The following is a 230,686-nucleotide window of genomic DNA, read 5'->3' as shown; positions in this document are numbered from 1 at the left end:
TCCGGCTCGAACTCGACGACGGTCGAGGCGCTGTAGCAGAGCGACTCCTGGCGCCGCGCCACGAGCGCTTGCCGGAACCAGCTACCGATCGTCTCCCGCCCGAACAGGCGCAGGTAGCCGGGGCGCTGGCTCAAGCTGAAGAGCTCCTCCGGGTACGGTGAGCGCAGCCACTGGAACGCGAGCGGCAGCTCCTTGCCGTCGAAGCGCTCGCGCGCCGGGGGGCGCTCGAACCCGTGCGGCGCGAGCTCCGGCGCGAGCACGTCCACCTCCGGCAGCCCGCTGCCATCGAAGGTGCGCAGCCAGCCGTCGTCGCACCAGCGCATGCGAGCGATCGCCGTCTCGCGGCCCAGGGTGCAGCGGCCTCGGTTGTGCAGCGGCCGCCCGCACAGGTACACCATGTAGACGTCTCCGCCCGGCGTCTCGACGAGGTCGGCGTGGCCCGCGCGCTGCAGCTGGAGATCGGGCCGCAGGCGCGAGGAGAGAATGTACTTCTCGGGGTGCAGCTCGTAGGGGCCGGTGATCTGCTTCGAGCGCGCCATCGTGACGGCATGGTTCCAGGCCGTGCCGCCCTCGGCCGTGATCAAGTAGTAATAGCCGTCGCGCTTGTAGAGGTGGGGCGCCTCGGTGAGCCCGAGGCTCGTGCCCTGGAAGACGTTGCGGCGCTTGCCGATCAGCTTGCCTTCGCGCTCGGAGTACTCCTGCAGCACGATGCCGGCGAAGGGGTTGGCGAGCGGGCGGTGGTCCCACAGCATGTTGACCAGGTACTTTCGACCATCGTCATCGTGAAACAGCGAGGGATCGAAGCCGCTGCTGTTCAGATAGACCGGGTCTGACCAGGGGCCGTCGATGCGCGGGCTCGTCACGACATAATTGTGCGTGTCGCGCAGCGACGCGCTGCCGTCCCGCAGGGAGCGCCCGTAGCGCTTCACGTCCGTGTACACGAGGTAGAAGCGGCCGCCGTGGTAGCTCAGGCACGGCGCCCAGACGCCGCACGAGTCCGCGTCGCCCAGCATGTCGAGCTGGCTCGCGCGCGTCAGCGGGCGGGTCACGAGCCGCCAGTTCACCAGGTCCCGCGAGTGGTGGATCTGCACGCCGGGGAACCACTCGAACGTGGACGTCGCCACGTAGTAGTCCTCGCCGACACGGACGATGGAAGGGTCGGGGTTGAACCCCGGCAGGATGGGATTATGAATGATCCGGTTCTGGCTCATGGGGCGAGAGTCTTAGCACTGCTGCGGGGAGTCGCCCCTCATCGGCAGAAAAACCGCTATGGCGCCAGGGCCGCCAAGGGCAGAGAGGAATGCCAACTCCGCCCTCACAGGTCGAACAACGTCCCCTGTCGGCTCGGCCGCCGGAACGTCGACTCGCCCTCTCCCTCGCGCACCTCGCCGCTTCCGCGCGACACGTTGAGGCCGAGCCGCTGGCAGTGGACCTCGAAGAGCCGCTGGATCGCCGCCCAGCGCGGGCCTGCGCCCTGGAAGCGCGCCCCGAAGGCGGCCTCGTTCATCTTGCCGCCGCGCATCTCCTGGATGCCGCGGCGGACCTTGCCGGCGCGGTCCGGGAAGGCCTCCTCGAGGCGCTCGTCGAAGACGGGGAGCACCTCGCGCGGCAGGCGCAGCGGCATCATGAAGGCGGTCTGCGCGCCGGCGTCCCGGGCGCGCTCGAGGAGCTCGGGGACGTCGCTGTCGTTCAGGCCGGGGATCATGGGCGACAGGGAGATGCCCGTCGGCACGCCCGCGTCCGAGAGGGCGCGCATCGCCTCGAAGCGGAGCGACGAGCGGCTCGCATAGGGCTCCATCTTGCGGGCGACCGCGTCGTCGGCGAAGGGGATGCTGAGGTGGACGCGGGCGCGGGCGCGCCGCGCGAGCTCGCCGAGCAGGGCCACGTCGCGCCGCACGAGCGCGCCCTTCGTGATGAGCCCGACGGGGTTCCGGAAGGCGAGGCAGACCTCGAGGCAGCGGCGGGTGAGCTCGTAGCTCGCCTCGAGGGGCTGGTAGCAATCGACGTTGCCGGAGAACACGATCGTGTCGCCCTGCCAGCCCTTGTGGGAGAGCTCCTTCTCGAGCAGCTCGGGCGCGTTCGCCTTGACGACGATCTTGCGGTCGAAGTCCGTCCCGGCGCCCCACCCGAGGTACTGGTGCGAGGGGCGCGCATAGCAGTAGGCGCAGGCGTGGATGCAGCCCCGGTACGGGTTGACGCTGAACCGGAAGGGCAGGTCGGGGCTGTCGTTCGAGGTGATGATGGAGCGGGCCTGCTCCTCGAAGACCTGCAGCGTCGCCGGGGGCGCCTCTTCGAGGTACTCGACCTGCGTCGACGACCACGGGTTCGGAGGGTTGTTCACGGGGCGCGGCATGGTGCGGGCGGCGCCGGGCGAGGGGCCGGTCGCCGCGAGCGGAGTGTAGCGCTTCCTCGGCGGGGTGGGAGCATTTGTTCAGGTGAGCCCGGTGAGCGCCGGCGTGGCGGGCTGAGCGGAGGCGGAGGGCGCGGCGGGGGAGGGGGGAGCGGATTGACAGGGCAGGGGGGCCCTGCTCGCATGGGCGCCTCCACGAGCGTTGAGAGGGACAAGATGGCCAATCCGACACAGCCCGGGTTCGATCTCCGCAGCACCTACCTGCACCTCGCGGACGGGGGCGACGCGTTGCCCATCGAGGTGAGGCCGACGTTCTGGCAAGAGCTGATGTCCGGCGACTCCAGCGCCGAGGACGTCCGGCGGGTCGCGGACGCGGGCGGCTGGCTGGTGACGACGTTTCACCTCGCCGAGGACATGCAGCAATGGGAGATGCACCCGGCCGGGGACGAGATCCTGTACCTCCTGTCGGGTGCGAGCGACATCGTGCTGCAAGAGCAGGGCAGCGAGCGGGTCGTCGCGCTGCGCGCGGGCACGGCGTGCAAGGTCCCGCAGGGCGCGTGGCACCGATTCATCGTCCGGGAGCCGGGGGATCTCCTGGCGATCACGTACGGCAAGGGGACGCAGCACCGGCCGCTGTAGCGGGGCCGCGGCGAGGTTGCCGTCGGGCGTTCAGGTGGAGGCGCCTGGTTGCGTCATACGGGTCATACGGGAAGAGATTGAACCACAGAGGCACAGAGGGCACAGAGGGAGAGAGAGAAGAATCATGCGTCGTTGACGACGCGCTTGATGCCGAGGCGCAGCGCAGGGACATTGAACGTGACGAGCAGGCCATGCCGGAGCTTCATTGCCTTCAGGTAGGAGAGAAGCTGCGCCACATGGATGGGAGCGAGGTGCTCTACCGCCTTGAGCTCGACGATCAGGCGAGCGTCCACGAGCACGTCCACTCGCCCCTCTCCAACGAATCGTCCCTTGTAGTTCACTCCAACCACAACCTGCCGTCTGAACGGAATTCGTCGGAGTGACAGCTCCACGCCGAGCGCTTCCTCGTAAACCGACTCGAGGAACCCGGGGCCGAGCACGCGATGTTCCTCGATCGCGGCCCCGATCACCTGACGAGTAAGCCCTGTCAGCTCGGCATCCAGCTCATTCTCATCTTCCTCTGTGCCCTCTGTGCCTCTGTGGTTCATCTCTCTCTTATCGATGGCGGCAGAAGCTCAGTTGTGTCGCTTGGCGACAGTGAAGCCCAGCCCGCGACACGCGGCCGTGATCGACAGGATGAGCCCGACGCCTCCGTTCCAGCGTCCCAAGGTCGAGACGCGCCAGCGCTCACCGAAGCGTCCGCGCCGCCCTCAGCCCCGCCCCGCGTACCGGCGGTGGTCGACCATCAGGCAGCGGCTCTGCACGACCAGGATGCCGGCCTCGACCAGCCGCTCGGCCACCGGGTCGTTCTGGATGCCGCTCTGCAGCCACACGGCGCGCGGCCGGGCGGCGAGCAGGTCGTCGAGGTGCCCGGTGACGTCCTGGCTGCGTCGGAAGACATCGACGATGTCGATGGGGCCCGGGACGTCCGCCACGCGGCGGTAGACCTGCTGGCCGAGGATGGTCTTCACGTCGGGGTAGTAGACAGGGACCGGGATCACCTCCACGCCCGCGCTCTTCAGGTAGCTCGGGACGTAGAAGGCGGGCTGATCCGCCTGCGCCTCGGTCTTGATGCCGAGCACGGCGACGCGCCGCGCCGAGCGGACCAGCTCCGCCACCCGGGCCTCGTCGTGGCTGATGTCGCGAATGTCGTTCATGCGGCGAGTGTACGCCCGCCGAGCCGGCGCGGCACCCCGCACGGCCGGGGGCGGGGGGGGGGCCCTGAACCGTCGGGCCGGCGCCCTGCTCCGTCCTCAGTACTTGTACACGTCGGCGAAGATCGAGCGGCGCATGAGGCTGTTCGTCGTCGTCTCGCGCACCCACGCGGCGATCCCGGTCCCGTTCGGGCCAAAGGCCACCGCCGGCTCCGCGTGCTCGGCAGCGTTGTCGTCCTCCAGCGCGTGGGCCTCCGTCCATCCCAGCGCGGGCGACAGCTCGCTGGCGAAGATCGACGGGAGGGCGGCCGATTTCTGCGCCCACACGGCGAGCCCGCGCCCCGCCCCATCCACGGCGACCTCGGGACCTCCCACGCTATTCTCGTCGGTCGAGAGCTTGTCGGCCGGCCGGAAATTCGCCCCCGAGAAGCGCCGCGCCCAGATCGCGCAGGCGGGACCGCACTGCCGGAACACCACGACCCCTTCACCCTCCTCATTCATCGCGACGGAGTAGTCGCTCGCGCTTTCGCCCGCGGTGTCCACGCCGGTTGCGCCGGTCCACGCGCCCCCTGAATAGGAATTGGCGATGACGTGCGACTCCGATCCGGTCGAGCCGCGCTGGAGGAATACAACCATCGCGTTCCCGTTGCCGTCCATCACGACGCGTGGGCTCAAGTGGTCGAGCGTGTCGTCCGTCTCCAGCGGCTTCGAGTCTCCCATGATGCCGTTGTGGGTCGTCAGATCGTAGGTGACCACGTTGCCCAGCACGTTGAGACGCTCGCCATCCGACTGGTGCCACGCTGCCACCGCGCGCAGCGTCGTGCCCACGGTCGAGACGCCGACAGCCGTGCCGCTGGCGCTGGTGGTGCTCCCCGACACCTTCACCGGTGTTCGCCAGCCCTGCCCGTTCTCGTAGATGGCCATGTATCCCTCATGCGACGAGTTGTCGTTCGTGCGCACGTCGATCCCCACGACGGCATGGCCAGCGGGGGTCATCGCGACCGTCATCGATTGTTGCACGAGCCCCGCCGTGCCCTCGGCGACCGTCTCGACCGGGCTCCACCCGGCGGGCCATCCGAGCGATGCGGTGAACCGCCTGGCGAACACGGCGCCGCCCACCAGGTGCGAGTACCAGACGACCATCCCGTTGCCCTCTGCGTCGACGGCAACCGTGGCGTTCACGCCGCCCGAGGTCGCGTCGTTGAGCTGCAGCAGCGGGTCCCAGCTGTCGCTCTCCTTGACATAGCGGCGTGCCCAGACGGTGCTCTGATCATAGAACACGAGCAGCGCGTCGCCGCTGGCCGATACCGCGACTTGCGGGAAGAAATTCGAGACCTCATTGGCGAGGTCGTCATGACCGACGCGCTCGAACGTGTCCCAGGAGGGTGAGGTGGCTTCGCCTCCGGCACCGGCGTCGCCTGCCCCGTTCCCGCCAGTCGCGCCGCCACCTCCGCTGCCCGCAGGACCGCTACCTGTGCCGCTGCCCGCAGGGCCGCCACCGTGGCCCGCGGCGCCGTCCACCCCACCGGAGCTCGACGACGACTCGAAATCTCGCACCTTCGTTCCGCAGGCCGCGACGAGGACGAGCCCCAGAATCAAAGCCAGCTTGCGCCTGGCGCCCGATCCTCCGTCGTGTCCGAAATGTTCGCGCATCATGCGAGAGGATGAGATTGGAACACCTGGGAGATGTCAATCCCCAGCAGGTGTACCTGTCCCGGCTCGACGAAGCACATTCATGCGCTCCGCCATGTCTTGACTTGTGCTCCGGGGCGATCCGCGACGGAGCCAGACGATGCGCACCACGCGAACCACCCGCAGCTGCCCTGCGACGCGGGTCGCTCGCTGTCGCGATTGCGCCTGAACACGCCTGTTCCTGTGCATGACAGGCGGTGATTGCGATCTCGCACACCGAGCGTGCGTCGTGCCCGAACGCTCCCTCCCGCGAGGCGTCGCGTCGTTGCACGACGCGCAGGGCAGGCTCCGGGGTGCGCAGGGCGAGCTCCAGGGGGCGATGGCGCCCTGCCCGCCATGGCGCGCAGGCGCTCATCGGCGCGAGCTCCCCGGTCTCCGCTTGTGGCAGACTCGTTGCGTGAACCTCGAACGGCTGCCCGCGCTCTGGGCCGACCTCGTCCGCTCCCCCGCCTCGCTGCCCGTGGCGCTGGGGATGTCGCTCGCCGTCCTCGCGCTCGGGCTCCTCGCCTACCGCCTGCTCTTCGCGTTGCTCGCGCGCATCGCGGACGCCACGCAGACGTCGCTCGACGACCTCCTGATCCGCCGCATGCGGCTCCCGGCGCGCCTGCTCGTCGCGCTGCTCTCGATGCACACGTTCATCACCCTGCGCGGGGGCGACCTGCCCACGCTCCACAAGGGCGTGCTCCTCATGGAGCTCGCGCTCGCGTCGTACCTGGGCATCGAGGTCGCCGAGACCCTGGTCATCGACTTCTGGCTCGCCGAGCGCCAGAAGGTGCAGATCCCGGCGCTGGTCCGGCACCTCTTGCTCGCGATCCTCTACCTGGTCGCCGGCCTCTCGATCGTCGGCGCGGTCACCGGGGTCGACCTCGTGCCGCTGCTCGCGACGTCGACCGTCATCACGGTGGTCCTCGGCCTCGCGCTCCAGGACACCCTGGGCAACCTCTTCGCCGGGCTCGCCCTGCACTCGGAGCGGTCGTTCGGCGTGGGCGACTGGATCCTCGTCGACGGCGTCGAGGGGCAGGTGGTCTACGTCGGGTGGCGCTCGACGCGCCTCAGGACGTTCTCCGGCGACGTGGTCATCCTGCCGAACTCGGTCATCGCCAAGGCGCGCGTGCAGAACTTCTGCGCGCCGGACCGCAGGTGCGCGCGCAACATCGAGATGCTCGTCGCGCTCGGCGCCGCCCCCGAGGCCGTCGAGCGCGCCGCCCGGAGCGCCTGCGCGCAGGTGCCGGACGTCCTCGAGGAGCCCGCGCCGAGGCTCTGGCTCGCGGCGGTCACGCCGCTCTTCCAGCGCTACGTCATCAAGTTCTGGATCGGCGACTTCGAGCGCCACGATCTGATCGAGTCCGAGGTCATGAAGGCGTTCTTCCGCGCCTGCCGCGAGGAGGGCATCGCGCTCAGCCCCGGCTCCGCGCAGCCGGGCCTCGCCGTCGAGCTGCACCCCGGCGCCCCCCCGACCATGGCCCCGCTGGTGCTGCCGGCGGTCGTCGCGCCGCCTGCCGCGCCGTCGCCGGCCGCCGCCATGGCGCCGGTGCTCGTCGCCGTGCCAGCCGCCGCGCCGCCGCCGGCGCCCGCCGCGCCCCCGGCGGCGGCCCAGGCGCCGGCGCCGCCGCTCCCCCCGCGCTGAGCCTCATCCCCGGCGTGCGACATGCGTTGCCACCGGTCGAGCCCGCGTGTTCAGGCGCGGCCTGACACGGCCTGACACGGCCTGACAAGGCCTGATTTGGCTTGGTCCGGTCGCCTCGCTGCGGTACCCCGGGCGGCATGCCTGATCTCCAGTCCGTCTCTCCCAGCAAGGTCGCGGTCGTGGGCGCTGGCAGCGTCGGCGCGACGATCGCTTATGCGTGTCTGCTCCGCGGCGTGGCGAAGCAGGTGGCGCTGTTCGACGTGAACCGGTCCAAGGTCGACGCCGAGGTGCTCGACCTGAACCACGGCCTGCAGTTCGTCCCGGTGGCGACGCTCGAGGGCAGCGATGACGTCGAGGTCTGCCGCGGGGCGCACGTGGTCGTCATCACCGCCGGCGCGAAGCAGAAGCCCGGGCAGAGCCGGATGGACCTCGCCACGGCGAACGTCGCGATATGCCGCGAGCTCCTGCCGAGGCTGCTGGCCGTGGCGCCGGACGCGCTCTATCTGCTGGTGACCAACCCGGTCGACGTGATCACGTATGTCACGATGAAGCTGACGGGCCTCCCGCCTGCCCGCGTGATCGGCAGCGGCACGGTGCTCGACAGCAGCCGGTTCCGCTTCCTGATCGCCAGGCAGCTCAACGTGGCCGTGCAGAACGTCCACGCCTACATCGCCGGCGAGCATGGCGACAGCGAGGTGCCGCTGTGGAGCAGCGCGAGCGTCGCGAACATCCCGCTGGACGAGTGGTCCGTGCCCGGCCATGGCAAGCTCAGCGCGGGCGACCGGACGGCGATCTTCCACGGCGTGAAGAACGCCGCTGCCCAGGTGATCTCCGGCAAGGGCGCGACGAACTACGCCATCGGCCTGGCGACCGCCAAGATCCTGGAGGCGCTGCTGAGGGATGAGAACCGCGTGCTCCCCGTCAGCAGCCTGCTCAGCGGCTACCGCGGCATCGACGATGTGTGCCTGAGCGTGCCGTGCATCGTGAACCGGTCTGGCCTCGAGTCGCAGCTCCCGATCCCGATGAGCGCCGAGGAGGAGGCCGGCGTCCGCGCCAGCGCCGACACGATCCGCAAGGCGATCAGGTCGCTCGGGTTCTGACGGGGGCCGGCGCGGTCGAGGCCGATCCGGCGCTCACCGGATCGTGCAATAGGTCGGGAAGCTCGACGGGATGCCCGACGCGTAGGGCCGCGGCGCGACCTTGTACGGGTGGTCCTTCAAGAACTGCCAGCTCGACGCGGCGATGCCGGACGGGATGCGGTGTCCGCCGCCGCTGTCGCAGTCGATGGCGAAGCCGCCTTTCGCCTTGATGTCGTTCTCGAACGCCGCGCTGGCGCGCGCGAAGTCGATCCCGACGACATCGGAGCCCTCGGCGCCGTGGACCCCCATGACGGCGGGCGGGTTGGTGGCGTCCTGGAGCGCCGGGGTGCCGAAGCCTGTCGTGCCGCCCGAGTACGTCACGACGCTCGCGACGTAGCCGGATCGCGCGTACGCCATGTACGCCGCCTGGAGCCCGCCCGCGCTGAACCCGAGCGAGTGAATGCGGCGCGTGTCGATGTTGCGCTGCTGGATGGCGCACGCGAGCGCCTCATCGGCCGTGTTGAGGTCCCCCACGTACCACACGTTGTTGCCCGTGGTCCGCGTGCCGTCCTCGCCGCCGTGACCGTCGTACGCGTTGGGCGCGAACACGACACCTCCGCGGCTCGTGATCTCGTCGATGGCGGCCTGTCCGAGGCCGGTCACCGCCTCTCGCGGCCTGGAGCCCGTGGCGTGCCAGTAGACGACCACCGGCGCCGGCGTGGCGGACCGCGCGCCGGCCCACACCTGCACCTCGCGACCGCGGAACGTCATCGTCCCGGTGGCGATCGTCGGACACGCCTCCCGTGCCGCCGGCAGGGCGCTCGGCGCGCTCGCGCCGTCCGAGCCGCCGCTGCCGCCGGTGCCGCCGGCGCCGCCGCTGCCGCCGGTGCCGCCGGCGCCGCCGGTGCCGCTGCCGCCGGCGCCACCGGCGCCGCCGCTGCCGGTCGTGCCCGTCGATCCAGACGACGGCGTCGCGTCACCGGTCACGGACGAGACCGTCGGACGCGTGGTGCCCGTCGCGCAGAAGTTGAACGTGACCGAGGCGCCGGGCGCGATGCGCGCGTTGCTCGCGGTCGGCGTCGCCGTGAGGAGGGTGCCGCTGGTCGAGAACACGGCGCCCGAGGACCTTGTCACCGTCGCGTTCTTCACGTCGGTGACGACGCTCCAGGACGTGGTGGCGTTCGCGCTGCCGTTCGTCACGGTGACGGCGGCGCAGTAGCGGCCTCCCCAGAGCGGCTGGTATTTCAGCTCGGCCGAGAGGCCGCTCTCGGCGGCCATCGGCGACTCGTCGCCCAGCTCCGCGTCGCCGGCCTCTCCGGCGACGCACGCGCCCAGCGCCGCGAGCAGCCCGGCCAGGGCGACGCGCGCCAGGGCGTGTGTGCCTGCGCGTCCTGCCTCGACCGGACGCGGGCTCGACGCGCCCGCGGCTCGCTCGTCCCTTGCTCGACGCTGCTCGTCGCTCTCGCTCCGGGACTGCGGACGTCGCCTCGACGAGGGCTTCTGCCTGGGTGCAAGGTTCATGAGGATCTCCTTCGTCCTTGTGATGCCGAGAGCACGACGCTGCGCCAGGCGCTGAACGACCCACGCGCGATGCGCGACGCGAGCACACCCGGGGGCAGCCGCGAGCTCCCCAAGAGATAAGCTGGCTCAAGGCCGCGATGAAGACATCATAACAGATGCTGAGTTCTTCGTGAGCAGATGAGTGTCTCTCATGTCCGAATTGCCTGCAGCCTTGTCTGAAGTTTTCACGACGCGTGCAAGCGGTTCGCACGGTGTGAGACGCGGACTCCGATGGCAGCATCGTTGTGTGTGGTGCTCTGTTGTGTAAATTTTCAGGTGCGCGAACCGGCGCTGTGTTCTCGCTTTCAGTCGCCTTCCCGTGCTCGCGCGCGGGTTTGTGTCGGAGAGCGCGGCCGCACGAGCGCTCTTGTCGTCGCTCCCCTGATCTGTTGTCTCACCGTGCGAGCTTCTGTGGTTGTCGTGGCGGCGATGGGTTGGTTGGTCTCACCGCTTCCGAACGGCCAGGACACCGAACAGGTCGAAACCCCGAGAAAACGAACCACAGAGGCACAGAGGGCACAGAGGGCACAGAGGGCACAGAGGGCACAGAGGGCACAGAGGGCACAGAGGGCACAGAGGGCACAGAGTTTTCTTTTTGTTGTTCCTCTGTGCCCTCTGTGCCTCTGTGGTTCAAATCTCTTCATTTCTGGGTGCTTCGAGCTGATCGGCGCTCTACGATCGCCCCGGATGGCCAGGAACGACCGCTGTGTGGATGGCGTTCGGCGCCGAGCGCGTCGGTGCGCCGCGCTCCTCGCGCTGCTCGTCACCGGTGGTGCGCGTGCCGCCGGGGCCCAGGAGGAGGGCGCGTCGCGCGGCGCGTGCATTCGGCTCGCGGTCATCGACTCCACGCCGGCGGTGGCCGAGTGGTCCTGGTGGCTATCGGGCGGCGGCGGCGCGACGCTGGCCGGCGCGTCCGGGGGCGGTCTGGGCGTGCTTGGCGTGGGGAGCGAGATGACCACGGGCCTCGCGTCGTTCGGCTCCGAGGCGATGTACGGAGGACCGATGGAGCTCCGCTGGGGCCCCGGGTTCGGCGTGCTCACCGATCTCGACGGTGCGCGTGGCGAGGGCGGGTTGCTCCTCAGCGTGGGCCAGGTGCGGCACGCGCGGTGGGGGACCTATGCTCTCCGTCTGGGCGGTGGTCTTGGCGACGACAGGCTCGGGCGCACGCCGCACCTGGCGCTGACGCTCACGGGCGGCGTGCGTCACGTGGAGGGCCGGATCTCGGAGCGCGGCGCGTGCGACCCTCCCGCCGCCCCCGCGCCCTCGGCGCTCGCGTCCGGTCTACGCCTCTTCTCGACCGCGCGCGCTGGTCTCGGCGACGATCGCGCGTGGCAGCTCACGTTCGGCGTCGAGCTCGAGCCTTCCTTCCTGCTGCCGCCGCACTCGCTGTCGAAGTGGATCGGTGTGCATCGATAGCCGCTCTGGACCTGACGACCCCCGATCGTCTCGTGGGAAGATCGCAACAATTCACCCGAGGAGAGGCAGCTCGTCACCCCGCCTGAAAAGCGGTCGGGGGTCTCTCTCGAGCTGGTGCCGGGGCACGGGAGACGAGAGAGGGAAGACGAGAGGCGGAGACGGACGATGTTACCCGCTCGCCGGCCCCGTCCCCTGGTCGGAGTCCCCCCACGCCACCATGACAGCGCTCGTGTTGTGGAACCCCTCCACGCTCCCCCCGAACTTCGCGATCTGCCCGTAACACGCCATCCCGAACATCGGATGCGACGCCGCGTTCGGCGACAGGAACGCCCTCACCTCGTCGCGGTACCGCTCGCCGAGCAGCCGCAGCCGCGACGCGCAGTCGAACACCAGCGACCCGGACACCGCCGGCAGCGGCCCCAGCACCTTGGTCGACAGCCCCTTCGCCGCCTGCACCAGCGCGTCGGGCGCCGCGTTCACCACCCGCACGACCTGCCCCCGCGCCAGCCCGCCCGTCAGCACCACCGCGCCATCCCCGCGGATCGCGATCGGCGACCTGATCTTCAGCGCCTCCCCGAACGGCGTCTTCGCCCCCAGCGCGTGCTTCGCCATCGTCTGGAGCAGCCCCTCGCCGCTCGTCCTGAGACCGAGCCGCGACAGCTCCTCCTCGTACACCCGCGCCGCCGGCTGCCCGTCCAGCGTCCTGAGCACGTTCCGCTCGATGTCGGTGATCGTGAAATCCCGCCCACCCTCCGCGGCCCGGAACCCGTGCACCACGTCGATGTTCACCCGGTGCCGGTGCGTCAGCCGCACCAGGATCGCCGCGTCCGTCAGCGCCTTCCGGCCCAGGAACACCCGCGCCCCCTCGAAGGTCCACCCGTCGCCCGCCGTCCCGCCGAAGACGCGCGTGTGCGGCGGCACACCCTGGCGGAGCGCCGCCACGAGCTCGTCGCCGTCGCACGCGAACGCGTCCGCCAGCACCAGGATCGAGCTCGGCGCGCCGCTGCGCGGGCCGTTGCTCGAGATCGCCTCGTCCATGTCGCTCAGCGCCGCCCGGACGCTCTTGCCGTGATCCGCCCGCAGCTCGCGCGCCGCCGCGCACGCCACCTCGACGCTCGTGCCGCCGAGGAACGCGCACGAGATGCCGCTCCTGCCGAAGCCGCGCTCCGTGAACGACCCCCCGCCGGTCGTGGCCCCGACCACAGGAACGCCCGTCGCGTCCTCGACCGCGGCGAGGTACTCCTCGTGCTTCGTCCCGCTCGGCAGTGCCACGATCGCGAGCTTCGCCGGCTCCTTCCACTCCGCGACCGTGCGCTCCACCTTGCGGCCCAGCAGCCACGCGTTCCCATCAAAGGGTCCGAGGGTCATCATCTTCATGTGCCGAAGCTCCTGCGTGCCCGGCGCCGGTGCGCGGGCTTCGAGTCCTGGCCATCGCTGACGATACGCGTCGCGGCACGGTGATAACACGCACAAGGGACGCGCCTCCACTGCTGATGGAGGCTCCTGTCCCGTGCGTCCGCTCGCTGTGTGTGGGGAACGCGCGGCGGGCCGGCGGCCGAGCTCGTGCGCTGTGATCACGGCGCGCACCTCCGCAGCGGCGACCGCGCCCTCACGCGCGCAGCAGCATCGGCTCCCGCTGCCGCACGAACCCCTCCACGAGCTCCCGCTGCTCGCCCGAGAGCCGCACGAAGCGCGCGCCGAACCCGGGCGGGCCCTCCTCCTGCGCCTCGCGCGTCCACTCGACCACCGCCACCGCCTCGAGCTCGCCGCCCTCCGCGAACGGGATCCTGATCGCCACCGTCGTCCCCCGCGCCGGCGGCTGCCGGGAGGTCGGCACGAAGATGCCGCCGTGATCCACCACGTCGGCCGCGGGCGCGGTCCGGTAGAAGTTCGCCGGCGACCCCGCCCCGAGCCGCGCCTCGTAGCGCGGCGGAGGCGGCTGGCTCGCCGGGCGCGCCCCCGCGCGGACCTTCTCGTCGAGCGACCGCAGCGCCTGCCCGAGCTCCGAGACCTGCGCCTCGATCGCCCGGATGCCGAACGCGCTCTGCGTCGTCGCCTTCGCGAGCGGCGCCACGATCCGCTCCACCAGCGACAGGTGGTGCCCCACGAACTCCGACACCGATCGATCGGTCTCGACCTTCACGTCGACCCGCGGCTGCGCCACCCCCTTCAGCGCCGTCGACAGCCGCTCGATCTCCGGCGCGAGCCACTGCTTCATCTCGCGCGCCCGCGCGTCGCCCGCCTGCGCCACCGCGGCCGCCTTCCCGATCGCCCCGCGGATGCCCTCGAGCTGCTCGCCCAGCATCGACAGCGTGCCGGTCACGCGCACGACCGGATCGTCCTCCTTGCCGCCCATGCGCTTGATGCGCACGAACCCGCTCTTGATCGCCTCCCACCGCGCCTTCTGCTCGGGCGTCATCCGGCCGCGCAGCTCGGCGAGCTTCAGCAGGTTCTGCTCGGCGCCGGTCGTCAGCGTCTGCGACTCGCTCACGTAGTGATCGTCGATGAGCCGGTCGACCTCCGCCGGCGTGTGCGCCGCCACGACCTTCTCGGCGAGCTTGTTCATGTTCCGGTAGCTGCCCTGCAGCTTGAACGGCGGCTCGGTCCGGAAGGCGTCGTCCTGCGACGCGCTCCGGATGTACTCCAGGTTCACCGAGAGCAGCACCCTCTGCACCTGGAAGAGCCGCTCGAACACCGCGACGATCTCCGACACCTCCGCCGCCGAGTAGGCGTGCTCGAGCTCCGTCGTCGCCACGGCCTCGCCCTGCGCCATCCGGATGAGCCGGTGCGTGTCGCCCGGCGCCCGCCCCGAGAGCGGCGCGAGCGTCGGGTTCGACGTGAGCGCGTTCTCCAGGTAGCTCAGCGCGAACAGCGCCTCCTTGCCGTCGAGGATGTCGCCGAGGTTGTACGTGTCGGCCCGGTTCGACAGCATGTCGGGGATCTGGAACCGCGCGCCCGACTCCGTGTACGGGTTGCCCGCCATCACCACGCAGAACTTCTTGCCGCGCAGGTCGTACGTCCTCGTCCGGCCCCGCCACACGCCCTCGATCCGGCGCTGCCCGTCGCAGAGCGAGATGAACTTCTGCAAGAGCTCCGTGTTCGTGTGCTGGATGTCGTCGAGGTAGAGCATCACGTTGTTGCCCATCTCGAACGCCAGGTTGATCTTCTCGACCTCCTGGCGCGCCGTCGCGTTCGGGGCCTCGGCGGGGTCGAGCGACGTGACCTGGTGGCCGAGCGACGGCCCGTTCACCTTCATGAACACGAGCCCGAGCTTGCTCGCGACGTACTCCATCAGCGTCGTCTTGCCGTAGCCGGGCGGCGAGATGAGCAGCAGCATGCCCATCAGGTCGGTGCGCTTCACGTCGCCCGCCGCGCCGAGCTGCTTCGCCAGGTTCGCGCCGACGAGCGGCAGGTACACCTCGTCGATCAGCCGGTTGCGCACGAACGACGTGAGCACCCGCGGCGCGAACTCCTCCAGGCGCAGCCGCTTCCGCTCCCGCTCCGCGATCTCGCTGCGCACCTTGCGGTAGGCGCGGTAGCGCGGCGCCCTGTCGTGCAGGAAGTCCTCGATCCTGCTCAGGAATTCGTCGAGCCGAAGCGCGAGCGCGCGCTCCCTGATCCGCGGGTGCTGGCCGAGCAGGCCCTCCACGCGCGCCTCGGTCACGGCCCCGCTGGGCTCCCGCTCCAGGTGCCGCTCCGTCACGATCACCACCGCCGCCTCGAGGGCGAGGTGGCTCAGGGGGCCGTGCGCCGCGTCTCTGGCGACGAACCCCCTCAGCCAGGCGAGCGCGAGCTGGAGCCGCTCGGCCGGGTGCTTCTCGAGCTGCCGGAGGTCGTCCTCGAACGCCGCGCGGCCCCCAGCGACATCGAGGTGGGCCAGCAGCGCGTCGCGCAGCGACAGCGCCGCGTCGCTCGTCACGAACCGCACGCGCTCGGCCGCGAGCTCCTCGACGAGGTAGCGCGCCGCGACGCGCACCTCCGCCGCGGCCGGCTCGAGCCGGTGCGCCGCCGCCGTTGCGCGCACGCCCTCCGCCAGCTCGGCCGCGAGCGCCGCCCGCGCCTCGCTCTCGCCGAGCTGCGCCGCGAGCCGGCCCAGGCTCCGCGCCCGCCGGTGCGCGAGATCGCGGGCGCGCGCGTCGAGCCCCGCCCAGTGCAGGCAGCCGAGCGCCCGCGGCGCGCTGCCGAAGCGGAGCAGCCCCGCCGTGGCCCGCAGCGCGAGCAGCTTCTCCAGGATGAGCGCCGCGTCCGCGTCGTGGACGCCGCGCTCGTAGCCCTCGTCGTGCCGCCCCTCCGCGTACGCGCGCACCGCGGCGAGCAGCCCGCCCGGGCCGATCGCCGCCTCGCGCAGCCTGTCGACCGTCAGGCCGTGCCGCCCCGCCTCGGCGTCCGCGAGCATCGAGCCCGCCAGGAACTCGCCCCGGTACACGTCCGCGGTCTCGCTCGCGAGCTCCTGGCCCCAGAGGTCGCGCGCGCTCTCGAGCGCCGGGTCCTCGATCGGCTCGAAGAAGTCGGTCCCGGTGAGGTGCAGCGCCAGCCCCTCGCCGCGCGGGACGAGCGTGAGCTCCAGCGGCTGCGTGCTCACGTTGAACCGGTGGCGGCCGAGCTTGATGACGTCGCCGCCGCCCTCGAACAGGTCCTCGCGGTCGCGCAGCGCCCGCAGCGCGTCCTGCCGCGCCGACTTGAGCCGCGCCTCGACCTCGTCGCCCTTCACGCTGTCGCCGAGCGCGTGGAGCTCGGCGGCGAGGTCGCGGACCTTCGCGACCATCGCGTCGGACGCGAAGTACGTGTTCAGCTCGTCCGCGCTCGCGAACGAGCGCGCCCGCCGCCCGACCCCCTGGACGATGCGGTCCGCCGCGGCCACGAGGTTCGAGACGCGCCGCTGCCGCTCGTCGAGCAGCGCCTGCCGCCGCGCGGCGATCGCGTCGTTGACCTCCTCGCGCTTCGCCGCGAGCTCGCCGAGGAACTCGTCGAACTCGCCGAACTTGCCCTCGAGCTCCTCGAGCTGGACGAGCAGCTTCGACAGCTCCCTGTCGCAGCGCTCGGGCGAGTCGCAGACCGCGAGCGCGCTCGAGACGCTCTGGCCGAACACCTTGAACTGCGCGCCGAACTCGGCGCGCCCCTCGGCGCCCCGGAGGTCCTTGCCGCGGGCCGCGAGCGTCGCGCGCGCCCGGTTGAGCTGCGCGTACACCTCGCTGATCCCCTCGAGGATCCGCGTCCGCGCCGTGGGGTCGTCGACCTTGAGGCTCGCCACGATGTCGGCGAGCACCGAGAGGCCCTCGTTCACCGCGTCGAGATCCGCGGCGAACGGCGCGAGCCCGGGCGACTTCGCGACCGCCTCGATCTTCGCGATGAGCCCCGCGAGCCGGTCGGCCAGCGGCTTGAACGCCTGCTCGCCGAGGAGGAACGTCACGCACGCCTGGCTCACCTCGTCGGCCCGCGCGACGACCTCGGCCTCGAGCGCGTCGACGCGGCCGAGGTCCATGTACTTGAGCTCGCGCAGCGTGATGAGGTGGCCGCGCTGCCGCCGGAGGGCGGTGAGCGCCGTCAGGAAGGCGTCGACGCTCGCCGCGTCCTCGGGCCGCACCCCGCCGAGGAGCTGCTTCTGCGCGGCCTCGGTCTCGGCGAGCGCGCTCGCGGCGCGCGCCTTGATGGCCTCGACCTTCTCGAACTCGTCGACGATGCTCTCGGAGACGGCCCGGAGCTCGGTCACCGTCGACAGGAGGTCGCCCGCCTCGGCGTGGCCGAGCCAGTAGAAGGCGTCGGTCATCCGCCCGGCGGTCCGGATGAGATCCTCGAACGTCTGGCGGGTCGGCGACCCGTCCATCGCCGCGCGCCGCAGGCTGAGCGCGTCGGAGATCCCGCGCACGAGGTCGGCGTTGCCCACCTTGGCGAGGTACGAGCCGTCGGTCGGCGCCGACGCCGCGAACTCCGCGGTCATGAACGGCGTCTGCCAGATCTGCATCGGGTGGACGCGCGTCGCCTCGTCGCTCGACGCCCGGAAGATCACCATCTTGCCGTCGTCGAAGAGGCTGTACCCGTGGCACTGGATCGGGGTCGCGATCTCCTTGCGGATCAGGTTGTAGGGGAAGAGCACGTAGCGCCCGTCCACGACCTGGTGGAACACGTAGAGCACGTCTTCCCCGTTGGGCGAGCGGATGACGCGCTCGAAGACGAGGCTCTCGGTGCTCCCCTCGAAGCGCTTCGTCTCGCCGGTGACGAGGTAGTAGCCGTTCGGGAAGACGATGCCCTGGTCCTCGGGGAGGCTCAGGCAGGCGAGGCCGATCGCGTCGATGCGCACGACCTTGCGGGTGCGGCCGTTGTAGACGAGGTAGCGGTACGACGGCTCGCGGAACGGCTTGATCTTGAGCAGGATGAGCGGCCCGAGCCGGGCGTACTGGATGTCGGCGTCGTCGAGCGCCTGGCCCGCGTCGTCGACGGGCTCGCGGTAGATGCCGAGCCCCGTGGTCGTGTTGTTCTCGACCTTGACCGTGAGATCGCCGCCGACCGTCTCGACGAAGATCTCGCCGAGGATCGAGACGTGCGGGTGCTTGCCCTGCACGTGGTCGTCGCGCGTGGACTGCGTCCAGGCGAAGTCGTGGGCGCGCGGCCGGACGTTGTCCTCCTCGCCGCGCGAATCGAGGTACCGGATGCGCCCTGTCGCGTCGATGCTCCAGCGGAACACCTTCACGTCGCGCTCGGTCGCGCCGACCTGGAAGATGGCGAGCAGCCGCGTGTCGCTGCGCCGGAGCTGGAGCAGCCGGGGCTCCTTCACGTAGCGGTGCAGGTCCTTGAATTCCTTGGCGAATCCAGGATCGCTGAGGAACGCGTCGCCCTCGTCGAGCGCGACGGGCGTGAGGTCGAAGGCGCCGTCCTCCTTCGCGAAGCGGTGGAGGCTGAAGACGTCGCCGACGTTCACCTCCTTCAGCCCCATGAACACGAGGTAGCCGACGAGCAGCTTGCCCCGGATGCTCACGATGTCGCGGGGGACGCAGTTGTTCTCGGTCCTGACGCGCGCGTTCTCGAGGAGCGCGAGGTCGGCGCCGCCGAACACCTGCTTTCGCCGCGCGTTGAGCGCCTCGGCGCGGCGGCCGAGCTCCTCGGCGCGCTCGACGAGCCGCCGCCGGATGACCTCGTAATTGCCCCCATCCAGCGTATCCGCCGGCTTCGGCGGGGCGGCCTCCGCCGCGCGGGCCGCCCCGTCCAAGGCCCCTGTCGACACCATGCCTGCTCCGTTCGATCGCCTTGTTCCTCGCCTCGACCCGCCCCGCGTCGCGCGAGCCCGGCTCCCCCGCGGCCAGACTACAGCCCTTCTGCCGCGCCCGGGGGACGAGTTGGCGCGCTCGCGCGCCCCCGAGGGCCGAGCCGCGATGTCAAGACCGAGCCGGCGGCGAGCCGCCCGCGCCCGCGCCGCGCCCGCGCCGCGCACCGCGCGGGCGGATTCCGTGGCGGCGCGGCGCGCGGCGCGTCGCAAACCCGCTGTGGCGAGAAATCCGCTTGCAATATTGCAGTGTTTGCGTTGCGATCGGGCCGGGACGAGGGCGGCCTGCACGCGCGAGAGCGCGGTGCGACACGCGCCCACGCCGTCCCCGGAGGCGCACGTCCATGGGCGGAGGCGCTCCGCGGCATTCCTTAAAACAAAGTGACGCTCTTCTGAAGCGGGTTGGGATGGTGGCATCGATGCGCTTGGCAAAGGGACTTTCTTCTGTGCTGCTCGTCCTCGTCGCCGGGCCGCTCGTCGCCTGCGGAGGAGGCGGCGGCGACACGGGCGCGGGCGGCGGCGCGACGGGCACCGGCGGCGCGGGCGGCGCGGGCGGCGCGGGCGAGGGCGGTGCGACCGGCACCGGCGCCGACGACAGCTCCGGCGCCTTCGGCGGGTTCATCACGGTCGGGCCCGCATCGGGGAGCGGCGGGGGCGATCCGTGCGACGGGCCGGACGCGCCGCCGGAGTGCGACGCGGTCGAGCCTGCGTGCGGCGACGGCGAGAAGAACCGGGAGGAAGAGCAGTGCGACGACGGGAACAGCCTTCCCGGCGACTGCTGCTCCGGCGCCTGCAAGATCGAGCCGTACTGCGCCTGCGAGCCGGGGGAGGGGTGTCACACGACGATCGCGTGCGGCAACGGCGAGATCGAGCCCGGCGAGACGTGCGAGGACGGGAACACCGCGGCGGGCGACGGCTGTGATGATCGCTGCCAGCGGGAGCCGGGCGACTGGGTCTGCCCGCGCGCGGGGGAGCCTTGCTACCGGCTCCACACGTGCGGCGACGCGCGCGTCTCCACCGGCGAGGCCTGCGACGACGGGAACACGACGCCCGGCGACGGGTGCTCCGAGGTCTGCGCGCTCGAGGACCCGGGCAACATCGTCTGTCCGCTGCCGGGGATGCCGTGCAGGCCGGTCGAGCGCTGCGGCGACGGCCGGCTGCGGCCGAGCGAGCGGTGCGACGACGGGAACACGGAGCCGGGCGACGGCTGCTCGCCGACCTGCCTCGTCGAGGCGGGCTGGGTGTGCGCGGACGGCCAGCACTGCACGTTTACGGTCGTGTGCGGCGACGGCCAGATCGGCGTGGGCGAGGGGTGCGACGACCGCAACACGGTCTCGGGCGACGGGTGCTCCGCGACGTGCGAGGTCGAGGCGGGGTTCGACTGCGCGCGCGCGGGGAGCCGCTGCACGGCGGTCTGCGGCGACGGGCGGGTCGTCGCCCGGGAGCAGTGCGACGACGGCAACACGAGGAACGGCGACGGGTGCGACGCGGCCTGCAAGTGGGAGCCGGGCGTCGTGTGCGAGCCCGCGGCCGGCGGCTACATCTGCCGCGACACGGTCTGCAACGACGGCAGGCGGGAGGGCTCCGAGCCGTGCGACGACGGCAACGCCAACCTGGGCGACGGCTGCACGCCGTTCTGCCAGGTCGAGCCGGACTGCGGCGACACCGGCTGCACCTCGGCGTGCGGCGACGGGCTGCGCCTCGGCGGCGAGGCCTGCGACGACGGCAACACGGCGGACGGGGACGGCTGCTCGTCGGCGTGCGTCATCGAGCCGGGGTACAGCTGCTCGAACGACGTGACGCTGGGCGACGAGCTGCGCGTGCCGATCGTGTACCGCGACTTCAAGGAGGACGCGCCGAACTTCGAGCCCAACACCGACCCGCCGAACGCCCTCGTGCGCGGGCTCGTGCGGGCGACGCTCGGCGCCGACGGCAAGCCGCAGTTCGCGGGGTCGCCGCCGGCGGCCGCCTTCCTCACGAACGCGACGGATTTCAACCGCTGGTACAACGACTCGTCGCTCTCGAAGACGGTCGTCGACCAGCTCGTGCTCCTGCGCGCCGGGGTGTCGAACGTGTACGTGTTCGAGGATCCCCTGTTCTTCCCGCTCGACGGCCGCGGCTGGCAGGACCCGTCGGTCCCGGCGGCGCAGCGCGAGGCGAGCCGCCTGGCGCGCGATCCGTTCAACGACTGGGCGGAAGCGGGCAACCACAACTTCTACTTCACGAGCGAGGTCCGCTACTGGTTCGAGTACCACGGCGGAGAGCGGCTCGATTTCTACGGCGACGACGACGTCTGGGTGTTCATCAACAACCGGCTCCGCATCGATCTCGGCGGCATCCACACGCCGATGGGGACGGGCGAGGTCGCCGGCGTGGAGGACGATCGCGGGACGGTGCTCATGGACGAGCTCGGCCTCACCGAGGGGCGCGTCTACGAGGTCGCCGTGTTCCAGGCGGAGCGCCACACCGCGGCGTCGAGCTACAAGCTGACGCTGGGCGGCTTCAACGCGGCCCCGTCCGTCTGCGCGCCGGTGTGCGGCGACGGCATCGTCACGCCCGACGAGCAGTGCGACGACGGCGCGGCGAACGGCCCGGGGTACGGCAAATGCTCGACGAGCTGCACGCTGGGGCTCTACTGCGGCGACGGCGTCCGGAGCTCCCCGTACGAGATCTGCGACGACGGCACCAACCTGGGCGGCTACGGCTCGTCGGCGTGCGCGCCGGGCTGCGTGGCGGCGCCGCTCTGCGGCGACGAGAACATCGACAGCCAGTTCGGCGAGGAGTGCGACGACGGCGTGAACGACGGCCGCTACGGCGGGTGCACGGAGGAGTGCCTGATCGGGCCGCGGTGCGGGGACGCGCGCATCGACGCCCCCCAGGAGACGTGCGACGACGGCGTGAACGACGGCCGCTACGGCGGGTGCACGCCGGAGTGCGCCAAGGCGTCGGACTGCGGCGACGGGGTCGTCCAGGAGGAGTGGGGCGAGGAGTGCGACGACCGGGTGAACGACGGCAGCATGGGCTGCCTCGGCTGCCGGATCGGCGCGGTCTGCGGCGACGGGAGCGTGCAGCGGGACCTCGGCGAGGAGTGCGACGACGGGGTGAACGACGGCGGCTACGGCGAGTGCGCTCCCGGTTGCGTGATCGGTCCGCGCTGCGGCGACGGCGTGACCCAGACGCCGCCCGAGCAGTGCGACGACCGGGTGAACGACGGCGGCTACGGCGAGTGCGCGCCCGGCTGCGTGTTCGGCCCGCACTGCGGCGACGGCGTGCGGCAGTCGCCGTACGAGGAGTGCGACGACGGCAACACGGCGAGCGGCGACAACTGCAGCGCCACGTGCCGCACCGAGGTCAAGTGATCCGGGTGGGCCCGTGACGGCGTGAAGCGCGCGGCGGCCTTATCGGGCCGCCGCGCCGCCGCGCCGCCGTCGGCGGGCCTCGGTCGCGCGGCCTTCTCTCGTGCCGCGGGGCAGAAATCCTGCCAGGGACCTGCCTCGCGAGAAGAGAGATCCAACGCAAAGGCGCAAAGGCGCAAAGACGCAAAAAGGCCAATAATTTCATGTATTTTGCGCCTTGGCGCCGTTGCGCCTTTGCGTTGAAATCTCTCTCCGGATCCCTGGCCAGACTCCTGGAGGGCGGAGCCAGTCCCCGCCCTCGATTCCCAGCTTCGGTTCATCGATCCCGAGCGCGAGCCCGGATCCCCCGCGCCGCCCCGAGCGCGTGACCGCCAGGAGCGCGTGGCGGCCGGAGCCCGCGCGCGCTTCCGCGCGGCGCGCGTCGGGCCGCCGACCTGTCAGAACGAGTCGCCCGACGCGCCCGCCGTCCCGGCGTTGCCGCTCGAGAGGCCGCCCGCGCCGCCTGCGCCTGCCGCGAGGACGTTGCCCGCGAGCGACACCGAGCTGCTGACGCGGTAGACGCCGTACGAGATGCCGCCGGCGCCGCCGCCGCCGTGCCCGCCGCGGCCGCCGTTCCCGCCCGTGCCGCCGTTGCCGCCGGCGCCGACCTCGCCGGTGCACACCGTGCCGCCGGCGCCGCCCGTGCCGCCGTTGCCGCCGTTGCCGCCGTTGCCACCGCGGCCGCCGGCGCCGCCGTTGCTGCTGGAGATCTGGTTGGCGACGAGCTGGAACCCCGTCGAGCTCACGAGGAACAGCCCGAACGAGCCGCCCCCCGCGCTGCCCCCGACGCCGCCGCTGCCGCCGCAGCCGCCCGCGCCGCCGCCGCCGCCGCCGTTGCCGGCGCCGTTGATGATGGTGATGCCGCCCTGCCCGCCGCCGCCGCCGCCGCCGCCGGCCCCGTTGCCGTGGACGCCCGTGCCGCCCACGTTCCCGGTCCTGCCTTGCCAGAAGCCGCCGGTGATCACCCCCCCGGCGGCGCCGGTGCCGTTCAGCCCGACCGCCCCGACGGCGCCGTTCTGACCGTTCGTGCCCGGCGCCCCCCGGCCTTCGTCCCCTGCTGCGCCTCCGCTGCCGCCGGGCGTCCCGCCGGTGCCGTTGCTGCCCGCGAGGCCGGCGTGTGTCCCCTGGGCGCCGCCGTTGCCGCCGCTCCCACCGGTGCGCCCGCAGCTCGACGTCCCGCCCGCGCCCCCGGTGCGCGTGCCGATGCCGTCGCAGCTCCCCGCCCCGCCGTTCGCGCCGCTGCTGCCCGCCGTCCCTGTCGCGCCGTTCGCGCCCGCCGCGCCCGGCCCCCCGCCGCCGGCCTCGAGCCGGCTGTTCCTCAGCGTCACCGCCGTGCAGTTCACGCACCGCATCGCGTAGTTCGACGCGCCGGCCAGCGTCGCCGTCGACGTCCGGATCGTCAGCCGGTCGAGCGTCGTCGGCGCGTTGATGTTCTGGCCCTCGACCGCCGCGAGGTAGCCGCCCTCCGTGCTCCCCGAGCGGATCTCCACGATCGACGCGGCCGAGCGCGCCCAGCCGGCCGTCGCGTCGTAGCCGCCGTAGAGCGACACCCCGCTCGAGAGGGTGACCCGGCCGATGTACGTCCCCTGCGAGACGTAGACCTGCGTCTTCCCGGTCAGCACCGCCTCGTTGATGCCCCCCATGACCGACACCTTCGGCGCCTGCCGCGTCCCCGGGTTGGCGTCGCTCCCCGTCGGCGCCACGAAGACCGCGAGGCGCGCGTCGCCGTCGATCCCGTCGCAGTTCGCGTCGACGAAGCCGTCGTCGGGCCGGTCCTCGTCGCTGACGAACGCGCACGCGTACTCGCAGCCGTTCGCGAGCGACCCGTCGAGGTCGTAAAAGCCCGGCAGGCAGCCGCCGAACGTGCAGGCCCCCACGCTGCACCCGACCGCCGCGTTCGGGATCGCCGCGGCGCAGTCCGCGCCGCACGCGCCGCAGTTCGCCGGGTCCGACGCGATGCTGATCTCGCACCCGTCGGCCTCGACGCCGTTGCAGCTCGCGAAGCCCGCGTTGCAGGCGACGAGCTCGCACGACCCGAGCTCGCACGCCTCGGACGCGTTCGCGAGGTTGCACGCCATGCCGCAGCCGCCGCAGTGCGCGAGGCTCGTGCCGGTGTTCGCCTCGCACCCGTTCGCCGCGACGCCGTCGCAGTTGGCGAAGCCGGGCTCGCAGGCGCCGAGCACGCAGGTGCCGGCGAGGCACGACTCGGCCGCGTGCGGGAGCGCGCACGCCAGGTTGCAGCCGCCGCAGTGCGCGAGATCGCTGGCCGTGTTCACCTCGCAGCCGTCGAGCGCGCTCGCGTTGCAGTTCGCGAACCCCGGCTCGCACGCGCCGATCACGCACGTCCCCGCGAGGCACGACTCGGCGGCGTTCGCGAGGGCGCACACCGCGCCGCAGCCGCCGCAGTTCGCGGCGCTGCTGTTCGTGTTGACCTCGCAGCCGTTCGCCGCCTCGCCGTCGCAGTTCGCGAACCCCGCGGCGCAGGCGCCGAGCGTGCAGGCGCCGTCGACGCACGACTCGGACGCGTTCGCGAGGTTGCACGCCATGCCGCAGCCGCCGCAGTGCGCGAGGCTCGTGCCGGTGTTCACCTCGCAGCCGTTCGCCGCGCTCCCGTCGCAGTTGGCGAAGCCCTCGGCGCAGGCGCCGAGCACGCAGGTGCCGGCGAGGCACGACTCGGCCGCGTTCGGGAGCGCGCAGGCGATGTTGCAGCCGCCGCAGTTCGTGAGGCTCGTGTCGGTGCTCACCTCGCAGCCGTTCGCCGCGCTCCCGTCGCAGTTGGCGAAGCCGGCGTCGCAGGCGCCCATCACGCAGACGCCCGCGAGGCACGCCTCGGCGGCGCCCGGATAGCTGCACGGGGTGCCGCAGGCGCCGCAGTGGTCGAGGCTGGCGCCGAGGTTCGCCTCGCAGCCGTTCGTCTGGTCGCCGTCGCAGTCGGCGTAGCCCGCGTCGCACGCCCCGAACTCGCACTCTCCCGCCGCGCACGTCCCGCTCGCGTGCGCGAAGTCGCAGGCGATGTTGCAGCCGCCGCAGTGGGCCGCGCTCGTGAGGAGGTCGGCCTCGCAGCCGTTCAGCGCGTCGAGATCGCAGTCGGCGTGATCGGGCGCGCAGCCGATGATGTTGCAGTTGCCCCCGTTGCAGAACGCCTCCGTGTGCGCCTTGAGGCAGCTCGCCCCGCACGCCCCGCACGAATCGACGTCGGTCAGCAGGTTGGTCTCGCAGCCGTTCGTCGCGTTCCCGTCGCAATCGGCGTGGGAGTTGGTGCACGACGACACGGTGCAGATCCCGTCGATGCAGCCGGTGGTCCCGTTCGGCGAGACGCAGAGCTGGCTGCACGCGCCGCAGTGGGCCGCGCTGCTGAGGAGGTCGGTCTCGCAGCCGTTGTCCGGCTCGTCGTCGCAGGCCGCGGTCCCCACGGGACAGCCGTTCGAGCGGCCGATGACCGGCACCACGACGTCGGGCGCGTGCGCGTCGCCGATGTCGGCCTCGACGATCACCCGGTCGGCGGGCAGCGGCCCCGCGATGCCCTTCGAGGTGAACGTCACCTCGAAATAGAGCGCGCCGCCCGGCTCGCTCTCCGCCGGCAGCTCCTCCGCGGCGCGCGTCCACGCGCCCGGGCTCCCCGGGTCGGGCTCGTAGCGCACCGGCTCGATCGTGAAGTCGGCGCTGGCGATGGTGGTCTCGGTGAACGTGACCGTCTCCGCGGTCTGGTTCTCGACGCGGAACAGGCGCGTTTGCTGCCGGCCCGCGGGCACCGCCTCGAAATCGAGGACCTCGGGGCTCGCGCACGCGTCCGTCGGCCCTCTGTCGTTGAGCACGCAGAGCTCGAGCTTCCCGCTCGGGGCCGCGCCCGCGTCGCCGCCGGTGCCGCCCGCGCCGCCCGCGCCGCCGCTCCCGCCCTGGCCGCCGGTGCCCGCCGCGCTGCTGGACCCGGTGGGCCCCGTCGTCACCTCCGAGCCTCCCGCGCAGCCGGCCGCGGCGAGCGAGGCGAGCACTGCGATCATCGGGACCAGCGGCGCCATCCGGGCGGCCAGCGAGGCGAATTCGAGCCGAGGAAGCAGAAAATTCCTGTCGCGCGCCATAAGAAGAGTGGACCCGATGGCCCTCACGGTGTCCACATGTCTCGAGCGCGCCGGACGCAGGGAAGCGCCCTGCGCGGCGCGTTCCTGTGTCCGAGATGCACCGCGTCCGAGATCGCGCCCTGCGGCGCGCTGCGCGGCGTCACCGGCCGGTCGCGGCGCGCTCCCTCGCTGACGAGAGTGTGCTTCTCTGCCGGCGCAGCGCGTCTGTCCTGGAACTATCCGGCCTGTCCCGCGGTCATCTTCGACCTCCGGGACGCTGCATCATACGGTGGTCTGTCTCACACCGGTTGAGGGGGGGGCCGGCAGGGCCGGCGACCCGCTCGTGATGAGGCCTTCATGACCCCGCTGGCGCGTCGGCGCGGCGGGCGCGGTTGAAAAGGAGTTCCATGCGACATTCGATATCGGGCGTGTTCACGGTGCTCGGGCTGGTTCCGGCGCTGCTCCTCGGTTGCTCTGGCGAGGATGCGCCTGGCCCCACGGCGGCGTCGCCGACGTTCCATCGCGACGTCGAGCCGCTGTTGCAGAAGCACTGCATGAGCTGCCATTCCCCTGGCAACATCGCCCCGTTCAGCCTGACGACGTACGACGCGGCGCGCTCGGTGGCCAACCTGGCCGCGCGCTCGACGCGGGAGCGCACCATGCCGCCGTGGGGCGCGCAGGAGACCGACGAGTGCGAGCCGCCTCATGGCTGGAGGGACGACCTCCGGCTCACCGAGGCCGAGATCGCGACGTTCGAGGCGTGGGCCGCCGCGGGCAGCCCCGAGGGCGATCCTGCGGACGCGCCGGCGCCGTTCGTCCCCGAGGCCGGCGGCCTCGCCGGCGTCGAGATGGAGATCGCGCCGAAGGAGCCGTTCGTCGCGAGCGGCGACGCCGACCAGTTCCGGTGCTTCGTGATGGATCCGGGGCTATCGGAGACGCGTTACCTCAACGGCGTGCATGTCCTTCCTGGCAACAGCAAGGTCGTGCACCACGCGCTCGTGTTCCTCGACAAGGAGGGCGCGTCCGCGGAGCTCGCGGACGAGCAGGGTGGATACGACTGCTTCGGCGGCCCGGGTTTCTCGGGCGAGCTCGTCGCCGCGTGGGCGCCGGGGGGTGTGCCGCTGGAGTTCGAGCCGAACATCGGCGCGGAGATCCCCGTGGGCTCGCGGCTGGTGATGCAGGTGCATTACCACCCGGCCGGGACGACCGCCGAGCCGGACACGACGCGCGTGCAGATGCGCTTCACCCAGGGCGTGCCGGAGTACTTCATGGGCGTCGCGCTGATCGGCAACTTCGAGTCTGCCATGGAGGGCGGGGGCGGGCTCCTGCCCGGCCCGAACGACGGGGACGGCGTCGAGTTCCTGATCCCGGCCGGCGTGCCCGATCATGTCGAGACGATGCAGTTCAGGATGCCGGCGTCGCTGTCCGAGTCGGAGGTCTACCTCTACGGTGCTGGCACGCACATGCATTATGTCGGCAAGGATATGAAGATCACCCTCGCGCCCGAGGCGCCCGCGGCCGGCGAGCCCGCGGAGCAGTGCCTCGTGCAGACGCCGAGGTGGGATTTCTCGTGGCAGCGCGGCTTCTATTACGACGCGCCCATCGCGGACCTCCCGCGCATCCGCGGGGGCGATCTGCTCACGATGCGCTGCACCTACGACAACACGATGAGCAACCCGTTCCTCGCCAGGGCGCTCAAGGAGCAGCAGATCCCGGCCCCTGTGGACGTGCGCCTCGGCGAGAGCACGCTCGACGAGATGTGCATCGCCGCCCTGATCTACGTGACCAAGAACCCGCAGTGATCGTGGCTTGATGAAGAGAGAAGCTCGTGGGGCGGGCGGTGACTCCCGACCATCCGATTGAGCTCCCGCCGAACGGGAGCGGTGCTCTCCCGCACAGGAGACGGGCTCAGATCGGCGTTTTCGGCGCGCAGGCGCGCTTCTACTCCAGCGCGCCGAGCACCGAAAACGTCGAGATGGGCCCGTATCCGAAGCGGGTGAGCGCCGCTCAGGCGCGCGGGCTTCGCTGCTGGACGAGCTCGTCGAGGCCGAGCTCCCGCGCCTTCTGGGCGAGCGCCTCGATCTTCTTCTTCCCGTCGTCGTCGGTGCCCGGCAGGAGCGACGTGAGCATCCCGGACAGCGTGCCGTCCTTGGGCCGCGCGAGGGGCGCGGGGTGGGAGATGATCTGCTTCAGGTCCTCGGGGAGGCTCGCGTTGCCGTTCAGGTAGTCGCCGACCAGGGCGCGCACCGTGGCGCTCTGGTCGACCATCCCGTCGACCGACTGGCCCAGGGTGACCGCCTTGACGAAGCGGTCGAAGAACGCCCCGTCGCCGCCGACGATGTTGATCTTCGCCTGGTCGAACGCGCCCCGCAGCACCTCGGCCTGCGCCCGCGCGATCTCGGCGCGGATGCGCAGCGCCTCGAGCTCCACCGCGCGCTCCTTCTCGAGCCGCAGGCGGAACTCCTCGTGCTCGCGCCCGACCCCGTCGAGCGCCTTCATCGCCGCCGCCTTCTCGGCCGTGCCGGCGGCCTCGGCCAGCAGCCGCTGCTTGATCGCCGTCGCCTCGGCGAGGCCCGTCTTCTCCAGCGCCAGCGCCTCGGCCTCGCGCGTCCTCGCGGCCGCGAGCCCCTTCTGCTCGATGCCGGCGGCCTCGGCGAGGAGCCGCTCCTTCGCGGCCAGCGCCTCGGCGCGCCCCTGCTTCTCGATCACCTGCGCGTCGGCCTCCTTCACGAGCGCCCGCGCGAGGCCCTGCTTCTCCTCGCCGGCCGCCGCGGCCGACATCTTCTCGAGCGTCACGCGCGCCTCGGCGAACCCCTGCTTCTCGATCGCCTGCGCGTCGGCCTCCTTCACCCGGATGCGCGCCAGCCCCTCGGCCGCGGCCTCGGCCTGCACGCCCTCGGCCATCCGGATCTTCGCGCGCGCGGCCTTGTCGCTCGCCTCGAGCTCGGCGTCGGCCGTGATGAGCTTCTCGCGCGCCCGGAACTTCGCCGCCTCCTCGCTCGCCTCGGCGCCCTTGATGTGCTTGACGAGCTGCTCCTGCGCCTCGGCCTCGGCGTTGATGCGCACGACGTCCTTGAGGCGCGTCGCCTCGGCCACCGCGCGCACGTCCTTGATGCGCTCCTCCTCCTCGGCCACCGTCTTCTCGACCGCGATCCGCGCCCGGACCACGTCGGCGATGTCCTTCCGCTGGAGCTCCAGCTCCTTCTCGCGCGCGATCTGTTGAAGCGCCACGTCGCGCTCGCGGCTCACGATCTCGAGCTGCCGCGCCTTCTCGACCCGCTCGGTCTCGACCGCGACCTCCCGCTCCTTGTTCTTCTGGGCGACCGAGACGCCGCGCTCCTTCGCCTCGCGCGCGATGAACGCCTCCTCGTCGTTCTTCTCCTGGAGCAGCACCGTCTTCTTGCGCTCCTCGCTCGTGATGCGGGCGGCCTCGTTCTGCTCGCGCGCCTGCGCCACCGCGATCTCCTTCGCCTTCTTCGCCTCGGCCTCGGCCCGGCGCTGCTCGAAGCGGAAGACGGCCTCGTCGGAGTTCAGGTTCTGGCTGCCGATCTCCATCCGCTCCTTCTGGCGGAGCTCGTTCGTCAGCACGTTCTGCGCGACCGTCAGCTCGGTGATCTTCCGGATGCCCTCGGCATCCATGATGTTGTCCTTGTCGAGCAGCTCGATCGGCGTCTGCTCCAGGTAGTCGATCGCCGCGTCGGCGAGCACGAACCCGCTCAGGTCCTTGCCGATGACGTCGATGATGTCGTCCTTGAACTTCTGCCGCTCCTTGTAGAGGTCCTCGAAGTTCAGCCGCTTGCCGACCGTCTTCAGCGCCTCGGAGAACTTCGCGGCGAAGAGCTGCTCGAGCGTCTCCGGGTTCGACGCGCGGACGCAGCCGATCGTCCGGGCGACCGTGCGCACGTCGTCCTGCGTCTTGTTCACCTGCACGAAGAACGTGACCTTGATGTCCGCGCGGATGTTGTCCTTGCAGATCAGGCCCTCCTTGCCGCGCCGGTCGATCTCGATCGTCTTGACCGAGATATCCATGTACTCGGCGCGGTGGATGATCGGGATCACCAGCGTCCCCGTGAAGGTGACGATGGGGTCCTCGCCCCGCGTGTTGATGATCAGCGCCTTGCCCTGATCCACCTGCCGGTAGAACTTGGCGTACATGACCAGCATCCCGAGGGCGACGAAGGCGAGGACACCGACGAGAGCGATGATGAGGGGGACGGTCAGAGTGGGCACGCGGAGCTCCTTCGCGTTTTCGGCGGGGGGCAGGGCGACGGCCCTCGCTGCCGCGTTCGCGTCAGCGAGGGCTCGATCGCCCGGCCTGAGCCAGATCGGGGGCCGCATGATGCCCCCTCAGGGAGGAGCGTACACGAAACCGCCAGCGCGACGGCGGCGTTCGAGCGGACCGCGCCGGCGGCTTCAGCGACCGCGCTGACGCACGTTTTCGGCGCCCGACGCGGCGATCTCGTCGTCCTCGGCGCCTTCCGGGGGGCCTTCCGCGGAGGACGCAACCCGCCCGGCGAGCGGTGGGGGCGGGCCCAGCAGGGCGTCGAGCGGCTCGACGGCGAAGACCTCGCCGTTCGGGTCCCAGCTCACCAGCAGCGCGCGGTCGCCGCGCCGGAGGGCGCCGGGCGTGTCGCTCCGCACGTCGAGGATGTGGCTCGCGCCGCCCTCCTCGATCACCGCCTGGCCGAAGCGCTCGTCGACGCGGCCGGTGGAGATCACGCACACGCGGCCCACGAGGTCCTTCTTCGCCTGGGCGTGCCGGGTCACGAACAGGGGGGCGATCGGCCGCACCGCCAGCGAGGTCAGCAGGACGGCGACGGTGAGCGACCCCGCGAGCACCGCGAGGCCGAGCGCCCAGCGCGGCAGCCCCGCGCCGGTCCAGGCCGGCTCGGCGAGCATCGTCGACAGGACGCTGGAGAACCAGCCGAACGCCGCGACGAGCGTGAGGGTCACGGTCGCGGGCACGCGGTGGAGCTGGAGCGCGACGAGCAGCGATCCGACGCCGTGCGCGGCGTCGCCGCCGTCGGCCAGGCCCTCCGCGGCGCCCTTGGCAGCGCCCTCGAGCGCGCCCTTGGCGGCGCCCTCGAGCGCGCCCTTGGCGGCGCCGCCGAGCGCGCCGAGGTCGGGCGCGGCGTCCGCGTGCGCGCCGCCGAGCAGGTCGAGGTCGAGCGCGCCCACGAGGACGAACAGCCAGTAGATGAGCGCGAGCGCGAGCACGACCGTGAAGAGCACGGCGGGGAACATCAGCGATGCGGCGAGCACCTCGGCCATGGGCAGACCCGGGCAGGAGGCAGGCGCAGCGGGCGAAGCGCGACGCGGCGCCCGCGACCGGCGTTCCGGATTGGATCACAGCGAGGGGAGGAGCGGGGTCAAATTCCACCGCCGCGGTGCGCCGCCGAAAAGGGTTGACATGCCGGGACAGGCGCCGCTGCGGATCCGGTCAGGGGATCATACGGAACCGCTGGCTGTCGGCGCCGGTGCAGGGCATCTGGACGACATCGGCGAGGGGCGCGGTGCTCCCGTTCGCGATGCTCAGGCACTGGCCGCTGTGCTGGGCCTTGACGTAGAAATAGCTGCCTCCCGCGTCGACGAGCTGGAATCGCTGGTTGGGGGCGCCTGTGCACGTCCACTGGACGACGTTGGTCCCAGGGTCCGGGCTGGAGTAGTGCACGTCCAGGCAGAGGCCGCTGTGCCTCGGCTTGATGAAGTAGTGGCCGTCGCCCTCGGGGGTCTTCACGAACTCGAAGCTCTGGTTGGCGCCGCCCGTCGGCGTCCACTGGATCACCGGGGTCTCGAGCGCGGTGCTCGAGTAATAGACGTCCATCGCGAGGCCGCTGTGCCTGGCGATCAGCGGCGCATAGAACTCATGGATGCTCACGTGGCTGAAGTCCACGGTGGTATTCGTCCAGATCGTGTTCTTCTTGGAGGACGAGAACACGTCCGACCAGAAGACGTGCCACTCGACGTAGGTGTCGCGCAGCGTCTGGCTGGACTGCAGGCGAACCGGCACGGCGCCCGTGTAGCGCGAGTCCGCCCGATAGATGGCCTGGAACTGCGGCGTCAGCGTCGACTTGGCCAGGAACGGCAAGTCGCGCAGGTAGCCGGTCCACGAGTTCACGAGGTCCTGCGGTGCGTTGTACGGATTCCCCTCCGCGGCGCTCATCCGCCAGGTCCAGTCCGTGCGCGTCCCGACGCTGCTGTCTATCGCGCTGAAGTCGCTCAGCGTGACGCTGCTCGTCGCCGCCGTGCTGCACGAGAAGCTCGTCGTGGGGCCGTCGGTGCCGACCCCGCCGCCGAAGGAGCAGCCGTTGGAGACAGCGTACGAGTTCACCCCGTTGGGCGAGTTGGGCGTGTGCATATGGGAGATCAACGGCGCCGACGCGTCCGGCTGGATCTGCACGTTGACCGATTCCTGGAACCAACCCCGCTGACCGCCGTCGTTGGCCGGAAGACCGCCGGGGTTCGTGCCCGAGCCGACGCCGGAGATGATCAGGAACTTGCCGGGCGGGTTTGCCGATGCCACGAGCTCGACCTCGAAGCCGATATCCATCGTCGCCGTCTGGACCCAGCTGCAAGCGGGGCACCATCCAGGGCTCCAGGTCGTGCGCAGATTGACGAGGTAGCTCCGGTACGTGCCCTGCGGGTAGCTCGACATGGTGAGCGCCATCGGCTTCACAGACGTCGCCTTCTCCGCCACGATCTCGCGGAGGCGCCGGGCCACGTCGTTCGCCATCTGCTCCGGGCGCGCTGCGGGCGGCGATGCCCCCGTGGGCGCCTGGCTCGACGCCTGCGCTTCATCGCTGGCAGGAGCGCCGAGATCGAGGCGACCGCTCCGCGCGTGGGCCTCGTCGGACGGCTGGACGGCCACCGCCGCGTGCTCGCTGGGCCCGGAAGCCACCTGCATGTCGCCGGCATTGCCGAGGATCTCGATACGGAACCTGGTCCCGTCCATCGACGGCTCGACGATCGCGGCGTCGGCGGGCACGCCGTACCCGATGGCGGCGGCCATGCGCGACGGGTCGTGGGCGTTTTCCATGACGAGGGGAATGCCGGCCTCGGTGGCGGCGCGGAGGAGGGGCAGGACGGCCTCGATCCGGTCGGGGCCCAGCGCCTCCATGTCGGCCACGATCGCGCTGGCGTCGTCGAGCAGCTTCGCCACGTCTGAATCCGCCGTGGGGAGCCGATCGAGGACGCTATCGGCGTCGAGAACCCGGAACTCGCCGGCCAGGCGATCGAGCATCGGCGCGCTGTCCGCCGATATCGGCGTCAGCGCGACGAGCGAATCGCGCGCGCCGAGCGGTTGGCGCGACAGGACGGCCTCTCGCGACGGGATTGCCTCTCGCGACGGGATTGCCTCTCGCGACGGGATGCCGTCCGGCGGGGCCAGATCTCCAGTGGAGTCCACCTCGGCGGGCGCGCCCGCGCCTTCCGCTGCACAGCCGGCCTGGAGGGTGTTCAGCGACAGAAGCGCCAGGGAGAACGACAGACCAATGTGTTTGCGCATGGATTCCTATCTTTCGATGGTTGGGTTCGTGGTTCGCAGCGGCTCCGGCGACGCGGCGCTCCTGCACGGCAGAGGCGCCCCCGACCGCGCGGCTCCTGCGACGCGGTAGAAGAAAACGACCCTCGTCCCTGCTCCTCGACAGGTCTTCGAGGGATGGGAGCTGCCGGGGCAGGGCGCGGTCGCCGCCCGGTCGTGCATGGAGTGTCCGCGCCAGGAGCGAACGTTACAGCGCTCGCGGCGATTGTCGGCGGACGCCCGGGACGAGCCCCCGACCGGAGGGTCGAGCGAGGGTGGCAGTCCGGCGCGACGTCGCTGCTCCGCGGTGCCCGATGGACTTGCCGCCGCCGGGGCACTACCCTCAGCGATCATGCCTCCCACCGAGGAGAGCGATGCATCGCTCGTCGACGGGCTGCGCGCTGGACAGCAGGGGGCGCTGGCCGAGCTCCTCCGGCGCTACCACCGCGCGAGCATCCGCGTCGCGCTCACCTACGTGGGCAGCGACGCGCTCGCCGAGGAGGTCGCCCAGGAAGCCTGGCTCGGCATCGTGCAGGGCGTCGAGCGCTTCGAGGGGCGGTCGTCGTTCAAGGCGTGGCTGTTCTGCATCGTCGCCAACATCGCGAGGCGGCGCGGCCGGCGCGAGGCGCGCACGGTCCCGTTCTCGGCGCTGGGCGACGGTGACGGCGACGACGAGCGCGGGCCGACCGTGGATCCGTCCCGGTTCCAGGAGGGCGGCCGGTGGGACGGCCACTGGGCGGTGCCCCCCGCGGGCATGAGCGACGTCCCCGACGACCGGCTGTTCGGGCTCGAGGTGCGCGCCTTCATCGAGCGAGCGATCCGCGAGCTCCCCGCGCTCCAGCAGCGCGTCATCGTGCTCCGCGACGTCGAGGGGACGAGCGCGGAGGAGGCGTGCAGCATCCTCGAGATCACCGAGGCGAACCAGCGCGTGCTCCTCCACCGCGCGCGGGCGAAGGTGCGCAGCGCGGTGGAGAGCCTGCTCAACGAGGCCAAGGAATGACGATCGACCCGCTCGACATCGCCTGCCGCGACCTCGTCGAGGTCGTGAGCGACTACCTCGAAGGCGCGCTGGGGCCCGCGGAGCTCGTCGCCCTCGAGGCGCACCTCGTGATCTGCTCGGGTTGCGCCGAGTACCTCGCGCTCCTCCGCCGCGTCCAGCGCGCCACCCGCGGGATCGCGACGACGGACCTCGACCCCGCCGTGCTCGATCGGCTGACCCAGGCGCTGCTGCCGCGGCGGGGAGCGCCGTGATGGAGCGGACCGTGCGCGCGCTCAAGTTTCTCGGCGAAGGGGGCGTGGGGCCGTTCTCCGGCTTCCGCTGGCCGCTGCCCGAGGGCGGCGCCCCGGGCGCGTGGGTCGAGGCGAGCGAGGCGACGCGCGCGTGCTCGCGCGGCGTCCACGCGTGCCTGCCGGCCGATCTGCCCTACTGGCTCGCGCCGGAGCTCTACGTGATGGAGCTCGGCGGGGCGGTCACGCGCGCCGAGCTCAAGCTGGTCGCGCCGCGGGGCCGGCTGCTCGGCCGCGTCGAGGGGTGGACCGGGGAGCGGGCGCGCGAGCTCGCCGTCGCCGCCGTCCTCCACGCGCGCGACACGGCCGTGGCGATCCTGTGCGCGGAGGCGGAGGCGCCGATCGCCGATCGGATCGCCGCCTGCGCCGACGTCACCGCGCTGGAGGTGGCGCTCGCTGGCGCGTCACCGTCGAGCGACCGGGGGAAGCTCGCGCTGGAGTACCTCGACGACGCGGCGTGCTCGCTCGCGTCCCCCGTCGTCAGCGCGTACTGCGCCGCGCGGGTCGGGCTCGATCGACGAGGCTACCTCGCGGAGAGGGCGTGGCAGGCGGAGTGGCTCGCCAGGGCGCTGGGGCTCTGGGAGGCGCTCGCGGGCTGACGAGGGGGGCAGAAGTCCGGCCACCTCGGGCCGGCGCCGGACTTCTGGGGGGCGGAGCTACGAGGCGTTCCGGCGCGACTCGTTGTTCTTCGTCTCCGTGGACGACGTGGCGCCCGCGGAGGTGATGGCGCCGGACGCGCCCGCGATGGAGCCGGACGACGCGGTGGAGCGCTCGCTCGACGACAGCCCGGCGCTCGACTTCGCCTCGCCCTGCTGCTGCTGCTCGCGGTAGAGCCGGATCTCGTTCCGCACGTCGGTCACGCCCGACACCCGCTCCGCGAGCGTCTCGAGCTGGTGCTTGAAGCGGCGATCGCGGACGGTGCCGGAGAGGATGACCTCGCCGTTCTGCACCTTCACCTCGACGTCGCTCGCGTCGAGGTCCGGGTGGTCGGAGATCTGATCGCAGATGTCCTCGCGAATCCGGTCGTCCGAGCGCTTGTAGCCCTTGGGCGGGCGACCGCGCGAACCGCTGAGGCCTCCGCCCTGTCCGCCGACCGTGTCGAGGAAACTCCGTCCGCCGCCGTGGCCCTGTCCGCCCCAGCCCTGTCCACCCGGCTGGTGCTGCTGGAAGCCCTGATCGCCCCGGAAGCGCGACTCCTGGCCTTCGAATCCTCGCTGCTGGCCGGACCGCTCGGTCCAGCCGCGCTCGTCGTCGGCCCACTGCCGGAGGCCGCCCCGGGCCCCCTGGTGCTGGCCGCCGCCGAAGCCTCCCTGGCCACCGAAGCCGCCCTGGCCGCCACCAGGTCCACCCTGGCCACCGAATCCACCCTGGCCGCCGAAGCTGCTCTGGCCGCCGCCGTAGCCGCCCTGGCTGCCGCCGAATCCACCCTGACCGCCGAAGCTGCTCTGGCCGCCGCCGTGGCCACCCTGGCCGCCGAATCCACCCGGATGACCGCCGTAGCCTCCCTGACCGCCGTAGCCTCCCTGGTGGCCGCCGAATCCACCCTGGGCGCCGTAAGCGCTCCGGCCGCCGAGCTCATGCTCGCTGCCGAAGTAGCCCGGGCCACCCTGGCCGCCGTGCTGGCCCCCGAAGCCGCCCTGGCCGCCGCCGAAGCTGCCCTGGCTGCCCCCGAAGCCACCCTGGCCGCCACCGTGGCCGCCCAGACTTCCTCCGAATCCACCCTGGCCCCCGAAGCCGCCCTGGCCGCCGCCGTAACCGCCCTGGCCGCCGCCGAATCCGCCCTGGCCGCCGCCGTGACCGCCTTGGCCGCCGCCGAAGCCGCCTTGGCCGCGGTAGCCGCCCTGGCCGCCGCCGAAGTGACCTTGGCCGCCGTGACCGCCCTGGCCGCCGCCGAAGCCGCCCTGGCCGCCACCGAAGCCGCCCTGGCGGCCGCCGTAGCCGCCCCTGGCGCCAAGATCGTCGCGACCTCCTCGCTGGAAGTCATCGCGGTAGCCGCCCGAAGCGTGGGATGCGTGGTGCTGGCCTCCGAAGTCCTCGCGCTGTCCCCAGCCGCGCTCCTGCCGGCCCTCCCAGCCACGCTCGCCGCCGTGGCCGCGTCCGCCCTGGTCGCGATCGTAGCCGCCTCCGCCGAACTCACCCTCGTAACCGCGCTCCTGGCCGCGTCCGCCGAACTCCCGTTGATCCGCGCCACCACGGAAGTCGTCGTGGCCGCCTCGGGCGTGACGCTGGTCGTCGCGCTGGAGTACTTGCTCGTAATTGCCACGGTGGCCGTAACTAGCATCGCCGGCGGCGCCGCGCTCGCTACGATATCCTTGATCACCTCGCTGCCCCTGGTGTCGCCCGAACCTCTCGTCGTCGCGTCCCCGACCGTCACTTTGCTCCTCGTCGATCCAACCCTGACGATTCGGCATGACTCCTCCGCCTTTCTCTGCAACACGAGCGACAGATCGGCGAAACCGTGTCGCTTCCGGTGATGATCCAGTGGGCGCTCATGGCACGCGGGACAGCAGTGATCGGGCCGCCTGTTGTTCGCGCCTGTCCGGCGCCGCGCCCCTGAAAAAACCGGGGCCCCGATGCCCCAGCGCGGCCGGATGTCGCAAGGGGTATTCCAGATCCGCCGGGGCGACGTTTCGGTCCGTTTTCGGGAAGATGACGGGACTCGACCCCGCGCGCGGAGGTGCAAAGTGCCCCATGTGCGAGCGACAGAGCGTCCCATCGAGACGTTGTGCCACAGGGCGAGGACGTCGATTCAGGTTGTTCCTGAGCTCTCTCCAGGGATCGATTGACGCTCTCCTGCAGCGGTCGAGCGTGCGCTGATCGAGGGATCTTCAGCGCGAGAGGGAGAATCCCGCGGGTCGATCTGACCTGGGCGCTTCTCGTCCTGTCGAGCCCGGTCGCGCGTCTGCCTTGCTCGGGTCTGCTCGCGCGCTTCCTTTGCGCGCTCTGGTTGCTCGTTCGTTGCTCGTTCCGTGCCGCGCGCCGTCAGCGCGGCGCGCGCAGCGCCTCGAGGATCCCGTCGAGCCTCTCGAGGATCGCCCGGTTCTGCTCCTGCAGCTCCTGGGACGCCGGCGCGCCGCCGGGCGCGCTCAGCGCGGAGCCCACGAGCGTCGGGCCGAAGGTCATCACGAAGGAGGCGATCGTCTTGCCCGCGGGGGTGCGCGCGAACAGGTCGGTGTAGCCGCCGGACAGGCACGTCGAGATGAACAGGAGCGCGTCCACGAAGCGCGTGCACCGCGGGTTCTCGGCGTGCTCGGCCTGGTAGAACAGGTACGAGCACCCGAGGACCATCACCGCCATCGAATCGAGCGGATCGCGCGTCATCGCGCTCCGGAAGCGCTGCTTCACCTGGTCGAAGGAGAGCTCGCCCGCCCCTCCGGCGGCGAGGCCCACCGCGAGCAGGGCGACCGCGCCGCGCAGCCGCTCGTCGCGGCCGAGGGCAGGGGCCGCGGCGTCTCCCAGGACCTTCCTCGCGGCGAGCGGTGACGGATCTCCCACGGCGTGCCCTCCCGGCCGCGCCGCGGACCGCGGCGCAGCCTCCATGTCTCGCACGGGAGCGGACGGAAGGGAACGGCCGCGCGCCTCACCGAAACCGAAAATTCATGCGCGCGCCGCGCACCCGCGGCTACCCTCGCGCCTTCGCCGGAGCCCCCATGCCGGCCAGGACAAGCGTGATGACATGGCTCGTGAGCAGCGTGACCCGATGATGCGTGCGCCGCGTGACGAGGCGGCGCGCGGGAGCGTGACCCGGTGGCTCGCGCGCGCGCCCGCGCCGGTGTTCATGGCCTTCGCCGTGACCGCCGCGTTCGCGACGTACTTCTGCATGTACGCGTTCCGCAAGCCGTTCGCGGTCGGCACCTTCCAGGGCGCGGTCGCGCTGCCGCTGCTCCCCGCGCTCGACCTGAAGAGCCTCTACATCATCGCCCAGGTGCTCGGGTACTGCGCCTCGAAGTTCCTCGGCATCAAGGTCGTCTCCGAGATGCCGCCCGAGCGGCGCGCCCTCGCCATCCTCGTGTGCATCGGGGTGAGCGAGGCGGCGCTCGTCCTGTTCGGGCTCACGCCGGCCCCCTACGCCGCGGTCTTCCTCGTGCTCAACGGGCTGCCGCTCGGGATGGTCTGGGGGCTCGTCTTCGGCTTCCTCGAGGGGCGCCGCGTGAGCGACCTGCTCGGCGCCGGCCTCTGCGCGAGCTTCATCGTGGCGAGCGGCTTCGTGAAGACGGTCGGCAAGCTGACGCTCGGCTGGGGGGTCCCCGAGGCCTGGATGCCCGCGGTCACCGGGGCGCTCTTCTTCCCGCCGCTGCTGCTCTCGGTGTGGATGCTCGCGCAGATCCCGCCGCCGTCGGCGACCGACGAGGCGCTCCGGACCCGGCGCGCGCCGATGGACCGCGCCGCGCGGCGCGCGTTCGTCCTGGCGAACGCGGGCGGGCTCGCGACGCTGGTCCTCGGCTACATCGTCCTCACCGCCTACCGCGATTTCCGGGACAACTTCGCCCGCGAGATCTGGGACGCCCTCGACTACGCCGATCAGCCGGCGATCCTGACGACCGCCGAGATCCCCGTGGCCATCGGCGCGCTCCTCTCGGTCGCGGTGATGATGGGGATCCGGAGCAACAGGACGGCGCTCCTCGCGATCCACGGCATCATGGTCGCCGGGGCGGCGCTCGCCGGGGTGAGCACGGTGCTCTACCAGGCGGGCGTCATCGGCCCCGTCGCGTGGATGATCAGCGTCGGGCTCGGGCTCTACGTGGGGTATGTCCCGTTCAACTGCGTGCTCTTCGACCGGCTCATCGCGGCGGTCGGCTCGGTGGCGACGGCGGGCTTCCTGATCACCGCGGCCGACGCGTTCGGCTACCTCGGCAGCGTGGCGCTGCTGCTCTACAAGAGCTTCGGCCAGGCCAGGCGCTCGTGGCTCGAGTTCTTCCTCGGCTTCAGCTACGCGACCTCCTTCCTCTGCGCGGCGCTCTTCGCCGCGTCGGCGGCCTACTTCTGGCTGCGCACGCGCCCCCCGCTCCCCGCCGCGCGCGCGGCGTTCGACGCCTGAGCCGCGGTCACCCCATCGTCGAGCGCAGCACGTCGTGGTCGGGATGGCGCCGTCCCGGCGATCCGATTCCTGCTCCGCGCGTCCGCGCGTCCTTGACCTCCGTTATCCTCGACGGTGCTTTACAACCCAGGAGGTCCAGGTTGATCCGAACAGCACTTGTCAGGCTCGGGTTTGCGGCATTTCTCGTGGGAGCGCCGCTGCTTCCAGCATGTACCCTCGGTCCGGACGGCGCGGAGCAGGCGGAGGCCACCGGCCGCGCGAGCCTGTCCCTCGTGACGCAGGCCAACGGGCGCGTATACCGGTTGAGCAACGCGGTCTTCTCGGTGGAGGGGCCGATCGTCACCTATCTCAGCAGCTCGGACGATCCGGGCGAGACGGCGCTCACGGCGGCGTTGCCCGTGGGCGATTACACGAGCTTCCTGGAGACGGGCTGGGTCCTGGAGCGCGACGACGGCGGCACGTTCGTGCCCGTGCAGGCGACGCTCATCTCCGGCAATCCCGCGCTGTTCACCATCCACGAGGGGGCCACCACGGCGCTTGTGTACCGGTTCCAGACGGACGGCACGGTCGTCACCATCGGGGATGGTCAGCTCGACATCTCCATCGAGGTGACCGAGGTCGGCGGTAGTTGCACGCCGCTCGTCTCGGGCTGCGGTGACGGCGCGTGGTGTGTCCCCGGAGAGCTGGCGGGGGGAACGCCTGCCTGCCTCGAGAACGGCGACATCCCCGTCGGCGGCGCCTGTGACGACCCTGCAGCCCAGTGGTGCGTGGCCAACGCGCTGTGCGGCGACGTCGAAGGGACGGGCGCCGCCGTCTGCATCGAGCTCTGCCCGACGGACAGCATCGGATCTCCCTGCGAAAGCGGCGGGTTCTGCTCCGATATCGGCTACCTCGAGTTCGGGATCTGCTTCTGATCGGGGCCCGCCCCGCCAGGGGCCAGCGCGGCACGGCGGGCTGATCGGCCGATCACCGGGCGCCGTTCAAAGCACGTAACGGACCCAGCACTCCTTCAGCCCCCGCACCAGCAGGGAGAGGTTCCACTCCGGCGCCCTGCCGTCTGCCCGCTCGAAGCGCCCCGGGAGGGACGCCAGCACCTCGATCCCGACCTTCGCCTCGGCGCGCGCGAGCGCCGCGCCGATGCAGAAGTGGACGCCGTGGCCGAACGACAGTCCGACCTGCCGCTCGCGGTCGATATCGAACCGATCCGGGTCCGGGAAGACCTGCTCGTCGCGGTTGGCCGAGCCGATGAGCGCCGCCACGAACGCGCCCGCCGGCACCGTGACGCCCCGGATCTCGACATCGGTCTTCGCCTGCCGCAAAGCGATCTGCCCCGGCGGCTCGAACCGCAGCACCTCCTCGAGGAAGGCCGGGATCAGCGCCGGGTCCGCGCGGATGCGCGCGTACACCTCGGGGTGATCCATGAGGAGCACCAGCGCGGCGTTGAGCAGGTGGGTCGTCGTCTCGAACCCGGCGGCCAGCAGCACGAAGAGGAAGCTCACGAGCTCGGGCTCGGTGAGCGCGACGCCGTCGACCCGGGCCGCCAGGAGGTCGCTCACGAGATCGTCCCGCGGCGCGGCGCGGCGCGCCGCGATGACCTCCAGGAGGTACTGCTCGAGCTCGACGATGGTGGCGCGGATGCCCGGCCTCATCTCCGGCGTGGCCGCGGCGGTGGCGACGAAGTCCGCGGTCCAGCGCTGAAAATTGGCGCGCAGCGCCGGGTCGAGGCCGAGGAGATCGGCGATGGCCGCCGCCGGGATGGGCATCGCGAGCTCGGCGTAGAAGTCGAGCTCGCGCCCGGGGGTCAGCCGCTCGACGAACTCCCGGGTCACCGCGCGCAGCACGGGCTCGATCCGCGGGATCACGCGCGTGCTGAACGCGCGGCTCACGAGGGCCCGGGTCTTCGTGTGCTCCGGCGGATCCATGAGCAGCAGCGAGTCGGCCATCGGATTGCGATCGAGCCAGGGCGGGAGCACCGCCACCCGGCCGCCCTGCGCGGAGAACAGGTCGGTGTTCTTGAGGGCGAACGCGACGTCGTCGTAACGGCTGAGCGCCCACAGGCCCCCTGGATCGACCTGGCACACCGGATGGGAGCGGCGCAGCTCCGCATAATAAGGATACGGGTTCGCGCGCAGCTCCGGAGAGAGCAGATCCAGGCGATGGCTCATGTGTCCTTCCTGATGTCGGGTAGCTGGGTGAAGCCCCCATGGTCCGCGAACGCGCGGACGACGTCAATGGACGTGGGCCTCCGGGGCGACGGCCGCCGCTGCCGCCCGCGGGCGACCGCGGGCGCCGACGCGCTCGGGCCGGGGGTGACGATTCCGTGATCCCGGCGCTCGGCGCCGAACATAGCGCAGGGAGACCACGATGAGCGCGAGCGGAGCCGGCCGCCCTGCTCGCGCGAGGTGGACATCTCACCACGTCGCGCTCCCTCGAGCGCGCATCAAGGAGGAATCGCCATGCGCAACATTCTTGTCTTCGTGTTCGTGCTCGTCGCTGGATGCGGCGGTGATGGTCAGGTCGCCGGCAAGGTCGCCTGCGACTTCAGCTCCTCCGCCGCGAGCGGTGTGAAGGTCCATAGCTGCAGCGAGGTCGAGGCCGACGACATCGACGAGCAGGAAAGCCAATGCAAGGATTCCGGAGACGTCGACGCCACGCTCGTCGATAGCTGCTCCACGGAGGACGTGCTGGGCACCTGCGTCGTCGCCCGCGGCGAGGAGACGATGACGATCACCTATTACAATGCGGAAGGGTTCACGGAGGAGGCCGCGAAGCCGATCTGCGAGGGACTGAACGGCACCTGGACCGCGAGCTGACCAGAGGCGCGTCGCCGCGGTCGCGGCACGGATCCACGCAGGCTGCCTTGCCCGGGTCCCTCGAACCGCGCCGCGCGCGCCGGAGCGCCCCTGCGCTATGCTCCGCCGGACCGTGCCGCCGCCGAACGAGCGCTCCGACCGCAAGCGCGTCCTCGCCTTGCTCAAACGCCACGGGTGGAACGCGACCTCGTTCCAGACCCTGGAGTCCGACTTCCGGTACTGGTTCCACGGCGACGACGCCTGCGTGGCCTACGTCGACACAGGCAGCGCGTGGGTCGCCGCCGGCGCGCCGCTCGCGGCGGCCGAGCGGCTGGCCGAGGTCGCGCAGGCGTTCGTGGAGGCGGCCGCGGCGGCGGGGCGGCGAGCGTGCCTCTTCGGCGCGGAGGCGCGGTTCTCCGAGCAGGTCCCGTGGAGCGCGATGCTCATCGGGGAGCAGCCGGTGTGGGATCCGGCGCGCTGGGGCGCTGTCCTCCGGTCGAGCCGGAAGCTGCGGGAGCAGCTCCGGCGCGCGCGCGCGAAGGGCGTCGTCGCGCGCCCGGTGAGCCCCGGCGAGCTCGAGGCCGCCGAGAGCCCGCTGCGGCGCGAAGTCGAGCGTCTCATGGCGCGCTGGGCCTCCTCGCGACCGATGGCGCCCATGGGCTTTCTCGTGCAGCTCGAGCCGTTCTCGTTCGCCGGCGAGCGGCGCTACGTCGTGGCGGAGGCCGGAGGCGCGGTGGTCGGCTTCCTCGCGGCGGTGCCGGTGTACGCGCGGCGCGGCCTCTTCCTGGAGGACCTGCTGCGCGACCCGTTCGCGCCGAACGGCACCACGGAGCTGCTCGTGGATCAGGCGATGCGCACCGCCGCGGCGGAGGGGTGCCTCTATGTCACGCTGGGCCTCGCGCCGCTCGCCGGGCCTGTGCGGCGCGGGTTGCGCGCGGCGCAGCGGCTCGGCGCTCGCCTCTACGACTTCCAGGGCCTCTACGCCTTCAAGGCGAAGCTGCGGCCGGACGGCTGGGCCCCGATCTACCTGGTGTACCCGCCGGGCGGCCACGGGCTCGTCGCCATCCATGACGCGCTCGCGGCGTTCGCGCGCGGGGGTCTCCTGCGCTTCGGGCTCGCGACGCTGCTGCGCGGGCCGGCCGTGGTCTTCGAGGTGCTCGGCTGGTTGCTCATCCCGTGGACCGCGCTGCTCGCGCTCGCGCCCGCGGCGCGATGGTTCCCGTCGCCCGCGGTGAAATGGGCGTGGGTGGCGTTCGACGTGGGCCTCGCGCCGGCCATGCTGCGGCTGAGCCGGCGGCACGGGCAGGCGCTCTCTCTGATGCTCGCGGCGCTGGTGACCTGCGACGCGGCGCTGACGCTGGCGCAAGCGTTGCTGTTCAACCTGCCGCGGGCGCGGGGGCCGTTCGAGCTCGCCGTCGTGGGGGTGGCTGTCGCGGCGCCCGCTGTCGCGGCGGTGCTGCTGTGGAGCGCGCGGATGCACAGGCCGGAGCGGCTCGTCGGCGCCTGAGGCGCGGCCGCGCTCCGTTGTCCAATCTCCCCTTTCTTCCCTCTGTGCCCTCTGTGCCTCTGTGGTTTTTTCTTTCTCTCTCTCATGTACCCGGGACCGGCCCTGGCGACATCGGCCCTAGTTCCCGCTGCAGCGCTCGAGCCCCTCGGCCTCCGGCTCGGGCGTCATCGGCCCCTCGCCCCCGTACCTGGCCCGCAGCGCGCCCGTGAGCGCCCGCCCGCGGGCGATCTCGCCGAGGACCTCGGCGCCCTCCGTCGGCGTGCGCTCGTAGGAGCCGCCGTAATCGACCGTGTAGAGCCCGAACCTCGGCGCGAACCCCTCGGCCCACTCGAAGTTGTCGTAGAGGCTCCAGTGGTAGTAGCCCCGCACGTCGACGCCCTCGGCGCGCGCGCGCTCGATCTGCTCGAGGGCGCGCACGACGCCCTCGGCCCGCCGCTCGCCCACGCGGGTGGCGATCCCGGACTCGGTGACCACGAGCGGGAGGTCCGGGTAGCGCGCGCCGAGGTCCGTCAGCGCGCCGTGGAGGCCTGGCGCGTGGTGCTCGTAGCGCATCGCCGGCACGCAGAACGTCGGGTCGATCGGGGGCACGCACGCGCCGAGGTCGAGCCCGTTCACGCACGGCGTGAGGTTCAGCACCGGCACGAGGCCGCCGTCGCCCGTCACGCCGGCGCGGAAGTAGTACTGGACCCCGAGCCAGTCGAGCGCGCCCTGGAGGCCGGGGAGCTCGAGATCCGGCTCGCCGTCGAGATCGCTGTCCAGCCTGCCGCTCCGGACCGCGTCGACCACCAGGTGGTTGTAGACGTAGGCCATGCGGTCGCGCGCCCCGATGTCCTCGGGGTCGTCGCTCACCTGGTGGTTGCGCGCCGGGACCCACTCGGCGACCGAGAGCGGCAGCCGTCGCCGGGTTGCGGTCCTCGATCTGGGTCGCGGCGCTGGCGGCGCCGAGGCGGAAGCCGCCCTTGCCCGACGCCGCCGAGAGCGACCCCGGCGCGCCGTAGCCGATGTCGGGCAGCGGCGGCGGCGCCGGCGTCACGGCCTCCTCGGAGGAGCAGGCGGCGAGCGCGAGCGCGGCGAGCGCGAGCACCGTGAGCGCGGGAGAGGCGCGGAGGGCGGGAGAGGGCGCGAGGGCGGCGATCGCGCCGGCGCGGCGCGCCGACCGACCTCGCCTCTCGCGGGAGCGCACGGGGGAGGGGCTCAGTTGACCGGCGGGACCTCGGTCTTGCAGCCGACCTTCAGCTCGACCTGGCCGCCCTCGCGGAACTGGGTGCAGGTCGCGGGGCACATCACGATCTTCGTCGGCGCGCCGCCGGTCGCGGGGTCGACGTCGTAGTACCAGCCGCCGGCGGCCGCGTCGCAGCTCGCCTCGTCGGCCACGTAGAAGATCGTCGACGGGTCGTTGCCGTCCGGCCGCGTGTGCTGGACGTTGAGCGTCCCGTAGTCGAGCGTCTGCCCGGCGGACGGCGCCGGGACCTGGTACTCGCACGCGAGGCTCTGGCCGCGGATCTCGGTGAGCGCGTCGAGGAACGCCTGCGTCACGTCGGTGCTCGTGTCGATGAAGAAGGCCGACGTCGTCCCGCCGCCCTCGGCGATGCGGTCCATCGTGTCCTGCGCGCCGTCGTCGTTGCCGTCGAAGACGCCGATCACGAAGGTCGAGATGCTCGGCGTGCCGCTCAGCGCCTCGGCCGCGAGCTGCGCGATGCCGTCGGCGCTCTGGGGATCGCACTCGGTGGGCATCCCGTCGGTGGCGAGCACCGTGACCACCCGGTGCGTCGGGTTCGCCTCGGCGTGGGCGCGGGCCTGCTGGAGCGCGCCGGCGAGGGCGCCCGCGGTCGGCGTCGCGCCGAGCGGATCCTTCTGCGCGATCGAGGTGACGAGCGCCGCGGCGCTGGCGTCGTCGAGCGGCGTGATCGGGACGGCGGGCGCCGCGTACACATCGGCGTTGCACGAGTCCGGGTGCGCGCACTCGCTCTCGGTGAGCTGCCGGCACGAGCCCCCGCCGTTGCGGCAGGTCCCGCCCGCGGGCGCGCACAGGTCGCCGCTGACGGAGCACTCGCCGAGGGCGATGCAGGTGTCGCGGGGCCCGCAATCGTCGTCCGTTTCGCAGACCGTGATGGGCACCGCGTTGCGGCAGATCCGCAGCTGACACGGCCCGTTGGCGCCGCACTGGGAGCTCTCCGTGCAGGTCTCGGGCACGCCGGGGTCGCGCAGCGGGAAGTACTGGAGCCCGACGCCGAGCCCCGCCGACTGCGGGTCGGTGAAGAACGCCTCGAGCGCCTGGGTCACGGCGTCCCACTTGGTGACGTTCCTCGAGATGTTCTCGTCCATCGACCCCGACGCGTCGAGCATGATGTAGAGATCGAGCGGCACGAGCTCCGCCGTGCTCGTCTCACCGGCGCACGACATGTCGCCCCCCGCGCCCTCGCCCGAGCCGCTGCTCGGCCCCCCCTGGGTTCCTCCGGGCTCGTCACCCGGGCCGTAGCCCGAGCTGGAGCTCATCCCCGAGCCCGTCCCCGTGCCGGTGCCAGCGCCCCCGCCCCCGCCCGAGCCCGACGCATCTCCGCCGGTCCCGCCGCCGAAGACCGAGCCATTGGACCCACCGCACGCCGCGAGGATCACGCTGATCCCTGTCGCGGCGAGCGCCACCCTCGTTGACCGGTTCTCCATGAAAGTATCGAAACACCCCGGAAGACCTTTGTCGAGTGTGCGTTGAATCGAGCCTCACCCAGGAGATGGTCTGATGTGGTGTCGGGTGAGACTGTTTATGAGAGGTGCGGGGGACATCCGGATTCAGGGGTGTCCTGGAGAGCAGGCCGCATGCGGGCGCACGGGCGCTCCGTGCCGCCGCGCGCCCCGGAACGCGGGGTGGTTCGAGGCGCCGCGGGCCCTGGAGGACGTGGGGTATCGGGGTGTCATGTGCTTTGACGCACAGGGCGCCTCGGAGCGCAGGGTGCTTTGCGGCGCGGGCGGCGACGGAGCGCAGGGGCTCCGGAGATCAGGATGGCTTCTTGGGGCCGACGAGGCTGCGGAGGACGGCGCGGGCGACCTCGGCGCCCGTCGCGTCTCGCATGCTCACGGGGATCTGGTACTCCCGGCGCTCGCTGCTGTCCGGGACAGGGCACTCGCAGACGGCGCGGATCGTGCCGCGGGACTTCTTCAGGTACTCGATCGAGAGGCCCGCGACGATGAACCGGGCGTCGTCGGGCAGCGCGTAAGCCAGCGCGGTGTTGCCGGTGAGCTCGGCGAGGTTGACCAGGGCGACGGCGTGCACCGAGCGGAGGTGGTTGCGCAGCCCGGGCCGGTCGCGCATCGTCACCTCCGCGCGGCCGCGCTCGAGGACCTCGATCTGGGCGCCGATCGTCCCCGTGTAGGGCGCCATCCTGCCGAGGAGCGTGCTGAACAGACGCTTGCCCCCGGGCATGTGGCGCAGCCTGTCCCAGAGGTCGCGGAGGACGTTGCGGCGCGAGGTCGCCGTGAGCGAGGCGAGGGAGAAATCGGAGAGGTTCATGCGCAGGATCCGCGGTGCGGCGGCGGCAGCGTGCCTCAAGTCGCCCGCGCGCGCACCTGGAATGCGGCGGCCGTCCGCCTCGTCCGCTCCGGCCCACGGCCAGGGCGACGATCTCGTCCGCTCCGGCCCACGGCCAGGGCGACGATCTCGTCCGCTCCGCCGGTCAGCTCTTGCGTTCCAGGGACCTTCCTTGGGCCCCGAAAAGGGGTCTGAAAGAGCAATTCGCACCGCGAATTGCTCATCCGTCGCGCATTGAATCGTTGGATGGGTCGTCCGGGGCGCCAGCGCCGCGTCTTCGCGACGTTTCCGCGGTGTTTGCGGCCCACGGAGGCCGGCGAGCGGCCGCCCGGGGCCAGCGCGCGCTGCGAGGCGCCTGCCGCGGGAGATAAACCCCCGTCTGGCCCCGGAATTTGGCATATGTATGACACGACCTCGCCGCCCGGGCCAAGGTGGTCCACCCGAGAAAGAGCGGGCTTTCGAGCTGCTCTTTCGTGAGAAGACGTTCGCGCTTGTATGGCGCTGGTTGACGCGCCTCGGAGTCCCGCTGCGCGACCGCGGAGATCTCGCGCAGGACGTCCTGCTCTCCGCGTACCTGAGCTTCGATAACTACAAGCCTGAGATCTCCCGGCCCGAGCGGTGGCTGAACCGCATCGCGGTCCACACGGCCGCACACTACCGCGAACGGGCCCAGCACCGCTACGAAGAGCTCGTGTCCGAGGACGAGTTCCCGGTCCTCGTCGACCAGTCCAAGACCCCGGACGAGCTGATGATCTCGGACCAGGAGCGGCTCATGGTGCTCGAGCTCCTGCACCACCTCGACGTCGACGCGCACTCGATCCTTGTCGCGCACGACCTCGACGGCGTCCCGATGGCCGACATCGCGCAGCAGCGCGGCATCCCGCTCTCCACGGCGTACAAGTGGCGCGCGCGCGCGCTCGCGCTGTTCCACGACATCGTCGCGAAGCGCCGGCGCGAGGACCGCAAGAAGGAGGGCCCGCGCTTCGTGGTGCCCGTGGATCTGGCGGCGCTCGTCGCGTCGGCGCGGGTCGCGCCGCGCGTGCCCGACGACGTGCGGCTCTCGATCCTCCGCGGCGTGCAGGAGGCGGCGCGGGCGCTGGAGGACGGCGCCGCCGGCAAGGCGGCCAGCGGCGCCGGCAAGGCGCTGAGCGACGTCACGGCGTGGCTCAAGGGGCTCTGGAAGCTCGTGTCGACCGCGGGCGTGGGGCCGGTCATCGCCGCGCCCGTCGCCGCGACGGCGGTCGCGGGGGCGCTCTGGCTCGCGCTCCGCGCCCCGGCCGAGCCGCCCGCGCCGGCGGTGATGCACGTCGGGCCCGCCATCGCCGCGGTGGTGCCCCCGCCCGCCGTGGAGCCGGAGCTGCTGGCCGTCGAGCCGGAGCCGCCGGTCGCCGAGCCGGAGCCGCCCTCGGTCGACGCGGAGCCGGTCGAGCCGCCGCCGAGGAGCACCGCGGCGGCCCGCCGCCCGCGCCCCCCGGAGCCGGCCGAGCCCGCGCCGGAGCCCGTGGCGCCGGCGAGGGCGGTCACGACGCCCGGCGGCGACCGGGACATCGAGCTGTTCGAGGCGTGCAGCGAGGCGCTGCAGCGGCGCGAGCCGCTCCGGGCGATCGCGGCGCTCGAGCGCTACGAGCGCGAGATGCCGAAGAGCGCCTTCGGGTCGGAGCGGACGGTGCTCTGGATCCGGGCGCTGCGGCTCGCGGGGCGCCTCGGCGAGGCGCGCGCCCTGTTCGAGCAGGCCAGGCTCGATCCGGCGATCAACCAGCGGCTCCTCGACGAGCTCGAGGACAGCCTGATGGTGCCGTGAGCGGCGCGGGGCTCGCGGGACGCGCGGGGCTCGCGGGGCTCGCGGGACGCGCGGGGCTCGCGGGGCTCGCGGGACGCGCGGGGCTCAGTCGCCCGCGTAGGTGCCGAAGCTCGCGCTGCGGCTCGAGGAGACCTGCGGCGCGGCCTGGCCCACCTGCACGACGGCGGAGAGGAACGCGGCCGGCTTGAGCCCCTCGTCGGGGCCCGCCTCGTTGGTGATGTACTCCAGCCCGAGGCCCGCCAGGAAGCCGAACGACGTGGTGTTGCCGCCGGATCCGAGGATGGGGACCGTCGGCGCGATGCCCACGTAGCCAAGCAGGCCGACGCGCCCCTCGCCGAGCGTCTGCACGAAGCCGCCGAGCTGCGCCGCGACAGGGAAGGCCCGGCGCTCCACCGGGTCGTAGCGGTCGATCGCGAGCGCCACGCCGACGGCGCTGAGCACGCTGCGCGTGACGAGGGGCTTCTCCACCCACGGCGCGCGCGTGATCTGCAGCGTCGCGAGCATCGCCGGGACGGTCAGGTAGGCGCGGAAGCAGCTCCCGGCGCCCTCGAGCGTCTCGAAGTTGTCCTCGCCGCAGAGCGGGACCGAGTGGATCGCCACCGAGCCCACGAGGCGCCGGGCGCGCTCCGGATCGCCGGGCTCGTTCGAGCGCAGCGAGCTCGCGACGCGGCCCGCGTCGGACAGGAGCACCACCTTGCCCTGGGGGCTCAGCGGGTCGCTGTAGACGGCGAGCCGGAGCCGCGCGTCGCCGTCGAAGTCCTCCGCGAGCGGCGGGAGCGGGAACTCCGCGCTGCTGGGCGTGACGATCCACGTGCCGTCCTGCAGGAGCTCGATCGGCGCGCCGCCCCGCATCTGGTCGGTGCGCGTCAGCGAGACGTGGAGCGCGAGCGGCGCGACGAGGCGGTGCTTGGTCTGGCCCGTCAGCCGGATGCGGCAGTTGCCCAGCCGGAGCGGCGCCGGCGAGATGACGACCGCGCCGTGCGCGAGCGGCTGCGGCCCGGGGCGCGACGGGTCCACGTCGGGCGCCCGGCGCGGAGGGAGGCCGGCCGGCGCCGGCGGGGCGCCCTGCGGCGGCGGGGATGCCTGCGCCGGCGCTGCGGGGCGCTGGCCGGCGCCGGCGGGCGCCGCGCCGGCGTTCGCGGGCCCCGCGGCGGGGCCCGGGCCCCCGGGGCCGCCTCGGGGGTGCCCGGCGGCGCGCGGCGGCGCAGGGCCCCCTGGCGGGGCCGCGGGCGACCCCGGGGGCCCGGGAGGCGGGGCGCCTGCCGGCGGCGGGAAGCCGCCGGGCGCCGCGCGGGGCGCGATCGGCGTGGGGCCGCAGTCGACCTTCAGGTCGTCGGCGAGCGGATCGGGGAAGAGGAGCCGCGCGGGGTTCGACTCGACGAGGTTCTCGAGCGGCGGGATCGTGACCCGGTAGGTCGCGTTGACCACGGTGCCGGCCGCGGGCGCGTGGAGGTTGAAGGCGGTGACGCGCAGCCAGCCGCCGCCCGGGAAGACGCGCAGCACCTTGCCGTCGGGGCGCCCGCAGCTGCCCGAGGCGACCTCGAGGACCGGCACGGTGAACGTGCGCTGGAACGGCTGCACCCGGGCGTTGCCGCAGCTGTCGACGATGGCGAGGTAGTGGAAGTCGGCCATCTCGGACTGCTTCGGCCACTGCATGCCCAGCGTGAGCTCGCCCGCGTCGGGCGGCGGCGGCTCGGGCCGGCCGTCGCGGCAGACGTCCACGCGCTCGGGCGACGGCGCGGCCGCGGGAGACAGCGCGCCCGGCCCGCCCGCGGGCGACCGCGCGACGTCCGCCACGGGGCGGTACGCGCAGACGTGCCGGTACGACCGGCGGCCGAGGAGCACGGGATCGAAGTCGAGCAGGCGCTGGCCGTCCTCGGTGATCCGCCCCCAGACCGTGAGCGGGAGGGGCAGCGTCGGGGTCTGGAGCTTGATCGAGCGGAGGATCTGGTCGCCGATCGCGCTCTGCCCGGGATCGCCGGTCTGCGCCGCGCAGCCGCCGCCGCTGCACAGCCACCGGCCGCCGCGGCGCGCGGCCTCGATCGGGACCGGATCGGTGTCGCGCACGCTCATCCAGACGCGGCGCGCGTCCGGGAAGATCTCCGGCCCGCCGCCCGCCGCCGCCGCGGCGCCGGCCGTGCCCGCCGGGGCGCGCACGACCTGCAGGCTGCCGCCGAAGTCGGCGGGGACGGCCATCGGCGCCGCGCTCCGCGGGGCGGCCTGCGCCGCCGCGGACGCGTCCTCGTCGGCTCCCCCCGCGTCCGTCGCGGGCTCGTCCTGCCCCGGCGCGGCTGCCGGCATCGCGAGCGCGGCCATGAGCGCGGCGCCCGCCAGGAATATCGCGGATCGGCGCGCGCTCACGGCGAGCCTCCCTCGCCGGGGTTCGGCTCGGGCTCCGGCTCCGGCTCGGGCTCCGGCTCCGGTTCCTCTTCTTCCACTTCCGCCCCCGGTTCCGGCGCGACCACGGTGATGGGCTCCGAGGTGCACTCCGGGCTCGCGAGCAGGCGGGGCGTCACCCGGAGCTCCGTCGTTCCCGGCGCGACGGCGACGCCCTGGATGATCGTCGCCTCGCTGTCCTCGCCGCGCAGGGTCACGGACGCCTCGCCGAGCGCGATCACCTGATCGTCGCCGACGGCGAGGTCGACGGGGACGGCGATGCGCACGCGCTCGGCGTTGTAGGCGCTCACCTCGAACAGATCGCCCGGCGTCCCCGCGGTCACGACGCTCCGGAGGGCGCGCACGCGGAGCAGGCGCGGCTCGGGGTCGACGGTGAACGACGGGCTCGGCTCGATGACCTTCTGCCCCGAGCTCACCGCGAGCCTCACCTCGCCGCCGAGATCGCTGAAGCACACGGTGAACGGCGGGCTCTCCCCGGTCGGGCCGAGCAGCGCGCGCAGGCGCGTGGCCCGCTCGCGGCAGTCGGGGTCGAGCGACAGGGCGGCCTCGCTGTGCAGCGACTCGATGATCACGGGGGCGTGCTCCACCACGCCCGGCGCGTTCTGGGGGGGCGACGCGCGGACGCGCGCCTCGCGCGCCCGGATCGCGCCAGGCCGCCAGGTGGCGCCGAGGTCGCCCGGGAGCGGGCCGATCGTGCATGTGAGGGGCAGGTACGTCGCGAGCACCCGGTCGCTCTCGCCGAGGCCGCCCGCGATGAGCGCGAAGTTCGTGGCGTCCTCGGGCAGGCCGGCGGGGAGCACGGTGATCGGCAGCTCCTCGGTGCGGTCGGCCCAGGCCACGACGAGCCGCGCCTCGCCGGACCAGTCGCCCTCGGAAGCGGCGGTGAGCCGGGCGTAGCCCTGCGTGCCTGCCGTGCAGCGGAACGCGCCGTCCTTCACCCCGCACGAGGCCCCGTCGCCCTGCGCGTCGTCCGCCGGGTGCAGCGCGAGCGCCTCGCTCGGGACGACGCGGACCTCGACGTAGCCGCCGTAGGCCGGCTCGTTCGCCTCGGTGAGCTTGAGCGAGACCTCGGTGCGCCACGGGCTCTGGCGGGGGAGCACCGGCTTGCCCGCCGCGTCCAGCGTGTCGGCCGCGAACAGCGGCCCCGCGACGTCGGCGCGGAGGTCGACCTGGCCGCTGCCGGCGAGCGGGTAGCCGCGCTCGATGCAGGCGCCGGCGAGGAGGAGCGCGCCGCCGGCCGCCGCCGCGAGGAGCGGGGCGCCCGGCTGGCGCCGGCGAGGGGGGCTGTGCTGGGCGAGGGGGGCGCGCGGGGCGCGGGGCGCGGGGGCGGCGCGGGGCCAGCGCGCGGCGGGGGGCATGGCCCGTCGAGGCGCGCTCACTTCTGGTAGATCTCGGTGTACTCGGTGCCGAGCGGGTGGCGGTGCCACGCGTAGGCGGTCTGCGGGAACCCGCTCTCGTCCGTGTAGTCGCACGGGCCGAGCTCCCACTCGGTGTGCCAGGCGCTCGCGCCGGTCGTCGGGTCGACGGACATGGAGTGGGCGGTCACGTCGATCTCCGGCTCGACGCCGTCGTGCACGACGCGCGCGGCCTCGACGACGTAGCGCTCGAGGACCGCGACGGGGACGCGCGCCACGCGCCCGCCGGGCATCGGGATGAGGAACACGTCGCTCTCGTCAACGGTGCTGGTCATGGAGTCTTTCCTGGCGAGCAGCGGGGGGGGGCGGCCGCTGGGCCGCGGAGCGCCGCGCCGGTCCCGCGGCCGCGCGCCGCGCCGGGGCGCGGGCTCTCGCTGGTGCTCGGCGCTGTCCCTCCACGCTGTCTCGAGCATACCTGCATCCCGCGGCGCGCGGGAGCGCATCGCGCGGTGCGCGGGAGCGGCGCGGGAGCGCTGGGCGGCGCAGGTCGAGCAGCCCGCGTCGAGCTGGTCGGCGAGCTCGCGAGGTCCCGTCGAAGAGCCCCCACCAGACAGCCCGAAGCCGTCCCCGCGCCCTCGTTCGGGGCGGGCGGGACGCCGTGAACCCATCCTGGCGAGGTGGCGCGTCCACGCCGAGACGCTGGCGCCCGTCACTCGGTGGCCGCGCCTCCAAGAAAAAGATGGGTCGTACCCATCTCCTGGTGGACGTGCCTCCAAGAAAAGATGGGTGGCACCCATCTCCTGGTGGACGTGCCTCCAAGAAAAGATGGGTGGCACCCATCTCCTGGTGGACGTGCCTCCAAGAAAAGATGGGTCGTACCCATCTCCGCGGTGGAGAGGCTGTACGAGCGGAGCCCCGGGGTCACCTCGGACCGGGAGGCGCGGTGATACTCAAGGATTCAGGAGCCGTTCGTGGCGAGGAGCTCCCTGGCGTCGCTGACGACCGCGGCTCGGCGGAGCCAGCGGTCCAGCTCGGCGAGGTCGGCGTTCGCGAGGACGCGCTCCCGCACCTCCGCGGGGATCTCCAGCCCGCGGGCCTCGAGCACGACGAGCACGGCCTGCGCCTTGGCCTTGATCTCCCCCTTCGCCACGTAGCTGCGCGCGAATTCGCTTTGAAATTCGTATCCGGCCTTCATCATCGCCTCCAATGTCCGCCTCGCCGCTGCGTTCAGCGAGGATAGCACCACGTCCGCGTACAGGTCGCGGCGCTCCTGATCGAGCCCGGCCGCCGCCGCCAGGAACGCCACGCCGATCGCCTCCCCGGCCTCCTCCTGCCCGTGCGCCATCGCCGACAGCACGACCACCTCGGGCGCCGCCTTCGCCTGCTCGGTGTCCGTGACGACCGGGACACCCTCGGGCCCGAGCACCAGCGGGGTCAGGGCCCAGCTGTAGATTCCGGGCAGCTTCCCGGACTGGTCACGCCGTGTGAGGGGACCGCGTTCACTCCACTGCCTGCGGGGCGAGCGCCGCGCTGTACACGGAGAGTCTTCGCTTGCGCCACTGATCTGTCACGAGCGTGCACCACGCTGTCTCCCAGGAACATGCGGATCGATCCACCAGCCGCGCTGGGACGACACACCGTGACCCTGTACCTCGGGCCCGCGGAGGACCAGGGCCCCGAGGCCAGCGAGTCGTTTGGCGAAGCCATCTGGTTCGACCGCCGGGATCCACGATCCATTCGCCGCGCCCAGGAGATCATCCAGGACCGGCTGCGACTCTCGGTCGCACCGACGCTGTGCGACGAGCCTTCGCCTGGCCTCGGGGCAGCGCTGGGCCGGATCCTCGCGGCCCTTGGCAACGTGCTCGGGCGCTGGCATCGGCGCAACGCCGGTGAAAAACACCTTGAGCTCGAACCTCGAAGGACGGGATCAAGCCGCAAGGCATCTTTGTCCTGTTAGGGCGTGCCGGCAAACGCGTGCGACCACAGGCGGACAGCCGCGAGCTCGACCATGGACAGGTACTGTTCGCCTCGTTTCCCGTATCGGGTCGCGACGCGGCGGAACTGCTTCGACCTGTTCATCAAGCGCTCCAGATGACCGCGCAGCCGGATCCCCTCACCATCACCGGCACGCTCACGATCGAGCCATACGTCGGTACGCCTTCGGCGATCGCGTGGGATCTATCCGTAGGCGCTGGCCGCACCGATCTATCCGTTTGCGGCGACTTCGACGACTTCCCGTGCCGGTGAGCCTCACTCACCTTTGACGAAGCGGCCAGGACATCCAAGGGCGATCTGCTGCGGAGCCCCCCGTCGGCGCTCCGCCGCCGATGCACGGACCGCGGCAGCTCGCCCGCTCCAGGCGCAGCGCTGGCGGCGTGTGGCCTCCGGCGGGCACACGTCCCCGTCCCCCCCTTCCTCGCGCTCGCGTCACGCCGCCTCGCACCCCGCTGGGTCGCGCGCTCGGGCCACGGCCGGCCCCTCGGTCGGCAGCCCCAGGTGGACCAAGATAGCGGTCACCACCTCGGGATCGTGAAGGTCCGCGACGACCCGACGCGCGCGAGCGCCTCGATACCTTCCGCGTGAGCGCGCCGTTGAACGATCTCAGAGCGGGCGGGCACTCACCGAAGTAGCACCGACGCCAGGCCGCCGGCCCGTCCGTAGACCTGGGTCGCCGGTGCTCTCACGCGCCAAGTCTCCCGCTGTTCTCGGGAGCTCGCGGCGCGCGTTCTTCTTCCACCCAATTCGACGGCGTTTTTCGGGATCTCGGTCTTCGACCGCCCTTCCGAAAAGCTCCAGAACAGCGCTCGATACCCTCGAACGCCGATTCAGGTCGCACTTTTTCCCGAGGAGCTCGCATGAATCGTAGTCGTTATTTGTTCTCGGTGCTGTCCTTCCTGTCCGCTCTCGTGGTCGTCGCGTGCAGCGACGCCGAGAAGGGCAGCAGCGGCTCATCCGGCTCCGGTCCGGAAAACGGCAACGCGGACGCGCTGCCGTGCGACGTCGACAAGATCCTCTCCACGAAGTGCCAGACCTGTCACGGGGCGTCCCCGCAGTTCGGCGCGCCGTTCCCGCTGGTCGACCGGAGCGATCTGGTCGCGCCCGCGGTGAGCGATCCCAACAAGAAGGTCTACGAGCTCGTCGCCGCGCGCGCCCGCGACACCGCGCGCCCCATGCCTCCGCCCCCAACCGAGCGCCTGACCGCCGCGGAGCTCGCGATCTTCGATCAATGGATCGCCGCCGGCATGCCGGCCGGTAAAGACACGTGCGTCGACCCGGGCGGCGGCGGAACCATCGACCCTCCGACCCTGAGCTGCACACCGGATGTCCTGCTCGCGCCGTCCGCGCCTTACGTCATGCCGAAGGGCGTCCAGGACCAGTATATGTGTTATGGGGTCGATGTAGAGATCGGCCAGAAACGACACCTCGTCGGGATCGCACCCCAGATCGACAACAGCACCATTGTACACCATATCCTGCTCTTCAAGGCGGATGAGGCGTCTCCCTCGACGCCCACGCCCTGTGAGGGGGGCGACATCCAGGGGGCTCTTTTGTCCGTCTGGGCGCCCGGCGGTAAGGCCACGGAGCTGCCGCTAGAGGCGGGCTTCCCGCTGGAAGGCACGGCACACTTCGTAGTCCAGGTGCACTACAGCAACATCAAGGGCCTCGACGGGCAGCAAGACAGCACCGGCTTCAACGTCTGCACGACGACGGAGCTCCGCCCCAACGACGCCGGCATCTTCGCGTTCGGCACAGAAGACATCGACATCCCGCCTCACGGCTCGCTCGACGTGAGCTGCGATTACCAGTTCCCGCGGGATATGGGGGCCATTTCGGTGATCAGCGTCATGCCGCACATGCACAATCTCGGCAAGCACCTGTCGAGCAACACGGTGCCCACGGACGGCAGCGAGCCGAGCAACCTGGGGCTCGCCGATCCGTGGAACTTCGACAACCAGATCTGGTACGACAACGATACCATCCTTCGAGGCGGCGACACCGTGAGGACGCGTTGCGCGTGGGACAACCCGGGCAACATGGCCGTGGAATTCGGGGAGCGGACGGTGGATGAGATGTGTTATAATTTCGTGATGTACTATCCGTCTCAAGAGCTAGAGTTGACTGCTCCGACGGACGACGCGTCCTGTGTGACGACAAAATAGACCAGCTCGTGCAAGACGCGCGGCCTGTGCCCAAGCGGAGGGGCGCGCCGTTCGGTGAGAGCGCTCGTGAGCCTGGCGAACAGGAGCACCGCGCGCGCCGCCGGGCGCCTTCGAGGGTCTCTTCGATCCGCGCGCCACCCCGAACGGCCGCGTCGATCGCTTCGCTTTCAGCGATCGGATAGGACAAGCAAACGCGTTCCGCAAAGTCAAGATTCTCGGATCCGTTCCTGACTCGTGTCAAGCGACAGTAACTTTTTACTGACGCTCTACACCATGCGCCAGCGTCGCCTGCTCCCTGAATTAAGATCGGCGAGCGGGCGCGATAAGCACGCACGGGAGAGGTACGCGATGAAAGTCCAACGCGACGCCGCTTCATGTGCTCGACTCGCGCGCTTCCCGCCGGGCAGCGCTGCACCGCAGACCAGCATGCCGAGCGCTCGGACGTGGGCTTGAGACCGCGGGCGTCCCGCGCTCCGCCGCCTCCCACGCGTTCCGCGTGTACCGCGGCGCTGCCGAGCTCCACACCTCGCTCGACGAGCTCGGCGTCCTGCCGTGATCGGTGGCCGTCAGGCGGCGAGCGCTTCGTGGACCGCGCGGGCGAGGGTGTTCAGCCCTCGATCCACCTCTCTGCCAAGGTGGACGCGGAGCGCGCGCCGGCCGCGCGACGTGAGGGTCGCGAAATCGCCGAGCGCCTGCGCCTGCTCGACGACGCCGAAGGTGAACGTGTAGCCGGGGATGGGCAGATCCTCGGGCTCGTCGGCGGTGATCTGCAGATACTCGCCGGTGCCCGGCCCTCCCTTGTACATCTGCCCGGTCGAGTGCAGGTAGCGCGGCCCGAACTCCACGCACGTCGCCACGTGCCGGTGATCGCGCACGGCGCGCCGCATCTCCTCGAGCAGGCGCTCGTGCGCCTCGCTCCGATCGACCCACGCCAGCAGGGCCGCATAGTCCCCGGGCGACAGGCGCGCGAAGTGGGCGCGCAGATAGCCGCGCAGCGTCCGATCGCCGGCGGCGCCGCGCTCCAGCGCCTCGCGGTTCGCCGGGTCCGCGTGGAGCGCGAGCCCCGCGTCGGCGAAGAACGGCGCGTCGTCGGGCAGCTCGCCGGCCTGGTCGTAGGCTTCCATCCGCTGCCGCGCTGCGGTCTTGCTCGCCTCGACGTCGGGCTGATCGAAGGGATTGACGCCCAGGATCGAGGCGGCGACGGCGGTGGCGAGCTCCCAGCGATAGACCTCCTGGCCGAGATCGTACGCGTCGGTGAGCGCGATACGCACGGTGGGCTGCCCGGCCGCCTCGAGCTCCGCCACGGCGGCGTCCTGCCCGCGATCGAAGCCGCGGTCGAGGCGCAGGTAGACGAAGATCCGATCGCTCCCGTAGACCTCTGCGCGCCCGAGCGGCTCGCGATCCACGGGCAAGAGGCCGGTCGCACGCTTGCCCGTGGACTCGGCGAGGAGCTGCTCGAGCCAGGCGCCCAACGCCGCCATCGGCGGCGACGCGACGATCGTCACCTTGTCGCGCCCCGCCTTCGCGGCCGCGCCGAGCGCCGTGCCGAGCACCACGCCCGGGCAGTCGCCGGGCGGCGTGCTCTTGGTCGAGGCCCCGGCCATCACGGCGGCGCGCTCGAGCAGCAGCTCGACATCGACCCCCATCACCGCGGCGGGCACCGTCCCGGTGCTCGTGAGCGCCGCATAGCGCCCGCCGATGCCGGGCACCGTATGGAACGTGTGCGCGTAGCCGTGCAGGCGCGCGCGCCGCGCGAGCGGAGAGCCCGCGTCCGTGACCGCGACGAAGCGCGAGGCCGCCGGGAGGGATCCCAGGCGGTCTTTCATGAGCTCGTGGAAGAACGCCTCCAGGAGGTCGGTCTCCAGCGTCGTGCCGGACTTGCTGGAGACGATGAAGAGCGTCTTTTCGGGCACGAGCCGATCGACCACCGCGGCGATCTCGGCGGGATCCGTGGAGTCGAGCACGGTCAGGGCGGCGTGCCCGGTGGCCACCGGGAAGCTCCGCGACAGCACGTCCGGCCACAAGCTCGCTCCGCCCATACCGAGCAGGACGGCGCGGGTGAGGCCGCGATCGCGCACCTCGTCTTGCAGCGCGCGCAGACGCGGCAGGTTCGCCTTTTCATGGAAGGGCGCTTCGAGCCAGCCGAGCCAGCTCGGCTCGTCGCTCCCCGTCCAGAGCGCCGCGTCGCGCTCGTGGATCCGCCGGAGGCCATCCGCCGCCTGCCACTCGGCGAGGGCCTTCGACGTGGCGAGCTCGAGCTCGCGGGGGAGGTGGAGCCGCACCGGCCGGGGGATAGCCGCGGCCGTGCGAGCAGCGTGTGATCGGGGTTTCATGCTGGGGCCACGCGGCAGCAACCTCAATGCCCGCTGTCGCCTCCGGCGAACCTGGCCTCCTCCTTGCTGCGCGGCGCGCCCGACCCCCTCCCGGAGGCGTTCGAGCGCGACGCTCGCCTGCTCGGTCGGCCCGTGGTGCCCGTGATGCATGAGTGGTTCGCGCACACGGCCCCGGGCCCGTGACCACTGTCGCGGCGCGCGCATGACGGTGACGGGCGCGCGTGATCGCGCCCCACCGGGCTCATGCAGGGCCTTGGTGCGCTGGGAGCATCATCCTGGTGGCACCGGCGTTGCGTCGATGGCTCGCCTCGCGATCCCACGAGGACCGCTGTCCCGAACGCCGGATGCGGCGACCGGGCACGGAGGAAGGATGGAAGGCGGAGGGCCGTCTTCGCCCGACATCCCACGTTGCGCTGGGAGCCGCGGGTCGAGGGCGCCGCTCGGGCGCTCGACGGGAAAGGGGAATGGAGTCATGGCAGCCAATCGTGCGGTTGTGTATCAGGGGCCTCGGAAGGTCGAGGTTCAAAGCAGGGACTATCCCAAGATGGCCGATCCGCGCGGCCGGAAGCTGGAGCACGCGGTCATCCTCAAGGTCCTGGCGACCAACATCTGCGGCAGCGACCTGCACATCTACCGGGGCCGGTTCCCGTTCCCGAAGGGGGACCAGCTCGGCCACGAGATCACCGGCGAGGTGATCGAGCTGGGGAGCGACGTGGAGTACATCAAGAAGGGCGATCTCGTCTCGGTGCCCTTCAACGTCGCGTGCGGACGCTGCCGCAACTGCCGGGAGCGGCACACCGACGTGTGCATGAACACGAACCCTGCGGTCGCGTGCGGGGCGTACGGCTTCAACCTCGGCGGCTGGCAGGGCGGGCAGGCCGAGTACCACATGGTGCCCTACGCCGACTTCCAGCTCCTGAAGTTCCCCGACAAGGACCGGGCGATGGCGAAGATGAAGGAGCTTGCCTTCCTCTCGGACATCCTCCCGACCGGATACCACGGGTGCATGGAGGCGGGGGTGAAGACGGGATCCACGGTGTACATCGGCGGAGCGGGCCCGGTCGGCCGCGCCGCCGCCGCCTCCGCGCGCCTCCTGGGCGCGTCCTGCATCATCGTCGGCGACCCGAACCCCGCCCGGCGGGCGCTCGTGAAGAGGGCAGGGTACGAGGTCGTGGACACGACCTCGCAGACGCCGCTGCCCGACCAGATCCAGGCGATCCTCGGCGAGCGAGAGGTCGACTGCGGCGTGGACTGCGTGGGCTTCGAGGCGCACGGCTACGGCAAGATGGCCGGCGAGGAGGAGCCCGAGGCGGTGATCAACGCGCTCTTCGGGGTCGTCCGCGCCGGCGGCGCGATGGGCGTCCCCGGCATCTACGCGGAGGGCGATCCCTACGCCAAGGACGAGGAGCACAAGAGGGGGAAGCTGAGCCTCGATCTCGGCAAGGCGTGGATCAAGTCGCCCTCGATGACCGCGGGCCAGGCGCCCGTCATGCGGTACAACCGGGACCTGATGATGGCCATTCTGTGGGGCCGGATGGAGTACCTGAGCGAGGTCATCAACCCCGAGGTCATCAAGCTCGACCAGGCGGTCGAGGCCTATCAGGTGTTCGACCGGGGCGAGCCGAAGAAGTACATCATCGACCCCCACGGCAGCCTGGGGAAGGCGGCGTAGAACGGACGCCCGAGGGCCGCGCCGCGACGGCGCCTCCGCGGCGGCGCGATCGTCACGGGCGCGCCGGGACGGCGGACCCTGCGCTGAGGCCGAGCAGCAGCAGCGACGTGCCGCTGAAGAGCAGGGCTGCTCCTGCGCTTCGGCGATCTGCGGGCCTCGCAGCAGCCCGGTCCGCGCGCGCGCCGGCACCGCCTGCCGCAGCTCGCGCGGGCTACGGCCTGGACGCCCCAGAAGCGGATCAAACCCGCGCGGACGAGCGCCTCGAACGCCGCGATCGTCTCCGAGAGGGGCGTGGGACCGCGCCAGTGCAGGAGATAGAGGTCGAGCCGGTCCGTGCCGAGGCGCCGCAGGCTGCCCTCGCAGGCGAGGACCGTGGCCCTCCTCGATGCGTTGGACGGGAGCACCTTGCTGACCAGGAAGACCTCGTCGCGGCGCCCGATGATGGCCTCGCCGACGAGCTGCTCGGCGGCGCCGTCCCCGTACATCTCGGCGGTGTCGATCAGCGTCATGCCGAGATCGAGGCCGAGCCGCAGCGCCGCGACCTCCTCGGCGTGACGCCGCGCGTCCTCGCCCATGTGCCAGGTGCCCTGCCCCAGCGCCGGGATCTCCTTGCCGGACGGGAGCGCGATCGTGCGGACGGCATCGACTGCCATGGCGGACCTCCTTCAGCCGAGCGCGTCCAGCGCTCAGCCTCTACCCTCTAGATGGAAGATGGGGGGAAGGACCAGCCCCTGCGGCGCGCCGCGGAGGAGGGCGCGCGCTCCGCGCGCGACGGTCTCATCCACCATCTTCAGGATGCGACCGAGCTCCGGGCTCGCGGGCCCGGCAGCCTCGGTGATGGTTCTCATGCGAGCCATGGAAGTGCCCTCCGGCCGCTCGTGGCGCTCTCGTCATGGACTGGCAAGGGGTGTCCCGACCCGCGCGCCGAGCCTGCTCGTCGCGCGGCGGCGCCTCGCGGGAGAGGGCCCCGTCGGGGCTTTCGATTCACCTTCACGAGACTACGATCTCGCGCGGCGAGGGGACCATGTTGCTCCGAGATCGTTTCGACGCCGGGTGAGCTCGAGCGCCTCGCGCGCGCGGCGGATGTGGCGAAGCTCGTGGTGCCGATCGCCGCAGCCTACCCGCTCGCCGGGGCGGCCAAGGCGCACGAGCGTCTGGCGCAGGGACACGTGCTCGGCAAGATCGCGCTCCACGTCCATCGCGCCTGACGCGCAGCCTGCCGGCGCGCCCTCGACGCCCCGCCCAGTGACATCGGGGGGATTCGACACCACAGCCACGCTCGGGAGGGAGCCATGCTCTGTAGCGAGCTGATGAACAACAACCCCGTTTCCGTGCTGCCGAACACCACCGTGCAGAAGGCGGCGCTGCTGATGCGCGCAGAGAGCATCGGGTTTCTCCCGGTCTGCGACGCCTCGGGCAAAGTGCTCGGCACGGTGACGGATCGGGACATCGCGATCCGCAACGTGGCCGACGGCAATCCCCCGTCGGCTTCGATCGACGACGTGATGACCCGCGAGGTGGTCGCCTGCCGGCCGGAGGACGACGTCCAGGTGGCGGAGGTGCGGATGAGCCTGGCGCGCAAGGCGCGCATCGTGTGCACGGACGAAGAGGGGCACCTCCGCGGGGTGATCAGCCTCTCCGACATCGCCCAGAACGACGTCGCCGAGAGGGCCGCCGAGACGCTGCGGGCCGTGACGTCTCGAGAGGCGCCGCCGGCGGGCGGGCTCGCGCTCGACGCGAAGTCCGCGCGCATCCTCGAGCGGCTCGAGCGGGACGATACGCTCCCCGTCGGCGTCGAGGCGCCCGACGCGGCCGGCGCCGTGCTGTGCGTGCTGTCGCGCCGGCTCAGCGGCGGCGAGGCGAAGGATCTGGCGCAGGCCCTGCCCCCGCCGCTGCGCAGGCTGGTCCTCCCGTGCGTCACGCACCGGGGCGAGCGGCCGGAGCGCTTCGGCCGCGACAAGTTCCTGCAGATGGTGGCAGAGCACCTCGATACGACGCCGACCCAGGCGGAGGCGGTCGCCCGCGCGGTGTTCTCCGCGATCCAGGCCGAGTTGCCGGAGGAGGAGGTCATCGCCGTCGAGTCGCAGCTCCCTTCGGATCTGAAGGAGCTCTGGGGTCGCCGCCGCCCGGCCGCATGAGAGGGTCACCATGAGAACCGTCGAGTCGATCCACATCGATCCCGTCCACGCTCGCGATCCCAAGAACCTCTCCATCGACGCCTCTGCCTTGCGCGCCCTCGCGCAGGCCGCCGTCACCGTCGAGCTGTTCACGATCCCCCTCTACATGGTGCCCATGTACTCGATCCAGGGCATGCACCCGATCAACGCCTCCGAGCAGACGTTCTACAAGGGACGAAGGTGGCCCGGCTCCGCGCCGACGCACGCGCCGGAGAGCGCCAACGAGCGCGCCTTCAACATCATCTTCAGCGTCTTCGTCCAGGAGATGCTGCACCTCCAGCTCGCCGCCAACCTCGCCACGAGCATGGGCGTCACGCCGACCTTCACGAGCTCGATCCTCCAGACCGAGGACGACGGCTGGAAGTGCTTCGGCCCCGACAACACCGTCATTCCCCACATCATCGATCTCCGCGACACGACGACCCACGCCTCCGCCAAGGTCGTGCTCGGGCCGCTCTCCGCCGCACAGATCGAGCTCTTCCTCGCGGTCGAGGCGCCGGAGAACCAGGCCAGGCAGCGCATCGATCCCCAGAAGCTCGACAAGTACTTCCCCGCCGTGCCCTTCGCCGGCTGGACCCCTGACCAGACCGAGGCCGATCTCCCGATGTTCGGGACCATCGGATACATGTACGAGTGCATGGTTCACTACATGACCATGCGCTATCGCGACGGGACGACGCTCTGGCAGCACGTCTATACGCCGAGCTCCGTGCAGCGCGAGCTGTTCAACACGCCGACCGGCGGGCACCCCATGCCCGAGTACCCCGGCATCTCGGCGGTGCTCCCGACCATCGGCGCGGAGGAGGCGCTCGGCGCCGCCGTCGACATCATCAGCGCCATCACGGACCAGGGCGAGGGCAGGACGATCACCCCGCCCCTGCGCGCGGTGCTGCTCGGCCACAGGGAGGCGCTCGCTTCCCTCGCGAACGAGGTCGCGACCGACTACCGCTCGTCCGAGAAGGGCCTCACCCTCGATTACCCGAGCTACGACGACGACGGCAAGCTCTTGCCCTCCGCGGACGCGAAGGCCCGCTTCGACAACGACCGCAAGGATCACTACGCGCGCTTCCTCGAGATCAGGGAAGAGCTCCTCCCCCATCTCGTGACCTGGGACGCGTGGCACGCTTCGCGCGGCGCGACCCCGTGGACGACCAGGGACCTCACGATCGGCGACACCGACGAGGCCTCTGACAAGGTCCCCCGGGCGGCCGACGTCGCCGCGGCGCTCAACCGGCTCAAGGCCAGGAATGCCGACGGCAGCGTGCGGCGGCAACTCAGCCAGGTGGCCGCCGGCGCCATCGCCGGGGTCACCCGCGCGCTCGACGGCTACTGGAAGGACCCGAACGTCGGCTTCCCTTACCCCTCGATGGTCGGCTCGGGAGATCGGGTGTCGATCTGCTGGGCCGTGCTCGGCGAGGCCCCGGACCTCGCGCTGGGCACCGAGCAGCCCAGGCAAGGCGCTCTCTATCATGCGTGCCAGGGCCTCGACCTCGCCCACCCCGGCTCCGGCGAGATGCCCGCGATCACGACCTACCACACCTGCAAGGGCTCGAACGCCTGCAAGGCCCAGGGCGGCTGCGGCTTCGTGCAATCGGTGGCGGGCGGCGGGAGCTGCCGCGGGGGCGGCGGCGGGGGCGCGACGAGCTGCGGCACGACGATCAAGTCCCAGGCGAGCTGCGGCCATCGCGGGATGCTCTACAGCGCGCCGACCGACAACAAGTGCGGCGCCCTGGGCGGCTGCGCCGTCCCCATCTCGGCCTCGCAGCTCTACCCGTCGAGCGGCGAGATGGCGCTGTTCGACATCGGGCCGGACGCGGAGCCCAGGTCGATCGGCACGATGCCCTTCGCCTACGGCGACCCCGTCTACGACGTCGCCTGGAGGGCCTATTGCGAGGTCCTCCGCGCGCGCGGCGAGACCCCGCCGAGCGCGCCACCCCCCGCCGACGATCTGCGCGTGGCCTTCCCGCCCTCGACCTGACCATGCGCCCCGCCCGCCTCGGCATGCCCCAGCTCGGCTTCGGACTCGGGCTCCGGTCATGCCATTTCCACCACCTGCTCCGGCACCCGGCGCGTGTCGACTGGCTCGAGATCATCAGCGAGAACTTCATGGATGATCACGGCTTCGCGCGTCACGTGCTCGGGGCGCTGGCGCGCTCCCACCCGATCGTCATGCACGGCGTCTCGCTCTCGATCGGCTCCTCCGATCCGCTCGACATGGACTACCTCGAAGGGCTCCGCGCGCTCGCCGCGTGGGTCGAGCCCGCCTGGATCTCGGATCACCTCTCTTGGACCGGCGTGGCCGGTCACAACACCCACGATCTGATGCCCCTGCCGCTGACCGAGGAGGCCCTGGATCACGTGGCCGAGCGCGTGCTCCGCGTGGAGGACTTCCTCGGCCGGCCGCTCGTGCTCGAGAACCCGAGCACCTATGTCGAGTACGCCGCCTCCACCATCCCGGAGTGGGAGTTCCTCGGCGCGCTCTCCGAGCGGACCGGCTGCGGCCTGCTCCTCGACGTGAACAACGTCTTCGTGTCGTCGTTCAATCACGGCTTCGACCCGGAGCGGTACATCGAGGGCCTGCCGCACGATCGGATCGTGCAGATCCACATCGCCGGCCCGACGTCCTTCGGCCGCTACCTCGTGGACACCCACGATCACCCCGTGCCCACGCCGGTCTGGCGCCTCTATCGCCTGGCAGAGGAGCGGACGGGCGGCGTCCCGACGCTGCTCGAGTGGGACGCGGCGATTCCCGCGTATCCGGATCTCGTCGCGGAGCTCGACAAGGCACGCGCCGTGCTCGCTGGCGAGCTGCCGGACGTGCCGCTCTCGGGCCCCGTGCGCGACGACGCCCCCTGGCTCCCCGGAGTGATTCATGACCTCGCCCCCTGAGGGCGCGCCGTCGCTCTCCGCGCTCCAGGACTGGCTGCGGCTCGCCGTGACCACGCCGGGCGGCGTCCCCGCCGGCCTCTGCCGCGCGCGCGAGCGCTACGGCGAGGCGCGGACGATCCGCGTCCCGGAGGGCGCCGACGCGGTCGAGCGGCTCTCGATCTACGCGCGCGGCTACCTCGATCGCCTGCTCGCCTGCATCCGGGCCGACTACCCGGCCGTCCGCGCGCTGCTCGGCGACGCGCTGTTCGAGCGCTTCGCGACCGGCTACCTCGCGTCACGGCCGCCGCGGCACCATAGCCTCTTCATGCTCGGCGAAGGCTTCGCCGACCACCTCGAGCGGACGCGCCCTCCCGACGAGGTCATGCCCGAGGATCGGCGCTCGCTCCTCCGGCTACCGATCGATCTCGCCCGCGTCGAGCGCGCCCGGATCGAGGCGCTCCGGGCGCCGGGGCTCCCGGACGAGGACGGCGCGCGTCTCGACGTCACCGGCTTCTCGCCGCTCCTCCGGGACGAGCTCTACGTCGTGGCCGCGCCGTGTCTGCGGGTGGCCGCGCTGGGGCACGACGTGCGTGGCTTCCTGTCGGCCGTCGATCGCGGCGAGGCCCCCGCCCTCCCCGAGGCGCGGCCCTCGCTGCTCGCCGTCAGCCGCGTCGCGTACCGGCCCGTGCTGGCCGATGTCGCGCCCTGGCAGCGACGCGCGCTGGCGAGCTGCGGCAGCCCGCGCCCGCTGGTCGCGCTGGCCGGGGAGGTCGCCGCCGCGACGGGCGAGGACAGGGGCGCGGCGCTGGTGGATCTCCTGCTCTGGCTGCCCACGGCAGAGGGGCTCGGGATGGTCTCGCTGACACGAGGCAGGTAGATCCCTCCGGGATCAGCGCGCGATGCCGAGCTCGTTGCGTACGTCGACGATCCCCGCCACGTCGAAGACGTCGTCGCCCGCACACCGCTTCTCGACGAGCGAGGCCAAGTTCCCCTACGGCGACTTCGAGAAGCTCCATCGCTGCGGCGTGATCGCGGCGGAGGTGCGAGCAGCCCAGTACGAGGACCGCGAGATCGAGGTGGCTGCCGCCCACCTGCACGGCGCCTTGAATGCGCTGGTGTGACAGGCCGCGCGGGCCGCGCGCGCTCGGGCGCGGGACGGCGATCTCGGTCAGGCTGCGGTACGGCCGAGCGCGCGCCGCCCGCGCGGCGTGAGCGCGAAGTCCTTGCCGACCAGCCCGTCGTCGGCAAGCTCTCGCAGGTGCTCCCACGGCGGCTGCCCGCGGGGCTCGTCGACCCAGGCGCGCAACGCCTCGATGGCCTCCGGGGAGGCGACGAACGTCTCGCCGAAGTCGCCGACGCCCTTGATCGGGAAGAACGACCGCTCTCCATCCTGACGGAGAGCCAGCGCGACCGTGCGATTCAAGAGCGCGCCGTCCACTTCGACGCGGAGCTCGCCGCTGCTCGCGACGCGCACGACGACCTCGGATCCGGCCTCGGAGCGTCCCCTGAAGACGAGGATGGGCGGTGGGGGCGGCTCCGCCGGAGCCGGACCCCGCGCGTGGAGGTGCTCGCGCCAGGCGCGGCGGACCGCCTCGTCGGACACCGACTCCGTGAGCACCCGCTCGAAGCGCTCTTCCAGCTCGAGCAGGCGGGCGTGGAGCTTGCGCCGGACGCTCTCCGAAGTCGCGCGGGCGTGCTCGTTGTGGACGTGGAGCGCCTCGTGGACGAGCAGATCCAACTCGCGGCACCCGATGGGCGGACTCGGCATGACTTATCCTCTGTTCCGTCTCTCTGAGCTCAGCGACGTTCCGCGGCGTCCCTCGATACCCTCGCCTCGGCCGCCCCCCTCCACCACAACTTAGGACGCCGAGGTCGCATGAGAAGCCGGGAATGCGCGTGCACGCGAACGTTCGACGACGATCGCAGGTGTCCCTCGCGCCTCGCTGAGCGCGGCGTGGGTGGTCCGCTTCCTGCAGCATCCGCGCGCGGGAAGTGTGAGCGAGATGAGAGAAATACCGAAGACCATGCTCGCCGCTGCGATCGATCGCTTCGGGGGACCGGAGGTGCTCACGATCCACGAGCTGCCGGTACCCACCATCGGAGCGAGCGAGGTGTTGATTGCGCTCCACTCGGCCGGCGTCGGGCCGTGGGACACGGCGATCCGACAAGGCTGGTTGTCGGAAGGACGCGCCGATTTTCCGCTCGTGCTCGGCACCGACGGGGCCGGCACGGTCGCCGCCGTCGGCCCGAACGTCGCTGGCCTCGCGGTGGGCGATCGCGTGTTTTCCTACAGCTGGAGCAACCCGAAGGGCGGCTTCTACGCGGAGTACGTCGCCGTGCTCCACGAAATCGTGCTCGGCACGAGGCTGACGGCGCAGGAAAAGGCCGATCTCACGGCGTTCCTGCGGGTCCTTTAGCTCCGTCCCCGGGGGCGGTCATCGGCGCTCGACCCCTCCGCGACGACCGAGAGCGCGATCTCCTCGGGGGTGTCCGCGCCGATGTCCAGACCCACCGGCGCATAGCCGGGCTCCGAGACAGGCATTCACGACCTCTCAGAGCTCTTTCATCCGGCTCCCTGGGGTCGGCTCGCCCCTGGCGCGGGCTGCCTGTCTGCGGGCGCCCAGAGCAGCTTCTCCGGCGTGATGGGCAGGCCGCGCACGCGGACGCCGGTGGCGTGATGGACCGCATTCGCGATCGCCGCCGCGACGCCGGTGATCCCGATCTCCCCGGCGCCGCGGCAGCCGACCGCGTTGAAGACCAGATCCGGCTCATCAAGCCAGCTCACGTCGATGTCCGGAACGTCGGCATGGACGGGCACGAGATAGCCGGCAAGATCGGCGTTGATCGGCTGCCCGTGCGCTCCGTCGTAGACCAGCTCCTCGAGCAGCGCCTGCCCGATGCCGAAGACGATGCCGCCGATGAGCTGGCTGCGCGTCGCCTTCGCGTTCAGCACCCGCCCGACGTCGAAGACGCTCACCACGCGCGAGACGCGGATGCGGCCGATGTCCGGATGAACGCGCACCTCCACGAAGTGCGCGCCGAACGACTGGAACGTGAAGCGGTCGTCATGCAGGCTCCTTGGCGCGGTCTTGCCCTCGGCCTCCAGGCTGTCGCGCCCGATGCGCGCCAGCAGCTCGGCATAATCGATGTGGATGGCGAGCGGCGGACGGCGGGGGAGGCTCCCCTCCGCGCACGGGAGCTCGCCGGTCTCGTCCACCGCACCCGAAAGGCCGCTCGGCGTGGCCGCGGCGAGCGCGACGATCTCCCGGCGGAGCGCGGCGCATGCATCCAGGATCGCCGGCGCCGTGCTGGCCGTCAGGTTCGAGCCGCCCGCAGGGGGGCAGGGCGCGAGCCGGGTGTCGCCCAGCTCGGCCGTGACCTGAGCGAGCGGCAAGCCGAGCCCTTCCGCCGCGACGAGCGCCATCATCGTGTACATGCCGGTCCCCACGTCCACACCCGCCGTCGAGACGACGGCGCGGACGCCGGTCCCGCGGCGCTCGAGACGCACGCGCGCGGTCGCGCCCATGAGCCAGGCGGGGTGCGTGGCCGTCGCCATCCCCCAGCCGACGAGCGCGTCGCCATCGCGCATCGAACCCGGCTCCGGCGTGCGCTGCGCCCACCCGAACCGCTCGGCGCCCCGCTCGTAACAGGCGAGCAGGTGCTTGCTCGAAAACGGAGCTCCGCGGTGTGGATCGATGTCCGTGTGATTGCGGCGGCGCAGCTCGACCGGATCCATCCGGAGCACGAGGGCGAGCTCATCCATCGCGCTCTCCAGCGCCCACATGCAGGGGGCCTCGCCTGGTGCCCGCATCCATCCAGGCGCCATCACGTTCAGGCGCACGCAGTCGTAGGTCGCTTCGTAGCTCGGACAGGCATACAGCAGCCGGGAGGTGCAGCTCGTCGGTTCCAGGAACCCCTCTCCGTCCAGGCGCTCGTCCGCGGCCGTGTGCACGCGCGTGTGGTGGCGCAGGGCCAGGAGCGTCCCGCCTCGCGTCGCGCCCAGCTCGAAGCGCTGCACGGTCTCCGTGCGATGTCCCACGTTGGTGAGCACCTGCGCGCGGGTGAGGACCGCTCGGACCGGCCGCTTCAGCCTCAGGGCGGCGAGCGCGGCGAGGACCGTATGCCAGCCCGTTGCGACCTTCGAGCCGAACATGCCGCCGACGAACGGCGCGAGCACCCGGACCTTCTCCTGGGGCAACCCGAGCGCCGCCGCGAGCACGGCCCGGTCGCCCCGCACCCATTGCGTCGCGTTGTACACCGTGAGGGTGTCGCCGTCCCACGAGGCGACCGACGCGTGCGGCTCCAGCGCGCACGGATGCTCGTTGGGCGTCGCGTAGGTGACGTCCAGGCGCACCTCGGCCGCGGCGAGCGCGCCCGCGAGCGACGCGCCCCGCTGCACCTGCAGCTCCTCGCCGAACACCTGCCGCGGCACATCGGCGGTCTCCAGGGCCTGCTCCATCGCCACGGCGAAGGGCGCGCGCTCGTACGCGACCTGGACCAGCGACGCGGCGTAACGCGCCTGCTCGGGCGTGTCGGCCACCACCATCGCCACGTACTGGCCGTAGCGATGGATGCGCGCGTCCTCGAGCGGCGGGCGCCGCTCGGGCGTCATCCCCGTCCAGTCCGCGCTCGTCGGCATCTCGCCGAGCGGTCCACGGTTCTCATGGGTGAGCACGAGCAGCACCCCCGGCGCACGCTCGGCAGCCGCCACGTCGAGGCGCACCACCCGGCCGCTCGGGATCGTGCTGCCCACGAGCGCCGCGTGCGCCGTCGCGGGGAACCTGGTCTCGGCTGCGTACCGCGCGCCGCCGGTCACCTTCATTCGCCCGTCCACACGGCTGACGGGTGTGCCGATCAGGCAGTTGCCAGTCGCCATCGTCGACTCCTAGGCCGCCCGGGCCGTGAGCTCGCTCAGCGCACGCACCAGCGCGCGCTTCGCGAGCTCGATCTTGAAGCCGTTGTGCCGCCGGGGGACAGCGCCCGCGAGCGCGGCGTCCGCGGCGGCATGAAAGCTGTCCGCCGTTGCACGCCGCCCGGCGAGCACCCGCTCGGCCTCGGGGCAGCGCCACGGCTTCGTGGCCACGCCGCCCAGCGCCACACGGGCCGCGCGGATCGTCTCGCCATCCATGTCGAGCGCCACGGCCGCCGACGCGAGGGCAAACTCGTAGCTCGCCCGATCCCGCACCTTGAGGTAATGGGAGCGGCGGGCGAAGGAGAGGTGCGGCAGATCGACGTGGGTGATCAGCTCTCCATGCTCCAGCACCGTCTCGCGCTCGGGCGTGTCGCCCGGGAGCAGGTGAAGATCCTCGAGGGGAATGCTGCGCGTCGTGCCGTCCGGCTTCCGCGTCCGCACGACGGCATCGAGGAGGACGAGCGCTGCGGACATGTCGGATGGATAGGTCGCAATGCAGTGCTCGGTCGTGCCCAGGACGGCGTGACTGCGATTGAATCCCTCGATGGCATCGCAGCCGGACCCGGGCTCCCGTTTGTTGCACGCCGCGTGCACGTCGCGGAAGTACGGGCACCGGGTGCGCTGCAGGATGTTGCCGGCGGTCGTGGCCATGTTGCGCAGCTGCGTCGAGGCGCCGGAGAGGATCGCCTCCGAGAGGACGGGGTAGCGCTCGCGGATGGTCGCGTGCCACGCGAGCTGGCTGTTGCGCACGTTGGCCCCGATATGCACGCCTTCCCCGTCCTCCGCGATGGAGGCGAGCGGCAGCCGACGGATATCGACCAGCGTGTCCGGCGACACCACATCGATCTTCATGAGGTCGATCAACGTGGTGCCGCCGGCGAAGAAGACGGCCCCCGGCGCGCTGGTCACCGCGCGGGTCGCAGCCTCGGCGCTCTCGCCTTCCATGTAGCGGAACGGCTTCATGCCGCGCTTCCTCCCCCGTTCAGATCCCGCGCCCGGCGCACCGCGGCGACGATGTTCGGGTACGCGCCGCAGCGACAGAGATTGCCGCTGAGACGCTCGCGGATCTCCTCATCGGAGAGAGCACCCAGCGAGGGCGGCGCGGAGACGTCCAGCGTGACATGGCTGGGGACGCCGCGGCGCGCCTCCTCGAGGAGCGCCACGGCCGACATGATCTGACCCGACGTGCAGTAGCCGCACTGGAGCGCGTCGCATTCGATGAAGGCCGCCTGCACGGGGTCGAGCCGGTCGCCGTCCGCGAGCCCTTCGATCGTCGTGATCTCGTCCTCCTGGTGCGCGACGGCGAGCGCGAGACAGGCAAGCTCCCTCTGGCCATCCACGAGCACGGTGCAGGCCCCGCACTGCCCGAGGTCGCACCCCTTCTTGCTCCCGTTCAGGTCGAGATGCTCGCGCAGCGCGTCGAGCAGCGTCGTGCGCGGGTCGAGGCGCAGCTCGCGAAGCTCACCGTTGACCCGGAGACGCACGGGCACGCAGCCCTCGGGGGACTGCGACGCTCCTATGCCCGCATCCATTCTGCCCGCATCCATTCCCGCCGGGCGCTGTTGATCGGCGACCGCCACGGCGCCATCACCCCGTCGCCGCCAGCGTCTTCGCGCGGATCGCGGCGCGCAACGCGGCCGTAAGCGTATCCGCGTCCCAGCTGCCGTCGAAGCGCACCTCGTCGATGAAGAACGTCGGCGTGCCGTTGACGCCGCTGCGCACGCCGGAGTGGACGTCGGCCTTCACCTTGTCGAGGTGCGCGTGGCTCGCGAGCTCGTCGGCAAAGCGCTCGGTATCGAGCCCGAGGTCGGTGGCGTAGCCGACCAGGTCCTCGAGCCCGAGCGCGTCCTGGTGCTCGAAGAGTGTGTCGTGCATGGCCCAGAACTTCCCCTGCGCCCCCGCGGCCTCGGCGGCCTCTGACGCGGCGAGCGCGTGCGGGTGCAGCTCGGCGAGCGGGAAGTGGCGGAAGACGAAGCGCACGTCGCGACCCACCCGGCGCAGCACGTCCTGGAGCACGAGGTGGGCGCGCCCGCAGTATGGGCACTCGAAGTCGCCATACTCGACCAGCGTGACGGGCGCGTCCACGTCACCGAGGATGTGGTCGCCGGGGCCGACCGGCGGTGTCAGCTTGCTCATTTCGAACCTCCTAACTTGTCCAGCGCGTCGAGGATGCCGTCAGCGCCGGGATTGATGCCGACGGGCGAGACGTAGCTCCACGCCACCTTGCCCTCCGCGTCGGTGACGAACAGCGCCCGCTCGGAGATGCCGTCATGCGTGCGGTAGACGCCGTACTGCCGCGCCACTGCGCCCTTCGGCTCGAAATCGGCGAGCAGCGGGAAACGCAGCTTTCGGTCGCGGGCGAACGCGAGGTGGCACCACACCCCGTCGACGGAAATTCCGAGGAGCTTGGCGTGGTGTCGCTCGAATTCGCTGCGGACCTCGCTCTCGTTGTAGAGCGCCAGCTGGTCGCCGCACACGGGGCTCCAGTCGGCCGGGTAGAAGGCAAGGATGACCGGCTGCCCGCGGAAATCGCTCAGCGATACCTTCTGGTCGGGCGTGGTCGCCAGCGTGAAATCGGGCGCGGCCGCGCCCGGGCCGATCGGTTGGGCCATGATGGTTCCTCCCCCTACCCTACTTGATGGCAGCATGGTGCGCCCACCGGGGACCGCAAGAAGCGATCTGGGCTCCCGATCGAGCGGCCAGCGGCGGCGGTCGGCTCAGGGCGAGACGGTGATGAGGTCCTCGACGCTGTAGACCCCGGGCGCCGACCAGGCTGCTCTCTCGGCCTCCTCCCTCTCGGCCCACGAGCGCACGCTCCCGCGCAGGACGATCTTGCCGCTGTTCACCACCTCGACGCTGATGCGCCGGGCGTCCATCTCGGCGCTGCGCTTGAGGGCGTCCTCGATCTTGGACCTGACCTCCGCCGGGGAGACGTGCGGCTTGACTGTGATGAAGTTGCTCACCCCGACCACGCCTACCAGATTGCGGACGGCCTTCTCGGCCTCCTCCTTCTGGAGCTGCCACTCCACCTCGCCGTCCAGCTTCAGCCAGCCCTTGCTGACCGTGACCTTGATCTTGTCGGCCGGCACGAGCACGTTGGATCTGAGCGCGCTGACGGCCGCCGCAGCAATGTCCTCGTCGGTGCGCTGGCTGCTGCCCGGCAGGCTGACCTCGAGCTCGTTGGCGACGGCCTTGACGCCGTAGACGCGCTTGGCCGCCTGCTCGGCCGCGTACTTCTCGGCAAACGATTGCACGCGGCCGGTCAGGGTGACGATGCCGTCCTTGACCGCCACGCCGATCTCGGCTGCATTGACGCTCGGCTCCCACGCCAGCTCATCGAGGACATCCCGTTGCAATTGTCTGTCGTCCATTGATCGCTCTCCTTTGCTTGCGTCGGTTCTGGCTTGTTCTTCCTGTACCACCAGGCGGTTGGCTCACCCGGCCGGCAGCGTCAGAGCGAACGCAGCTGTACAACCTCGGCCGGGTTCTCCTTGGCGCTTGGCACGCGTGACCTTCCCCCGGGCCGGCCTCGCAGCCTTGGCCTCGCGAGCTTGCATCGCGCGAGCCACTCCGGCCCATGGCCAGGCCGCTCCCTTCTTCTTATTATTAATTTGATTTCAGCGGTCGAGCGGAGAGGCACTCGAGCGGCATGAACCGTCGATCGGGAGCCCTCGCGCTCCCTCCTCCTGTCTCGCCTGCATGACCGGATGAATGGCAGTCTGGCACACGTCCGCTCCCGAGCGCTTCGATCCGGCGAACGCGAGGGGAGGCTCGCCGGCGCGCGTTGCACACTTGCGCCGCCGGTGCGGTGCGCACGATTTATCCTCATTGCGCACGCACGATTTATCCTCATTGCGCACGATTGATGCTTATACTGGTTGGTGGAGGAGGAAGGAGGGTACGATGGCCAATCTGAACATTCGCCGAGGCGAGCCGCTCGCGACCGCCTGGGAGCCTGCGCGCATGACGGATCCGCTCCGCGCGCTCGATCCCTTCCGTATCATTCGTGACCTCATGGGCGCCGACCCGTTCGCTGGCATGGTCCAGGCAGCGAGCACCGTGTTCGAGCCCAATGTCGAGATCAAGGAGACCAAGGACAGCTACGTGATCAACCTCGACCTGCCCGGCGTGCGCGAGCAGGACCTCGAGGTCTCGATCACCGGCAACCGGCTCACGGTGAGCGGCAGGCGGGAGGAGGAGGAGCGGCGCGAGGACGAGCGGTTCTTCGCCTACGAGCGCTCCTACGGGGCGTTCAGCCGCTCGTTCGTGATGCCGGAAGGTGCCGATCTCGGCAGGCTCAGGGCCGAGTTCGGGGACGGCGTGCTCCGGATCACGGTGCCCAAGAAGGCGGAGATGCAATCGCGCCGCGTCCAGATCGGCGGCGGCAAGGAGGCGGGCGGAAAGGAGCTCCCGTCCGGACAGTCGGCCGAGAGGGGCGGGACGACGGCCGAGGCCGAGAGGGCCGGGACGGCGGCCGAGAAGGGCGAGAAGGGCGAGAAGGGCGAGAAGGGCGAGAAGCAGGCGGCGTAGGACCTGGGAAGTCGCCAGGTCTCGCCTGATCGTCCTCGCGACGGCGCGACGTCCGGCCAGGCCTTCTCGCCAGCCGGGACGCCGCGCCGGCTCCGGGCTCCGGGGCGATCCGGGACCGCGAATCCATGCGGGCTCAGGGGGACCACCGGCAGGTGGCCGATCAGCTCGTCAGGACCTCCACGCTGCCGAGGTGGCGTCTACGACGCAGACACAGCCGGGGAGGCCGCAGCGAGGCCGGAGGTCGAGCCCGGGCGCATCGGCGGTCGAGCCCAAAGGAGTGACACATGAAGACCGACATCGAACTGCAACATGACGTCCTGAGCGAGCTGTCGTGGGAGCCGAGCGTGAACGCGGCCCACATCGCCGTCTCGGTCAAGGCCGGTGTCGTCACCCTCCGCGGCCACGCTTCCACCTACGCCGAGAAACAGGCCGCGGAGGAGGCTGCCAGGCGCGTCTACGGCGTCAGCGCCGTCGTCAATGAGCTTGACGTCAAGCTGCCCGACAGGCGCACCGACGAGGACGTCGCCGCCGCGGCGGTCAGGGCGCTCGAGTGGAACATCCTCGTGCCAGCCGACAAGATCAAGGTCACGGTGAGCAACGGCTGGCTGAAGCTGGAAGGCGAGGTGAGCTGGGGGTTCCAGAAGAGCGCAGCGGAGAGGGCCGTCCGCAAACTTCCGGGCGTGAGGGGGGTGAGCAATTTGATCACGGTCGGGCCGAGCGTCACACCGACGGAGGTGAAAGCTCGGATCGAGGAGGCCTTGAGGCGCAGCGCCCTGCTGGATGCCCGGCGCATCCGCATCGAGGTGGTGGACGGCGAGGTGACCCTGCACGGGAGCGTGCGCTCGTGGGCCGAGAGAGAGGAGGTCGAGCGGGTAGCCTGGGCGGCTCCGGGGGTCCACGACGTGGAGAACCTCATCACGGTCGAGGCGTGATGATGCCCGGAGATGATGCCCGGAGAGGCTCCGCGACGCGAGACAGGCCTCATCGCCGCTGGGCGGCGGTCACTTGACGCCGTTCACGGGCGGCACCTTGTTCGCCGTGGCCCGTGCCGCGCCCCGCATCATGCGCTCCCGGGGGAGGAGCTAAGTGAGCTAGACGCTCATTGCGGCGAGCAGGCACGCCGGTGAGACGCTGGGGCTTCGGTTCGCGATGAAACTTCAGCTCCAAGAAGAGGAGGGCACGCACATGGCTGGTCGCTTGGAGGATCCTATCCGCACGACGAGCTTCGGATTGGGGTTGGTCGATGCTCATGCCGTGCAGGAGAACCGCGGTTCGTTCGTGGGGCTCGGCATCGCCCTCTTGGTGCTCGGCGTGCTCGCGATGCTCATGCCCGTGATCGCCTCGCTGGTCTCGGCGGTCGTCATCGGGGGCGTGCTGGTGGTGAGCGGCCTCCTCCAGGGCATCCACGCCGTCCGGAACCCGCGATGGTCCAACTCCGCCTGGTCCCTCGTGAGCGCCCTGTTCCAGATCGTCGCGGGCGTCCTGATCGTGGCCTTCCCGGTGACAGGCACGGTCACGCTGACCTTGATCCTCGCGGCGTTCTTCTTCGCCGACGGCTTCCTCAGGATCATCCGCGCCATCCAGCACCGCGACATGCCCGCCTGGGGTTGGCTCCTGTTCGATGGGCTGCTCTCGCTGGCGCTCGGGGTCCTGATCTGGTGGCGCTGGCCGAGCACCGCGGCGTGGGCGCTCGGCCTGCTCGTGGGCGTCAACCTCATCATCGGCGGATCGTCGATGCTGCTGATCGGGGTCAGTGCGCGACCCCGGCCCGTGGCCAGCGCGCGCGTGTGACCGGCGCGCCGCGCCCGGAGCGGCGCGCCACGCTCGTCGTTGCGGCGCTCGGCGTCGTCTTCGGGGACATCGGGACGAGCCCGTCGGCCGGGTCTTCGGCCCGATCATGTTGCTCTGGTTCATCGTCCTCGCCCTGCTCGGGCTCCGGTTCATCGCAAGCGACCCGTCGGTGCTGGACGCCCTACGGCCGGCGCACGCCGTGCGTTTCTTCCTGGACCAGGGCGTCCACGGCTTTGCTCTCCTCGGCGCCGTCGTGCTCGTCATCACCGGCGTCGAGGCGCTCTACACCGACATGGGGCATTTCGGTCGCGGGCCGATCCGAAGGGCGTGGTATTGGCTCGTGCTCCCCGCGCTCGTGCTCAACTATTTCGGCCAGGGGGCGCTCCTGCTTGGCCATCCCGAGGCCGCCGGCAATCCGTTCTTCGATATGGCGCCGCCGGGGATCCCCACCTACGGCCTGGTCGCGCTCTCGACCATGGCCACCCTGATCGCGTCGCAGGCGCTCATCTCCGGCGCCTTCTCGCTGATGCACCAGGCGGTGCAGCTCGGATATTTCCCGTGGACCGCGGTGAAGCACACCTCCAGCGAGGTGGAGGGGCAGGTCTACGTGTCCGTAGTCAACTGGGCCCTGGCCGTCGCGTGCGTCGCGCTGGTCCTCGGCTTCAAGGCGTCGAGCCGCCTCGCGGCCGCATACGGCATCGCCGTGACCGGGACGATGACGATCACGTCCGTCCTTTTCTACGGCGTCGCGCGGAGGACCTGGCGCTGGCCTCGCGTGAAGGCGCTGCCGCTGCTGGTCGTGTTCCTCGCCGGCGACCTCGCCTTCTTCGGCGCAACCCTGCTCAAGCTGCGCGACGGCGGGTACATCCCGCTCCTCGTCGGCGCTGCCCTCTTCGGCCTGATGGCCCTCTGGAAGAGGGGCCGCGCGCTGCTCGCCGAGGCTGTCGTCGAGACCGCCCCGCCGCTCGGCGCGTTTCTGCGGGAGCTCGACGCGAAGCGCCCCGCGCGCGTGCCCGGCACAGCGGTGTTCCTCACGAGCACGGACAAGACGCCGCCGAGCCTCGCGCACCACCTCGCGCGCAACAAGGTCCTGCACGAGACGGCCATTCTCCTCACCGTGCTCACGGAGCACGTGCCCCGCGTGCCCGAGGGGGAGCGCATCGAGCTCACGTCGCTCGGCGGCAACCGCTTCTACCGGCTCCGGAACCGCATGGGTTTCATGGAGAGCCCGCATGTCCCCTCCTGCCTCGTCGCCGCGGCGGAGCGGAGCGGCGAGCCGTTCGACGTCGACGACCTCACCTACTACGTCGGCCGCGAGACGCTCCTGGCGACCGACCGGGGCCGCATGGGCCACGTCGCCGAGAGCATCTTCGCGTTCATGTTGCGCAACGCGGTCCCGCGGTCCGCCTATTTCGAGCTGCCGCCGAGCCAGGTGGTGGAGATAGGGCTCCAGATCGATCTCTAGCGCGCCTCCGCGAGCGCGCTCTGGATCAGGCTGCCGGCGGGCGCGGCGGTTCGAAGCGCGTGGATGCCTGCGCTCAGCGCCGCTCGCTCTCGGACTGCCGCTTGAAGAACGCCGCTATCCTATCCTTCAGCTTGGCGAAGGCCGAGGTCGCGTCTTCCTTGTTCTTGAGCTGTGCCTCGATGTCCGACATGTCCTTGTGCAGGGCTGCGTATTCCGGGTCATTGCCCGCGTATCCGAGCTCCTTCGCGCGCTCGAGCTCGTGCCTGGCCGTGGCCAGAAGCCGCTGCGCTCCGTCCCTGTCCTTCTCGCGCAGGGCCTGGGCTTCGCTGATCGCGGCCTGCGCAGCGACGATCGGCAGCGGCCTGACACGGTCGATCACCGCCAGGGTGTTGAGCGCCGTCTGCAGCACCACGCCGGCCTCCTTGGTCTTCTTCTGCTCGAGCAGACGGGCGGCCTCGCCAAGAGCGGCCGGATAGGTCGCGAGTGGCAGGTTGTAGACGCGGGTGCGGATCTCGCTGGTCAGACCGAAGAGCACCACCCGCGCCACCGGATAGTTCTTGTCCTCCACGGCCCTCTCCGCGGCTTTGGCGATCTCCTTGATGGCCTGAATGTCCACCGGCGCCACGTCGATGATGTCGACCTCCAGCTGGACAGGGATGAGGGCCGCCGCCGGGTTGCGGGCCAGGAGGACGCTGACTTTGCCGGTAGCCCGCTCGAGCGCCGCCGCCGCTTCATCGCGCTTGTCCTCCGCGGTGGCCTTGAGCGCATTCCGGGTCTCTGTGATGGCCGCGATGGCTTCCTTGTCCAGCGTCTTCTCGCCCTGCTGCTCGGCCTCCTTCCGCTGCTTCTCTACCTCGGGCCGCATCTCGGGCTTCCTTTGTCGCTCGCCTTCCTTCGGTGGCTTCTTGGTGTCAGGTAGCGCCTGTGCCTCGCTCGGCGCGAGGAGAGACGCGGATGTCCCGCCATGCTCCCGGGCGCGTTCGCACGAGGCCAGTCCCATGCACAAGGCCAAGGACATCGCCAGCACCGAACTCGATGTGCTTCTTGTGTCCTTCATCTGATGTCCTTTCGGGTCTCGATCTCCGGTTGCCTGCCCACCAGCCGGCCGGACGCCGCCGAGCGTGCGTCGCTCAGCGTCCGCTAGCTCGCCACCTCTGCCCGGGTGAGCTTCTCCGCGACTTGCCGGTGGTCGCCCAGCACCTCGACGGATTCTCCCACTGCGAGCATGCCGCCGGGCCTCGGCGCGTCAATACCACATGATGCTCGGTATCGCGTTTGCGTCCCCTCCACGCAAAAGCGGAGGGACTGGTGGAGAATCACGTGCGAACAGGCGCGCCGGAGGGGCACGCCCAAGACATCATCCTCGTGCCGGTCCACTTCGGGCAAGCGCTCGCTCCGAGCGGAGGCTGCGAGGCGGGCCCTCAACCGTTCGCCCGCGCACCCGAGACCAGCGCGAGCGCGCGTCGGGCAACGTTGTCGGCCGTGAGCCCGTACTCCTCGAGCACCTTCCTGCCGGGCGCCGAGGCCCCAAAGCGGGGCACGCCGACGACGTCCCCCCGCTCCCCGGTCCAGCGCTCCCAGCCCAGGGGCGATGCGGCCTCCACCGCCAGGCGCGCGACGCGGGGCGGGAGCACGCCCTCGCGGTACGCGGCGGTCTGCTCCTCGAACAGGCGCCATGACGGCATCGAGACCAGCCGGACCCTGACGCCTGTTCGCCTGAGGATCTCCGCGGCGCCGACGATCAGCGCCACCTCCGATCCGCTGGCCATGAGCACGATCTCCGGATCGTTGGCGGATCCATCGCAGGCGAGCACATAAGCGCCCCGACGGAGCATGCTCGCCGGCGCGAACACGTCGCGATCGAGCGTGGGCACCGCCTGGCGGGTGAGCACCAGCAGCGTCGGCCGGCGGCGCTCCTCGACGGCGATCTGCCACGCCCAGCGGGTCTCGTTGGCGTCGCAGGGCCGGATGACCACGAGATCAGGAATGGCGCGGAGGGCGGCGAGGTGCTCGACCGGCTGGTGGGTGGGCCCGTCCTCGCCCACGCCGATGCTGTCGTGCGTGTACACCCAGATCGAGCCGAGGCGCGCGATGGCGGAGATCCGGACCGGAGGCCGCATGTAGTCGTGGAAGACGAGGAATGTCGCGCCGAAGGGAATGAAGCCTCCGTGGTAGGAGAGCCCGTTCACCGCGGCGCCCATGGCGTGCTCGCGCACGCCGAAATGGATGTTCCGGCCCGCGTAGCTCCACGTCCCTCCCGCGGCGCCCTGCACGCCCTGCGGCGGGCGCGACGGCGGCTCGAGGTCACCGTACCCCTTCAGGCACGTGAACGTCGACGCATCGAGATCGCCCGACCCGCCGACGAGCTCCGGCACGCCGGCGGCGAGCGATTGCAGGACCGCCTCCGAGGCCTTCCTCGTCGCCAGTCCCTCCTTGCTCGCGGGGAAGGTCGGCAGATCCTCGTCCCAGTGCTCGGGCAGCCGGCCGCCGAAGCGCCGCACGATCTCCGCGGCCAGATCGGGCAGCGCGCGCTCGTACGCCCGGAAGCTCGCGCGCCACGCCTCCTCCAGCGCGCGGCCGCGCTCCAGCGCCTCGCGGTAGCGCGCGAGCACCTGCTCGGGCACGAAGAAGGGTGGATCGAGGGGCCAGCCGAGGCGCTGCTTCGCCTTCACCACCTCGTCGCGGCCGAGCGGATTGCCGTGCACCTCGAACGTGCCCTGCTTGTCAGGCGCGCCCTCGCCGATCACGGTCCGCACCGCGATGAGCGAGGGCCGGTCCTCCACGTCGCATGCCTCCCGGAGCGCGCGCTCGATCGCATCGAGATCGTCACCGTCGGGCACGCGCTGCACGTGCCAGCCGTACGCTTGGTAGCGCGCGCCCACGTCCTCGCTGAAGGAGAGGGACGTCGTACCCGAGAGTGTCACACCGTTGTCGTCGTACAACACCACGAGCCGCCCGAGCTGGAGGTGGCCGGCGAGCGAGCTCGCCTCGGACCCGACGCCTTCCATCATGTCGCCGTCGCTGGCGATCACGAACGTTCGGTGGTGAAAGATGGTGTGGCCCGGCCGGTTATAGCGCGCGCCGAGGTGCGCCTCGGCGATGGCCATGCCGACCGCATTGCCGAGACCCTGCCCGAGCGGGCCCGTGGTCGCCTCGACGGCCTCGACCAGGTGCGACTCGGGATGTCCGGGCGTGAGGCTCCCCCATTGCCGGAAGCGCTGGAGTTGCTCCAGGGTCATCTCCCGGTAGCCCGTCAGGTAGAGGAGCGCATAGAGGAGCGCCGAGCCATGACCGGCCGAGAGCACGAAACGATCGCGGTCCCAGAAGCACGGGTGCTCGGGGCTGTGCCGCAAAAAGCGCGTCCAGAGGACATACGCCATGGGCGCGGCGCCCATCGGCATCCCCGGGTGCCCGGACCTCGCCTTCTCGACCATGTCGACCGCGAGCATCCGGAGCGCGTCGATCGAGAGGCGATCCAGCGCGGCCTCGTGGCTCGGTGTCTCGACGGGATTGGCGTGGGATCGATGCTTCATGCCGCCCTCCTCATCCGGATCTGGACCGTGGCCGTCGTGGGCGTGCGCCATCCGCCGAGGATGTGGAGGCGCACGGCGCAGTGCGCGTAGGGCAGTCGTCGCGCCATGGCCGAGCCCAGTCGTCCCATTCCGATCATCCCAATGCGCATGGCGTCCGCCGTGGTCTGCAAGTGAGGTGCCGTGCCCCCTGCGGCGCGGTCCGCCGCTTGCCGGGCACGAGGGCGCGACGCACGGGACGCACGAGTTCTACAGTCTCAGGCCCTCCGGCCCTGCACCTCTCGCCGCGGGCCGAGAAGGAGCCCCTGGAGACCTTCCCCGCCGGCATGTGACGCCGGCGGCATGGCGCGCGTGATGCAGAGTCGGAGAGGGGGTTGTTCATGGCGGAATCGAGCGCCGAGCTCATCGCCGTCGGGAGGCTGTGGGTCGAGTACGTCGCCCACGGCCCATGGCTGCCGAAGGTGGGAGAGACGGTCGTAGCGACGGCCTTCGAGGAGGTGCTCGGCGGGCGTGGCGCCCGGCAGGCCGTCGCGGCGGCGCGCCTGGGGTCGCCCGCGGCGCTCGTCGCGGCCATCGGGCAGGACGAGCGCGCGGACTCCCTGCTCCGCCGGCTCGACGGCGAGGGCGTCGCGACGCGGTGGCTCCGGCGCGACAAGGCCGTCTCGTCCGGCGCCGCGCTCGTCCACCTCGATCCGTCGCGAATGCGGCAGGCGATGATCTTCCCGGACCCGTTTCGGGCGATCTCGCCCCTCGACGTGGAGGCCGCTGCGGACGTCATCGCCTCTGCGCGCGCCGTGCTGGTCTCGCTCGAGGTCGCGCTTGAGGCTGCGCAGCGGGCGATCGGGCTGGCGCGCATCGCGCATGCGCGCGTCGTTCTCGACGCGGCCGGCGCGATGGAGGCCCTCTCGGGCGACGAGCTGCAGGGGGTCGAGATCCTCCACGCGACCGCAAGGGAGGCCAAGGCGCTCGTGGGCGTCGAGGTCCGCAGTCCGGCGACCGCGATCGCCGCAGCCGAGGCGCTCCGCGCGCGCGGGCCCGGGGCGGTGCTGATCGACGCGGGGCCCGACGGGCACCTGCTCGTCACGGAGCGCGGCTCCCGGATGTTCCCCCGCCTCGCCGCGCCCAACGCCGACGCCGAGGCCTCCGACGAGGTATTCGTCGCCGCGCTCGCCGCGGCGCGCGCCGAGGGACGCTCGCTGGAGGACGCGACCACGCTGGCGACCGCCGCGCAGTCTCTCGTGGGCCCGGAGCACGACGTCCGGGCCTTTCCGCGCCGGGGCGCCGTGCTTCGATTGCTCGAGGTCACCACGGGACGGTCGTGGGAGCTCGACGATGGCGCCTGACGGGGCCGTGGGCGCTCGGGCGCCAAGGTCGATGGGGAGCCCACGAGGACGAGGAGAAGCGCCGGAGGTTCAAGCTCGAGGGAGCGCTGACGCTGAAGCAGCCTTCCGGCGCCAGAGGAATCAGTGAGGAAGCGCTGTGCACGCGATCATTTTCGACCTTGATGGGACCCTGGTGGACACGGTCTATGCCCATGTTTTGTCGTGGCAGCGCGCGTTCGCCGAGGCGGGCATGCCGATCGACGCCTGGCGGGTCCACCGGCGCATCGGGATGAGCGGCGGGCTCTTCGCCCGCGCGGTGGCGCGCGAGGTCGGCCACCCGCTCGCGACCGAGCAGGCGCGCTTCGTCCAGGAGCGCCACGGCGAGATCTTCCAGCAGATCCTGCCGGAGCGACGCCCGCTCCCTGGAGCGGTGGCGCTGCTCCGTCACCTGCGGGATGCGGGGGTGCCGCACGGGATCGCGACCTCCGGGCGCCGTCCGGAGATCGACGCCTCGCTCGCGGTGCTCGACCTCCCGCCGGACATGGTCGTGGTCGCTCGCGGCGACGTGAGTCGCGCGAAGCCGGCGCCGGATCTTTTCTTCGCGTGCCAGCAGCGTTTGGGTGTGGCGGCCGAGGATTGCTACGTTGTCGGTGACTCCGTATGGGACCTGCTCGCCGCGCGCCGGGCCCGCATGTTCGGGGTCGGATTGCTCTCCGGTGGGTACGGGCAGGACGAGCTGCTCGCGGCGGGGGCGTACCGGGTGTACCGCGACCCCGCGGAGCTCGGCGCCGCGCTCGACGAGCTCGGCGTCCTGCCCTGAGGACCGCCCGGCACGGCGGCGCAGCGGGAGCAGAGCAGAGAGGATCAGCGCCCTCTCTGCTCGCTGCGAGTTCTCAGAGCCGCTGTCCTGAGCTTGCCCGCCCTGACGGCCCGCCTCTGGAAGAGGAGAGGGAGGCTCTCGAGCACGTCGACCCGGTCCGCGATGATCAGCAGGATCGTGTGGGGAAGCTGGTGATCCGGGATCTCGTAGGCCACGCGGCGCAGCGCGCCGCTCGCCCCCCTCGGCGGCAACGCCGTGCTGAACACCGGCGTCGGGCGGGCGAGCCCTGGGCGCCTGAGCACGCGACCCTCGATCGGCTGCCGCTCGGGCTCTGTCCAGTGCGCCCACGCCAGGAGGTGTGGCGGCGCCTCTCTCGGGACGCCGGGCCTCTCCTCCGGGCACAGATCAACTCCCCAGTACGGCTGCTCCATCGGCCGCGTGATCTCGGCTTCCATGATCGTTTCCTCCTCGATGAAAGAGCTCACTTGGCGCCCGACGGGATGAGCACGCATTTGAGGATCCCGTCGGACCTCGCCGCGAACACGCGGTACATCTCCGCGGCCGCATCGAGCGGGACGCGGTGCGTGATGAGCGCCCTCGGGTCGATGTTCCCCTTGCGGATGTGCTCGAGCAGGTGGGGCATGTACCGCTTCACGTCGCATTGCCCGGTCTTGATCGTCAGGCCCTTGTTCATGGCCGCGCCCACATCGACGAGGTTCCAGGGCGGCCCGTAGACGCCGATGATCGAGACCCTCCCGCCGCGGCGGACCGACTGGATCGACCAGTTGAGGGCGACGGGCGAGCCGGCCTCGAGCATGAGCGTCTTGCCCAGCACGTCGTGCAGCGTCGAGCCGTTCGCCTCCAGACCGACCGCATCGATGCAGACATCCGGCCCACGGCCGTCGGTCATGTCCCGGAGGACGGAGACGACATCAGGGACCTTGCTGAAATCGAGCGTCTCTGCTTGGTTGTACCGGCGCGCGAAATCGAGGCGGTAACCGACCGAATCGATGGCGATGACCCGGCGCGCGCCGAGGAGCCAGGCGCACCGCTGGGCCACGAGGCCGACGGGCCCGCAGCCGAAGACAGCCACCGTGTCCGCGGGGCCGATGTCTCCCATCTCCGCCGCCTGGTACCCCGTGGGGAGGATATCCGAGAGAAAGAGCACGTCCTCGTCCGAGAGGTCGTCGGGGATCTTCATGGGGCCGACGTCGGCGAAGGGGACGCGGACGCGCTCGGCCTGGCCGCCCTGGTAGCCGCCGGTGGTGTGCGAGTAACCGAAGATCCCGCCGGTGATCGTGGTGAGCGGGTTCGTGTTCTCGCAGGCGGAGGTGCGTTCTCGCTGGCAGAAGAAGCACGTACCGCAGGCGATGTTGAACGGCACCACGACGCGGTCGCCGCACTGGAGGGTCCGCACGGATGGCCCGACCTCCTCCACGACGCCGGTGAACTCATGGCCGAAGATGGTGCCGACGCGCGTGTCGGGTACGTAGCCATGATAGAGATGCAGGTCAGAGCCGCAGATCGTGGCGCGACTCACACGCAGGACCACGTCATTCGGATGTTGAATCCGAGGCTCCGGGTTTTCCTCGACACGGACGCATTTCGGCCCATGGTATGTGAGCGCCAGCATTCGCACCACCTCCCCTTTTGCTCGATGGGGGCGATGCAAGGAGCGAACCCAGCGCGCACGCTCATGGGTGCAACCGGCGTAGGCACCGGCGCTCCGCGATCTCGCCGCCCGGAGGCCAGGGAGGACGGTTGTCCATCGTTTGAAAACCCGGACATCTACCGCTGATCCATCGAGCTCCTGGTTCTGGCGCTTCGTCTTGTCGTGCGCCTTCTCGAGGAGAGCGGGAGCTCCGTGTTCAACTCGAACGCGCAGCCATGTCGGTGCCACGACACATCGGGCGATGTTCTCATCGGTGCGCTGGCAACTGCCCGGCAGCCTCACCTCGAGCTCGTCAGCCTTGAGCTCGCGAGCTTGCATCGCCTGAGCCATTTCGGACCATGCTCCGACCGCGCTCTTCCGCTCTGCGGTCGAGGAGAGGCACGCGAGCAGCATGAGCCGTCGCTCCGGAGCCGTCGCGTCCTCTCCCGCCTGCGTGACCGGATGAACGGCAGTCCGGCATGCGTCCGCTCCGGAGCGCGTCGATCCGGCGAACGCGAGGGGAGGCCCCTCGGTGCGCATCGTGCACTTGCGCCGCCGTGCGGCGCGCACAATTGATGCTTGCAGTGGAGGGGGGAGAAAGAAGGAGGGTACGATGGCCAATCTAAGCACTCGACGAGGCGAGCCGCAGCAGTCGCTCGCCACCGCCGGGGATCCCACGCGCATGACGGCTCCGTTCCGCGCGCTCGATCCTTTTCGCATCATCCGCGACCTCGTGGGCACCGACCCGTTCGCCGGCATGGTCCAGGCGGCGCGCACGGCGTTCGCGCCCGATATCGAGATCAAGGAGACCAAGGACAGCTACGTCTTCAACATCGACCTGCCCGGCGTGCGCGAGGAGGACCTCGAGGTCTCGATCTCCGGCAACCGGCTCACGGTGAGTGGCAAGCGGGAGGAGGAGGAACAGCGCGAGGACGAGCGGTTCTTCGCCTACGAGCGCTCCTACGGGGCGTTCAGCCGCTCGTTCGTGATGCCCGAAGGCGCCGATCTCGACAGGCTGAGGGCCGAGCTCAGGGACGGCGTGCTCCAGATCTCGGTGCCCAAGAAGGCGGAGATGCAGTCACGCCGCGTCCAGATCGGCGGCCGCAAGGAGGCGGGCGGCAAGGAGCTCGCATCCGGGCAGCCGGCCGAGAGGGCCGGGACGACGGCCGAAGCCGAGAGGGCTGCGACGGGCGAAAAGAAGGCAGCGTAGACCCTGGGAAGTGGCCAGGTCTATCCTGCTCGCGCTCGCGACGCCGCGGCGCAGGAAGAGGAGGGGATGCACATGGCTGATCGCTTGGAGGACCCTGTCCGCACGACGAGCTTCGGATTGAGGTTGGTCGATGCTCATACGGTGCAGGAGAACCGCGGTTCGTTCGTGGGGCTCGGCATCGCCCTCTTGGTGCTTGGCGTTCTCGCGATCCTCATGCCCGTGATCGCCTCGCTGGTCTCGGCGGTCGTCATCGGGGGCGTGCTGGTGGTGAGCGGCCTCCTCCAGGGCGTCCACGCCGTCCGGAACCCGCGATGGGCCAACTCCGCCTGGTCCCTCGTAAGCGCCCTGTTCCAGATCGTCGCGGGCGTCCTGATCGTGGCCTTCCCGGTGACAGGCACGGTCACGCTGACGTTGATCCTCGCGGCGTTCTTCTTCGCCGACGGCTTCCTCAGGATCATCCGCGCCATCCAGCACCGCGACATGCCCGCCTGGGGTTGGCTCCTGTTCGATGGGCTGCTCTCGCTGGCGCTCGGGGTCCTGATCTGGTGGCGCTGGCCGAGCACCGCGGCGTGGGCGCTCGGCCTGCTCGTCGGCGTCAACCTCATCATCAGCGGATCGTCGATGCTGCTGATCGGGGTCAGCGCGCGACCCCGGCCGGTGGCCAGCGCGCGCGTGTGAAGCGCGCGCGTGTGACCGGCGCGCCGCGCCCGGAGCGGCGCGCCACGCTCGTCGTCGCTCAGCCGTACGGTCGCGGTCCATGAGGCCGGTCTCTGACGGTTCGGCGCGCCGGCGGGCGCGGCCGCTCGAAGCGCCTGGATGCCTGCCCTCAGCGCGACCCGTTCGCCCTGGTGTGGCCCTGGCGGAGGAGGAGGTCGAATCCGATGCGCATCAATGAGATCATGACATTCCCGGCCATCACGATCGCTCGAACCGATTCGGTCGCGCACGCCGAGGAGACGATGAACCGCGAGAAGATCGGGCACCTCCCGGTCACCGACGGCGACGTGCTGGTCGGGGTCGTCAGCCGGCAGGACGTGCTCGACGTGTCGCCTCCGAGCATCAGCATTCCGTCGGAGGACGACGAGATCGAGTACAAGGCCAAGCTCCACGTGTGCAAGATCATGCGCGGGGTGGTCGAGACGGTGCGTCCCGGCACAGACGCCGCCGAGGCCGCCGGCAAGCTGCTCGACCTGAAGATTGGGTGTCTTCCGGTCATCGACGAACGATTCCACGTCGTCGGAATCGTCACCACGTCCGATTATGTCCGCCTCGCCAGAGACCTCCTGAGCCATAGACATCTCGAAGAGACGGGCGTCGTGCGCCCCTGATGCACCATCTACAACATCGACCATCGCCTCCGTCACGACTGCTGCAGATCGGGGCGAGGTGAACCTCCTCGGCCGCGTGCGCTCGTGGGCCGAGAAGGAAGAAGCCGAGCGGGCGGCATGGTCGGCTCCGGGCGTCCACTGGGTCGAGAACCTCATCACCGTCGAGCGGTGATGAGCGCCCCGGCGCAGCTCTGCAGCTCGCGAGGTGGGGGCTCCGGATCGATCTCCAGCGCGCCTCCGGCGCCCGAGCTCGCGGGCGATCCTCAGCCATGCCTGACGAGATGGATCGGCAGGATATAGAACAGCGCGCTCAGGAGGATGATGAGCGCGCCGGCGACGGGGCTCCACCATGCGACGAGGAACGAGGCGCCGTAACCGATCGGCCCTATGAGGTAGCGCTCGGTGGTCGCTCGGATGACATCGTCGTCCAGCTCCGGATCGACCAGCCGGCGATTGTGGGTCGCGTACAGCCATATGGCCAGGAACAGGCTCGCCGTGACGAACAGCGAGCTCGCGTAGACGAGGAGCGCCGTGCGCGTCCTGTCGTCGTGCGCGTGCCAGTAAACGCCGAGGAGCGCCGTCGGAAAGGGGATGAGCGCGATCGTCATCAGGAAGAGCACGTTGAGCTTGAGGAAGACATGGTCCGTGCGCCGGAACAGCCTGAAGACGTGGACGTGGTGGCTCCAGTAGATCCCGAGGTACACGAAGCTCATCACGTAGCCCACGTAGACGGGCCACTGCGTCGCCAGCGCATCCAGGAGCCGGGCCGAGTCGGTCAGCCCTCGAGGGATCTTGAGCTCGACCACCAGCAACGTCGCCGCGATCGCGAACACCCCGTCGCTGAGCGCCTCGATGCGGCTCGTCCCCTCGTGCGTCGCGAGGACGAGGGCGAGCCTCCGGCGTCGGTGCGGTCTCAGGCGCTCGCCGGGAGCGCTCGCCAGAGGGGCCGTCATGGGCTCGTTCGCCCTCTCCCTCGCCGGCCGCCGCTCGCCGTGAGCAGCCACGTCTCCACGGCGTGCGCGAAGCCCTCGTCGTCGTTCGACAGCGTGATGAAGCGCGCTTGCCGCTGCACGACGGCGCGCGCGTGCCCCATGGCGATGCTGAGCCCGCTCTCCCGGAACATGAACACATGGTCCGGCAGCTCGCCGATCGCGGCGATGGCCGCACCGGAGATGCCGAGGAGCGCCGAGAGCGTCCTCACGACCTCTCCAGGGTTGGCCCGGGGATGCCTCACCTCGATGGAATGAGGCCGCTGGCGTGACGCCGAGAGGTACGCGCACGCTCCCAGGAGGTCCGACTCGCAGCGCTCCAGCACCTCGGCGTCGTCGATGACGCCGACGATCTTGACCGCGCGGTCCACGACGCCCTCCCAGCGCTCGACGACCCTGGGGAGAACCTGCACGGCCGCCTGCTCGAGCGCTACGCGCGGCGCGTCGGCGCGGCGCACCAGCCAGTCGTCGCCCTGGTAGACCCAGACGTCGGCGCCGTGTCGCTCCAAGGTCGCGATGACGACCGCGGCCGCGCCATTGTCCAGCGGGTGCTGCTCGAGCACGGACAGGTCCGGCCTCACCAGCATGGCGCCGCCGAACGCGGCGACCGGCGTCGCGATCCCGAGCCGCTCGATCAGAACGCGCAGGCCGCGCGGCGGCCGCCTGCTCGTGAGCGCGAGGTCGATGCCGGCGCCGCGGAGCTGGCCGACCGCCCGCTCGGCCCTCGGGGTGAGCACGCCGTCCGGCGTGAGGAGCGCGCCCTCCACGTCGGCGAGCAGCAGGCGAATCCCTGTCATACGGCGAGCGCCTCCCTGGCGGCGTGGAGCTTCACGCGGCCCTCCTCGCCGGCGGGGCGGCCGGGGTGGGCGCGCGCCACCCGCCGAGATCGGCGACGAGGCGGTCGGCTTCCACTGGGCCCCACGTGCCCGGCTCATAGCGAAAGACGGGGGTCGCCTGGTCCAGGACCGGATCGACGACGGCCCATTGCGCCTCCACTTCGCACTGACTCGCGAACAGGGTCGGATCGCCGGCGAGCGCGTCGCCGAGGAGCCGCTCGTAGGGCGCCAGCGCCTCGGACATCTCGCTCGTCACGAGCAACTCGGTCGGCTGTCCGGCCATCCGCTCCCCGGGCGCCTTGACCCGCACGCCGATGGCGAGCTCCGGCGCAGGGTCGAGCCGGATGCGAACGTAGCCCGGGTCCGCGCGCTCGACGTCGCCGAACACAGCGTGCGGCGGCCGCCGCAGCTGGACGAGCACCTCGGTCGCCGTGACCGCGAGGCGCTTGCCAGCGCGGATGCAGAACGGGACGCCCGCCCAGCGCCAGTTGTGGATGCGGAGCCGCGCGGCGCAGAACGTCTCGACCTGCGAGTCCGGCGCGACGCCCGGCTCGCCGCGGTACCCGTGGTATTGACCGCGGACGACGTGCTCCGGCTCGAGGGGCGCGATGGATCGCAGCAGCCGCACGCGCTCCGCCCGAACGGCGTCCGCGTCCCCGGACGGGGGTGGATCCATGGTGAGGCACGCGACCACCTGCAGGAGGTGGTTCTGCAGGACGTCGCGGATGCACCCCGTGGCGTCGTAGAACCGGCCGCGGCCCTCGATGCCGAAGCGCTCGGCCATGGCGATCTGGACGCTCTCGACATGGTGGGAGTTCCAGACCGGCTCGAGCAGCGCGTTCGCGAAGCGGAAATAGACGATGTTCTGGACCGGCTCTTTGCCGAGAAAATGATCGATTCGATAGATCTCCTCTTCCGGAAAGATGCTCGTGAGCGTGCGGTAGAGCGCCCGAGCGGACGCCAGATCGTGGCCGAACGGCTTCTCGACGACGAGCCGCCCTCGGCGCACGCACCCGGAGCGGTCGAGCGCCTTGACGACCTCTGCGAACAGAGCCGGCGGCACGGCCATGTAGTGGAGCGGCCGCTGGGCGGCGCCGAGTCGCTCGCGCAGGCGGAAAAACGTCGCCGGATCGGCGTAATCGCCGCTCACGTACGAGAGCCGCGCGCACAGCTCGCGATGGACCCCGGGTTCGAACGCGCCGGCCCGCTCGAGGCTCTCGCGGACGCGGGCCCGGAGCTGATCGATGTCCCATTCGCTCTTGGCCACGCCGATGATCGGCACCTCCAGCCGGCGCCGGCGGACCAGCCCGGCCAGCGCCGGGAAGATCTTCTTGAAGGCCAGATCGCCTGTCGCCCCGAACAGCACGAGCGCATCGGCGGCGCTCACGCCGCCTGCTCCGCGGCGCCGCCGAGCGCGCGCCGCATCGCCCCGATCGCCTTGCCCATGATCCATCCAGCGAGCACGCGCCCGGCTCCTCTCGTCACGGCCCTGGAGCCGTGCCTTCCCGGTCCGGCATCGCGTGTGCCACGCCGGCCCAGCACCCGAGCGCGCTCGTTCCGGCGGGCGACGCGACGACGCGGCCTGGGGCGACGTGGCGTGAATCGAGCGCAGGAGCCTCCCGGCTCGTACCCTGGAGCGCGCTCGAGGGCAAAGGACGGTGACGAGCGTCGCCAGCGGCACGGGGCCCCGCGTGCTGCACAGGGCACTTCGTGCACGGGCGTGCTCGCCGGGAGGACGGGCGCGGCATGCGCGCGACGCCGCGGCGAGGAGCTCTCCGGGGTCCTTGCTGCCGCAGCGTTGAGCGCGGCCCTGCGCCGTCCCTGTGCAGGTTGCGCATGCGGCGGGTCTGGTCCGATGATCGCTTGAGTCGACTCCATGCTCGATCGAGTCGTCGCCTACCTGAGGACGCACGGCGTACCGTTCCGTCTCTCCAGCCATCCATCGCCCGAGCCGCTCCCGGCGGTCGCGCACTGCGTCCCTCCGGGCGGCCTCGCGGTAGAGACGCAGGTGCTCGTCGTCGGCGGGCAACCTGCCATCGCCTGCCTGCCCCGGGGGGAGAGGCTGAGCCTGCCGGAGCTCAGGCACGAGCTCCGCGCGGAGGTGATCGAGGGCAGCCCCGCGGATCTGAAGCCGCCCTACTCGCAGGCCGGCGGGCAGATCCCGCCGCTCGGTGGGGCGATGGGCGCCCTCACCCTCATCGACGAGCGGCTGACGAGCGCGTCCGCCATCGTGTTCACGGCCTTCTCCCCGAACGACTGCATCGAGCTCTCGTATGACGAATTCGCGCGCCTCGAGCGCCCCCGCGTCGCCTCGTTCACGATCGGCGGCGAGCTCCCGGAGCATGCCGAGCCGCAGGAACCCAACAAGAAGGTCGCATAGGTTACCATGGCCAAGATCATCGGAATCGACCTGGGTACGACGAACAGCGTCGTCGCCGTGATGGAGGGAAAGGAGCCCAAGGTCATCCCCAACCAGGAGGGCTCGCGCCTCACCCCGTCCGTCGTCGCCTGGGACGAGCGGGGCGAGGTGCTCATCGGGCAGATCGCCAAGCGCCAGGCGGTCGTGAACCCCTTCGGCACCATCGCCTCGGCGAAGCGCTTCATCGGGCGGCGCTTCGAGGAGGTCACGGAGGAGGCCAAGCGCGTGCCCTTCAAGGTCGTCAAGGCGAAGAACGGCGACGCAGCGTTCGAGGTGCGCGGCAAAGTCATCTCGCCGCCGGAGGTGTCGGCGCACGTCCTCCAGAAGCTCAAGAAGGCGGCGGAGGAGTACCTCGGCGAGAGCGTCTCGGCGGCCGTCATCACCGTCCCCGCGTACTTCAACGACGCGCAGCGCCAGGCGACCAAGGACGCCGGGCGCGTCGCGGGGCTCGACGTCAAGCGCATCGTGAACGAGCCGACGGCCGCGGCGCTCGCGTACGGCCTCGACAAGAAGAAGCACGAGATCATCGCCGTCTATGATTTCGGCGGCGGCACGTTCGACATCTCCATCCTCGAGGTGAGCGACAGCGTGGTGCAGGTGATCTCGACGAACGGCGACACCCACCTCGGGGGCGACGACATCGACCACCTGGTGATCGACTGGCTGGTCGCCGAGTTCAAGCGGGACACGGGCATCGACGTATCGACCGACAAGATGGTCGTCCAGCGCCTCAAGGACGCGGCGGAGCAGGCGAAGATCGAGCTCTCCAACGTGCAGGAGACCACCATCAACCTCCCGTTCCTCACCGCGGACGCCTCGGGCCCCAAGCACCTCTCGAAGGTGCTCACCCGCTCGCGGCTCGAGCAGATGATGAAGCCGCTCGTGGACCGGACGATGGAGCCCGTGCGCCGGGCCCTCGGCGACGCGCAGAAGACGGCCCAGCAGATCGACGAGGTCGTCCTCGTCGGCGGCTCCACCCGAATCCCCTTGGTCCAGGAGACGGTCCGGAGCTTCTTCGGCAAGGAGGCGCACAAGGGTGTCAACCCCGACGAGGTCGTGGCCGTCGGCGCGGCCGTGCAGGCCGGCGTGCTCTCCGGAGAGGTCAAGGATCTCCTGCTCCTCGACGTCACGCCGCTGTCGCTCGGCGTGGAGACGCTCGGAGGCGTGATGACGCCGATGATCTCGCGCAACACGACGATCCCGGCGCAGAAGAAGGAGGTCTTCTCCACCGCGGCCGACGGCCAGCCCTCGGTGGAGGTCCACGTCCTGCAAGGGGAGCGGGCCGAGGCGCGGTATAACCGGACGCTCGGTCGCTTCCACCTCGACGGCATCCTGCCGGCGCCCCGCGGGGTGCCGAAGATCGAGGTGGCGTTCGACATCGACGCGAACGGCATCCTCTCGGTGCACGCCAAGGACATGGCCACCGGCAAGGATCAGCGCATCACCATCACCGCGTCGGGCGGGCTCAAGGAGGACGAGATCGAACGGATGGTCGCCGAGGCGCAGCGCAACGAGGCCGAGGACGCGAGGCGCCGCGAGGAGATCGAGCGCCGGAACAAGCTCGACACCCTCTGCTACACGCTCGAGAAGACCGTCGCGGAGAACAAGGACAAGCTCGCCGACGCCGACGTCGCGGCCCTGAATGCGCTCATCGCCGAGGGCCGTCGCGCGATCGAGCAGCAGGACGACGCCCAGGTCGCGGCCGCGCTCGAGAAGGTGGAGAAGGAGGCGCACCGCGTCGCCCGGGTGATGTACGAGAAGGCGGGCGGCCAGCCGCCCGAGGCTCCGGCGCCGCCCTCGGGGGCGCGCGATACCGGAGGGAAAGAGGGCGTGATCGACGCGGAGTTCGAGGAGACCGGGACGTAGGCTGGTCCGATATCGAGGCGGCGAGCCGCCCGGCTCCGCCGTGCTCCTGAGGAGTGCAACTGGCGTAGGCATCGGCGCGCCGCGCGCGCGTCGCCCGGAGGCCAGGGCCGGCGGTTGTCCATGGTTTGCGGAAGCGCTGGCGCGTGGGCGGTCCTCGGTGGTCCTGGATGCCTGCGGCGTCAGCGCCGCTCGCTCTGGGTGCGGGCCAGGAGGATGCTGACTTTGCCGGTAGCCCGCTCGAGCGCCGCCACCGCGTCGTCGCGCTTGTCCTCCGCGATGGCCTTGAGCGCATTCCGGGTCTCTGCGATACTGGCGGCGCGGGCGCATCGTCGGACGGCCCGGACTCGGGCGCCTCGAGCTCGGCGAGGTCGGGCGGCGCGGGCGCGCGGAGCGAGAGCGCCCGGTCGAGCCATTCGCGGAGCCGGCGGAGCATCCGCGCGGTGGAGCCGGCCCGGCGGCGCCCACCACCGCGCGCGGCCGAGCGAAAACCAAATACAGGAACGGGCCTGCGGGCATTCAGTGACGATGGAGACGTGGCCAACGCGGGCACTCAGGGGGCGTCTCGGGTGGCAGCCGTGCGTCTGCATCCATTGAGGCCGGAGAAATACAGCCATGACAACACGCATCAACCGAAGAATCTTCCTCCGGGGGCTGGGCGGAGCTTGCGTCGTTGCGCCGTTCCTCGGCTCGATCGCCGACCGCACCGTGATGGCGCAGCCGGCCGCGCCACCGAAGCGGCTGATCGTGATGTACACGCACCATGGCTGCATCACGACGCGGTTCTTCCCGAAGAAGTCGCACGGGCCGCTCACCGCCGCGGACCTCGAGACGACGACGCTCAAGCACCTGGCGCCTTACGTCGACAAGCTCCTCATGCCCCGAGGCATCCGCGCGATGAACGAGTGGACGGTGACGCTGGCGCGGGGGCAGGGGAACGATCACCACACGCAGGTGAACGGATCGTACTTCACTTGCCACCCGGTCACTCCCAACAGCAACGACCCGTTCAGCTTCGACCAGGCGACGAAGTTCAACGCCATGCCGACCGGCCCCTCGCTGGACCACGTCATCGCACGACAGCTCAGCCCGCACGGCACTCCGCTGCTCATGAACACGATCGGTGGGAATGACAACGCTCAGTCGGCGATCTCCTACTCCGCTGCCGAGACCATCTTCAAGAGCGTCTCCGCGTCGCAGGTCTTCAGCAGCCTCACCGGCCTCTTCGAGGCGGGGAGGCCGACGTCTCCGGACACCTACGCGGCGATGCGCGGCAAGAGCATCCTCGACCTCGTGAGGGACGATCTGCAGACGCTCGAGCGGTTCGACATGAGCCGTGCCGACAAGCAGAAGCTCGCAGCCTGGAAGGAGCTCCTCCACGCGACAGGAAGCGTGGTGGTTCCTTCGCAGTGCAACACGTCCCTCGCCACGGCGCTCGGCGTGACGCAAGAGAACATCGACCTGCAGAGCACGCGCCCGAGCGTCGACGACTGGCTGACGCGACGAATCTCGGACAGCCTCGACGGAGCCGACCTCTATTCGAACCTCGCCGTGCTCGCGGCGGCGTGCAACGCGAACCCCGTCATCTTCCTGAAGTACCCCGCGGCCTACACCTTCAAGGGGCTCGGCCTGACGCAAGAGAGCGAAGGTCTCTCGAGCCGCCTGGACCACGCGGGAGTGCAGGGCCCCTGCGTCCCGGGTGTGATCGACATGCTCCTCACGATCGACGACTACCATGCAAGGAAGTTTGCCCACCTCGTCGGGCAGCTGAACAGCATCGACGAGGGCGACGGGACGCTCCTCGACAACTGCGCGGCCGTCTGGTTCCAGGAGATGTCGGACGGCTGCGCCCTCAACCTCAACAACCTGCCGATCGTCCAGGTCGGCAGCGCCGGCGGCTATTTCAAGACCGGCTGGGCCGTGAACGTCGATGACGGTTCGCCCGATCTCACGACCGGCAACAGCGAGATCACGTGCGCCGAGGGCACTCCGGGCGAGGTCGACGGGTACTCCCAGGAAACGGGGACCGATCCGTCGCTCGCCAACGCGCCGATCAACAAGTACTACTGCAACTTGATGAACGCCCTCGGGGTCAAGGCGGGCGCGGATGGTTTCCCGGCGCGGGGCGGCTCGGGACCGGTGACCCACTTCGGCATGTATGACCGGACGGAAGACTTCATCGGTGGAGGGACCAATCCCCCCATCATCCACGATCCAGGCGAGTTCACCGCGCTCCGGGCGAGCTCCTGAGCGGTTCGCGCGGGGACACCGCCGTGCTCACGCGCCACCGGCGTGTACCGCCGGAAGTAAAGGCCGCTACGGGCGCTTCGAGCCCTGCGGGAGCCTGGCGCCGTCGAGCTTGGCGCCGTCGAGCCTGGCGCCAGTGAGCTTCGCGTACTGCAGGTCCGCGTCGCGGAGGTCGGCGCCGCGGAGGTCGGCGCCGTCGAGCTCGGCGCCGGTGAACTCGGCGCCGGCCAGCCTCGCTTCGCGGAGATCGGCGTTCGAGAAGACGACGCGGCCGCAGCGAGCGCCTTCGAGATCCGCCCCGCGGAGGTCGGCGCGGCGGAAGACGCAGTCGTAGAGATTGACCCCCTCGAGGCGCGCGTTCGAGAGCTTCGCCTCTTCGAACGGGATCACCATGAGGTCTGCCTTTCGCAGGTCGGCTCCCGTGAGATCGATGCCCGAGAGCTGCACGAACCCGCCGCTCAGCGTGCGCCAGCGCGACCGCCAGCGGTTCCAGCGCTCGATGCCGTCCTTGACCTCACCTCGCAGCATCGCGCGCGACTCTTCGAACGTAGGAAGCAGCATCTCGATGAGCTTCTTCTCGCTCAGCTTGATGACTTTGTCGCCTCGGGCGATGCGCGCGTCGATCTCGGCCTCCGCCTTCGACGGGACGTGCTTCACGTACGGAATGCGCGCGCCGACGAAGTGCGTCGCGTCCTTCGCCTTCTTCGCGACCGTGCCGCCGAGCTCGAGCAGCATGTCTTCGCGGAACTCGCGCGACGTGCGCACATCCATCGCCGAGCTCTGGAATTTGCCTGCGTAGAGAATGCGCATCCCGGCGAGGCGCTCCTCGAACGTGCCCTGCGGCTTCTTCTCCGCCAGCGGGGTGAAGCCGAGATCGAAGGGAGCCACACGCTTCTTCGTGCCTTCGATCGCGTGGATGGAGAGGTTGCCGTGCCCGTCGATGTACGCGATCTCGGTGCCGTCGTCGGAGGCGGTGAGCGGGAGGATCTCGAAGCCGTGGAACTCGATGTCTCTCGGTGCCTCGGGCTCGTCGAGCCACTCGCCCTTCTCGGCGTCGGCCGTCCTCGTGCGGCCCGCGGAGTCGACGACGACCGCGCGGGCATCGTCGATGAACGCGACCTGCCCGAGGCGCTTGCCTGGGTGTGAGAGGGTAGCTGTCACCTCACCCGAACGCGGATCGATGAAGACGAGCGCGCTGTCGGACGAATGATTGCTGAGGTCACGATCGACGCTGACGGCGATCCACCCGACGCGCGAGACGGCGACGCCGCCGCAGTACTCGGGCGCACCGCTCTCCAGCTCGATCGTATGGACGGGTGTCTCCGGATCGTCGAGCCGCCAGATCCGGACCGCGTCGGACACCGAAACGGCCCAGGTGTCGTCGGACCCGAACGTGCAGGCCGACACCTTGGCGTCGTGCGAGAGCGTCGCGGTGCGGACGCCGCGCGCACGGTCCCAGAGCTCGACGTTCGACGCGACGGGGAGCATCACCGTATTTCCGTCGCGCGAGACCGCCACCACGCCCTGGGGAGAGATCGCGTCGTTCGCGAAGATCGCCTTGCCCTCGTCGGTGATCTCGCGCACCACGACGGCGTTTTCGGGCTCGACGATGAGCAGCTCTCCCTGCGGGAGGTTCGCGAGCGCCGCGGTGCCGCTCGCGCGCCGCTCGCTGACGGTGCCGTCGGTCCGTCGCCAGGACCAGATCCCCGACGAGCCGGCGACGACGACGCGCTCGCGGCTCAGCGCGATCGCGTGTGGCGCGTCGATCCCGAGCTCGCTCGAAGCCGGCTCACCGTCCGAGGTCCAGAGGCTGATGCCAGACGCCGTCGAGCCTGCGGCGAGCCACTTCCCGTCGCGCGAGAGCGCCATCGCGGGGCCCTGGCCGTGGGCGTGGTGGCGAGGCGTGCGGACGCGACGGATCTCCGCGCCGCTGCGCTTCCACCAGCGAAAGTAGCGATCGTTGCCTTGCGAGACCACCGTCTCGCCGTCGGCCAGGAACGCGAGCCAGCGACAACCGGCCGGCCCCCCGTCCTGCTCGCCCGAGCCGTGATCTTCCTGGAAGCGATGCGAGCCCAGGAGGCGGACGGGCTCGAGCGATGCGCTGTCCCAGAGGTGGACGTCGCCTTGTCCGTGGCCGCCGGCGAGCACGCTGCCCTCGGGTGAGAACGCGAGTACGAGGACCTTGGAGCTCTTTCGTCGGGCGAGCTCCTTCTTCGACTCGCGATCGAAGACGCGGACGATGCCCTTCTGTCCACCGGTCGCGAACGTCGCTCCGTCGGGTGAGAAGGCGAACGCGAAGATCTCGCCTGCAGGCTCGCTCAGGTCGTGAAGTCGTTTGCCCGTACGCGCGTCGAAGACGCTGGCGACGGAGTCTCCGCCGTAGGTCGCGACGATCGCGCCGTCGGCGCTCACGCTCGCGAAGGCGAACTTCTTCGTCGCCTTCTCTCCGAGCTTCCACGAGAGCTCGCGGTCCTGGCCGAGGCGCGCGATGGATCCACGCGCCCACAGGAGAAGGTCGCCGTCAGGCAACGCGAAGACGCCAGTGAAGCAACCGGTCACCGTCTGCTCGTCGAGGGCACGACCGTCGTCGACGGCGAAGCGATGCACCCTCGTGCGACGCTCGCCGGTCACGAGGGCCACGAGCGCTCTGGAGTCCGGAGAAAAATCGAGACCAGTGAAGTTGCCGGGCGCGTTGAAGCGGGTGGCGCCGAAGACCTGTCGGGTCATCGAACCCATCTTACTCGGATCCCCTCGGCCGCGCCGCCAGGACGGCGCATCCCGGCGCATCCTGGCTCCGCCGGATCAGAACACGAGCCGGGCCGACAGCCCCGCAGGGCCGAGCGACGCGATGGGCCGAAGCTCGACCTCCACCTCGCCCCGATCGCGGACGCGGTAGGCCTGTGGCCTGTTCATGAGGAGCAGGACCGTCCCCGTGATCATCGTCGCTCCGCCGGCGACGAAGGCGCCGATCGCCAGGTCGCCGCCGCCCCGGTTGCCCTTGTCTGCCGCTCCGCTCCACATCAGCCCGCCACCCGCGACACCCAGGGCTGCGCCTGCCCCGAGCATGGACCAGGGGATCCACGTGGGCCACCGGGGCTGGCCGACGACGGTATCGACGCGCCGCGCGAGCTGGCCAGAAGCCTCTTTGCCGGCGATGACGAGGATGGGCTTGACGACCGTGGAGTAGCCGTCCCTCCTCACCATGACCACGTGCTCTCCGGGCGTGACCATCCGGCGCTCGGTGCCGGGGCCGACGAACCACGACTTGTCGTCGAGCAGCACGGTAGCGCCCGGCTCATCGCAGCGGATCTCGATGGCGGCGAGCTCGTGCTCCATGAGCGCACGCATCGCCGCGCGCGCCTCCTGCTCCTTCTCGGGCGCGAGCGCGCCGGGCCCCCATCGCAGGGCGAGTCGCAGGTTCTCATAGGCCTGGAGCGGCAGCCCGATGCTCTTCAACACCCGCGCGAGATAGAGCCGGAGCTCAGGATGCTCCCAGGCCGCCAGCGCCTCTTCGTATTTGACCCGCGCCTCGGCGAACATCATGCGCCGGTGCAGCGCCCGCGCCTGCGTGAAGAGCTCGTGCGCCTGCTGCTTTCGATCGTCGGAGATGCCCTGGTGCCATGGCCGCGGCGACAGCGATGGACGGGGCGGTGACGCCTCCACCGCCGCCGGCGGCAGCAGCGGCGGCGGAGACGAGAGAGAAGGTGGATGCGGCGACAGCGACCCTGGCGGCGGGCTCGCCGTCCCTGGGCCCGTCCCTGAGCCCGTCGTCCCTGAACCCGCCGCCCCTGGGCCCGCCATCCCTTGGGCCCGCGCAGGCGCGGCGCAGAAGACGCACAGGGCCACGAGAGCGATCGATGATGGGAGCTTCGCTGCTGGAATGGAGACGTGCATGGGTCGCGTGTGGGTCGTTTTGCTTTGCGGGGGTCGCCCGAGGTGATCCATCCAGCCTTCACCCCGGCTCACCGGGCCGGCGAGCATGCCGCGCTCCCGAGCGTACGCCCTCGCATGTCCTCCTGTGAAGCGAGCTCGTACCCGATCTGAGGTTGCGCGCGTCCATTGGGCGCCTGTGCTATCGTGATCGCTCTCGCAGCTCTCGCCGTGGTAACCACGGTTTCAGTGGTGGCGTTGTTTTACGGGCAGGGGGGAAGATGTCCACCGAGCTGATCGTTCTGGGGCCGAATGGTCGATCATCCGGCGCAGGCGAGCACCATCATGAGGGGAGCTTGCCAATGCGCGCCGGAGGGCTCGAGGACGCATGCTACTCCAGCACCGTGTCCGTCGGCGCAGCGCCGGCTGCGCCCGCGCAGGCCGGCTCCGCGGCGCCGGCTGATGCCGTGCGGGCGGGCGCTCGAGCGGTGAAGGCCGGCCGGGCGACGAGCACGGGCGCTCCGCCTTCCTCGTCGCCTCCGCATAGCAATCCGCTGCTCTCGGTCGGCGCCCGCATCGGGCATTACGAGCTCTTGCGCGAGCTCGGCCGGGGCGGCATGGGCAGGGTCTTCCTGGCGCGAGACATCAAGCTCGCGCGCCTCGTCGCGATCAAGCTCCTCACGAAGGTGAACAGCAACGGGGTGCAGCGCTTTCTGATCGAAGCGCAGGCGACCGCTCGCTGCAAGCACGAGCATATCGTGACGATCTACGAGGTGAACGAGCACGACGGATACCCGTACATGGTGCTCGAGTACATCGAGGGGCAGAGCCTGGGCGCCTGGATGAAGCAGCGCAGGCCCGCGGACGCCGGGGAAGACATATCGACGGCGCCGGTGCCGCCCAGCCTCGCCGTGGAGCTGATGGTCCCTGTCGTGGGCGCGCTCTCGCGCGCGCACGCGTCCGGCATCGTCCATCGCGATCTCAAGCCCGAGAACATCATGATCGAGGCGTCGGGGGCGATCAAGGTGGTGGATTTCGGGATCGCCAAGCTGCGCGAGGACGAGGCGAGCCTCGCGCTCGCGGTCGAGCGCTCCGTCGCCGGCGATGCGCGCCTGACGCGCGACGGAGCGATCATCGGCACACTGCCTTATATGTCTCCAGAGCAGTGGCGAGGAGTGGATATCGACCAGTCCAGCGATATCTGGGCGGTGGGCATCATGCTCCACGAGCTCGTGCTCGGCGCGCACCCGCTCGCGCCGGTCAGCATGGCGAGCCTCCTCAGGGTCTCGAGCGCCGACGAGCCGATGCCCGAGGTCAGCGCGCGCCACCCGGCGCTCGGCCCGCTCGGCGCGATCATCGATCGCTGCCTGCGCAAGCGAAAGGCCGAGCGGTTCGCCTCCGCGGAGGAGCTCCTGGCCGAGCTGCTGCCGCTCCTGCCGGGGCGCCGGGAGATCCACCTCGCCGCCGACGAGAGCCCGTTCGCCGGCCTGTCGTCGTTCCAGGAGGCCGACGCGGACCGCTTCTTCGGCCGCGCGCAGGTGCTCGCCGCCGTGGTCGCGCGCCTCCGGAACCAGCCGCTGCTCGCGCTCGCCGGGGCGTCCGGCGTGGGGAAATCGTCGCTCGTGAGGGCGGGGGTGATCCCGGCGCTCAAGCGCTCCGGGGAGGGCTGGGAGGCGCTCGTCCTGCGGCCCGGGCGCGAGCCCGTGGCCGCGCTGGCGCACCTCTTCAGCCACCCCGCGCTGACGCTGAGCGCGGCCACGCGCGCGCTCGCCGCGCAGGGCGGCGCGGCGACGGGCGCGGGCTGGAGCGAGCGGCTGCGCGCCGAGCCTGGCCTCCTCGGCGCCGCGCTGCGCGCGTGGTCGGACGGCACGCAGCGACGCCTGTTGCTGTTCATCGATCAGTTCGAGGAGCTCTTCACGCTCGGCACCCCGGCCGGCGAGCGCGAGTCGTTCCTCGCGTGCCTCGAGGGGGTCGCCGACGACGCCTCCTCGCCGCTCCGGGTCGTCCTGTCGGTGCGATCGGACTTCCTCGAGCGGATGGCCGAGCACGAGCATTTCATGACGGCGATGATCCGCGGCCTCGTGTTCCTCCGGCCGATGGGGCGCGAGGGGCTGCGTGAAGCCCTGATGAAGCCGGTGGAGGCGGCGCGGTACCAGATCGAGGATCCGGCGATGGTCGAGGGCCTCCTCGACGCGCTGGAGAGCACGCGCGGCGCGCTGCCGCTCCTCCAGTTCACCGCGGCGAGGCTGTGGGAGATGCGCGATCGGGGGCGCCGGCTGCTCACGCGCGCCAGCTACGAGGCGCTCGGCGGCGTGGCGGGCGCGCTGGCGAGCCACGCCGACACGGTGCTGGCCGCGATGAGCCAGCGCCGGGCGAAGCTCGCGCGGGCGGTCCTGGAGCGCCTGGTGACGCCGGAGCGGACGCGGGCCGTCGCCAGCCTGGGGGAGCTGTGCGAGCTGCCGGGGGATCGAGGCGAGATCGAGCGGGTGGTGGGGCTGCTCGCCGATGCGCGGCTCCTGGCGATCGAGACGGGGAGCGACCGCGCGGGCACCACGGTGGAGCTCGTGCACGAGTCGCTCATCGAGCGGTGGCCGACGCTCAAGCGCTGGCTCGATGAGAACCAGGAGGACGCGGTGTTCCTGGACCGCCTGCGCGCGGCGGCGAGGCTCTGGGAGTCGAGTGATCGCGCCGCGGACACGCTCTGGCGTGGCAAGGTCGCCGACGACGCGCGCCTGTTTCGCAAGCGCTACCAGGGGGAGCTGCCCGAGCGGGAGCGGCTCTATCTGGAGGAGGTGCTCCGGTTCGCCGATCAGCAGCAACGCGGGAGGCGCCGCCTCGTGTCCGGGATCATCGCGTCGCTGTCGCTCCTGATCGTCGCGGCGGGGGCGGGGATCGTGACGGTGACCCGTCAGAACCGGGTCATCACGGCGCAGTTCCGCGAGATCCAGAGCACCGAGCACACGCTGAAGGACACGCTCGCGAGCGCGGAGGCTGCCCGGAGCGCGGCCGAGAGGGCGCGGCAGGAGAGCGAGGCCGCGCGGCAGGAGAGCGATGCGCAGCGGAGGCGGGCCGAGCAGCTGCAGCAGGAAGCCGAGGAGGTCCGGGACCGCGCGGAGGCCGAGGCCGAGAGGGCCCGCGTGGCGGCCGGCCAGGCACAGGCCGCGCGGGATGAGGCGCGGAGGTCCGAGGCGGAGGCGCGACAGGCCGAGCTCAAGGCCACCCAGGAGGAACAAAAAGCCAGGGCGGCGTCCGAGGAGGTGCTCCGGAGCCAGCGCGAGCAGGAGCAGCTCATCGAGCGGAGCGTGGGGAGAATCGAGGAGAGCTTGGACTAGTACCTCGGGTCAGAGATCCTGCCGGGGACCGGTGTCGCGAGGGGAGAAAGAGTTCAACGCAAAGGCGCAAAGGCGCAAAACTGCACAAAATCTGTTCTTTTTTGCGCCTTTGCGCCTTTGCGTTGAAATCTCTCCTCAGATCGCTGGCCGGACTTCTGGCGGGCGGAACTAGGTCCGGCCTACTTCGATGTCTGCCCCCCATCGACCGCCAGGGAGTGCCCGTTCACGAACGACGCGTCGTCGGAGCAGAGCCAGACGATCACCCGCGCTACCTCGTCGACCCGGGCCGGGCGACCCGCCGGGATGTCGGCGATGTACGGCTCTATCAGCCCCGGGTAGTTCTTCATCGCGTTGTCGATGAGCGGCGTGCCCGCGACGACCACCCGCGCCCGCCGCCGCGAGCGCGAGCGCCGCGCCTCGCCCGATCCCCGAGCTGCCGCCCACCACCAGCGCGACCTTGCCGTTCAGCGCCATGGACATGTTCTCTCCTCCCGCCGACACGACAGCATAGAACGGCGGCGGCTGAGCTCGGCGCGCGGGCGCCCTGTGGTAAGCTGCGCCGGCCGCGGCCTTCACGAGGTGGTCCCGACCGCGATCGTCCCATGCTGCACCAAGAGCGCCCGATCGTCCTCGGCGGCCGTTACCGTCTCCTGAGCGAGATCGGCCGCGGGGGGTCGGGCGTGGTCTACAGGGCCGACGACCTCGAGGGCGGCGGCCAGGTCGCCGTGAAGGTCCTGCTCCGGGTGCACCGGGGGGGGCCGGCGCAGGCCCGCTTCGAGCGCGAGATCCGGGCGATGAGGCTCCTCGACGCGCCCGGGTTCGTGCGCATGGTCGACGCCGGCGTCGCCCCCGAGGTCGACGACGCGCCGTTCCTGGTGATGGAGCTGCTCCGGGGCAACGACCTCGAGCACCTCGTCGCCACCGAGGGCAAGCGCTCGCCCGGCGAGGTGCTGCGCTGGCTCGGCGAGGTCGCCGACGCGCTCGAGGTCGCCCACGCGCGGAGCCTCTTCCACCGCGATCTGAAGCCCGCGAACCTCTTCCTCGCGACAGGCGACGACGGGCGGGAGCGCGTGAAGATCCTCGACCTCGGGCTGGTCAAGGAGCTCGACCCCGGCGCGCTCGGCGCCTCGGGCGGCATCACCGCCACCGGCACGGCCGTCGGCACGCCCATCTACATGGCGCCCGAGCAGGCGCGCGGGCGCGCGGGCCAGATCGGCCCGGCGGCGGACGTGTGGGCGATCGGCCTCATCGCCGTGCGCCTGCTGACCGGCGACATCTACTGGACCGCGAACAGCATGGCCGAGCTGATGGCGGCGCTCCTGGTCATGCGGCTCTACGCGCCGTCGACGCGCTGGCGGTGGCTCCCGCCCGCGTTCGACGCGTGGTTCCTGCGGTCGTGCGACCGCGATCCGGCCCTGCGCTTCCCCTCGGTGCGCGAGCAGAGCCTCGCCCTGCGCGCCGCGCTCGAGGGGTACTGCGCGCCCGCCGAGCTGGCCGGCGCCGAGGGGCCCGGGTCGACCGCGGGCGGCGCGCCGTTGGACATGCTCAGCACCGAGACCATGGAGGTCGCCGGCACGGTCGAGGCCCCCTCGCAGCGCCTCGCGCAGGCCGCCTCCGCGGCCGCCGGCGCCGCCGGGCGCGATCCCGGCGGCGGCCCGGCGGAGCCCGCCGCGCCGCCGCCGCCCGGCCTGCACACGTCGCCGCCGCCCGGCCTGCACGCGTCGCCGCCGCTCGGCGCGAACGCGTCGCCGGAGCCCGAGCGGCCGCGCCACAACCTCCCGGTCCAGCGCACGGGGTTCGTGGGCCGCGCCCGCGAGCGCGCCGAGATCGCCTCGCTCGTGCTCGATCCGAGCGCCGGCCTGCTCACGCTCACCGGCGTCGGCGGCACCGGGAAGACCCGGCTCGCGCTCCAGGTCGCCGAGGACCTCGTCCCCGTGTTCACCGGCGGCGTCTGCTTCGTCCCGCTCGCGTCGCTGCGCGACCCGGCGCTCGTGCCCTCCGCGATCGCGCAGGCGCTCTGCCTCGGCGAGGGCGGCGCGCGGCCGGACCTGGAGCGCGTGGCCCAGTTCCTCCGCGACCGCCGTTTCCTGCTGGTGCTCGACAACCTCGAGCACCTGACGGCCGCGGCGCCGGTGGTCGCGCACCTCGCCGCGAGCTGCCCGCGCCTCTCGCTGCTCGTGACGAGCCGCGCCGCCCTGAACCTCTCGGGCGAGCGGCGCTTCGTCGTGCCGCCGCTGGAGCTGCCGGAGCCGCGCGAGGTCACGGTCGACGCCGCGCTGGCGAGCTCGGCGGTGAGCCTGTTCTGCCGCCGGGCGTCGGTGATCAAGCCCGGCTTCCAGCTCGGCCCCGGCAACGTCGCCGAGGTCGTGGAGATCTGCGCGCGCCTCGACGGCCTGCCGCTCGCCATCGAGCTCGCCGCGTCGCGCCTGCGCGTCCTCACGCCCGCGGCGCTGCTCGCGCGCCTCCGCGACCGCGGGGCCGCCGGGCGCGGCGGCGGCGCGACCGCGGGCTCGTTCCGCCTGCTCACGGGCGGCGCGCGCGACCTGCCCGAGCGCCAGCAGACCATGCGCGCCGCCATCGACTGGAGCTACGGCCTGCTCGAGCCCGAGGAGCAGCTCGCGTTCCGCACGCTCGCGGTGTTCCCGGGCGGCTTCTCGCTGGCCACCGGGGACCGGATGTGCGCCTTCCGCGATCCGGCGCTCGACACGCTCGGGATCCTCGAGTCGCTGGTCGACAAGAGCCTGCTGCTCCCGGTCGCGGGCGACGAGCCCCGGTTCCAGATGCTCGCGATCCTGCGCGAGTACGGCCTCGAGCGGCTCGAGGAGGAGGGCGCCGCCGCCGCGTGCAACCGCCGCTTCGTGGAGCTCTCGCTGGAGCTCGCCGAGCGCGCGGCCGAGGCGCTCCGCGGGCCCGAGCAGGCCGCGTGGCTCGCGGCGCTCGATCTGGAGCACGACAACCTGCGCCTCGCCCTCGAGCTCGCGCTCCGGGGCGAGGGCGAGGCAGGCGGCGACGCGGCCGCCGCGGTCCGCCTCGCCGCCGCGCTGGCGTGGTTCTGGTACATCCACGGCCACTACCAGGAGGGCCGCGCCTGGCTCGGCCGGGCGCTCGCGGGGGCGGCCGGCGTCGCGCCCGAGCACGTGGCCGCGGCGCTCCGGGGGGCCGGCAAGCTCGCGCTGCTCCAGTGCGACTACCGCGAGGCGCGCGCGCTGCTCGAGCGGGGCGCGGCGCTCTACCGCGGGCTCGGCGACGAGCGCGGGCTCGCCTCGGTGATCCAGATCCTCGGCAGCGTCGCGCGCGAGCAGGGCGACTACGAGCGCGCGCTGTCGCTGCACGGCGAGAGCCTCGCGCTGGCCACGCGCCGCGGCGACACGCTGGAGGCCGCGCACGCGCTCGGCTACACGGGCTTCGCGGCGTGGCTCTCGGGCGACGTCGCCCGCGCGGAGAGCGCCTGCCGGCTCGCGCTCGCGGAGCTCCGCCGCGCGGGCGATCGCGAGGGCACGGCGACGGCGCTGCTCAACCTGGGCTGCGCGGCGTTCTACCGGGGGGAGCTCGGCGAGGCCGCCCGCCTCTGCGAGGAGAGCGAGGGGCTGTCGCAGCAGGTGAAGTTCAAGGAGGGGATCGCCTGGACGAGCAACATCCAGGGCCTCATCGCGATCGAGCGCGGCGACCTCGCCGTGGCCGGGCGGCGCCTGCGGGCGAGCCTCCGGCTGCACCGGGAGCTCGGCGATCTCTGGCGCTCCGCGAGCGTCCTCGAGGCGCTCGCGCGCGCGGCGGTGGGGGCGGGGAGGGCGTCGCGCGGCGCCCGCCTGCTCGGCGGCGCGGCGGCGCTGCGCGAGGCCATCGGCACGCCGGTGCCGCCCATCGAGCGGCCGGCGCTCGCCGCCTGCGTCGAGGCAGCGCGCTCCGCCCTGGGCGACGCCGCGCACGAGGCGCGCCTCGCCGAGGGGCATACCGCCGGGCTCGACGCGACGATGGCGGCGGCGCTGTCCGACGGAGGGTGAGCCCGGGCATCGCGGGCGCTGGTGCCGTGGAGCCAAGGAATCTCCTTGTTGCAGCGCTTTTCAGGGGAGAAATTGAACGGGGAGGCGGGGAGGATGTGAAGATTTATCTCCCCGTCTCCCCGCCTCCCTGTGAATTTTCCCAAGATGAGTTCGTTTCGTGGCGTGAGCTTGACTTCGCATCAGGGGAGCGAGCAAAAATCCCGCGTCTCGAGCGAGCGAGATCCGCTTTGCGCGTCGGGGCGAGTCGTGGTTCATGACGGCCATGAACACAACACGATGGTTGTTTGCAGGATTGATGGGCGTGATGTTGGCCTTGCCCGCGTGCTCGGATGACGACCCGCAGGGCGGCGACAGCACGAGCAGCAGCAGCGGTACGGGCGGCAGCGCCGGCGACGGAGGCAGCGCGGGTGACGGCGGCAGCGCCGGTGACGGAGGCAGCGCGGGTGACGGAGGCAGCGCGGGTGACGGAGGCAGCGCGGGTGACGGCGGCAGCGCGGGTGACGGCGGCAGCGGCGCCGGGACCGAGGGATTCGCGGTCACGGGACCGATCTCCGGAGACGCCGTGCCGGAGGACGCCGAGGTGATCGTCGCCTGGGTGGTGAGCTCGAGCAGCCCCGACTACGCGTTCAATTTCGGTGAGGGGAGCGTCTCCGGCGCGCAGTTCACCGTCAGCTTCGGGGCCGAGCCGCCCGGCGAGGCGATCAACAGCTACGGCGTCGGCGTCGGCGTCGTCATGCTCCTCGAGCCGGGCACCGAGGTGCCCGAAGGCGAGCTCGACGAGGACGTCGTCGAGGCAGCCATCCTCGGCGCGAGCCCGCAACACGCGATCATCTGGCGCGACCCCGCCAGCCAGGGCCCCGACTGGTCCGATGCATTCCCGGAAGGGTTCGGCTGCGGCCAGTGCGTCCCCGCGGGGGAGGGATTCGACACGTTCGAGCCGGTCGACTGCTCGGAGGTGGAAGTCCAGGCCACCTCCGACTTCGACTCGCTCGAGTTCTGCAACTGGACCTGAGCGCAGCCAACGAGACGGCCCCACCGCACCGGTCGAGAGGCCGATGCGGTGGACGAGACGCCCCCACCGCATCGGTCGAGAGGCCGATGCGGTGGAATTGCAAAAACTTCTGACCGTGGCATATTGGAGGCCTCTCCGCAACCGTGCCAGGGCCATGTCCATCGCGTCCACCACCGACGAGTACCCGATTGCCCCCGGAGACATCCTCCTCGGCAAGTACCGCGTGGAGAACGTCCTCGGACGGGGCGCCATGGGGCTCGTCGTCGCCGCGCGCCACCTCGCGCTCGACGATCGCGTCGCGATCAAGGTGCTCCTGCCGAAGTACGTGCAGGACGCAGACATCCTCCAGCGCTTTCTGAGGGAGGGGCGCGCCGCGGTGCGCATTCGCAGCCGGCACGTCGTGCGTGTCGCCGACGTCGGCACGCTGGAGAACGGCGCGCCGTACATGGTGATGGACCACCTCGAGGGGAAGGACCTCGCCGCCGTGCTCGCGGAGAGCGGACCCCTCCCGGTGCCCGTGGCTATCGAGCTCGTGCTCCAGGTGTGCGAGGCGCTCGCCGAGGCGCACGCGCAAGGCATCGTCCACCGGGACGTGAAGCCGAGCAATCTGTTCCTCACGCGCAACGCGGACGGCTCGCCGTGCGTCAAGGTGCTCGACTTCGGTATCTCGAAGATGACGCACGCAGAGGACCACGCGCTCACGCGGGTCGGGGGCGTGCTGGGCTCGCCTCTCTACATGTCGCCCGAGCAGCTCCGCTCCGCGAGCGACGTCGACGGCCGCGCCGACATCTATTCGCTGGGCGTCGTGCTCTTCCAGCTGCTCACGGGGCGGACACCGTTCGTCGCGCTGGAGCTCGCGCAGCTCGTCTACCTGGTCACGCAGGGGGAGCCGCAGCGGCCGCGCGCGCTGCGCCCCGACATCCCGGAGCCCCTGGAGCAGGTGATCCTCGTGGCGCTCGCGCGCGATCGCGATCGCCGCTTCCCGACCATCGCGGAGCTCGCGCTCGCGCTCGTGCCCTTCGCTCCGCCGCACATGCGGGCGGCCGCCGAGCGCCTCTTCGGCGTCCTGCGCGAGACGCTCCCGGTCCCGGCCCTGCACGCGCCCCTCGCGGCCTCGGCGGCGGGGGCGTCCACGTCCCCGGCGGCTCACCCCCTGGACGGGGGAGCGCTCACGATCGCGCCGGTCGGCACGACGCACCGCAAGCCAGCGGCGCGGAGGCACACCCTCCCCGTCGCGCTCGGGATCGGCCTGCTGGTCATGACCGGCGGCCTGTTCCTCTGGCGCCTGTCGCCCCGAGCGCCGCACCACGTCGAGCGTGAGGCCGCGCCGGCAGACGGCCCTCAGGGCGCCGCCGCGGAGCCTCGCGCCGCCCAGCCGAGCGCCGCGCCGCCCGTGGCCGTCGAGCCTTCCGCGAGCGCCGTGCCGCCGCCGAGCGCCGCTGCGAGCGCGTCGGCCGAGGCGCCGCCGCCGGAGGCGCCGCCGCCGGAGGCGCGCGCCACGGCCACGGCGGCGCCGGCGCCCGCGAAGCCGACCGGGTCGGCTCCCCCCAGGCGCAGCGCGCCGCCCGTGAAGCGGCCCGCTAGCGCCGACCCCTTCGATCGCGATGTCTTCTGATACCCTCGCAGAGACGATGACGCCGCTGCACAGGAGGAGCCGAGTCCAGCGCGGACGCGGGTGGATGGCGCGTCTCTGCGCGATCGGCGCCGGCCTGACGGCGGCGATCGCGGGAGCAAGCGCGGCGAGGGCCGAGGACAAGGCGGGCGCCGTGGCGCTGTTCAGGGAGGCGGGGGCGCTCGTCGATGCTGGCCAGCCGGCGCGCGCCTGCCCCAAGTACGAAGAGAGCCTTCGCCTCTACGACAGCAGCAACACCCGCTACTTCCTCGCCGATTGCTACGAGCGCATCGGCAAGATGGCCTCCGCGTGGGCGCACTTCCTCGAGGTCGCCGCCCGGGTGCACGCGAGCGGCGACCGGGCGAAGGAGGCGAAGGCGCGCGAGCGCGCGGCGGCCGTCCTGCCGAAGGTCTCCCGTCTCACGGTGGTCGTCGGGGCCGCGAGCGCGCCGGGCCTCGAGGTGAAGCGCGACGGCACGCCGGTCGGTGCCGGCCAGTGGGGCGTGCCCATGCCGGTCGACGCGGGGACGCATGTCGTCGAGGCGAGCGCGCCGGGCAAGCGAACGTGGACGGCGCGGGTCGAGGTCGGGCCGGGCGGCGCGACGTCGACCCTCGTCGTGGGCCCGCTGGAGGACGACCCCGCGTCGAGGGACGCGGGCGGCGCGGGCACGCAGCGCCGCACGCTCGCGCTCATCACGGGCGGCGCGGGGGTCGCGGCCGTGGGCGTCGGGACGGCGCTCGCCTTCGCGGCGAAGTCGACGTTCGACGAGTCGAGCGCGTTCTGCAACGGCGACCGCTGCGACAGCCGCGGCATGGACATCCGCGACAGCGCCGTGGCGCGCGCGAACGTCGCGACGGTGGTCTTCGGCGTCGGCCTCGCGGCCATCGCCGGCGGTGGCGTGCTGTGGCTCACCGCGAAGAGCCCGACGAAGGGCGCGTCGATCGGGCTGGCTCCCACGGTGGGCGGCGCGCTCGTGCGAGGCAGCTTCTGATGCGTCTCCAGGTGCTGGTCGTCGGCCTCTGCGCGTCGACGCTTGCGAGCGGATGTGGTCTCGTCTTCGGCATCTCGCCCGGCGAGTACGACCCCGATCCGTTCGGCCTCGGGGGCGGCGGTGCCGGGGGCGCCGGCGGCGGTGCCGGGGGCGCTGGCGGCGGTGCCGGGGGCGCCGGCGCCTCGGACGCCGGGGCCGAGCCGCCTCCCTGCACGGCGCTCCTGGACGACCTGGAGGACGGCGACAGCGCGATCCTCACGTGTGAGGGCCGCGTCGGGAGCTGGTACACGTACAATGACGGCACCCGGAGCGGCACGCAGACGCCTCTGCCCGGCCGCCCGTTCGTGCCCGCCTCGCCCGGGCACGCGAGCGAGCACGCCGCCCACGTCGCGGGCAGCGGCTTCACCACCAGGGGGGCCGGGATGGGGTTCGACCTGAACCTCGCCCCGGGAGGAGCGAAGTTGAGCTACGACGCTTCCGCCTACGCGGGCCTGACCTTCTGGGCCAGGGCGGCGGCGCCGACGCACATCTACGTGAACTTCCCCGACCGCAACACGGATCGCGAGGGCGGCGTGTGCGAGGGCTCGGGCTGCGGCGACCACTTCGGCGAGGGACTCGACCTCACGACCGAGTGGGCGCAGTACACGGTGATGTTCTCCATCCTCAGCACGGACGGCTGGGGCGTGCCGGCGCCCCCCGCGTTCGACGCCGCGCACGCCTACTCGGTGGAGTTCCATACCGCCAAGTCGACCGTGTTCGACATGTTCGTCGACGACATCGCCTTCGTCCCGTGAGCGCGGGGGCGGTGACGGGCGCGCTTCCCCGCGCGCGCGTCTCCAGCGAGCCGGCTCACGGGCCCATCCAGGGGGCGTGGCCCGCGGCGGCCGCCCCCGACCGTCGCTGTCCCGGTGGTCCACGCCGGAGCCGCAGCGGCGGTCCTCGTCCCCGCGCGCCTGCGACCTCATACCTGGCCTCGGACATCGGGTCCACGAGGAGGACGCCATGAAGCGACGATGGGAGAGAGCGGGCATCGAGACGAGCGCACTGGGCCTGGGGTGCTGGGCCATCGCGGGGAAGTGGAACGATCCGGGCGCGAGCTGGGAGTGGCACGGCACCGACGATGCGGAGTCCATCCGGGCCGTCCGCGCCGGCATCGACGCCGGCGTCACGCTGCTCGATACCGCCGACGTGTACGGGTCGGGGCACAGCGAGGTCCTGGTCGGTAAGGCCATCCAGGGGATCCGCAATCGCGTCACGCTGGCCACCAAGTTCGGCCATGTCTTCGACGAGGAGAAGCACGCCAACCTGGGCAGGACCGACGCCAGCCCGGCGTACATCCGGCGCGCCGTGGAGGGGAGTCTGCGGCGGCTGGGGACCGATCGGATCGACCTCTACCAGCTCCACATCTGGGAGCACCCGCCGGAGAAGGCCGGTGAGGTGGTGGAGGTGCTCGAGCAGCTCGTGGAGGAGGGGAAGATCCGCACCTACGGCTGGAGCACCGACGTGAAGGCGTCGGTCGAGGCCTTTGCCCGCGGTCCGCGCTGCGGCGCGGCCCAGATCCTCCTCAACGTGTTCGAGGGGAACGACCGGCTGATCGCCTATGGCGAGGGCAATGGGCTGGCGCTCCTCTGCCGGAGCCCGCTGGCGATGGGCATGCTCTCGGGCAGGTACACGAAGGGCGAGACCTTGCCTCGCGGCGACGTGCGGACCAGCAACTTCGAGTGGATCAGCTGGTTCAAGGACGGCAAGGTGAACCCCAACTACGCCCGTCGCCTCGAGGCCGCCCGCGAGATCCTGACCAGCAACGGCCGGACCCTGGTCCAGGGCGCGCTGGCGTGGATCTGGGCCAGGAGCCCGAACACCATCCCTATCCCCGGCTTCAAGAGCGCCGCCCAGGCCGTGGAGAACGCGCGGGCCATGGAGAAGGGGCCGCTCACCGCCGAGCAGGCGCGCCAGGTGTCGGAGCTGGTGGCGTACGAGGATCGGAACCTGTAGCGCCCGCGCTGCGACTCCGCCTGTCCAGCGCGACGAACACCTGCACGCCCGCGGGAATCATCGCCCCGCTCCGCCGAGGGCGCGAACCACCTCCGCCAGCAGCGCGGGGTCGAACCCCGCGGCGACGCGCAAGCTCGCCGGAGTCCACCTCGACCCCGCGCCCGCTCCTCCGCCTCGCGCCACCCCCGGCGAGTTGCGCCCCCGGCGAGCGGCGCCCCCTTACAGGCTACAGCCGGCCTACGACCTCAGCGACGGCGCCGGAAGCCGCGGACGAGCGCGGCGCCCGTGCCGACGAGCACGAGCACGACCATGCCGACCCACACCCAATCCAGGGGATCCGAGCTAAAGGAGACGGCCACCGCGCCGCACCCGGGAGAACACGCTCTTCTCATCAGGCAGCCCATCTCTCATCAACCGCCCCCTCCGGTCCGCCGGAAGGTGCGCACCCGGCCGCGGCACACCTCGACATCGCGGCCCGGCTATCTGCTCCAGCGCCATGTACGACGCCAGCACGCTCGCGCGATCGTCAGCGTCCACCTCGGCACGCGCGGCCGCTCCGCAGGCCGCGACGCCGAGCCCACGCTCGAGGAACTCGCTGCGACGGACCCGAGCTCGACCAGGTGGGCGGTGAACGGCGACGGCCGCTCTGCCCTCAGGGCGACATGGCCGAGCTCCACCAGATGCACGGCCATAGCCCCGAACTCCGTCGAGGTACGCATCAACCTTCGCGGCCGCGCCGCCGCGGAGCGCGCCGAGCCGCTTTGAGCACCTCGCCGCAGGGCGGCGCGGCACGAGCTCGTGCCATGCCAGACCGCGCGCAACTGCATGATATCGTGCATGTTGTGGCACTCGCTTCTCCGGAGGATCAGCGCCCGACGCAGTGGGATACGAACCGTGTAATTCCGAATACTTGCGCGCTGTCTGGCTGGTTTGCACGCCTTCGAGGTCGCTGGGCCAAGTCGTCGCGGCGCTGCTGTCTACACATCGATCTCGAAGGGCATATCGTGCGCGGCGCGTGAACGTGATAGCGTCCGCGCCCGATGCGCACCAACCAGAAAACGCTTCAAAACAAGGTCGCAATCGTCACCGGAGGCGCCTCCGGCATCGGCCGCGCGCTCGGTGAAGAGCTCGCCCATCGAGGGTGCGAGGTCGTGCTGGCGGATCGCCAGCACAGCGTCGCCGCGGAGGTCGCCAAAGGCATCACCGACCGCGGAGGTCGCGCGACCGCCGCCGAGCTCGACGTGCGCAGCCTGCCGGCCTTCAAGGCCATCGCAAAAGACACGCTGCAGCGCTCAGGCCGCATCGACTACCTGTTCAACAACGCCGGCATCGTCGTCGGGGGCGAGATGGCCAGTCACGTGCAAGAGGACTGGGACGACGTCATCGACGTCAACCTGCGCGGCGTCGTTTACGGCATCCAGGCAGTCTACCCGATCATGGTGAAGCAGGGTTCAGGACACATTTTGAATACAGCCTCCGTCGCAGGCCTCGTCGCGGGCTTTAACGAGGGCGCCTACACCGCCACCAAGCACGCCGTCGTCGCCGTCACCAAGGCCCTCCGCGTGGAGGCAGAGCGCTACGGCGTCCGCGCCTCCGTCCTGTGCCCCGGCACCATCCGCACACCCATCCTCACCGGCGGTGTGTACGGCCGTATCAACGTGGAGAACGTCTCCAAAGAGGCCATCATGCGCATGTCGGAGCGCCTGCGCCCAATTCCCCCCGAAGAGCTCGCGCGCCGCACGCTCGACGCCGTCGCCCGCAACGAGGCGATCATCGTCCTGCCCAAATGGTGGAAGGCATTCTGGTACCTCGATCGCCTGTCTCCGGCGCTCAGCCTCAAGCTAGCCAGCTACAGGTACAAGCGCATGCGCGAGGAGATGCTGGCCGCCGGCGCCAAGCCCAAGAGCATTGACGCCGACGCGTGAGCGGGATCCGTCAGCACATTGAATAGAGCCGAGCTGGGCGACGCTTCGGTGCCGTTCGAGCTGGATGTCCACGCCATGATCTGGTCCGAGGATCCCCCCGCTTTGGAGAACGCTCTTCACCGTGAGCTCCACTACCGGCGGGTCAACCTGATCATTGAGAGGAAGGAGTTCTTCCACGTCGAGATCGATGAGGTCGACGTCGGTGGTCACGGACCATCAGCGCCCGGGCGCGGCGGCTTGCGTCTGGACCTCACGGACACGACGCTGGCAGCGCTCGTGGTCGGCGCGGGACTGATCCTCCGGGAAGCCGAGCAGGCGCTGGCGGATGTCGAGCGGCATGCAGTAGTTGGTCGCGGTCCACAGCTTCGGGTCGTCGGCGCCCGAGAGCGGCTCGAGGTCGCTCCACACGATCACCGTCTTGTCGTCCGAGGCCGTGACGATGCGCCTTCCATCGGGGCTCCACACCGCCGTGTTGACGGCATCGTCGTGCCCAAGCAGCACGAGGGGTTGTCCCGTGCCGTCGGCCTTCCACACGCGCACAGTCTTGTCCTGCGACGCGGAAACGATGCGCTGGCCGTCTGGGCTAAACGCCGCCGCGTAGACGGGGTCGTCGTGTCCAAGGAGCACGAGGGGCTGGCCCGAGCCGTCGGCCTTCCACACGCGCACCGTCCTGTCCTCGGACGCGGAGACGATGCGCTGGCCATCGGGGCTCCACGCTGCTGTATGGACGTCACCGTCGTGACCACCGAGCACGAGGGGCTGGCCCGAGCCATCGGCGTTCCACACGCGCACCGTCTTGTCTTTCGACGCGGAGACGACGCGCCCGCCATCGGGGCTCCACGCCGCCCCATAGACGACAGCGTCGTGACCACGGAGCACGAGGGGCTGGCCCGAGCCATCGGCGTTCCACACGCGCACCGTCTTGTCCTGCGACGCGGAGACGATGCGCTGGCCGTCAGGGCTCCACGCCGCTGTATTGACGCCACCGTCATGGCCACGGAGCACAAGGGGCTGGCCCGAGCCGTCGGCGTTCCACACGCGCACCGTCCCGTCCCACGACGCGGAGGCGATGCGCCGGCCGTCGGGGCTGAACGCCGCCCCAAAAACGATATGGTCGCAACCACGGAGCACGAGGGGCTGGCCCAAGCCGTCCGCCTTCCGCACGCGCACCGTCCTGTCAGAAGCGGCGGAGACGATGCGCTGGCCATCGAGGCTGAACGCCGCCGCGTTGACGCAGTCGCTGTGACCACGGAGCACGAGGGGCCGGACCGAGCCGTCGGCGTTCCACACGCGCACCGTCCTGTCTTCGGACGCGGAGACGATACGCTGGCCGTCGGGGCTCCACGCCGCCGTAGGGACGCGGTCTGCGTGACCACGGAACACGAGGGGCTGGCCCGAGCCGTCGGCGTTCCACACGCGCGCCGTCTTGTCAAAAGACGCGGAGACGATGCGCTGGCCGTCGGGGCTAAACGCCGCCCCATAGACGCTACCGTCGTGACCACGGAGCACGAGGGGCTGGCCCGAGCCGTCGGCGTTCCACACGCGCATCGTCCTGTCTTCGGACCCGGAGACGATGCGTCGGCCGTCGGGGCTCCACGCTGCCGTATGGACGAAATCGTCGTGACCACGGAGCACGAGGGGCTGGCCCGAACCGTCGGCGTTCCACACGCGCACTGTCTTGTCCATCGACGCCGAGACGATGCGCTGACCGTCGGGGCTGAATGCCGCCGCATAGACGCGGTCGTCGTGACCACGGAGCACGAGGGGCAGTCCCGAGCCGTCACTGTTCCACACGCGCACCGTCTTGTCCCACGACGCAGAGGCGATGCGCTGGCCGTCAGGGCTAAACGCTGCTGCATAGACGACAGCGTCGTGACCACGGAGCACGAGGGGCAGTCCCGAGCCGTCAGCGTTCCACACGCGCACTGTCTTATCTGCCGCCGCGGAGACGATGTGCTGGCCGTCGGGGCTGAACGCCGCCGCATAGACGTGGTCCTCATGACCACGGAGCACGAGGGGCAGTCCCGAGCCGTCACTGTTCCACACGCGCACCGTCTTGTCCCACGAAGCGGAGACGATGCGCTGGCCGTCGGGGCTGAATGCGGCAGACCAGGCCAGATCCTCGTGGAGGAGCACCATCGTGGCGACGCCTGCACCCCGTGCCCACCGCGCAAGCTCGCCCCATCCCGGCGGCGCCGGGCCCGGCTCGATCTCGCGGAGTAGCGCGAACATCGTGGTGGGGTCTCCCTGGCACTCGCGGGCCGCGGCCATCCGCGTGGCATTCCGGGCGCTCGCGGCGCTGCGCTCTGCCTCGGCCCTCTCCGCCTCGGCCCTCTCCGCCGCCCGCTTCGATTGGACCGCCAGAGCGGAGACCAGGAGCACGACCAGGCTCAGGGCACCGAACAGCACCGCGACGACCTGCCTCCTCCTCCGTCGTTCCCGCTCCCCCAGCGCCACCACCGCCGCGAGGTAGCGCGCCTCCCGCGCGCCCTGCTGCGCGCCCGCCGCCGGGCCCTGCCGCTTCTGCCAGCGCCGGGCTTCCTCCGCCGCCTCGCCTCGCCAGAGCAGGCCGTCGGCGCAGCCGCTCTCTTCCCATTGCTTGGCCGCGGGGCGCACCCGCGCGAGGAACTCCGCCGCCTCCTGGTTGTCGTCCAGCCATCGCCCGAGCTTGGGCCAGCTCTCGATCAGCGACTCGTGCACGAGCTCCACCGTCGGGAACGCGCGCTCTTCGGCGGTCTCGATCAAGAGCAGCCGCGCCTCGCAGAGGCGGAAGACTACCCGGTCCACGGCGTCCAACTGTTCGTCGAGCTCTCGCAGGTCGGGCAAGCTCACCACGGCGCGCGTCCGCTCGGGTGAGACCAGCCGGAGGAAGATCGCCCGGCAGAGGCTCTGCTCGATCCCCGAGAGACCTGCGAGCACCGCGTCGGCATGGGTGGAGAGCGCCCCTGCGACACCCCCGAGCTTCTCGTAGCTCTCTTGCGTCAGGAGCCGGCGCCCACGATCGCGCGCCTCCCACAGCTTGGTCGCGGTGAACTGCAAGAGCGGCAGGGGGCTCGCCGCGCTCTCCAGGGCGCGGAGCATCGCTAGCGTCATCTCGGCGGTCTCGAAGCGATAGCCGAGAGCCTCGACCGGCCGCATCAGCGCCGCCACGAGGCCGTTCGGGTCGAGGGGCGGCAGGAACCAGAGCCCGCGGGTCACCTCGGTCATGAGCCGGCGATCTTCGGCCAGCCGGTCGAGGAAGTCCGAGCGCATGCAGAGCACGACGCGGAGCGGGGACAACGCGTCGTCGGCGACGCCCTCCAGGCACGCGACGAACGCGGCCCGCTCCGCCGGATCGATGCCCTGCGTGTAAAGCTCCTCGAGCTGATCGACGAAGACGAGAATCTTGTGCTCGGCGCTCTGGCTGCGGCAACGCGCGCGCAGCCGGGCGCCCAGGAGGCCGGGCTGGGCGCGCAGGGCCGCGATGAGCGCATCGGGATCGCTCGCCGAGGAGAAGGCGTGCGAGCTCGACGCGTCGGGTGGAGCTCCCGTCGTCACCGGCGTGGCCGCGATCTGCGCGAGCAGGTCGGCGAGCGCGTGGAGCGGCCTTCGCCCCGGCCTGCGCGTGAACGCCTCCCAGGGCTCGCCCGAGCGCTTCAGCGCCGGGATCACGCCCGCGCGCACGAACGACGATTTTCCCGCGCCGGACGGCCCGGCAACCATCACGAGCGGCTGGCTGCGAAGACGTCCGACGAGCGCGGCGACGTCGTGATCGCGCCCAAAGAAGCGCCCGGCGTCCACCTCCTGGAACGCGCCCAGCCCGGCAAAGGGGCTCTCGTCCTCGCGGAGCGCCGGCGCCTTCGCGCCCGGCAGCAAGGGCTCGAGCGCCGCGATGAGCTCCTCGGTTCCGCCGAAGCGCTCGTCCGGGCGCTTCTTCAGGCAGCGATCGATCACGTCGCCCAGCGCGCCCAGGTCGGGACGCGTGTCGCTTGCGCGCGGCATGGGCACGTCGAGACGCCGAACCTGCCCGAGTTGCCCCACCGCGAACGGCGCGAGCGGGTGCGTCCCGGTGCAGAGCTCGAAGAGCATGATCCCCACGGCCCACAGATCCGTCCTGGGATCGACCTTCTCCGCCCGCCATTGCTCCGGCGCCATGTACGGGACGGTGCCGACGAGCGCTCCTTCCTGCGTCAACGCCGGTAGCCCGCGCGAATTCTCGCCCTGGGCCGCGAGCCGCTCGATCTCGTCGGCTTCGAGCTGCTTGGCGATACCGAAGTCGAGCACCTTGATCGGCCCCGCCTCGGTCAAGAAGACATTCTCCGGCTTGAGGTCACGGTGCACGATCCCGAGCGCGTGGGCGCAGCCCAGCGCGCGCACCACCGGGAGCATCAGCTCGACCGCGAGGCTCAGCGGCAGCGGCCCTCCTCGCTCGACCAGGAAGGCGCGCAGCGTGCGGCCCTCCAGGTGCTCGAGCACCATGTAAGGAACGCGGTCGACCTCGTCCACCTCGTGGATCACCACGATGTTCTCGTGCTTGCAGCGCGCCGTGGACCGCGCCTCGGCGAGGAAGCGCTCGGCGCTCCGGCCGTCGGACTCGAGGAGGACCTTGACGGCGACCAGTCGGCCCAGCTTGGTGTCGCGGGCCAGGTAGACCACGCCCATGCCACCCTGGCCCAGCTTGCGGATGATCTCGTAGTGCTTGAGGGTGGAGTCCACCTGCGGAGCCGCGACCGCCGGGTGCAGGGGTCGCGACCGCAGGGCTGCGGTGGCGATCCGCGCGCGACCGAGGGCGCCCGTCGCGTCGTCCTGATCGCTGGTCTGGAGGACCTCCCCCGGCGGCGATCCCTCGGCGACGCCACGCAAGGATTCTCCCGGAGGCACCGCCACGCTACTGAACTCCAGCTCGGCCAGCCGAGCGACGATGACGCGGCAAACCGCACATCCGTCGATGTGGTGCGCGATCGCCTCGAAACCTGACGGATACGCGGCGTACTCTGCGAGCTGGTTGTCCGTGGGGCAGTCCGACGTCGGCTCGATGGTGCCCGACTCTTACCACACGGAGCGGGACTGTCAGGCGGCACGCCTTCTTGACGGCGCGCCAACATCAGCCATTCTCCGCAGGTGGATCGAGCGAGCGGTCTCTCCTCTGCGTTCGCGGCGGGCCTCGGCGGGGGCGGGGTGATGCCCGAGGCCGATCCCGGCGCGACGATCGCGGCGCTCTTCGAGGCGGGGCAGGCGGCCTTCCCGGCCATCGCCGTCGAGGCGACCGCGCTGGCGCGCTACCTCGGCGAGCGTTGCTCGGCCGCGGGCGGCGCGCTGCCGCCTCCGTCGCTCGCGGCGGACGTCTACCTGGCGTGCGCCTGCGTCCTCGGGGTACCGGGTGCGCACGCCGCGTTCGAGCGGGAGTTCTCCGGGGTGATCGCGCGCGCGGCGGCCCGCGTCGAGCCGTCGCCCGCCTTCGCCGACGACCTCCGGCAGGTGGTCCTCGAGGGCCTCTTCAGCGCGCCGCCCTCGGCCACGCCGAAGATTGCCGGGTACGCGGGGCGCGCGCCGCTCCGGACTTTCCTGCGCGTGATCGCGGTACGCACCGCGATCAACCTGCGGCGGCGCAAGGCGGACATGGCGAGCACCCCGCTCGACGAGGAGCGGGAGATCGCCGCCTCCGTCGACGTGGAGGCCGCCTACCTCGAGGCGCGCTACAAGGCCGAGTTCGAAGAGGCCGTGCGCGTCGCGATGGGGCGCCTCTCGCCGAAGCAACGCGCGCTGCTTCGCCTCCACCTGCTCGACGGCCTGAGCATCGACGTCCTGGGCGCGCATTACCAGGTCGGGCGCGCCACGGCGGCGCGCTGGCTTGCGGCCGCGCGCGAGGCGCTGCGCGAGGGCACGCGCGCGGAGCTCGTCGCCAAGCTCGGCCTCACCGAGTCGCAGTACGCGAGCCTGGCCAGGTTGATCCGGGGCCGGCTCGACGTGAGCGTCGCCTCGCTCCTCCGCGAGTAGGCACACCTCGCCAGACTATTTTTGAGACTTCGTCCGCCTCACGGTGACTTCCCGGTAGGCACGCGGGTGTGAGCCCCCGGCCCTCCTGGCGAAGGAAGGGTCTGGCACCACCGCGAAACGCCGTGGACCGTTCAGCGACGTCGCACGTCGCACGTCGCCGATAGAGCGTGACGAGAAAAATGCACCCGGAAAGGATCAAGAAAGACGCGATCACCCGCACGCCGCGTCGTCCTCGCAGCCGACCGAGGGGCGCGCCGCCAATCCCTCCTCGCCCTCGCCTCGCCTCTTTCCTCGCCACCGCCGCCCTCCTCGCGTCGGCGCCGCTCGCGTGCTCGCCCGCCCACGATGCGACAGGATCAGATAGCTCGGACGCCGCGAGCGCGGCGCCTTCATGCAGTCCGGCGGAGGCCTCGTGAGCGCCGGCCTCGCCTGGTGGTGGGGCACTTCGCACACGCAAGCCGCCGAGAACTACCCTGGCAACAACTACCTGCGCACGGCGGTCGCTGAATACGATCCGCTAGACAGAAACGTCGCTGAAATGGATTTAAACAGCGTTGAACACCGTTGGACAGCGCCAGGCAGCGCCAAGCAATGACGATGGAAGCTCTCGCCTCTCGGCCAGCCGTGATTGCCCACGCGAGCCCTCACATCGTGCGAGATCACACGCCTCGTAAAGGAGACACCATGAGAAATACATTCGCCTTCGCCATGTTCGGAGCCACGCTTCTCGCCGCCACGGCGAGTGCCCAAGCGAGCACAAAGAGTGTTCGTGTCCTCTACGTCGTGCCGAGCGACGCGCAGCGAAGTGACCGCGCCGCTCTCGTCGCGAACGCCGTCGAGCACAACCGTCAGACATGGCAGAACTACGGCGCCACGATGACCACGGACGACGTCGTGACGGTTCGAAGCCATCATGACGTGAACTGGTTCCTGACCAACCCCAACGACTATCACGGCGCCCTGGCAGAGTGGTACTGGCTCGGAAACGCCTGCAACGCGGCCAGGGACGTGTACCCTGACGCCTGCAGGTGGGACGCCAACCACAAGTACATCATCTTCCTGGAGGCCGACATCTCGAGCGTGAACGGCAACGGGGCGGCCGCCGGCTTCGGCGCAGCCGTCATGCCCAAGTGGATCATCGATGGAGCCGAGCAGGGGGACCTGCGCAGGATCGGAAGCATCGGCCACGAGCTCGGGCATACGTTCGGCATGCCGGATCCGGAGCCGGATACGGATACCGACTGCGAGTCGCAATGGCCTACGAAAAACATCATCTGCAGTGGCGGCTACTACCCGCACAACCGGCTGAACCACCTCGACTACCCCTACCTGTTCAGCGCTGAGAGCAGTGCCTATTTCGAAGAGACTCCATCTGATCTGTTCGACGTCGGCCAGGGGAAGGTCCTCGCCGGAGAGAAATGGAAGACCCAGCGCGGGCTCGACCTCGAGGGGTGCGCGCTCTCCTGCCTGCGCGACCCTGGCTGCAGCTCCTTCGTTCACTTCGGCACGACGTGCGAGTTCAAGGGAGGTCGCCTGAGCGAGGCCTGGGATATCTCTGGGTATACCTCGGCTCAGATCAAGATACCCGCTGACGGCGCCGTCGAGAAGAAAGTTGCGCCGATCTGGGACCCGCAACTCGCGACGCAGGTGTGCCGGCAGGTGTGCGACATCTGGACGAACGTCCCCTGGACCGAGTCGAGCTATACGGGGACCTGGTGGACCCCCCCGGCGAGTGAATACTCAGTTTGCCTCTGCGACTACAATCCTGACTACAATCCGTGAAGCGATACGCCGGGGCATGCGCTCGCGCATGCCCCGGCGGTGGCCGAGCTCGGCGCGAGCGACGTTGGTATGAATCCCGCTATCGACCGCTACATTTCCCGGGATTTTTGCCGTAGGAGGTCGATAGTGAGGCTGGAACCGGGGCCCCGCCGCTGTTGCTGACGACCTCGAACTCCTCCCAGCGCTGGGCTGAGCTGCGGTTGGCGACCAGCGGCGCGTTGCCGGCGTCCTCGGCGCAGACGAAGCGGCCGTTGACCGCCGCCTTCAGCGCGACGACCCCGCTCAGCTGTCCGGGGAGGCCTGCGGCGATCCTCTGCTTCACGAACCGGCCCGAGTCCGTGAGCGCCGAGTCCGGCCACCGCCAGACCGCGTCAGCGCTTCGTGGTGGGCTGCTCCCAGCACACGACCTCGTCGGTCGCGACCCCCTCGCCGGCACCGCCGCCGGGGTGCGCGCAGGCCATGAACACCTCGTGGCCGCAGCCCTTCACCTCGAAGACGTCGAGCTCGTCCAGACTCTCCCGCGTCGCTGCGTCCTCTTCGGCCCGGTCCTTCTGCCATTTCGCCAGCCGGCCGGGGTCGTTCTTCACCTCGTCGGGCGGCGCCTCAGCGGGTCTTTTCGCGAGCACGATCGAGCCCCATTTCACGTCGTCGCGTGAGCGGACCGTGATGCGGTCCTCGGGACAGCTGTGCTTTCTCCCGAACTCCTCCCGCGCGCCGGTCTTGAGCCGCTTGCACCCGATGGAGAAGACGACCGCGAGGAGCATGAGGAAGGACAGACGGACAAGCGAGCGATAGGCGGCGTTGGTGTTCATGGATTCCAATCGTATGTCAGTCCGTGTGCAGAAGAGCGCCTGTTCTGTGGATATGTTACAGGTTTTCATGCCGCTGTCGAGGTCGCGGAGCACGAGCGTGGTCGAAGGCGGAGGTCGCGAAGCTGCATGAGCTGCTGCTTCGTAGGCCGGCCGCGGCTAGCTAGAACAGCTTGGCGCTCGCTACCGCCTTGGCGCGCATCTTGATGATGTTGATGTAGGCTGGCTGCTGCTTCAGCATCTGTGGTCGGGAAGTCTCGCCCTCGCCGCTCGAGCGTGCAACGGTCCGGTGATTCCAGATCGACGCCCCCGCACAGATGAAGCCGACCATGATGGGATAGACGGCGCAGCGTTCGACGAGGCCGATGAGGACGTTGGCCCCCGAGCTGGCGACCACGAGGAAGGCCACCATCGAGGCGAGCCCGAACACGCCGAGGACGACCATGGCCCTCCCGGCTTTGGGAGTGACTCCGACTTGTTGACGCTGGCGTCCAAGGAGCATCGCGAGCACGTTGCCTCCGACGATAGACGCGAAGGCGCCCAGGGCGTGATAGTCGACTGCGCCGTCGGGCGGCTCTCCGGAACCGGGGTTGAACGCCAGCAAGACGCCGCCAAGCGCGACGAGAGCTCCCAGGATGAGCGCTGCCCAGCGGCGCCAGCTTCGCAGGCCCTTGAGCGCGGCGACACCGATGAAGAACATGATCCCGAAGAGAAAGAACCCGGTGTTCATGACCCACGCGAGTGGCGATTTCATGAACTGGCCAAGAGCCTCGAGGGGGCCACGGACTCCCAGGTTGCTGATGTAGTGATGCGTGTAGCTGTAGGGAGGATCCGTCCATGCCGCGGCGGCGATGAACTCGGCGAGGAAGAAGATCACTGCCCCGGCGACGAGCAGCGCGCCGGCGGGGCGACGTTGCATCATCTGGTTCGCCTCGGGTGCGGGCCTCGCGCGCTCCTTTGGTTCCGAGCTGGAGGTGGGGTTGTTCTCGGTCATGTTCGGGTTCTCTCGGTTGTCGGTCGCGAGGCTCAGCGAAACAGAAGCCCCAGCGTGTGCTTTGCGTCGGCGCTCGAGCAGTCGACGCGCGACGCCCAGCCGCGCGCCAGCTCAGCCGGCCCAAGAAAGCCGGGCGACAGCTTCTCGAACGTCTCGTGTCGCCTCATGTTGAACAGCCTGCACCGTCGCGCTCAAGACCACCAGGACATTGATCGCAACGGTTTCAGACCCTATAGGTCTGAATCATGGAGCTACGTCACCTGCGGTACTTCATCGCCGTCGCGGAAGCGGAGCACTTCGGAAGGGCGGCCGAGCGGCTTCACGTCTCGCAGTCGCCCTTGAGCCGGCAAATCGCTCAGCTCGAAGCTGAGATCGGCGTCGAGCTCTTCGTGCCCTCGGGACGCGGGGTGAAGCTGTCCGCCGCCGGCCGGAGCTTCCTCGAAGGTGCGCGCGCGACCCTGGCTCGCGCCGCGCTCGCGGTCGAGGACGCCCGCGCGACGGCGCAAGGCCGTATCGGGACGGTCGTGGTCGGATTCGACGGGGCCCTGGCTGACACCCTCCTGCTGCCGAGGATCGTGCAGACGTTCCGCGCGCGTCATCCGCGCGTCGAGGTACGCCTTCGGCCGCTGCCGAGCGAGGAGCAGGTCGCCGCGCTGCGCGATGGCAAGATCTCGGTCGGGTACGGCTACCATTCGCCGGAAGACAACCCGCTCTTCCGCTTCCGCGTGCTGTATCGCGAGCGCGTCGGCGTCGTGATGTCGAAGAGCCATCGCCTCGCTGCACGGCGCACGCTGAGGGTCGCGGACCTGAAGCAGGAGCGCTTTCTCTGGCCTCCGCGCAAGGAGGGCCCGCGCCTCCACGACGACATCATCGCCGCCTTCCGGGCGCATGATCTCACGCTCGAGCTCGCCCACGAGGAGGCCAGCAGCGATGTGATCCTCATGCTGGTGGCGAGCGGCGAAGGTCTCAGCTTGTGTCCCGAGAGCGCCGCGTCGACGCTCCTTGCCGGAGTGGTGTTCAAGCGGGTTCGGGACCTCAACGTCGTCATCCTTGGCCGCTCGGTGTGGCGCGCCATGGACGACAAGGACCCGCTCGTGCGGTCGCTCCTCGAGATCACGAATTCGGTGCATGGATCCTCACGGTAGGCATGCGCCAGGTCGATCCTGCGACTGAAAGCGCGCGCATCTTCCGTTCGCATCTGGGGCATCGCAAAGCATCGAACCCGAAGGTGCGTTTCATGTGCACAGCCCACTCGACGTAGCGCGACGTTGCGAACAACTCCCCGTCGAGCAGCCGCCCCCAGTGCAAGACCGAGATCAGGGTCGGCTCAACTCGCACCGTAGGCTCGGCATGCGCGGGCGACTTCGCTGAGAGCGCCGGCGGCGCGCACGACGACGCAGGGCCAGGTGCAGGCACCTTTCCGGCGGCCGGTTGTCATCGAGCGGTGTTCCTGGCGGGATTTCTGACACGCGGAACTAGCGGAGGTGGCCGACATCCGCGACAACCCGAGCGTGCCTAGGTAGACGACGGCGGCCCCGAGTTCGTGCCCGGGGACCTCGGCGTCGCCTGGGTGCGGAGCGGCCGTCCGGCGGCCCGACGCCCGCGCCGCGGCGAGGCACCGCGCCGATCGGCTCCGGCGCCCTGCGCTCGACGGCGGCCGCGCCGAGTTCCTCCTCACCGAGCCGCTGGATGGTGAACGACCACTGGCCCGAGCGCGTCCCCGGGCGTAGCGATCCGAAGCCGCGCCCTTGACGACCCGCGCCGCCGGCACCGGCACGGGCGCGCCCATGGCCCCGTACAGCTCCCCCGGCCTCCCCGCGCCTGCCACGCAGCTGTCGGGCACAGCAGCCAACATTTTGAAACTATTCAGGTTTATCTCTGCGTCTCCGAATTGTTTTCCCCTTGCAGAGCGCATCGCCGCAGACGCGGCGACGGAGGGCTCACGGCGAACGGACCTCACGATCCGCATGCCGCTCGACGAGGGCTCCCAGCAGCTCGAGGCCCTCGTCGAGCTTCTCGTCCGTCACGTTGCCGTAGCCGAGCACCAGCGCGTCGCCCTCGCTCGACGGCGCTGCCCGGAACTCGTCCTCGGTCGAGATCCGCAGCCCCTCCGCGCTGCAGACGTCGGTGAAGGTCGGGCCGAAGCGCCGCCCGCGGAAGCGCACGTGCAGGTGAAAGCCGGTCTCACCGCCGCCGGTGCGGACCAGATCCCCATACCGGGCCTCCAGGAAGGAGAGGATCGCCTCCAGCCGGGCGCGGTAGCGCCGCTTCATGGCGAAGACATGCCGCTCGAGGTGGCCCTCCTCGATGAAGCGGGCCAGCGTCCGCTCGTGCGGGATGGAGCCCCGGACGTTGGTGCGCCGCACCAGGTCCGCGATCGGGCCCACGAGGTGGGGCGGGGCGATGAGGTACCCGACCCGCACGAAGGGCGCGAGGCACTTCGAGAAGGTCCCCAGGTAGACGACGCGCTCGGCGTCGAGCGAGGCGAGCGGCGGGACCGGGCTGCCGCGGAAGCGGAACTCGGAGTCGTAGTCGTCCTCGAGCACCAGCCCCTCCGCCGGCGCGGCCAGCTCCAGGAACTTCACCCGCCGCTTGAGCGGCAGGAGCGCGCCTGTCGGAAACTGGTGCGAGGGCGTCAGGTAGAAGAGCGCGCCGCGGGGCACCTCGCCCAGGCCGGACGGGAGCGCGCCGGCGTCGTCGACGTGCACCGGGCGGCAGCGGAACCCGGCCGAGGTGAAGGCGTCGCGGGCGAAGGTGAGCCCGGGCTCCTCGCAGAAGAGGGTCGTGGCGGGGAGGAGGCGCGAGAGCAGCGACAGCGAGTGCGAGGTGCCGGAGGTGATGCAGATCTGCGCCGGATCGGCGGCCAGCCCGCGGAACCGGTACAGGTAGTCGGAGATGGCCTGGCGCAGCCGGGCGTCGCCGAGCGGCGGGCCGTACGAGAGATCGGCCGCCTGCGCCAGCGAGATCGCGTCGTCCGCGGCGCGGCGCCACGCTTGCCGCGGGAAGCTGGCGAGATCGGGGATCCCGGGGGTGAAGTCGAAGCGGATGGCGGGCCGACGCCGTCGGAGGGGCGCCGCCGCCGGGACGCTGGCGTGCGGCGCCCGCGCCGGCAGCGTGGCGGCGTAGGTCCCGTGGCCCGCGCGGGTCTCGAAATAGCCCTCACCGGTGAGCTGCTCGTAGGCGTCCGTCACCAGCCGCCGGGAGATCCCCAGCTCCGCCGCCAGCTGGCGCGAGGGCGGGAGCCTGGCGCCGGGCGCGAGCTCGCCGGCGACGACCGCCTTGCGCAGCCCGTCCGCGAGCTGCAGCGCCAGCGAGCGCCGCGAGGCGCGATCGAGCACGATGCCGAACACGGGCCCAACATAGCCCTTCTCCCGGGAAAGAAGGCGTCATGCGACCGTGGTGTCCGGGCGGCCGACAGGAGGCCGCGAGGCGCCCGGGCCCTGCGCCGCCGCTCCGGCTCGCCCCGCGGCCCGGCCGAGGCGATCGGCCAGGCGGCGGAGGACCTCGATCAGCTCCTCCGGCTCGTGCACCTCGAACTCGAACCCCATGAACCCGAGGTGGAACGCGAGCGAATCGAGGGTCGCGCCGCCGGTGTGGATCACGCAGCGGTCCGGCCCGAGCGGCTCGACGCGCCCCGCCACGCCGGAGAGCTGCGCCGAGACGACGTCCGCGGCGGCGTGCACCGTCACGCGCGCGCGGAACCGGTACGTGTCCGTCGAGACCGACTGCGACACGTAGGCGGCCACGTCCTCGGCGGGCAGCGGGCGCGGCTTGAAGCGCCCCGCCGCCCTCGGTTTGCCCTGGATGCGATCGACGCGGAACGTCCGCCATTCCTCGCGATGGAGGTCGTACGAGAGCAGGTACCAGCGGCGGCTCGTGTGCACGAGCCGGTAGGGCTCGACGGCGCGCGCGCTCGCCGCGCCGCTGTGGCTGCTGTAGTCGAAGTGGAGGACCTCGGCGTCGCGGCAGGCGTTCGCCAGCGCGGCGAGCGCGTCCGCGTCGAAGGTGGGCCCGCCGTCGCCCAGCCGCACGCTCACGGCCTCGAGCGCGCTCACCTTGCGCCGGAGCCGCTTCGGGAGCACCTGATCGAGCTTCGCGAGCGCGCGCACCGACGCCTCCTCCAGCCCCTTCACGGGCCCGGTCGCCGCGGCGCGCAGCCCCACGGCGACGGCGACCGCCTCGTCGTCCTCGAGCGGGAGCGGCGGCAGCTCCTTCCCGGCGCCGAGCTGGTAGCCGCCGCCGGTGCCCGTGGCTGCGTGCACCGGGTACCCGAGGCTACGGAGCCGGTCCACGTCGCGCCGGACGCTGCGCTCGGTGATCTCGAGCTCGCGGGCGAGCTCCCCGCCCGTCCAGAAACGCCGGGACTGCAGCAGCGACAGCAGCTTCAGCAAGCGCGCGGAGGTCTGGATCACGTGCGGCTCCTCGTTCTCACGTCGTTGTTCCTGGATCATTGCGGACCGAATCTGTCCGCAAGCCAGTGTAGCCTCGTCTCATCACGCGGACGAGGCGCCCGAAGGCGCCGCGCCCCCCTCAATCCCTGGAGCTTTCCCCCATGAGCAACGCCGCTTCCGCGCAGACCACGACGACCCCCGGCGCCCGGACCTACCGGGGGAGCTGCGCCTGCCGCGCCGTTCGCTTCGAGGCCGACTTCGACCCGAGCGCCGGGACGACGCAGTGCAACTGCACCATCTGCACGAAGACGAGGTGGTGGGGCATCATCGTGAAGCCGAGCGCCTTCCGCCTCGTCGCCGGCGAGGAGGTCCTCGGCGACTTCTCGCGGTCCGAGGCCGGCCATGCCCGCTTCTGCAAGACCTGCGGTATCCGCGTCTTCGGGCACGGCGATCTCCCGATGCTCGGCGGCGCGTACTGCACCGTGAACCTGAACTGCCTCGACGACGCGGATCTCTCCGGGGTCCCGGTCACGTACCTCGACGGGCTCCACAACACGTGGGAGCAGCTCGCCGTGGCGCCGTACGTGGATCCGGTCACGGCCGCGAAGCGGGCCTGAAGCGAGGCGCCCCGGGTCGCCTGCTCCACCGCGACGCGCTCGCCCCAGGGCTGGTCGGCGGGCGGCTGCGGCCGACGCACTCCCACGACACCGGGCTGGCTTTGGCCGGGCGAAACGGATCGCCAAAACCGAAGGGAGGCACTAGATTGGCTTCGGCGCGCCGGGCTCGCGCGCCGAGGCCGGTGCTCTGCCTCGCACATGCTGTCGGTCTCTGTGCGGAATTCGGTCATGGCGTGCCTCGCTGACATGACGTCGGCGGTGTGCGGAGGGTAGTCGATGCGAAAGATCCACGTTGCCTTGGGTGTGCGCTCGTTGACGGACTCCATCGCGGATTACACGCAGCGCCTGGCGGCCCAGCCGCAGGTGATAGTGCCCGACGAATACGCGCTCTGGCGCACCGACACGGTGAACTTTTCTATTCGTCAGATCCCCGCTGGCCAAGCTCCGGGACTGCGTCATCTGGGGTGGGAGGACGACGCTGCCAGCGCCTTCTCCGAAGCGCGGGATTGCAATGGCCTTGTCTGGGAAGAGTTCGGTCCCCAGCAGCAGCTGCAAGAGATCCTCGAGCTCTGGCCTGATGCCCAGATAAAGCGCTGACTCCGCGCTGGCCACGGACCGGCCGGAAGGACCTGATCGATCCGGACGCTGCCCCGTGCTGCCGGCGCTCGCCGCCGACGACGAGACCTGCGCCGTCAACGGCGGCAGGGCCGGCGCGCCGGTCCCGGCGCCGCCTTGACCGGTGACGCAAGGCTCGGAGATCCGTGACGTATCCGTGCTCCTCTCCGTGGATGGCCATCGACGCGGCGGCGAAGCGATGGAAGCGTTCGCCCGGGAGAAACCCCGAAAATGGAGTCGATAGCACCGATGAAGAAGAGCGCGCTCGTGATGATCTTCCCGATGACGTTCGTGGCAGCCTGCGGGGCGGCGGGGGGGCCGGACGACCCGGAGATCGCCGCCTCGCAGGAGGCGATCACCCTCTCGCCCGACTTCGGCGCTCGGTACCTCGACTGCGACGAGTTCGCCGGTGTGGGGCTCGCCCCCTTGTCCACCGTCGCGCCGCTCGTGCCGGGCGACTACACCGTGATCGAGGCAGCACCCGGGATGGCCGTCGTGGTCGCGCAGGCGGGGGACTGCGCCGAGATCAGCGTGAACGACCGCCTCGCCCAGCCAGGCGTGTTCGCGCAGCTCGGCGTCGGCGTCGTCCCCCCGACGGGCACTGGAGATCAGAACTTCTACCAGATCGCGTTTGCGACCACCCACCCGATCCTCGCCGCTCGCCTCCGCCTCCTCGGCGTGAACGCGCGCTACGCTCCTTTCATGTCGTACGAGATCACGAGCACGTCGGGCCCCCAGGCCGAACTGGCCGTCTCCGTTCCTCGGCCCGCGGGCCTCGCGTTCGATCTGGACGGCCCCGTCACCCTGCCTGATCCCGCGGCGCCGCCCAACCCGCTCACCACGTTCAACTACTGGCATCAATCCGCGCGCTACGGCAACATCCTCCAGGAGAACGCCGTCACTGGCATTCGCCTGGGCGAGGGGACCGGCGTGACGCTCACGGCCGTGGGCGACGATCTCGAGGCGATCCTCGGCAGCACGACGCTGACATTCCCGTTCTTCTCGAGCCCGGAGCTCTTCGACGAAGCGGTGCTGACGGTCCAGACCGACGCCTTCTGACGCGCGGGGGCACGACGACTTGCCCGGGTTACGACGGCTTCGACACCCCCTGTCACGGCCTCGACGCGCGTTTCACGGTCACGCCGAGCGCGGGCGCCTGGTACCGCTACACCGGGGCCTACACAGAATACTTCCCGGTGCCCTGAATCAGGAGCCCCCGAGAGCGTCGCGCGGGTCGGGCAGGCCGGGAACGACGACCACATGGGCGCTGCGGTAGGAAAGTGGGCGCGATCTCCGTCATCTCACCGCTGATCGACGCCGTCGAGGGAATGGTGGTCGCCGAGCGCTTCTCTCGCCCGCGAGCGCGCGCCGAGAGTGACTCGACCCTGCGATTGGGAGGAGATTCCCGGGCATGGTTGCAGTATGAAGGGGCGGTGGAAATCAAAGACCTGTCCGACTCCCTGCGCGCCGATCCTCGCTTCACCACCCGTCGCAAATGGCTGATCTTCAGCGACTTCGTCTACACCCCCACGGGGGAGAAGGTGGAGGAGGGCTTCCGCTACTTCACCTGCCCCATGGACGCCCTCACCGCCGCCCTGGCGAGGCGGGACTTCGCCGCCATCGCGAAGCTCCCCTTCGCGCTGGACGGGGAGGGGGAGCCGGACACCTCCGCCGTGCGCCTGGATCTCGCCTACACCGCGTCCGGCGCCCTCGCCGCCTTCCAGCCCGTGGAGTTCCGCGACCACGTGCCCACGCCCGTGTCGGCGGCCGTGATCCTCGAGGGGGCCGAGGCCAAGGCGCTCCGCGAGACGTTTCTGGCGATCGACCAGTCCGCGTAGCCGGGCAGGCCGGCGCCGTGAGCCCGGCCTTTTCGCTGCGGGCGCGCCCCCTGACCTCGCTCGCCCGTGGTCGGGGGCGCCGCCCCCTGGCCATGGCCAGCGGGGGGCCGTCGTGTTAGGGTCTCCACGGGATGAGCGCCTGCCTGTACCTCGTCGCGTCGCGTTCGTGGCCTCGCCACGGCGCGCGTAGCGCGCCCATCCCCCAGCGGACCCGGCTGCTCTGCCCGAGGTCGCCCGCACGCTCGTAGGGGAGCGGTCATCCGGCGCCCTGTGCCGACCGCTCCCGGGATGAAGCGGGCTGGCGTCGAGCGCGCATGCGCGGGCGATCTGGACGAGCGCTCGCGCCGGCCAGCTCGCTCGGCGTGGCCTTCGGCCGAGCCCGGCTCGCGTCGACGACACAAGGAGATCCCAGTTCATGGCACCTCACTCGAACCCCATTATCATCACCGAATTTGACCGCGATCGGCTCGCGCGGCTGCTCGAAGCGCTGCGCGCGCGGCCCGGGGGCGATTCCCCGGACCTGGAGGCGCTCGAGACCGAGATCGAGCGCGCGGACGTCGTGAAGCCGGGCGACATCCCGCCGAACGTGGTCACCATGAACTCGAAGGTCGAGCTCGTCGACCTCGACACGGAAGAGCGGCTCTGCGTCACTGTCGTGTTCCCCGGAGCCGCCGACGTGAAGAGCGGTCGGATCTCGGTGCTCGCGCCGATGGGGCTCGCGCTGCTCGGCTGTCGAGAGGCCGACGACGTGGAGTGGCCGACGCCGAGCCGCACGCGGCGCCTCCGGGTCGAGCGCATCGTTTACCAGCCCGAGGCGTCGGGTCGCTTCGACCTCTGAGCCCGGTCGGATCGCTGGAAGCGGCGGGGTACACGCCCTGTCACCTCGTCGATCGTCGCGTCCGGCCCGCCCGTGACGTGGCCCCACGGCTCGGGATCCCGCCCGGCCACGTTCTCGCTCCTCAGGATCGCCACGTCACCCCCCTTGTGCCACTGCGATCAGGCCCATCCTCCGGCCCGCATCCCGCGCGACCGCCTCCGCGTCGGTGAGGGCCGTTGTCTTGGGGTTTGTTGACAGTCCGAGCGATTCGGTAGTATGGGTCTCCGCCATACCCGGATTTTGCTGAAGGAATCCCGGCGCGCTGAAATGATTCACGCGGACCGTGCCGCGTACCCGATTCACCGCCAGAGGAGATTGTTCATGAGCACCTGGAAGACGCCTGGCGCAACTCTCGTCGTCTCGCTCTCTCTGGCCGGAGTTGCTGTACCGGCGACGGTCGAAGCGCAAACGGCGGATCGGCCTCCGCAGGCCGCGTCCGCCGAGCCGGCGCCCGTGTCCTCGGCGGTGCCCCCGTCCGTGGAGTCTCGTCCTGCTCCTCCTCCGCCGGTCGAGACGAAGAAGCCCGAGGACAAGCCGCTCGTCCGTGTCTACGGCATCGTCAAGCCGACCGTCGTCGTGGGGAACGGCCTCGAGTCCTTTGGCAACCCGAACTACGTCGCCCCCACGGCCGCGGCGAATCCGCTGTTCCTCGCCGATCCGGATGCCGTCGGCCTGAGCTTTCAGGCGCAGCAGACGCGCCTCGGCGTGGCCGTCGGGGAGGGCACGCCCGTCAAGGGGCAGGTCGAGGTCGATTTCGTCGATTTCGCCAAGTCGTCGCCGGCGCAGGCGACCACCCTTCGCGTGCGTCAGGCATTCGTGGACTGGTCGCCTGCCGAGGGGCACAAGCTCACGCTCGGTCAGCTCTGGGATCTGTTCTCGCCGCTGAACACGCACACGTACAACCTCGTCGGCGGGCTCTTTCAGTCCGGGAACTCGGGCTTCGTGCGTCACCAGCTCATGTACGTCGCGAACCTCGGCGGCGTCGAGGTGGGCGCCGCCCTCGGCCTGGTCAGCCAGAACGTCACGGCCATCCTCAACAACGTCGAGTACTCGCGCACGCCCACCCTCGCGCTGCGCGCGAGCTATCGCGCTGAGAAGACCGCGTGGGTGGGCGCCTCGCTGATCGGCACGCGGCTCACGTTCGACGCGAACCTGGACACCGAGGAGGCGCGGACGGCGCTGGGTGGCAACCTGTTCGCCGAGGTCACCTCCGGTCCGCTGAACGTGCGGGCCGAGGCGTACGGCGGTCAGAACCTCGCCAACCTGGGCCTCCTGACGCTCGGGCAGGGCTACCGCACGAACGACGTCACCGAGGTAGGCGGCTGGGTCTCGGGGAAGCTCTCCTTCGATGCCCACGCTGTGCATCTCGTCGCGGGCGTCGCGCTGGTGGCCAACACCGACGACATGCTGCTCGGTTACACGCCCGGAACACCGGCCACGGACGGCGCGCCGGCCACCAATCCCGCGCGCGTGGGCGGCAATGGCCCCGGCATCGAGCGCAACGTGACCCTGCGCGGGGGCTATGCCTTCGCGCCCATGAAGGCGCTCTCGATCGTGCTCGAGCCCTCTCTGATGCTCACGCGCCACAAGCTCGATCCGGCGGCCAGCGCGCAGACGGACGCGAGCCGCGTGGGCTGGGGCGTCGAGACGGGCGCCCTTTACCAGTTCTGACGGCCCACGCGCCGGCGCGCTGAAGCCGGCCGCCGGCTGCGGAGCCTGCCAGCCCGCGTCGCCCGCGGGCGACGCGGTGCTAGCGCCGGCGCCGTCTCGATACCAGCGCGCCGAGCGCGCCGAGGAGCGCGAGCCCTCCGAGATCGGCCGAGCGACCGCTCGTCGAGCAGGAGCACCCGGAATCGCTGCCGGACTCCCCATCGCCGCCCTTGGGCGTGTCGTCGGTCTCCGCGTCGGCGCCGCCCGCGCCGCCCGCGCCGCTGCTCGAGGCGGCGGACGAGCTCACTGTCGCGCTCACGGTCGAGGCGATGCTGCTCGACGAGCTCGACGCGCTGCTCGCGCTCGCGCCGCCGCCCCCACCGCTGCCGTCGCCGCCGCCGGCTCCGCTGCCGCCGCCGCACTCGGCGGAGCACTCCGTCGAGCAGGTGTCGCAGAGGCATTCGATGAGACGGACATAGATGTTCGCGCCCTCCGCCTGCTCGCGCGTGCAGCGCTCCACGCAAGCGTCGTCCGGGCACTCGGAGATACAGCCTGCGAACGCCCGGCACGCAAACGACGCCCCGCAGGCGTCGTACTGCGGCCTGCAGGCGTCCGACAGCGAGCCGTTGGTGCAGCTGTCGCAGCTGCCGCCGCCGCCGCTCGCGGCGCTCGAGGCGCTCGCGGCCGTCGTCCCGCCGATGGGATACAGGGCGCACACGCCCTCGATGTCGTCGTCCTCGAGGGTGCGCGTCGACGAGCCGGCAACGTAGTACGCGGTCATCGTCGCGTTCCGCTCGCCGGAGTGGCCGAGGCCCAGGAAATGTCCCTCCTCGTGCGTGGCGATCGACTGCGTGTCGACACAACCGTTGTTGCCGGTGTCGTTCCAGCAGAACCCGACGTTGTTGAAGACCATGTCGGCGTCCACGATGACGTCGTCGCGCCCCCAGACCGTCATCGTGACGCCGATGACCGAGTTGACGTCGCCGAGCATGCCCGGCCAGGAGTTGCTGATCCAGTGGAACACGTTCTTGCCGTCGTTGGCGTTGTAACGATCGGTCGTGTCGCCGAGGAGGTTGACCCGCCACTCCGTACAGCCGGTGTTCGCCCATGCCGCGAAGCCGGCCTCGATATGGGCGACCGCGAAGCCGGCGAGGGGGCCCGGGATCGTCGAGCGGTTGATGTAGTAGCCGACGGGCAGATCACGCCAGCGGGGGACGCCGGAGTCGAGCGGCGTCCACGCGGCGGCCTCGGGAGCCGCGGCGAGGAGCGATGCGGCGCCGAGCGAGACGGCGAGGGCGATGCGGCGGCTCACCTCACTTCCCTCCCGCGATGCGGACAACGTCCGTCATGAGGCTCTCGACGGGCTCGATCTCGTCGGCGGGCCCGTGGACGGGCACGAGCGCGCCCCCGCTCCGCCGGACGAGCTGCAGCCCCTCGAGGCTGCGCCGCGCCATGCCCTTCGTGTCCACGTGATAGACCGACAGCGCGAGCGCCGTGAGGTGCCACCGCCCGTTGTCGCCCGGCCGCAGGAAGACGATGGCGTCCTCGCCCGGCGAGAGCCTGGCGTCGCCGACCAGCCGCTGCGTCTTGCCTTTGTACGTCCCGCCTATCTGCTCGAGCACAATCACCTTCGCGCCGGCGCCGTCCGCCTCGCCGCCCTTGAGCGGCTGGGTGATCTTGAGCTGGGTGCGGGTCACGATCGATTTTCCGTCGTCGGACTCCGTCGTGGTCGACTGGCCCACGCTCACGCGCGCGATCGTCGCCGACCGGCGCACGAGATCCTCACGCGAGAGCAGGACGGCCGTCGTCGCGTCGGCGGTCGCGCCGATGCAGAGCAGAGCGGCGGAGACGAACAGGGACAGCACCGCGTTCACGCTTCGCTTCATGTCGGTGGCTCCTCCAGGACCACCGTTTCTATCCCGAAGCGGGCGCGGCCACCATACAGGAAGTGGGCACTGACCTCATGCTCGCGGCGCTGCGATGCAGCAAGTCTGTCGTGGCGGCGGATCATCACACCGTGGCGCGACGTGACGCCGTGATCCGCGGAGTCGCCGGTTGCTGCTCGCATGGCAGTGCACCGGGATTTATGCCGTGAGCCCGTCCGTGGTAGGACGACCCCGTGGCCACCAAGGACCGCCGCGCGCGCAAGCAAGCTCCCGAGGGCGGCCGCCGCCTCACGCTGACCCCGGGGCCACGCCGGGGGCGTGGCGAGCCGGCGGCGCTGCCCGACACGATCTCGTGGTGGGACGCGTTCTATCGGGTCATTCGCCGGATCCCCGCGGGGCGGGTGTGCACGTACGGCGCCGTCGCCGCGATGGCTGGACACCCCCGCGCCGCGCGCCACGTCGGCTATGCCCTCGCCGCGCTCAAGGAGACGGGATCGGGCGCGGGCGTGCCCTGGCAACGCGTTCTCGGGAGCCGTCCGCGCAACCGGGCCGCCGTCACCATCAAGGACCCGGTGGGCGGCGCGCTCCAGCGCAAGCTGCTCGAGGCCGAGGGCGTCGAGTTCGACGACCGCGGCAACGTCTCCCTCGATCGGTTCGGGTGGTCCTGGAGCAAGCCCGTCGCCGCGCCTGCGAAGAAGGTCCGCGGCGTGCCGCCCAGGAAGCGGCGATCCTGAGCCCCGGTCGTCCCTCCTCGCCGCCATTGCCCGGCCACGCGACCATCGAACGCACCTGCGAACGCGTGGAGCTCCGCCGCACGACGAGCTGATCCTGGCAGAAATTTTCGCCGTGGATGCCGATATCGTCCTGGACGACAGCAACTCGCAGGCGACACGACACACGGTTGTTGCAAAGACCATCCAGGCTCAGCAGCGCGCTTTTGCGCTTGCCGCCGTTTCTTACCCGCAAGGCTTCCACATGCCCGACACGTTCGTCGTTCAATCGAGCGCGCTGCCCACGTCCATCAAGCTGGTCGCGTTTCACGGCACCGAGGGGCTCTCGAAGCTCTATCGCTTCGAGCTCTACCTGATCACGACGCGCGACGTCGGCCATGAGCTCGACATGGCGGCGGCCGTGGGCCAGCCGGTGACCGTCTCCCTGGAGCGGAGCGACGGCGGCGAGCGCTTCATTCGAAGCGGCGTGATCGGCAGCATCGAGCTCATCAACGACTTCGCCGGCCGGTGCGTCTTCCGGGCGACCATGATCTCGCGCCTCGAGCTGCTCACCCTGTCGGTCCACAGCCGGATCTTCAGCGAGAAGACCATCCCGGAGATCATCCAGAGCGTCCTTCAACAGGGCGGCGTGACGGACTGCGCCCTCCAGCTCCGGGGCGCCTACAAGGCCGAAGAGCACGTCTGCCAGTACCGCGAGAACGACTATGCCTTCATCGCCCGATGGATGGAGCGCGAAGGCATCTACTATTACTTCGAGCACGAGGAGGGCGGCGAGACGCTGGTGCTGACCGACGATCGGTCGGTCCATCAGCCGAACGGCGGCAAGCCCGTCCGTTATTACCCGCAGCCCGGCGCGAACACGGCGAGAGAGACGATCCGCGCCTTCACCTGCCGGCACGGCGCCGTGCCCGGCGCGGTTCGCCTCAAGGACTACGACTACGCCAACCCGGCCGTGCCGGTCGCCGGGCAGGCGTCGGTCTCCGCCAGCGGCTTCGGTGAGATCAGCCTGTACGGCGCGCGGTTCTTCTCGCCGGGCGACGGGGAGCGGCTGGCGCGGATCAAGGCCGAGAGCCTCTCCGCGGCCAGCGTCGTCTACCAGGCGACGGGCGCGTCGGTGACGCTGGTCCCCGGGTTCACCTTCGAGCTCGAGGAGCACCCGCGGGCCGCGTTCAACACGCAGTACCTGACCACCGAGGTCGAGCACTGGGCCAACCAGGCCCCGGAGGTGCCCGAGCTTCAGGGGCTCACGCCGTGGGAGGACAACTACCGCATCGAGGCCAGGGCCATCGCCGCGACGGCGCAGTTCCGCGCGCCGCAGGTCACCGAGTGGCCGCGCATCTACGGCACCGAGCCCGCCGTCGTCGATGGCCCGGCGGCCAGCGAGTACGCCCAGATCGACAGCCATGGTCGCTACCGGGTCAAGTTTCACTTCGACGAGAGCGACCTGAGCGGCGGGAAGGCGTCGACCTGGGTCCGGATGCTGCAGCCCCACGGCGGTGGTATCGAGGGCTTCCACTTCCCGCTGCGCGCTGGCACGGAGGTCATGTGCTCCTTCGCGGGAGGCGATCCCGACCGGCCGGCCATCGTCGGGGTCGCGCCCAACGCGCTGACGCCGAGCCCGGTCACCTCGGGGAACAATACGCGGAACGTGCTCCAGACGGGCGGACGGAACCGGCTCGAGCTGGAGGACCAGGCCGGGCAAGAGCGGATCACCCTGTCGACGCCCTACGACAACACCTACATCCGGATGGGGGCGCCGAACGCCGGTGCGTCGTACGAAGTCAAGACGCAGGGCCACGCCTACACGTGGATCGGAGGCTCCTCCGAGAACATCGTGACCGGCAACCGGACGGCGATCACCGTGGGTATCTCCGAGAGCATCGTGGGAGGCTTCGCCTTGAGCTTCGTCGGGGGATACTCCGGGAGCTTCGTCGCTGGATACTCGCAGAACGTGGTCCTGGGCTATCGCGACACACGCATCGTGGGCAACGAGAAGACGAGGGTCTACGGAAAGCGAGACACCTTCATCGGGAAGAGTCGGAACACGAAGATCGTCGGCGACGACACGTCCTTGCTCATGGCCAATCGCAGTGTCACCATCAGAGGCAACAGTGGTCTGGTCGTCTCGGGGAACCGCACCACCCGGATCGTGGGGAACGACAGGGGCACGGTCCAAGGTTCGCGAACGAGCCATGTGATCGGAGATAGCGACTCGAAAGTCTGGCGCAACAGCACGAAAGAGATCCTGGGCACGAAGAAGAACCGAATCGTCGGTCGCGTCACCTCCGACCTGTTCGCAGGGCAAAAAACTACCGTTCACGCGGGGGGAACCGAGGCGACGATCAGGGGTGGCACCACCACCGAGATCTTCGGCACGAGGAAAACCACGGTCACTGGGCGGAGCGAAAGCACCATCAATGGCCCTGCCGAAAGCACTGTGACCGGTCTTTACAAGACCAGGATCGGGTCGCGCGTCGAGGTCATCAACGGAACGAAATACGAGAATATCAAGGGGCTGGCATTCAAGAGAGCTCCTAACGAGATCAAGGAATTGAAAATTTCGACCATCAGGGCAAAGGGTTACAACGCCGTACACGAGATCATGAAGATCAGGACCCACCTCGGGCTCTCGAACGCGGATTTGCACATCCTGAAGTGATCCACCTGGCGCGTGTGGAACAGGCTCCCGCTCGGCGCTGAGCCATGCGACCCATCGAGCCCGCTACCCTGGATTTCGTCGGATGAAAATCGTCAAGCCCATGCGTCTCGGGGTGGTGCCCAGGGTCTTCATGAACCAGCGCACCCCGCACCTCCTGATCACCGCCTTCGTCGGCTTCTCCTATGAAAAGCCGGCCCGGCTGCTCTACGAGCCGACGGTCTGGAGGATGGCCACGGAGGAGCTCGGCAAGGATGGCCTCTTCGACGAGTTCAACCCCAAGACCCGGGGCGAGCTCCTCGTCACGGGCCGCTGCTATCCGCCGGGGCGCGTCGCTCGCCCCGCGAGCTCGGTCCGCGTCCAGCTCGGATCCATCGACAAGAACCTCTATGTCATCGGCGACCGTACGTGGGGGCTGCTCGGCATGTCGGACCCGACGCCTTTCACCGAGATGCCGGTCACCTGGCGCAACGCCTTTGGCGGAGAGGGGTTCGCCAAGAACCCGCTGGGCAAGGGGCACGGCGACAGGAGCGCAGCGCTGCCCAACATCGAGTCGCCCAGGCACCTGATCCGCGCGCGCGGCGACCGCCCGTCGCCCGCCGGTCTCGACGGGTACGACGTCACCTGGCCCCAGAGGTTCTCCAAGATCGGCACCTGCGATACAGCGTGGCGCGAGGAGTGCTTCCCTGGTTTTGCGCGGGATATGGACCCGACGCTGTTCAATATGGCTCCGGACGATCAGCAGATGGACGGGTTCTTCCGGGGCGACGAGACCTTCGTGGTCGAGAACATGCACCCCGACAAGCCCCGGATCGAGGGCGCCCTCCCCGGGGTCGCGAGCCGGTGCTTCATCTGTCTCAAGACGAGCGACGGGGTGGAGATCCGCGAGCCCGCCATGAAGCTCGACACGGTGCGCCTGTTCCCGCACCGCGAGCGGGGAGTCGTCCTCTTCCGCGGCGGCATCGAGGTTGCCGAGGACGACGCGAAGGACGTGGTGGCCGTGCTGGTCGCCTGCGAGGCCATGGGCGCTCCCAGGCCCGCCGCGTATTACCATGAGTACCTGGCCCCCCGGCTTGGCCTCCGGAACCCCGATCTCCCGGACGACGAGGATGACGTGCTCATGCCTGAGCCCGAGGATCCGGAGGCGCCGCCGCTGCCCGATGACAGGCTCTCGGGGCTCGCGTCAAGGCTCAGGCGGCAGGGGTTTCTGGGAGGTACTCCGGATCGGGCCCTCAGAGGCGCGGCCGCGGCCAGCGCGGCCGCGGCCGGAGTCGCCGCCACCGGTGTCCGCGGAGCCGGAGCACAGAGGGACCCCGACATCGAAGAGATGGAGGCCGACCTCGCCGGGATGGGGATCGACCTCGAGCACCTCCACGCCGCGGCCGACGAGGACCAGGCGGAGCCGCCCATGGACTTCCCAGAGGGCAGGGAGGAAGAGGAGAGCCTCGCGTGGTCCGAGCCCGAGTCTGAGGCGCAAGACGACGCCGACCCGGAGCCGATCGAGCCTGCGGCCGCGACGACGGCCCCCGATCTGGTAGACGACGCCGACGACGCCGAGATGCTTCGCCAGCAGGATGCGATCCTGGAAGTGGCCAAGAAGCGGATGCGGGACCAGGGCATCGATCCCGAGGCCTATCTCTCCCAGCAAGGCCCCACCGAGGACCCCGAGCCCCTCGATGAATCCGAGGAGGCCGCGGTCAGCCTGGTCGAGAGCCAGATCGCCGGCCGAGCGTCGAAGACTGAAGGAGTGGACGTCGGTGCGCTGCTCGCGGAAGCGCGCCGGCACGCCGCCGACCAGCCGGGCGAGATCTCGGTGTTGGAGACGCGCGAGCGCTTGCGGCAAGCGATGCAGCGCGAGGGCGTCGCACAGGACAAAGCCGAAGAGTTCCTGTCGACGGTGGACTGGCAAGGGCTCGAGGACGAGCCCCAGGCCGACCTCGACGACGACATCCCCGACGAGGCGTCCGAGGCCGCCCGCGCCCTGCCCGAGGAGCCAGCCGGAGACACCTTTCCAGAGGACGACTCCGCTGAGTTTGCGGAGGACGACTCCGCTGAGTTTGCGGAGGACGACTCCGCTGAGTTTGCGGAGGACGACGCCCCTGAATTCGCGGCGGGACTGGGCGAGAACGCCTCGTTGCGCGCCGCGTGGGGCGAAGAGGGGCGGGTGCTCGCGCACCTCTTGCCGGCCTCGGCGCGCCTCGACAGCCAAGAAGCGCTGCGTTTTCGCCACGAGGTCGAGGCCGGGCACAAGGACGGGCGGAGCTTTGCGGGGTGCGACCTCACGGGCGCCGACCTCTCTCATCTCGATCTGGCGGGAATCGACCTCTCGGGCGCCATCCTCGAGTCGGCCTTTCTCAACGGGAGCAACCTGCGAAAGGCGAACCTCACAGGAGCCATCCTGGCGCACGCGAACCTGGAGGGCGCGGATCTCTCGGAGGCCAAGCTCGATGGGGCCAATCTCGGCTCGGCGTGCCTGCGGGACGTGAAGGCCCGCGGAGGTGTCGATTTCGGCGAGGCCGTGCTCGTCAAGGCCGACCTCTGGGGAGCGGACCTGTCCGGGGCCAAGCTCTCGGGCGCCGACCTCTCCGAGGCCAGTCTCCGCGACACCAACCTGGAAGGCGTCGTCGCAGAGAAGGCGACCTTCCAGAGCGTGGACCTCACTGGAGCGCGCCTCCTGGGCGCGCGGCTCTCGGAGGCCACGTTCAACGAGGTGAACGTGACCGAGGTCGACTTCACCGGCGTCGACCTGAGCTCCGCAACCTTCATCGCCGCCGAGGGCGACGGCGCCGTCTTCCGGGACGTCATGGCCAGGGACCTCGCGAGCGTGAAGGGCTCGTCCTTCGCGGGCGCGGACTTCAGCGGTGCGACGCTCACCGGCGCGAACCTGATGGGGACGCGCCTCCGCGGCAGCGACTTCTCCAACGCCGACCTGCGCGGCGCGCTGCTCGACGAGGCGGACTTGACCGAGGCAACCCTGGATGGCGCGAGCCTTGTCGAGGCGATGCTGACCCGGACCAACTTGACCGGGGCGTCGCTCTACGCCGCGGATCTGAGGCAAAGCGTCATGAACAGCGCGTGCGTTCGTGGGGCCATCTTCGAGAAGGCCAACCTGTTCGGCGTGTGCGCCGACAGGATGATCGGAGACAACGACACGAGCTTCGAGGGCGCCAACCTCAAGCGACTTCGGGTGATCCCGGCCGAGAAGCAGCATGGATAGAGAAGCGCTGCGCAAGCTGATCGAAGAGGGAGAGGCCGTCTCGGAGCTGGATCTGTCGGGCCTCGACCTCTCGGGCCTCGACCTCTCCGGCGGGATCTTCGAGGATGTCCGCTTCGCCGGCGCCAACCTGGCGGGCGTCAAGGTGCGCGAGGCGATCTTTCACCGCTGCGACCTCGCGGGAGCGAACCTGAAGGGGCTGGATTTTCACCTTGGCACCGCCATGGACTGCACGTTGGCGGGGGCTGCGCTCGCCGACGCCTCGCTTGTCGGAGCGAACCTCTCGCACGTGGACCTCGAAGCGGCCGATCTGACCGGAGCGGACCTCTCGTCGGCCGGCATCGAGTACGCCAGCCTCAAGAACACCCGGTTGGTCCGCGCCAACCTGACCGACGCCTCCCTGTTTCAGACCGAGAACGCAGGCGCGGACTTCTCCCACGCCAACCTGACCAAGGCGGTCCTGTTCCGTCAGGACCTGTCCCAGGCCGTGCTCACGGGCATTACCCTCACGGAAGCGATCCTCGTCGAGGTGCGGATGGGGCCCAAGGACTTCCGGCGGATGGACCTCAGCAGCGCGCAATTCACCAACGCCGACCTGCACGGCTGCGACTTCTCCGGGGCCACGCTGACGCAATGCAGCTTCAAGGGCGCCGACCTGACCGGGGCCAAGCTGGATGGGGTCATCGCGCACATGGCCGTCTTTGTCGAGGCGACCCTGATGAACGCGAGCCTCACCCAGGCCGACCTGACCCAGGCGCTCTTCGTCGACGCGCGCGTGGGCGCCGCGAACTTCTCGGGCGCGAGGCTCGAGACGAGCGTCTGGCACCGAGCGGCCTGCCCGGGGACCCGCTTCTGCCGGGCGGACCTGAGCTACGCAGACCTGTCCCACGCCGACGTGTCCTTCGCCGACTTCTCCGACGCGACGCTGGCGCGCGCGCGGCTGCACCGCGTGACCGACAAGGGCACGATCTGGCCGCTGAGCAAGACGCTGGCGCACGGCGACGACCAGGAACTCAAGGAAGCAGAAGACTGGCAGGCCAACGTTCTTGGGCGGCCTGCCGGCGGTCAACGCACCCCGCAATCATGAGGAGATGATGCAGAGCGTAGCAAGGACGAGGCGATACGAGCGGGGAGCCCACGGTGACCACGGCGCCGTGCTCCGCACCGATGGCTCCACGTACATTGTCGAGACCGAGGACGGCGAGGTCCGCGCGAAGCGCGCGACGAGCTGTCTGCTGGAGCCCGCCGCCGGAGACCTGGTGCTCCTCGCCGCCGTGAATGGCACGCGGTACATCCTCGCCGTCCTCGAGCGGGAGGAAGGCGCGCCCTCGCACCTCGTCGCCGAAGGGGATCTCCAGATCCGTTTGCAGCGCGGCTCGCTGGGCCTCTCGGCGCCGGACGGCGTGCACGTGGTGTCCGGCAAGGACCTCTCGATGGCTGCGCCGACCTTCCGTGTTCAGGCCAGGGAGGGACACGTCGCGCTGGGCCTGCTCTCGTTCGTGAGCGAGATGGTTCGCGCGGAGGTCGACCGGGCCAAGCTGATCGGCCGGAGCCTCGACGCTCAGCTCGAACGGCTGCACCAGAGGGTGAAGCGCTCCTACCGCATCGTGGAAGAGGCTGATCACGTGCGCGCCGAGCGCATCGACTATGCGGCCAAGGGCGGCCTCGCCATGCACGGCGAGAACGCCAAGATCACCGCGTCGCACGTCGTGAAGATCGACGCCGATCAGATCCAGGTAGGGTGACCGGACATGTGCTTTGCCATCACCTCGGGCGGTGGGATCGACTTCGGCGTCCCGGACGTCTGCCTGCCGGGGCCCATCCCGTACCCGAACACCGCAAATCGATGCATGGGGACGTCCGTCGCATACAAGGTGATCCTGGGGAGGGGCGCCGCCCATACCATCGCGACCATCATCCCCATCTCCATGGGCGATAACCCGGGGATTCTCGGCGGCGTGGTTTCCCGTCGCAACATGGGCCCCTCGCGGCGCCTCGTCCCTTATCCCAAGCTGCTGCTCCAGAACAAGCCGGCGGTGCGGCTCGGCGCCACGGGCCTCCAGAACCAGATCAACATCAACGGGACGAACATCGTCCCGAGCCAGCCCAAGGTCCTGCTCCTCTGAGGTCCGCGCGTCAGTCTGCGAGAGCCGTCCGCGAGAGCGACCACGACCCCAGCGCTGCTCTGCCCGTCGAGAGACACAAGCATGGCCATCAATGAGCACGCCCGCATCCGCCTGGCGATCATCCAGAGAAAATACGGCCCGCGCCTCGCCCGGGACACGAGCGGCTCTGACGTGCCCGACCGGCGCGAGCGCTTCAATTCCGATTTCCGGCGGATCCTGGCCGACATCATCGCGCCCACGTGCGAGGCCATCGGCAACGAGCTCGCCGCGTCGGGCCATTCGTGCCGGCTCGAGCGGGACGTGGGCGAACAGACCCCCAGCCTCGAGTTTCACATCCTGCTCCAGGGCGTGCCGGGCGACGCCAACAACCTGATCCGCCTCTTCTCCAGGGCGGACGCCGAGGGCGATGGAGAGGTGATCGCCGAGGTCAACGTGGGCCAGACATTGACCGAGCTCACGCGATTCCGGGTCCTGTCTCGGATCACCCAGGAGGTGGCGGAACAGATGTGCGTGGACGCCATCGAGCACATCTTCGCCTGCAACGCTCGCTGAGCGCCTCGCGGAGCGAGCTCGAAGGAGCTCATCCGATACCATCGGATTTTTCTGTGTCTTTCCCCTGAGGACAGTCGTCCGCCCTGCCAGCGAGCGAGCCGCTTGGACGCTGGCATGAGCTCCTGTACGATCGCGCGCATGCGTGGAAGGTGCGTGTCGGTCGCGGTTCTCGCGTGGGTCCTGGCTGCCTGTTCGGAGTCGCCGCCCGACGACAGCGCGGGCGCGGGCGGCGGCGGCACGGATCCAGTCGGCAGCGGCGGCGCCGGGAGCACGGCGGAGACAAGCTCGAGCGCGGCGGAGGGCACGGCTTCCAGCGCCTCGACGGGCGCCGGGACGGGTGGGGGCGGAGGGGCACCCGAGGACGCGTGCGCGAGCGTCTCGGAGGTGCCGACGGAGCTGGGACTCGACCCTTTCTACCAGAAGTACGTCGACGCCTCCGGGATCCCCGTCGTCAGCTCCGAGGGGCCGCCGGACGCGGCGCTGCTGCGCGCGTGCTCGGTCGTCGTCCGCATGCTCGGCCTGCGCGACGACGTGCGTCAGGCGATGATCGCGAACCACACGCGCGTCGCCGTGATGGCAGAGACGGAGGTGACAAGCGACATCCCCGAGCACAGCGATCTCTACGAAGCGTTCCCGGGAACGGACTGGGACACGCGGGCCCGCGGCCTCGGCGCGACCCCCGCCCGTCCGGCGAGCTCCTGCGCCGAGGAGAACGTCCTGTGTTATCCGAGCGATCCGTACCGCGGCGAGGATATCCTCGTGCACGAGTTCTCGCACGCGATCGCGATCATGGGCATCGCCTTCGCCGAGCCGACCTTCAACCAGGAGCTCGCCGACGTGTTCCAGGGCGCGATCCAGGCTGGAAAGTGGGCGAACACCTACGCCGCGACGAACAAGGACGAGTACTGGGCCGAGGGGGTCCAGGACTGGTTCGATACCAACATCGAATCGATCCCGGGGAACGGGATCCACAACGAGATCAACACCCGCGCGGAGCTGCGCGCGTATGATCGCCCGCTCCACGATCTCATCGCCAGGTACTTCGCCGACGACGCGTGGCGACCGAGCTGTCCCTGAGGAGCGGACACCCATCCCGCGGGCGCATCCCGGCGCGGCACAGCGTGGCACAGTGGTGCGTTCCCCGCCGATTCTGGAGCAACACAGGCTGGCACCCACCTTGCTGGGAGCACCTGCCATGCGCCACCTCCTTCTTCGTCACTGTGTACCTGGCCTCGTGGCCGGGGCGGCGGCCCTGTCCACCTTCACATGGACGACCGAGTCGGCCGCGTGCGGCGAGACGGCTCCTGAGGTCACCGCGCTCTCGCCGGGCGACGGCGCCGTCGACGTGCCGCTGAACGCGGCGCTGTTCGCCGGCTCGAACCTGGGTCGGGTCGCCTTCACGCTGCGCGAAGCGCAGAGCGGCGAGGTCGTGCCGGTCTCCGTGTCGTGCAACGGATTCTACGACGGCAACCTCTGCGCCGCGCACGCAGGGCCCCTCGCGGAGAACACGACATACGAGTGGACTGCTGCCATGGTGGAAGAGCTGGACCCGAACCCCGGCGCGCCGGTGTGGCGCCAGTTCACGACGGGCACGGCGCACGACGAGCGGACGCCGCTGTCCCTCGACCTCTCCGTCAGCGTGCTGGAGCGCGGTGAGAGCGCCCCCTCCGACTGTGGTCCCGGCGGCCCCTGGACGAAGGTGCGTATCTCCTTCTCGGTGGATGAGCCGGTGCTCTTTGACCTCGCGTCGTCGCAGAGGATGCCGGTCCCGGTGCCCGAAGGGCGCTCGGAGATCGAGATCACGATGCCGAGCGACGCCTTCTGCCTCGCGCCCCGGATGCTCGACGTCGCCGGCAACGAGTGGATCACGCAGACCGCGTGTGTCTCCGCGGACGACAGCCCGGCTCAGCCCACCGACCCGGCTCCGCCCGACGAGACGGACCCGCCTGCGGAGGACACCGCGACCCCGGGACGCGATCCGGTGTCCGTGCCGCCGGAGCCCGGCGCGGCCGGGGGCTGCAGCGTTGGCCAGGCGGGCCGGACGCGCGACCTCGGCGCGGCCTCCCTGCTGTCCCTGGCGGTGCTCGCCCTCGCCTTCCGGCCGCGGCGTTCGCTGTCGGCGTGAGCGCAGAGGTCACGCCGTGCTGGTCTCCTCTGCTGGTCCCGCGCGGCGGTGGACCGCGCCCGCGCGCCGGTGGTAGGAGAGGGCATGGCGAAGAGGCGCGCAGCGTGGATGTGGGCGGCGTGGACGCTCACGGCCGGCGGGTGCACCGCGCTCGCGGGGCTGGACGACAGCTACCACCTGGTGGAAGGCGCAGGCGGCGCGCCCGGCGCGACGAGCGGTCCGTCGTCGGCCTCGTCCACGGGCGGCGCGGGCAGCATGGGGACGGGCGGCGGCGAGGGGCCCGGTCCCATGGACGTCGAGCTGATCGACGACATGGAAGACGGCGACAGCGCCATCGAAGAGGTCGGTGGCAGGGTCGGCTACTGGTACAGCTACAATGACGGGACGGGCACGCAGACTCCCCCGGTCTACTCGGAGGAAATGCCCGTCGGGTTCATCCCGGAGGCGCTCACGCCGCCGCGCGGCGAGAGCACGAGGGCGGTGCACACGTTCGGGTCCGGCTTCACGGAGTGGGGCGCCGGGGTCGGCTTCGCGCTGAACGGCCCTGACATGGGCCTGTTCGCCTACGACGCGTCGGCGTACAGCGGTATCAAGCTCTGGGCCAAGCTCGGCGACGCGGCCGCGGTGACGGCCATGAAGGTCAACATCTCGGACAAGGTCTCGGAGCCCGCGGGCGGGATCTGCGATGAATCGGCGGGAGAGGGCGAGCCCAACCGGTGCTTCGATCACTGGTTCTACACCGCGCCGCTCGGCGCGGAGTGGGCCGAGGTCGTGATCCCCTTCGAGGAGCTCACGCGTGAAGGCATTGGCGCCGAGCCCACCGCCGAGGCCGTCGACGTCGCGGGGATCTACACGATCGAGTTCCGGTTCGCGGCGGACGAGGACTTCGACGTCTACATCGACGACATCAGCTTCTACAGGTGATTGCAGCCAGCCGGCGCGCCAGGTCTCGGTTTTGATGAGCAGCGCGGCGCGGTGTACACTGGCAGCATGCTGCAACGATCCAGGGCTCGGCTCCCGCCCGGTCCCAGGGGGCCGCATGACGCAAGGCTCGATCGGGCGGTGCCGGCCGGCGAACGCGCGGCGCTCATCGCCAGCCAGGCCGAAGCCGAAGGATGCACGGACGCGGCGTTCCCGGGCCTGCGATTCGTCCGCCTGTCGCGCCCTTCGATCTGTCCGATCCTGCATGCCCTCGGTCCGACGCTCACGGTGGTCGGTCAAGGCAGGACGACCGCGCGATCCGACGAGGTCGAGCTCGAGGTCGACGCCTCGCGCTATGCCATCATGGCGAGGGAGGCGGTCTTCGAAGAAGCGGTGACGGAGGCCGACAGCACCTCTCCTTACCTCGCCATGAGCCTCGAGATTCCGCCGGACGCGATCGCCAGGGTGCTGCTCGCGCTGGCCGACGTGAGCGCCGAGCCTGTGGCCGAGGCGGCGCTGGCCTTCGTCTCGGACCTCGACACGCCGATCGAGGACGCCATCGTCCGGCTGCTCCGCGCGATCCGCGACCCGGTGGAGCGCCGGATCGTCGCTCCCTTGGCGCTCGAAGAGCTCGTCTTTCGTCTGCTCCGCTCGGAGGCCGCCGCCATGGTCCGGAGCGCCGTGGGGCGCGATCGCGACGCGGACAAGGTCCACGCGGCGATGCGCTTCCTCCGCGCGAACGTCGAGCGGCCGCTGTCCGTGGAGGACGTGGCGCGGCACGTCGCCATGAGCCCTTCGCACTTCGCCCATCGATTCCGCGCCGTCGCGCGCGTCTCCCCGATGCGCTACCTGAAGCAGCTGCGCCTGCAGCACGCGCGGGCGCTCCTGCTCTCTGGCCTGCGCGCGAGCGAAGCCGCGCAGCGCGCCGGGTACGAGAGCGCCTCGCACTTCAGCCGCGACTTCAAGCGCTGCTTCGGCGCGGCGCCGGGCGACTACGCGGAGCGCTTCCGGAAGCAGTAGGGCGCCGGATCGCAGGATCTGGCAAGAGAACCGCAGCTCTCGCCGTCGCCGCACCCCCGGCGCGACCATAGACTCTCCACCATGATCATCCTCACTGGCGCCACCGGGCACCTCGGCTCCTCTGTCCTCAAGCACATCCTCGAGCTGGTCCCGCCCTCCGAGATCATCGTCTCCTTGCACAACCGCCGGGCTCGCGAAGAGATCGAGAAGGCAGGAGTGCAGGTGAGGTCGGGGGACTATACGGACCCAGGATCCCTGGAGGACGCGTTCCGTGGCGGAGACAAGCTGCTGATCGTCTCTCATCCGTCCTTCTCCGACGATCTGCGGGTCACGTCGCACAAGAACGCGATCGACGCAGCGGTGAAGGCGGGGGTGAGGCACATCTACTACACCTCCCTCGCCTTCGGACAGGAGAGCGAGGCGGCCGTGATGCGAGCGCACCTCGACACGGAGGCGTACCTGAGATCGCGCGGGGTCACCTACACGATCATTCGAGAAGGCGTCTACATGGAGAGCTACCCCGTGTTCCTCGGGTTCTTCGGCGCCCGGGACGACGAGGTGATCGTGCCGGGCGACGGGGGGGTCGCCTGGGCTGCGCGGGACGACCTCGGAGAAGCGACGGCGAGGATCATCGCGGGCGGCGGATACGACGACGAGACCATCCTCCTCGCTGGGCCAAGGGCCTACACGCTGAAGCAGACGACCGCGCTCATCTCGTCGATCCTCGGCCGCGAGATACGCTTCTCGGTGGTGAGCCAGGGCGAGTTCGTGCGGCGAAACAGCGCGACGGGAGATGTAGCGAGGTTCTGGGCGTCCACCTATCCGGCGCTGGAGGCGGGCGAGGCGTCCATCGTGGATCCGCTCCTTGGGGCGGTCCTCGGGCGACCGCCCGTCTCCTTCGAGTCGAGGTTGAGGGAGCTGCTCGAGAACGAAGCGGAGCCGCGGAAGGAGATCTCGAGCTGGCTCGACAACGGACGAGGACGAGCGCGCTGAGCGCCATCCGTTCCCGTCGTGCCTACCCGCCGGCGAGCGGGCAATCCGTCATGGTTCGCGCGACGCGAACGCGGAGAGCTGTCGCTCATCATAGATTGCAGGCCAGCACTTCCGGTGCGTTCGTTCCGTGCGTGTCCACGCCCGAGATGACGTTGTTCACCGGGTGGAAGAGCACCTCCCCGCCTGCTGGGCCCGACTGCCAGCATCGCTGCTGGATGGATCTCGTTTGCTTCCCGCGCGACTGTTCGCAGCGCTCGAAATCGCCGCCATCGATCGTGATGTTGCTGGCCTGGAGCAAGATGCCAGGGAGATCCTGCGAGGCGGTCAGCCCGTTGTCGAAGACGATCGGGTCCTGCATGTACACGGTTCCGACCCGGAGCGCGCTCGGGGCGAGCGTCGCGCGCGAGGTCAGGTACATACCATAAGAACCGTTGCCCCAGGACCAGACGTCCCGGAGCTCCACGCCGGTGCCCGCCTGGATGTGCACCCCATAACTCCCGTTGTAAGCGAACTTGACCCGCTCGAGCTCGATGTTTTCCGGGCGATAGTTCTCCACGGGGCTCGCCATGGCGACGCCGGAGTTGCCGTTGTGATGGAAGTAGCTGTCCTGCACCACGACGTTCGAGGGGTACGCGCTGGGGTAAGTGGCCCCAGGGATCTGGGCGGCGATCCACAGCCCGTATCCACCTGATGTCGATCCCGAGCTGACCCAGTTATGGTGGACCTCGCAGTTCCGCACGGCCACCTCGGAGGCGATGATCTTGATCCCGCCGGCCCCGACCGGTCCGTTGATGTTCTTGATCTCGCAGTTCTCCACGTCGATATGGCGCGTGACGTGGTGGCCGGTGACCGAGGCCAGGTAGATGCCGCCCTTCGGTACGCCGTCGACGATCACGTTCCGGATCGCGCCCCCGGACCCCAGGGCGAACGTGATGCCGTCCAGGTTCGATGGCTTGCACTTGGGCGGCTGAGCCGAGCGGGGCACGTATCGCATGATGATGTTCTCCACCAGGCAATCCGCGCAGTTGTTCATCTGGATCCCGCTGTTGGCCTTCACCCGCGGCCCCTCCGTGAGCACGATCTGGAAATTGCGGATCCAGACCCCCGAGACGTTGTCGCTCACCCATTTCCCCGAGCCATCGAGGGCAACCTTATCGACCTGGATCGCCCCGGGGAGATACTCCGGATGGCAAGGCAGCGTCACCAGGGTCGCGGTCCCGGGATCGCCAGGGGCGGCGTCCGGAGGCAGCTCCGGTCCCTCCAGGGTCAGGTCGTTGTGCTCAGGTCTCAGCGGTGAGCGCAGCACGTAACGCCCGGCAGGGAAGGCCACGGTGTGCCTGGTCGTCGGTTGCAACATGGCGCATTTGATGGCATGCGCGATGCCCGGGCTGTCGTCGACCGTGGTGCTGTTGTCGATGGCGGGGTCGGCGGAGAGCGGACGTGCCAGGTAGGGCAGGACATCGACGACGCCATCCGGGTCGACGGACCCCGCCAGGCAGCATTCTTCCTTCGTATTGCATGCGATCTGATCCTCGTACAGCGCGCGCGTTCCCATGCACGCCTCGCTCGCGGAACAAACAGCTCCCGTGCAGGGCGTCGGCGGAGCGCCGCAGCTGCTGTTGTCCACGGGGGCCGTGAACGGCATCTCGGAGTACGGAGCATCGAGCTCGCAGAAATCGGCGCTTTCCGCGGGAGGGTGGTAGCCCCACACGGCGCTGGAGCTGGCCGCGGACGATGTCGCCCAGATCGAGGCGGAGACGAGCGCGAGAAAGCCAACCATCCAGGTCTTCATGAACCGCTGCGTGGACAGCATGCGTTTACAGTCCTTTGATGAGGGTAGTGGGTTGATTGCGAGATATAGCTGCCAAGAAATGCCCCGGCCGAGCGCTGCCTGGTCGACAGCAGCGGTATCTCTGCGTACATCCACGCAATGCTGGCGTCGGAGCTCTACAGCCCTGCGTCCGGCATGAGCGACGTCCCTGGGGGGGCGCAGCGCGCACGGCGCGACGTCGCGACCGGCCCGCGGATGCCGGAGAGCGCGCCGTCGTGAGAGGGTGAGGAACAGGCGCTGGGAGAAGGTGGACTGCTCATGCGTCGTGGAGACTCTCGGTCTCGCCCCGGGGGTGAGCGGCAAGAACCGCACCACGAGCATCGACCTGATGCACCGGACGCTTGCGATGCGGGGGCGCGCGGGCGCCCTGAGCAGGGCTGATCGGGAGCACAGGGGCCCGTCGGCGAGCGCAGCCGCTCCTCCAGCGATGTGAGCTCCCGGCCGACCGACAAGGAAGCAGGCGGGCCATCCCTCGGCTGGTGCCCGCGTGCCAGCGTGCCAGCGTGCCAGCGTGCCAGCGTGCCAGGACCCAAGTCGCGCGGCCCGGCGCGACCCGGCCTCGGCCGTCCCAGCAGGGTCGGGCGGCTCCGGGAACCCGGGTCGGGCGCGTTGCCGTGCCGATGCTTCGTCACATCCGGCGACCATCGTCGCCATGGTGGGTATCGTGGTTACATAAACTTCGGACCAACGCAGCGCGTGATCAAAAGCCCATTTCCCGGGCATGTGGTACTACGCGCGGAGCTACGCGCGTGAAACGCTGACGTAAGCATCTTACTTGACCATCTTGCTGACTACCTTGCGGCTCATCTGGCCGCTCCAAGGAGAAAATTATGCGTCTTAGCAGCTTGCTGAGCTACGGCTCGGTCTCGATCGCGTGCAGCCTGCTCGCCTGCAGCGGCGGCGATTACGGCGACGACGAGATCGCTTCGCTGGAGGGCGATCTCAGCGGCGACGCCGCGATGACGGCGGTGATCGAAGTCCAGTCGCAGTGGCCGACGGGGTACTGCGTGAACGTTGTCGTGACGAACGGCGCCACCCCGGTCACCGGCTGGAACATGGTCGTCGCGCTCAACGGCTCCACGCTACAAAGCGCGTGGAGCGCGAAAGCCAGCGCGTCGGGCGGGCAGCTCACCGCCTCCAACGTCGACTACAACGGCTCGCTGGCAGCGGGGGGTAAGACGAACTGGGGCTTCTGCGGTAACGGCACCGGCAGGCCATCGGTCGTGTCCATCAGCGGCAACGGGGCCGGAAGCTCGACCTCGACGAGCTCCAGCAGCAGCAGCGCTTCGAGCAGCAGCAGCGCTTCGAGCAGCAGCAGCGCTTCGAGCAGCAGCAGCGCTTCGAGCAGCAGCTCCTCGGCCAGCTCCGGCACCGGCGGCGCCGGGGGCAGCGGCGGCTCAGGCGGCGGCGGCGGCGGCGGCGCAGGCGGCGGTACCACGGGCGGGCCCTCGGGGCTCCCGGTCCCGCCTGGCGGCGGCGTACCCAGGCCGTCGGGCGCGCCAGGGAACCTGGTCGTGCTGAACTGGGCGGGGTTCCAGGGCGCCGTCTCGTACACCTTCGACGACTCGAACTCGAGCCAGATCAACAACTACGACGCGCTGAACGCGCTCGACGTTCCGTTCACCTTCTACCTCCAGACCGGCAAGAGCGAATCGAACAATGCGGTGTGGCAGAGGGCGGTCGCGGACGGGCACGAGCTCGGCAATCACACGAAGAGCCACTCGAGCAACGACAGCGGCGCCGACACGGACGCCGCGACGCAGTTCATCGAGAGCAAGTTCGGCGTCGACGTGTGGACGATGGCGGCCCCGAACGGCTCGTCGGTGTACTCGAACATCGCCCGGACGCGCTTCCTCATCAATCGCGGCGTGGCCAACAACCTGATCGGCCCCAACGACTCGACCGATCCGTTCAACCTGCCCTGCTACATCCCCCCGACCGGCGCCTCGACGTCGGCGCTGGACCAGCAGGTCACGAGCGCGCGGTCGGCCGGGAAGTGGCGCACCGTCCTGGTGCACGGCTTCACCGGCGGCAGCGACGGCGCCTATCAGCCCATACAGCTCAGCGCCTTCCTCGATCACGTCAAGCACACCAAGGATCTCCGCGACGTGTGGATCGACAGCGTTGTCAACGTCGGCGCCTACTGGCGCGGCCAGAAGGCGCTCTCCTCGGTCTCGCCGACGACGTCCGGCAGCGACAGGACGTGGCGGTGGACGCTGCCGGCCAACTTCCCGCCGGGCAAGTACCTGCGGGTCAAGGTGGACGGCGGGACGCTCAAGCAGGGCGGCCGCACGCTCCAGTGGGACGACCACGGCTACTACGAGATCGCGCTCGACGCGGGCTCGGTCACCCTGTCGCCGTAACCGCTCGCGCCCCCTCGGCGGCTCTGGCGCGGCGCGCGCGCCGCGCCGCCGCACCGGAGCGCGCGCGGCGCGCGTTCCTGCTCGACGCGGCCCCGACGCGGGTCTATCCACGCCGTCATGAAAAGCTCGCCGCGCGCGCTCCGGTGCGGGCTCGCCCTGACCAGCTCGCTCGCGCTCGCCTGCGTGTCGGGCTGCGGGAAGGACGTCCAGCAGCCCTCGCCGGAGGGCGCGACCGGCGCTGCTCAGGAAGGAAAGGCCATGTCGATCCACGACGTCACCGTGAAGACCATCGACGGACAGGACCGCTCCCTCGGCGAGTACCGGGGCAAGGTGCTGCTCGTGGTGAACACCGCATCGGAGTGCGGCTACACGCCGCAGTACGCCGGGCTCGAGGCGCTCCACGATCGGCTGAAGGATCGTGGCTTCTCCGTGCTCGGCTTCCCCTCGAACGACTTCGGCGCGCAGGAGCCGGGGACCGACGCCGAGATCGCCGCCTTCTGCTCCACGAAGTTCGGCGTCAGCTTTCCCATGTTCTCGAAGATCCCGGTCAAGGGGGGCAGCAAGCACCCGCTCTATGCCTTCCTCACGCAGTCCGCGCCCGCCGGAGAGGTGAAGTGGAACTTCACCAAGTTCCTGATCGGCAAGGACGGGTCGGTGATCGGGCGGTTCGAGTCGTCCGTGACGCCGGACGACCCGCAGCTCACGCAGGCGATCGACAAGGCGCTCGGCGGCTGAGCCCCGGCGTCCGCGCGCGTCCTCCAGGGCAAGCGCCCGGTGGCGCGCGGACCGGCACCGGGCGAAGATGCGCGCCCATGGAGATCTACCAGGTCCGCTATTTCCTGGCGGTCACCGAGACGCGCAGCTTCACCCGCGCGGCAGAGCGCTGCGCGGTCTCGCAGCCCGCGCTCACCGCGGCGATCAAGAAGCTGGAGGAGGAGCTGGGCGGCGCGCTCCTCCTGCGCGAGCGCGGCGGCGCGAAGCTGACGGCGCTCGGGCAACACGTGCTGCCTCGGTTCCAGCGGCTCCAGGACGAGACGCAGGCCGTGCAGGTGATCGCGGACAACCATCGACGGCTCAAGCAGGTCCCGCTCCGCGTCGGCGTCCTGTGCACCATCGGGCCGGCGCGCCTCGCGCGGGCGCTCGCGGCGTTCCGCGGCGAGGCGCCGGGCGTGGAGCTGGAGATCTCGGTGGCCGCGCAGGCCGAGATCCTGAGGCGCCTGGAGGAGGCCGAGGTCGACGTCATCGTCACGAACCTCGGAGGCGCCATCCCGGATTGGTGCGTCGTCGCCCCGCTCTACGACGAGCGGTATGTCGTCGTCCTGCCGCCCGGACATCGCCTGGAGGCCAGCGAGGCGCTCCGGCTCGAGGATCTGAGGGGAGAGCCGTACCTCGACCGGCTCGCGTGCGAGATGCGCGAGTCGGTGACGGCCGCGTGCGCGGCCCGCGACGTCGAGCTGTATGCGGCGTACCGGACCGAGCGCGAGGACTGGGTCCAGAGCCTCGTCCACGCGGGCCTGGGCTTCGCCTTCATGCCCGAGCACTCGGTGCTGCTCTCCGAGGCCTGCCGGCGGCCGCTCGTCGACCCGGCGCTCCAGCGCACGATCGCGCTGGTCCGCTCGGGAGATCGCACGCCGACGTCGGCGCTCCAGCGCTTCTGGGACGCGCTGCTCGCGCGCGCCGCCCGCGGCGGGCCGCGGGAGGGCGGCGGCGCCCAGCAGCCCAGGCGCCCTCTCGGGAGCGGCGTCAGGGCTTCGCGGCGATGATGTCGACGCGCTCGATGACGGGCGCGGTCGCGAGCAGCTCGGGCGCCTTCGCCATCAGCGCGGCCGCGATCGGGCCGTGGAGGTGCGCCTCGCGGCCTTCCTCGTCGGCGAAGGTGTCGAAGACACCGAACGTCGACGGGCCGATCCGCAGGGCGAACCAGTGAACGGTCCGCTGCTCCTCGACGGCGAGGCCGATGGCGCTGCGGAGGAAGGCCTCGACCTCGGCCGCCTTGCCGGGCTTGGCCTCGATCCGGACCAGGAGGGAGCGGGTCACAGCAGGAACATGGGGGGTCGTCATGAGCGTCTCCAGGGTTCGGCGGCGCGCTGCGCGCCGCGCTCGATGAGGAGGGTTGTGACGACGAAACGGCCGCTTCGCCCATCGATGTTCCTGATGGATCCATCCGCGGCGTCGATGGACGGACTCGCGGCATCCGTCTTCCCCGCTCCGGTGGGCACCCCCGACGCGGCCATGAGGCAGGCATGGGCGGTAGGCCACGGAAGCGCCCGCGGACGGCCGACGACCGCGTGCGGGCACCCGCGCGGCGGCGCGCCTCGGGCTGCTCCGCCGCGTGCGGGGCGTGATCACGCCGGCGCGCTCCGGGAATTTATCGGGGCCGCGCAGCAGCGGCCTTCGTGTATAAAGGCCGTAGCAGCTCACGCGTGACGGTCTTTGAGCTGGTCTTTTCATTCTCGCTCTCCTGGGTACCCTCCACTGGAAAGGCTGATGCAGATGGCGCCTCCTTCGGACAATGAGAATTCAAGTCGCTCGGCCCGACCGCTCACCCGACGGTCCCGGTCGATGACGTTCCTGAGGGGGCCGCTCCTGCTCGCCGGGCTCCTGAGCGTCGCGCTCGCGAGCGCCTGTTCCTCGGGCGGCACCGGCGAGCCGAGCGAGACGACAGGCAGCGGGGGCAGCCCGAGCGGCACCGGCGGCGGCGCCTCGGTGGGCGGGGGCGACGGCACCGGGGGCTCGGGCGCGGGCACCCCTGGGAGCGGCGGCGGCGCGGGCACGGGTGGATCGACCGGGAGCGCGGGCGGGATGTCGGGCTCCGACGAGGAGTACCCCCTGCCGGATTCCCTGGCGGACGAGACCGGCGCAGACCTCTGGCTCAGGTACCCGCAGGTCCCCATTCCGGGGCGCCTCGCGGAGTACCAGGCTGCCTTCAAGCGCGTGATCAAGTCGGGGAGCGGCGCGAGCCTCGACATCGCCGAGGACGAGCTCGTCGAGGGCCTGAGCGGCTTGACCGGCGGAACGGTGGAGACCGGCGCGGCGGTCGAGGGGCCGGGCGCCGTGGTGATCGGGACGGCCACCGCGGACATCATCAAGGGCCTGCCGCTCGCGGCGCGCCTCGGCGCCCTGGGCCCCGAGGGCTACCTCGTCGAGACCGCCGAGGTGGGCGGCCAACCGGTGACCGCCGTGGCGGGCAACACCGAGGTCGGCGTGCTCTATGGCACCTTCGCGCTCCTCCGGCACCTCCAGAGCCACAGCACGCTCGAGGGGCTGTCGATCTCCGGATCTCCGAAGATCAAGAACCGCATCCTGAACCACTGGGACAACCTCGATCGCAGCGTGGAGCGCGGCTACGCGGGGCGATCCATCTGGGACTGGAGCGCGCTGCCGGGCACCCTCTCGCCTCGCTACAAGGACTACGCGAGGGCCAACGCCTCCATCGGCATCAACGGGACCGTGCTCACGAACGTGAACGCCAACGCGCAGGTCCTGACGCCGTCGTACCTCGTGAAGGTCAAGGCGCTGGCCGATGTCTTCCGTCCTTATGGCATCAAGGTGTACCTCACGGCCCGCTTCAGCGCGCCGATCGAGATCGGCAACCTGAGCACGGCGGATCCGACCAACGCCAGCGTCAAGCAATGGTGGACGAGCAAGGTCGACGAGATCTACCGGCAGATCCCCGATTTCGGCGGCTTCCTGGTGAAGGCGAACTCCGAGGGGCAGCCGGGGCCGCACGACTACAACCGGACCCACGCCGACGGCGCCAACATGCTCGCCGACGCGCTCGCGCCCCACAAGGGCATCGTGATGTGGCGCGCCTTCGTCTACTCGGACGACAACCCGCCGGACCGCATCAAGCAGGCCTACGAGCAGTTCAAGCCGCTGGACGGCAAGTTCAAGGACAACGTCCTCGTGCAGGCCAAGAACGGCCCGCTCGATTTCCAGCCCCGGGAGCCGTTCCATCCGCTGTTCGGGGCCATGCCCGAGACGCCCCTGGCGCTCGAGCTCCAGATCACGAAGGAGTACCTCGGCGAGGACACGCACCTCGCCTACGTCGGCCCGCTCTACGAGGAGGTCCTCAAGGCGGACACCTACGCGGACGGCGAGGGCTCGACCGTGGCGCGGGTCATCGACGGCACGCTCCATGGGCATGAGACCACCGCGATCGCGGGCGTCTCCAACGTCGGCGACGACGCGAACTGGACCGGGTCCCACATGAACCAGGCGAACTGGTACGTGTTCGGCCGCATGGCGTGGAACCCGGACCTGTCCTCGGAGGCGATCGCCGAGGAGTGGGTCCGCCAGACCTTCTCGAACGACCCTGTCGTCGTCACGCCGGTGGTCCAGATGATGATGAGCTCCCACCAGGCGCTCGTCGACTACATGACGCCGCTCGGCCTGGTCCACATCATGGGCACCGACCATCACTACGGGCCAGCGCCGTGGGTGAGCGACCTGAGCCGCGCCGAGTGGAACCCGGTCTATTACCACAAGGCGGACGCGCGCGGCATCGGCTTCAACCGCACGTCGTCGGGCAGCAACGCTGTTGCTCAGTACTTCGCGCCGCTCGCGCAGGAGTTCGGGAGCCGGGACACGGTGCCGGACGATTTCCTTCTCTTCTTCCACCACGTCGGCTGGCAAGAAGAGCTGAGCTCGGGGAGGACGGTCTGGGAGGAGCTCGTCCACCGTTACAGCCGCGGCGTCGATGAGGTGGGCGTCCTGCGAGAAGCATGGGAGTCCGTCGAGGGTCGCGTCGACAACAAGCGCTTCGCCGACGTGAGCGAGTTCCTGAAGATCCAGCACCACGAGGCGCGCTGGTGGCGCGACGCGTGCCTCACCTACTTCGCCCAGGTCGGGAGCCTGCAGGTGCCGAGCGGCTACGCCCCTCCGGCGAACGCGCTGAGCTTCTACCAGGGGCTCCGCTGCCCCTCCGACGCAAAGAAGCCCCGCTGCTCGCAGGTCTACACGGGGGATCCGTCGCCGGCCATCCTCCCGTGATCCCGTGAGCGCGCCCGGCCGGCTCGGTCCGGCCGGCGCGCGTCAGCGCGTCAGCGCGTCAGCCGCGCCGCGATGCCGTCGAGCACGCAGTCGAGCCCCCTGTCGAACACGACGTCGGGCGGCGGGTGGGTGGCGTCGCGGACCACCCTGGCGAGCGTCGGAAATCGGCCGGTGGCGATCATCCGCTCGATGTACGGTCCCGTGGACCTCTGCCATGCGGCCTGGTCCATGCCGCTCGCGTGCTCCGCGCGCAGCTCGCTGGCCTCGCTCTGGAGGGCGCCGAGCACGTAGGCATTGACCGTTCCGGCGGCCAGGAGCGCGGCGTCGATGTCTCCGAAGCCCGGGCTGTCGCTCAGCGCCGCGAGCGAGGCCTCGAGGTGCGCCAGGGCGTTCGGTCCGAGGTGAGGACGGCCGCCCAGCAGGTCGGTGAGCCACCGGTGCTGGTGGGCAGCGCGCCGGGTGCGGTGAGCCATGGCGCGCAAGACGTCGCGCCAGCCGCCCCGGAGCGGCCCGGCCGCCGCCATCTCCCCGTACACCGCGTCCACCATGAGCTCGAGCAGCTCTTCCTTGGTGGACATGTAGCCATAGAGCCGCATCGGCCCGGCCCCGAGCGAGGCCCCGACCTTGCGCAAGGACACCGACGCCAGCCCCTCGGCGTCGGCGAGCGCGATGGCGGCGCGCACGATCCCGTCCCGGCTCAGCGGTCCGGGCGCCGGACGGGGGGCGGGCTCCGGGCGCTCCCAGACGAGGGGGGCGTCGGCCGCGTCCGGTTTCTGTCGTGCGTTCATCGCGTCCCTTCTTTCCCCGCCGGGGGCGGTTGACAAGAGGTCGCCAGGTATACACTGTATCGTAGTGATACACTGTATCGAGAGGCGGTCGCACATGGAAGAGAGCTCGACGTCGGTGCTCGTGGTCGGGGGCAGCCTGGTGGGCCTGTCCGCCGCTGTGTTTCTGGCCTGGCGGGGGGTGCCGACCGTGGTGGTCGAGCGGCACCCTGGCAGCTCGGCGCACCCTCGCGCGATCGGCTTCACGCCGAGGACGCTGGAGCTGTTGCGCGCGGTGGGGCTCGGCCCGCGTGTCCCGCAGGCGGCGCGCGGCACCAGGCCGCGCCGGGTGCGCGTCGAGAGCCTGGCCGGGAGGTGGTTCGAGGAGACCCTGTGGACGCCCGAGCGGCCGGAGGCGCCCGCCATCGAGCACTCGCCGTGCGCCGGCGCGGCGCTCGCGCAGGATCGGCTGGAGCCGATCCTGCGCGAGGAGGCGATCGCGCTCGGCGCCGACGTCAGGCTCGGGACAGAGCTGCTCCGCTTCGAGCAGGACGACGGCGGGGTGACGGCCTGGCTGCGCGGGCGCGACGGGCAGGAGTACGCGACGCGCGCGGCCTACCTGATCGCGGCCGACGGCCACCGCAGCCCGGTCCGCGAGGCGCTGGGGATCGGCCGCGACGGGCGAGGCTACCTGCGCACGGCGCGGAGCGTCCTGTTCCGGGCGCCGCTCGACGCGTACCTCCGGAGCGGGTTCGTCCAGTTCGAGGTGGAGCAGCCGGGGTTCAGCGCGTTCCTCGTCACGTACGGCGATGGCCGCTGGATGTTGATGTTCCGGGACGACGAGGAGCGGGACGAGCAGGCGCAGCGGGAGATGGTGTCCAGGGCCATCGGCAGGTCGGATGTCCCGATCGAGATCGTCACCACCGGCCGCTGGACGATCAGCGCGCTGATCGCGGACCGCTTCGCTTCCGGACGCGTGTTCCTGGCCGGCGACGCCGCGCACACCTTGCCGCCCAACCGCGGCGGCTACGGCGCGAACACCGGCATCGAGGACGCCCACAACCTGGCGTGGAAGCTGTCTGCGGTCCTGTCGGGCGCGTCGGCGCCGCGGCTCCTCGACACCTACGACGCCGAGCGGCGCCCGATCGCGTGGCTGCGCCACCAGCAGATCTTCGCGCGGGACGACTACAAGGCGTTCGCGGGCGGGCCGGCCAGGGACGCGACGATCCTCGACGACGACGCCATGGAGCTCGGTCAGCTCTACCGGTCGGCCGCGGTGCTCGGGGCCGACGACGCGCTGCCGCCGGCGTTGCGGCCCGATCGATGGGCTGGCCAGCCCGGGACGCGCGCGCCGCACGTGTGGGTCGTCGATGGCGGCGAGCGGCGATCGACGCTCGACCTCTTCCAGAAGGGCTGGGTGCTGCTGGCCGAGGACGGGCGGTGGTGCTCCGCCGCGGCGCAGGCGGCCGGGCGGCTGGGCATCGAGGTGCGGTGTATCCGCCTCGGCGTCGACGTGCGGCCCGTCGACGAGCGCGAGGAGGGAGCGCTCCGGAGGGCCTTTGGCCTGGGGGTAGGGGGAGCCTCGCTGATCCGGCCGGACGGCTACGTGGCGTGGCGATCGGTGGATCTGCCGGCGGATCCAGCCGGCGCGCTCACCGATGCCCTCGGGCGGGTGTCGTGCGCGGCGTGAGACGCCGTGGCGCCAGGATCTGTTCGATCAGCGTGAGCGGTGTTCCAGGCTAGGGGGAAGTCGCCTTGACGGCGGCGTCGACGATCGCGTCCAGGTTCACCGCGTCCGCCATCGCCTTGTATCCGGCGTCGTTCGGGTGCAGTTTGTCAGCATCGTAGGCCGGGAGCAGGCGGCTCGGGTTGGCCGGGTCGCGCAGCGCCTTGTCGAAGTCGATCACGCCGTCGAAGGCGCCGCTGGTGCGGATCCAGGTGTTCAGCTTCTGCCGCTCCTGCTCGCCCTTGGCCGTTCCGTAATCGCCCTTGTAGGTCCCTGTCGATCCGGCGAAGGGCACCAGGGTGCCGCCATAGATCTTCAGCCCGGCAGCGCGGGCAGCCTGGATGATCTGCTGGTAGACAGGGATCAGATCCGTGGCCTTGGCGGAGCGGTCGCCGATGTCGTTGATGCCCGCCAGCAGGATGACCGCGCGCGCGCCGGGCTGGGTCAGCACATCGCGCGCGAGGCGGGCCGGAACGGGGTACCCGAACTGGAGCTGGGGACGGACGGTGAGCAGCTCGTTCCCGATGATCCCGGCGTTGACCACGGAGAGGGTCGGACCCTTGCGGCTGGCCAGGCGCTCCGCGAGGAAGTCGGGGTAGCGCTGGTTCTTGTTCTTGGTCGAGAGGTATCCGTCGGTGATCGAGTCGCCGAGCGCGATCAGGGTGCCGACGACGTTCGGCGCCGCCTTGACGTCGACGCCCGAGAGGAACATCCAGCACGAGAGCTTCTGCGTGAACTGCTTGTCGGCGCCGGCCCCGGTCTGGTTGCCCGCGGCGAGGAAGCTGTCCTGCGCCGCGAAAAAGTGCTGTGTGGCCGGCCCGGTCTTGGCCGGGAGGTGGACGTTGACGGCCAGCGTCTGGAGCGCCTGGATCTTCAGGGGCACGGGGTCGCTCAGCGCCTCGGCGCCCGCGGCGATGACGATCGAGGGCTGACCTGCGAAGCGCAGCGCGTGCGTGGCCCCGGTGGTCGCGGCGGCTCCGTCCTTCGAGAGCGCGACAGACGCCGCGCCGACCTTGAGCGGCTCGGCGCCGCCGGCGTTGGAGATCCGCACGCGCACCGAGCTGCCGCCGGCGCTCAGGCGGACGATGTTCCGGACCGTCTGGCCGGTCAGGCCGACATCCGACGGGCACTCCTGCGCGTTGAACGTGCCGCCCGGCGTCGGGCTGGCGTGCCACGCGGCGACCCAGCGGCCGTCGGGCGCCGGATCGGCGGCCAGCGCGGGGCGACCCAGCGCGCCCGTCAGCAGCGCGAACACCGCGGCGGCGAGGGAAAATCGTGGCAGACGACCGGTCTTCGGCCCTGGCAACGTGAGCGAGAACCGCGAGGGGGCACGGCGCTCCGAGGTGACTTCGTGAGGTCTGTGTCGATTGGACATCGGTTCTCTCCCGACTGTTCGCGTGGGACGCGGAAAGCCTCTCTGACTCCGTGGGGGATGCTCGCTCGCCTTGCCCGAAGTCATCCTCGAATCCGCACGAGCTGAGTCGAAGCTGGCGCCAGGGGCGCTTCCAGGGGGCAGGATGCCAGCGCGCGGAGAGGGAAATGCAAACGTAAGGAGACGTCAAGCCCGAGCTGCGCGAGCGGCCCCGGACTGACAGCATATTTCTCTGCGATCCGGTCCTCGCCTGGAAAAATAACGCCATGTTGCAATTGTGTGCGGATCGCGGCGGTCGCCGTCATCTCGGCACGGCGCCTCACCCTGCGCGCGTGAGGCCGTTGAGCCCGTGGTACTCGACGAAGCGCTGGATTCGGACCCGTCGCGCGCCGCCCCGGTCGACGCCTCCATCGACGCCCACGCGTCAGCGCCATCACCGCCGGCGCATCATCTCTGGAGGTCGGTCCGGCGTCGCGGGATCCCAGCGGCCGACGACCTGGCGCAGATGGTCGAGCGATGCCATCAGCGCGGCGTCATCCACGCGGATACCCGTCGCCGCGGGCAAGATCTCGGCGAACATCTGCCCGGCTTTCCTCAGGTCGCAGAACTTGTGCGGGTATCGCTGGCGGGCAACGAGAGAGAGCCCTGTCACGATGCTGCGCACCGCCGCCGCCCGGAAGCCCGCCCCTTCGACGACGACCGCCGAGCACCTGGTGAACGAGCTCGCCTCCGCGAGGAAGGCCGAGAGCGCGTCGCGCACAGGCGCCGGCGGGAACGACGCTCCACCCTCGATGATGGTGAGCAGCCCGATGCCGCGCGGATATTGCTTTGCGAAACCCCTGCACGCGTCGGCAAGGTGGCGCACGCCCTCCTTGGTCGTGTCCTGGCGCCAGATGGTGCAGAAGATCTGGCGCCAGGTCGCCAGGATGTAGTCCGGGTGCCTGGCGACCAGGTGGCACGGCTCGACGGGCACGGTGGCGTTCGCGCCGAAGAGGGGCGCCTCCGCGACGACCGTCGTGGCCTCGTCGCCGATCTCCCCCTGGACGCGGTGATCCGCGAGCGGTCGGTTCATGTCGTCGTCGGCGGCGTGGGCGACCGGGAGCTTCGCCGCGATCGTGGCGCGGGTCGCCGCGCTGGCCGGGACCAGGAGCTCGTCGCGGAGGCCGAAACCGTCGGGCAGCAGCCGTCGGATCGCCTCGAGCATCGCGGCCGCGGTGGGGAATCTCTCGCCAGCGTCGAGCCGCAGCGCGCCATGCACCACGGCCGCGGCCTCCGCTCGGACCCAGGGGGCGACCGACTGGACGGAGGGCGGCGGCCGCGAACAGATCGCTATGATCAGATCACCGAAGCCGGCGATGTGCTCGTACGGGAGCTTCCCCGTGAGGGTGCGGTAGAGCACCATGCCGAGCGACCAGAGGTCGGTACGGTAGTCGATGTCGCTGAGTCCCCGGGCCTGTTCGGGGGACATGTAGAGCGGCGAGCCGAGGATCCCTCCGGTGCGGGTGAGGCTCGTGGTCGGGCCGTCCTGATTCGCATCCCGCTTGAGCTTGGCGATCCCGAAGTCGAGGATCTTGACGACGATCTCACCCTCACGGCGCCGGGCGAGGAAGAGGTTGGCGGGCTTGATGTCCCGGTGCACGACGCGTGCCTCGTGAGCCTTCTGGAGGCCGATGCAGACCTGCGCCGCGACCCGGAGGGCGGTGTCGGGATCGAGGCTCCCGACCCTGTCGAGCAGTTGCTGGAGATCCTCTCCTTCCAGGAGCTCCATCACGAGATAGGGCGCCTGGGTCTCAGGATCCGTTCCTGACTCGAGCACGCGGACCCTGTGCTCGGTGTCGACCGCGCCCATGGCTTTCGCCTCGCGGTGGAAGCGCTCCACGCTGCTCTTGCCAGGAACCAGGAGCTCTCCGTTCATGCACTTGAGCGCGACGTGCTCACCGGTCTCGACGTGCTCGGCCTGGTAGACCGCGCCCATCCCCCCTTGCCCGAGCAAACGGATAACCCGGTACTTCCCGTCGTGGAGCTGTCCGATCAAGACATCGATAGAGTAAAGGAGGCGGGCATGCGGACGCAACAGCCGCCCGGCTCCTACCGGGGCGTCACCTCCCGAACGTGCTACGAGCGGCCTCGACAGGCTCGGGTACCTCCGCGTCCCGGGGCGCCCGGTTGACGTGCTCAGGCAAGGCTGAAGCCAGGAGCGCAGGCCCCATCCGCGTTCCAGGACGCCTCTCTGGGCCGCGCGCGATCCGGTCTCGGCGGCCCCGCTGCGTGTGATTCGCTTTGCGGCAGCCATCCATCCTTCGCGGCAAACGATCGAGCGCGGGCCGACAGAGCGTCTGCGACGTATCCGCGTAGCGAGCGGTCCAAAGATACGTCGTCGAGATCGCGTGTGCCTCTTGGGGGAGGACGGCTCGCGCGATCTGCGTCCTGCCCACGCATGGACGCATCACGAGGTCACAGGCGGCACGACCGGCCGCGCGCCCCGGCTGCGGCGGGCGGGACGACGCGGGCGAGGGCGCGCGGCGCTCGATGGATGCGCCGCGGCGCAGCTGCGTTGAAATTTGCGTTGAATTTGCCGGGGCGCGGTGCGGTAATCGTTCGAGGAGCCCGCCGGGCGCCCGGGCGGCGCGGCGCGCGGGATCACCATGGACAGGCAGGCGTGACGGGCGCACGGGACAGCGGCGGGGACCTCCCGGCAGGCGAGAGCATCCCGCCCGGCGAGAGCATCCCGCCAGGCGAGGGCGCTCCGGCCGCCGCGCACGGCGGCTCCGAGGGCGCGCCCGGGGCCGAGCTGCGCTCGGTGACGGCGGGCGGCGCGACGCTCTGGCTCGCGCAGTCGCCGGGGTTCTCGCTGTGGCGCGGCGAGGTGGCCGCGCCGGATCGGCTGCGCATCGAAGGGCGCGACGGGTACCTGCACGAGCTCCGGCTCGAGCCGGTGGGCGTGCTGCGGCTCGGCCGCGCGGAGCGCGTCGGCGACGAGCGCAACGACCTCGTGTACCCCGACGTGGCGTCGCGGCTCGCGGCCACGCTGCGCCACGACGGCGTGCGCTGGTGGCTGCGCCGCCGCGACGAGTGCAGCGTGCCCGTGCAGGTCGGCGCGCGGCACCTCGCGCGCGGGGAGGAGTCGCCGCTCGTGCACGGCACGTTCGTCTGCGTCGGCGGCATGCGCGCGACGCTCTTCGACCGCCGCTACGCCGCGCTGTCGGTCCCCGCCGGGGCGGTGGACCCGGCGACCGGGCTGCTCGCGCGCGCCGGCCTGGAGCAGGAGTGCGCGTCGCTCCTGTCGCGGAAGGGCCAGGGGGCGCTCGTCCTGCTGCGGCCGATCGAGGCGGCGCCGCCGGTCTCGGGCGCCGCGAGCGGGCGGGGCGGGGAGGGGGCGGCGAGCAGGCCGGGCGGGGAGAGGCCGAGCAGGCCGGGCGGGGAGAGGCCGAGCAGGCCGGGCGGGGAAGGAGCCGCGGGGGGCAGCCTCTTGCCGGGCGCGGCGTCGCGCGCGGCCGCCGCCGTGGTCGCGGTGCACCGGCTGTGGCCGGAACTGCCGGTCGGCGACGCGGACGGCACGGCGGTGGTGCTCGTGCGCGGCGGCGCGCCGGAGGCGGCCGCGGCGGCCCGCCGCGCGCTGGAAGCCGCGGCGGCGGCGGGGCTCGGGGCGTTCGCGTGCGGCTACTTCTCGCTCGCCGGGGACGCGGACGTCGCCGGCCGCGAGGTCGAGCTCGCCCTGCACGCCGTCGCCTCGCTCGCGGCGGAGCGCGAGCGCGCCGCGCCGGGAAGCGCCGGCGCCCCGGGGGCTCCGAGCGTGGCCGAGCTCCGCGACGGCGCGGCGGGCGCGCGGCTCGCGACGGCGCTCGAGGTGATCGAGGCGTCGCAGAGCGGGCGCCGGGCGACGGTCCTGTTCGGCATCGAGGAGCAGAGCGCGCTCGGCGGCGTCGGGCCGCACGTGATCGGGGCGCTCGCGCAGGAGCTCGCCGCGGTGATCGCGAGCCACGCGGGGGCCGGCGCGCTGGTGGCGCCGCTCGCGCCGGGCGTCGTCGCGGCGTGCGTGCCGCGCCGGGCGGATCCGGCCGTGATGGCGAGCGCGGTGCAGTGCGACTGGCACGGCCGGCCGCCGATCCTCGACGGCAGGGTCGAGCTCGCGCGGACGCTGTCGTGGGAGCTCCTGCACGGCCTCGACGCGGGCGCGCGGGCGGCGGAGATCTCGCGCGAGTGCGGCGATCCGCACGGCGTGCTCTCGGCGCTGAGCGGCGGGCTACCGTACCCGATCGCGGGGCGGGTGCGGGCCGCGATCGGGGCGTCGAGCGCGATCGAGCGGGTGAAGATGCTGTTCGACGTGCTCGAGGGCACGTGGCGCTTCATCGCGACGGTGCTCGTCTCCGCCTTCTTCAGCGGCGGCAGCGCGCCCCCGGCCTCGGGGCGCAGCGGCGGCGCGGGCGCCCCCGGCGCGCGCGGCTCCGGCGCGGGCGAGCCCCCGCCGGGATGGAGCGCCGTGCTCGATTTCTACGGGCGCACGCGCACGCGCGACGGCCTGGCGCTCGGCGCGTGGCGCGAGCTCGCGCGCACGGCCGCGCGCGCGTTCGGCGACCGCGACGACCCGATCGGCTCGATGGCGAGGGAGGTGCTCGACGTCAAGCTGTCGCACAACCAGACGTTCGAGACGCTCTCGAACCTGATGCAGGCCGAGCGCAACCAGTTCGCGCACGGCCACTACACCGAGGCGCGCGCGGCCGCGGATCTGCCGGACTTCGAGCAGATGACGCGCGCGCTCCTCCGGGCGCAGCGGCCGCTCTGCGCGTGGACGCTGGTGACGGTCGAGAAGACGGAGCCGGACCTCTACGGCGATCTCCAGACGGTGGAGTTCATCGATCACACAGGCCCGTTCGCGTCGGGGACGCGGCGCCGGATCGGCCTGAACTCGCCGGTGCGCCTGTCGAACGTTGTCTACCTGGCCCGCTTCCGCGAGGGGCTGATGCTGCCGCTCGATCCGATGGTGCGGCGCCTCGCCCACGACGACCGGCTCGACCTCTACTGGATGGATCACCTCCCGCGGGCCGGCACATGCCACCTGAGCGCGGTCGTCGCAGGCCGGGCGGTGAGGGCGCCGTGCGACGCGCGGCGGATGCCGCCGCTCCTGCGGGCGCTGATCGACGCCGCGGGCGCGTGAGGGGCGAGGAGAGACAGCGGTGACGCGGACGGGCTCCGCCTGAGCGGCGACGGCCCGTCTCGCGCGCGAGCACGGGAGGAGCCAGCGGGCCCGGGCCGCTAGCCGACCGAGGCGGCGGCCGCGACGGCCGAGGGCGCCGGCGCGGGGTCGAAGAAGCTCGTCAGGTGGGCGGCGACCACCTCGGGCGCGTGCACGTCGGGCGCGTTGTGGTCGGCGCCCGGGATGTCGGCGCGGCGGACGTCGGGCAGCGTCAGATCGAGCTGCGCGGTGGCCTCCAGGAGGTACGCCGGGCTCCTGGTGCCGGCCAGGAGGAGCGTCGTGCAGCGCACGTCGCGGTAGCGCGCGATGTCGGTGCCGAGCGACCCGATCGCCTCGAGGTCGCGCGGCACGGTGCGCAGCAGCTCGGCCATCTCGCGGCCGTCGGCGCCGAGCAGCATCACGCGGGCGAGGACCGCGAGCAGCCACACGGGGAGCTCGATCGGCGGCCCCATCCGCAGGCCCCGCAGGAAGAGCGCCATCGCGCGCGCGCTGTGCCCCGCGTCGAGCGCGGCGCGGAACGACGGGACCCAGTCGAGCGGCAGGAACTTCTCGAGGCACACGGGAGGCTCGTAGAGCGCCAGCCGCCGCACCGGCAGGCGCCGCGCCGCCTCCAGCGCCACGATGGCGCCGCCGCTGTGGCCGAAGATCTGCGTCGCGCCCGTGGCCTGCATCACGGCGGCGACGTCCTCCACCTCCGTGTCCATGCCGCGCCAGGCTCCGAGCGACGGGCTGAGCCCCCGGCCGCGCCTGTCGACGGCGAGGACGCTGAAGCGGCCCGCGAGCGCGGCGGCCAGCGCGCGGTAGTGCCTGGCGGCGCGCGCGCCGCCGTGGAGCACGAGGACGGGCTCGCCCGCCCCGTGCCGCTCCCACCCGATGCGCGTCCCGTCGGCCGATGTGGTGGCCTCTTCGACGATCTTCATGGCGGTGGTCCTTCCCAGAGGCCGCGCTCACGCCGCGCTGCCAGCGTGCTCCTGCTCATAAACGCGCCACGACGCGAAGGCTAGCATCTGTGACGCGGAGAGGAGGACCACAGAGGGCACGACGGAGAGAGGTAATCAAGAGACGAGCCGTCTCTGGTCGAGGTCGCGCTCCGCGAAGGACAACACGGTTGCGCTCGAGGGAACTTCGAAATACTCCCCGTCTCCCCGCCTTCCTGTTCAATTTTCCGCTGAAATGGCTGCAAGATGAGAGGATTCCGCACGTGGGTAAGGGTGTGGCGTGGAGGTGGTCTGAAATGGCAACCATCGCCGTCCCACGCGTGGCCACGCACGTCACCTTCGCCGAGCGCAGAGCGTCTGTCGCAGATCGGCGCGACGAGACGTGACGCCGGCTTCGAGGCCTGCTGAGATGGAGGCCCATGCCCCCGTGGAACGACGACGACGCCGCCTCCACCGAGCTCGTGCCGCAGCCGCTGCGCCCCGCCGCGGCCGCCGCCGAGAGCTTCGCCCTCTCTGTCATGGCGGGCCCGGACGAGGGGAGCCGGTTCGTCGTGGCGCCGGGGCTGCCCTCGCGCGCGCTCGCCGGCACCAGCCCGGCCTGCGACATCACCCTCACGGACCGGCTCGTCTCGCGCCGCCACGCCGCGTTCGAGCTCGCCGGCCCGCGCCTCCGCGTCACCGATCTCGGATCGACCAACGGCACCTTCGTGCAGGGGATCCGCGTCGGCGACGCGTACCTCCAGGGCAGCGAGCTCGTCCGGCTCGGCGAGACGGTGTTCCGCGTCGAGGCGCTCGGCGTCACGCAGGCGGTGGAGCTGCCGCGCGCCGTGCGCTTCGGCAAGCTCGTCGGGGCCAGCGACGAGATGCGGCGGCTCTACCCGTTGTGCGAGCGCCTCGCGAGCTCCAGCGTGCCCGTCGTCATCGAGGGCGAGACGGGCACCGGCAAGGAGGTGCTCGCCGAGGCGATCCACGAGCAGGGGGCGCGCGCGGCCGGGCCGTTCGTCGTCTTCGACTGCACCGCGGTGCCGCCGACGCTCGTCGAGTCGGCGCTCTTCGGCCACGAGCGCGGCGCCTTCACCGGCGCGAACGAGGCGCGCCGCGGCGTCTTCGAGGAGGCGCACGGCGGCACGCTGCTGCTCGACGAGATCGGCGACCTCGATCTCGGCCTGCAGGCGAAGCTCCTCCGCGCCATCCAGCGATCCGAGGTGCAGCGCGTCGGATCGAACCGGTGGATCCGCGTCGACATCCGGGTGCTCGCGGCGACGCGGCGCGATCTCGAGCGCGAGATCCAGGCGGGGAGGTTCCGCGACGACCTGTTCTACCGGCTCGCCGTGGCCCGCATCGAGCTGCCGCCGCTGCGCCGGCGGCAGGGCGACGTCACCGTGCTCGCGCACCACTTCTGGCGGCAGCTCGCGGGCCGCGGCGCGCCCTTCCCGCAGGGGTTCGCCGAGCGGCTGGAGGACTACGACTGGCCCGGCAACGTGCGCGAGCTCTACAACGCCGTGGCGCGCCGCGTGGCGCTCGGCGAGGCCGCGCCGATCGAGACCACCCGGGCCGGGGTGAGCTCCGCGGGCGCGCCCGCGTCGACGCCGGGGCTCGCGCCGCCCGGGCCCGCGTCGACGCCGGGGCTGGCAGCGACCGGACCCGCGTCGACGCCCGGGCCCGCCTCGGCGCCCGGGTGCGCCGCGTCGGCGCTGGCGCCCTCCACGCCCGTGCCCCCGTCCGCGGCCGCAGAGGAGAGCGAAGGCGCCGAGGCTGCGACATCCAACGACATCATCGAGGAGATCCTCGCGCTCGATCTGCCGCTGCCGCGGGCGCGGGAGCGGATCGTCGAGCACTTCGAGCGGCGCTACGTGCAGCGCGTGCTCGCGCAGCATGGGGGCAACGTCCGGAGCGCGGCGGCCGCGTCGGGCATCGCGCGGCGGTACTTCCAGATCCTGCGCGCGCGCCGATCCACCTGACGCGCGGCCGGGCGCCGCGCGGCGGTGCTCCCGGGGACCACGCGCGCGGCGATCCACCCGACATGTCGCCGCGGCGCGCGCCCCGGCCATGATATCGTCGCGACGATGCTGCAGGCCCGGAGCCAGGGCGGCGCGCTCGCCGTCGTCCGCTACCTGCTCTTCGACGAGATCGGGGCCGGCGGCATGGCGACGGTGCACCTCGGCCGCCAGCTCGGCTCGGCCGGGTTCCGGCGGACCGTCGCGATCAAGCGGCTCTACCCGCAGTTCGTGCGGGATCCCGAGCTCGTCGCCATGCTGCTCGACGAGGCGCGGGTGGCGGCCCGCATCCGGCACCCGAACGTGGTCTCGACCATCGACGTGGTGTCGAGCGGCGGCGAGGTGCTGCTCGTGATGGAGTACGTGCACGGCGAGCCGCTGGCGCGCCTGCTGCGCGCGGCGACGCGGGAGGGCGGCGCGCCGCCGCCGCGCGTCGCCTGCGCGGTGCTCGCCGGCGCGCTCCACGGGCTGCATGCGGCGCACGAGGCCACCGCCGAGGACGGCGCGCCGCTCCACCTCGTGCACCGCGACGTGTCGCCGCACAACGTGCTCGTCGGCGAGGACGGGGTGGCGCGCGTGCTCGACTTCGGCGTGGCCAAGTCGGCGGGGCGCGCGCAGATCACGCGCGACGGGCAGCTCAAGGGGAAGCTGGCGTATATGTCGCCCGAGCAGATCGCGGGCGAGCCGCTCGACCGGCGCGCGGACGTGTACGCGGCCGGGGTGGTGCTGTGGGAGACGCTGACGGGCGAGCGCCTCTTCGAGGGCCGCGGCGAGGCGCTCTCCATCTTGCGGCTGCTGCAAGCGGGCGTGGATCCGCCGAGCGCGCGCCGGCCCGGGGTGCCGCCGGAGCTCGAGGCGATCACGCTGCGCGCGCTGGCGCGCGACCCCGAGGACCGGTTCCCGACCGCGCGCGCCATGGCGCTCGCGCTGGAGGAGACGGGGCTGGCCGCGTCGACCTCGGAGGTGGGCGACTGGGTGACGTCGCTCGCGGGCGAGTCGCTGGCGCAGCGGGCGGCGCTGATCGCGGCGATCGAGCCGGGAGGGGCGGGGGGCGAGGCGGGGGCCGCGGGGGCGGGGGGCGAGGCGAAGGCGGCGGGCGCGGGAGCGGAGGCGGGGAGCGAGGCGGCGGGCGCGTGGAAGGGGACCGAGGTGGGGGCGGCGGCCGGGGGCCCCGGGGCGGGCTCGCTGCAGGCCGCCAATCGGCCGCCCTGGGCCGCGCTCGCGGCGACGGGCGCGCTGCTCGCGATCGCGGCCGCCGCGATCGGCCTCGCCCGCGCCGAGGCGCCGACCCTCGCCCGCGCGAAGGCCGGCGTCGCCGCCGCCGCGCGCGCGCGGTCCGCAGGAAGGCTCCTGGGCACCGCGCATCCCGCGGCCACCGCGTCGAGCGCAGGCCTGCCGGCGACGCCCGGCGCGCCGGCTGCGTCGGCCGCATCGGCCGTTGCCGCCACCCCTGGCGCGCCCGCTGCGCCCGCCGCCGCCATCGCGCCCGCCACATCGGCCACCACGGCCGCTCCGGCCACCGCGGCCGCCGGTGCCGGCGCGCGCCGGTTGCCGCGCCGCGCGCCGGCGCGCGACGGGTGCAATCCGCCGTTCATCATCGATGGACAGGGCCACAAGCGCTACAAGCGCGAATGCTTCTGACGGAGGCCGGATGAACCAGCGCACCGCTCGCCGCTCCCTCGTCGTCGCCGCCGCCTTCGCGGCGCTCGCGTACCTCCAGCCCGCCCGCGTCCACGCCGGCGACGCCGAGGCATGCTTCACGGCCTCCGAGGAGGGCCAGCGCCTGCGCGACGACGGCCATCTGCGCGACGCGCGCGCGCGCTTCATCGCCTGCGGCGCCGCCGCATGTCCCGCGCTCGTCCGGTCTGACTGCGCGGGCTGGCTCGCCGACGTCACGGCGCGCGTCCCGACGCTGATCCTGAGCGCGCAGGACGAGCAGGGCCAGGACGTGGCCGACGTGCAGGTGATCCTCGACGGCGCGCCCCTCGCCGCGCGCCTGGACGGCAAGGCCGTCGAGGTCGACCCGGGCGAGCACGTGCTCCGCTTCGAGCGCGCGGGCAGCGCTCCCGTCGCGCTGCGGCTCGTCGTGCGCGAGGGGGAGAAGCTGCGCCGCGTCTCGGCCCGCCTCACGCGGACCGCCACGGCGCGCGCAGGCGCGGCCACGCCGGCAGCAGGCGCGGCCACGCCGGGCGGAGGCGCCATCGCGCCCCGCGAGGACCGGGCCGCGTCGCCGCCCGCGAGCTCGCTCCTCCTGCCCATCGCGCTCGGCGGCGTCGCCGCCGCCGCGGGCGTCGCCTACGCGGCGCTCGGCCTGAGCGCGCGCGCCGACGCCGACCGCCTCCGGACGACCTGCGCGCCGCGCTGCGCCGAGGCGGACGTCGACGCGGTGCGGACCAAGGTCATCGCCGCCAACATCGCGTTCGGCGTCGGCGTGGCGGCGCTCGGCGGCGCGGTGGCCGCGCTCCTTCTGCGCAGCCCCGTGCCGGCGGCGCCCGCCGCCGCCGCGGTGCACGTCGTCCCCTTGCCCGGCGGCGCCGCCGCTGCGCTCGGCGCCCGCTTCTGAGGTTCGATTCACGCCGCGGACCCGCGACCGGGCGGAGGTCGCCCCAGCATCACCGCCGCGCGGAGGCACGACCTGCTCTTGATGGGTACGCCAGGCCTGGGTGGCGCCGGGGGGCCCAGGCCCATGGACCTCTTCTCGGGGCCGGCCACCGTATCGCCGATCGTTCGTCGGGGTACGCGCGAGGCACTCCGTAGCGAGTGGTCGAAGGCAACGGCAGAGTCGCTCACTCCGGCGAGCGCCGACCACCGGCTGCTCGCGACGATGCTCACGATCGATCCCGGAGGCAGGACGGGGACGCTCCGGCAGCGCGCAGGGGTACGAGCCTTCGCATACTGCATCCGCGGCACGGTAGAGCTCGTCTTCGGGGAGAGGCGCGAGGAAGCCCTCCTGGAGGCGGGCGACAGCGTGCTACTCGACGACCCTCGCCTCACAGCGTGGGAGAATTGCGGGGAGAGCACGGCAGAGGTGCTCGTGGTTTCCGCTGGCCTCGTCGGAGAATCGTCGTGAACGCGCGGTTCGGGTCCACCGTCGATCGATGCTACGTTGAGGCTGGCGGCTGTTCGTCGCACCGATGAGCGAGCCCCGTTCGCGGGCGACTCAGGACAGGCGTGATAAAACCGGCTTCAGAGACAGCATCTGATAAACGCTTGCTAGTTTTTACGAAATGATTCGTCTCCGTCCGCTCCGGACGGCGTTGGAGCAGACGCCGATCTCCCGAGCGATCTCGGCCCAGGTTCGGCTGCGGTTCACCACGAACCGGGCGGCGAGGCTGGAGCGCTCCATGCACGCGATGCCAGCGGCGTTTCGTGCGTATCCGCTGCTGCTCCTGAGCTGGGGGGTCATCGCCGTAGCCCGTGCGGGACGAACAGGAGGCAGCTCGCCGCCTCCCGAGCCCGCGAGAAGAGAAACCGTTCCGGCTCCCAGCTGCCCCCGGACCGCGCCCGACCCGAACCTGACGGCGACGAGGAGCGCGCTGCCCAGCAGCTCTCCCGTCACCGGCCGAAGCCACGCGGGGCCGCGCATGCGCTACGCCAACGCCCTGGGTTCGAGGTTCTCCGGTTTGCCGACGAGCTCGTCCGGCGTGAGCCGGGCGTAGATCTCGACGAGGTTGCCGTCAGGGTCCTCGAGCCAGAGCTCGTGGAGCGGCGTGCCACGCCACGTCGTGCGCGGCGGCTTCCTCACCGTCAACCCGGCGGCCATCGCGAGCTCGCAGTACCGAACGACCGCGGACTTGTCAGCGACGGCAATACCGAGGTGGTAGAGCGTGTCTCGGTGCAGCTCCTTGCCGTCGGAGACGACGAGCACGAAGTTCGTGTGCAGATCCGGCCGAACGAAGGTCGCGTAGCGATGCGTCCACTCCTTCGGCTCGGTGCCGAGGAGCCACGCGTAGAAACGCGTGCTCTTCGCGAGATCCTTCACGCGCACGCTGGCGTGGAACTCCTGCGCCTGTGGACCCTCGGGGAGGTCGAGCAGCGCGTCGAGCACCTCGAGCCTCGCCAGGATCTGGTCCCGCGCGGTCCGGAACCGCGTCAGCATCTCCTCGCGTGGGATCGACGCATCCTTGCTCGCCGGATCCTGAATGGGCCAGTGCAGCCGGCGCGCCTTACCGAGGAAGACCGGGCAAACCTCCTCGGCGCAGAGGGTGATGACCGTGCCCACGGTGGCGGCGTCGATCGTCTGCACGGCCTTCGAGTGGTGCGTCGTCAGGTCGACCCCGACCTCACGCATCACCTCGATCGCGTACGGGTTCACCTTCGACGGCTCACTCCCCGCGCTCTGCACGGCGATGCGCGAGCCGAAGAGCTTGCGAGCAAGGCCCTCGGCCATCTGGCTGCGCGCCGAGTTGGCGACGCAAAGAAAAAGGATCGTCTTGCCGGAGTTCATCGTGGTCAGGCCTTGCTCTCGGGAGTGCTCGGAACGGCGAATGCGGGCGGCGCGACCTCGAGCGGGGTGTTGGGGAAGAAGCGCTCCTGCGCCCACAGGGCGACGTTCACGAGGCCGATGAGGACGGGCACCTCGACGAGAGGACCGATGACCGCCGCGAACGCCGCACCACTGTGAATGCCGAAGCTCGCGATCGCGACAGCGATCGCCAGCTCGAAGTTGTTCGACGCAGCCGTGAACGAGAGCGTCGCCGACTGCTTGTAGTCCGCGCCGATGCGCTTGCTCATGAAGAACGACACCGCGAACATCAGCACGAAGTAGATGAGCAGCGGCACCGCGATGCGAAGGACGTCGAGCGGCAGCTGCACGATGGTCTCCCCCTTCAGCGAGAACATCACCACGATGGTGAACAGCAGGGAGACGAGCGTGATGGGGCCGATGCGAGGCACGAATGCCTTCTCGTACCAGTCACGCCCCTTCGCGCGCACGAGCACCCGTCGCGTGAGGAACCCGGCGGCGAAGGGCACACCGAGGTAGATGGCCACGCTCGTCGCGATCTCGCCGATGCTGATGTTCACGACGGCTCCCTCCAGGCCGAGCCAGGTCGGCAGGAGCGTGGCGAAGAAGTACGCGTAGACCGAGAAGAACAGAACCTGGAAGATCGAGTTGAAGGCCACGAGCCCGGCGCAGTACTCGGTGTCGCCCTTGGCGAGATCGTTCCAGACGATGACCATCGCGATGCAGCGCGCGAGCCCGATGAGGATGAGGCCGAGCATGGACTCGGGCTTGTCGCGCAGGAACACCACCGCGAGCCCGAACATCAGCAGCGGGCCGATGATCCAGTTCTGGACCAGCGACAGAGTGAGCACCCGCTTGTTGCGGAAGACCTTGCCGAGCTCCTCGTAGCGGACCTTGGCAAGCGGCGGGTACATCATCAGGATCAGCCCGGCCGCGATAGGAATCGACGTCGTGCCGACGCTCATGTCGTTGAGCGCGGTCGTGAAGCCGGGCGCGAGGAAGCCGAGGGCGACGCCCAGGCCCATCGCGAGGAAGATCCAGAGCGTCAGGTAGCGGTCGAGGAAGGAGAGCTTGCCGAGCAGGCCGGGGTTTGCGTTGATCATGCGAGTTCAGTTCCTTGTGGTCGTGCGAGGCGTCGAGCCCGTGCCTGGGAGCGTCGCGAGCCACGACTCGATGCGAGCCCGAAGGCTCTCGCGCACCTCGATGACGCGCGCGAGCTTCTCCTCGTGCGAGCCGGTGAACGTGGCCGGATCGGGGAAGCTCCAGGACAGGCGCTGCGTGACGCCGGGGAAGAGCGGGCACTTCTGACCGTGCTCCTCGTCGCAGACCCCGACGACGTAGTTGAAGCGGCGGCCTGCCTTGAACAGCTCGAAGACCGACGGCTGCGTCGCGGTCAACGGCAGGGAGAGGCCGATGCCCGCCAGCGCCTCGACAAGGGGCGGATGGGCGCGCGCCCCAGGTCGCGCTGCAGATGGTCACGGACATGGAAACTCCTTTCGTCAATCGTCGATGGACGATAGGCCGGACGTGCGACGACCATCAGAGCCCCCCGACGAGGGCCTTCAGACGCCGGAGCGCCCGAGGCTCGATGCAGTAACAGACGCGGGGACCGTCGACGTCGCCGCGGATGAGGCCGGCTTCCTTGAGCACCTTCAGGTGCTGCGAGACCGTCGACTGGGCGAGCGGCAGCTCGTCCACGATGTCGCCGCAGACGCAGGCGTTCTTTCGGATCAGGATACGCACGATCTTCACGCGCGCCGGGTGTCCGAGCGCCTTCGACAGGCTGGCCAGCTCCTCGTCGGCCCCGTCGCCCTCGATCGGCCGGAGGTCTACCTGCTCGCGCGCAGGCGGACAGCAGCGGTCGGTTGCCTCCGGCGTCGTTCTCATCGTAAGGTGACGATAGGAGATGATGCGCCCTCTGTCAAACGGCGGATCTCGCCCCTGGTCGTCGCCGTGAGGCGCTCGGGCATCGCGTCGAGGAGGGGACAGCCCGGCGCGGGGTGGCCTCAGGCGAGGCCAGGCCGAACGAAGCGGAGCGCGACGGGGCGCAGCCCGAGCACGACGTGCACGAGCGCCGTGAGCGCCGCGCCCGGGAGCAGGTTGAGCGCGATGGTGTGCGTGAGCGCCGGGAGCGCGGTGTCGAGGAGGACGGGCGCATCGAGCGACCAAGCCGAGGCAGGGCGGGCGGCGAGGACGAGCGCGACCGAGGCGGAGTAGAGCGCGATGAGACCCGCGTGGAGCGCGTATTCACGCGGCGTGAGCCCACCGAGATCCTCGCGGGAGCGCCGCTCCTCAAGCACGTCGAGAATGACGACGACGAAGGACGCAGCGAAGGCGCCCACGCCGGCCCAGAGGAGGAGACCGGCGCTCGGAGCGAGGTAGAGCGTGCCGATGACGGCAGCGAAGAGCGCCGCGTGGATCGTGTGAAGGTGGTGCTCGCGGCGCGAGGCCTCATGGGCGAAGAGGCGGTACTTCCAGAGATGGAAATAGATCCCGTCGATCGCGCCGACGGCGGCGTAAACGGCGAGCAGGATGGATGCGATCTCGTTCATGGCGATGACCTCCGCAGAGGAGGACGGGGTTCGAGCGATGAGGACGCAGGAAATAGAACGAGATGCAGAGCGTGCGAGGAGGTGACGCGGATCGAAGGGATCGAGCGCGAAGGGGAGTAAGCAGCGACCGCTGGCCAGGCAGGGAGCGGGGCTTGTGGTGGGCCGGCCAGGAGGACGGGTCGCGCGTCAACCGCAGGCGCAGCGGGGCCCGTTGCCCGGTGCGCGCGGCACGCAGTCGATGACGTGCCCGCGCGCGTCCAGGGCCACCTCGCAGCACTGCTCCACGAGCGCGCGTAGCTTCTCCCGCCCGCGCTGGACGCGGGACTTCATCGCGGTGAGCGAGATGCCCAGCATGTCGGCCGCTGCCTTCTGGGAGAGGCCTTCGAGCTCGGTGAGGGTGAGCGCCTCGCGGTAGGGCGACGGGAGCATGGCGACGAGCGGACCGATCGCCAGGGCGAGGAGCTCGGCGGCCCCGTCCTCGCCGCTCGGGGGTTCTGCCTCCATCTCGGGGACGTCGCCCTCGACGAGGAGATGACGCGCGCGGGCCCGGTGATGCTCGGCGATGGCGCTGCGGGCGACCTGGTAGACCCAGGGGCCGAAGCGCTCGTCGTCGCGCAGCCCACCCACGCCCCGCTGCATGCGCAGGAACACGTCCTGCACGACGTCATCGACGTCGGCCGCTATGGAGACGCGGCGCACGACGAAGGGGCGGAGGCGCGCCTCGAGCTGATGCCAGGCGCCGCGCGCGCCCGCGTCGATCATGCCCGAGCCTCCGGCCGAGCGGGTTTGGTCGCCTCGATCGTCGCGGAGGTGACGTACTGCTCGGCGCCCGACCCGGGCACCCAGTCACGGATGAACTCGCGGCTTTGGGGCTTCACCCCGATGCGTATGTCTGTGAATCCGGCGTGCTGCAACAGCTCCTGGAGCTCGTCGGCCTTGACCGCCCCCGCGACGCACCCGGTGAGCGCGGCCACCTGCTCGCGCAGCCCGGCGGGCAGCTCCGCGGTCGCGATGACGTCGGAGATCGCAAGCCGGCCGCCGGGCCGGAGGACGCGATAGGCCTCGCGGAACACGGCGGGCTTGTCCGGGGACAGATTGATGACGCAGTTCGAGAGGATGACGTCGGCGGTCGCGTCGGCGACGGGCAGGTGCTCGATCTCGCCGAGGCGGAACTCGACGTTGGCCGCGCTGACCTTTCGCGCGTTCTCCCGCGCTTTGGCGATCATCTCCGGCGTCATGTCCACGCCGATCACCCGCCCGTCCGGGCCGACCTGGCTGGCGGCGAGGAAGCAGTCGAACCCGCCGCCGCTGCCGAGGTCGAGCACGGTCTCGCCCGGCCGGAGGGCGGCGATCGCCTGGGGGTTGCCGCAGCCGAGACCCATGTCCGCGCCCTCCGGGACGGCGGCGAGGTCTTCGCGCGTATAGCCGAGCTTGAGCGAGGCCGCTGGCGCCGGCGCGCAGCAGCTCGGGGCGCAGCAGCCCGCCCCGTCCACGGCTACTTTTCCGTAATGATCTCGGACAGCTTCACGGGTCTGGTCGATGGTTCGGTCGGTCATCTCGGTCCTCCTGCCTGGAGGACGGGGATTCGGGCGGATGGACGCAGAAAATCGACCGGGAGCTGGTCGAGCCGGGGCGTGCACCGGCTGCGGAAGGTAGCCAGCGCGCCGAGCTGCTGCGCGCAAGCTTCCTGCTCCAGAGCCGGCGCAGCCCCGTGCCACGGCGGTCGAGGTCAGAAGCCCGGCCTCCTTTGACCGGCGGGTCTCCATGGTCATGGCCATGGGGTGGTGTGCGCGCAGGTAGTGGGGGATACCACTTCGAGTGGTGCGAGGGGAGGATGCGGATCGGCTTGCCGCACCCACACGCACAGGCGTGCCCCTTCGCGTTCTCGGCCGCGATCCACGCGGTCACCGAGCCGGTCTTCCGCGCCAGCCGTACGCGCTGCCGGAAGAGGACCCGTGGGTCCAAGATACCAGGCTTGGGTCGAGCCGGGGGGCCCAGGCGCATCCGGTTGTGCCTTCCGCTGCTGTCCATGAACCCGGCGCAGGGCTCCCTCGAACGCCAACGCACCGGGCGAGGCAGAGAAAACCGTTGCGATGGCGATGAAGGTCGTCGTGCCGAGCTACCGGACAGGCAACGGAAAATCCGACGTGATCAGCCTCGCCGAGACGACTCGGGCTTCCGCGGCCGTCGCAGGACAGATCCAGCCCGCCTGCGTCGAAGCCGCTCGGCCACGCGTCCACCCAGCGGCCGTGTCAGGCCGCGACGAGCCCGCCATCGATGGGCACGGCGACCCCGGTCACGAACGACGCTTCGTCGCTCGCCAGGAAGAGGGCCACTCGAGCCGGCTCGATCGGATCCGCGAACCGGCCGATCGGGTGGCTCGCGAGGACGCGTTGCTCCACGGCCCGATCCTCTATCCACCTGTCGAACATCGCCGTGTGCGTGCCCCCAGGGCAAATCGCGTTCACCCGCACGTTGCGAGCCGCGAAGTCGATGGCCGCGGCCTTGGTCAGCCCGATGACGCCGTGCTTCGACGTCACGTACGCGGACAGACCAGGCGTCGCCACGAGGCCTCCGACGGAGGACGTGTTGACGATCGCGCCCCCGCCGGCCTTGAGCATCTCCGGGATCTGGAACTTCATCGACAGGAAGACGCCCTTCAGGTTGATGTCGATCACCCGATCCCACTCGTCCTCCTCGAGCTCGGGCACGCTCTTGATGACCTGCTCCACGCCTGCATTGTTGAACGCGACGTCGAGCCGCCCGTACCTCTTCACGGCGGCCGCGACCATGGCGGCGCAGTCGGCCGCGCGCGACACGTCCGTCGGGACGAAGATGGCTTCTCCCCCTCGGGCGACGATCTCCGCGGCCGTCCTCTCGCCCTCGGCCACCCGGCGCGCGGCGATGACCACCCTGGCGCCTTCCTGGGCGAACAACAGCGCTGCGGCCTTGCCGATTCCCATGTTTCCACCCGTGATGAGCGCGACTTTATCTTGCAACCGTCCCATAGGATTCGCTCCGGATCTGTGGGCCTGATGAACGACAGGCCGTGTCATGCGTGCGCGCGGCGCCGAGGCGCTCTGCCGCGCGTCGAGAAGGGCAGCGCCCGCGTCGAAACGCAGCGGATCGCCTGCGATCGCGACGTCCGTCAGCTTCGCGCGCAGGTGGGTCGAGGACGACAGGACCCGCGACCTCGGGACGGAGGATGTCCCCCCTCCGACGGCGCCGCTTGGGCAAAATTGACGGGACCCGCGCAGCGCGCGATCCACGGAACCGAGCCTGGCGCAGCGCGCATTGGCCCACTAGGATCCTGGGCATGCCGAGCGCACTGCCAGCCTGCGATCCGGACGCTCCGCTGCGTATCGAGATCGTGCGACCGAGGGCGCTCTCCGGCGTGACCGTGGCCCGCTGCCGCAGCGACGCCCGGAGCCACCGTTCCGTGAAGGACCGCTTCGCCTCGGTCTACTTCACGGCCGGCCAAAGCGAGTGGCGGGCGCGCGGGCGCACCTGGACGGCGAAGCCGGGCACGCTCGCGCTCATGCTCCCGGGTGAGGTGCATCGCGAGGAGAGCCGCGATGGGCCGGCGCGCTTCCACGTGGTGCTCTTCAACGACGCGCTGGTCAACGAAGCGCGCCTCTCGCTCGGAGGCCGGCCGTTCGCGCCCCGGCCAGGCCTGTTTCTCGAGCGCGGAGAGCCCGAGGGCGCGCCGCTCCTCACCCTGCACGCGCTCGTCGACGAGGGCGACGCCGAGCCCCTCGCGCTCCAGACCGCGCTCGCCGAGTCGCTGCGCTCCGTCGTCGCGCTCACCAGTCCGGGTCACGCCGAGCGCGGACGCCCGTACGCCTGGGGCGCCCCCCTGCGCCGCGCATTCGAGCTCATCCGCGAGCGCTTCGTCACCGCGCTCTCTCTCGATGAGATCGCGCTGCACGTCGGGCTCGACAAGTTCCAGCTCATCCGCGCGTTTCGCGACCAGCTCGGCGTGACGCCGTATGCCTATGTGACGCAACTGCGCATCGGTCGCGCCCGAGCGCTCCTCACGCGAGGCGTGCCGCCGTCCGAGATCGCAGCGCGCGTCGGCCTCTACGACCAGAGCCAGCTCAACCGGCATTTCAAGCGCATCGTCGGCATCACGCCGGGACAGTTCGCGCGCGCCGTCGTGTGAGCGCCCTTCACGGCGCGCAGCGGGTGATCGTCACCTTGTTCAGGCCCAGCTCCACGAGCGGCTTGTCGTCCGCACCGGTCTCGACATGCGTCATCTCGGTGACCACCTCGACCGGCGCGCACTGGCCGAAGATCGTGTACGCGCCGTCCAGCCAGTCCGTCGCCACCTCCGTGACGTAGAACTGGCTCCCGTTCGTGTCCGCCCCGGCATTGGCATAGGCGAGCGTCCCCGCTCGATGCTTCAGCGCGGAGATCTCGTCGTCGAACTCGTACCCTGGCCAGCCCTCGCCGTTGGCGAGCCGATCACCCCCCTGCGCCATGAACTCCGGAATCACCCGGTGGAAGGTCAGCCCGTCGTAGAACCGCCGCTTCACCCAGGTGCCGGTCTCCGGGTCCAGCCAGGGCCGGCGCCCGCGCGCGAGCCCGACGAAGTTGGCGACCGCGTTCGGAGCCTCGTCCGGGAAGAGCTCGCAGGTGAGCGCGCCCTTGTCGGTCTCGATGATCGCGCGCAGCGGCCCCGGGCCCTCCGGGAGCTCGGCCAGCGCCTCGTCCAGCGTGAACACCCCGGCCTCTGGATCCGTATCGCCGGCGAGCACCTCCTCGGGCGCGTCCACGTCGGGGCCGCACTCCACGCTTCCACCGCCGCCCGCGCTCCCGCTCGCCGTCGAGGCGCTCGAGCTCGTCGCGCCGCCGCCTTCCCCGCCCGTGCCGCCGGTCGAGCTCGTCGCGCCCCCGCCGCTGTCATCGCCGCAGCCGGCGGCGAGAGGGATGGCGAGGAGCATCGAGACGCAAAGTAGGTTCACAGACGGATGAGGAGAAAAGGAGCGGATCTGCATCGGAGCGACACTCGCACGAACTCCAAGGGAACGCACGCCCGACTTGCCGGGCGTCTCACGCGCTCTCTCCGGAGCTCCAGCACACAGACAAGGAATGCTCACGCTGGTCGCCGCGCTCTGCTGCGGGGCTGGCGCGGCGAGCCGTAGAGCCCGGCTGCCCCGTTGCGCTCGCGCTCGTCGACCTCGGGATGGCGCCGGGGTGGGATGTCGCGGAGGCCCTCCGGATCGATCTAAGATCCGACCGAGGAGGTTCTTCATGCGCACGCATCGACCTGTCTTGCTCGCGACGCTCCTGTCGGCCGTCGCCGTCGCGATGTCCGCTGTGCCCGGATGCAAGGACGACGAGCCACCGGCGAGCAGCGGAGGCCAGGAGCCGACAGACAGCGATTTCCTGGCCAGGTATGCGAAGGCCCTGTGCGACCGCACGTTCGCCTGCTGCGACGCGGCGACCCGGGCCGCGCACGGCCTGGACGCGAGCTCCGCCGACGCGTGCGCCTCGGAGCTCGAGGCGATCCTCGTTGTGGTCACCGATGGAGGCGAGGTGAAGGGCACCTTCGTCCCGGAAAAGGCGGCGGCGTGCCTCGCCGAGGTGGATGAGGCCCCCTGCGCCGAGCTTCAGATCGTCGGTGTGCTGTTGGGTGTGAACGGCGAGTTCACGCCATCCTGTCTGGATGTGTGGGACGGCTCCGTACCCGAGGGCGGGACGTGCGGATCGGACTGGGACTGCGCCCGGGACCGCTGCGTGCGCACCACCGACGCGAGCGGGCAGACGACGTCGGCGTGCAAAGCGAGGGCGCTCGCCGGAGAGCCATGCTCGTCGGCGTTCGACTGCGACGAGGCGCTCCGGTGCGACCAGCCCTCGCCGCCCGACGCGGGGACGTGCGCGCCACGGCTCGCCGCGGGCGAGTCGTGCAAGGGAACCCTCGAATGCCAGGCGGAGCTTCGCTGCGGCGACGACGGCACGTGCCAGGCGCGCGAGCAGGCGGGCGGTCCGTGCGCGTCGGACCAGGACTGCGCGGCCGGCGCGACGTGCGATGGCGCCACGTGCGCGCCGCTCGGCGCCGCCGGCGCGCCCTGCTCCTACGATTCGGACTGCGCGTCCTCCGCGTGTGTCGACGCGACGGGCACCTGCGCCGACGTCTGCAAGGGCGGCTGATCGATGTTGAACCCGGCCGGGCGGGCGGGCGCATCGAAGCCGCGGTCTGCTGCGCCGTGAGGTGGAGTCAGGTGGTGAAACAGCGACTCACTTTGTAGCGGGCCGGGTCGCCTTCGGCTGTCTCGGCCTCTCCGGCACGATGGTCTCACCGCGCGCCAGCATCGCCACCAGCGCGGCGATCTTCTTCGCCCGACCCGCGGGCGTCTTCATGTTGTTCGTGCGGAACGCCAGCGCGAACAGGTTCTGGCGCCCCAGCGACTGGAACGTCTCACGCGCCCGTGGGTTCGCCTCGATCGCTGCGCGAAGGTCGTCGGGGAGGGTGGCCTCGGTCGCGCTGCGGATCGGCGCGTACGCCGCATCCCAGCGACCATCGGCCTTCGCCGCGTCCACGTGCCGCTGCCCGTGCGGCGTCATGCGCCCCGCGGCCGTCAACCGGGCGATATGGCCGCGGTTGATCTGGCTCCAGACGCTCCTCGCCTTGCGCGGCGAGAACCGCTGCAAGAACGAGGATTCATCCAGGGCTTTTTTGATCCCGTCGATCCACCCCCAGCAAAGCGCCACGTCGAGCGCCTGCGCGTAGGTCACCGTCGGCACGCCGGAGTCCTTCTTGTAGATCCGGAGCCACAGCTCCGTCTCCCGCGCGTGGTTTGCGGCCAGCCACGCTTCGAACGCGGCGTCGTCAGGGAAGCTCTTGATCTTCTTCTTGTCGGGAACGATGGGCGCCATCCAGTCTGCCTCGCAATGCGCCCATCCTACGCCGAGCCAGCAGCGACACCAGCGCGGAGGTCGTCGAACGCCGACTCACCCGGCCCGCTGGCCCGGTTACGCGGCGCCCGCTGCCACACGGGGGTACAAGGTGCGATTCGCGCAGCGGACCTGCTGCCGTCTCCCCCGGCGACGAGGCGGCCCGGGGTCGAGGGCTTCAGGGATGTTTCTTCTCGGCGTGGCTGGCGGAAGATCAGAATTGACATCTTCGATGTGAGCGTTCACAATCTGGCCTCATTCTTCGACTTTGCCCTGAGTGAGTCGTCATGAGCACCGGGATCTCCTTCATCGAGATCGAATTCTTCACCGACTCTGTTCGTTCGGTCATGGCGGACACATGCGACGGCGCTGCCCGGAGCGCACAGAGCGAACTTATCCGCTCCGTGTGCAAATTGAGCGAGCTTCATCCGCAGCGGCAATGGCCAGCGCGGTGGCACCTCGGGAGCCTTCAGCGCGCGGCGAGCGGCCCCGAGGCACGCAAGGGCAGCGTCGAGCACTAGAATGATCCGCGTTTCACTTACTTAGTACACGAGGAGAATACGATGAGATTTGGAACGAAGCATGCCTTGCTTGCGGCGGCGACGGGTATCCTCGCCGTGTCGTGCGTCATCGACCCCGAGGAGGCGTACGACGCCGAGACCGAGGAGGAGGGGTCGCTCGAGGGCGCCATCTCGATCGATGGGAGCGCGACCTACACGATCGTCGGCGCGCAGAGCGGAAAGTGCGTCGAGGTGGCTGGAGGCAGCACCGCTGACGGAGCGGGCTTGCAGATCGCCAGCTGCAACGGCTCGACGCGACAACAGTTCCGCGTGGAGTCGACTGGCGGCGGCTACTACCGCATCCGCAACGTGGCCAGCAACCGGTGCCTGGACGTCTCGGGCTCCTCCACCAGCGACGGCGCCCGCGTCCAGCAATACTCCTGCTGGAACGGGCAGAACCAGCAGTGGTCGCTCACGGACGTCGACGGCGGCGTGCGTGTCACGGCGCGCCACAGCGGCAAGTCCCTGGACGTCGCCGGTAACCGGGACGGCGCAGGCCTCCAGCAGTGGGGCTGGGCGAACGGCGCAAACCAGAAGTTCTCGTTCCGGACCGGCGGGGGCGGAACGACCAGCAGCTCCAGCAGCTCGAGCAGCGCCAGCAGCTCCAGCAGCTCGGGTACGGGCGGCTCCGGCGGTGCGGGTGGCGGCGGCGGCGCCGGCGGTGGCGGCGGCGCCGGCGGCAGTGGCGGCGGCACGGCCGGGCCGAAGTTCGTGGGCAACATCACGACCAGCGGCGCCGTGCGCGACGGCTTCTCGAGGTACTGGAACCAGATCACGCCCGAGAACGAGGGCAAGTGGGACGCCGTCGAGCGGACCCGCGGGTCGAAGAACTGGGCAGCGCTCGACCGGATCTACAACTATGCGAAGGCGAACAACGTCGTCTTCAAGCAGCACGTGTTCGTCTGGGGTGCCCAGCAGCCGAGCTGGCTCGCGGGCCTCTCCGGGTCGGAGCAGCAGGCGGCCGTGAAGGACTGGATGCGGTCGTTCTGCGCGCGCTACCCGGACACGAAGTACATCGACGTGGTCAACGAGCCGCCGCCCCACACCACGCCTTCCTACAAGAACGGCATCGGCGGCGACGGCGCCAGCGGCTGGGACTGGATCGTCAACTCCTTCAAGTGGGCGCGCGAGTACTGCCCGAACGCGGTCCTGATCCTCAACGACTACAACAACATCGAGTACGAGAACGATCACCAGAACTTCATGAGGATCGCGCGGGCCGTCATCAACGCGGGCGCCCCGGTCGACGCCCTCGGCGCGCAGGCCCACGACGCCTACAAGATCAACACCAACACCGTGAAGGGGTACATCGACAAGCTCGCCTCGCTGGGCAAGCCCGTGTACATCACCGAGTACGACATCGGCATCGCGGACGACAACCAGCAGAAGCGGGTGATGGAGGAGCAGTTCCAGATGTTCTGGAACCACCCGGCCGTCCCCGGCATCACCCTCTGGGGCTACATCGTCGGCGCCACGTGGCGGGACAACACCGGTCTCCAGCACTCGAACGGGACCATGCGGCCGGCCATGTCCTGGCTCATGAACTTCCTCGGCCGGTAACGGTCGGGCGGAGCGGCCGCTGCACCATGCAGCGCGTCGAGATCTCGAGGTAACGACGCGGCAGAGGGCGTAGAGCGCACCGACGACAGGTGCCTCTGCGCCCTCTTCGCCTTCCATCGCAGCGTCGAGACGTGGACGGATCCACGTCGTGTTTGCCGCGAGCTAGCGTCCCCGATGAGGGGCCACGCCACGAGGCGCGTGCCAGAGCGCGTCGGGTAGGCGGGGAGACGCCATGACGTCGACCCGTGTAACCGCAATCACGCGCCGGGCAGGTCGGCGCCGCTCGTGCGCGCTTTGCGAGGCACGCTTACCTCGACAGCTTACTTTCCCCCGGATCCTCCATTCCGCTCTTCGTTGATTGTTCTCCTATCACTTGACAGTTCGACCCCGGACGTTGTAATCAGAAAGATCGGGTATGGACGCCGGGACGCCTTTTCTGCATCGCTTCCGCAGGACCACACATCGCTCGCGCGCCGCAGGTGACGCGTGCGCTGTATGGAAACCGGGCTGCACGTGGGATCTGCGTCCCTGGCTTGGTGTCGCGCTCGCGGAGGCATCTCGCTGCAGGATGGACTCTCACGGCAGTACCGCGCGCGATGGATCGAACCACCGACGAGGAGGTCTCATGACCACGGTTGGACGATGCTGGATGGCGGTCTTCGGGCTCATCATGACCACGGCGGCGTGTGGATCGAGCGATACCCCCGGCGCGGGCACGAAGGTCCCACGCATCGATCGGGCGCCGACGCCAGAGAACGAATTCAGGCCCAAGCAGCTCGAGGCGACGGTCGATAACCTCATTGCCAGGGTCAATGAGGGCACGGTCGATGGGATGCAGATGGTGGTCCTGCTGAAGAACCTCACCTCATTCTTCGCGCCGATCGCCACGGGTGCGAACCGGGCGATGGGCGAGCTCGAGGTCACGGGAAACGTCCTGGGGCCGACGGACCAGTCGACCGACACGACAACATCACAGGACATCCAGAATCAGCAGATCAAGCAGGCGGTGGTGGACGGCGCCGAAGGGATCGGCATCTCGCCCTACGGTGACATGAACGGAGCCGCGATGGATGAGGCCGTCGATGAGGGGGTCCACGTGGTGACGCTCGACGGCGACGTGCCGACCTCGAAGCGCTCGCTCTACGTCGGGACCGTCAACGAGGTTGCGGGAGCCACGGCGGCGAAGACCTTGCTCGCGATGCTACCCCCGCCGCCAGGTACCGTGGTGATCCACGGCACCGAGAACTTGACCTGGGTGGACGGGTACAAGCGAACGCAGGGGGCCCAGAAGGCGATCGAGGAAGCCGGTTACACGCCCAGGGTGAGCGAGGCCCACTACGAGCTCGACGACGGCCTCGACGCCGAATGGCTGAGATCCCGGATCGTGAGCGCGGACCCGCCCGCCCTCGGTATCGTCGGCCTGTTCGACATCTCGTACCGGTGCGTGATGGGCGCCGACGCCGCGGGCGTACCGGATGTCCCCATCGTCACGTTCGACTTCGATCCGAGGACCGTCGACTACATGCGCCAGGAGCGCATCAAGGCCACACACACACAGCGGCAGTACTACCAGGGGTACCTCGTGCCCTACGTTCTCTACGGCATCAAGACCCTCGGTCTCGAGGGGGCCAAGGAGATCCTCGCCCCGCTGATGGACGGCGATAGCACGGTCAACACCGGCATCGACGTTGTCCGGTGGGACAAGATCGACGATTACAACAATTTCCTCGATACGATCGGCGCGATGCAGTAGCGGCATCGCAGCTCGTGGGTCGTCATGCGCCCGGCGGCGGTCAAGCGGGCGACGTGGTCGCGGTCGAGAGACCCTACATGCCCATCGGGCCCGGCTCGTGGCGGAGGAGGACCTCGCCGCCGATCGGCGGCAGGGCGACGGCGCGCAGGCCGCCGTCCTTCCAGTGCAGGAAGGCGAGCGAGGGGTCGTCGAGGTCGCGATCGAAGGTGACGGCGAAGCGGGTCGGCTGACCCGCGTCGTCGGCGAGGACGCGGACCGACCAGGCGCCGAGCGGGACGACGTCGCCCGCGCGGAGGGGGTGGCGCCTGGCGCGGACGACGTTCTCGAAGGCGCCGTCGAGGAGGCGGCCGTCGACCGCGATCTCGAGGGTGCGGGCGTCGACGCGGCGGACGCGGTGGTCGTGGCCCGCCATGCTGAGGAGATCGACCGTCGCGGGCGGGGGGTCGAACGCGAGCTGGAGCCCGGAGGCGAGGTACATGCCGACGAGCGGATCCGAGAGCCCGATGCCGAGGACGCGCGTGCCCTCGCGCCGAGGAAGGTCGGCGCGGGCGAGGACGTCCATCGCGGTCCTCGAGGTGATCGTGAGGTGAAGGACGCCGAAGAGGAAGACCGGCGCGGCGAGCACGACGTGGAGGAGGCCGAAGAGGGCGACGCCGGCGCGCGCGGGGGCCGCGGCGAGGGCGCGCTCTTCCGGAGCGCGGCCGGCGTGGAGGAGGACCGTGGCGAGCGCGGCCACGATGCCGAGGTTGGGGAGGAAGAGGACGCGATCGCCGGGGATGCCCGCGGCGCCGGGGAGCAGCGCGAGCGCGGCGCCCACGAGCAGCCAGCGGAGGGTGCGCGCGTGCTCGGGCGCGATGCGCCGCAGCGCGCGGCGGAGGAGCAAGGAGAAGGCGAGGAGCGCGAGCACGCCGAGGGCCGCGAGGACGCGCGCGGCGCGGGGGTCGAGGGCCGAGACCTCCGCGGGGACGCCGATCAGCGCGGCCTCGGCGAAGACGGCGAGGCGCACGGGGAGCGCGGGCAGGAAGGTCGACGCCTCGGCGATGGGGTCGAGGTAGCCGCCGGAGCCGTAGGCGCCGAAGTGGAGCGCCTTGTAGGCGATCGCGTAGACGAGCGCGAGCGCGACCCAGGGGGCGAAGGCGCGGGCGCGGCGGGCGAGCGGCTCGTCGCGGCCGAGGAGCTCGTAGGCGAAGACGTAGGCGAAGACGCCGAGCGCGGCCTCGCCGGCGAGGAGCGCGATCGCGGCGCAGGCGAGGGCGCCGGCCGCGGCGCGGCGGTCGCCGCGCTCGCGGGCGCGGAGGTGGAGGGCGAGCGCGCCGAAGCCGAGCGCGCCGACGATCGCGACGTGGCGCGACGAGGGCCATCCGGCGGCCATCCAGTGGGCGGGGGCGATCGTGAACATCAGGGCCGCGGCGGCGGCCGTCCGCTCGGGGAGGAGGCGCCGGAAGAGGAGCGCCGCCGCGAGCACGGCGGCCGCGTACCAGGCCATCGAGTGCACGTGGTAGAGCAGCGGGTCGCGGCCGGCGAGCGCGTGGTCGAGCGCGAGCAGGCCGCTCGAGAGCGGGCGGAAGAACGAGAGGCGGAGCTCGGGCAGGGTCCACCAGGGGAAGGTGCCGCCGCCGTGGAGCTGGGCGCGCTGCTCCGCCGAGCCGTCCGCGAAGGTGTAGAGATGAAAGGGGCCCGGCACCGGGGAGGGGACCGTGCCCTCGAGGCGGAGGACCATCATCTGGTCGTCCGTGTAGAGCTCGGCGAAGAGGGACGGGAGCGGGAGGAGGATCGCGAGCGCCAACGCGATCCAGAGCGCGCGCGGGAAGCGGAGCATGGCGCCATCATGGGGGCGCGCGCCGGCGAGGAGAAGCAGGGATCCGCGCGGGCTCACCGTCCCGGGCAGCCGATGGAGAGCCGTGGCTCACGAGCCGACGCGCTCTGTGCCTCGACGGCCAGCGGGCGCGCCCGGCGCGCTGGACTCGCCCTCGCCCGGCGTCCCCGCTGGCCCCTTCTGCTGCTCGACGACGTCGAGGACCCCATCGATGGCGTGGCCCGCGACCCGGTTGACGAGGCGGATGGCCACGTGGACGCCGGACACCATCGTGTCGTGGACGAGCCGTATCCCCCGCACCGGCGCCGCGATCGGCGGGATCTGCTCCAGCAGGTCGAAAGGCAGCTTCGCCGCGTGCTTCTGCAGGCGCTCCACGGCCCGCGAGCCGTTGTCGACCGCATCCTGCACGAGGTCCTTCAGGCCGCGCCACCGCTCCATCACGCCTCCTCCTCGCACCACGCGCGGATCTGCGCGTAGACGTCCGGGTCGCGGGCCAGGCGCAGGTGGCCGAGCGCCGGCATGATCCGCACGTGCTCCTGGGGGAACGGCGAGCACCGGTCCCTGGCCACCGCCCTCCCCGTGGCGCTCCTCAGCGAGACCACCGCGTCCCCGAACAGGAGCGAGAGCCGCGGGTCGGCCGTGAGCGCGCCGGCGATGAGGTGGTGGCGGACGTGCGGGAGCAGGGGCACGGGATGGCGCCGGTTCTGGAGCAGGGCGTCCGCGTCGGCGCCCTCCCAGTCCTCTCGACGCAGGTTGGCATAGGCCAGGTCCTTGATCCCGCCGCTGCGGAGGTTCGCGATGTCGGCGATGAGCTTCGTGTACGGGTTGTCGATGCGCCCGAGCGCCCACGTGACGACGCTGCCAAGGCGCTCCATCGGGGCGCCGAGGTGCGGTGTGCCGAGATAGAAGGCCCGCTTCAGCAGGGGCAGCCACCTACGCCCCTTGCCGCTCGCCGCGTGCGCGGCGCTGCGCGCGACAAGGCCGCCCATGCTGTGGCCGATGATGGCCAGCTCCTCCACGGGAACGGGATGGCGACAGACGAGCTCCTCGAGGAGCGCGTCCAGGGCCTCCCCGTTGTCGGAGACGCGGAGGCCGCTGTTGTACCGCACGTAGAAGGGCGTGTAGCCGAGATCGCGCGCGAGCCGCGATCCGTACGTCTCGCCGTCCGGCATCGTCCAGACGCCCTCGGTGCTCATCAACCCGTGCACGAGCACGACGACGCGCGGCGTGGCCGGCGCGGCGGCGTCCGCGGGGAGCGCATCGGCGAGCGGCACGGGGCGCCCGTCGCGGACGAGCTGCATCGCGGTCGCAAGGCCATTGGTGGTCCGCTTCAGGTAGTCGCCGAGGACTCCATTGAGGACGGCAATGGCCGATTCCAGGTTGTTTCCCATGCGACGAGCCGGCCGGCATCGTATCACGGCGCCGCGCCGCTCGGGGCGGTTCGGCCGTGACGCTTCAGCTGAGGTGACGGCGAAGCTCGGCCTCGAGCTCGCGCACCACCACGCGCACCCGCGGCGTCTTCCTGCCGTCGCGGTGAAAGACCAGATAGACCTCGACCGAAGGAGGCCGCTCGTCGGTCTCGAGGCGCACCAGCCCGTCGAGCCCCAGCGCTTGCGCCTCGCCGAGCAGCCCGATGCCAAGACCGGCGAGCACCGCCTCTTCGATGGCCGTGATCGAGCTCGAACGAAAGACGAAGCGGGTCGCGCCGTACGCCCGCAGCCACTGCTCCTGCGGCAGGCGCTCCAGGCCCCGGTCGAAGCCCACCCAGTCGTGGCGGCTCGCCGCGTCGCGGCCGAGCCGCGCCCCAGGCAGGCGCCGCTCGACGTAGCCACGCGAGGCGAACAGGGCGACGTGGCCGCGCCCCATCGGCCTCTCGACCAGCGTGGCCGACCCGGTGCGCGCGACGCGAATGCCCACGTCGGCCTCCCGGCGCGCGAGGTCGACCAGGCGCGACTCCGACGAAAGCTCGAGCTGCAGGGCTGGGTGCTTCACGCGCAGGCGGGCCAGGACTCGCGTCGTCGGCCGCACGAAGCCCTCGCTCACCGACACCCGCACGATGCCGGCCACCGTCGCGTCACGGGCGTCGCGCCGCAGCGCCTCGAGGCCCAGCTCCAGGTTCTCTCCCAGCCCCACCAGCCCGAGCGCCTCGGCGTCGACCTGTACGCCCGTGTTGCCGCGATGCACGAGCGGCCGCCCCAGGGCTCGCTCGAGCGCCTCGATGCGCCGGGCGACGGTCGACGTGGCGACCCCGAGCGCCTTGCCCGCAGCGAGAAAGCTCTTCTCGCGGTGAACGGTGAGAAGAACGCGCAGGTCGTCCCACGAGGGTCCGTCCGTCGGCATGGCGTGAGGTTACGAAGCCCAAGCGCTGCCGGAAAGTCAAGCCTCTCGTCTCCTTGACACGGCGGGGTAGCCGTCGGGTACGCTATCAGGAAGAAGCGATGAAGCGCACGTGGACGATTCTAGGCGTTGCTGATGTTGCCCGCAGCTTCCAGTGGTATCAGTCGCTGTTCGGCCAACCGGTGACGAAGCCCGCTCACGATTACTTCGGGCAGATCGTGGACACCGATGGAACGGTCTTGCTCTGTCTTCACCAGTGGGGAGCCCACGAGCATCCACCGCTGGCCAGCCCCGAACATGCTCAGCCTGGCAATGGACTGCTCCTGTTCTTTCGTGTGGACGACTTCGATGAGTCCCTGCTTCGAGCGCGCGCGCTCGTCGATCGGCTGGAAGAGGAGCCGCAGTTGAACCCCAGCACCGGCACGAGAGAGTTCGCGCTCCGTGATCCTGATGGGTATTACGTCATGGTCAGCGCGCTCGCCGAGGCGTGAGAAAGCGTTCGAGCCGGCCCCGCTTCACCGGCCCCGCGTCTTCTCGGCCTTCTGCCGCCGCACCATCTCCGCGATCCAGACCGGCGCGAACGGCGGCGTGCAGCCAGGTGATGCCGGGTAATCCTTGAGCACCTCGAGCCGCTCGCCGATGGCGATCGCGCGGGCGCGCAACCCGGGGTCGCGGATGCCGATCTCGGCGAGGCAGTGGTTCATCGACCACTGCTTCGGGCCCGGCGCCGTCTTCATCTCCGCCTCGATCTGGTCGAGCAGCGCGGGGAGATCGAGGCCGGCAGGGCTCTTCACGACGCGGTCCGTCGTCAGGCTCCAGCCAGCGCGCCCGACCAGCTCGCTCGCGGAGTCCTTCCAGCGGACACGCAGCTCCTCGGCGTGGCGCGACGCCTTCACCACGTTGACGAGGAACCAGTCGAGCAGCTTGGGGTAGTCGATCTCCCGGACCATCGCGTCCAGCTCGTCCGCCGACAGGGCCTTCGGCTTGAACACCAGCGTCGCCAGGAGACGGGCGTCGGGGTCCCCCGTGCGCCACAGCTCGCCGGCCAGGGCGTGGTCGTTCTTCAGCTGCTTCGCGAGCGCGCGGAGCTGGGTGAGGTTCACGCCGTGGGCGTCTCCGGCGCGGGCGTTGACCTCGCGCATCCTCTCGTTGCCCAGCGCGGCGAGCTCCCGCATGACGTTGGTGAGGCTCATGGGCTGGAGCTAGCCGTGTCCGCGGGCGCCGTCCAGCGGCGTGGTCCTGACGTCACTCCCTGCCTCGCGCGCGGGGCCCCGGAGAGGCGCTCGGATGGGCCTACGTCGCTCGTTTCGATTCGACCCGTCCGAGCGGGGTGGCCGCGCCGGTCAGCGCGTCTTGCGCTTCCTGCCAGGCGGAGTCTCCGGGGTAGAGCTCGCTGCGGAGGTAGGCCCAGGTGAGACGCTGGACGGCGGCCACTCGCTCGGGGTTCTCGTCCGTGGTCTCGGCGACGTCATATCCCGAGACGCCGCCCAGCCCGTGACCTGCGTCGAACAGGGTGACCAGGGACTTGGGACCTGGAGAGAGGAAGTAGGGATCGGCGTGCCAGTCGGCGCCTGCGACCGTCAGGTGAGGAGAGGTGTCCTTGTCGCCGGCGACCACGAGCGCGGGCGTCGTCATCGTGGAGAAATCGATGGTCGAGAAGAAAGGATATTTCCTGGCCGCGAGCTCGTTGAGGGCGTCGCCGCCTCTGCCGGGCGCGGCGAGCAGCACGCCCGCCTTGATCCGGGGCTCGGCGAGGTTCACCTCCGTCCCGTCGCGCGGATCCTTGTGCCGCGCGCCCAGCAGGATGCTCGCTGTGTGCCCGCCCATCGAGTGCCCGGCGACGGCCACCTTGCTCCGGTCCAGGCGCCCGGCGAGCGCAGCGACGGCGCCCTCGATCGCGTCGAGCTGGTCGAGGATGCGCTTCATGTCCTCGGCCCGCGATCGCCAGTACAGCGGCGCCTCGGGGTGATCGGAGCTCCTGAACGGGAGCGTCTTCGAGTCGAGGTGGGTGGGCTGGATGACGACGAAGCCGCGCGCCGCCCAGTAGCTGGCGAGCGGGGCATAGCCGTTCAAGGAGGAGAGGTGGTTGGAGGGGCCGTGGCCATGCGAGAGCAAGAGGATGGGCAGTCCGCTCCCGGTCACGGGCGCGGAGACGCGCACCTGGAGGTCGACGGCGCGGCCGGGGGCTGGCAGCACGACGGGGCTGACCGAGAGGACGGGCGTGGGCGCGCGGGAGGTGTCGGCTGCGGGAGTCGGTTCGCTCATGACGCTGCACCCCCGCTCGCCCCGGTGACGACAACGACGTGTTCTGAAGATTCTCGGCTGCTCATGCGGCACCTCCACCGCCTTCGTATCTCCGGCCGCCGCCCTCCGATTGGAAGGAACGGACATTTTCCGCGGGATCGGCTGACCCGGACGCCTACGCCGGTGAGGGCAAGGAGCTCTGACCGTCTGCCTCCGCTTCGATCTCCGCCGGCTCCAGCGGGAGCTCCACGAGGAACGTGGCGCCGGCGCCTGGCCTGCTCTCCACGCGGATGGTGCCGCCGTGGGAGGCCACGATCCAGCGGACGATGTAAAGGCCGAGGCCGAGTCCGCCGAAGTTCCTGACCGACACCGCGCGCTCGAAGCGCTCGAAGATCCTCGCGTGATCGGCCTCGGCGATGCCCATCCCGTGATCCCGGACCGAGAGCAGCGCGCGCCCTTCGTGCCGGCGCACGACGACGTGAATGAGGCCACCGGCGCCGTACTTGATCGCGTTGGACAGCAGGTTGACGAGGACCTGCTCGAGGCGCGACGGATCCCAACGCCCGACCACGGGCTCGTCCAGCTCGAGCTGGACGCGACAGCGCGCGCTCGCGAGCTGCTGACCCATCCGCTCGACGGCCTCGCGCGCCAGCGCCGCCAGATCGACGGGCGCGCGCGCGAGCGTCATCCGGCCGGCGTCCAGCCGCGTCACGTCGAGCAGCTCGTCGACGAGGCGCCCGAGCCGCGCGACCTGGCGACTGAGGACCTGGAGCGACGCGTCGATCCGCTCCGGGGCGACCTCCGCGCGCTGGTAGCGACCCAGCAGCCGCTCCATGAGGTGTGCCTGCATCTGCAGCGAGGTCAGCGGGGTCTTGAGCTCGTGCGAGGCGACGAGGAGGAATTCGTCCCGCCGCTGGATGGCTTCCTGGGCCTCGGCGTACAGGCGGGCGATGTCGAGCGCGAGCGCCGCGCGGCGCCCCAGCTCCTCGGCCAGCCGCAGCTCGTCGGGGCCATAACGGCGCCGAGGCGTGGTCGCCAGCAGGGTCATCACCCCGAAGCACCGGTCGCGCGCGAGGAGCGGGACCCGGAGCCATGCGTGGATGTCGAGCTGCTCCAGGAGGTGCCTGGCGGGCTGGTCGAGCCGGTGCACCTGCTGGGAGAGGGGCGCGGCGGGGGACGCTTCGCCGCCGGACCCGGCCGATGGCGCCCCCGCCAGACGCAGCGCCTCCCTCAACGCCTCTACCTGCTCGCAGGGCACTCCTGCGACGGCTGCGCTGCCCGGCGCGCGGTCGCTCAGGGCTGCGTCGACGATGCACTGGTCGGCGAGCTCAGGCACCGCGAGCTGCGCCACGCTCTCGAAGGTGGCGCCATAGCCGAGCATCATCAGCTTCCGGCTCGCCTCGGCCAGGAAGCGCTCGGCCTGCTCGGCCCGCTTGCGCTCGGTGATGTCGGTGGAGATGCCGCAGATCGCGCGGGGCGTGCGCCCCCCGTCGAGGGGGAATTTGACCGACAGGAAGGTGTGCGGCCCGTCGTCCAGCAATACCTCTTCCTCCCACTCCATCGGCGTGCCCGCCTCGAGCACCCGCCGGTCGTGGTCCCGGATCGCCTCGGCGACCGGCGCAGGGAGGAGATCGGCGATGGTCTTGCCGAGGATCTCCTCGACGGGCAGTCGCAGGGTGTTGCTCAAGTGCCGGTTGACGAGCAGGTGTCGGCCTTCGCTGTCCTTGACGTAGATTGCCGCCGCCGAGTTGTCGACGATGGCCTGGACCATCTGCTGATTCGCCTTGAGCGCCTGTTGCGCTCGCTGCCGCTCGGCGTTCTCCTGCTCCAGCTCCGAGAAGAGCATCGCGTTCTCCAGCGAGATCGCCGACTGCGAGGCGAGCAGCTCGATGACGCTGAGCCGCGCGGGGGTGAAGGCGCCGGTGACGAGGTTGTTCTCGAGGTAGAGCAGGCCGACGAGCCGGTTCTCGCGCACGATCGGGAGGCACAGCACCGATTTCGGGCGCTTGCGCTGGAAATACGCGTCCTCCATGAAGGGGTGACGTGCGGCGGCGTCGTCGAGCAGCACGCGCTCGTGGCTCCGGCGAACATAGTTGAGGACGGACTGCGGCAGCGCGGCCGAAGGCGCCTCGCCCGCGCCGAGCAGCCGTGCCGCGCCCCCCGGCGCCTCGATCGCCGCAGCCCACAGGCGATCTTCCCGGACCAGGAGGACGCACCCCTCCTCGGCGCCCGCGTGCTCGACCGCGAGGCGGAGCAGCGTCTCGAGCAGCCGCGGCAGCTGGAGCTCGCCGGAGATGCTCTGCGCGGCCTTCACCACGGAAAGGACGTCGAACTGCTCGGCACGCACGGCGAAGGTGATGGTGGGGGCGATAGGCCTGCGCTCGACGAGGTGGGGGTAACGCTGGTCGAGCTGCTCCACCTTGGCGTGGGCGCCCCACGCGAAGTAGCAGGCGCGGGCCCTTCGCAGGTAGGAGTCGGCGGGCGTGGTGACGCCGCGAGCGCGGCAGAACCCCGCGGCGAGCTCGCAGGCGATCGCCTCGTGCTGGACGAAGCCGCCCTCCCGCGCCGACGCGATGGCCTGCTCGTAGAGAAGGATGGCCTCCAGCCCGTCCCCCAGGAGCCGCGCGATCTCGGCGCGGACCAGGGCGTGCTTGTGAAGGAAGTTGTCGGGTCCGCTCCTGGCCCACTCGCCGAGCTGCCGCTCGCACTCGAGCAGCGGCTCGGGGAGCTCCCCGAGCGGCGTGGGTCGCGCCTCGTCGCAGAGGGCCGCGAGCGAGAGAGCGAGATAATAGAAGTTCTCGGCGGTGACCGCGTGCGGCTCGTGCCTGAAGGAGTGCTCGACCTTCGCGCGGGTCGCCGCCGCGAGCGCCTCGCCGGGAGAGCCGAGCACGAAGAGCGCCTGGGCCATCGCGCTGTGATAATGGTTGAGGATCGGCCGTAGATCCCGCTGCTCCAGCCACGCCTCGAAGGCCGGCGGATCCAGGTAGGACCCGTCCAGCGTCGAGAAGCGGACCGGCCTCCCGCGCAGCATCTGGATCATGGCGCGGCCGCTGAGGAGGGCGCAGTACCCGAACGGGTGACCGACCCTGCGCACGAAGCCGAGGCGCTCTTCGACCTCGTGAAGCACGTCTTCCAGCGGCTCGCCGCAGAGCAGCGGGAACAGCGCCGCCCAGACGCTGTTGATGCACGCCATGTTCAGGTTACCGGATTCGACCGCTGCGCTGAAGCCGGCGCGCGCGGACGGATACGTCTCTCTGTAGTGGCGTGTCCAGAACACGACGTGCTGTCCGAAGAGGGTGAACGCCGTCGATTTCGTGGTGAGCAGGTCGCTCCTCTCCGCCAGGTCGTGGCCGAGCTTGCCGAGCCGGTACGCATCCCTGTATCGCCCGGACCTCGGGCCGAACATCCTCGCGAAGACGGTGTACGCGTGCGCTGACGTCTCGGCGTTGCCATGGCGCAGGCTGAGCTTGACCATGCGCATGGCGACGAGATAGTGCAGGTCCGGGTCCACGAAGAGCGCGGGACCGATCATGCCGTCCAGCACGCCCATCGTGAGCCTGGCCTCCGGGTGCGTCATGGTGGGCAGATGGATCAGGTCCTCGATGGACCGAGCGCCCAGGGCCTGCCAGAAGCTCTCTGTCTCCTCCTCGATCTGTGCGCCGGCGGGGTGGAGCGGCAGATCGATGTCGCAGGCGTGGAGCCACGACAGCCCGATCTCCACGGCGCGGTCGCATTGCCCGCGGGTCAGGTGGAAGGCAAGGACGAGCGCGACGACGGCGGCCGTCTCGCTCCGGGTCCTCGCGTGATCGCGGAGCTCTTCCAGGAGCCGCTCGGCCTCATCGAAACCGCCGGTGATGTACGCGGCGTGCGCGCGCTCGAGGGTCAGGGCATAAGCCAGCTCGTGCTGCGTCTCCCAGCGGTCCGGCGCGAGCAGGGAGAGGCCAGCGGCGAAGAGGGCGGCGGCGGACTCGTAGGCCACCGCCGCCTTGGCCTTCCTCCCGGCGCGCAGGTTCAGCGCGGCGAGTTCGTCCCGCTCCGCCCGGGAGCGGATGAGCGCGGCGCCGCGGTTGAGGTGGCCGACGACATCGAAGAGCGCGTCGTCGCGCTCCTCCGCGCGGTGCGCCTCGAGGAGCAGCCGCCCGATCTCCAGGTGCATCTCGGCGAGCTGTCCGGCCGGGATGAGCGAGTATGCGGCTTGCTGCACCCGGTCATGGAGGAATTGATAGCCCGTGCGCTGGTAGAGGAGCAGCCCCTCGCGCACGGCCTCCTCGAGCGCCTCGCGGAGCTCCTCCGCCGCGCGCCTCGTGACCACCGCGAGGGTGTCGAGGTCCACGCTGCTGCCGAGGCAGGCGGCGAGCTTCAGCGCGTCCTGCGCCGGGGCCGAGAGCCGCTTCAGCTTGCCCGCCATCAGGTCGACGACGTTGTCGGTGAACCCCTTGTCGCGGATCGCGGCGATGTCCCACCGCCACGTGCCCTCGTCCGCGTCGAAGGCGATGAGCCTCTCCTGGTGCAGCGCGATCAGGAACTGGAGCACGAAGAACGGGTTGCCGCCCGTCTTCTCGAAGACCAGCCGCGCGAGCGGCTCGACCTGCCCCTCGGGCGCGTGGACCGCCTCGACGACCAGCGCGGTGACGTGGGCGGCGGAGAGCGGCGAGAGGAAGAGCTCGGAGATGGAGGCGCCGCGCTTCCGCGCCTCGGCCAGCGTGAGCCGCAGCGGGTGTGCGGGGCCGACCTCGTTGTCGCGGTAGGCGCCGATCAGCAGCAGGTGCTCGGACCCGGCGTAGGTGGCGAGCTGCTCGAGAAAGAGGAGGCTGGCCGCGTCGGCCCACTGCAGATCGTCGAGGAAGAGCGCCACGGGGTGCGCCTTCCGGGCGCACGCCGCGACGAAGCGCTGGAGCGTCGCGAACAGCCGGCCCTGGGCCTCGGCGGGCGGGAGCTCGGGCACGGGCGGCTGTGGGCCGAGGAGCAGATCGAGCTCGGGGAGCACGTCGGCGAGCAGCCTGCCGTCAGGGCCGAGGGCCTCCCGCAGGCGCTGCCTCCAGCGCTCGACCTCCTCCTCGCTCGCGGAGAGGATCTCCTGCAAGAGCGCACGGAACGCCTGAAGGAAGGCGCGGTAGGGGACGTCCCTCGCGGTCTGCTCGAACTTGCCGCAGAGGAAGGAGCCCCGCTCCCGCACCACCGGCGTGTGCATCTCGGCGACGAGCGACGACTTGCCGATGCCCGCGTAGCCCGCCACGAGCACGAGCTCTGGCCGGCCCTGCGCCACCACCCGCTCGAACGCGGCGCGCAGCGCCTCGACCTCGCGCTCGCGCCCGTACAGCCGCTGCGGGACCTGGAACCGGTCCGAGAGGTCGCGCTGGCCGAGCGGGAAGGCGTCGATCGTGCCGGTCGCCCGCCACCGGGCGAAGCACTCGTCCAGGTCGCGCCGCAGGCCGGCCGCGCTCTGGTACCGCTCCTCGGCGGGCTTGGAGAGCAGCTTGAGCACGACCGCGGACAGGAGCGGGGGAATCGAGGGGACGAGCGCGTGCGCCGGCGGCGGCATCCGCGCGACATGGCAGTGGACCCACTCGACGGGATCGCCGGCCTGGAACGGCAGGGTGCCAGTCAGCATCTGGTGAAAGGTGACGCCGAGCGAGTAGAGATCGGTCCGCTCGTCAATCCAGCGGTTCATCCGGCCTGTCTGCTCGGGCGCCATGTACGCCAGGGTCCCCTCCATGAGCCCGACGTGCGTGAGGTGCGGGTGCTCGCGCTGCGCGAGGCAAGCGATCCCGAGATCGGTGATCTTCACCTGCCCGGTCCCGGGATTGTAGATCAGGTTCTGGGGCTTGATGTCCTTGTGGATGATGTGGTGGCGGTGCAGCTCGGTGAGCGCGTCGGTCAGGCGGAGGGCGAGGGGGAAGAAGCGCTCGAGCGGCATCGGCCCTCCGAGGAGCCGTTCCAGCGAGCTGCCGCCGAAATCCTCCATGACCAGCGCCACCTGATCGCCGAACGGCTCGAGCGCGTAAGGCTGGACGATGGCGGCCGACGCCTCGATCGTTCCGGCGATCTCGTGCTCGCGGCGCAGCCGCCTGAGGGCGTGGGGGCTCGCGTGGTCGCGTCGCAGGACCTTGAGCACCACCGGTTGGCCGTCATCTCGACGCCGGGCTCGGTACAGGACCGTATCGGCCCCTTCGTACAGGAGCTCCAGATCGGCATAACGTGAAGTGGCCGGCATACCAGGAGCTCTGGAGGTCACGGAGGAGGCTCCCCACGCGCTGCATCCTCACCGCGGATGGTGCCAGAACCACTGCGCTGCGCCACGGGCAAACGAGGCGGCTCTCGCGCCGGCTTGCCCGCGACACGACGCCAGGGAAGGGCCTGATGCGCGCGCTCGGCCGGAGTTCGGGCCCTCATGACCGTCGTGGACGGCTGGCCCGGTGGGTGGCCATATCGCGAAGCGCGAAGGCTGGGCGCCGCCGCCTGGAGGCGCCCGCGCTCACCGCGCGCGAGGGATCACTCCCCGCGACCGAGGAAGTCCATCAGCCAGGTCATGGCCGGCCGCGGGGTGCCGTCCGGGTGCAGGAGGCCCGTGTTGTCTCGCCATGTGGCGCCGACGACGTAACCCCACAGGGTGATGCCTTTGACAGCGCTGTGGTTGTAGAACATCGTGAACTGCTCCTCCATCACCTGGCGCTGCCGGTCGTCGTCCGCGAGGCTGATGTCATACTCGGTGATGTACACGGGAAGGCCCGTCGCGGCGAGCCCGTCGAGGTAGCCCTTCACGACGTCGGTCTCGATCCTGTACGCGTCGTGGGCCTGCGCGCCGATGGCGTCGACCGGGGCGCCCGCGTCGAGCAGCGTCTTCACCAGCTCGACGAAGTGTCTGTGGTCGGTCTCGTACTCGATGATGTTGTAGTCGTTGAGGATCAAGGTCGAGGCCGGGCAGAACTCGCGAACCCACTTGAAGGAGTTGACGATCCAGTCGTGGCCGCTCGCGCCATCGCCCCCGATAGCGTTCTTGAAGCTAGGTGTCGTGTGGGGCGGCGGCTCGTTCACGACGACGATGTACTCCGTGTCGGGGTACCGCTCGCAGAACGCCTGCATCCAGTCCCGCACGGCCTGCCGCATCTCGTCCGCGGTGAGACGCCCGAACCATTCCGGCGTCGGCGTACCCCACACCATGGGGTACTGCATGAAGGGAATCCCGTGAGCCCGCGCGTATTCGTAGACGGCGTCGAGCCTGCTCCAGTCTCGAACACCGCGGGTCGTCTCGATGGTGGTCCACCTGCCCACGACCTCGGGCGTGATCTGGTCCCAGTACTGGATGAAGTCGTCGCGCACGACGTTGTTCGTCGTGATGTTGCCGACGAACTTGCGGGGGCTCGCGCCGCCCGAGCCGCCGGATCCGCCGGCCCCGGAGCCGCCGTCGCCGGAGCCTCCGGAGCCGCCGTCGCCGGAGCCGCCGTCGCCGGAGCCGCCGGTGCCAGCGCCGCCGGTGCCAGCGCCGCCCATGCCAGCGCCGCCGGTGCCAGCGCCGCCGGTCCCCGTCGCGCCGGCGCTGCCGCCATGGCCGCCCCCTCCCGTCGAGCCGGCTGCGCTCGATGAGCCGCCCGGACCAGCGCCAGCCGTGTACGTCCTGCCAGAACAGCCGGAGAGGGCCGAGATCGCGACCGCCGTCCAGGTGGCGGCGCGCAACCATCGAGAACAACGATTCTTTTTCATGTCATGCGCTCGTGGGCTGAAGGACCGTGATCGGCAGCTCCAGAGGAAAAATCGACGGGCAGCAGCACGAGCGGGAGAGCACGCGCCCAGGAGATCGCCCCCTGGTATTCTCACTGGCCGTCGGATCGACTGTACACGGTCACGAGAGCCGGCGGAAGGTGAGGTGCGACGGCGCGTGTCGCCGTCCATCGCCGGCGCGCGGCGGTCAGGGAGGAGGCGGGGTGCAGGTGAAGCAGCCGCCACACTCGTAGTGCGACGTCTTGCTGCCCCACGCGATCCGGTTGTTGCAGCAGTCACGGCCGTACTGGCCGACGACCGTCGTGTAGCTCTCGTCGCTGTAATAGGTGCAGTTTGCCCCGGGCGCCGCCTCGCTCGAGGGGGCGAGCAGGGCAGTGGTTCCGAGCATCGCTGCGCCTGCCGTCAGGGCAGCGAAGAAGAGCCGCAAGCGGGTAGCAGTTCCGAGCCGACGCATGGACGTTCCTTTCGCGATGGAGGCCTGTTCCAGCCCCCTGGTTGATGCGAGATACATTGCACCGAGCGCTCGACCCGGGCAAGCGCTCCGGCCGGATCGCCCTGTGCGCGCCATCTGCAGATCCATTCATTCGGCTCGGTCCGGTCGGCTCGGCGCCCTTCACGATACTTCACCCAACATTGCACTTCTTCATCATCGCGCGCCGAGCAGCGCCCCGCGCGTCAGCGCGACCAGCACGTAGGCGCCCTCGACCGCCGGGCAGAAATCCCGCCAGGGATCTGCTTCGCGAGAAGAGAGACTCAACGCAAAGGCGCCAAGGCGCCAAGGCGCAAAGACGCAAAAAGTCATGAAATAATTGATTTTTTTTGCGTCTTTGCGCCTTGGCGCCTTTGCGTTAAAATCTCTGCTGATCCCTGGCCGGACTCCTGGCGGGCGGAACTAGTCGAGCTCGTAAAGGCCGCTCAGCTCGAGCGCGCGTATCGCCTCGTAATCCCTGCGGAGGACCTCGGGGTCCTCGTGGATGAGGTAAACGTGGCCTGACGAGGTGAACGCGTCGACGGTCTTCCTCAGGCGCGCGCCGGGGCGAGCATAGAGGCACATGTCGAAGAACGACGGCAGCCTCCGGATCTCGTCCAGGCGATCCACGGACCGCAGGACGCCGTCGCGAGGGACGATGAGCGACACATACCGCAGCCGCTTCGTCATCCGGTAAGGGACGCCGACCCTCCGGAGCAGCTCCGCGGGGCGCACGTAGGACTCGACCGCGAGCTCGACCTGGCTGCGCTGCATGCACGCCGAGACCGCGGCGGGGATGATCGAGCCGGCCAGCCGGGCGCCCGTCTCCAGCAGGATGGGGCCGCGCGCGGTCATCATGATCTCGCTGTGGGCGGGGCCGACCCGGACCCCGAGCGCGTCGAGGACGCGGACGACATAGCCCCGCAGCGCGGCCTGGGGGTCGCCCTCGAACGGCAGCGGCTCCTCCCAGTCGTAGATGCTGCCGGCCCCGGGCACCGTGCGCTTGTGGTACTGCCATATCTCCGCGACATGGTGCCTGCCGTCGGCGCTGACCGTGTTGACGAAGTACTCGGTCCCTTCCAGGAACTCCTGGGCCAGGACCTCGCGGTTCTGCCGGCCCGTGACGCTCCTGCTCGAGGTGATCCGCTGGAACGCCGCGGCCACCTCCGCTTGCCCCCGGCAGAACATCACGTTGTCCGACCCCGAGCTGTCGACCGGCTTGAGCACGACCGGCCAGCGCTCCAGCGCGGACGCCCATGCCACGACGTCGTCCTGGCGAGCGGACTTGAGCTGCCTCGCCACAGGGACGCCCGCGCGCCGGAGCGCCTCGCCCATCTCGAACTTGTCGCGCCGCGCCCGGCTCAGCTCGGGGGCGTTGCACGGGAGCCGCATCCGCGCGGCGAGCGCGTCGCCGAGCTCGACCCCGAGCTCGCACCCGATCAGGAGCAGCTCGACCCCGCGCGCGGACAGCGCCCGGGCCGTCGCGTCGACGTCGCCGTCGTGTGCCACGCTCGCGACGAAGTCGTCCGGGTGAAACGACGCGGCGCCGATCTCGGGGATCACCTGCGTGCTCTGCACATGGATGCACGAGAAGCCGTGCTTCCGCAGCTCGGCGGCGAGGTACTGGCCGGTCGAGTACGCGTCGACGACGGCCGCTGTTCTGGTGGCGTTCATTGCGGGCTCCTCTCCATCTTGTAACGGGCCACCACGCTGGTGGAGACCAGGAGGGTGATGAGGACGATCAGCGCGAGCGAGGTGACCGAGAAGGCGATCCTGTCGTCGAACATCTGGAGCAGGAACGTCAGGATCGGCGCGGCCGTCACGATCAGGGCGACCGAGACAGGCTCGAGCCGCTGGATGCCGACCTGCAGCAGGTACAGCGGGAAGACGATGCCGATGATGGACAGCGAGAGCGCCGGGATCATGACGTCGAGCCGGACGAGCGCCCCCCCGATCGCGGTCCTGCTCAGCGCGAAGGTGACGCCGATGAGCAGGAGAAAGCGGACGGACATGATGGCCGACGCGCTGAGCCCCCGCTCGGCCAGCCTCTTCGAGTAGATGAGGCTCCCCGCGGCGAAGACGCCCGACGCGACGCCGCTGACGAGCCCGAGCAGCGTCCGAGAGCCCGAGACGGGGGCACGGGCGATGGACGACCACGACAGGAGCAGCACCGTGACGAAGATGCCTGCCGCGCAGCACCACTCGATCTGCAGCACGCGAGACTGCCGCCTGAGATAGCGCCCCAGGAGGATGGTGCAGATCGGCCCGATGGCCACGGAGATCCCGTTGACGAGCGCCGGCTCCACGTATTTGAGCGCGTAGAAGAGCCCGACCCAGGTCACCGCTGTCGTGAGGTTGAGCGCCAGCACGTCGGACGGCCGCTCGAGGGCGATCGCGACGAACCTGCTCCTCCGGAGCAGCTCCCTCGCCGTGAAGACCGCCCACGCGCTGGTGAAGCAGAGGAACATCAGCAGCATCGGGTCGATCCGCTGGAGGACGTTCCCCGCGTAGACGTCCAGCGCCGCGGAGAAGAGGCTGAACGCGCCGACCGCGACGACGCCCGCGGTGTCGACGCGGGGAGACGGGCGCCCGAGGGACGCCGAGGCGGTCGTCACCGCGGGCCCCCCACGCAGCCGTAGTTCCCGTCCCAGACGCTGAAATACTTCCACGCCGAGTCGAAGAGCACGGTCACGATGTTCTTCCCCGGCCCGAGCCGCCGCGCGTGCCGCAGGGCGATCGCGACGTTGCCGCCGGCCGTCGGCCCGACGAAGAGCCCCTCCTGGTCGATGAGGGACTTCATCATCGTCCAGCCCTCCTCGCCTGACACGACCTCGACGTCGTCGACCAGGTCCTCACGGAGGACGCTCGTCAGCTTCCCGGGGCCGAGCCCCATGAGGTTGTGAGAGCGCTGCTTGAACGGCGCGCCATTGCGCCTGGCGTGGAGCGGCGCCGACCTGTCCACCTCGATGGCGACGGTCCTCATCGCGGGGAAGCTCGCCTTGAGCTCCTCGGCGATGCCCGAGAAGGTCCCGCCGGTGCCGATGGCGCAGATGAACAGGTCGACCACCCTGTCCAGGGCGCGGAACGCGCTGACGATCTCGGCGCCGCACCGGCGCCAGGCGCGCCGGTTCAGCGGGCTGGTCGACTGATCGATGAAGTAGCTGCCAGGGTGCTTGCGGACGTACTCCCGCGCCTGCTCCTCGGCGTGGGTGAGGAACGACTCGCCGTGCGTCTCGATGATCTCGGCGCCGAACGAGCGCATCTGCGTCTTGCGCTCGATCGTCATCCCGGCCGGCATGAAGACGACCACCTTGTAGCCCCTCTCCCTGCCGGCATATGCAAGCGCTGCGCCCCCATTGCCCGTCGAGCACTCGACCAGGGTCATCCCCGGCTCGATCAGCCCCTGTCGCTCGAGCTCGTGAATGATGTACGCGAAGATGCGATCCTTGTGGCTCCCGGTGGGGTTCTTGAACTCGCATTTCGCGAAGACGGCGGCGTCGCCTGGGTCGCAGACCCGCCGCAGCGGGTAGAGCTCCGTCGGCGGCAAATGGCTCTCGCACATCGATCGACGCGCCTCCATCAGGCAGCCTGACGCGAGCTCGAGACGACCCTGGTCCGGCGCAGCGAGGGATCGATCGTCACCTGGATCAGCGATTTCACCTCGAGGCCGAAGCGGGACCGGATGAGCTCGGAGCCGCGGTTGTCCACCTTCTCGACCGCGACGAGCACCTCGACCACGAGGGCTCCGGCCGACTGGACCGCGTCGATGAGCGCGGCGAGCGTCCCGCCGGTGCTGATCGTGTCGTCGACGATGACGACGCGATCGCCGGGCGATATCCCGTTCACGTACAGCTTCCCGGCGAAGTACTCCGACGCGATCGGGACGGTGAGGGAGTGGGTGAGATCGTAGCTGTACCAGCGGGCGACCGCGAGCGGCAGCCGCTTCATGACCGCGACGACGGCGCCGAGGATGGCGCCCTTGTCCTCTTCGACGAGCAGCTTGTCGGCGCTGAACGCGCCGAGGCCGCACAGCCTGTCCCGCACCTCGAGCAGGACCTCGGGCCTCAAGGCGGGCTGCTGATCGGTGAACTCGTTGATGGTCGTGAAATGCTTGCCGCTCTGCACGGCGGGGGCGTTCTCGTAGACTTGTTCCAGGAGCATCGGTCGAAAGACCCTTGGTTCATGGTTGCTGTCTCGCGCGCGCTCGGCGCCAGCAGCTCGGGTGTCCCGCTGTCGCGATCGTCCAGGCGGGGACCGTCGCTCCCTCGGCAGGGCGGCGCAGAGCGCCGCGGCGCCGGGGTCGGCCGTGCGTGCGCAGCCGGGGCGCGCGCTCTGCGTGCAGCGGAGCGCCCGGCGTGCGCTGGATGGCAGAGCAACCCACGTGCCGGGCCGCGGAGAGGGGCGGCGCGGCGCTGAAGGCGCGGCGGTGTCAGGTCGCGGGAGGGCGTGGAGGCACGCGGGGTTGCGCGATCGAGCAACGACCTGACAGCCGATGGCTCAGCGAAGCTGCCTGAGCAGCGCTTCACGCTCCCTGGCGAGGCGCCCTCGCGGGTACTGCCGCGCGTGGGTCTCGAGCAGCCGGCGCGCCTCGACGTAGCCGAAGGCGGTATGGGTCTCGATGGCCACACGGGCCCGCAGGATCAGGCCCCTCTCGTGTACGCTGGCGGCCGCTCGATCGGCGCTGTCCGGTGTCACGACCCGAGGAATCGTCTCCGCCGCCCGAGCGGGCGCGCTGCCCGCTTCATCCTCGGCGCGCGCGTCCTCGGCGCGCGCGCTTTCTTGTGCCGCTGGCGACGAGTCCTCTTGCCCGGCGTCGGCGGCTCCTGCGGCGCCCTCCACGCCGACCGCGGCCGGCTGCGGGCACGGTCCCGGGCCGGGCGAGAGCGGCGCCCGGCAGCAGAGGGCGCCGGTCACCACCAGGAGCGCACCCTGGACGAGGATCCTCAGGCCCAGAGGCCTGGGAAGGCGCCGGAAGAGCTCGAAGCTGCCGGAGGTACGTGCTGGCTTTCCCACGCTGGTAGCACGTCTGAGCAGGCCCCTTGGGGTCATCAAAATGCACGAGCGAGGACAGTTTGGTAGGATGATGTGGCAGAATGTGCGTCTGACATGTCGGCGCGAGCCGGTCGGGCCGGACGAAACAACCCATTGCGTCATCGGGCTACATTTTCTCGTCTCAGAGTTCGCTCGACAGTCATTGGCGAGGATTGACGCCACGAGGTGGGCGTAAGTACCGTCCGTGAATGCGCGGCGTCGCACAACCGCTGTTGATTTGCTTGATGCTTGGAGCCACTACCGGCTTTGCGAGCTCGGCAGGCGCTCAGGCCAGTCAGGCGATGTCACGGCGGAGCGAGGGGTCGCCGGTGAAGGATCTCGTCCGCCGCGGTCAGAAAGCTCGCGCTGCGGGGCGGTGGACCGAGGCCTACGAAGCCTACAAGGCAGCCTTCGAGGCGACCGACGCTGCGTCCAGCCCGGTGGCAGAGCGCGCGGAGCTCGCTGGCGAGATCGGCCTGTGCGAGCTCGCGCTTCGCAGGTACCGTGACGCGGCAGAGCACCTGACCCAGAGCCTCGAGCGCCGCGAACTGCTGCCGATCCAGCTCCAGCGGCGCGTCGAGGTAGGACAGGTCAAGGCGGCGTTTTATGTCGGGACGCTCCTGCTGTCCGTCGATCCGCCGGACGCCGAGGTGCTCATCGACGGCAAGCCCGTCGCCCAGGCCGCGCGGAGCTACAAGGTGTTCCTGGAGCCTGGACGGCACCTGGTGCGGGCCCGGGCGCTGGGCCGCGAGGAGGCCCTCCATTCGATCAGCGCCGTGGCGGGCGTGGAGCACGAGATATCGATGCAGCTCCCGCGCGCGGCCGTGAGCGGCGTCAAGGAGGCGCCGGCGACGCCGAGGCAAACACCGACGGGGGCTGCCGCCGCCAGGCCAGCGCGGGCCGCCAGCCCGTGGGATTCCTGGCCAGGAGCGCTGCGGATCACGGGGATCGCCGTCACGACGGCCGGGATCTCCGCGGGCACGCTCCTGATGATCCGGGCTGGCAAGATCGACGATGACCTGAGCGCCCGGCGTGACCGGCTCCTGAGCGAGCCGGCCGCGAGCCCGTCGATGTGCTGGCAAGCGCCCCGGAATTCACCGTGTGGCGAGCTGCGGCGCCTGCGCGATGCGCGCAACCTGTCCGGCCGCGCGGGCGTGGCCACGGTCATCGCGGGCGGCGTGATCGGCGCGGTGACCGCCGCATCCTTCTTCGTGGATCTGTCGTTTCCGGGGGGCACGCCGGCCCGGGAGCGGGTCCATGTCTCGCCGGTCGCGAGCGGGGGCGAGCTCGGCGCACGGATCGAGGGGCTGTGGTGAGCACACCGGGAGCCGCGGGGACGGGTTCGGTGGCAGGCCGCAGCGGTCTGATGTCAGCCGTCGCTCTCGCGGTCTGCGCGTGGGGAGCCGGCGCGCTGACAGGCTGCGCTTCCTACTCCGAGGATTGCTGGGACATCGTGGCGTGTTCGCCCGCACCGGAGCCGCCGCGCGACCCGTGCGAGGGAGAGCCCGGTACGGCGCCAGCGCTCGACACGTGCGGGGTGTTCGTCAGCGAGCAGGGCGACGACAGGGACCCGGGCACGCGGGACGCGCCGGTGAGGACGTTGCGACACGCGATCGGGCTCGCCGCGGGCGGACGGGGTGACGGCGAGGCGCCGACCCGGCGCGTGTACGCTTGCGGAGGGGCGTTCGAGGAGGAGATCGCGCTGCCCTCGGGGGTCGACCTCTGGGGCGGGCGTCTGTGCGACGGCGGTGATGGGTCGTCGTACGGGGGGTCGTTCGGCGGGCCGGATCGATTGACCACCATCGCGCCGCCGGCGGGGATCCCGCTGCGGGTGATCCAGGGAGAGGGAACGTCGACGATCTTCGGCGTACGCGTCGTGGCCGTGGATGCGTCCGCGGCCGATGGCAAGTCGTCGATCGCGATGATCTTGAGCCCGGGGGCCAAGGCGAAGGTGGTATCGAGCGAGATCGCCCCGGGCCATGGCAAGGACGGGGAGCCGGGAGAGGACGCGCCGAGCGACCGCGCAAACGATGGTGTGGTCGGGAACGACGGCGCGGATGCCTGCACCGCGGATGTGGTGAGGGGAGCGCTCCCGGTCGTGACCCTGTGCGATGAGGGCATCGAGTCCACGAGCGGCCACGGTGGGGATGGCGGCATCGATTCCGGCGGAGATGGCGCCGCCGGACAGCCGGAGCCTGCGCTGAATCCGGAGGGCAAGGGGATCGGAGGGACCGGGGCCGGCAGCGCGATGTGCACGGAGGGGGAAGGCGGCGCGAAGGGGGCTGACGGCGGCAGGGCTGCCGGCGCGGCGGGCGCAGGTTCCCTTGGCATCGACGGATGGTCCGGCGTGCGGGGTGAGGACGGGAAGAGGGGAGGCGTCGGGCAGGGAGGAGGCGGCGGCGGGGGCAGCAAGTCGCCTGAACCCATGACCGCGTGCCCGACAGGTCGCCCCCAGGGCGGCGCGGCCGGCGGCTCCGGAGGGAGCGGCGGCTGCGGCGGCCGGGGAGGCAAGGGCGGCGGCCATGGCGGCGCGAGCATCGGAATCATCGCCTTGCAGGGGAGCGTCCTGACGGTCGAGGCCAGCCGGGTCGCTGCCGGCAACGGTGGCCACGGCGGTGTCGGGGGAACGGGTCAACCGGGGGGTTGGGGGGCTGCGCTCGGTCGAGGCGGGAAGGTTCGGTTTGCCCGCAACGAGTGGCGCGGGTGCGACGGTGGGTCTGGCGGCGATGGCGGCCGCGGGGGCGACGCCGGCGGCGGCCTCGGTGGCCCCTCGTTCGCCATTGCGTCGGTGGCCGCCACCGTGACCATTGCCCTGGACGCCTTCGTCACCCCGGGAAAGGCCGGTGGGGGTGGTCTCGCAGGCAACGCAGCCCCGGGTGACGAGGAGGGACAGGGGGAACCGGGACGCGCGAGCTTCTGGTACCGGTTCGATGCGCCGGACCCGGAGACGCCGCAATGAACGACGCTCTGCCAGGCGGCAGCCGTCAGGAGACACGGATGAGGAGAACCACCGCCGCTGCCCTGTTTCTCATGTCGTCGCCATGGACGATCGGCTGCGGGACTGCACCCGAGCTGGAGGGGCCTGGCGAAGCACTTTGCGGCGACGGCTCGTGTCAGAACGAGCCACCACCGGAGTCCGTCTGCCTCGAGCACCTGGCCGCCGATATCCTCGATGATGGCTGCGGCGTGTTCGTGGCCGGGCTCGCCGGCGGCGGCGACGACAAGAACCCCGGCACGAAGGCGAAGCCGGTCTTCTCCGTGCAGCGAGCCGTCGATATCGCGCGCGAAGGACGAGGGCGCGTGTTCGTCTGCAGCGATGGTTTCGAGGGCAACGTGAGGCTGCCCGCCGGCGTCGATCTTCACGGAGGCTGGAACTGCTGGCGCTGGGGGCGCGACCCCTACAACGAGGTGTCCACGCTCCAGGTGATAACGAACTCCGACCCTGTTGTGATCGTCGAGCCGGCGGGCTCGGGCGACACGGGGGCCGCCGACGGGGTATCGACGATCGTGGACATGCGCATGCGGTCGAACGGCCCGATCTCGGTGCTCGTCCGGTCCAGCACGGTGGTGGAGATCCTCAGGAGCGAGGTCATGACGTCTTACGGGTGGGGAGGCGGCCACGGGGAGGAGTGGCCCTGGCCGTACCGAGCAGCGGACGGCCCCGATGGTCACTTCGGTGGTGACGGGTGCTCTGCCGCGACCGTCGCCGGGGGGGCGGCGGTGATGAACCTTTGCGGCGACGGAGCCTCGAGCACCGGCGGCAAGGGCGGTGACGGGCTCCCGGACAGCGGTGATGACGGCGGCGCCGGCGCGCCCGCTCCGATGCCGAACCCCACGAGCTCGGGGCGCGGTGGCCACGGGGACCGCGAGGGCAGCGGATGTCAGGGCGGATCCGAGGGAATATCCGGCGCTTTCGGGACGGTCGGCGCGGCCGGCGAGGGTATCGGGCGCATCACCGAGATGGGATGGGAAGGCGACAGGGCCGCCGATGGCAGCAGGGGCATGCCGGGCCAAGGCGGCGGCGGGGGCGGCGGCCTGCGAGGCGGGCTCGCCGCGTGCGGCGTGGCCACGCTGGGCGGCGCCAGCGGCGGCTCCGGAGGCGCGGGCGGCTGCGGCGGCAGGGGCGGCCGAGGGGGCGGCAACGGGCGCCCGAGCATCGGGATCGTCGCGCTCCACGCCAGGCTGACGGTGCGCGACACGGTGATCATGACGCTCGACGGGGGGCAGGGCGGCGATGGCGGACCGCCGGAACGAGGCGGCAAACCCGGCCGGGGTGGGCCGGGGGCCGCCCTGAGCGACGGCAGGTGGGCCTGCGCCGGCGGCAAGGGCGGCTACGGCGGCACGGGCGGCTACGGCGGCCCCGGGCGCGGGGGCGACTCGATCGGCATCGCCTATCTCGATGAGGACCAGCTCACGCTCGAGGGCGTCGGCTACGAGCTCGCTCCGCCGGGCAAGGGCGGCATGAGCTGGAACCATGACGGCAGCACCGTGTCGGCGGAGGACGGCGTCGCCGTCGAGACGCTCCGGTTCCCGGAGCCGTGAGGGAGGGGCGTCCGTCGGCTGCCAGATTGGCCGCGAGCGGCTGCTCGAGCAGCGACGTGATGCGCTACAGTATTGCCTGAATTATTTGATGCGACGGTAGCGTGAAGCCTCCGGGTTGAATTTCAATTCTCCGGGGAGGCTCTCGACAGCCTCCGGGTTGAATTTCAATTCTCCGGGGAGGCTCTCGACAGCCTCCGGGTTGAATTTCAATTCTCCGGGGAGGCTCTCGGCAGCCTCCGGGTTGAATTTCAATTCTCCGGGGAGGCTCTCGGACCGGGCTGCGTGGCCGTTGCCTGCCGGACCCAGGGCGCACACCACCCTGCGACGCCCCGCCCCGCGCCGGAAGTCGAGACCGTCGCCGCCGGCACCCTTCCGGGGACGTTCTCCATTTCGAGCACCGGGGAGGCCGTGTACATCATGGAGCTGGCCTCCCTGCCCTCCCGCGCGGGCATGGGACCTCGGCTCCAGCTCGTCTATCGCAGCGATGGCGGCGACGGCGTGCTCGGCGCCGGCTTCTCCATCGCAGGGCTCTCGGCGATCACGCGATGTCCGAGCAGGATCCGAGCGGGTTCCAGGCAGAGCCGGAGGAGCCTGGCCTGCCGTCAACACCAGGGTATGAGGATGTCTCGAAGGATCCATCGTCGCTGAATGAGTAGCACCTCGTTGCCCAAGTTCGTCCCTGGAGGGGCGGCGCGCCAGCCGCTACGTCGACGCCGGCATACCTACGGCACGAGCACCACGCGCCCTCGCACCGCGCATGGCCTCGAGCGCCGTCACGCCGTCGAGCCCGACGGCAGCGAACGGGTCCTTGCGGCGAGCCACTGCACGGAGGAGGCGCGCGTCGAGTTACACCTCCACGCCCTCCAGTCGCCAGGCTTGTGCGAGGCGGTCGAGGCAACCTTCTTCGATGACGTCGGCATGCCCCACGACGAGACGGTGGGCCGGTCGCTCCAGCATGGCGCGGAGGGAGCGCGCGGCCGCTGTCTTGTCCGGAATCTTGTTTCTGGCGTCGGGAGGTACGCGCACCCGCTCGTAGCAGCCGGTGATGCGCGCGGCACAACGGAACGTCCAGTGATCCTCGGCGCCAGCGCAAAGGACAATGTCTGCGCCGAGCAGGGTTTGCGTTGGCCGATGGTAGAGCACTGTCTCGTCCCAGAACGGCACGCCCAGAAGTGGCAAGGCCTCGAATTCGGGAACCTGCTCGCCGAACCGGGCGTCGTGGATATCCACGTGGAGCCTCAAATCCTTGTTCCGGTTCAGCGCCGACGCTGGTCCCACCACCCGCGCCTCGGGGAAACGGGCCGCCGCCGCGGGGGTCCCAAGATGATGCCAGCAGTTGGGTACCACCAGCCATCGCACCGGGCCCAGGGCGCGTAGCTGCTCTGCCATCGCGTCGGTGGGAGGGGCCGGCGTGTGCAGGAGTAAACTGCCGTCGTCGAGGCGTACGACCGTGGTGCGGGCGCGCAGCCGTACCCCGCTGAACCACACGGGGCGGTCCAGCGCCCAGATCCTGTCATCGACAACGGCGGTGAGAGCGCTGTCAGGCATGCGGGCGGCCACCTCCAGGCGGCAAAGGCCTTCAAACGGCCGGCTGGCACCGACGACGAGAGCTTATCGGTGCCAGGGGGCCAGGAAATCCAAACGGGATCCGGAAGTCAATCTCCTCGTGGTGGCATCCCACCGTACAGCCACGCTGCACGCGTCGGTTGACATGGAGAACCTTACGCGATCCGCACCCCTCCTGGAAAAGCGATGCTGCATCAGCAACTGCTGGATCTTCACGGTCGTCGCCCGCACGTGCCCAGTGAAGCACTGTAAGGGGGCAGGAAGGTCGACCGTTCGCCCGGGATGCGCCCGTCGCGCGCTCGCGCATTCGCGCATTCGCGCGTTCACGTGGGGCCCACCCCGTACAGCCTCGCCAGCAGCGTCGAGCGCCAGCCGTCGCGCGTGCCGGCGGCCCGCAGACCCTCCTGGATGCCGGCGAGCCCGGTCATGTAGCCCACGGGCGTCGCCCCGGGGAGGCTGCCAGCGCGCACCCTCGACGTGGCCTCGATGGCGCGCGCGATCCGCGCGCGCAGCGCCCCGGCCGCGCTGCTCCCGGTCATCTCGGCTGCGACGCTGAAGCAGAGGAGCTCGCCGGTCATCCCGTGGCACAGGCTCAGGTTGTCGCTGCGCAGGTCCGCGGGCCCCAGCGCGCGCGCGATCTCGTCGACGAGCCTCGTCAGGGTCGGGTGCTCCCGGCCGATGACGGCGATCGCGCTCAGGATCCCCGAGATGCCGTGGCACCACCCCGTCGGCAGCAGCGCCGCCCCGCTGCGGCTCGCGTGCTCCTCGATGAAGCGCCTGTCCTGGAGGATCTCCGCCGAGAGCGCCTCGGCGATACGCTGCATTCGCCCCGCCAGCGCCGACGAGCCGAGCGATCTCGCCAGGCGATAGCCAATCAGGAGATCGCCCGCGACCCCGTGGGCCAGCCCCACGAACCTCCGCCGGCGGAGCATCGCGTCGAGGTCGTCGCAGGACAGGACCTCGACGATCCGGTTCGCGACGCGCGAGGCCGACCGCGGGAGTGGGATCTGCATCTCCCTCAACGTGACCAGGCCAAGCCCCACGCCCAGCGCGCCGTCGATGACGTCGCCCATCTCGAGCCCCTCGGCCGCGCGGCACGAGAGATCGGCGAGCGCCGCGGCGAGCTCTTTGAGCGACGCGCACTCCTGCGCGGCGCACACCAGCGCGACCCCGGCCGGGCCAGTGAACAAGCCCCTCCCGGTGCCCATCAGGTAAGGGCCCTTCTCGCCCGCGGCGAGGGCGACGAGCGACACCCGAGCCAGCTTGCGCAGCCCGCCCCAGGCGCGATTCCGTCGCTCGACGGCGGCTCGCGTCCAGGCATGCATGACGCCGGAGCTGCCCTCGTAAAGGTCAGCGCCTGCGCCGTCCGCGAGCCAGGCGCCGTCCTGACACTCCCTCACGGCGTGCGCTCGCGCGACGCCCTCGCTCTCCTCCACGCCGTCGAGGATCCCCGAGATCCACGCCGCGGCCTCGCCCGCGGTGGGCGCGACAGGGCGCTCGTCGACGAGCGCCTCGGCGCTCGCCGGGAACATCGCGGCGACGCCGTCGCGCAGGAGGAGCACGCTCCTCGGGATCGCGGCCTCCCCGAGCCCCATCACGCCTTGATCGACGCGGGCCCGCGGCGGCGTGAGCGTCGCCACGGGGCGGCCGGACGCGTCCTCCAAGGTCGAGCCCTCGAACGGCTGGTAGAACGCGGGGAACAGGCCCAGACCGAGCGCGCGCACCTCGGACCTCAGGATCCCGAGCGGGAAATGGGGCGCGCTCTTCCGCAGCTTCGCATGCAGGTAGGCGCTCGAGACGGCGCCGCCGGACCACGCGTAATCGAGGAGCTGGCCATAGGAGCTCGTCGCGCGGAGGACGACCCGACACTTGCTCCCACGGAGGCCGGTCGCGATCTGATCCCGCAGCCGCGCTCGATCCGCCGAGAGCTGCCGAGCCGCCCGCTCGTAATGCGCCTCCAGCGCCCGCAGCCACGCCGGCGAGATCGGCACCGGCTCGGGCGCGGGCTGCGCCTCCTCGACCAGCTCGGGGCGATCGCCGTCGGCGCTTTTCCAGACCGTGCGGCGGAGCTCCAGCGCTGACAGCGCCGTGCCGCGGAGCATCCCGGCGAGCACGCGCCGCTGCTGCGCTCCGAACGGCAAGAGGAGGCTCTCGTCGATCGACGGGCTCCGCACCGCGCGGCACGCGAAGCGCTCGTCGAGCTGCGGCGAGCCGATCACCTCGCTGTCGATGGGGACGAGCTGCCCCGCCACCCGCAGCACATTGTCCTTGTGCAGATCGGCGATCCCGACGCGCTGGCTCAGCGCGAGCAGCGCGCCCAGGGCTCGCGGGTCCGGCGGCGCCCACCCCGCGTCTTCCCGGAGGAATCGGACGAAATGCCTGTCCGCGCTCACGTCGACGAACATGTCCTCTGCCCGGACCGGAAAGTCCGGCACGAGCTCGCTCATGCGCTCGAGGACCACGCGGTCGCAGGCCGAGGAGCGGTGCTTCAGGATCCAGCGCTCGTCCTCGCCGAAGCTCAGCTTGACGTGCTGCGCGTGCCACGAATGACCATCGTCGTCCAGGAGCTCGATCGCGGTCACCTGCGCGGGCGTCTTGCGCAACGCATGCAGGTCGTCCACGCAGGAATGGACGCTCGACCGCAGGCGCGAGACGCCCCCGATCAAGCTCGCGGCGGGCACCGGGTGGCCGGCGAGCAGCGGCGCGAGGAGCCGCTGGGCGAGCACGCGATCGAGGAAAGAGCGCCGCCTCGCGCGCTCGCATTCGCCGGCGAGCAGGCCGCGGTCGCGCGCGAGGTTCAATCGCTGGAGGAGGATCCTGTCGCATGTGAGCCGGAAGAGCCTGAGCAGGGCGGCTCGAGCGTTCGACAGCGACGCCGCCGTCTGGAGCGCGCGCGGGATCACGGCCCGCGCGCCGGCGGCGGCGTACACCTCGTAGAGCCCGTCGAACGGGCCGAGCGCGGAGGTGTCGGCGATCCCGGCGGAGCCTTCGAGGCTGCCGAAGAACGCCATCAGGAGATCCGGCAAGCCACCGCTCCTCTGGGCGGCGAGAAACTCGGTCGTCGTCGGTGTCATCGAGGGCCTCCGTTCGGTTCAGCCATGGGCCGCCCCACGGGCGGTGAGCGCACGGCAAAGAGCGCCGGGCGGCCGCGAGAGCAGTCCCGCCGGCCGCCCCGGTCGCGTCGAGGATCAGCCGGAGAGGCAGCAGGCGAAGTGCGTCAGCGCCGTGCAGACGCGCCCACACGTCCCGGTGAAGTACGAGTAGGCGTGGTTGCCGCCCTCCTCCTCCAGCTGAGGCTCGGGCGCGTTCGTCTTCACGCTGGTGATCATCACATCGAGCATCGCATTATCCATGGGGGCCATGTTCAATTCTCCTGTTTCGTGGTCCATCGAAGCGCGCGACTCACCGCGCGCCTCGCTCGGGGCGTTTGCAACCGCTGGACCAGGCGTGGAGAGGGCGCTCCGCATCACGGCGCGTCGTTGCGCGGCCCAGGTGAAACCGCTGCAGCGTGGCCCTCGGATCCTCGCCAGGCCGTCAGCGCTCATCGCCGCGGCGCGGTGTCACGCGCCGGGGCGCTGTCACGGGGCCGTGTCAGGTGAGCTGTAACCGGCGCGTGTCACCTGTCATGCGCCCGTACCAGCGGGTCGGGGCGCGGCCTGCCTCACTGCGCCTGAGAGGGGACCCTCGCCGCGGGATCCAGGGCGCCGACGACAGGACACCGGCCGTCCGACGTGCGCTGTCCGCGAAGCGCCCGCGCGCACGGCGATTGCTACGTTCGCGCTCGTCATGCAGAGTCCTGTCAAGGGGCGCCCCGGCCCGACGCACCTCCGACGCCTCCTCCTCCTCGCCCGCCCCGAGCTCGGCGACCTCGCGCTCGGCGCCCTGTTCCTGGGCGTCGGGAGCGCGATGGGCCTCCTGCTCCCCCAGGCGATCCGCGTGATCCTCGACGACGCCCTCAAGCCGGGCAGCAGCGTCGAGGCGGTCGACCGCGCGGCCCTCTGGCTCGTGGTCCTCGTCGCGATCCAGACCGCGGCCGCCGCCCTGCACCACGTCCTCTTCTCGACGGCAGGCGAGCGCATCGTCGCCCGGCTGCGGGCGCAGCTCTTCGCGCACTTCCTCCGGCAGGAGGTGGCGTTCTTCGACGATCACAGGACAGGCGAGCTCACGAGCCGCCTCGCGTCGGACACGATGGTCCTCCAGGGCGCGGTCAGCGTGAACGTCTCGATGGCGGTTCGGTGCGCCGCGTCCGTGATCGGCGGCGCCGCATTCCTCCTGATCACGTCCCCGCGGCTCACCCTCCTCATGCTCACCGTGGTGCCGCTCGTGGCGCTCGGCTCGGTATCCTATGGGCGCCACGTCCGCGAGCTCTCCCGCGCCGTCCAGGACTCCCTCGCTCGGGCCAGCGAGGCCGCGGAGGAGGCGCTCTCCGGCATCCGCACCGTCCGCGCCTTCGCGGCCGAGCGGCGCGAGGTGGATCGCTACGCCGGCCGCATCGGCGCGTCGCTCGAGGTCGCCCGGGCGCGGATCCGCGCCTCGGCGGGCTTCATGGGCCTCGTGACGTTCGCCGGCTACGCCGCCGCGGCGCTCGTGCTCTGGTACGGCGGTCACCTCGTGGTCGACGGGCGTTTGACGCTCGGCGGGCTCACCTCGTTTCTCGTCTACACCGTCCTCGTCGCCTTCGCGCTCGGCGGCCTGAGCGACCTCTGGGCCCAGCTCATGAAGGCCGCGGGCGCCGCCGAGCGCATCTTCGACCTCCTCGATCGCGAGCCGGCCATGGCGGACGCGGGCGGCGTCGAGCCGCTCGCCGTCGAGGGGCGCCTGGAGCTCCAGCGCGTGCGCTTCAGCTACCCGAGCCGCAGGGACGCGCCGGTGCTCAAGGACATCGACCTCTCCGCGCGGCCAGGGGAGGTCATCGCCCTCGTCGGGCCGTCCGGCGCGGGCAAATCGACGATCGCCGCGCTGCTCCTGCGGTTCTATGACCCGGACGAGGGCCGTATCCTCCTCGACGGGCGCGACCTCCGCGAGCTCTCGCCGGCGTGGCTCCGCCGGCAGATCGGGCTCGTCGCGCAGGAGCCGTTGCTCTTCGCCGCGAGCATCGCCGACAACATCCGTTATGGCCGAGAGGGCGCCTCGGACGAGCAGGTCGAGGCGGCCGCGCGCGCGGCGAACGCCCACGATTTCATCGCGCGGTTCCCGGCGGGGTACCGGACGCTCGTCGGCGAGCGCGGGGTGCAGCTCTCCGGCGGGCAGAAGCAGCGCGTGGCCATCGCCCGCGCCATGCTCAAGGACCCCCGGATCCTCGTGCTCGACGAGGCGACGAGCGCGCTCGACGCCGAGAGCGAGCACCTCGTGCAGGGGGCGCTCGACGCGCTGATGAAGGGGCGCACGACGCTGATCATCGCTCACCGCCTCTCCACGGTGATGGGCGCCGATCGGGTGCTGGTCATCGATGGAGGCACGATCGTGCAGAGCGGCGCGCACGCGGCGCTCCTCGCCGAGGAGGGGCTCTACCGCCGGCTGGTCACGCGGCAGCTCGCCGGCGGCGACGGCTCAGCGCCGCGCCCTCGTCCGCTGGCGACGCCCGCTCACCGCGGCGCGCGCACCACGCGGCCGCCGCCGGCCTCGTCGACCGCGTAGACGCACGCGCCCTGCACCGCCACGGCCGAGGGGCGCGTGAGGCCCTCGGCCAGCACCTCGGGGTAGCCGGGGCACCCGGCGGTCGGACAGCGCATGAGCGTGCCCCCGCCGCGGTTCACCCAGTATGCGTCCGCGCCGTCGACCGCGATCGCCGCGGGCTCGTGCAGCGGCCGCGCCGGCTCGGTCTGCGGCGCGAGCGACTCCGCGGCGCACGACGCCGCGAGGTCGCAGCGGGAGACGCCGCCCGCCGCGCCGGCCGGGTCGACCCAGGTCCAGACCACCTCGCCGGCGCCGAGCGCGACGCGGTCCGGGTAGTCGAGCAGCACCGCGATCTGCGTGGCCATGACCGGCGACGTGGCGGTCTTGTCCAGGCGCAGCACCTTGCCGAACGCGGCGCCTTCGCCGTGCTGGACCCAGACGACGTCGCCCGCGTCGCCCGGGGCGACCGCCACCCCGCGCGGGTGGGACTGGCTCGGCGCGAGCAGCTCCGGCGCCGCGCCGCAGCCCTCCGCGACGGGGCAGCGCAGCAGCTCGCCGGCGGTGCCGCTCTCCTCGTCGCGCGTCCAGTACACGTGCCGGCCGTCCGTCGCCAGGCCGCGCACGGCCTCGGCGTCGGCAGGACCGAAGGCGAGGAGCGAGGTCGCGCCGGCCGGGCAGCCGTCGGCCGGGCACCACCAGAGCCCGTCGTCGGCGACCCAGACGACGAGCCCCTCGGCGGCCGCGAGCAGGCCCGGCCGCGGGGTGAACGGCACGAGGTCCTCCACCGCGTCGGTCGCGGGATCGAGGCGGCGGACGCGATCGGCCGCGCGGCTGGTCCACACCACGTGGGGCCCCACGGCGGCGATCGCGGCTGGCGTGCCGGCCGCCTCGGGCCCTGCGACGACGCACTGGACGCTGCAATCCCCGGGAGCGCAGCCCTCCGGGTCGCCGGGGGCGGGGCTGCCCGTGCCTGTGGTGCCTGTGCCCGAGCTCGCGCCGGAGCCGTCCTCGGCCCCGCCGCTCAGGCCGTCGAGATCGATGTAACAGCCAGGCAAGCCGGGGAGCAGCGCGAGGACGGCCACGAAGGCCCTCCGCCGCGCCGCGATCCTCGACCAGCCCCTCACCGCGACCAGCCCCTCACCGCGCCGCCCGTCGTTCGCCCGAGGCGCCCGACGCGCCCGACGCGCCCGGATCGAGCACCGAGGTGCGGCTGCCGCGGCCGCGCGTGTCGAACGTCCTGAGCTTCACGACGCCGCTCACCGCCACCGGGCCGCTGTAGACCGGCGATTCGGCGCCGGGCTCGGCGCCGTCGGTCGTGTAGCGGATCTGCAGCCCGGGGAACGCGACGTTCGCCATGAGCTGGCCGCCCTCGATGCGCGCGCCCGGCAGCGGAAGCCGGTAGTCCACGCCGCCGCTCAGGCGGTCGAGCCGCGGGAGCTCGCGTTGCCCGAGGCTGTTGGCGAAGCGATTCCACGCCTCGGCGAGCAGGCCCGCGCGCGCCTGGGCGTCGTCCTCCGCCGCCCACGCCGGGTCGGGCGCCCAGGCCCGCTCCGCGAGGCTGACCAGCTTCGGGAAGATCAGGTATTCCATCGCTCGCTGCCCCTTGGCGTTCTCGCCCCAGAGCTGCCCCTGGATGCCGAGGATGTTCGCCCGGCCGGCGTCGGTCAACCGGACGTGATCCCGGAACACCTCGGCCTGATCGATCGGGTTGCCCATGCGATCGGCGTGGGCGCTCCGGTAGACGTCGAGCGGCACGAACTCGTAGGGCTGCCGCGTGTCCACGAACCCGGCCCAGTAATAGCCGGGCTCCGCAGGATCCTTGTCGTAGGCGAGGTCGAAATACAGGTTGGTGGCGTTGGAGAGGACCACCGGATAACCCGCGTTGGCGAGCTTGTAGCCGTTGTCCTCGTCGCCCCAGCCCCAGACGTTGTTCCACGCGTACGGCCTGAAATTGCTGCTCACGAACTCGGGGTTGGCCTCCTTGTCGACGCCGTCGCCCTCCTGCACCTTCATGAGGCCGATCTCCTCCCAGCCCCCGGTGACAAGGCCGTGGGAGGCCACGATCGCGCCGATCTTGCGGAGGAAATGGCTCGCCAGGTCCTCCGCCGAGTCGACGCCCGACGCTTGACCGAGGAGCGCCTCGCACGCGGGGGACTGCTCCCAGACGCCTTCCGGCACCTCGTCGCCGCCCGTGTGAAAGGTGGTGAGCGTCGCGCCGGCCTCGGCGTACATCGCGACGATGTCGCCCACGACCTTCTCGACGAACCTGTACGTGGACTCCCGGCAAGGGTTCATCACGTTGTCGTGCCACATCTGCACGGACATGTACTGAGAGGCGTCGTCGAGATCGCTGAGCAGGTACTCCTCGGCTCCCTCCTGGTCGCCCTCGGCCGCGAGCCTCGCGTGGCGCGCCTCCATCGCCTTGACCGCCGCGCGGGCGTGGCCCGGCATGTCGATCGCGGGGATCACCTCGATGTGGCGCGCCCTTGCATGGCGAAGGATCTCGACGAACTCGGCGCGGGTGTAATGGCCGCTGCCGCTCGATTTCGGCGATTCCGGATCAGGGCCGGAGCCGAACGAGGGGACGATCTGGTCGCGGTCGTCCAGCGTGTGGCCGCGCCGGGCGCCTACCTCGGTGAGCTCGGGGAGGCCGCTCACCTCGATGCGGAACCCTTCGTCGTCGGTGAGGTGGAAATGGAACCGGTTCAGCTTGTAGAAGGCCATGAGGTCGAGCAGCTTCAGCACGGCCTCCTTGCGCTGGAAGTTGCGCGCGACGTCGAGGTGCATGCCGCGGTACGCGAAGCGCGGGGCGTCCTCCACCGTCACCGCGTCGATCGCGATCTCGGGCTGGGCGGCCCGGTACGCCTCCACGGGCGCGAGGGCGCGCAGGCTCTGGATCCCGTAGAAGACCCCGGCCGCGTCGCTGCCCACGATCGCGATGCCCTCCTCGGTCACCGTGAGACGATAGGCCTCGTCGCCCGCCTGCCGCGGCCGGCCGCCGACGTCGATCGCGCCCGTCGTCAGCGAGATCGCCGCCGTCCCGGCGGGCGGCGCGCCCTCGCGGACCTCCGGCGCGTCGCCGAGCAGCGTCCCCAGCGCCTCCGCCAGGAAGGCCGCCTCGGCCTGGAGCCCGGCAGCGTGGTAGATGGGCACCGCGGACGACAACACGAGCGCTCCGGCGCCTGCCTCGAGGTGCACGGGCGAGGGGACGATCCTGTCCACCTCGGCCGCCGGGAGCAGGCGGACAGCCTGGTTCTCGTCATAACGAGACTCCGCCGTCGGGACGGGCGTGATGTCGCCGGGGAACCTGTCGGTCTGCTTCTCCTCCACGAACGGCGCGACGGTCTCGGAGCCGACCGGCTCCGGCGTGGAGGCCACGCCCGCTTCGTCCGTGAACACGAAATAGAAGCCCGCGGGCGCGTCTGTCTCCTTGATGGCCCAGAACGATGCGTCGAAGGGGATGACCGCGCTCTCGCCCGGCGGCACCGGCTGGAATGCCTGGGTGGGCTCCATCTTGAAGAAGTCGCCGTTGATGTGGGTGACCTTCACCCCCGCTGGCAGGCTCTCGGGCACGATGGTGCGGACGAAGTTGAAACAGAGCGTCCAGCCGCTGCTCCCGAGCGCGACCGATCCATGGTTGGTGATCGTCAGCGCCGAGCCGAAGCTCACGGCGGGGTTCTTGGTGTTGTCCAGCACCTCCCAGCGCACGGCGATGTCGGCGCCGGACGGGCGCTGCTGCGCCGAGTCGCCGCCCGCGCCGGTACCCGGTTCGCCGCCGGCGCCGCCGTCGCCACCGACGCCGGTGCCGCCACCGCCGTCGCCGCCGTCACCGCCCGTGCTGGTGCTCATCGTGGTGCTCCCCGTGGACGAGGGGGTCTCGTCGTCGGCGCACCCTGACATGAACAGGGCCGCGGCGAGCAGCCCAAAGTGGAAAACAGGCCTTCGCATGGCGCACTCCTACAGTGTTTTCGTGACCTTCTTCAGCCGTCTCGGCGCGTCGGGGTCCAGCCCTCTGGCCTCGGCCAGGGCCGCGGCCGCGAGATAGAACGCCTGGACCTGACAGAGCGGGTCGAGCAGCTCGTGCGGCGACTCGGGCACCGCGAGATTCACCCCCGGCAGCCCGGCAGGGCCCACCAGGATCACCTTCGCGCCCTGCCCCCGGAAGTCCTCCGCCACGCGGACGAGGCCCGCCTGGGCCGGGCCGCGCGGGGCGAAGATCAGGAGGGGAAACCGCTCGTCGATGAGGGCCATCGGCCCGTGCTGCACCTCGGCGACCGTGAACGCCTCGGCGTGGACACCGCACGTCTCCTTGAACTTGAGCGCCGCCTCCAGCGCGATGGAGAAGCCCGGGCCGCGCCCGAGCACGAGCAGGCGCTCCTCGCCGGCCAGCGCGCCCACGAGCGGGCCGACGTCGACCGCGCTCGCGGCGGAGAGGGCGTCCGGCAGCGCGCGCAGCGCGTCGAGCAGGGCGGCGTCCTCCTTCCAGCACGCCACCAGCCGGGCCATGGCGCTCAGGCTGGCGATGAAGCTCTTCGTGGCGGCGACGCTGCGCTCGGGGCCGGCGCGCAGGGGGAGCGTCGACGCGGCCACCTGGGTGAGGGGCGAGCCGAGCTGGTTCACGAGGGCCGCCGTCACCGCGCCCGCGGCGCCGCAGGCCTCCAGCGTGTTCACCACGTCAGGGCTCTGCCCCGACTGCGACACTGCGACCGCCAGGGCGCCCGGGAGCCGCAGCGGCGCGCGGTAGAGCGTCACCACCGAGGGCGGCAGGCTCGCGACAGGGCAGCCGAGCTGCGTCATCGCGAGGTAGGCGAGGTAGCCCGCGGCGTGATCCGAGCTGCCGCGCGCGATCGTGACCACCGACGGCGGCGGCGCCGCGCGCAGGCGGGCGCCGAGCGCGCGGTAGGCAGGCTCGTCCTGGGTGAGCTGCTGCGCCACGACCGCCGGGGCGGAGCGGGCCTCCTCGGCCATGATCGAGCTCGTCCGGCTACTCAAGGGGCTCTCCTTCCACGAGGACCCGCCGCAGGGCGAGATCGTCGTCCACGACCAGCAGATCGGCGAAGCAGCCCGGCGCGACGCGCCCGCGGTCCGCGAGGTCGAGGTGCTCGGCCGGGAACTGGCTGCAGCGGCGCGACGCCTCGGCCACGGAGAGCCCGAGGCCGACAAGGTTCTTGAAGGCCTGGTGCATCGTCAGGCAGCTCCCTGCCAGCGTCCCGTCGGGGAGCCGCACGCTGTTCTGGCACTTCGTGACCGCGTGCGCGCCGAGCTGGTACGGCCCGTCCGGCATCCCCGACGCCGCGGTGCCGTCGGTCACGGCGTAGAGCCTCGGGATGCAGCGCAGGGCGGCCCGGATGGCGCCCGGGTGGACGTGGACGAGGTCCGGGATCAGCTCGGCGAAGTCGCCGTGGGCGAGGGCAGCCCCCACCGCGCCGGGCTCGCGGTGGTGTAGCCCGTTCATCGCGTTGAAGAGGTGGGTGAAGCCGCTCGCCCCCGCCGCGAGGGCCGCCGCGACGTCGTCGTAGCTCGACAGCGTGTGCCCGACCTGGACCCGTATCCCGAGGCGTGACAGCTCGCGGATGAGCTCCAGGTGGCCGGGGAGCTCCGGCGCGAGGGTGAGCACGCGGATCGGGGCGATGGCGTGGAGCGCGCGCGCGGCGTCGATGTCGCCGCTCGCCACGCACGGGGGCTGCGCGCCCAGCCGACCCGGGTTGAGGAACGGGCCCTCGAGGTGCACGCCGAGGACGCGCGCCTCGCCGCGGCGGCGCGCGTCCATGGCGGCCCGGATCGCGCGCAGGGCGAGGGCGATCTCCGGCATGGGGGCCGTCATCGTGGTGGCGAGCAGGCTCGTGGTCCCTGTCGCCGCGTGCGCGCGGGCCATCGCCCGGGGCGCGTCGCCGCCCTCCATGACGTCCCGTCCGCCGCCGCCGTGGACGTGCAGATCGATGAAGCCGGGCAGGATCCAGGGCCCTCCGGCAGGCCCGGAGATCGGCGCGCCCTCGACCTCCTCGACCCGCGCGCCGAAGCGCACGCGCCCGCGGAGCCAGCCGTCCGGCGTGAGGATGTTGCCCTCCAGATCCACGGCATCACCCCTTGAGCTTCTGCTCGAGCGCGGCGGCGTAGCGCGGCGCCTCGGGGCCGACCAGCAGGTGGACGACCCGGTCCGGGAGGCGCATCACGCCCTTCACGCTCGCGGCCTCGAGCGCCGCCTCGTCGACCGAGGCGTCGTCGGCGAGCTCGACGCGCACGCGCCCGCTCGAGAATCCCTCCACGGACACGACGTTGGCGGCGCCGCCGAGCGCCGCGAGCCAGCGCTCGACCCGCGCCGAGAGCGCGGCCGACGCGCCCTCGCGCGCGGCGCTCGCCGCCTTGCGCACGCCGGACGCGGCCGTCGCCGCCGATGCGGCCGGCGCGGCCGGCGCGTCGGCCCGGAGCTCCCGCATCTCCCGCGCGACCGACTCGGCCATCGGGCCGAGGATCACCTGCAGGCCGTCCGTGCCCGGGCGCACGACGCCCTTCGCGCCGAGCGCCTTCAGGTCCGCGTCCTTCACGAGATCGCGGTCGACCATGACCAGGCGCAGGCGGGTGATGCACGCGTCGAGCTCGCGGATGTTCGCGTGGCCCCCCAGCGCCCGCAGGAGCTGCCCGGCGAGCCCGCCGTCGGCCTCGGCCTCCGCGCGGGGCCCGCCTCCGGGCGCCGGCGCGGCGACCGTCGCCGCCGCCTCGCGGCCCGGCGTGGCCAGGTTGAACCGCTCGATGCAGACGACGAAGAGCCCGTAATAGACGACCGCGTAGGCGAGGCCGACCGGCACGATCATCCAGCCCTTGGTCGAGAGGCCGTAGTTGAGCGCGTAGTCGATGAACCCGGCGGAGAAGCTGAACCCGTGCTTGACGCCGAGCACGTCGAGCAGCGCCAGCGAGATCCCGGTCAGCACGGCGTGGACCGCGTAGAGCGCGGGGGCGAGGAACATGAACGCGAACTCGATGGGCTCGGTGATGCCCGTCAAGAAGGCGGTCAGCGCGGCCGAGAACATCACGCCGAAGGTGGCCTTGCGGTTCTCCGGGCGCGCGGTGCGGTAGATCGCCAGGCACGCCGCCGGCAGGCCGAACATCATCACCGGGTAGAAGCCGGCCATGAACGCGCCCGCCGAGGGATCGCCGGCGAAATAGCGGTTCAGATCGCCGGTCACCACGCCCTTCGCGCCCTCGAACGAGCCGACGACGAACCAGGCGAGGTTGTTGAGGATGTGGTGCAGCCCGGTCGGGATGAGCAGGCGGTTCAGGACGCCGAAGAAGAAGGCGCCGACCGGCCCCGAGGCCACGATCCAGCCGCCGATCGCGTCGATGCCGGCCTGCACGGGCGGCCAGACGAAGCCGAGCACGAGCGCGAGGGCGAGGCTCGCGCCGCCGGTGACGATGGGCACGAAGCGGCTGCCGCCGAAGAAGCCGAGGAAGGCGGGTAGCTTCGTGTCGCGGAAGCGGTTGTACATCGCCCCCGCGAGGACGCCGGCGAGGATGCCGGCGAGGACGCCCATCTTGATCTTGTCGTCGATGGTCTTCACCCCGCCCGTGATCACCAGGTAGGCGATCATCCCGGAGAGCCCGGCCACGCCGTTCCGCTCGTGCGCGAGGCCGACGGCGATGCCCACGGCGAAGATCAGCGCCAGGTTGTCGAAGATCGCGCCGCCGGCCTGGGCGACGAACGCGACGTCGAGCACGTCGGGCTGCCCCAGCCGGAGCAGCAGGCCCGCGACCGGAAGCACCGCGATGGGCAGCATCAGCGCCTTGCCGATGCGCTGCAGCTCGTTGAACCCTCTCATTCGAAGCTCCTTCTCCCGTGGGCGGGGCGGCCCTCGCGTCGCGCCGGCGACGGCCCCCGGCCCGCATGCTGCGGCGGAATGACGGATGACGCTCAGCCGGGGCGCGCGCCCGGCGAGAGCAGCGCCCGCACCTCGGCGGCGGTCCCGAGATCGAGCGCGGCCTTCGCGATCTCCCGGCACCTCGCGGCGTCGAGCTCGCGGATCTTCGACTTCACCTCCGGCATCGCCTGGACGCTGACGCTGAGCTCCGTCACGCCGAGGCCGATCAGCACGGCCACGGCCTCGGGATCGCTCGCGACAGCGCCGCAGATCCCCACGTGGCGCTCGCGCCTCTGCGCGGCCTTCACGGTCGCGTCGATGAGCCGGAGCACCGCGGGGTGCAGCGCGTCCTGCCGGCCGGCGAGCCGCGGGTGGGTGCGGTCCATGGCCAGCGTGTACTGGGTGAGATCGTTCGTGCCGATCGAGAAGAAATCGACCTCCGCCGCGA

Annotated in this window: 179 protein-coding genes and 3 pseudogenes (2 of these 182 running past the window's edge); 90 read left to right on the top strand and 92 right to left on the bottom strand. The window is 71.0% G+C overall.

Annotation, left to right across the window (positions count from 1 at the left end):
• Positions 1 to 1,211, bottom strand: the 5' portion of a protein-coding gene (locus WME96_RS28745; RefSeq protein ID WP_437284787.1) for a glycoside hydrolase family 43 protein. 430 nt of this gene lie to the left of the window's left edge; 1,211 of the gene's 1,641 nt are visible here — the first part of the coding sequence; it begins with the start codon at positions 1,209 to 1,211; the stop codon falls past the left edge of the window.
• A gap of 104 nt (positions 1,212 to 1,315) precedes the next feature.
• The gene (locus WME96_RS28740) at positions 1,316 to 2,353 is read right to left on the bottom strand and encodes a PA0069 family radical SAM protein (protein WP_437284786.1); all 1,038 of its coding nucleotides are present in this window, start codon (positions 2,351 to 2,353) and stop codon (positions 1,316 to 1,318) included.
• A gap of 213 nt (positions 2,354 to 2,566) precedes the next feature.
• On the opposite strand from WME96_RS28740, the gene WME96_RS28735 reads away from it, so the two are divergent.
• Positions 2,567 to 2,989: a cupin domain-containing protein gene (locus WME96_RS28735; protein WP_437284785.1), complete on the top strand. Its 423-nt coding sequence runs from the start codon at positions 2,567 to 2,569 to the stop codon at positions 2,987 to 2,989.
• A gap of 122 nt (positions 2,990 to 3,111) precedes the next feature.
• Here WME96_RS28735 and WME96_RS28730 read toward each other — a convergent pair whose 3' ends face one another.
• From WME96_RS28730 to WME96_RS28720, 3 genes are all read right to left on the bottom strand, one after another.
• Positions 3,112 to 3,537, bottom strand: coding sequence for a GxxExxY protein (locus WME96_RS28730; RefSeq protein ID WP_437284784.1), 426 nt, complete (start codon positions 3,535 to 3,537; stop codon positions 3,112 to 3,114).
• 162 nt (positions 3,538 to 3,699) lie between these two features.
• Complete coding sequence (locus WME96_RS28725; protein ID WP_437284783.1) at positions 3,700 to 4,146, bottom strand: CoA-binding protein; 447 nt, start codon at positions 4,144 to 4,146, stop codon at positions 3,700 to 3,702.
• Positions 4,147 to 4,242: 96 nt separating this feature from the next.
• Positions 4,243 to 5,799, bottom strand: coding sequence for a hypothetical protein (locus WME96_RS28720; protein WP_437284782.1), 1,557 nt, complete (start codon positions 5,797 to 5,799; stop codon positions 4,243 to 4,245).
• 433 nt (positions 5,800 to 6,232) lie between these two features.
• Between WME96_RS28720 and WME96_RS28715 the strand changes: the two genes are divergently transcribed.
• A complete protein-coding gene (locus WME96_RS28715) occupies positions 6,233 to 7,462 on the top strand; it encodes a mechanosensitive ion channel family protein (protein ID WP_437284781.1) in 1,230 nt (409 codons plus the stop codon).
• Between the two features lie 137 nt (positions 7,463 to 7,599).
• Positions 7,600 to 8,562: an L-lactate dehydrogenase gene (locus WME96_RS28710; protein ID WP_437284780.1), complete on the top strand. Its 963-nt coding sequence runs from the start codon at positions 7,600 to 7,602 to the stop codon at positions 8,560 to 8,562.
• A gap of 33 nt (positions 8,563 to 8,595) precedes the next feature.
• Here the strand turns inward: WME96_RS28710 and WME96_RS28705 are convergent, their stop codons facing one another.
• On the bottom strand, positions 8,596 to 10,062 hold the full coding sequence (locus WME96_RS28705; RefSeq protein WP_437284779.1) for a cellulose binding domain-containing protein: 1,467 nt from the start codon (positions 10,060 to 10,062) through the stop codon (positions 8,596 to 8,598).
• A 726-nt stretch (positions 10,063 to 10,788) separates the two neighbouring features.
• Between WME96_RS28705 and WME96_RS28700 the strand changes: the two genes are divergently transcribed.
• Positions 10,789 to 11,517 (top strand): hypothetical protein, encoded by a 729-nt coding sequence (locus WME96_RS28700; RefSeq protein WP_437284778.1) that lies wholly within the window; start codon positions 10,789 to 10,791, stop codon positions 11,515 to 11,517.
• Between the two features lie 168 nt (positions 11,518 to 11,685).
• Here the strand turns inward: WME96_RS28700 and WME96_RS28695 are convergent, their stop codons facing one another.
• A complete protein-coding gene (locus tag WME96_RS28695) occupies positions 11,686 to 12,894 on the bottom strand; it encodes an FIST signal transduction protein (RefSeq protein WP_437284777.1) in 1,209 nt (402 codons plus the stop codon).
• Between the two features lie 232 nt (positions 12,895 to 13,126).
• A complete protein-coding gene (locus WME96_RS28690) occupies positions 13,127 to 18,739 on the bottom strand; it encodes a DNA repair ATPase (protein WP_437284776.1) in 5,613 nt (1,870 codons plus the stop codon).
• A 455-nt stretch (positions 18,740 to 19,194) separates the two neighbouring features.
• Between WME96_RS28690 and WME96_RS28685 the strand changes: the two genes are divergently transcribed.
• Positions 19,195 to 22,134 (top strand): DUF4215 domain-containing protein, encoded by a 2,940-nt coding sequence (locus WME96_RS28685; RefSeq protein WP_437284775.1) that lies wholly within the window; start codon positions 19,195 to 19,197, stop codon positions 22,132 to 22,134.
• 434 nt (positions 22,135 to 22,568) lie between these two features.
• Here the strand turns inward: WME96_RS28685 and WME96_RS28680 are convergent, their stop codons facing one another.
• On the bottom strand, positions 22,569 to 26,171 hold the full coding sequence (locus WME96_RS28680) for a hypothetical protein (protein ID WP_437284774.1): 3,603 nt from the start codon (positions 26,169 to 26,171) through the stop codon (positions 22,569 to 22,571).
• 464 nt (positions 26,172 to 26,635) lie between these two features.
• Between WME96_RS28680 and WME96_RS28675 the strand changes: the two genes are divergently transcribed.
• The gene (locus WME96_RS28675; protein ID WP_437284773.1) at positions 26,636 to 28,030 is read left to right on the top strand and encodes a hypothetical protein; all 1,395 of its coding nucleotides are present in this window, start codon (positions 26,636 to 26,638) and stop codon (positions 28,028 to 28,030) included.
• Positions 28,031 to 28,235: 205 nt separating this feature from the next.
• Here WME96_RS28675 and WME96_RS28670 read toward each other — a convergent pair whose 3' ends face one another.
• The 3 genes from WME96_RS28670 to WME96_RS28660 form a co-directional block, all read right to left on the bottom strand.
• The gene (locus WME96_RS28670) at positions 28,236 to 30,458 is read right to left on the bottom strand and encodes a hypothetical protein (protein ID WP_437284772.1); all 2,223 of its coding nucleotides are present in this window, start codon (positions 30,456 to 30,458) and stop codon (positions 28,236 to 28,238) included.
• 183 nt (positions 30,459 to 30,641) lie between these two features.
• The gene (locus WME96_RS28665) at positions 30,642 to 31,499 is read right to left on the bottom strand and encodes a glycine zipper family protein (RefSeq protein WP_437284771.1); all 858 of its coding nucleotides are present in this window, start codon (positions 31,497 to 31,499) and stop codon (positions 30,642 to 30,644) included.
• A 169-nt stretch (positions 31,500 to 31,668) separates the two neighbouring features.
• Positions 31,669 to 33,732, bottom strand: coding sequence for an RICIN domain-containing protein (locus tag WME96_RS28660; protein WP_437284770.1), 2,064 nt, complete (start codon positions 33,730 to 33,732; stop codon positions 31,669 to 31,671).
• Between the two features lie 367 nt (positions 33,733 to 34,099).
• Here WME96_RS28660 and WME96_RS28655 point away from each other — a divergent pair, with 367 nt between their 5' ends.
• Genes WME96_RS28655 through WME96_RS28645 form a run of 3 tightly spaced genes read left to right on the top strand, consistent with a single transcriptional unit; the run spans position 34,100 to position 35,633 of the window.
• The gene (locus WME96_RS28655; protein ID WP_437284769.1) at positions 34,100 to 34,747 is read left to right on the top strand and encodes an RNA polymerase sigma factor; all 648 of its coding nucleotides are present in this window, start codon (positions 34,100 to 34,102) and stop codon (positions 34,745 to 34,747) included.
• On the top strand, positions 34,744 to 34,998 hold the full coding sequence (locus WME96_RS28650) for an anti-sigma factor family protein (protein ID WP_437284768.1): 255 nt from the start codon (positions 34,744 to 34,746) through the stop codon (positions 34,996 to 34,998). Before WME96_RS28655 ends, WME96_RS28650 begins: the two co-directional genes overlap by 4 nt.
• A complete protein-coding gene (locus WME96_RS28645) occupies positions 34,998 to 35,633 on the top strand; it encodes a hypothetical protein (RefSeq protein ID WP_437284767.1) in 636 nt (211 codons plus the stop codon). Before WME96_RS28650 ends, WME96_RS28645 begins: the two co-directional genes overlap by 1 nt.
• Before the next feature lie 57 nt (positions 35,634 to 35,690).
• Here WME96_RS28645 and WME96_RS28640 read toward each other — a convergent pair whose 3' ends face one another.
• Positions 35,691 to 36,053 (bottom strand): BON domain-containing protein, encoded by a 363-nt coding sequence (locus WME96_RS28640; protein WP_437292372.1) that lies wholly within the window; start codon positions 36,051 to 36,053, stop codon positions 35,691 to 35,693.
• 102 nt (positions 36,054 to 36,155) lie between these two features.
• Here WME96_RS28640 and WME96_RS28635 point away from each other — a divergent pair, with 102 nt between their 5' ends.
• On the top strand, positions 36,156 to 37,508 hold the full coding sequence (locus WME96_RS28635) for a hypothetical protein (protein ID WP_437292442.1): 1,353 nt from the start codon (positions 36,156 to 36,158) through the stop codon (positions 37,506 to 37,508).
• A 508-nt stretch (positions 37,509 to 38,016) separates the two neighbouring features.
• Here the strand turns inward: WME96_RS28635 and WME96_RS28630 are convergent.
• The gene (locus WME96_RS28630; RefSeq protein ID WP_437284766.1) at positions 38,017 to 38,529 is read right to left on the bottom strand and encodes an ion channel; all 513 of its coding nucleotides are present in this window, start codon (positions 38,527 to 38,529) and stop codon (positions 38,017 to 38,019) included.
• Positions 38,530 to 38,734: 205 nt separating this feature from the next.
• Between WME96_RS28630 and WME96_RS28625 the strand changes: the two genes are divergently transcribed.
• Both WME96_RS28625 and WME96_RS28620 read left to right on the top strand, forming a co-directional pair.
• Positions 38,735 to 40,072 (top strand): DUF5690 family protein, encoded by a 1,338-nt coding sequence (locus WME96_RS28625; protein ID WP_437284765.1) that lies wholly within the window; start codon positions 38,735 to 38,737, stop codon positions 40,070 to 40,072.
• A 140-nt stretch (positions 40,073 to 40,212) separates the two neighbouring features.
• On the top strand, positions 40,213 to 40,986 hold the full coding sequence (locus WME96_RS28620) for a hypothetical protein (protein ID WP_437284764.1): 774 nt from the start codon (positions 40,213 to 40,215) through the stop codon (positions 40,984 to 40,986).
• Positions 40,987 to 41,052: 66 nt separating this feature from the next.
• On the opposite strand, the gene WME96_RS28615 is transcribed toward WME96_RS28620, so the two are convergent.
• Complete coding sequence (locus tag WME96_RS28615; protein ID WP_437284763.1) at positions 41,053 to 42,237, bottom strand: cytochrome P450; 1,185 nt, start codon at positions 42,235 to 42,237, stop codon at positions 41,053 to 41,055.
• 291 nt (positions 42,238 to 42,528) lie between these two features.
• Here WME96_RS28615 and WME96_RS28610 point away from each other — a divergent pair, with 291 nt between their 5' ends.
• The gene (locus WME96_RS28610; protein WP_437284762.1) at positions 42,529 to 42,885 is read left to right on the top strand and encodes a hypothetical protein; all 357 of its coding nucleotides are present in this window, start codon (positions 42,529 to 42,531) and stop codon (positions 42,883 to 42,885) included.
• A gap of 112 nt (positions 42,886 to 42,997) precedes the next feature.
• The gene (locus WME96_RS28605; RefSeq protein ID WP_437284761.1) at positions 42,998 to 44,371 is read left to right on the top strand and encodes a phosphatidylglycerol lysyltransferase domain-containing protein; all 1,374 of its coding nucleotides are present in this window, start codon (positions 42,998 to 43,000) and stop codon (positions 44,369 to 44,371) included.
• Between the two features lie 117 nt (positions 44,372 to 44,488).
• Here the strand turns inward: WME96_RS28605 and WME96_RS28600 are convergent, their stop codons facing one another.
• The 3 genes from WME96_RS28600 to WME96_RS28590 all read right to left on the bottom strand — a co-directional run bounded on the left by WME96_RS28600 (position 44,489) and on the right by WME96_RS28590 (position 47,876).
• Positions 44,489 to 45,220, bottom strand: coding sequence for a family 1 glycosylhydrolase (locus WME96_RS28600; RefSeq protein ID WP_437284760.1), 732 nt, complete (start codon positions 45,218 to 45,220; stop codon positions 44,489 to 44,491).
• 345 nt (positions 45,221 to 45,565) lie between these two features.
• The gene (locus tag WME96_RS28595; RefSeq protein WP_437284759.1) at positions 45,566 to 47,035 is read right to left on the bottom strand and encodes a hypothetical protein; all 1,470 of its coding nucleotides are present in this window, start codon (positions 47,033 to 47,035) and stop codon (positions 45,566 to 45,568) included.
• A 328-nt stretch (positions 47,036 to 47,363) separates the two neighbouring features.
• Complete coding sequence (locus tag WME96_RS28590) at positions 47,364 to 47,876, bottom strand: hotdog fold domain-containing protein (RefSeq protein WP_433927241.1); 513 nt, start codon at positions 47,874 to 47,876, stop codon at positions 47,364 to 47,366.
• 421 nt (positions 47,877 to 48,297) lie between these two features.
• Here WME96_RS28590 and WME96_RS28585 point away from each other — a divergent pair, with 421 nt between their 5' ends.
• Positions 48,298 to 49,695 carry an RNA polymerase sigma factor gene (locus WME96_RS28585; protein ID WP_437284758.1) on the top strand — a complete coding sequence of 466 codons (1,398 nt, stop codon included), beginning with the start codon at positions 48,298 to 48,300 and terminating at the stop codon, positions 49,693 to 49,695.
• A gap of 84 nt (positions 49,696 to 49,779) precedes the next feature.
• Here WME96_RS28585 and WME96_RS28580 read toward each other — a convergent pair whose 3' ends face one another.
• The 4 genes and pseudogenes from WME96_RS28580 to WME96_RS28565 form a co-directional block, all read right to left on the bottom strand.
• Positions 49,780 to 52,056: a hypothetical protein gene (locus tag WME96_RS28580; protein ID WP_437284757.1), complete on the bottom strand. Its 2,277-nt coding sequence runs from the start codon at positions 52,054 to 52,056 to the stop codon at positions 49,780 to 49,782.
• Entirely contained in the window at positions 52,053 to 53,450 is a 1,398-nt protein-coding gene (locus WME96_RS28575; RefSeq protein WP_437284756.1) for a hypothetical protein, read from the bottom strand. Before WME96_RS28575 ends, WME96_RS28580 begins: the two co-directional genes overlap by 4 nt.
• Before the next feature lie 17 nt (positions 53,451 to 53,467).
• Positions 53,468 to 53,782, bottom strand: coding sequence for a hypothetical protein (locus WME96_RS28570; protein ID WP_437284755.1), 315 nt, complete (start codon positions 53,780 to 53,782; stop codon positions 53,468 to 53,470).
• Between the two features lie 623 nt (positions 53,783 to 54,405).
• A pseudogene (locus WME96_RS28565) lies at positions 54,406 to 54,891 on the bottom strand (hypothetical protein); the annotation flags it as partial.
• 156 nt (positions 54,892 to 55,047) lie between these two features.
• On the opposite strand from WME96_RS28565, the gene WME96_RS28560 reads away from it, so the two are divergent.
• Positions 55,048 to 55,404, top strand: a complete 357-nt coding sequence (locus WME96_RS28560; protein ID WP_437284754.1) for a hypothetical protein — start codon at positions 55,048 to 55,050, stop codon at positions 55,402 to 55,404.
• On the opposite strand, the gene WME96_RS28555 is transcribed toward WME96_RS28560, so the two are convergent.
• A complete protein-coding gene (locus WME96_RS28555) occupies positions 55,401 to 55,526 on the bottom strand; it encodes a hypothetical protein (protein ID WP_437284753.1) in 126 nt (41 codons plus the stop codon). The genes WME96_RS28560 and WME96_RS28555 overlap by 4 nt on opposite strands.
• Positions 55,527 to 56,302: 776 nt before the next feature.
• Between WME96_RS28555 and WME96_RS28550 the strand changes: the two genes are divergently transcribed.
• Positions 56,303 to 57,607 carry a peptidylglycine alpha-amidating monooxygenase gene (locus WME96_RS28550; protein ID WP_437284752.1) on the top strand — a complete coding sequence of 435 codons (1,305 nt, stop codon included), beginning with the start codon at positions 56,303 to 56,305 and terminating at the stop codon, positions 57,605 to 57,607.
• Positions 57,608 to 58,173: 566 nt separating this feature from the next.
• Here the strand turns inward: WME96_RS28550 and WME96_RS28545 are convergent.
• On the bottom strand, positions 58,174 to 59,889 hold the full coding sequence (locus WME96_RS28545) for a bifunctional transaldolase/phosoglucose isomerase (protein WP_437284751.1): 1,716 nt from the start codon (positions 59,887 to 59,889) through the stop codon (positions 58,174 to 58,176).
• A gap of 523 nt (positions 59,890 to 60,412) precedes the next feature.
• Between WME96_RS28545 and WME96_RS28540 the strand changes: the two genes are divergently transcribed.
• Positions 60,413 to 61,612: an alcohol dehydrogenase catalytic domain-containing protein gene (locus tag WME96_RS28540; protein WP_437284750.1), complete on the top strand. Its 1,200-nt coding sequence runs from the start codon at positions 60,413 to 60,415 to the stop codon at positions 61,610 to 61,612.
• On the opposite strand, the gene WME96_RS28535 is transcribed toward WME96_RS28540, so the two are convergent.
• Entirely contained in the window at positions 61,540 to 62,265 is a 726-nt protein-coding gene (locus WME96_RS28535) for an aldo/keto reductase (RefSeq protein WP_437284749.1), read from the bottom strand. The two genes, WME96_RS28540 and WME96_RS28535, sit on opposite strands and share 73 nt — an antisense overlap.
• Before the next feature lie 51 nt (positions 62,266 to 62,316).
• Between WME96_RS28535 and WME96_RS28530 the strand changes: the two genes are divergently transcribed.
• From WME96_RS28530 to WME96_RS28505, 6 genes are all read left to right on the top strand, one after another.
• A complete protein-coding gene (locus WME96_RS28530) occupies positions 62,317 to 62,820 on the top strand; it encodes a zinc-binding dehydrogenase (protein WP_437284748.1) in 504 nt (167 codons plus the stop codon).
• Between the two features lie 84 nt (positions 62,821 to 62,904).
• On the top strand, positions 62,905 to 63,750 hold the full coding sequence (locus WME96_RS28525; RefSeq protein WP_437284747.1) for a DUF2267 domain-containing protein: 846 nt from the start codon (positions 62,905 to 62,907) through the stop codon (positions 63,748 to 63,750).
• 10 nt (positions 63,751 to 63,760) lie between these two features.
• Entirely contained in the window at positions 63,761 to 65,767 is a 2,007-nt protein-coding gene (locus tag WME96_RS28520; RefSeq protein ID WP_437284746.1) for a ferritin-like domain-containing protein, read from the top strand.
• A 2-nt stretch (positions 65,768 to 65,769) separates the two neighbouring features.
• Positions 65,770 to 66,678: an MNIO family bufferin maturase gene (bufB, locus tag WME96_RS28515; RefSeq protein ID WP_437284745.1), complete on the top strand. Its 909-nt coding sequence runs from the start codon at positions 65,770 to 65,772 to the stop codon at positions 66,676 to 66,678.
• Positions 66,662 to 67,534, top strand: coding sequence for an HvfC/BufC N-terminal domain-containing protein (locus WME96_RS28510; protein WP_437284744.1), 873 nt, complete (start codon positions 66,662 to 66,664; stop codon positions 67,532 to 67,534). The genes bufB and WME96_RS28510 overlap by 17 nt, the downstream gene beginning before the upstream one ends.
• A gap of 22 nt (positions 67,535 to 67,556) precedes the next feature.
• Positions 67,557 to 67,778 (top strand): hypothetical protein, encoded by a 222-nt coding sequence (locus WME96_RS28505; protein ID WP_437284743.1) that lies wholly within the window; start codon positions 67,557 to 67,559, stop codon positions 67,776 to 67,778.
• 47 nt (positions 67,779 to 67,825) lie between these two features.
• Here WME96_RS28505 and WME96_RS28500 read toward each other — a convergent pair whose 3' ends face one another.
• Positions 67,826 to 68,425 (bottom strand): hypothetical protein, encoded by a 600-nt coding sequence (locus WME96_RS28500; RefSeq protein WP_437284742.1) that lies wholly within the window; start codon positions 68,423 to 68,425, stop codon positions 67,826 to 67,828.
• Between the two features lie 256 nt (positions 68,426 to 68,681).
• Here WME96_RS28500 and WME96_RS28495 point away from each other — a divergent pair, with 256 nt between their 5' ends.
• A complete protein-coding gene (locus WME96_RS28495; RefSeq protein ID WP_437284741.1) occupies positions 68,682 to 69,074 on the top strand; it encodes an alcohol dehydrogenase catalytic domain-containing protein in 393 nt (130 codons plus the stop codon).
• Here WME96_RS28495 and WME96_RS28490 read toward each other — a convergent pair.
• From WME96_RS28490 to WME96_RS28460, 7 genes are all read right to left on the bottom strand, one after another.
• A complete protein-coding gene (locus WME96_RS28490) occupies positions 69,071 to 69,199 on the bottom strand; it encodes an XdhC family protein (protein WP_437284740.1) in 129 nt (42 codons plus the stop codon). The genes WME96_RS28495 and WME96_RS28490 overlap by 4 nt on opposite strands.
• Before the next feature lie 21 nt (positions 69,200 to 69,220).
• A complete protein-coding gene (locus WME96_RS28485; protein WP_437284739.1) occupies positions 69,221 to 71,533 on the bottom strand; it encodes a xanthine dehydrogenase family protein molybdopterin-binding subunit in 2,313 nt (770 codons plus the stop codon).
• Positions 71,534 to 71,542: 9 nt separating this feature from the next.
• Positions 71,543 to 72,532, bottom strand: coding sequence for an FAD binding domain-containing protein (locus WME96_RS28480; protein WP_437284738.1), 990 nt, complete (start codon positions 72,530 to 72,532; stop codon positions 71,543 to 71,545).
• Positions 72,529 to 73,149, bottom strand: coding sequence for a 2Fe-2S iron-sulfur cluster-binding protein (locus WME96_RS28475; RefSeq protein WP_437284737.1), 621 nt, complete (start codon positions 73,147 to 73,149; stop codon positions 72,529 to 72,531). The genes WME96_RS28480 and WME96_RS28475 overlap by 4 nt, the downstream gene beginning before the upstream one ends.
• Positions 73,150 to 73,156: 7 nt before the next feature.
• The gene (locus WME96_RS28470; RefSeq protein WP_437284736.1) at positions 73,157 to 73,705 is read right to left on the bottom strand and encodes a DsbA family protein; all 549 of its coding nucleotides are present in this window, start codon (positions 73,703 to 73,705) and stop codon (positions 73,157 to 73,159) included.
• Positions 73,702 to 74,181, bottom strand: a complete 480-nt coding sequence (locus tag WME96_RS28465) for a redoxin domain-containing protein (protein ID WP_437284735.1) — start codon at positions 74,179 to 74,181, stop codon at positions 73,702 to 73,704. The genes WME96_RS28470 and WME96_RS28465 overlap by 4 nt, the downstream gene beginning before the upstream one ends.
• 105 nt (positions 74,182 to 74,286) lie before the next feature.
• Positions 74,287 to 74,940, bottom strand: a complete 654-nt coding sequence (locus WME96_RS28460) for a BON domain-containing protein (protein WP_437292371.1) — start codon at positions 74,938 to 74,940, stop codon at positions 74,287 to 74,289.
• 532 nt (positions 74,941 to 75,472) lie between these two features.
• On the opposite strand from WME96_RS28460, the gene WME96_RS28455 reads away from it, so the two are divergent.
• The 4 genes from WME96_RS28455 to WME96_RS28440 all read left to right on the top strand — a co-directional run bounded on the left by WME96_RS28455 (position 75,473) and on the right by WME96_RS28440 (position 79,355).
• Positions 75,473 to 76,099 carry an Hsp20/alpha crystallin family protein gene (locus WME96_RS28455; protein WP_437284734.1) on the top strand — a complete coding sequence of 209 codons (627 nt, stop codon included), beginning with the start codon at positions 75,473 to 75,475 and terminating at the stop codon, positions 76,097 to 76,099.
• A gap of 284 nt (positions 76,100 to 76,383) precedes the next feature.
• Positions 76,384 to 77,031, top strand: a complete 648-nt coding sequence (locus WME96_RS28450; protein ID WP_437284733.1) for a BON domain-containing protein — start codon at positions 76,384 to 76,386, stop codon at positions 77,029 to 77,031.
• 322 nt (positions 77,032 to 77,353) lie between these two features.
• On the top strand, positions 77,354 to 77,890 hold the full coding sequence (locus WME96_RS28445) for an HdeD family acid-resistance protein (protein WP_437284732.1): 537 nt from the start codon (positions 77,354 to 77,356) through the stop codon (positions 77,888 to 77,890).
• A complete protein-coding gene (locus WME96_RS28440) occupies positions 77,853 to 79,355 on the top strand; it encodes a KUP/HAK/KT family potassium transporter (RefSeq protein ID WP_437284731.1) in 1,503 nt (500 codons plus the stop codon). Before WME96_RS28445 ends, WME96_RS28440 begins: the two co-directional genes overlap by 38 nt.
• A 73-nt stretch (positions 79,356 to 79,428) precedes the next feature.
• Here the strand turns inward: WME96_RS28440 and WME96_RS28435 are convergent, their stop codons facing one another.
• Together WME96_RS28435 and tkt are read right to left on the bottom strand one after the other, a co-directional pair.
• Positions 79,429 to 80,412, bottom strand: a complete 984-nt coding sequence (locus tag WME96_RS28435) for a YfdX family protein (protein WP_437284730.1) — start codon at positions 80,410 to 80,412, stop codon at positions 79,429 to 79,431.
• Positions 80,413 to 80,776: 364 nt separating this feature from the next.
• The gene (gene tkt, locus WME96_RS28430; RefSeq protein WP_437284729.1) at positions 80,777 to 82,888 is read right to left on the bottom strand and encodes a transketolase; all 2,112 of its coding nucleotides are present in this window, start codon (positions 82,886 to 82,888) and stop codon (positions 80,777 to 80,779) included.
• Between the two features lie 377 nt (positions 82,889 to 83,265).
• On the opposite strand from tkt, the gene WME96_RS28425 reads away from it, so the two are divergent.
• A complete protein-coding gene (locus WME96_RS28425; RefSeq protein WP_437284728.1) occupies positions 83,266 to 84,228 on the top strand; it encodes a PfkB family carbohydrate kinase in 963 nt (320 codons plus the stop codon).
• 136 nt (positions 84,229 to 84,364) lie between these two features.
• A complete protein-coding gene (locus WME96_RS28420; RefSeq protein ID WP_437284727.1) occupies positions 84,365 to 85,027 on the top strand; it encodes an HAD family hydrolase in 663 nt (220 codons plus the stop codon).
• A 44-nt stretch (positions 85,028 to 85,071) separates the two neighbouring features.
• On the opposite strand, the gene WME96_RS28415 is transcribed toward WME96_RS28420, so the two are convergent.
• Both WME96_RS28415 and WME96_RS28410 read right to left on the bottom strand, forming a co-directional pair.
• Complete coding sequence (locus WME96_RS28415; protein WP_437284726.1) at positions 85,072 to 85,482, bottom strand: hypothetical protein; 411 nt, start codon at positions 85,480 to 85,482, stop codon at positions 85,072 to 85,074.
• 26 nt (positions 85,483 to 85,508) lie between these two features.
• Positions 85,509 to 86,660 (bottom strand): zinc-dependent alcohol dehydrogenase, encoded by a 1,152-nt coding sequence (locus WME96_RS28410; protein WP_437284725.1) that lies wholly within the window; start codon positions 86,658 to 86,660, stop codon positions 85,509 to 85,511.
• A gap of 631 nt (positions 86,661 to 87,291) precedes the next feature.
• Between WME96_RS28410 and WME96_RS28405 the strand changes: the two genes are divergently transcribed.
• The 4 genes and pseudogenes from WME96_RS28405 to WME96_RS28390 all read left to right on the top strand — a co-directional run.
• A complete protein-coding gene (locus WME96_RS28405) occupies positions 87,292 to 87,888 on the top strand; it encodes an Hsp20/alpha crystallin family protein (RefSeq protein ID WP_437284724.1) in 597 nt (198 codons plus the stop codon).
• Positions 87,889 to 87,960: 72 nt separating this feature from the next.
• The gene (locus WME96_RS28400) at positions 87,961 to 88,566 is read left to right on the top strand and encodes an HdeD family acid-resistance protein (RefSeq protein WP_437284723.1); all 606 of its coding nucleotides are present in this window, start codon (positions 87,961 to 87,963) and stop codon (positions 88,564 to 88,566) included.
• Between the two features lie 203 nt (positions 88,567 to 88,769).
• Positions 88,770 to 89,216: a CBS domain-containing protein gene (locus tag WME96_RS28395; protein ID WP_437284722.1), complete on the top strand. Its 447-nt coding sequence runs from the start codon at positions 88,770 to 88,772 to the stop codon at positions 89,214 to 89,216.
• Between the two features lie 31 nt (positions 89,217 to 89,247).
• Positions 89,248 to 89,388, top strand: a pseudogene (locus WME96_RS28390) (BON domain-containing protein); the annotation flags it as partial.
• Between the two features lie 91 nt (positions 89,389 to 89,479).
• Here the strand turns inward: WME96_RS28390 and WME96_RS28385 are convergent.
• Genes WME96_RS28385 through zwf form a run of 3 tightly spaced genes read right to left on the bottom strand, consistent with a single transcriptional unit; the run spans position 89,480 to position 92,428 of the window.
• Entirely contained in the window at positions 89,480 to 90,169 is a 690-nt protein-coding gene (locus WME96_RS28385; protein WP_437284721.1) for a TMEM175 family protein, read from the bottom strand.
• Positions 90,166 to 91,002, bottom strand: a complete 837-nt coding sequence (locus tag WME96_RS28380; RefSeq protein WP_437284720.1) for an HAD hydrolase family protein — start codon at positions 91,000 to 91,002, stop codon at positions 90,166 to 90,168. The genes WME96_RS28385 and WME96_RS28380 overlap by 4 nt, the downstream gene beginning before the upstream one ends.
• Positions 91,003 to 91,033: 31 nt before the next feature.
• Positions 91,034 to 92,428 carry a glucose-6-phosphate dehydrogenase gene (gene zwf / locus WME96_RS28375; protein WP_437284719.1) on the bottom strand — a complete coding sequence of 465 codons (1,395 nt, stop codon included), beginning with the start codon at positions 92,426 to 92,428 and terminating at the stop codon, positions 91,034 to 91,036.
• Positions 92,429 to 92,917: 489 nt separating this feature from the next.
• Between zwf and WME96_RS28370 the strand changes: the two genes are divergently transcribed.
• The 3 genes from WME96_RS28370 (at position 92,918) to WME96_RS28360 (ending at position 97,573) form a co-directional block, all read left to right on the top strand.
• Positions 92,918 to 93,421 carry an aminoacyl-tRNA deacylase gene (locus WME96_RS28370; RefSeq protein ID WP_437284718.1) on the top strand — a complete coding sequence of 168 codons (504 nt, stop codon included), beginning with the start codon at positions 92,918 to 92,920 and terminating at the stop codon, positions 93,419 to 93,421.
• Positions 93,422 to 93,427: 6 nt separating this feature from the next.
• Entirely contained in the window at positions 93,428 to 95,326 is a 1,899-nt protein-coding gene (dnaK, locus tag WME96_RS28365) for a molecular chaperone DnaK (RefSeq protein ID WP_437284717.1), read from the top strand.
• A 612-nt stretch (positions 95,327 to 95,938) separates the two neighbouring features.
• A complete protein-coding gene (locus WME96_RS28360) occupies positions 95,939 to 97,573 on the top strand; it encodes a DUF1552 domain-containing protein (protein WP_437284716.1) in 1,635 nt (544 codons plus the stop codon).
• A gap of 66 nt (positions 97,574 to 97,639) precedes the next feature.
• Here the strand turns inward: WME96_RS28360 and WME96_RS28355 are convergent, their stop codons facing one another.
• Complete coding sequence (locus tag WME96_RS28355) at positions 97,640 to 100,297, bottom strand: pentapeptide repeat-containing protein (protein WP_437284715.1); 2,658 nt, start codon at positions 100,295 to 100,297, stop codon at positions 97,640 to 97,642.
• Between the two features lie 75 nt (positions 100,298 to 100,372).
• Positions 100,373 to 101,233: a hypothetical protein gene (locus tag WME96_RS28350; RefSeq protein ID WP_437284714.1), complete on the bottom strand. Its 861-nt coding sequence runs from the start codon at positions 101,231 to 101,233 to the stop codon at positions 100,373 to 100,375.
• Between the two features lie 569 nt (positions 101,234 to 101,802).
• Here WME96_RS28350 and WME96_RS28345 point away from each other — a divergent pair.
• Positions 101,803 to 104,772, top strand: a complete 2,970-nt coding sequence (locus tag WME96_RS28345; RefSeq protein ID WP_437284713.1) for an nSTAND1 domain-containing NTPase — start codon at positions 101,803 to 101,805, stop codon at positions 104,770 to 104,772.
• A 179-nt stretch (positions 104,773 to 104,951) separates the two neighbouring features.
• Here the strand turns inward: WME96_RS28345 and WME96_RS28340 are convergent, their stop codons facing one another.
• A complete protein-coding gene (locus WME96_RS28340) occupies positions 104,952 to 105,155 on the bottom strand; it encodes an SDR family oxidoreductase (protein ID WP_437284712.1) in 204 nt (67 codons plus the stop codon).
• 219 nt (positions 105,156 to 105,374) lie between these two features.
• Between WME96_RS28340 and WME96_RS28335 the strand changes: the two genes are divergently transcribed.
• From WME96_RS28335 to WME96_RS28310, 6 genes are all read left to right on the top strand, one after another.
• Positions 105,375 to 108,773 carry a protein kinase domain-containing protein gene (locus WME96_RS28335; RefSeq protein ID WP_437284711.1) on the top strand — a complete coding sequence of 1,133 codons (3,399 nt, stop codon included), beginning with the start codon at positions 105,375 to 105,377 and terminating at the stop codon, positions 108,771 to 108,773.
• Between the two features lie 301 nt (positions 108,774 to 109,074).
• Positions 109,075 to 109,785 (top strand): hypothetical protein, encoded by a 711-nt coding sequence (locus WME96_RS28330; protein WP_437284710.1) that lies wholly within the window; start codon positions 109,075 to 109,077, stop codon positions 109,783 to 109,785.
• 154 nt (positions 109,786 to 109,939) lie between these two features.
• Positions 109,940 to 111,400 carry a serine/threonine-protein kinase gene (locus tag WME96_RS28325; protein ID WP_437284709.1) on the top strand — a complete coding sequence of 487 codons (1,461 nt, stop codon included), beginning with the start codon at positions 109,940 to 109,942 and terminating at the stop codon, positions 111,398 to 111,400.
• A gap of 64 nt (positions 111,401 to 111,464) precedes the next feature.
• Positions 111,465 to 112,388: a hypothetical protein gene (locus tag WME96_RS28320; RefSeq protein WP_437284708.1), complete on the top strand. Its 924-nt coding sequence runs from the start codon at positions 111,465 to 111,467 to the stop codon at positions 112,386 to 112,388.
• Positions 112,388 to 113,182, top strand: a complete 795-nt coding sequence (locus WME96_RS28315) for a hypothetical protein (RefSeq protein WP_437284707.1) — start codon at positions 112,388 to 112,390, stop codon at positions 113,180 to 113,182. The genes WME96_RS28320 and WME96_RS28315 overlap by 1 nt, the downstream gene beginning before the upstream one ends.
• 208 nt (positions 113,183 to 113,390) lie before the next feature.
• Complete coding sequence (locus tag WME96_RS28310) at positions 113,391 to 114,383, top strand: aldo/keto reductase (RefSeq protein WP_437284706.1); 993 nt, start codon at positions 113,391 to 113,393, stop codon at positions 114,381 to 114,383.
• Positions 114,384 to 114,628: 245 nt separating this feature from the next.
• Here WME96_RS28310 and WME96_RS28305 read toward each other — a convergent pair whose 3' ends face one another.
• A complete protein-coding gene (locus tag WME96_RS28305) occupies positions 114,629 to 114,775 on the bottom strand; it encodes a hypothetical protein (RefSeq protein ID WP_437284705.1) in 147 nt (48 codons plus the stop codon).
• 648 nt (positions 114,776 to 115,423) lie between these two features.
• Between WME96_RS28305 and WME96_RS28300 the strand changes: the two genes are divergently transcribed.
• The gene (locus tag WME96_RS28300) at positions 115,424 to 116,308 is read left to right on the top strand and encodes an SDR family NAD(P)-dependent oxidoreductase (RefSeq protein ID WP_437284704.1); all 885 of its coding nucleotides are present in this window, start codon (positions 115,424 to 115,426) and stop codon (positions 116,306 to 116,308) included.
• Between the two features lie 18 nt (positions 116,309 to 116,326).
• Positions 116,327 to 116,494 (top strand): annotated as a pseudogene (locus WME96_RS28295) (GIY-YIG nuclease family protein); the annotation flags it as partial.
• 30 nt (positions 116,495 to 116,524) lie between these two features.
• On the opposite strand, the gene WME96_RS28290 reads toward WME96_RS28295, so the two are convergent.
• Complete coding sequence (locus WME96_RS28290) at positions 116,525 to 121,150, bottom strand: nSTAND1 domain-containing NTPase (RefSeq protein WP_437284703.1); 4,626 nt, start codon at positions 121,148 to 121,150, stop codon at positions 116,525 to 116,527.
• A gap of 258 nt (positions 121,151 to 121,408) precedes the next feature.
• Here WME96_RS28290 and WME96_RS28285 point away from each other — a divergent pair, with 258 nt between their 5' ends.
• From WME96_RS28285 to WME96_RS28275, 3 genes are all read left to right on the top strand, one after another.
• Entirely contained in the window at positions 121,409 to 122,284 is an 876-nt protein-coding gene (locus tag WME96_RS28285) for a sigma-70 family RNA polymerase sigma factor (RefSeq protein WP_437284702.1), read from the top strand.
• 412 nt (positions 122,285 to 122,696) lie between these two features.
• The gene (locus WME96_RS28280; RefSeq protein WP_148314297.1) at positions 122,697 to 122,879 is read left to right on the top strand and encodes a hypothetical protein; all 183 of its coding nucleotides are present in this window, start codon (positions 122,697 to 122,699) and stop codon (positions 122,877 to 122,879) included.
• Between the two features lie 89 nt (positions 122,880 to 122,968).
• On the top strand, positions 122,969 to 124,066 hold the full coding sequence (locus WME96_RS28275) for a hypothetical protein (RefSeq protein WP_437284701.1): 1,098 nt from the start codon (positions 122,969 to 122,971) through the stop codon (positions 124,064 to 124,066).
• A gap of 79 nt (positions 124,067 to 124,145) precedes the next feature.
• Here WME96_RS28275 and WME96_RS28270 read toward each other — a convergent pair whose 3' ends face one another.
• The 4 genes from WME96_RS28270 to WME96_RS28255 all read right to left on the bottom strand — a co-directional run bounded on the left by WME96_RS28270 (position 124,146) and on the right by WME96_RS28255 (position 126,036).
• Positions 124,146 to 124,388, bottom strand: coding sequence for a fascin domain-containing protein (locus WME96_RS28270; protein ID WP_437284700.1), 243 nt, complete (start codon positions 124,386 to 124,388; stop codon positions 124,146 to 124,148).
• Positions 124,389 to 124,437: 49 nt separating this feature from the next.
• Entirely contained in the window at positions 124,438 to 124,878 is a 441-nt protein-coding gene (locus WME96_RS28265) for a hypothetical protein (protein ID WP_437284699.1), read from the bottom strand.
• 160 nt (positions 124,879 to 125,038) lie between these two features.
• Positions 125,039 to 125,869, bottom strand: a complete 831-nt coding sequence (locus WME96_RS28260; RefSeq protein ID WP_437284698.1) for a DUF998 domain-containing protein — start codon at positions 125,867 to 125,869, stop codon at positions 125,039 to 125,041.
• Between the two features lie 32 nt (positions 125,870 to 125,901).
• Positions 125,902 to 126,036, bottom strand: coding sequence for a hypothetical protein (locus tag WME96_RS28255; RefSeq protein WP_437284697.1), 135 nt, complete (start codon positions 126,034 to 126,036; stop codon positions 125,902 to 125,904).
• Positions 126,037 to 126,114: 78 nt separating this feature from the next.
• On the opposite strand from WME96_RS28255, the gene WME96_RS28250 reads away from it, so the two are divergent.
• Positions 126,115 to 127,014 (top strand): LysR family transcriptional regulator, encoded by a 900-nt coding sequence (locus tag WME96_RS28250; RefSeq protein ID WP_437284696.1) that lies wholly within the window; start codon positions 126,115 to 126,117, stop codon positions 127,012 to 127,014.
• A gap of 795 nt (positions 127,015 to 127,809) precedes the next feature.
• Here WME96_RS28250 and WME96_RS28245 read toward each other — a convergent pair.
• Positions 127,810 to 129,219 (bottom strand): PLP-dependent aminotransferase family protein, encoded by a 1,410-nt coding sequence (locus WME96_RS28245; protein ID WP_437284695.1) that lies wholly within the window; start codon positions 129,217 to 129,219, stop codon positions 127,810 to 127,812.
• Between the two features lie 36 nt (positions 129,220 to 129,255).
• Positions 129,256 to 130,281 carry a helix-turn-helix transcriptional regulator gene (locus WME96_RS28240; protein ID WP_437284694.1) on the bottom strand — a complete coding sequence of 342 codons (1,026 nt, stop codon included), beginning with the start codon at positions 130,279 to 130,281 and terminating at the stop codon, positions 129,256 to 129,258.
• A 140-nt stretch (positions 130,282 to 130,421) separates the two neighbouring features.
• Here WME96_RS28240 and WME96_RS28235 point away from each other — a divergent pair, with 140 nt between their 5' ends.
• From WME96_RS28235 to WME96_RS28210, 6 genes are all read left to right on the top strand, one after another.
• A complete protein-coding gene (locus tag WME96_RS28235) occupies positions 130,422 to 130,877 on the top strand; it encodes a GFA family protein (RefSeq protein ID WP_437284693.1) in 456 nt (151 codons plus the stop codon).
• Positions 130,878 to 131,153: 276 nt separating this feature from the next.
• Positions 131,154 to 131,474 (top strand): hypothetical protein, encoded by a 321-nt coding sequence (locus tag WME96_RS28230; protein ID WP_437284692.1) that lies wholly within the window; start codon positions 131,154 to 131,156, stop codon positions 131,472 to 131,474.
• Positions 131,475 to 131,723: 249 nt separating this feature from the next.
• Positions 131,724 to 132,551: a hypothetical protein gene (locus tag WME96_RS28225; protein WP_437284691.1), complete on the top strand. Its 828-nt coding sequence runs from the start codon at positions 131,724 to 131,726 to the stop codon at positions 132,549 to 132,551.
• Positions 132,552 to 132,925: 374 nt separating this feature from the next.
• The gene (locus WME96_RS28220; RefSeq protein ID WP_437284690.1) at positions 132,926 to 133,330 is read left to right on the top strand and encodes a hypothetical protein; all 405 of its coding nucleotides are present in this window, start codon (positions 132,926 to 132,928) and stop codon (positions 133,328 to 133,330) included.
• Between the two features lie 415 nt (positions 133,331 to 133,745).
• A complete protein-coding gene (gene rnk, locus WME96_RS28215; protein ID WP_437284689.1) occupies positions 133,746 to 134,168 on the top strand; it encodes a nucleoside diphosphate kinase regulator in 423 nt (140 codons plus the stop codon).
• Positions 134,169 to 134,528: 360 nt separating this feature from the next.
• On the top strand, positions 134,529 to 135,878 hold the full coding sequence (locus tag WME96_RS28210; RefSeq protein WP_437284688.1) for a hypothetical protein: 1,350 nt from the start codon (positions 134,529 to 134,531) through the stop codon (positions 135,876 to 135,878).
• A 79-nt stretch (positions 135,879 to 135,957) separates the two neighbouring features.
• On the opposite strand, the gene WME96_RS28205 is transcribed toward WME96_RS28210, so the two are convergent.
• Positions 135,958 to 137,169 carry a matrixin family metalloprotease gene (locus WME96_RS28205; RefSeq protein WP_437284687.1) on the bottom strand — a complete coding sequence of 404 codons (1,212 nt, stop codon included), beginning with the start codon at positions 137,167 to 137,169 and terminating at the stop codon, positions 135,958 to 135,960.
• Between the two features lies 1 nt (position 137,170).
• Positions 137,171 to 137,743: a hypothetical protein gene (locus WME96_RS28200; protein ID WP_437284686.1), complete on the bottom strand. Its 573-nt coding sequence runs from the start codon at positions 137,741 to 137,743 to the stop codon at positions 137,171 to 137,173.
• 233 nt (positions 137,744 to 137,976) lie between these two features.
• Between WME96_RS28200 and WME96_RS28195 the strand changes: the two genes are divergently transcribed.
• From WME96_RS28195 to WME96_RS28140, 12 genes are all read left to right on the top strand, one after another.
• The gene (locus WME96_RS28195; protein WP_437284685.1) at positions 137,977 to 138,477 is read left to right on the top strand and encodes an MGMT family protein; all 501 of its coding nucleotides are present in this window, start codon (positions 137,977 to 137,979) and stop codon (positions 138,475 to 138,477) included.
• A 112-nt stretch (positions 138,478 to 138,589) separates the two neighbouring features.
• Complete coding sequence (locus tag WME96_RS28190; RefSeq protein WP_437284684.1) at positions 138,590 to 141,133, top strand: type VI secretion system Vgr family protein; 2,544 nt, start codon at positions 138,590 to 138,592, stop codon at positions 141,131 to 141,133.
• A gap of 82 nt (positions 141,134 to 141,215) precedes the next feature.
• Positions 141,216 to 144,347 carry a DUF2169 domain-containing protein gene (locus WME96_RS28185; protein ID WP_437284683.1) on the top strand — a complete coding sequence of 1,044 codons (3,132 nt, stop codon included), beginning with the start codon at positions 141,216 to 141,218 and terminating at the stop codon, positions 144,345 to 144,347.
• A complete protein-coding gene (locus WME96_RS28180; RefSeq protein WP_437284682.1) occupies positions 144,340 to 145,431 on the top strand; it encodes a pentapeptide repeat-containing protein in 1,092 nt (363 codons plus the stop codon). Before WME96_RS28185 ends, WME96_RS28180 begins: the two co-directional genes overlap by 8 nt.
• A gap of 67 nt (positions 145,432 to 145,498) precedes the next feature.
• The gene (locus tag WME96_RS28175; protein WP_437284681.1) at positions 145,499 to 146,089 is read left to right on the top strand and encodes a DUF3540 domain-containing protein; all 591 of its coding nucleotides are present in this window, start codon (positions 145,499 to 145,501) and stop codon (positions 146,087 to 146,089) included.
• Between the two features lie 6 nt (positions 146,090 to 146,095).
• A complete protein-coding gene (locus WME96_RS28170; protein ID WP_437284680.1) occupies positions 146,096 to 146,470 on the top strand; it encodes a DUF4150 domain-containing protein in 375 nt (124 codons plus the stop codon).
• Between the two features lie 81 nt (positions 146,471 to 146,551).
• Positions 146,552 to 147,022 (top strand): hypothetical protein, encoded by a 471-nt coding sequence (locus WME96_RS28165; RefSeq protein WP_437284679.1) that lies wholly within the window; start codon positions 146,552 to 146,554, stop codon positions 147,020 to 147,022.
• A gap of 153 nt (positions 147,023 to 147,175) precedes the next feature.
• Positions 147,176 to 148,099, top strand: coding sequence for a hypothetical protein (locus WME96_RS28160; protein WP_437284678.1), 924 nt, complete (start codon positions 147,176 to 147,178; stop codon positions 148,097 to 148,099).
• 118 nt (positions 148,100 to 148,217) lie between these two features.
• A complete protein-coding gene (locus WME96_RS28155; RefSeq protein WP_437284677.1) occupies positions 148,218 to 149,147 on the top strand; it encodes an Ig-like domain-containing protein in 930 nt (309 codons plus the stop codon).
• Between the two features lie 84 nt (positions 149,148 to 149,231).
• A complete protein-coding gene (locus WME96_RS28150; protein WP_437284676.1) occupies positions 149,232 to 150,071 on the top strand; it encodes a hypothetical protein in 840 nt (279 codons plus the stop codon).
• A gap of 138 nt (positions 150,072 to 150,209) precedes the next feature.
• A complete protein-coding gene (locus tag WME96_RS28145) occupies positions 150,210 to 151,088 on the top strand; it encodes an AraC family transcriptional regulator N-terminal domain-containing protein (protein WP_437284675.1) in 879 nt (292 codons plus the stop codon).
• 81 nt (positions 151,089 to 151,169) lie between these two features.
• Positions 151,170 to 152,081: an SDR family oxidoreductase gene (locus WME96_RS28140; protein ID WP_437284674.1), complete on the top strand. Its 912-nt coding sequence runs from the start codon at positions 151,170 to 151,172 to the stop codon at positions 152,079 to 152,081.
• 88 nt (positions 152,082 to 152,169) lie between these two features.
• On the opposite strand, the gene WME96_RS28135 is transcribed toward WME96_RS28140, so the two are convergent.
• Positions 152,170 to 153,894, bottom strand: coding sequence for a right-handed parallel beta-helix repeat-containing protein (locus WME96_RS28135; protein ID WP_437284673.1), 1,725 nt, complete (start codon positions 153,892 to 153,894; stop codon positions 152,170 to 152,172).
• A gap of 848 nt (positions 153,895 to 154,742) precedes the next feature.
• On the opposite strand from WME96_RS28135, the gene WME96_RS28130 reads away from it, so the two are divergent.
• The 3 genes from WME96_RS28130 (at position 154,743) to WME96_RS28120 (ending at position 158,038) form a co-directional block, all read left to right on the top strand.
• Complete coding sequence (locus tag WME96_RS28130) at positions 154,743 to 156,275, top strand: cellulose binding domain-containing protein (protein WP_437284672.1); 1,533 nt, start codon at positions 154,743 to 154,745, stop codon at positions 156,273 to 156,275.
• 117 nt (positions 156,276 to 156,392) lie between these two features.
• The gene (locus tag WME96_RS28125) at positions 156,393 to 157,010 is read left to right on the top strand and encodes a glutathione peroxidase (protein ID WP_437284671.1); all 618 of its coding nucleotides are present in this window, start codon (positions 156,393 to 156,395) and stop codon (positions 157,008 to 157,010) included.
• A 77-nt stretch (positions 157,011 to 157,087) separates the two neighbouring features.
• Complete coding sequence (locus tag WME96_RS28120; protein ID WP_437284670.1) at positions 157,088 to 158,038, top strand: LysR family transcriptional regulator; 951 nt, start codon at positions 157,088 to 157,090, stop codon at positions 158,036 to 158,038.
• Here the strand turns inward: WME96_RS28120 and WME96_RS28115 are convergent.
• The gene (locus tag WME96_RS28115; protein ID WP_437284669.1) at positions 158,019 to 158,336 is read right to left on the bottom strand and encodes a putative quinol monooxygenase; all 318 of its coding nucleotides are present in this window, start codon (positions 158,334 to 158,336) and stop codon (positions 158,019 to 158,021) included. The two genes, WME96_RS28120 and WME96_RS28115, sit on opposite strands and share 20 nt — an antisense overlap.
• A gap of 501 nt (positions 158,337 to 158,837) precedes the next feature.
• Between WME96_RS28115 and WME96_RS28110 the strand changes: the two genes are divergently transcribed.
• On the top strand, positions 158,838 to 161,267 hold the full coding sequence (locus WME96_RS28110; protein ID WP_437284668.1) for an alpha-glucuronidase family glycosyl hydrolase: 2,430 nt from the start codon (positions 158,838 to 158,840) through the stop codon (positions 161,265 to 161,267).
• A gap of 50 nt (positions 161,268 to 161,317) precedes the next feature.
• Here WME96_RS28110 and WME96_RS28105 read toward each other — a convergent pair whose 3' ends face one another.
• On the bottom strand, positions 161,318 to 162,055 hold the full coding sequence (locus tag WME96_RS28105; RefSeq protein ID WP_437284667.1) for a TetR/AcrR family transcriptional regulator: 738 nt from the start codon (positions 162,053 to 162,055) through the stop codon (positions 161,318 to 161,320).
• Positions 162,056 to 162,149: 94 nt separating this feature from the next.
• Between WME96_RS28105 and WME96_RS28100 the strand changes: the two genes are divergently transcribed.
• Entirely contained in the window at positions 162,150 to 163,721 is a 1,572-nt protein-coding gene (locus tag WME96_RS28100) for an FAD-dependent monooxygenase (RefSeq protein ID WP_437284666.1), read from the top strand.
• A gap of 49 nt (positions 163,722 to 163,770) precedes the next feature.
• Here the strand turns inward: WME96_RS28100 and WME96_RS28095 are convergent, their stop codons facing one another.
• Both WME96_RS28095 and WME96_RS28090 read right to left on the bottom strand, forming a co-directional pair.
• On the bottom strand, positions 163,771 to 165,012 hold the full coding sequence (locus tag WME96_RS28095; RefSeq protein ID WP_437284665.1) for an SGNH/GDSL hydrolase family protein: 1,242 nt from the start codon (positions 165,010 to 165,012) through the stop codon (positions 163,771 to 163,773).
• 550 nt (positions 165,013 to 165,562) lie between these two features.
• The gene (locus tag WME96_RS28090) at positions 165,563 to 167,164 is read right to left on the bottom strand and encodes a serine/threonine protein kinase (protein ID WP_437284664.1); all 1,602 of its coding nucleotides are present in this window, start codon (positions 167,162 to 167,164) and stop codon (positions 165,563 to 165,565) included.
• A gap of 624 nt (positions 167,165 to 167,788) precedes the next feature.
• On the opposite strand from WME96_RS28090, the gene WME96_RS28085 reads away from it, so the two are divergent.
• Positions 167,789 to 170,284, top strand: a complete 2,496-nt coding sequence (locus WME96_RS28085) for a hypothetical protein (protein ID WP_437284663.1) — start codon at positions 167,789 to 167,791, stop codon at positions 170,282 to 170,284.
• A 98-nt stretch (positions 170,285 to 170,382) separates the two neighbouring features.
• On the opposite strand, the gene WME96_RS28080 is transcribed toward WME96_RS28085, so the two are convergent.
• Positions 170,383 to 171,243 (bottom strand): alpha/beta fold hydrolase, encoded by an 861-nt coding sequence (locus WME96_RS28080; RefSeq protein WP_437284662.1) that lies wholly within the window; start codon positions 171,241 to 171,243, stop codon positions 170,383 to 170,385.
• Between the two features lie 437 nt (positions 171,244 to 171,680).
• Between WME96_RS28080 and WME96_RS28075 the strand changes: the two genes are divergently transcribed.
• From WME96_RS28075 to WME96_RS28060, 4 genes are all read left to right on the top strand, one after another.
• Positions 171,681 to 173,222 (top strand): sigma 54-interacting transcriptional regulator, encoded by a 1,542-nt coding sequence (locus tag WME96_RS28075; RefSeq protein ID WP_437284661.1) that lies wholly within the window; start codon positions 171,681 to 171,683, stop codon positions 173,220 to 173,222.
• A 105-nt stretch (positions 173,223 to 173,327) separates the two neighbouring features.
• Entirely contained in the window at positions 173,328 to 174,899 is a 1,572-nt protein-coding gene (locus WME96_RS28070; RefSeq protein ID WP_437284660.1) for a serine/threonine-protein kinase, read from the top strand.
• Positions 174,900 to 174,909: 10 nt separating this feature from the next.
• Complete coding sequence (locus WME96_RS28065; RefSeq protein WP_437284659.1) at positions 174,910 to 175,821, top strand: hypothetical protein; 912 nt, start codon at positions 174,910 to 174,912, stop codon at positions 175,819 to 175,821.
• Between the two features lie 123 nt (positions 175,822 to 175,944).
• A complete protein-coding gene (locus WME96_RS28060) occupies positions 175,945 to 176,328 on the top strand; it encodes a cupin domain-containing protein (protein WP_437284658.1) in 384 nt (127 codons plus the stop codon).
• Positions 176,329 to 176,847: 519 nt separating this feature from the next.
• On the opposite strand, the gene WME96_RS28055 is transcribed toward WME96_RS28060, so the two are convergent.
• From WME96_RS28055 to WME96_RS28020, 8 genes are all read right to left on the bottom strand, one after another.
• Positions 176,848 to 177,705, bottom strand: a complete 858-nt coding sequence (locus WME96_RS28055) for a VOC family protein (protein ID WP_437284657.1) — start codon at positions 177,703 to 177,705, stop codon at positions 176,848 to 176,850.
• 5 nt (positions 177,706 to 177,710) lie between these two features.
• Positions 177,711 to 178,826, bottom strand: coding sequence for an ACR3 family arsenite efflux transporter (gene arsB / locus WME96_RS28050; RefSeq protein WP_437284656.1), 1,116 nt, complete (start codon positions 178,824 to 178,826; stop codon positions 177,711 to 177,713).
• A 6-nt stretch (positions 178,827 to 178,832) separates the two neighbouring features.
• Positions 178,833 to 179,120 (bottom strand): hypothetical protein, encoded by a 288-nt coding sequence (locus WME96_RS28045; RefSeq protein WP_437284655.1) that lies wholly within the window; start codon positions 179,118 to 179,120, stop codon positions 178,833 to 178,835.
• A gap of 142 nt (positions 179,121 to 179,262) precedes the next feature.
• The gene (locus tag WME96_RS28040) at positions 179,263 to 179,610 is read right to left on the bottom strand and encodes an ArsR/SmtB family transcription factor (protein WP_437284654.1); all 348 of its coding nucleotides are present in this window, start codon (positions 179,608 to 179,610) and stop codon (positions 179,263 to 179,265) included.
• 119 nt (positions 179,611 to 179,729) lie between these two features.
• On the bottom strand, positions 179,730 to 180,275 hold the full coding sequence (locus WME96_RS28035; protein WP_437284653.1) for a hypothetical protein: 546 nt from the start codon (positions 180,273 to 180,275) through the stop codon (positions 179,730 to 179,732).
• 186 nt (positions 180,276 to 180,461) lie between these two features.
• Positions 180,462 to 181,037: a sigma-70 family RNA polymerase sigma factor gene (locus WME96_RS28030; protein ID WP_437284652.1), complete on the bottom strand. Its 576-nt coding sequence runs from the start codon at positions 181,035 to 181,037 to the stop codon at positions 180,462 to 180,464.
• The gene (locus WME96_RS28025) at positions 181,034 to 181,831 is read right to left on the bottom strand and encodes an arsenite methyltransferase (RefSeq protein WP_437284651.1); all 798 of its coding nucleotides are present in this window, start codon (positions 181,829 to 181,831) and stop codon (positions 181,034 to 181,036) included. Before WME96_RS28025 ends, WME96_RS28030 begins: the two co-directional genes overlap by 4 nt.
• Before the next feature lie 696 nt (positions 181,832 to 182,527).
• On the bottom strand, positions 182,528 to 183,283 hold the full coding sequence (locus WME96_RS28020; protein WP_437284650.1) for an SDR family oxidoreductase: 756 nt from the start codon (positions 183,281 to 183,283) through the stop codon (positions 182,528 to 182,530).
• A gap of 221 nt (positions 183,284 to 183,504) precedes the next feature.
• Here WME96_RS28020 and WME96_RS28015 point away from each other — a divergent pair, with 221 nt between their 5' ends.
• Positions 183,505 to 184,437, top strand: coding sequence for a helix-turn-helix domain-containing protein (locus tag WME96_RS28015; RefSeq protein WP_437284649.1), 933 nt, complete (start codon positions 183,505 to 183,507; stop codon positions 184,435 to 184,437).
• Between the two features lie 7 nt (positions 184,438 to 184,444).
• On the opposite strand, the gene WME96_RS28010 is transcribed toward WME96_RS28015, so the two are convergent.
• Positions 184,445 to 185,218, bottom strand: coding sequence for a peptidylprolyl isomerase (locus WME96_RS28010; protein WP_437284648.1), 774 nt, complete (start codon positions 185,216 to 185,218; stop codon positions 184,445 to 184,447).
• A gap of 310 nt (positions 185,219 to 185,528) precedes the next feature.
• On the opposite strand from WME96_RS28010, the gene WME96_RS28005 reads away from it, so the two are divergent.
• Positions 185,529 to 186,428, top strand: coding sequence for a hypothetical protein (locus WME96_RS28005; RefSeq protein WP_437284647.1), 900 nt, complete (start codon positions 185,529 to 185,531; stop codon positions 186,426 to 186,428).
• Between the two features lie 87 nt (positions 186,429 to 186,515).
• On the opposite strand, the gene WME96_RS28000 is transcribed toward WME96_RS28005, so the two are convergent.
• A complete protein-coding gene (locus WME96_RS28000) occupies positions 186,516 to 187,154 on the bottom strand; it encodes a YdeI/OmpD-associated family protein (RefSeq protein WP_437284646.1) in 639 nt (212 codons plus the stop codon).
• Positions 187,155 to 187,459: 305 nt separating this feature from the next.
• Between WME96_RS28000 and WME96_RS27995 the strand changes: the two genes are divergently transcribed.
• The 3 genes from WME96_RS27995 to WME96_RS27985 all read left to right on the top strand — a co-directional run bounded on the left by WME96_RS27995 (position 187,460) and on the right by WME96_RS27985 (position 191,045).
• Positions 187,460 to 187,693, top strand: a complete 234-nt coding sequence (locus tag WME96_RS27995; RefSeq protein ID WP_437284645.1) for a hypothetical protein — start codon at positions 187,460 to 187,462, stop codon at positions 187,691 to 187,693.
• 42 nt (positions 187,694 to 187,735) lie between these two features.
• A complete protein-coding gene (locus WME96_RS27990) occupies positions 187,736 to 189,292 on the top strand; it encodes an endo-1,4-beta-xylanase (RefSeq protein ID WP_437284644.1) in 1,557 nt (518 codons plus the stop codon).
• A 625-nt stretch (positions 189,293 to 189,917) separates the two neighbouring features.
• Positions 189,918 to 191,045, top strand: coding sequence for a substrate-binding domain-containing protein (locus WME96_RS27985; protein WP_437284643.1), 1,128 nt, complete (start codon positions 189,918 to 189,920; stop codon positions 191,043 to 191,045).
• Between the two features lie 73 nt (positions 191,046 to 191,118).
• On the opposite strand, the gene WME96_RS27980 is transcribed toward WME96_RS27985, so the two are convergent.
• The 4 genes from WME96_RS27980 to WME96_RS27965 all read right to left on the bottom strand — a co-directional run bounded on the left by WME96_RS27980 (position 191,119) and on the right by WME96_RS27965 (position 195,201).
• Positions 191,119 to 192,864 (bottom strand): hypothetical protein, encoded by a 1,746-nt coding sequence (locus WME96_RS27980; protein WP_437284642.1) that lies wholly within the window; start codon positions 192,862 to 192,864, stop codon positions 191,119 to 191,121.
• 87 nt (positions 192,865 to 192,951) lie between these two features.
• On the bottom strand, positions 192,952 to 193,299 hold the full coding sequence (locus WME96_RS27975) for a hypothetical protein (protein ID WP_437284641.1): 348 nt from the start codon (positions 193,297 to 193,299) through the stop codon (positions 192,952 to 192,954).
• Positions 193,299 to 194,252: a lipase family alpha/beta hydrolase gene (locus WME96_RS27970; RefSeq protein WP_437284640.1), complete on the bottom strand. Its 954-nt coding sequence runs from the start codon at positions 194,250 to 194,252 to the stop codon at positions 193,299 to 193,301. The genes WME96_RS27975 and WME96_RS27970 overlap by 1 nt, the downstream gene beginning before the upstream one ends.
• Positions 194,253 to 194,316: 64 nt before the next feature.
• A complete protein-coding gene (locus WME96_RS27965) occupies positions 194,317 to 195,201 on the bottom strand; it encodes a LysR family transcriptional regulator (RefSeq protein WP_437284639.1) in 885 nt (294 codons plus the stop codon).
• 98 nt (positions 195,202 to 195,299) lie between these two features.
• Between WME96_RS27965 and WME96_RS27960 the strand changes: the two genes are divergently transcribed.
• Complete coding sequence (locus tag WME96_RS27960; protein ID WP_437284638.1) at positions 195,300 to 195,689, top strand: VOC family protein; 390 nt, start codon at positions 195,300 to 195,302, stop codon at positions 195,687 to 195,689.
• Positions 195,690 to 195,713: 24 nt separating this feature from the next.
• Here WME96_RS27960 and WME96_RS27955 read toward each other — a convergent pair whose 3' ends face one another.
• The 10 genes from WME96_RS27955 to WME96_RS27910 form a co-directional block, all read right to left on the bottom strand.
• Complete coding sequence (locus tag WME96_RS27955; protein ID WP_437284637.1) at positions 195,714 to 196,391, bottom strand: DNA alkylation repair protein; 678 nt, start codon at positions 196,389 to 196,391, stop codon at positions 195,714 to 195,716.
• Between the two features lie 100 nt (positions 196,392 to 196,491).
• Positions 196,492 to 197,463 carry an alpha/beta hydrolase family protein gene (locus WME96_RS27950; RefSeq protein ID WP_437284636.1) on the bottom strand — a complete coding sequence of 324 codons (972 nt, stop codon included), beginning with the start codon at positions 197,461 to 197,463 and terminating at the stop codon, positions 196,492 to 196,494.
• Between the two features lie 154 nt (positions 197,464 to 197,617).
• Entirely contained in the window at positions 197,618 to 203,656 is a 6,039-nt protein-coding gene (locus WME96_RS27945; RefSeq protein ID WP_437284635.1) for an AAA family ATPase, read from the bottom strand.
• Positions 203,657 to 203,934: 278 nt separating this feature from the next.
• The gene (locus tag WME96_RS27940; protein ID WP_437284634.1) at positions 203,935 to 205,143 is read right to left on the bottom strand and encodes an endo-1,4-beta-xylanase; all 1,209 of its coding nucleotides are present in this window, start codon (positions 205,141 to 205,143) and stop codon (positions 203,935 to 203,937) included.
• A gap of 205 nt (positions 205,144 to 205,348) precedes the next feature.
• Complete coding sequence (locus tag WME96_RS27935) at positions 205,349 to 205,549, bottom strand: DUF6289 family protein (RefSeq protein ID WP_433927043.1); 201 nt, start codon at positions 205,547 to 205,549, stop codon at positions 205,349 to 205,351.
• A 504-nt stretch (positions 205,550 to 206,053) separates the two neighbouring features.
• On the bottom strand, positions 206,054 to 207,304 hold the full coding sequence (locus tag WME96_RS27930) for an ATP-grasp domain-containing protein (RefSeq protein WP_437284633.1): 1,251 nt from the start codon (positions 207,302 to 207,304) through the stop codon (positions 206,054 to 206,056).
• A complete protein-coding gene (locus tag WME96_RS27925) occupies positions 207,301 to 208,245 on the bottom strand; it encodes a hypothetical protein (protein ID WP_437284632.1) in 945 nt (314 codons plus the stop codon). Before WME96_RS27925 ends, WME96_RS27930 begins: the two co-directional genes overlap by 4 nt.
• Entirely contained in the window at positions 208,242 to 209,192 is a 951-nt protein-coding gene (locus tag WME96_RS27920) for a cysteine synthase family protein (protein ID WP_437284631.1), read from the bottom strand. The genes WME96_RS27925 and WME96_RS27920 overlap by 4 nt, the downstream gene beginning before the upstream one ends.
• A 17-nt stretch (positions 209,193 to 209,209) precedes the next feature.
• On the bottom strand, positions 209,210 to 209,791 hold the full coding sequence (locus tag WME96_RS27915) for a phosphoribosyltransferase family protein (protein WP_437284630.1): 582 nt from the start codon (positions 209,789 to 209,791) through the stop codon (positions 209,210 to 209,212).
• Positions 209,792 to 210,127: 336 nt separating this feature from the next.
• Positions 210,128 to 210,469 (bottom strand): hypothetical protein, encoded by a 342-nt coding sequence (locus WME96_RS27910; RefSeq protein WP_437284629.1) that lies wholly within the window; start codon positions 210,467 to 210,469, stop codon positions 210,128 to 210,130.
• 521 nt (positions 210,470 to 210,990) lie between these two features.
• Between WME96_RS27910 and WME96_RS27905 the strand changes: the two genes are divergently transcribed.
• From WME96_RS27905 to WME96_RS27890, 4 genes are all read left to right on the top strand, one after another.
• Positions 210,991 to 211,977 (top strand): tetratricopeptide repeat protein, encoded by a 987-nt coding sequence (locus WME96_RS27905; protein ID WP_437284628.1) that lies wholly within the window; start codon positions 210,991 to 210,993, stop codon positions 211,975 to 211,977.
• 50 nt (positions 211,978 to 212,027) lie between these two features.
• Positions 212,028 to 213,620, top strand: coding sequence for a hypothetical protein (locus WME96_RS27900; protein WP_437284627.1), 1,593 nt, complete (start codon positions 212,028 to 212,030; stop codon positions 213,618 to 213,620).
• A gap of 38 nt (positions 213,621 to 213,658) precedes the next feature.
• Complete coding sequence (locus WME96_RS27895; protein WP_437284626.1) at positions 213,659 to 215,203, top strand: hypothetical protein; 1,545 nt, start codon at positions 213,659 to 213,661, stop codon at positions 215,201 to 215,203.
• A gap of 282 nt (positions 215,204 to 215,485) precedes the next feature.
• The gene (locus WME96_RS27890; protein ID WP_437284625.1) at positions 215,486 to 215,851 is read left to right on the top strand and encodes a SpvB/TcaC N-terminal domain-containing protein; all 366 of its coding nucleotides are present in this window, start codon (positions 215,486 to 215,488) and stop codon (positions 215,849 to 215,851) included.
• A gap of 198 nt (positions 215,852 to 216,049) precedes the next feature.
• Here the strand turns inward: WME96_RS27890 and WME96_RS27885 are convergent, their stop codons facing one another.
• The 3 genes from WME96_RS27885 to WME96_RS27875 form a co-directional block, all read right to left on the bottom strand.
• The gene (locus WME96_RS27885) at positions 216,050 to 216,751 is read right to left on the bottom strand and encodes a DUF4336 domain-containing protein (protein WP_437284624.1); all 702 of its coding nucleotides are present in this window, start codon (positions 216,749 to 216,751) and stop codon (positions 216,050 to 216,052) included.
• 341 nt (positions 216,752 to 217,092) lie between these two features.
• Entirely contained in the window at positions 217,093 to 219,843 is a 2,751-nt protein-coding gene (locus WME96_RS27880; protein WP_437284623.1) for a lanthionine synthetase LanC family protein, read from the bottom strand.
• A gap of 114 nt (positions 219,844 to 219,957) precedes the next feature.
• Positions 219,958 to 220,131, bottom strand: a complete 174-nt coding sequence (locus tag WME96_RS27875) for a hypothetical protein (protein WP_437284622.1) — start codon at positions 220,129 to 220,131, stop codon at positions 219,958 to 219,960.
• Between the two features lie 424 nt (positions 220,132 to 220,555).
• Here WME96_RS27875 and WME96_RS27870 point away from each other — a divergent pair, with 424 nt between their 5' ends.
• The gene (locus tag WME96_RS27870; protein ID WP_437284621.1) at positions 220,556 to 222,406 is read left to right on the top strand and encodes an ABC transporter ATP-binding protein; all 1,851 of its coding nucleotides are present in this window, start codon (positions 220,556 to 220,558) and stop codon (positions 222,404 to 222,406) included.
• Here WME96_RS27870 and WME96_RS27865 read toward each other — a convergent pair.
• From WME96_RS27865 to ptsP, 6 genes are all read right to left on the bottom strand, one after another.
• Positions 222,355 to 223,509: a hypothetical protein gene (locus tag WME96_RS27865; RefSeq protein WP_437284620.1), complete on the bottom strand. Its 1,155-nt coding sequence runs from the start codon at positions 223,507 to 223,509 to the stop codon at positions 222,355 to 222,357. The genes WME96_RS27870 and WME96_RS27865 overlap by 52 nt on opposite strands.
• 13 nt (positions 223,510 to 223,522) lie before the next feature.
• The gene (locus WME96_RS27860; protein ID WP_437284619.1) at positions 223,523 to 226,333 is read right to left on the bottom strand and encodes a family 20 glycosylhydrolase; all 2,811 of its coding nucleotides are present in this window, start codon (positions 226,331 to 226,333) and stop codon (positions 223,523 to 223,525) included.
• Positions 226,334 to 226,342: 9 nt separating this feature from the next.
• On the bottom strand, positions 226,343 to 227,353 hold the full coding sequence (locus WME96_RS27855; protein WP_437292370.1) for an SIS domain-containing protein: 1,011 nt from the start codon (positions 227,351 to 227,353) through the stop codon (positions 226,343 to 226,345).
• A 16-nt stretch (positions 227,354 to 227,369) separates the two neighbouring features.
• Entirely contained in the window at positions 227,370 to 228,461 is a 1,092-nt protein-coding gene (gene nagA / locus WME96_RS27850; protein ID WP_437284618.1) for an N-acetylglucosamine-6-phosphate deacetylase, read from the bottom strand.
• A gap of 4 nt (positions 228,462 to 228,465) precedes the next feature.
• Positions 228,466 to 230,199: an N-acetylglucosamine-specific PTS transporter subunit IIBC gene (gene nagE / locus WME96_RS27845; protein ID WP_437284617.1), complete on the bottom strand. Its 1,734-nt coding sequence runs from the start codon at positions 230,197 to 230,199 to the stop codon at positions 228,466 to 228,468.
• A gap of 92 nt (positions 230,200 to 230,291) precedes the next feature.
• A protein-coding gene (gene ptsP, locus WME96_RS27840) for a phosphoenolpyruvate--protein phosphotransferase (RefSeq protein ID WP_437284616.1) crosses the window boundary here: on the bottom strand, positions 230,292 to 230,686 show its final stretch. Its footprint extends 2,197 nt past the window's final position; only the last 395 of its 2,592 coding nucleotides appear in the window; its start codon lies beyond the right edge, outside the window — the gene reads right to left on this strand; the stop codon is at positions 230,292 to 230,294.

Origin of the sequence: Sorangium sp. So ce406 (assembly GCF_051474675.1) — a bacterium.
GTDB lineage: Bacteria > Myxococcota_A > Polyangia > Polyangiales > Polyangiaceae > Sorangium > Sorangium cellulosum_G.
The sequence above is the reverse complement of the archived record's forward strand: the minus strand, read 5'-3'. Positions and strand labels throughout refer to the sequence as shown.

Bases quoted from the DNA above. Each gene is read 5' to 3' on its own strand.
- WME96_RS28740 (WP_437284786.1), bottom strand. From the start codon at position 2,353: ATGCCGCGCCCCGTGAACAACCCTCCGAACCCGTGGTCGTCGACGCAG.
- WME96_RS28735 (WP_437284785.1), top strand. From the start codon at position 2,567: ATGGCCAATCCGACACAGCCCGGGTTCGATCTCCGCAGCACCTACCTG.
- WME96_RS28730 (WP_437284784.1), bottom strand. From the start codon at position 3,537: ATGAACCACAGAGGCACAGAGGGCACAGAGGAAGATGAGAATGAGCTG.
- WME96_RS28725 (WP_437284783.1), bottom strand. From the start codon at position 4,146: ATGAACGACATTCGCGACATCAGCCACGACGAGGCCCGGGTGGCGGAG.
- WME96_RS28720 (WP_437284782.1), bottom strand. From the start codon at position 5,799: ATGATGCGCGAACATTTCGGACACGACGGAGGATCGGGCGCCAGGCGC.
- WME96_RS28710 (WP_437284780.1), top strand. From the start codon at position 7,600: ATGCCTGATCTCCAGTCCGTCTCTCCCAGCAAGGTCGCGGTCGTGGGC.
- WME96_RS28705 (WP_437284779.1), bottom strand. From the start codon at position 10,062: ATGAACCTTGCACCCAGGCAGAAGCCCTCGTCGAGGCGACGTCCGCAG.
- WME96_RS28700 (WP_437284778.1), top strand. From the start codon at position 10,789: ATGGCCAGGAACGACCGCTGTGTGGATGGCGTTCGGCGCCGAGCGCGT.
- WME96_RS28695 (WP_437284777.1), bottom strand. From the start codon at position 12,894: ATGAAGATGATGACCCTCGGACCCTTTGATGGGAACGCGTGGCTGCTG.
- WME96_RS28690 (WP_437284776.1), bottom strand. From the start codon at position 18,739: ATGGTGTCGACAGGGGCCTTGGACGGGGCGGCCCGCGCGGCGGAGGCC.
- WME96_RS28685 (WP_437284775.1), top strand. From the start codon at position 19,195: ATGCGCTTGGCAAAGGGACTTTCTTCTGTGCTGCTCGTCCTCGTCGCC.
- WME96_RS28680 (WP_437284774.1), bottom strand. From the start codon at position 26,171: ATGATCGCAGTGCTCGCCTCGCTCGCCGCGGCCGGCTGCGCGGGAGGC.
- WME96_RS28675 (WP_437284773.1), top strand. From the start codon at position 26,636: ATGCGACATTCGATATCGGGCGTGTTCACGGTGCTCGGGCTGGTTCCG.
- WME96_RS28665 (WP_437284771.1), bottom strand. From the start codon at position 31,499: ATGGCCGAGGTGCTCGCCGCATCGCTGATGTTCCCCGCCGTGCTCTTC.
- WME96_RS28660 (WP_437284770.1), bottom strand. From the start codon at position 33,732: ATGCGCAAACACATTGGTCTGTCGTTCTCCCTGGCGCTTCTGTCGCTG.
- WME96_RS28655 (WP_437284769.1), top strand. From the start codon at position 34,100: ATGCCTCCCACCGAGGAGAGCGATGCATCGCTCGTCGACGGGCTGCGC.
- WME96_RS28650 (WP_437284768.1), top strand. From the start codon at position 34,744: ATGACGATCGACCCGCTCGACATCGCCTGCCGCGACCTCGTCGAGGTC.
- WME96_RS28645 (WP_437284767.1), top strand. From the start codon at position 34,998: ATGGAGCGGACCGTGCGCGCGCTCAAGTTTCTCGGCGAAGGGGGCGTG.
- WME96_RS28625 (WP_437284765.1), top strand. From the start codon at position 38,735: ATGATGCGTGCGCCGCGTGACGAGGCGGCGCGCGGGAGCGTGACCCGG.
- WME96_RS28615 (WP_437284763.1), bottom strand. From the start codon at position 42,237: ATGAGCCATCGCCTGGATCTGCTCTCTCCGGAGCTGCGCGCGAACCCG.
- WME96_RS28610 (WP_437284762.1), top strand. From the start codon at position 42,529: ATGCGCAACATTCTTGTCTTCGTGTTCGTGCTCGTCGCTGGATGCGGC.
- WME96_RS28595 (WP_437284759.1), bottom strand. From the start codon at position 47,035: ATGGAGAACCGGTCAACGAGGGTGGCGCTCGCCGCGACAGGGATCAGC.
- WME96_RS28590 (WP_433927241.1), bottom strand. From the start codon at position 47,876: ATGAACCTCTCCGATTTCTCCCTCGCCTCGCTCACGGCGACCTCGCGC.
- WME96_RS28585 (WP_437284758.1), top strand. From the start codon at position 48,298: ATGACACGACCTCGCCGCCCGGGCCAAGGTGGTCCACCCGAGAAAGAG.
- WME96_RS28575 (WP_437284756.1), bottom strand. From the start codon at position 53,450: ATGCCCCCCGCCGCGCGCTGGCCCCGCGCCGCCCCCGCGCCCCGCGCC.
- WME96_RS28570 (WP_437284755.1), bottom strand. From the start codon at position 53,782: ATGACCAGCACCGTTGACGAGAGCGACGTGTTCCTCATCCCGATGCCC.
- WME96_RS28560 (WP_437284754.1), top strand. From the start codon at position 55,048: ATGCGGATCGATCCACCAGCCGCGCTGGGACGACACACCGTGACCCTG.
- WME96_RS28555 (WP_437284753.1), bottom strand. From the start codon at position 55,526: ATGAACAGGTCGAAGCAGTTCCGCCGCGTCGCGACCCGATACGGGAAA.
- WME96_RS28550 (WP_437284752.1), top strand. From the start codon at position 56,303: ATGAATCGTAGTCGTTATTTGTTCTCGGTGCTGTCCTTCCTGTCCGCT.
- WME96_RS28540 (WP_437284750.1), top strand. From the start codon at position 60,413: ATGGCAGCCAATCGTGCGGTTGTGTATCAGGGGCCTCGGAAGGTCGAG.
- WME96_RS28535 (WP_437284749.1), bottom strand. From the start codon at position 62,265: ATGGCAGTCGATGCCGTCCGCACGATCGCGCTCCCGTCCGGCAAGGAG.
- WME96_RS28530 (WP_437284748.1), top strand. From the start codon at position 62,317: ATGGAAGATGGGGGGAAGGACCAGCCCCTGCGGCGCGCCGCGGAGGAG.
- WME96_RS28525 (WP_437284747.1), top strand. From the start codon at position 62,905: ATGCTCTGTAGCGAGCTGATGAACAACAACCCCGTTTCCGTGCTGCCG.
- WME96_RS28520 (WP_437284746.1), top strand. From the start codon at position 63,761: ATGAGAACCGTCGAGTCGATCCACATCGATCCCGTCCACGCTCGCGAT.
- bufB (WP_437284745.1), top strand. From the start codon at position 65,770: ATGCGCCCCGCCCGCCTCGGCATGCCCCAGCTCGGCTTCGGACTCGGG.
- WME96_RS28510 (WP_437284744.1), top strand. From the start codon at position 66,662: ATGACCTCGCCCCCTGAGGGCGCGCCGTCGCTCTCCGCGCTCCAGGAC.
- WME96_RS28505 (WP_437284743.1), top strand. From the start codon at position 67,557: ATGCCGAGCTCGTTGCGTACGTCGACGATCCCCGCCACGTCGAAGACG.
- WME96_RS28500 (WP_437284742.1), bottom strand. From the start codon at position 68,425: ATGCCGAGTCCGCCCATCGGGTGCCGCGAGTTGGATCTGCTCGTCCAC.
- WME96_RS28495 (WP_437284741.1), top strand. From the start codon at position 68,682: ATGCTCGCCGCTGCGATCGATCGCTTCGGGGGACCGGAGGTGCTCACG.
- WME96_RS28490 (WP_437284740.1), bottom strand. From the start codon at position 69,199: ATGCCTGTCTCGGAGCCCGGCTATGCGCCGGTGGGTCTGGACATCGGC.
- WME96_RS28485 (WP_437284739.1), bottom strand. From the start codon at position 71,533: ATGGCGACTGGCAACTGCCTGATCGGCACACCCGTCAGCCGTGTGGAC.
- WME96_RS28480 (WP_437284738.1), bottom strand. From the start codon at position 72,532: ATGAAGCCGTTCCGCTACATGGAAGGCGAGAGCGCCGAGGCTGCGACC.
- WME96_RS28470 (WP_437284736.1), bottom strand. From the start codon at position 73,705: ATGAGCAAGCTGACACCGCCGGTCGGCCCCGGCGACCACATCCTCGGT.
- WME96_RS28465 (WP_437284735.1), bottom strand. From the start codon at position 74,181: ATGGCCCAACCGATCGGCCCGGGCGCGGCCGCGCCCGATTTCACGCTG.
- WME96_RS28460 (WP_437292371.1), bottom strand. From the start codon at position 74,940: ATGGACGACAGACAATTGCAACGGGATGTCCTCGATGAGCTGGCGTGG.
- WME96_RS28455 (WP_437284734.1), top strand. From the start codon at position 75,473: ATGGCCAATCTGAACATTCGCCGAGGCGAGCCGCTCGCGACCGCCTGG.
- WME96_RS28450 (WP_437284733.1), top strand. From the start codon at position 76,384: ATGAAGACCGACATCGAACTGCAACATGACGTCCTGAGCGAGCTGTCG.
- WME96_RS28435 (WP_437284730.1), bottom strand. From the start codon at position 80,412: ATGAAGGACACAAGAAGCACATCGAGTTCGGTGCTGGCGATGTCCTTG.
- tkt (WP_437284729.1), bottom strand. From the start codon at position 82,888: ATGAAGCATCGATCCCACGCCAATCCCGTCGAGACACCGAGCCACGAG.
- WME96_RS28425 (WP_437284728.1), top strand. From the start codon at position 83,266: ATGGCGGAATCGAGCGCCGAGCTCATCGCCGTCGGGAGGCTGTGGGTC.
- WME96_RS28415 (WP_437284726.1), bottom strand. From the start codon at position 85,482: ATGGAAGCCGAGATCACGCGGCCGATGGAGCAGCCGTACTGGGGAGTT.
- WME96_RS28410 (WP_437284725.1), bottom strand. From the start codon at position 86,660: ATGCTGGCGCTCACATACCATGGGCCGAAATGCGTCCGTGTCGAGGAA.
- WME96_RS28405 (WP_437284724.1), top strand. From the start codon at position 87,292: ATGGCCAATCTAAGCACTCGACGAGGCGAGCCGCAGCAGTCGCTCGCC.
- WME96_RS28400 (WP_437284723.1), top strand. From the start codon at position 87,961: ATGGCTGATCGCTTGGAGGACCCTGTCCGCACGACGAGCTTCGGATTG.
- WME96_RS28395 (WP_437284722.1), top strand. From the start codon at position 88,770: ATGCGCATCAATGAGATCATGACATTCCCGGCCATCACGATCGCTCGA.
- WME96_RS28385 (WP_437284721.1), bottom strand. From the start codon at position 90,169: ATGACGGCCCCTCTGGCGAGCGCTCCCGGCGAGCGCCTGAGACCGCAC.
- WME96_RS28380 (WP_437284720.1), bottom strand. From the start codon at position 91,002: ATGACAGGGATTCGCCTGCTGCTCGCCGACGTGGAGGGCGCGCTCCTC.
- WME96_RS28370 (WP_437284718.1), top strand. From the start codon at position 92,918: ATGCTCGATCGAGTCGTCGCCTACCTGAGGACGCACGGCGTACCGTTC.
- dnaK (WP_437284717.1), top strand. From the start codon at position 93,428: ATGGCCAAGATCATCGGAATCGACCTGGGTACGACGAACAGCGTCGTC.
- WME96_RS28360 (WP_437284716.1), top strand. From the start codon at position 95,939: ATGACAACACGCATCAACCGAAGAATCTTCCTCCGGGGGCTGGGCGGA.
- WME96_RS28355 (WP_437284715.1), bottom strand. From the start codon at position 100,297: ATGACCCGACAGGTCTTCGGCGCCACCCGCTTCAACGCGCCCGGCAAC.
- WME96_RS28345 (WP_437284713.1), top strand. From the start codon at position 101,803: ATGCGCGCCGGAGGGCTCGAGGACGCATGCTACTCCAGCACCGTGTCC.
- WME96_RS28335 (WP_437284711.1), top strand. From the start codon at position 105,375: ATGCTGCACCAAGAGCGCCCGATCGTCCTCGGCGGCCGTTACCGTCTC.
- WME96_RS28325 (WP_437284709.1), top strand. From the start codon at position 109,940: ATGTCCATCGCGTCCACCACCGACGAGTACCCGATTGCCCCCGGAGAC.
- WME96_RS28320 (WP_437284708.1), top strand. From the start codon at position 111,465: ATGGCGCGTCTCTGCGCGATCGGCGCCGGCCTGACGGCGGCGATCGCG.
- WME96_RS28315 (WP_437284707.1), top strand. From the start codon at position 112,388: ATGCGTCTCCAGGTGCTGGTCGTCGGCCTCTGCGCGTCGACGCTTGCG.
- WME96_RS28310 (WP_437284706.1), top strand. From the start codon at position 113,391: ATGAAGCGACGATGGGAGAGAGCGGGCATCGAGACGAGCGCACTGGGC.
- WME96_RS28305 (WP_437284705.1), bottom strand. From the start codon at position 114,775: ATGAGAAGAGCGTGTTCTCCCGGGTGCGGCGCGGTGGCCGTCTCCTTT.
- WME96_RS28300 (WP_437284704.1), top strand. From the start codon at position 115,424: ATGCGCACCAACCAGAAAACGCTTCAAAACAAGGTCGCAATCGTCACC.
- WME96_RS28275 (WP_437284701.1), top strand. From the start codon at position 122,969: ATGAGAAATACATTCGCCTTCGCCATGTTCGGAGCCACGCTTCTCGCC.
- WME96_RS28265 (WP_437284699.1), bottom strand. From the start codon at position 124,878: ATGAACACCAACGCCGCCTATCGCTCGCTTGTCCGTCTGTCCTTCCTC.
- WME96_RS28260 (WP_437284698.1), bottom strand. From the start codon at position 125,869: ATGACCGAGAACAACCCCACCTCCAGCTCGGAACCAAAGGAGCGCGCG.
- WME96_RS28255 (WP_437284697.1), bottom strand. From the start codon at position 126,036: ATGAGGCGACACGAGACGTTCGAGAAGCTGTCGCCCGGCTTTCTTGGG.
- WME96_RS28250 (WP_437284696.1), top strand. From the start codon at position 126,115: ATGGAGCTACGTCACCTGCGGTACTTCATCGCCGTCGCGGAAGCGGAG.
- WME96_RS28235 (WP_437284693.1), top strand. From the start codon at position 130,422: ATGAGCAACGCCGCTTCCGCGCAGACCACGACGACCCCCGGCGCCCGG.
- WME96_RS28230 (WP_437284692.1), top strand. From the start codon at position 131,154: ATGCGAAAGATCCACGTTGCCTTGGGTGTGCGCTCGTTGACGGACTCC.
- WME96_RS28225 (WP_437284691.1), top strand. From the start codon at position 131,724: ATGGAGTCGATAGCACCGATGAAGAAGAGCGCGCTCGTGATGATCTTC.
- rnk (WP_437284689.1), top strand. From the start codon at position 133,746: ATGGCACCTCACTCGAACCCCATTATCATCACCGAATTTGACCGCGAT.
- WME96_RS28210 (WP_437284688.1), top strand. From the start codon at position 134,529: ATGAGCACCTGGAAGACGCCTGGCGCAACTCTCGTCGTCTCGCTCTCT.
- WME96_RS28200 (WP_437284686.1), bottom strand. From the start codon at position 137,743: ATGAAGCGAAGCGTGAACGCGGTGCTGTCCCTGTTCGTCTCCGCCGCT.
- WME96_RS28185 (WP_437284683.1), top strand. From the start codon at position 141,216: ATGAAAATCGTCAAGCCCATGCGTCTCGGGGTGGTGCCCAGGGTCTTC.
- WME96_RS28180 (WP_437284682.1), top strand. From the start codon at position 144,340: ATGGATAGAGAAGCGCTGCGCAAGCTGATCGAAGAGGGAGAGGCCGTC.
- WME96_RS28170 (WP_437284680.1), top strand. From the start codon at position 146,096: ATGTGCTTTGCCATCACCTCGGGCGGTGGGATCGACTTCGGCGTCCCG.
- WME96_RS28165 (WP_437284679.1), top strand. From the start codon at position 146,552: ATGGCCATCAATGAGCACGCCCGCATCCGCCTGGCGATCATCCAGAGA.
- WME96_RS28155 (WP_437284677.1), top strand. From the start codon at position 148,218: ATGCGCCACCTCCTTCTTCGTCACTGTGTACCTGGCCTCGTGGCCGGG.
- WME96_RS28150 (WP_437284676.1), top strand. From the start codon at position 149,232: ATGGCGAAGAGGCGCGCAGCGTGGATGTGGGCGGCGTGGACGCTCACG.
- WME96_RS28140 (WP_437284674.1), top strand. From the start codon at position 151,170: ATGATCATCCTCACTGGCGCCACCGGGCACCTCGGCTCCTCTGTCCTC.
- WME96_RS28135 (WP_437284673.1), bottom strand. From the start codon at position 153,894: ATGCTGTCCACGCAGCGGTTCATGAAGACCTGGATGGTTGGCTTTCTC.
- WME96_RS28130 (WP_437284672.1), top strand. From the start codon at position 154,743: ATGCGTCTTAGCAGCTTGCTGAGCTACGGCTCGGTCTCGATCGCGTGC.
- WME96_RS28125 (WP_437284671.1), top strand. From the start codon at position 156,393: ATGAAAAGCTCGCCGCGCGCGCTCCGGTGCGGGCTCGCCCTGACCAGC.
- WME96_RS28120 (WP_437284670.1), top strand. From the start codon at position 157,088: ATGGAGATCTACCAGGTCCGCTATTTCCTGGCGGTCACCGAGACGCGC.
- WME96_RS28115 (WP_437284669.1), bottom strand. From the start codon at position 158,336: ATGACGACCCCCCATGTTCCTGCTGTGACCCGCTCCCTCCTGGTCCGG.
- WME96_RS28110 (WP_437284668.1), top strand. From the start codon at position 158,838: ATGACGTTCCTGAGGGGGCCGCTCCTGCTCGCCGGGCTCCTGAGCGTC.
- WME96_RS28105 (WP_437284667.1), bottom strand. From the start codon at position 162,055: ATGAACGCACGACAGAAACCGGACGCGGCCGACGCCCCCCTCGTCTGG.
- WME96_RS28100 (WP_437284666.1), top strand. From the start codon at position 162,150: ATGGAAGAGAGCTCGACGTCGGTGCTCGTGGTCGGGGGCAGCCTGGTG.
- WME96_RS28080 (WP_437284662.1), bottom strand. From the start codon at position 171,243: ATGAAGATCGTCGAAGAGGCCACCACATCGGCCGACGGGACGCGCATC.
- WME96_RS28075 (WP_437284661.1), top strand. From the start codon at position 171,681: ATGCCCCCGTGGAACGACGACGACGCCGCCTCCACCGAGCTCGTGCCG.
- WME96_RS28070 (WP_437284660.1), top strand. From the start codon at position 173,328: ATGCTGCAGGCCCGGAGCCAGGGCGGCGCGCTCGCCGTCGTCCGCTAC.
- WME96_RS28065 (WP_437284659.1), top strand. From the start codon at position 174,910: ATGAACCAGCGCACCGCTCGCCGCTCCCTCGTCGTCGCCGCCGCCTTC.
- WME96_RS28060 (WP_437284658.1), top strand. From the start codon at position 175,945: ATGGACCTCTTCTCGGGGCCGGCCACCGTATCGCCGATCGTTCGTCGG.
- WME96_RS28055 (WP_437284657.1), bottom strand. From the start codon at position 177,705: ATGAACTCCGGCAAGACGATCCTTTTTCTTTGCGTCGCCAACTCGGCG.
- arsB (WP_437284656.1), bottom strand. From the start codon at position 178,826: ATGATCAACGCAAACCCCGGCCTGCTCGGCAAGCTCTCCTTCCTCGAC.
- WME96_RS28040 (WP_437284654.1), bottom strand. From the start codon at position 179,610: ATGAGAACGACGCCGGAGGCAACCGACCGCTGCTGTCCGCCTGCGCGC.
- WME96_RS28035 (WP_437284653.1), bottom strand. From the start codon at position 180,275: ATGAACGAGATCGCATCCATCCTGCTCGCCGTTTACGCCGCCGTCGGC.
- WME96_RS28030 (WP_437284652.1), bottom strand. From the start codon at position 181,037: ATGATCGACGCGGGCGCGCGCGGCGCCTGGCATCAGCTCGAGGCGCGC.
- WME96_RS28025 (WP_437284651.1), bottom strand. From the start codon at position 181,831: ATGACCGACCGAACCATCGACCAGACCCGTGAAGCTGTCCGAGATCAT.
- WME96_RS28020 (WP_437284650.1), bottom strand. From the start codon at position 183,283: ATGGGACGGTTGCAAGATAAAGTCGCGCTCATCACGGGTGGAAACATG.
- WME96_RS28010 (WP_437284648.1), bottom strand. From the start codon at position 185,218: ATGCTCCTCGCCATCCCTCTCGCCGCCGGCTGCGGCGATGACAGCGGC.
- WME96_RS28005 (WP_437284647.1), top strand. From the start codon at position 185,529: ATGCGCACGCATCGACCTGTCTTGCTCGCGACGCTCCTGTCGGCCGTC.
- WME96_RS28000 (WP_437284646.1), bottom strand. From the start codon at position 187,154: ATGGCGCCCATCGTTCCCGACAAGAAGAAGATCAAGAGCTTCCCTGAC.
- WME96_RS27995 (WP_437284645.1), top strand. From the start codon at position 187,460: ATGAGCACCGGGATCTCCTTCATCGAGATCGAATTCTTCACCGACTCT.
- WME96_RS27990 (WP_437284644.1), top strand. From the start codon at position 187,736: ATGAGATTTGGAACGAAGCATGCCTTGCTTGCGGCGGCGACGGGTATC.
- WME96_RS27985 (WP_437284643.1), top strand. From the start codon at position 189,918: ATGACCACGGTTGGACGATGCTGGATGGCGGTCTTCGGGCTCATCATG.
- WME96_RS27980 (WP_437284642.1), bottom strand. From the start codon at position 192,864: ATGCTCCGCTTCCCGCGCGCGCTCTGGATCGCGTTGGCGCTCGCGATC.
- WME96_RS27975 (WP_437284641.1), bottom strand. From the start codon at position 193,299: ATGGAGCGGTGGCGCGGCCTGAAGGACCTCGTGCAGGATGCGGTCGAC.
- WME96_RS27970 (WP_437284640.1), bottom strand. From the start codon at position 194,252: ATGGGAAACAACCTGGAATCGGCCATTGCCGTCCTCAATGGAGTCCTC.
- WME96_RS27965 (WP_437284639.1), bottom strand. From the start codon at position 195,201: ATGCCGACGGACGGACCCTCGTGGGACGACCTGCGCGTTCTTCTCACC.
- WME96_RS27960 (WP_437284638.1), top strand. From the start codon at position 195,300: ATGAAGCGCACGTGGACGATTCTAGGCGTTGCTGATGTTGCCCGCAGC.
- WME96_RS27955 (WP_437284637.1), bottom strand. From the start codon at position 196,391: ATGAGCCTCACCAACGTCATGCGGGAGCTCGCCGCGCTGGGCAACGAG.
- WME96_RS27950 (WP_437284636.1), bottom strand. From the start codon at position 197,463: ATGAGCGAACCGACTCCCGCAGCCGACACCTCCCGCGCGCCCACGCCC.
- WME96_RS27945 (WP_437284635.1), bottom strand. From the start codon at position 203,656: ATGCCGGCCACTTCACGTTATGCCGATCTGGAGCTCCTGTACGAAGGG.
- WME96_RS27940 (WP_437284634.1), bottom strand. From the start codon at position 205,143: ATGAAAAAGAATCGTTGTTCTCGATGGTTGCGCGCCGCCACCTGGACG.
- WME96_RS27935 (WP_433927043.1), bottom strand. From the start codon at position 205,549: ATGCTCGGAACCACTGCCCTGCTCGCCCCCTCGAGCGAGGCGGCGCCC.
- WME96_RS27930 (WP_437284633.1), bottom strand. From the start codon at position 207,304: ATGAACGCCACCAGAACAGCGGCCGTCGTCGACGCGTACTCGACCGGC.
- WME96_RS27920 (WP_437284631.1), bottom strand. From the start codon at position 209,192: ATGTGCGAGAGCCATTTGCCGCCGACGGAGCTCTACCCGCTGCGGCGG.
- WME96_RS27915 (WP_437284630.1), bottom strand. From the start codon at position 209,791: ATGCTCCTGGAACAAGTCTACGAGAACGCCCCCGCCGTGCAGAGCGGC.
- WME96_RS27900 (WP_437284627.1), top strand. From the start codon at position 212,028: ATGTCAGCCGTCGCTCTCGCGGTCTGCGCGTGGGGAGCCGGCGCGCTG.
- WME96_RS27895 (WP_437284626.1), top strand. From the start codon at position 213,659: ATGAGGAGAACCACCGCCGCTGCCCTGTTTCTCATGTCGTCGCCATGG.
- WME96_RS27885 (WP_437284624.1), bottom strand. From the start codon at position 216,751: ATGCCTGACAGCGCTCTCACCGCCGTTGTCGATGACAGGATCTGGGCG.
- WME96_RS27880 (WP_437284623.1), bottom strand. From the start codon at position 219,843: ATGACACCGACGACGACCGAGTTTCTCGCCGCCCAGAGGAGCGGTGGC.
- WME96_RS27875 (WP_437284622.1), bottom strand. From the start codon at position 220,131: ATGGCCCCCATGGATAATGCGATGCTCGATGTGATGATCACCAGCGTG.
- WME96_RS27870 (WP_437284621.1), top strand. From the start codon at position 220,556: ATGCAGAGTCCTGTCAAGGGGCGCCCCGGCCCGACGCACCTCCGACGC.
- WME96_RS27860 (WP_437284619.1), bottom strand. From the start codon at position 226,333: ATGCGAAGGCCTGTTTTCCACTTTGGGCTGCTCGCCGCGGCCCTGTTC.
- WME96_RS27855 (WP_437292370.1), bottom strand. From the start codon at position 227,353: ATGGCCGAGGAGGCCCGCTCCGCCCCGGCGGTCGTGGCGCAGCAGCTC.
- nagE (WP_437284617.1), bottom strand. From the start codon at position 230,199: ATGAGAGGGTTCAACGAGCTGCAGCGCATCGGCAAGGCGCTGATGCTG.